Below are 229428 nucleotides of genomic sequence, written 5' to 3'. Positions count from 1 at the left end.
GAGTCCTTCACGATCGCGATGAACTGGTTGACCAGCGCCGGGAGTACCCGGCGGATGCCCTGGGGAATCACCACCAGCGCCATGGACTTGCCGTAGCTCATGCCCAGGGCCCGGCACGCCTCGCCCTGGCCCTTGTCCACGCTCTGGATACCGGCCCGGAAGATCTCGCCGATGTAAGCGCTGGCGATCAGGCTGAGCGCGATGATGCCCAGCGGGTAGGGCGAGGGTCCGAAGATGGACTGGCTCAGCCGGGCGAACCCCTGGCCAATCAGGAGGATGGTCAGGATCGCGGGCAGGCCGCGGAACAGGTCGGTGTAAATTCGTGCGGGGATGCGGAGCCACTTGGACGGAGAGATGCCCATGACGGCGACGACCATGCCAAGCACAACGCCAATGATCGTGGCGGCAACGGAGATAATCAGGGTGTTGAGGAGGCCCACAGCCAAAAGCTGGGGCAGGACTTCGAGCATTGCCTCAAAGTCAAAGAAGGTGCGGATGATGGTGTCGAACCAGTCCATAGTTACTCTCAGACGTAGTTTGCTGTTGGAAGGGGGCAGCCCAGGGCGCTGTTAGGCGCGGGCCTTCCCCGCATCCTTGTGAGTATTACTTGCTTGGGGCCGGGCTAGCCGTTTGCTCAGCCTTGGGAAGGTACTGCTCGGGCATCGGGGAGCCGGGGAACCACTTCTGGTACAGCTCCTTCCAGGTGCCATCCTCCATCGCCTCGGCCAGGCCCTTGTCCAGGGCTTCTTTGAGCTCGGTCTTGCCCTTGGCGATGGCGAACCCGGCCGGGGCGTCAAAAGACGGAATGTCCGCGGCGCTGACCAGGCCGTACTGCTCCTGATAGGACTTGGCGGCCTCGTAGTCCAGGAAGTGGGCGTCCACCGAGCCGCTGTTAAGGGCGGAGACGGCGGTGTTGTTGTCCGGGAAGCGCACCAAACTGGCGGAGGTAAAGTTCTTGACGGCGTAAGCCTCCTGCAGCGTGCCCTGGACAACGCCCAGGCGCTTGCCGTTGAGCCCCTCAGAGCTGGTGACGCCGGACTCCTTGGTGGTCATGACCGTCAGGTAGCCGGCTAGGTAGCCTTCGGAGAAGTCGACCGTTTCCTTGCGCTTGTCCGTGATGCCGATTGCCGCTACGCCGGCGTCGAACTGCCCGTTGGCAACTGCGGCCAGCAGGCCGGAGAAGTCCTGCCCCGTGAAGACCACGTCGTTGATGCCGGCTCGCTTTGCTACATCGGTAAACAGTTCGACGTCGAAGCCGGTGAACTTACCCGAGGCGTCCGTGAAGGTGTAGGGCTTGGAGTCTCCCAGACTCGCAACACGTACGGTGCCCGGCTCGATGAGGCCATACGGGTTCTCTGCCGGAGAGGACGAAGCCGTGGACGAGCCTGCGCAACCGGACAGTGCGAGGACGGCGGCAACGGCCGCCGCAACGAGCGCCCCGGGGCGCAGAGTGGTTCGAGTAATCACAGCGAGTTTCCAATCGTAAGAAGCGGAGGACGGAGGATGAGGATCCATCGGTGCGTTGGATCCTTGGTGCGGCACCCTTGCAGAGTCCGGTCTCAGTCTCTAAGATTGAGACCGGACTCACATGGATTCATAGAAATGTAACCCAAGCCACAACCGGCGTCAAGAGCCCGAAGAGAAAGGCCGAAATGAGTACTGATACTTCACGGCGGCGCGACGTCACTGTTGCAGACGTCGCCAAGGCTGCCCAGGTATCCAAGGCCCAAGCGGCACGCGCGCTGGGGAACTACGGCGCCGTCAGTGATGACGTGAGGGAGCGCGTGCTGGCCGCTGCTGAAGAGCTGAACTACCGCCCCAACGAACTCGCCCGCAGCATGAACACGGGAAAATCGAACACCATTGGCGTGGTGGTGGGCGACATCGAAAATCCGCACTTCGGCCTTGCCACCAGGGGGATCACCGACACCGCAAAGAAGAACGGATTCAACGTCATCCTGGTCAACACGGATGAGGACACTGCGGCCGAAGTGGACGCCGTCCGGGTCTTGATGGACAAACGCGTGGACGGCCTGATCGTCGCCCCGGCATCATCTGTTGATGTCCGGCATCTGGAAAGTGTCCACCAGGCCGGCAGGCCGCTGGTGCTTCTGGACCGTAAGGCTCCAAGCCTGGGCGTGGACACAGTGGCGGTGGAAATGGAAGGGATTTCCCACGAGTCCACCACGTACCTGATCCAGTGCGGGCACAGCCGGATCGCCTTCATTTCCACGATTCGAACGGACGAGGCTTATGCCGCGGATATGCCGTTGGACTCCTCGCAGATCTCCGACCGCCGGGATGGCATGAAGCGGGCGTTCGAGGAAGCGGGCCTCCCGCAGCCCGACGACCTGGTCCGCCTCAACGCCGGCGGCCCGGAGTCGATTAAAAAAATCACCCGGGAATTGCTGCAACAGCCGAACCCTGCCACGGCGATCATTGCCTCGGACGGGCTTATTGGCCTGAGCGTGGTGGAGGCCATACAGGACCTGGGCCTCTCCATTCCGGAGAACGTCTCATTCCTGATGTACGACGACTTCGCCTGGACCCGGCTCACCACCCCTCCCCTAACGGTCATTGCGCAACCCGTCTACGAAATGGGCGTCGCCGCCGCCGAGGCCGTCATTGGCCAGATTCAAGGCCGGAAGTCGCCTGCTGCCCTGCTGCCGATGGCTGCGACTTTGGTTAAACGCGGGTCCGTCGGGCCTCCGCGGGTAACGACGGCCGGCTAGACCCGCGGGTTTCTACAGGCCGGTTTGGACAGGCTGGTTTCGACAGGCTCAACCACCGGGCAGCACCACGTTCACCGGTTCCTTGCCCTCCAGCATCAGCCCGATCTGTTGCTTGACCAGCCGGACCATCCGCGGGAACATCGCCGAACTCGCGCCGCCAACGTGCGGGGTAATGAGTACACCGGGCACCGTCCACAGCGGGTGGTCGGCCGGCAGCGGTTCGGGGTCAGTCACGTCCAGGGCGGCCCGGAGCCTTCCGGATGACGTCTCTTTCAGCAGCGCCTCAGTATCGGCCACCTGCCCGCGCCCCACATTCACCAGCAGCGCATCGTCCGGCATCGCGGCCAGGAAACGGGCGTCCACCAGCTGGCGGGTCTGCTCACCCAGGGGGACGCTGACCACCACGATCTCGTGCTGGGGCAACTGCTCAAACAAGGAGTCAATCCCGTAAATTTGGCCCCGTTCATCCTCGCGCGCGCGGCTGGCCATCCGGCTGACCTGCGTTTCGAACGGCAGCAGCCTGGCCTCGATCGCCTTGCCCACTCCGCCGTAACCCACCAGCAGCACGCGCCGGTCCGCCAGGCTGGGCCGCTGCCGGTTGTCCCAGGTCCCGTCCGCCTGGTTGCGGGCAAAATCGGCCATTCCCCGCTGGCTGGCGATCATCATGCCCACCGCGAGTTCCGCCGTCGACGTTTCATGGACCCCGGCCGCGTTGGCGAAAACGCAACCGGCGGGCAGAACATCCGCGACGCCGTCGTACCCGATTGATTGCCCCTGCACCAGCCCCACGTCCACCCCGCTCAGCGCCGACAGCACATCAGGCTTGCCCATGTAGGGCGGCACCAGCAGGTCGAACTGATCCGCGGGCGGCGCGCCGGTCAGGTCCCAGAGAAAATATTCGACGCCGGCATCCGGCTCCATCGCGTCCAGCAGTTCCTGGCTGGGCAGACTCACCCGGAGCATCAGAGGCCTTCCATCACGGGCCGCAGGAACGTCCGCTCGTAACTGAGGATGCAGCGCGTGTTCTCCGCAAGTTCCATGGCCTTCATGCAGTCCGGATCCGTGGCGGCGGCCGTACGGTACGCCTCATATGTGGCCAGGCTGGGGAAGTTGAACAGGGCGTAGGCGATGTTGCTGGCCCCTTCGCTGGGCAGGAAGTACCCCAGGTGCTGCCCGCCGAACCGGTTCACGTACGTTATCCAGAGCCGCCCGTATTCCTCGAAATCGGCCAGTTTGTAGGGATCAACCACATATTTCAGATGCACCGTAATCACGGGATGAGTTTGCCACGGGTCACATCGGGGCGGCAACGGCGTCTCACCGGCAGTCCGGCCTGCCCCTCGGCCTGCCCGGCACAACTGAGCTGCCGCAATCAGGTGGGTGCCGGCGTCGCACTCCTCATTCCCCCGCTTATCCGGTAGATTTGACCGAGGAATTATCGGCAATGAGCGCCCGGTTCCATCCCCCTCCTCCTTGAATGGAACTTCCCCATGTCCTCCGCGAAGTCCGCGATTTCCGCGCCGCCGGTCAAGCGATTCCCGCTGGCCGCCATGGTGGTCCTGGCCACCATCGCCTTCACCGCCATCACCACCGAGCTGCTGCCCTCCGGCCTCCTCCCCCAGATGAGTGAAGGCCTCAACGTGTCCGAGCCGGTGGCCGGCTATCTCGCCGCAGCGTATGCCGCCGTCATTGTGGTCACCGTGGTGCCGGCAGCACGGCTGCTGGCCAACGTACCGAAGCGGCCGCTGCTCGTGGCGCTGGTCCTGACTTTCGCGGTCAGCAACGCCATGGTGGGCCTGGCACCCGACTTCACCGCCGCCATGATTGCGCGGCTGGTGGGCGGGCTGGCACACGGCCTGCTCTGGACCACCATGGCACCGTACGTCAGCCGCGTGGTTCCGGCGGACAAGGTAGGCAAGGCCCTGGCCATCGTCTTCAGCGGAAACAGCCTGGGCCTGGCCATCGGCGCTCCGGTGGGCACCGCGCTGGGCGTCCTGATGGGTTGGCGTGCGGCGTTTATGCTCCTCGCGGGCTTCGGGCTGCTGCTCGCCGTCCTTGGCTTCTTCCTCCTCCCGTCCGTCAGGCGCGCTGCCGGCGAGAGCCGGCCCTCGCTGCGGGCAGCCATTGTCCAGCCGGGCGTGAAGTCCATCGCCATCGCGTGGCCGCTGTTGATCCTGGCCCACTTCGCACTGTTCACCTACATCGCCCCGTATATCCACGGCGCCGGCCTGCCCGATTACGCCATCAGCCTCTCCCTCACCGTCCTTGGTGTGTCCGGCCTGCTTGGCATCTGGATCGCAGGACTCACCGTCGATTCCCACCCCCGGCGTTCATTACTGATAACGACGGCGGCAATCGCCGTCTCGATGCTGCTGTTGCCTTTCGTGAACGGCAGCCTCATATTCGCCCTGGCCCTGATGACGGTGTGGGGCGCGGGCCTCGGAGCCTCCGGCATTTACAACCAGTCCGCCATCCTCCGAGCCGGCCGGGAGAACAAGGACGCCGCCAATGGAATCACGGTCCTCACCATCCAGGTGGGCATCACGATCGGCGCCCTCTACGGCTCGGCTGCCCTGGTGCTGGCCGGTCCGCTGCTGGTGCCTGCGGCCGCCGCCCTTCCGGTGATCGCGGCACTCGTCATCGCCTTCGCCGGACGGAAGGCGGCGTATCCGCCGGGTCCCGGCGAGGTGCGGCCGGAAGCGTCCGCGCCCCCGCTGCAGGCGTAGCCCCCCGGCCTGACCAGCCGCTTTCCTCAACGGCACCTTTTTGTAGACTGCTGGGGTACGTGTCACTCCACCTATTGAGGAGAAGCTCATGAACTACAGCGGAAGTCCTTCCGAGAAGCCAGTAGCAGCCGGCGATCTTGACCGGAGCCATATCGGCCAGACGGTGAGCTTCCAGTCGAACGACTTCACGGTCGTCTTCGGAACGCTCGCCGGCATCGCCCGCACCGACGCTCAGGTATACCTGTCCCTCCAAGGGGTGGCTGGCGGCACCCATTTGAAAGACGAATACGACCTCCCCGTCACCCAGGACGTCTACCTGCAGCTGGATCCTTTGAGCACTGCCGGGAAGACCCTCTCCGAGGCGGAACGGGTCATCAAGGAGAAGTTCGACGAGATCAAGAAGAACCTCATAGACCGCGAACAGAAATCCGGAGCGGAGTAGCCCTCCGCCTGGTAGCCAAGAACCCCGCAACGCTCAGCGCTGCGGGGTTCTTGGCTTGATGCGGATGGCCGAGCGGTGTATGGAGAGGTTTGTATCAGCTCTACGGCATCCTGCTGGTTCGTAAGTTCGGCCTGACAGAGAGCTCATCGACTTTGGATTGTGGAACGCCGTGCCTGGGGTATGCAAGTATTTGCTTATGAATGCAGATAAGCGGACTTGCGCACTGACACCGGACAGTGAATATGTCGAGTTGGCCGTTGAAGTCTTTGCCATGCTGGCCGATGCGACCAGGGTCCGGCTGATTCTTGCCCTGCGGGACGGGGAGTTACCAGTGAATGCGCTGGCAGAGAAAGCAGGAAAGTCTGCTGCCGCAGTGTCCCAGCATCTGGCGAAGATGCGGCTGGCTCGGATTGTCACCACCAGGCAGGAAGGGACAAAGGTCTACTACCGCCTGCAGGATGGGCACGCCTGGGAACTCGTCGCCGACGCGATCCACCAGGCAGAGCACGCCTTGGGCACCGCACCCCACCACAGACTTCACCCGCACCACGGCTCAGAGGCAGCAGGGCAATGAGCGGGCGGGCTCGTTCCGGCCACGATACTCACCCGCACCACGATGCACACCACGGCCACGGGAAACACTCCCATCCCCACGACGATCACGGGCACACCCACGGAACGGGCTTCGTCGGTTGGATAAGTCACCTGGTCGTGCCGCATTCCCATGACTCTGCTGATTCCCTGGATTCTGCGCTGGAAAGCAGTGCCCAGGGGATCCGGGCGGTAAAAATTTCTTTGGCCGTGCTTGGGGTGACGGCGGCGTTCCAACTGGTCATCGTCCTCATCAGCGGCTCGGTGGCGCTGCTGGCCGACACCGTCCACAATTTTTCCGACGCCCTGACAGCTGTGCCCCTTTGGGTCGCTTTCCTTCTCGGCCGCCGGGCCGCGACCAGGACCTATACCTACGGCTTTGGCCGGGCCGAAGACCTGTCCGGGCTCTTCATCGTCGCGATGATCGCCCTGTCTGCTGTGGTGGCAGCGGTCGAATCCATCCGCCGCTTCTTCGAACCCCAACCCGTGGAGAACCTGGGCTGGGTCCTTACCGCCGGCATCGTTGGCTTCGCCGGCAATGAACTCGTCGCGCTCTACCGGATCCGTGTCGGACGGAAAATCGGTTCAGCAGCCCTCGTCGCAGACGGAATTCACGCCCGCACCGACGGCTTCACATCTTTGGCCGTCGTCGCCGGTGTGATTGGCATCTGGCTCGGATTCCCCCTCGCCGATCCGATCATCGGGATACTGATCTCTGCAGCAATTGCGGTGCTGCTCTGGGGAACCGTCCGGGACATCGGCCGCCGGCTCATGGACGGTGTCGATCCCGCCCTCACCGACAAACTCGCAGCAGCAGTGCAAAGCCATTGCCCACAAGGGACAGCCTCACGCTTGCGCTGGTCAGGACACCACCTCCTGGCAGAAGTGACGATTCCTGTGGATAAGACAGCCATCAGCATGACAGGGCTAGCCCGGCAATCCGCTCGCATCGACCTTGCCGTCCGCAGTGCTTTGCCCAACATCGGCTCGGTCACCATTGTTCCCCGGTACATCAACAGCAGCGAGCATCAAAGTCTGCCGAACCCGGAAAGATAAGACCGGCCGGGACTTCGAGCACCCGGAACCTATCTGGATACGCTCCAGCCGACGTCCTTGCAGCCCACCGACACCTGATGCGGTGATGAGAGCAACCCGTTCTCGGCTATGTTTCGAAGCGGTAGCCTAATCCGGGTTCTGTCAACAGATGCCGGGGCTTCGCGGGGTCCTCTTCGAGCTTGCGCCTGAGCTGCCCTACATAGACTCGCAGGTAGTGGGTTTCCTTTTCATACGCAGGCCCCCACACGTCGTTGAGAATTTGTTGTTGAGATATGAGCCTGCCTCTGTTCTCAACGAGTAACTGCAGCACTGACCATTCACGCGGGGTGAGCCGGATGCGTCGGCCGGCACGGGAAACGGTAGCAGCCATCAAATTGATCTCCAGATCGCCTGCTTCCACAGTCCCGCCCTCACGCACGGGCCAGGAACGCCTTTCAACGGCGCGGAGTCTGGCCAGGAGCTCGTCCAACCCGAAAGGTTTTGTCACATAGTCGTCGGCCCCGGCGTCAAGGGCGTCGACTTTGTCCGAGGATCCATGGCGAGCGGAGAGCACAATGATGGGCAACTCTGTCCAGGCGCGCAGCCTCCGGATGACCTCTATGCCGTCCATGTCCGGCAGCCCGAGGTCGAGTACCAGCACATCCGGTGGGTGCGAGGCGGCCGAGCGCAACGCTTTAGCACCGTCGGCGGCAGTGGTGACGACATAGCCTTCCGCCTCAAGATTGACCTGCAGAGCACGCACGAGCTGGGGTTCGTCATCGACCACAAGGACACTTTTCATTCAACATCCTTGAACTCGGCGGCCCCCATATAGAGCGGCAGTCTGATTACCATGGTGAGTCCGCCGCCGGGGGTCTCCTCGGCCAGGAGTTGCCCCTCCATTGCTTCGATGAACCCCTTGGCTACCGCCAGTCCCAGTCCAATACCGGCGTCAGCGGAAGCATCATCGAGCCGCTGGAAAGGTTGGAACATCGCCACCACCCGACCGGCGGGCACTCCGCCCCCGTGGTCCACCACGCGCAGCTGGCCGAAAGCCCGGCCGTCCGGGACAACCTGGACGCCGCTGCCGGCTGTGGCCTGCACAAGGATGTCTGTTCCCGGGGCGTACTTCACCGCGTTCTCTACGATATTCGCCAAGGCACGCTCAAGCAGCCCCCGGTCGGCGTCCATTGGCGGGAGGTTGGGAGCAAGCTCCACACGGACCACCCCCTCCGGTACCCCGGCCAACGCTTCCGCAACTACGTCTAGCCACGTAACAGGCTCGTGCATCACTTGGACGCTATCACTGGAAATCCGGGACATATCCAACAGGTTCCCCACCAGTCCCTTCAACCGGTCAGTGGAGCTCTGGACCACGTCAAGCATTTCTTCCTGCTGCTGGGCGCTGGTCTTGAACCGCTGACGGCGCAAGGCCGTCAGCGCGAGCTCGATCCCGGCCAGCGGGGTTCGCAAGTCATGGGAAACGGCGCGCAGGATGGACGTCTTGACCCGATTGCCCTCGATGAGCTTGATCGAGTCCCGCAGATGGAGGATGAGCTTTTCGCGTTCGAGCAGTGCAGCAAGGTGCGCCTCGTACGCGCTTAACAAACGCCGGTCACCACCAGTAGGGGGACGCTGTTTCAGCCCGACAACCAAACCTGGGCGCGGCCGATCTATGGTGTCGGCATCCTCCGGAACCCTCGGGGCGTCCTGTCCGGCGGAGGCGCGTAACCGCCACGACCCGTCATCGATACCTTCAAAGACGCTCACCCCGTCAAGGTGGAACTGCTCGCGCAGCTGATCAAGGAACTCCTCTGAACTTTGGTCACCCGCCAGGGAAGTACGCGCCAACTCGCTCAGCGTGGATGCTTCGGCGCTGGAGAGCGCTGCGTCACGGGAGCGGCGGGCCGAGAGACCCACGATCAGGGCGACCGCAGTTCCGACGCCCAGATAGACCAGCAGCACGAAAACGTCCTGTGGATCATTGACCGTAAGGGTCCCAATCGGCTGGGTGACGAAGTAGTTCAGGAACAAAGCATCCAGGACCGCAGCGAGTACCGCTGGCCAGAGACCTCCAACGAAAGCGACCACTATGACCGCACACAGGCGCGCCAAAGCATGTGTGGCCAGGTTCAGCTCATCGTATGGAGAGAGCAGGAAAGTCATTCCCGCGGGCAGGACAACAGCAAGGATGAAACCGGATAGGGTACGGGCCGGGCCCAGCCCCGAGGCGCCGAAACCCGCGCTCCCCATGCTTTTGTCCCGGTTCATCCACCCATTCTGCCGGACCACGGCAAATCTTTACGCAGCCCTTACGCCAATTCCGGCCCAGGTGGTTTCGGCCGAAGGTAGCGTCGAATTGTGTCGCAACGTACCTTCAATAGCCCGGTCCTGAAGTGGGCAAACCACCCGGCGACCGCTCGTTGGACACGGTTCCTGACCCGGTTGGCCCTCCACCCGGTACGCCTTGTTCCGCTGGCCTACCTGGTCACCATTGCAGTCGGCACCATTTTGCTGATGTTCCCCGCTGCCCGCACCGAACAAACCAGTGAAGAATTCATGCCTGCCCTCTTCACCTCCGTATCAGCGGTTTGCGTGACGGGGCTGATCACCGTGGACACCCCAACGTTCTGGACACCCTTCGGGCACGCCGTTATCCTCGGCCTCATCCAGATCGGCGGTTTCGGCATCATGTCCCTCGGAACGCTCCTGGCCCTAATGCTCCGCAAAAAGATCGGACTCCAAGGACAACTCGTCGCCCAAACCGAGACCCATACCCTCAACCTGGGCGACGTGCGCGGGGTTCTCTTCCGGGTAGCGAAGATCATGCTGTTCTTCGAAGGTGCCACCGCAATCCTCCTCACCGGCAGATTCTGGATCGCCTACCAAGGTGACCTTCCCACTGCCTTATGGCACGGGATTTTCCATGCGATATCGGCGTTCAACAACGCAGGCTTCGCCCTCTACAGCGACAGCCTCATCGGCTTCGCACAGGATCCCTGGATCATCATCCCCATCTGCCTGGCTCTCATCGCCGGCGGCCTGGGCTTCCCGGTATTTATCGAACTCGGACGCCAAGGACTCCGATTCAAGTCCTGGACCGTTCACACCCGACTGACCATCTACGGCACCATCGCCCTGCTGGGTCTGGGAACAGGACTGTTCGCCGCCTTTGAATGGAACCGGCCGGAAACCCTCGGCGGCTTCTCCCCAGAGGGAAAACTACTCGCCTCGCTGGCCGGAGGCGTGTTCCCAAGAACCGCAGGATTCAACAGCATCGACTACGGTGCCGCAGCATCCGAAACCCTGCTCGTGACGGACATGCTCATGTTCATCGGCGGCGGCAGCGCAGGCACGGCGGGCGGCATCAAAATCGCAACCTTCCTCGTCCTCGGATACGCCATCTGGAACGAGATCCGGGGCAACGAACAAGTCAACATCGGTCACCGGAGTATCTCCTCGCCAGTGCAGCGCCAGGCCCTCTCGGTCGCCCTGATGGGCGTTGCCGCAGTCATTATCGGAACACTCCTGCTGCTCACTTTCACAGACCACAGCTTGGACAAGGCACTGTTCGAAGTGACCTCCGCCTTCGGAACAGTCGGCCTCAGTACCGGCATCACCGCAGGACTTCCTGTAAATGCCCAACTGGTACTCATCGTCCTGATGTTCCTCGGCCGGATCGGAACCATCACCGTAAGCACCGCCCTTGCTCTCTCCCTCCGTCCCAGACTGTTCCAACTACCAGAAGAACGCCCCATCATCGGCTGACTAGGTGCACAGCCAAAATCAACGCCTGCGGACAGATCGCAATAAAGGATCCTCCACCGGGCACTGGTTTTTTATCTTCGCTGGCTAAAGCGGCCGACCGTAGGGATAGTCCACCCATAGCCCGGTGCCTTCTTCTGGGCATGCCAGGTCGGCGCCGTTTCGCGTGGACCAGTAGTCCGCGGGGAAGCGGGCTCCCTGAAGAACGGCGTTCAGATCGACGCCGTGCTCCTCGCGTCCGTCGGCAAATCGGGCATCGTAACGAATGCTGCGGTAATGACTCTTCAACCAGCGACGCCTCTTCCATGAGGCAGCGGCTCGGATGGCAACCGGCATTTGTGAACTCATTCCTACATCCTCCCTTGCCGCTCGCCCTCGTGTTGTGATCGGCGCATGAAGCGCGTTCGACATGTGCCCGTTAGCAGGTCCTCCACCGGCCGCTGTTGAGTCCCCTGTAGCGTTCATCAAAGTCCCCGCTGTTCCAGGGTTCTTGGATTCCCATACCGTCGAGATGATCAAGCACCCAAGTGGAGCCGGATTCCGACTGGCGGACCGCGATCTTGCTGAAAGGTTTTTAGAACAGACACCTGAGGGCTTGGCCATCAAACGCCGCCAGTGGTAGCGATTCCTGCAAGCAGAACAGCTTAGGATCAAGGCATGAAGCTCACTCCGATTGATATGTCCCAAGTCCGCGAGCCAGAAAGAGCAGTGCTGTCGGACTTAGAAATTGGCAAGCATGTGGCTAAGCACTATGAATGGATGCTGGGCGAGGATAACGCCGTCTACAAAAAGAGTGGCAAATTTGACCGGCCCCAGAGGGTGGCTGTCAGCCTTGAGGATCTTGGGCGGATTATGCGCACATTGCCCCCGCAACCTGCTGCACCGTCAAACGAGAACAAGACAACTATTTACTGGGAGCGGATACCGGACGTTCAGGAGATCCAGCAGCTAGGGCCGCAAATGTCTTAAACGCGACGCGGATTGAACGCCTACCTGACTGCAGTCCGCCGAAAACCAGGTGCGAGCCTAGCTTTTTGGCTTCGAGTTCCCTGGGCCACCTTTTCAGAACTGCATCTGCCATGCCATTTCCAACCTCGGCATACGAAAACCTTGGCCCGCGCATGGACTCCATGAAAATGGGGTACGTATCCACACGAGGGCGGTAGGCCGGCCATGTTGGAACCTAGGTGGCGACGAAATATTGGGAGGTTGCGGTGACGGCAGGTAACGTGCCCAAGGCCCGCCTTTACGCGGCCTGGGCAACCGGTCCCCTTGCCGTTGCCCTCGGCGCCGCCGCGCACGCTGTAAGTGGCGAAGCTGTTCCGGATCCATCGATCCTGCTGGCATTGGCTGCTCTGTTGAGTATGGCCGCATCCATGATGGCGGGCCGACGAATCCGGACGTGGATGCTGCTCATCGGGTCAGGCGTAGTTCAGCAGCTTCTGCACCTTGCATTCGCGGCTTTCCCGGTCAGCGGCCGGGGCACATCGCGCGGGCATCCGCACACTGAAACTATTGATTTGCCCGAACCGCAGGCTGCACCGGCGGCAGGCGGCCACCACGCCATCGAACTGATGCTTGACACACACGTTGCGGCAGCACTGTTGACTGTGGTGATCCTGACCCAGTCACCCCGCCTGGTCTCCAAGTTGGCCCCGCCGGCAGCCATGGCCGCCAGGGCGTTGTCCCGGCGCTCCTGAACCCCTAGAGTGTGCCCAGGGAGAGCCGGCCAGCGTGCGTCATGGGCCGGGCAACGGCGGGGAAGGAATCCCATGTTGGACAAGTCGGTCCTGCTGGAACGAATGCTCTTCTTCAGCGACGCAGTTTTTGCCATCGCGCTGACGCTGTTGGCCTTGGACCTCAAGCTGCCTATCGGGATTCCGCCCGAACGCTTCAATGCCGAGCTTGTCGGCGGCATTCCGGAGCTGATTGCCTTCGCCTTGTCCTTTCTGATCATTGCCCGCGTGTGGATGTCCCATCACAATGACTTCTTCCGGATCCGCGAATTCAATGCGCCGCTGGCCTGGCTGAACATGCTGCTGTTGTTTTTCATCGTGATGCTGCCCGCCAGCACCGCTGTGCTCAGTGACTATGGAGGCTACGACACTCCATGGCCGAGCGTCATTTACGCTGCCACCATTTCCGGCGTCTACATTACCCTCAGCGGCATGTGGACGTATGCCTGGCGCAAGGGGCTCACCGATCCCACGGTGGACGCTGCCGAGCACTGGCGGGTGTTCTGGGGCCGGTTGGCGGCGCCCGCAGTGTTCCTCCTGAGCATTCCCGCAGCGTTCTTCCTGCTGAGCAACACGCCCTACCTGTGGTTCCTGATCGTGCCCGCAGCGCTTCTGTCCCGCAAGCTGTCCCGTAAGCCGGCACCAGTGACTGAGCCTCCCGACGGCGGCAGCATCACGCCGTCCCTGCGACCCCCGGAATCTTGACTTCACTGGCGGCGGGTGTCCCCGCTCAAGTGCTCTCCGGCTCCAGGCCCAACACAAACGCGGCCTGGCCCACGTGCTGCAGGCAGTCGGCAAGGGTGCTGACCAGCCGGATGCCCACGGTGACCGGCGGGTCCCAGTTGGTATCCACAATGCGGTCCAAATCCGCTTCACTGAGGCCCTGCAGGAACTCCACTGTCTGCCGGTGAACGGCGTCGTAATACTCCAGCAACAGCTCCGGCCGGGCCTGAACCACATCCACCTCGCGGGAAGAATGGCCGTAGCCGGTGTCCTCGGCGGGCAGCGGCAGCGCGAAGCGGCCTGCGAACTCGTGCAACGTCCACACCTGTTCCAGGCCGGCGATCTCGGCCACCTGCACGTCCTCGACCCGGCTGAGGTGCCAGATCAGCCAGGCGATGGAGTTGCCATTGCCTGATGGCCGGCGGGCCAGTGACCTGCTGTCCACTGCATCAAGGGTCTCTTCCACGGTTTCGCGGATCCTGCCAAATGCGTCCAGCAGCAGTTCGTTGGATTTCATCGAGTCACCTTCCTCGAGGTTTTCAGGTTCCTGCTCGTCCGGTCTTCTCCTGGAGCGAATGGTTAAGGGAACCCATCGAGCCAGTGTATTCCCCCTCCGAAAGGCGCCTCTTATGCCTTCCCGGGGGCCGCCGTCGAGCCCCGGATGACCAGTTCGGTGCCCAGCTCAATCCGCTGCGGCAGTTCTTCGTCCCCCTCGAGGTGACGGAGCAGCGCGCGGGTGGCGGTCTCCGCCATCTGCACCACGGGTTGGCGGATGGTGGTCAGGCCCGGCTCCACCCACTCCGCGGCGGGGATATCGTCAAAGCCCACAATCGACAGGTCTTCGGGAACCCGCAGGCCGGCGGACCGGGCTGCCCGGTAGGCGCCCAGGGCCTGGTCGTCGTTGCCGGTGAAAATGGCCGTGGGCCGGTCCGCGAGTTCAAGGAGCTTGCGTGTTCCGGCCTCCCCCGCCTCGATGGAGAAGTTGCCCGGCACCATCAAGGAGTGGTCCACGGCAATCCCGGCCCGCCGCAGCGCCGCCAGGTACCCGTCCTCCCGCGCGCCGCTGCACTGCAGGTCCTCACGGCCTCCGATCATGCCGACGCGCCGGTGCCCCAGCCCCAGCAAGTGCTCGGTGGCAGAATGCCCGCCTTCCCAGTTGGCCGCACCCACCGTCATCAGGTCCGGTCCAGGCTGGCCCACCGGATCAATCAGGACCACGGGAATGCCCAAAGACTTGATGCGCTGGATGTGCTTGGAATCGAGCTCAAACACCGCCAGCAGCACACCGTCTGACTTCCGCTCCGCCAGGTTGGCCAGCCAGGGCCGGATGCGCGAACCATCCAGCGACAGACTGCTTACCACCGTGCCGTAGCCGGCGTCCTGCGCCACACGCTCCACGCCCTCGATGATTTCCAGCGCCCATTCCGAACCGATACCCGGGAACACCAGGTCAATCAGGCCGGCCTTCTTGCGTCGCCTGGCAGGGCGGCGGGCATAGTCGCGCCGGGCAATGATCTCCTCCACCCGCGCCCGGGTGGCTGCCGCAACATGGGCGTGTCCGTTCAGCACTTTGGACACAGTGGGAACGGAGACGCCGGCCTCACGGGCGATCTCGCTGATGGTGGCTCGGCCATCGTCCGGCTTAGTCATTTCTGGAACCGCCCTCTTCCGCCCGGGAATTAGCCCCGGTGCTGACTGTTATCGGAAAGTTCCCACACTCAATTCGACCGCACAGGCCTTAGATTCTGCGGGTTTTCCGTTCCCCCATCCTAGTAGCAGCACCACGCACTGCGAAAGTTTCGTTGGTTGGCGGAAAGGGTCCCCCTGATCCGGATTACCCCCAGCTTTCCAGGGCGGCCGTGGCCGCTCCCGCCAGCCCGGCCGCTGTTTCGCCGTCGAGCAATCCGTCTGAAATCACGACGGCGTACCTGTACCTCAGCGGCAGGCCCGCCTCCAGCGGGACTGCTTCGCTAAAGAACGGCGCGGAACCCAGGCACGCGAACATGGAAGACCGCACGAACCACTGGTTGGGCGCCCCGGGGTTGGCAGCGTCCTCAACGAACATAATGGAGGAATGCCGGCAGGTGACATCATGCTGGCCGGAGAACGCGATCCATTCCGAACGGGTGCCCATAAATTCATCGCCGCCGGTTCCCTCTTCCGAACGGAACTGGCCGCCGGTGAAGGACCGCGGGCCGCGCCAGAACAGGCCACCGTAACCGGCGTTGTTCCTGCCTTCCGTGGTGGGGCTGCCGATCTCGATGACCTCCGGGGAAACGTTCAGCATTTCGGTTTCGAAGAGCAGCGCCCAGGCCGCGTTGCCGGCGGGCTCGTTCGGAACGTCCAGGAGCTGGATGCCGAAGCGGCGGTTCTCCTCAATGACCGGCTGGCCGTCCTGCGACGTCCAGGTCAGTTGCTCGGCCGCCGTGATGCCGGCTTCCGTCTCCTCCAGGCTGGAGAAGGCCCCGTGGTTCATGGCGCCGTTGTTGCCCAGGTCCGCGTATTCGGTGGCCCGGGTGTACGTAGCGCCGCCCCAGAAGTTGTGCTTGCCTACATTAGGCAGCGCCCAGGACAGGCCCTTATGCCAGACGTGATCCCAGGGGCGCGAAATGCTGACCTCGTCGCCGCCCAGGGTTTTGATCGGGTGGAAATAGGGACGCGGGCTCTCGTACTGGTCATCGTCCGGACGGTAGGTGTACCTGACCAGCTCCCGGCCGCCCGCCGAGAAGCTGAGGGCAGTACCGTCGTCGGAATAGCTGAGTTTCAGGGTGTCTGTTGTTGCGGCGGTCATTGTGTTCTCCCGAAGTTTGCGGCGGTCAGGCGGGGGTGGTGGCAAAGGCCGTGGTGTTGGGCGTGGTGCCTTTGAGCGCGGTCGCTTCCAGGACTTCGGTGCCGAGGCCCTCGCCGTCCATCCCGCTGTAGAAGGGATGGCCGGGCACAATCTCGCCGCGCCGCACTGCTTTGCCGGTAAATGCGGAGGCATACATGGCGGCAGCGAGCTCGAGGGTCTGGCGCACGGAAGCCGCATCCGCTGGAAGCGGCAGGCCGGCGTCGAGGGCGTTGTACATGGCCAGGAACTGTGCGCTGTGGCCACTGCCCTGCTCCAGCGGCTGGCCCTGCCAGGCATCGCTGACCGCGTCCTCGTGGCCGGGTGCGCCAGTGATGGTCCAGTTGCCGGTGGAGTAGCCGTAAAGGTGGGAGAGCTCGATGGTGGCGAACTCCGTGTCGACGCGGATCTCCGAGGATTCCCGCGGCGAAAGCAGCGAGTTGAGCACCGTGGCCACGGCCCCGTTGTCGAAGCGGACGATCGCTGCGGACAGGTCTTCCGTGGAGGTGCGGCGGTCCTGCCGGGATGCGACGGCGGTGACCTCCTGCCACGGGCCCAGCAGGTGGAGCAGCAGATCGAACTGGTGGATGCCGTGGCCCATGGTGGGTCCGCCGCCCTCCGCGTTCCAGGTGCCGCGCCAAGGCACGTCCCAGTAACTGTCCGGGCGGTACCAGAGGGTGTCACACCGGGCCACCAAAGGCCTGCCAAATACAGGCTGTCCGATCAACTTTCTGGCCGCGGCGGCAGCATCGCCGAAGCGGTGTTGGAACACGCAGGAGAACTGGGCGCCGCCCTTCGCCTCCGCCTTGTCCAGCCGGTCAAAATCCGCCAGGCTCAGCGCCGGCGGCTTCTCGGAGAGGACGTGCACTCCGGCTTCCAGGCATTCGATGGCCTGGTCAATGTGCATCATGGGCGGGGTGCAGAGGTGCACGATGTCCGGCTTGCTCTCCGCAAGCAACCCGGTGAGGCTCTGGAACCGGCCTGCGATGCTGTGCTGGTTACTGAACGCCTCCAGCCGGGCAGCATCGACATCACACGCTGCGACGAGTTCGGCCCTGCCGGCTGTCCGCTTCACGTTGTCAGCGTGGACCGCAGCGATGCCGCCCGTGCCGACGATTGCCACTTTATAGCTCCGCATGTTTTTGCTCTCTCCGTCATTGCAGTGGGCTCAAGGTCTCGGGCTAATTCCGAAACTATCCGCGAAAGTGTTGAATTTTCTCTTCACAGTTGCCCGGCAGTTTGCTGCCGTGTCCCTCAACCGTAGGAATTACCTCCTTCCGAAGTCAACAGCAACGGCCTAGAAACTAAACATAAGTTTCTGATAGTTTCTAGGAAATACCATGCAACCCGAGGAGACGCCCGTGAGCAGCGGAGCAGCTAACCCACAAGCAGTTCAGCGCCCCGCCGGGCACACCGTCGTCGAACGCCTGATCAAGGAAATGACGCTGGAGGAGAAGCTGGCGCAACTGGTGGGCGTATGGGTGAACGCTTCGGTCGAAGGCGATTCCGTAGCGCCTTTGCAGAGCCAGCTGGTCGGGGACGGCCGTTCCTGGAACGAGGTCATCGCGGACGGTCTGGGACAGATCACCCGGATGTATGGCACCACTCCCCTCGAGCCTGAGGCAGGCGCCCGATCCCTCGCCGCGGCGCAGCGCGGGATTATGGCCGCCTCACGGTTCGGCATCCCCGCGCAGGTCCACGAGGAATGCCTGGCCGGCCTGGCCGCCTGGAAGGCCACCGCGTTCCCCGTGCCACTGGCCTGGGGCGCTGCCTTCAACCCGCCGCTGGTGCGCGAAATGGCCGTCCGGATCGGCGCCGGCATGCGTGGACTGGGCATCCACCAGGGCCTGGCGCCGGTCCTCGACGTGGTGCGTGACCTCCGCTGGGGACGCGTCGAGGAGACCATCGGCGAGGACCCTTACCTGGTGGGCACTGTAGCCACCGCCTACGTGCAGGGACTGGAGGAAGCCGGGATCGTATCCACCCTCAAGCACTTTGTGGGCTACTCCGCTTCCCGCGCCGGCCGCAACCACGCCCCCGTTTCCATGGGCCCGCGCGAATTGGCTGACGTGATGCTGCCACCGTTCGAAATGGCCATCAGGCACGGCGGCGCGCGTTCGGTAATGCACGCCTACACCGACGTCGACGGCGTTCCCGCGGCCGCCAATCCCGCCCTGCTGACCGGTTTACTCCGCTCCACGTGGGAGTTCGAGGGCACCGTGGTGGCCGATTACTTCGGCGTCTCCTTCCTGCAGCTCATGCACGGGGTTGCGGAGGACCGCGGGCACGCCGCAGCCCTGGCATTGGAGGCGGGGGTCGACGTCGAACTTCCCACCGTGAACTGCTTTGGTGGGCCGCTGCTCACCCGGGTCCGGGAGGGCAAGGTGCCGGAAGAACTGATCGACCGCGCGCTGCGGCGGGTGCTGGCGCAGAAGTTCGACGTCGGCCTTCTGGACAATGATTTTGATCCCGTTCCGCCGTTCCTCCGCAGCGGTGGAGACATTGAACTGGACCCGGCGGAGAACCGGGTGCTGGCGCGGGAGCTGGCGGCGCAGTCGCTGGTGCTGCTGAGCAATCGGGATGGTGGTGCCGGGCCGTTGTTGCCGCTTTCCGCCGCCCCCACCCGGCTGGGCGTGGTCGGGCCGCTGTCCTCCGATCCGTTCGCGATGCTCGGCTGCTATTCCTTCGACGCGCACGTGGGGGCCTCACATCCCGAGACTCCCCTGGGCATTTCCATTCCTACCGTTGCCAGTGCGGCCGCCGAGCGATTCGATGGCGTACTCAGCGCGGCCACCGGCACGTGCGAGGCCTCCACCAAGGAAGAAATTGAGCAGGCCTGCGCAATTGCCCGGTCGGTGGAAACCTGCGTGATCGTGGTGGGTGACAACGCCGGGCTGTTTGGCCGCGGCACCTCCGGTGAAGGCAACGACGCCACTGACCTGGCGCTGCCCGGCGACCAGCACCGGCTTCTGGACCGGGTACTGAGCGCCGCTTCGGACGCCGGAACGCGGACCGTCGTGGTTGTGTTGAGTGGGCGTCCCTACGCACTGGGTGATTTCGTTTCCCGGGCAGATGCGATCGTGCAGGGTTTCTTCCCGGGCGAGGAAGGCGCCGGGGCGCTGTGGGATCTGCTGCAGGGGACGTCCAACTTCTCCGGCAAGCTCCCGGTATCCCTGCCGCGGACTTCCGGCGGCCAGCCCGGAACGTACCTGCAAAGCAAGCTCGCGGGGAAAACCGAGGTCAGTGCACTGGATCCGTCAGCACTGTTCGGGTTTGGCTACGGACTGTCCTATTCGTCGTTTTCATTGAGCGGCCATGCCTGCAGCGCTTCCTCAATGTCCACGTCCGGAACTGCGGTTGTCTCCTGCACAGTGACGAACACCGGAGGCCGCGACGGCGCCGAAGTGGTGCAGCTGTACCTGTCGGACCCGGTGGCCGAGGTGGTACGTCCGGTGCAGGAGCTGATCGGCTTCGCCCGGGTAGAGCTCGCCGCCGGCGCTTCGGCCACGGTCGAGTTCACTGTGCATGCGGACCGCACATCGTTCACCGGAGTGGACCTGGAGCGCATCGTGGCCCCAGGGCTGGTCCGGCTGAGCGTCGGCACATCCAGCAGCCAGGCATCGTTTACCCATGAGGTGGTGCTGGACGGGCCCCGTCGGGTCGTGGGCTTTGAACGTCAGATGCTGACCCCGGCCGTCATCACCCACATGGCGGCAGCACCGGCGCCGTAAGGGTACTTGACTGCCGCCGCTACCGGACCGCCTGGACCTGGTTGACGGTGATTCGGTCCAGCCACTCGCCAAGCATGGAAGTGACCAGTTCGGGCTGATCCAGGTGTGCGTTGTGACCTGCGCCGTCCAGGACAGAGATCGTGGCACGCGGATAGTCTTCAAGGAGCTTGAAGGCATCCCGGTAGCCCACCACGTGATCCTGACGCCCCGTGATAATGACCGTCGGACCGTCAAATTCCCCGGTTTCCGGACGCCGGGCCAGTGAATAACGAGCCGCAATTCGAGCCACGGCACGGGGGTCGAAAGCCTTGAGTCCGGGAAGGGCGTAGTCCCGGAACAGCTCCCAGTTCTGCTGCGATTCAACGACCGCCATCTCCGTGTATCCGGTGGCATCATCTGCGCTCAGGTTCTCCGTAACAGCCGGCTCCCTGCGCAGCACCGTCCGCGGGGGCACATCACGCTCAGAGTGCTCCGAGACGATGACGGGGCAAAGGAGTGCCAGTCCCAATACCTGCTCGCCGAACTCGTTGGCGATGCGGCGGGCGATCAGTCCACCGAAAGAATTGCCCAGCACGGCAAATGGTCGGTCACCGAAGGCGCTGCGGGCGAAGGCGGCAACCTTGGCGGCCACAGCCTCGGCACCATCAATGTCAGGTCCCGCAGGAGTTTGACCCATCCCGGGAAGGTCCACGTAAACACGCTGCCATCCGGACCGCCCGGTGAACATCGGCTCCAGGCTCAGCAAGAACCTGTGGTCCATGCAGAATCCGTGGATCATGAGCAGCGGTGTGCCCTCGCCATGCGTGACTGAATGCATGCCCTGACGGTACCAGCAGTCCCGGAGGGTGATCAGCCAGGTGCTGCCGTTCGGCGCCCCGGCCCGGCCATCGGCGACGGCGGCAATACCGCAGGAGGTGCCCGCTACCGCTCCGGCGGCAGGCCGGCGTCGTCCATTATTGCCCCCTGGCCGTCCGGCACCCAGCGCAGCAGGTCTCCCGGCTGGCATTCCAGGACCTCACACAGCGACTCAAGGGTGGTAAAGCGGACGGCCTTGGCGCGGCCGTTCTTGAGCACCGCGAGGTTGGCGGGCGTGATCCCGATGCGCTCCGCGAGCACGCCGACGGGCATCTTCCGCTTGGCCAGCAGCACGTCGATGTCCACGATGATGGGCACTCAGATCACCTCGCCGAGCTCGTTGCGCAGGTGCTGCGCCTCGGCGTCTACGGCCACCGCCTGGGCCAGCAGCGTCCGGAGGACCAGCACCAGCAGCGCCACCCCGGCGATCATCAGGGACGCGCCGCAGATCAGTCCCACGATCCCGGGCGCCACGTCCCCCGGCGCGAGCATCACGGCCAGCGCGAACACCAGGACCGATGCCACCGCGACTGCGCCGAAGATAATGTCCACGTAACGGAATGCGGCATGGGAGAACACGGTGCCCCGCCGCACCACGGTGAGCAGCCGCCACACACAGACAGCGCTGACCTGTACCGTCATGATGCCCAGGACCACGATCAGGAGAAACGGGATCCGGACCTGCGTTGGCACGCCGGCCTCTTCCATGTCGATGGATACCAGCGGGACCATCCACACCTGCACAAACAACGAGCCGGCCAATACCAACGCGAGCACGATGCGCAACGCGAGGATGGTGAGCTTTCCCATGAGGTCTCCTTCAAGTATCGATTAACAATTAGATTCTATTGATAATCGAGAGACATGGGCAAGCAGGCCCCAACCGGGCAGAACCATGGAAGGGTCTACCCGGTTGGGTGGCGTTACCGTACCCGGCGACCCCGGCTTAGCTGAGGTAACCGTTGGGGTTCAGCACATACTTGGTGGCCGCACCGGCGTCGAACGCTGCATATCCCTGAGGCGCCTCCTCCAGAGTGATTGCTTTGGCGTTGACGTTCCTGGCGATGTGCACGCGGTCGTTCAGGATGGCCATCATCAGTTGCCTGTTGTACTTCATCACCGGACACTGTCCCGTGGTGAAGCTCAACGACTTGGCCCAGCCGGTGCCGAGGCTAAGACTGAGGGCACCCTTCTTCGCGGCCTCATCAATGCCACCGGGATCACCCGTGACGTACAGCCCCGGAATGCCCAAAGCACCGCCGGCCGCCGTGATGTCCATTAGCGAATTCAGCACCGTGGCCGGCGCCTCCTCCGAGCCCTGGCCATGACCCCTCGCTTCGAAACCCACTGCGTCCACCCCGCAATCCACCTCGGGAACACCCAGGATCTGCTCGATCTGCTCGGCCGGACCTCCCTTGGTCAGGTCCACGGTCTCGCAGCCGAAGGCGCGGGCTGCTTCCAGCCGATCGGCATTCAGGTCACCCACAATCACGACGGCGGCACCCAGCAGGTGCGCGCTGGTTGCCGCTGCGAGTCCAACAGGCCCGGCACCGGCCACGTAAACGGTCGATCCGACGCCGACACCGGCCGAAACTGCCCCGTGGAAGCCGGTGGGGAAGATGTCCGAGAGCATGGCCAGGTCCAGGATCTTCTCCATCGCCCTGTCCTTGTCCGGGAATTTCAGCAGGTTCCAGTCCGCGTACGGCACCAGGACGTAGTTGGCCTGGCCGCCCACCCAGCCGCCCATGTCCACGTAACCGTAAGCACTGCCGGGCCGGTCCGGATTCACGTTCAGGCAAATGCCTGTCTTGCGCTCCTTGCAGTTGCGGCACCGCCCGCAGGCGATATTGAAGGGAACCGAACACAGGTCCCCCACCTTGATGAATTCGACGTCGGACCCCACCTCAACCACCTCGCCGGTGATTTCGTGGCCCAGCACCAGGTCCGCCGGGGCGGTGGTGCGGCCGCGGACCATGTGCTGGTCGGAGCCGCAGATGTTGGTGGCCACGGTCTTGATGATTGCGCCGTGCTGAACCTTCCGGCCAATGTTCGCCGGATTTACGCCGGGGCCGTCTTTCAATTCAAAAGTGGGGTAGTCGATGTCGATCAGTTCAACCTTGCCAGGCTCCTTGTAGGCGACTGCCTTATTCCCTGCCATCTGTCTCTCCTTCTTGTCCTGCCGGCCCACGACACTGAGGACCGGATGAAGCATGAAGCAATTTCTGACGCACCCTCCAAGGGCAGGTACTGTCCTGCTGGCTAAGCTTCGGGCAGCTTTCCTGGAGTTGGGGGTTCGGCCAGTCTAGGCAGGGACGGGCGGCAGGTCTACGGGGTGCGGAACGGGGCGGGTCACCCGGGCGGCGGTGCAGTCGATTCCCGGACCACCAAATGGGTGGCCAGCTCAACCCGGCGGGAGTCCAGCAGTTCGCCGCGCATCTGGCGCAGGATGAAGCGCAGCGCCGCGCGGCCCATCTCCTGCAGTGGCTGGGCGACGGACGTCAGGGCCGGCACCGATTCCTCGGCCTGGTACGTGCCGTCAAATCCGACCAGACTCATCTCCTCCGGTACGCGCACATTCTGCCGCCGGGCCTCGGCGAGCGCACCCAGGGCCACGGTGTCGTTCGCAGCGAAGACAGCGGTAGGACGCCGGTCAAGCTGCAGGAGTTTTCGCATGCCCTGGACACCGGCGCCGGACCTGAAGCTGCCCTGGAGGATGTAGCGATCATCGACGGGGACGTTCATGGCCCGCAAGGCGGCGAGGTAACCATGCAGGCGGGCCTGGTTGCACTCGGCACCATCGGGCCCGCCAAGGTAGGCAATCCTGCGGTGGCCAAGATCCAGGAGGTGGGATGCTGCGTCCTTGCCGCCGGCCCAGTTGGTGGCTCCGATGCTGACGACGTTTCCAGTGGGGGGATTGAGCGGATCAATAACCACGGTGGGAACTCCCCTGCGATGGAAAGCCTCCAATTGGTCTTCATTGAAAGCGGAGGTCACTACGATCATGCCGCAGCGGCCTTCATCCACTATGCGGCGTGCGCGCTGCTCGGGCGTCAGGCGGGAGGAACCCTGCCGGCTGGTGACGTTCAACAGCACTTCGATGTCAGCTGTTCCGGCCGACTCCAGGATGCCGTTGAGAACCTCGATGGAGTAGGCCGAATCCAGGGAATCGAAGACCACCTCGACCGCTTGGCGGCCGGCAAGGTTCCTGCGCTGCTGGATAGGGGACTTGTAGCCGGTGCGTGCCAGGACGGCCATCACCCTGGAGCGGGTATCCGCGGCCACGTCGTCACGGCCATTGATGACCTTCGAAACCGTGGGCACGGAAACGCCGGCCTCTTGGGCGATCGCTGCCAGGGTCAGTTTTCCCTGCTGCTCCACGGTGGTCATTCCCGGCTCCTTGATTTCGAAACATTTCGCTCCGTTAGTCTGGCACTCCCTGACCTTTGCCGTCAATGCACCACTCTATTTTTCCAGAAAAAGCCTTGACGCCCCTCAGTGATGTCCGCTACCTTTATTCCACTCAACCGAAAGCATTATCGAAACATTTCGAAAGCTTTTTGGCGAATCACACTCATTGGCGGTGCTGCCTCTCCTTGAGGCTGGACTTCTGAACTCATACCGGGCGCTCAGTGACGACCCCGAAGGATGGACGGAACCCATATGTTCAATCGAAAGTTGCGCTCAACGGCCCTGACCGCTGCGGCTGCCGCGCTAACACTCTCCCTGGCCGCCTGCGGATCCAGCGGCCCCGCAAGCGGCGGAGCCGATTCGCCCACCATGTGGGCCCTGACCGGCGGAAACCAAGCCAACACGCAGGCATCCGTTGATGCCTGGAACAAGGCGAATCCCGATCAGTCCATCAAACTGGATTTCTTCGCCAACGATGCCTATAAGACCAAGGTGCGTACCGCCGTCGGCGCCGGCGAAGGCCCCACCTTCATCTACGGATGGGGCGGCGGCGTCCTGGAATCCTACGTTGATGCCGGGCAGATTGAGGACCTGACAGATTTCATCGCAGAAAACCCTGAGGTGAAAGACCGATACCTGCCCTCCATCAGTAAGAACGGCGAGGTGGACGGCAAGGTTTACGCACTGCCCAACAACAACGTCCAGCCGATTGTGCTGTATTACAACAAGGAGCTCTTCGAGAAAGTCGGAGCCGAACCGCCCAAGACCTGGGACGAGCTGATGGCGCTGGTACCGAAGTTCAAGGACATCGGCGTCGCTCCGTTCTCCCTGGGCGGGCAGTCAAAGTGGCCTGACCTGATGTGGCTCGAATATCTGGTGGACCGCATCGGCGGACCCGAAGTGTTCAACAACATCGCGGCCAACAAACCGGACGCATGGTCAGACCCCGCCGTGGTCGAGTCCCTGACCAAGATCCAGGAACTGGTGAACGCCGGAGGTTTCATCAACGGCTTCTCCTCGATCGCAGCAGACTCAAATGCGGACCAGGCCCTGCTCTACACCGGCAAGGCAGCCATGGTCCTGCACGGCGGGTGGGCCTACCAGGGCATGAAGAAGGACGCCCCGGACTTCACCCAGGGCGGCAAGCTGGGCTTCACGACGTTCCCCACCGTTGAAGGCGGCAAGGGTGATCCCACCAACATCGTGGGCAACCCCTCCAACTTCTGGTCCGTCTCCTCCAAGGCCACGGACACCCAGAAGCAAGCGGCCCTCGAATACATCAAGAACGGCATGTTTACCGACGCCGACACCCAGGCCCTGATCGACTCAGGAGCAGTACCGGTCATCAACGGAATCGAAAGAAAGCTGGAAGCGTCACCGGACAAAGACTTCCTGACCTTCGTTTACGACCTGGCCAAGGATGCGCCCAACTTCCAGCTCTCCTGGGACCAGGCACTGACCCCGGCCCAAAGTGATGCCATGCTCTCCAACCTGGACCAGATCTTCCTGAACAAGATCACCCCGGAGCAGTTCGTCACCACAATGAACGCGACGATCGGAAAGTAACCGTGTCAGTCTCCACCGGATCCTCCCGACGGACCCTGGAAAGGGGTCCGTCGGGGTGGCTGGCCGCCCCAGCCCTCATCTTCTTCCTTCTCTTTGCGATCCTCCCGCTTTTCGGTGTGTTGTTCCTCAGCTTCACGAGGTGGAACGGGCTGGGCGAAATAACGATTGATGGCCTCTCCAGCTGGACCACCGTCCTGACCGATCCCATCACCGGGAACGCCCTGCTGGTGACGGCGAAGATCATGTTCTTCTCCTTCATCGTCCAGGCACCCATCAGCCTGCTGCTGGGTGTCTTCACCGCCGCCGGGCAGAAGTACCGCGCAGCACTCGCCGTCCTGTACTTCGTGCCGCTCCTGCTTTCCTCGGCCGCCGTTGCCATCGCCTTCAAGGCACTGCTGGACCCCAACTTCGGAATGGGCCCCGGCCTGGGGCTGCCGTTCCTCACGCAGGACTGGCTGGGCAATTCGGACCTGGTGCTGTTCGTCGTCGTCTTCGTCATCGCCTGGCAGTTTGTGCCGTTCCACACCCTGATCTACCAGGGCGGCGTCCGGCAGATCCCCACCTCGCTGTTTGAGGCCGCACAGATCGACGGCGCAGGGCGCATCCAGCAGTTCTTCAGCATCACGCTGCCCCAGCTGAAGTACACCATCATCACCTCCTCCACCCTGATGGTGGTGGGCTCCCTGGCCTACTTCGACCTCATCTTCGTCCTGACCGCCGGCGGTCCAGGCTATGCCACCCGCCTGCTGCCCCTGCACATGTACCTGACCGGATTCAAGGCCAACGACATGGGGGCAGCCAGTGCCCTGGGCGTCATTCTTGTGGTGATCGGCCTGGTCCTGGCCCTGCTCCTGCAGCGTCTGGGCGGAAAAGACCGCAACGACAGCCAATTGGAAGGTGCCTGATGGCTACCGAGATTCAGCTTCCTACGCCTCCTGCCGCCGTCGAACACCCGACCGGAAAGGCCGGACGGCGCACCGGACCACGCCTGACACCCCGCAGCGCCAGGCAGCGCCCCAACTTCCTGGGCGGCCTGGGCGGCTGGGCGTGGCTGGCCGTCATCATCATCCCCGTCTACTACGTGGTGATCACCAGCCTGAAGAACCAGGCAGGATTCTTCACCTCGAACCCGATGATGCCGCCCACCGAGCCAACGCTGGACAACTACAAACTGGTCCTGGAGAACGATTTCGCCACCTACTTCAGCAACAGCCTCATCGTGACTGTGGGCAGCGTTATCCCGGGACTATTGGTGGCATTTATGGCCGCCTACGCGATCGTTCGCGGTAAGGGCAGGTTCCTGAGCTGGACCAATAATCTGTTCCTGCTGGGGCTGGCCATTCCGCTGCACGCCACCATCATCCCGATCTACTGGATGATTACCAGGGCCCACCTGTATGACACCCTGCTGGCGCTGATCCTGCCGTCCATTGCGTTCGCCATCCCGATCTCGGTACTCATCCTGTCCAACTTCCTGCGGGACGTACCCAACGAACTGTTCGAATCCATGCGGCTGGACGGCTGCTCGGACTGGGCCATGATGTGGCGGCTCGCCCTGCCCATGACCAAGCCTGCCGTCATTACCGTCGGCATCTACAACGCGCTGCACGTCTGGAACGGCTTCCTTTTCCCGCTCATCCTGACGCAAAGCCCCGCTACCCGGGTGCTCCCCCTGTCGCTCTGGACCTTCCAGGGCGAATTCAGCGTCAACATCCCCGCTGTGCTCGCCTCGGTGGTTCTCGCCACACTGCCGCTGCTGGTGATCTACGTTGTAGCCAGGCGACAGTTGCTCAGCGGGCTGACCGCCGGTTTCAGCAAGTAACTTAGGAAAGGAAAGCAATGACTCCCGCACAGCCAGTGCAGCCCCTGCGCGTCGGCATGGTGGGCTACGCCTTCATGGGCGCGGCCCACTCCCATGCCTGGCGGACGGCCCCCCGGTTCTTCGACCTCCCCTTGCAACCCGAGCTCACCGCCGTCGGCGGCAGGGACGCCGACGGCGTGCAGGCCGCCGCCCGCAAGCTTGGCTGGGCCTCTACCGAGACGGACTGGCGGCGGCTGATCGAGCGGGACGACATCGACCTGATCGATATCTGCACGCCCGGTGACACCCACGCCGAGATCGCCATCGCAGCCCTGGAAGCCGGAAAGCACGTCCTGTGTGAGAAGCCGCTGGCCAACTCGGTGGAAGAAGCGGAACGCATGACGGCGGTCGCTGGAGCCGCAGCCCAGCGCGGAGTGTTTGCCATGTGCGGATTCAGCTACCGCCGCACCCCGGCATTGGCGCTGGCCAAACGCCTGGTCCGGGAGGGCAAGCTGGGAACAATCCGCCACGTCCGGGCCCAATATCTCCAGGACTGGCTCAGCGACGAAAATGCGCCCATGACCTGGCGCCTGGACAGGTCCAAGTCCGGATCGGGCTCCCTCGGCGACATCGGCGCACACAGCATCGACGCTGCCCAGTGGATCACGGGCCAGAAGATCACCGGCGTTTCAGCCCTGCTGGAAACCTTCGTCAAGGAACGGCCGCTGGCCGGTGACCGGGTAGGTCTGGGTGGTCACGGCGACCTCAGCGATGCAACACCGCGTGGTGCCGTGACCGTTGACGACGCCGCAATTTTCAGTGCCCGCTTCGAAGGTGGTCCCATCGGCGTCTTCGAAGCCACCCGCTATGCTTTGGGCCGCAAGAATGCCATGCGGCTGGAAATCAACGGCACCAAGGGATCACTGGCCTTCGATTTTGAGGACATGAATGTCCTTTCCATTTACGACGCCGAGGACTCACCTGACGCCGGGTTCCGGCGGGTTTTCGTCACCGAACCTGAGCATCCATACGTGGGGAACTGGTGGCCCACCGGCCACGGCCTCGGCTATGAGCATGGCTTCACCCATCAGGTGGTGGACCTGGTGAACGCCCTTGCGGAGAACCGGCAGCCGGAGCCCTCGTTCGCTGACGCCCTGCAGGTACAGCGGGTGCTGGCCGCCGTCGAATCCAGCGCCGCCGATTCCAGCCGCTGGCAGGTGGTCTGACATGGCCCGGCCCATCACGCTGTTCACCGGACAGTGGGCAGATCTGCCGTTCGAAGAAGTTGCCCGACTTGCCGGAGAGTGGGGATTCGACGGCCTCGAAATCGCCTGCTGGGGCGACCATCTGGATCCCCGCCGGGCCGCTGAAGCCGACGAATATGTCAAAGGCCGGATGGAGATCCTGGAAAAGCACAACCTCCAGGTCTTTGCCATCGCCAACCACCTCACCGGCCAGGCTGTGTGCGATGACCCCATCGACGAACGCCACCAGGGCATCCTGTCCCCCGAGGTATGGGGCGACGGCGACCCGGAGGGAGTGCGCGGCCGCGCCGCCGAGGTCATGAAGGACACGGCCAGGGCTGCCGCGCGGCTGGGCGTCACAACCGTCACGGGGTTCACCGGCTCCTCGATCTGGAAGGCCGTGGCAATGTTCCCGCCGGCCTCCCCCGCCATGATCGAACGCGGCTACCAGGACTTCGCGGACCGCTGGAACCCCATCATGGACACCTTCGACGAGGAAGGCGTTCGCTTTGCGCTGGAAGTCCACCCTTCGGAGATCGCCTACGACTACTGGACCACCAAGCGGACATTGGAAGCGATGGGTCACCGGGAAAGCTTCGGCCTGAACTTCGATCCCTCCCATTTCATCTGGCAGGACCTGGACCCGGTGATGTTCCTCCAGGACTTCGCGTCAAAAATCTTCCATGTCCACGTCAAGGAATCAGTCAGGCAATTGGACGGGCGCAACGGCAGGCTCGGCTCACATCTTCCGTGGGCGGATCCACGCCGCGGTTGGGACTTTGTCACTGCAGGGCACGGCGACGTGAAGTGGGAGCCCATTTTCCGCACCCTCAATGCGATCGGCTATTCGGGGCCCACCAGCGTGGAATGGGAAGACGCCGGCATGGACCGGATGGTTGGCGCTCCCCAGGCCCTGGCCATGGTCCGGGAACTCGCGGCCATCGCCCCGCCTGCCGCCGCATTTGATGCAGCATTTTCAAGCCACTGAAATAAAGGAAAACCATGACAGAGAACAAGACAGCGCTCGTGGTCCGCGGCGGATGGGACGGACATCAGCCGGTGGAAGCCACTGACTCGTTCATCCCGTTCCTCAAGAACAGCGGGTACGACGTCCGGGTGGAGGAATCCCCCAAGATCTACGCCGACGCCGGATACATGGCCGACGTGGACCTCATTATGCAATGCATGACCATGTCAACCATCGAAAAGGACGAATTCGAGGGGCTCCGCACCGCCGTCGAACATGGCACGGGGCTGGCCGGGTGGCACGGCGGGATCGCGGATTCCTACCGGAACACTGCCGATTATCTCCACCTGATCGGCGGGCAGTTTGCCTGCCACCCCGGCAAGCACCCGGACGAGCGCACCGGCGGCCAGCCGGATAACTACGTTCCCTACACAGTCAACATGCTTGCCGCCGCTGAGAAGCACCCCATCACGCAGGGCATCGGTGGCTTCGATCTGGTCACCGAGCAGTACTGGGTGCTGGCTGACGACTACATCGATGTGCTGGCCACTACTACCCAAAAAGTCCGTGAATGGGACCCTTGGAACCGTGAAGTTACCTCGCCGGCCATCTGGACCCGGCAGTGGGGCAAGGGCCGGATCTTCGTTTCGACGCCAGGCCATAACATGGACGTGCTCGGGGACAGCAACGTCCGCACCATCATCGAAAGGGGCCTGCTGTGGGCAAGCCGTTGAAAGTCGGAATCGTCGGATGCGGCGCCATTATCGCCCAGTACCTGGCCAACTTCCGGCGTCTGGACGCTTTGGAGCTGGTGGCCGTGGCGGACCTGGATCCGGCGCGCGCGCAGGCTGTTGCGGATGACTACGACGGCGTCCGTGCACTGGGCGTTGACGAACTCCTCGCCGATCCCGAGGTGGAGCTGGTCCTGAACCTGACCATCCCCGCCGCGCATGCGGAAGTGGCGCTCAAAGCAATCGCCGCGGGCAAGAGCGTCTACGGGGAAAAACCGCTGGCGGCCACCACATCTGAAGCGCGCGAGGTGCTTTCCGCGGCGGCCGCTGCGGGCGTGCAAGTCGGCTGCGCTCCGGACACGGTTCTTGGCACGGGCATCCAGACCGCGCGCAAGGCCATCGACGACGGTCTGATCGGGTCGCCGATCTCCGCCACCGCCACCATGGTTACGCCCGGGCACGAACGCTGGCACCCGAACCCTGACTTCTATTACCAGCCCGGCGGCGGTCCGTTGCTGGACATGGGCCCCTACTATGTGAGCGCCCTGGTCACCCTGCTGGGCCCGGTAGTCTCGGTCACCGGAATGGCCAGCCACACCCGCAGCGAGCGCACCATCGGGTCCGGGCCGCGCCAGGGAGAGGTCATCCCGGTGCAGTTCGACTCCCACGTAACCGGGATCCTGGCCCATGCCGACGGCGCCCTGTCCACGCTGGTGATGAGCTTCGACGCCGTCAACACTAAAGCCTCCAACATTGAAATCCACGGCGAGCTCGGTTCGCTGGTTGTCCCGGATCCGAACCGCTTCGATGGCTCTGTTGAGCTGTTTGCCCTCGGCGCCGACGACTGGGAAACCCTGCCGGTCTCTGCCGGCTACGTGGATTCGGGCCGGGGCTTCGGCATAGCGGACCTCGCGGCAACCCCTGCGGGCTCCGAGCCGCGCTCAGGCGGCGAGCTCGCGTTCCACGTGCTGGACGTGATGGAGTCGGTGCTGGAGTCGGCCCGTACCGGAACAGTACTGCCAATCCGGAGCACGGCCGCTAGACCGGAACCAGTGCGGCTCACACAGGCACCGGAGATTGCCCTGGCTGAGGCTTAGCGGTTCGGGTGCCGGCCAGGCCGGCAACCGACATCACCTGGCGCGCCAGCATCACCTGGGGAGCCTATAGTGTGTCATCAGGTGCATCGCGGCGGAACAGGTTGTAACGGAGCGTGTAAACCTGGGCTGCGGCGAGCACCAGCGCTATGAGGATACACACCGCCAGCGGCAGCGGCGTTGCATAGGCGAGAATGAAGGCGAGTGAGGCGGCGAAGACAGCCACAGCCACGCCTATGAGCAGGCGCAGCCCCAGGGGCAGCAGTCTGGGCCTCCGGCCCCGCGAGCCGCTCCTGTCCCGGTACTTGTCCCCCGTCATAGCACCGCCCCTGTCATTTCTCCCGTGCCGGGCCCCGGAGAAATCGGCCGATACCGCAACAGAATATTTTCTGACTGCGGGAAGGGCCGGACGTCCAGGAGCTGCAGACTTGCCGGCCTGAGGAACAACGGCTGGCCCGCGGCGAGCGCGATAGGACTGACGGTGAGGTGAAGCTCATCCACCAGCCCCTGGGAAAGCAGCGCACTCCACATGGTGCGGCTGGCGAAAATGACGATCTCGCCGTCGCCGTTCTGTTTTTCCTGGCTCACCCACTGCGATACGTCAGCGCGCCCGATGACCGTGGTGGTGGCCGCCCATGGGTGGTCCGGCGGCACTTCCAACGAGTCAGAGACCACCACTTTGGGGATGCGGTTGAAGACCCGGCTGAGTTCCCGGTTATCCGGAGTCAGCTCGGGGTTGCCCGGATCCGCGGGAGCATCCGCGATAGATGGCCAGTAGCTGCCGAATCCCTCATACGATGTCCGGCCCAGCAGCACCGTCCCGGCGGCCGTGATGCGCTCCAGGTTATAGGCGTCGAAGGTGTGGTCCATATTCAGGACCACAGGATTGCCACCCTCATCCGCATAGAAACCGTCAACCGAGACGATGTTGTTCACCACCACGTTTCGCATGCTCCGAGGTTACCGACGGTGGACCTCCGGGTACAGGGCAGTTGCCCGGCCTCATCTGACGGGGCATACTGCACGGATGCCTACCTTGCCCTCTCCGACTTCGTCCCCGCAGGTTGGCGACGTCATCAACGACCCTATCCGCGTCCAGTTCGAGGCCTTCATCGGCCAGCACCGCAGCATGCTGAACAGCTGCCTGGATGGGCTGACCGAGGAGCAGGCCCGCCGATCACTGGTGCCATCCCGGACCACCCTGCTGGGCCTGGTCAAGCACGCGGTGTTTGTGGAGAAGGTGTGGTTCGACGAAGCGATCACCGGCCGGACGCGGGCTGAAATCGGGATCCCTGCGTCACCGGATGAATCGTTCATTCTTGACGACGGCGACACCATCGCCGGCGTTCAACAGGCCCACCGGGAAGCCTGCTCGGCTTCCTTCGCTGCCGCGTCCTCGCTGGGGCTGGACGATCCGGTCCACGGCAACCGTCGCGGGCCGCTCCCGCTGCGCTGGGTGTATCTTCACGTCCTGCGGGAGTTGGCGCAGCACTGCGGCCACGCCGACATCCTGCGCGAACAGATCCTGGCCGCTGACGCCGCCCAGCGTCCTGCCTGAACTCCCGGGCGCCCCGCGGGCCCCCTGGACACGAGCCGCCGGACAGTTCATCCGCCGTCCATCCGCCGGACCGGTGCTGATCACCGTCGAAGGAAAGACTCGCAGGGTTAGTTTCACCGATAGTGCGCTGCACAGCCTGGAGGCATCCCCATGACCACTTCCGTTTCCCGTCGAGGCTTTTTGGGTGGCACCGCCGCCACAGGCCTAGGTTTTGCCTTCGCCGGTGCCGGCGCACTTGACGCCTTTGTCCGCCCCGCCTCCGCCGCAACTCCCACAGCCACCGGTTACGGTCCCTTGGTTTCAGACCCCAACGGCCTCCTCGCCCTGCCCGAAGGCTTCTCCTACACGTTGATTGCCCGTTCCGGGCAGACCCCCACCGAAGACGGAATGCACCCCAGCGACCCGGACGGCATGGGCGTGTTCGACGGCGGCAACGGCACCTCGATCCTGGTGACCAACCACGAAAACAGTGGCAGCGAGCCTTTCAAGGTTCCCGCCATCGCGGGCCTCACGTACGATCCGGGCGCCATCGGCGGAACCTCAACAATTGTCGTGGACAAGGCCGGCAACCGCCTGCGTCAGTACACCTCACTCGCCGGAACGGACAACAACTGCGCCGGCGGCATCACCCCGTGGGGCACCTGGCTTACCTGCGAGGAGACCGAACGCCGCGCCGGCCAGGGCCGCAACACCTTGGACCACGGCTACGTGTTCGAAGTTGACCCGGTGAGCCGCGAAGCCAACATCGGCAAAAGCGCCGTGCCCCTGAAGTACATGGGTCGCTACTCCCACGAGGCAGTGGCCGTGGACCCCGCCACCAACGCCGTGTACCTCACCGAAGACGCCGGCAACCCCAACGGCCTGTACCTGCGCTGGACTCCGCCGCAGGGCTTTGTGGCCGGCAAGGGCAAGCTGCGCGAGCTGGCCCTGTCCGCCGGTGGTGACACCGCCGGTCAGTTGCAGGCCATGACCTGCTTCCGCGGCAGCCAGCACATCGCCGACCTTTCCGAAGCCACCGAGGTGGGAACCCGCCTGAAGGTCCAGTGGATTGACGTTCCGGACCGCGATGCCCGTGAAGTTTCCGTCCGCAAGCAGTTCACCAACGACCAGGTGACCCGCGGCCGCAAGCTCGAAGGCCAGTGGTGGGCCGACGGCGGCGTGTTCTTCGTGAGCAGCTTTGCCCGCCTCACCGACGGCAGCGTCAACGAGCACGACGGCCAGGTGTGGTTCTACGATCCCGCCACCGAAAGCATCACGCTTAAGACCATCTTCGGCGTCAACCCGGATCCGTCCGTTGACACCAACAACTTTGACGGTCCTGACAACATCACGGTCTCAACCCACGGCGGCCTGATCCTGGCTGAAGACGGCAGCGGCATCAGCCACCTGGTGGGCGTCACCTCCCAGGGCAAGGCCTACCCGCTGGCCCGTAACGAATACAACAACAGCGAATTCTGCGGCCCGGCCTTCAGCGCCGACGGCAGCACGTTGTTCGTGAACATCCAGTCCCCCGGCTTCACGCTGGCCATCACCGGTCCCTGGGGCCGGCCAAGCAACGCCGCGATCTAGCGGCCGGGCGGGAGCTGGCCGGTCAGGTGCTTGCCGGCGTCGTGAACTTCTTTTCGACGTCGGCAAGCAGCGGCCGGCAATTGAGGCAGACCAGGAACAGCACCGGCCCGGCAATGAAGAGGATCAGTGCCGCGCTGGTGACCGTCAGCAGGAACGCCGTGACGAACAAGATGCCGGCGTTCCCCAGCGACACGCGCTTGTGCCCGCCCAGGCAGTACAGCGATAGCCGGTAGATGTCCCGGGTCCTGAAGGTGAACCGGGACAGCAGCAGCATGGCGGTCACCCCGGCGGTCGCCGCCAGGAGTCCCAGCCCTAGCAAACCCACCCGGGCCGCTGATTGGGAGGGGTTCGCCGGGTCGAGCGTGCCGGGCAGGAGCAGGAGATTGACGGCGATAAGAGCCAGGGCCAAAAGGTACGGCAGCCACACGGCGAGCGCCTGCCGGAAGTTGGCCCGGTAGCCGCGGAGGAAGTCCCGGAACACACCGGTGTCCTCCCCGGCGAGCAGCCTGTTGAAGGCGTAGGCCGCGGCCACCAGCGACGGTCCCACGGGCACCAGGGCCAGCAACACCAACCACGGTTGCATCAGGACGGGCGCCAGGACCAGCAGGATGTTGGCGAGCACCAGCAGCAGGTCCGCTACCATCACGCCGTAGACAACGCCTGCCACCTTGAACAGCGGCCCGGAGCCGTAGTCCGCTTTCTTCTGCCCGACCTCAGCCACTGACTGTCCTTCCCTGCCCGCGGGACGCGAGTGCCGCCGTCGTTAGAGTGCCCTGCTATTTTTTGCCTGCGGTTTCCTGATACGCCTTGTAAGCCTTGTTGGCCAACTCTACGTACTTGGCCCGTCCCTTGCCGTCGAGTTCGGTGAGGTAGGCGTCAAACTCGCTGACGGGCCGCTGGCCGGTGATGAACTTCAAGGTGTTCTGCTTGACGTGGTCCTTGAGCGGGGTCAGCACCAAGGTGGCCTGCTCGCGGTCCACGTCGCTGAACGGTGCGGGCGGGGCGACCGGCCGCGGTTCCTTGCTCTGCATGGCCTTCTGGAATGCCAGCTCCTCCTCGTTGAAGGTGGACTGCAGGAGTTCGGTGGTGCCACCGTAGGCAAAGTTGCCGCCGCTAAAACCGAATTCTGTGCGGAGGTCCTTGGTGCCGGCGGGGTTCAGGCCCTGGAAGTTGATGTCCTTGGCCAGGACGCGTTTGCCGCCCTCCCGGGTGAAGGTAGTTCCCTCCACACCCCACTTGCTGAACTCCTGGCCGGCGTCGCTGTAGAAAAGCCAGTCGATGAACTGGATGAGCGCCACGAAGGTGTCCTTGTCCTTCACCGAGGAATTGAGCATGATGCCGTTCTCCAGGCGCGAGCCGCCGATGATATTGCCTGCCGGACCACCTGGCACCACAATCTTGCCGATCGTGAAGTTCCCCTTGCCCAGGGACTGTTCCATCGAGGTGCGGTAGGTGATGACGTTCTGCGAGTTTCCGCTGATGACAAATGACGCCCCGGAGGTGAACTTCTGGATGGCGGAATCGTCCGTCTGCGTGAAGCTTTCCGGATCCATCAGGCCCTCGGACACCAGCGAATTGAAGTACTCCACGAGTTCCTTGAACTGCCCGGTCCCGGCACCGAAGGTGAACTCCTTTTTGGACTGGTCGAAGTTCAGGCCGTCCACCAGGCCCCAGCCGGCAACGGTGCCAAACGCGGTGCCGGCGATGTTCAGGACGCTGTCACCCTTGAACCGGTCCGAAAAAGGCACGACGTCGGGATAAGCCTTTTTGAGCGTCCGCAGCACTTCGCGGAACTCATCCCAGGTCTTGGGCTCGGCAATGTTCTCCTTCTCCAGGATGTCCTTGCGGAACACCAGCGAGTAGTCAGGCCACAATTCCTCATGCAGCCCGGGCAGCACGTAGAACTTGCCGTCCTCCTGGCGCAGCCCTTCAATCTCCGGCTCCAGTTTCCACTTCTTGACCTTGTCCTGGAAGTGCGGCATCAGGTCCACGTAGTCGCTCACCGGAAGGATGGCGCCGGCGGAAACATAGGCGGCTTCCTGGCCCGGGTAGGTCTTTGCGATGATTTCCGGGGCGTTGCCGGAACTGATGAGCAGGCTGCGCTTCTGCTCGTAGTCGCTGGCGGGGACCACAGTGGTTTCCAGCGTGATGTTGTTCTCGCTTGCCAGCTTGGTGAAGAACAGCCAGTCCTTCTTATAGGGGTATGTGGGCTGGTCGCTGAACAGGAAGGTGAACGTCAACGGCGCCGTCGCCTTGAATGTGTCCCCCAGCCCAAAGCTTTCCATCGCACCGTTGCGTGACTTGGAGGTGTCCACCGTGACCTCGGACTCTGAGTCACAGCTGGTGGCCATCAGCCCGATGGCCAGGACGGAGGCAAGGCCGAGAAAATCTCGTCTGCGGAGCTCTCGTTGAGGGATCATTGCGTTTCCTTTCATAAGGGTTATTCCTTGACGGAGCCGAGCATGATGCCCGAAAAGAAGTACTTCTGGACGAACGGGTAGATGCAAAGAATGGGGAGCACGGTCAGAACGATGGTGACCGACTGGATGTTGGCGGCGATCTGGCCCACGTTCTCCGCCGTGCCGCCGGCCGAGCCTGCTGTGGTGACCCCGGCGATCATGTTGCGCAGGTAGATGGTGACCGGAAACAGGTCCGGCCGGTCCAGGTAGAGGAAGGCCTGGAACCATGAGTTCCAGTTGGCCACCGCGTAAAATAGCACCATTGTGGCCACGATCGCCTTGCTCAGCGGCAGGATCACCTTGAACAGCACGCCGTACTGGGTGAGCCCGTCGATGGCGGCGGCTTCTTCCAGTTCCCGCGGCATGTTTTCAAAGAAGGACTTCATGATCAGCAGGTTGAAGACGCTGATGGCGTTGGGCAGCACCACGGCCCAAATGGAGTCCCGCATGCCCAGCGAGCTGATCAGCACGTAGTTGGGGATCAGGCCGCCGTTGAAGAACATGGTGAACACCGCGAGGCCAATAAACAGGCCCCGGCCCTTGAGGTCTTTCTTGGCGATGGCGTAAGCGAAGGACGTAGTGAGGACCATCGAAATAGCCGTGGCCACCACCGTGTAGAGCACCGTGTTGCCGTAGTTGTTCCAGAACGTGGAGTCCGCCAGGATCAGCTTGTACGTTTCCACGTTGAAGCCGCGCGGAAACAGGTTCACTTGGCCGGAGTTGATAAAACCCTCGCTGGAGAACGACTGGGCAATGATGTTCAGGAACGGGTAGAGGGTCAGGAACACCACCACCAGCAGGAACACCAAGTTGAACGCCCGGAACACGCGCATCCCCCTGGAGACTTTCATGTCCTTGAGGAGGACACCCTGGCCGAGCGAAGGCGTTGTAGTTCTCACTTCTTTGGTCTCTGTTTTGGTCAAAGTTTCGGTCACTGTTTTCTTCACCACAGGCTCGTTCCTGCGAGGCGCTTGGAGATCGCGTTCGCGGAGAGGATCAGCGTGAGGCCGATGACGGATTCGAACATTCCGATCGCTGCGGCGTAGCTGAAGTTGCTGGATTCCAGGCCCACCCGGTAGAGGTAGGTGGAAATGACGTCGGAGGTTTCGTAGTTCAGCGGGTTATAGATGAGCAGGATCTTTTCGAAGCCCACGGCCATGAACGTGCCGATGTTCAGGATGAGCAGGGTGATGATGGTGGGCCTGATGGCGGGCAGCGTGACGTGCCAGGTCTGCTGCCAGCGGTTGGCGCCGTCGATCCGGGACGCCTCGTACAGCGATTCGTCCACGCGGGTGAGGGCGGCCAGGTAGAGGATGGCGCCCCAGCCCATGGTCTGCCACACCTCGGAGCTGATGTACATGGGCCGGAACCAGGAGGCGTCCTGGGTGAAGTTCACCGTGGTGCCGAACAGTGCGTTGCCGATCTGGTTCACCGTGCCGGTCATGGAGAAGTTCTGCAGGATCATGCCGGCGATGATCACCACGGACATAAAGTGCGGCAGGTACGCCACGGTCTGGACCAGCTTCTTGAACTTCTGCGAGCGCAGTTCGTTCAGCATCAGCGCGAAGATGATGGGCATGGGGAAGCAGAACAGCAGCGTCAGCATGCCCAGGATGATGGTGTTCTGAAAGGCCTGCCAGAAGCTGGGATCGTTGATGAACAGGGTGATGTATTTAAGCCCCACCCACTTCTCGCCGAAGATGCTGCCGCCAGGCTGGAACTGCCGGAACGCGATCACGTTGCCGGCCATCGGCAGGTACCGGAACACTGCGAAATACAGCAGCGGCAGCAGGACCAGCGTGTAGAGCCGCCAGTCCCGCTTGATGGCGAGCTTCCAGCTGCCTGGCTTGTTCCGGATTTTCTGTGGCTTGCCCGGCGGGGCGGGAATGGCCGCCTCGGGCGGAACTTCGAGTCGTAGTGCCATGACGTTCCTGCCTATCTGATGGATTCGGGGGTGATCTGCCTGATGACCAGGACGTCGTACGGGGCGAGCTCAACCACGCCGCCAACGTGGCGGCCGCTGAGCAGGTCGGGACCGCCGTCGAGCACGTCCACGCTTGCGGGTGCGTCGTTGTGGTTCAGGACCAGCAGGTAACTTCCGCCGGGACCAGTACGACGGCGGACCTGGACTCCGTGCGGCGCGTCCAGTTCCGGATGGATGCCGGCAGCCGTGGTTTCTTCGCGCAGCAGCTGTTTCAGAAAGCCGTCCTCCACCCGGGCGGACAGGTAGACGGCACTCCCCTGCCCGAAGGTGTTTCGGGTGACCGCCGGCATCCCGGTTAGGCGGCCGGAAGCGTAACTGGCCAGCACCTCCGCCCCCTCGCTGTGGAGATGCTCGGTCCAGTAACTGGCGGAGGAGGTGCCGCCGTCGGGCGTTGAAAGCTTCACGGCCTCGCCCTCCCCGGCGAGCGGATGCATTTCCTCGCTCCAGGCACCCAACATGTTGCGCAGCGCCCCGGGATAACCGCCCAGCCGGATGGTGTTGGATTCGTCCACGATTCCGGAGAGGTAGGAGACCACCAGGCGCCCGCCGGCCGCTACAAAGTCTTCGATCCGTGCGGCCGCCTGGTCCGTGAGGAGGTACGCAGCGGGCAGGATGAGCAGGCTGTACCCGCTGAGGTCCTGTTTGCTGTCCACGAAGTCCACCGTGATGTTGGCGTCGAAAAGCGGCCGGTAGAGGCGGAGTACTTCCTGGGCGTAGTTGAGGTCCGAGCGCGGCGAGTTGCCCAGTTCCAGGGCCCACCAGCAGTCCCAGTCGAACATTACTGCCACCTTGGCGCTGGCCCGGGTGCCGGTGATCCCGCCCAGCTGCTTGAGTTCATGGCCCAGTTGGGTGACCTCCCTAAAGATGCGGGTATTAGGGCCGGCGTGGCCCACCATGGCCGAGTGGTAGCGTTCCGTGCCGCCCTTGGCCTGGCGCCACTGGAAGAAAAGAATGGCGTCAGCACCTTGGGCAATGGCCTGGTAGGAACCCAGCCGCATTTTGCCCGGGAGCTTGGCGACGTTCACTGACCACTGGCTCACCGCGCCTGTGGCTTGCTCCATCACCATCCAGGGCTGCCCGCCGCGCAGGGAGCGCATCAGGTCGAAGTTCAGCGCGGCTGCAACGTGGGCGTCGTCCTCGCGGGGATCGGGGTAGATGTCCAGGGCGGCGGCATCCTCTTCCGCTGCCCAGGCCCAGTAGTCGTTGTTCTTATAGAAGCGCATGAAATTAGTGACGACGGGCAGCTCGGGGGTATGCCGGCGCAGGACGTCGCGGACCGCTTTGTAGTGCTCCAGCATGCTGTCCGACGTAAAGCGGTGGAAATCCAGCCGGCGCGAGGGGTTGGACCAGCTCCGCGGCTGCGCAGGGACGCCCACCTGGCTCCAGTCCGAATAGACCTGACCCCACACGTCCGTGCTCCAGGCGTGGTTCAGCTGGTCCAGGCTTTGATACCTGGTCCGCAGCCAGCTGCGGAATTCCTTGTCCGCCCACGGCCCATACGAGGCCGGGCCGTATTCGTTGCCTACGTGCCACATGCGCAATGCCGGGTGTTGGGCATAGTGCCTGCCCATCTCCTCGGCCAGATCCAGGGCCTTCTGCCGGTAGACCGGGTGCGAGACGTCGAAGTGCTGGCGGGAGCCGAAGCCGAAGGTGGTCCCGTCAGCCAGTTCCGGGTGGATGTCCGGGTGCTGCTGGACGAGCCAGGCCGGCGGTACGGCGTCCGGGGTGGCCAGGTCCACACCGATGCTGTGCCGGTGCATCAGGTCCATGACGTCATCCAGCCAACCAAAGTCGTAGACACCGTTCGCAGTTTCCAGGCGGCTCCATGAAAAGACGGCCAGGGTGACCAGGTTGACTCCGGCCTCCTGCATCAGCCGTGCGTCCTCAAGCCAGACCTCGCGGGGCCACTGCTCCGGGTTGTAGTCCCCGCCGTAGGCAATCCCGCCCAGCCGCTGGTGCAGCGTGCTAAGCCGTTGCCCGGCGTCCGGCCGGGCCGTCTTTTCGGCCCCCTTCATTGAGAGAGCTGCGGCGGTGTCCGCCGCAGGCGCATCCGGCCTGCTGGTCATCTTTGTCCTTTGGTCGACGCCTTCGTCGCACGTTCCCCACGTGCGATCTGGATCACACTGAGAAACTATCGTAAAGTTTACGCAAGCACAAGGCGTCAGAAATGCTGACCGGAGTTCCCCGCAACGCGCTCGCTGGGCAGCGGGACGGAGAGGCCGCGCAGACCTGAGAAAACCAAGGAAAAAGGACGGCTATCCCGGTGCGAGCTCCGTTAACTTCTTTCCGGATTGGTATGGAAAGTATCGGAGACCAGTGTTAATGAGATGCTGCGGGAATTAGGCCTGCGACGCCTCGCTGCCCCGCCAGAACAGGGCCAGCACAAAGACCACACAACTCAGTCCCAGCATCACCATTACCATGAGTCCCCAGTTGGGCTGATTTACGCCCGAGCCAAAGAGCACGCCCACCAGCACCGTGGCGCCGATCGCACCCACATAACGGCAGGTCTGGAAAATCCCGGCGGCCACTCCTCTGTCCTCGGGGCGCGCTGACACGAAGAGCCCCTGGTTCGACGCAGCGCTCACCACCCCATACGGGATGCCCGTGAGGGCAGTGAGGAGCAGCACCAGCGGGGGCCAGAAGGAAACAGTCAGCAGGGCCAGCGCACCGGACGCCAGCGCCAGCCCCAACACACCGGCCAGCAACACGCGCCGCACGCCAAAGCGGTCGATCATGCGCATCGCCAACGGCGTGACCACCACAGATGCCGCGGCCAGCGGAAGCATAAAGAAACCGACGACGGCGGGATCGAAACCGCCTGCCTCCTGCAGCAGTTGCGGCAGGCCGAAAAAGGCAAAGTAGTACACCCCGCTGAAGACGGCGAACAGGACATACACCAGCAGCAGCGGCCGGTTCCTGCCCAGCAAACGCAGGTCCAGGAACGGCGGACTGAACGCCAGCTCACGCCAGGCGAACAGGGCGGCCAGCACCACCGACCCCGCCAGCAGCCCCCAGCGGTAACCGGGAAGGACATCCAGCATTGCCATCATGGCCAGCAGCAGCGAGCCGACAAATCCGAGGATCCCCGGAATATCCGAGTCCCGCACCAGCGCGGACAGCTTCCCGGTCTCCCTTTGGGCGTCCGGCGGTGCCACCCGCCTGACCAGCATCAAGGCGATGATCGCCAACGGGACGTTGATGGCGAACAGCGCCTGCCAGCCCACCAGGCTGACCAAAATGCCGCCGACTACAGGACCCACCGCAGCTGCCGACGTGTTTGCCACCTGGATCCGGCCCAGCGGGCGGGTGGAGCGGGAGTTCGCCAGCCGGCTCAGCTCGGCGACCATCACCACCGCACTGGGAAACGCCGTCGCCGTCCCGAGTGCCATCACAACCCGGGCCGTGCAGAGCAGGAAAAAATTTGGCGAGAAGGGCGCCACGGCGCAACTCAGTATGACCAGGACCATGCCGAAGCTGAAGAGCCGCTGCGGACCGAACCTGTCCGCAAGGCGGCCCATCAGCGGCTGGCCCGCAGCGGAAGCGAGGTAGAAGGATGTGATCACCCAGGTGATGGCCGCGACGTCGAGCCCGAAATCCGCCCGCAGCACCACCAGTGCCACCGCGAACATCGACGAGTTCAACGGGTTCAACGCGGTGCCAAGGCTGAGCGCCAGGACGGCCAGGCCGGGACGGGGTCGTGTGCTCACGGATTCAGTCTGTCGTATTGGGGCCCGAAGACCGGAAACCGCCAGCCTTTTGGTTCAACTGGCGGGAGGGAGTGGTGGGAAACCCACCATTCTGCTGCCTCAGCGTCCATCCTCGGCAGAAGCGCCCTGGCATCAAAACCTCATAAGGTGTCCTACGGTGCCATACCTCCGGGTCGTAGTACCGTGCCTCGTATGATCAAGCCCGAAATTACGATCACAGCGGACCTGGTCCATACCCTGCTGCAGGAACAGCATCCGGACCTTGCTGGGCTGGCTATCCGTGAAGTAGCCGGTGGGTGGGATAACCAGCAGTGGCGCCTTGGGGACGAGCTGGCTGTGCGTATGCCACGTTCTGAACGTGCCCCTGATCTCCAGCTCAAAGAGCGCCGATGGCTGCCCATTCTGGCTCCGCGCCTGCCGCTTCCGGTACCGGTTCCTGTACGGGTCGGTGTACCGTCCGCGCTCTTCCCGAAACCCTGGACTGTCATGACGTGGGTTCCCGGTGAGCCGCTGGATCACACCAGGATCAACCGCGGCAACCACTCGGCGGAGAAACTTGCAGGCTTCCTCAGAGCGCTCCATGTGGCAGCGCCCGTAGAAGCGCCGACCAGTTCGGACCGCGGCGCTCACCCGAAGAGGTGCACCGAGAGCTTCAACCACTTCCTTCGAGCCGTTGCCCCCGACGGTATTGCCGATGACGTCCGGGCTGTCTGGGCGGATGCCGTCACCGCGCCAGAGTGGGAGGGCCCGCCCGTGTGGGTGCATGGTGACCTTCATCCCGCGAACGTCGTCGTCTCGGACGGGACCCTCTCGGGTGTTATCGACTTCGGTGACCTGTTCGCCGGTGATCCTGCATGGGATCTGGCAGCGGCGTGGGTGGTCCTTCCTGCCGGCGCCGCCTCACGGTTTTTTGAGGTGTACGCGCATGCAGACGAGGCGACAATCCGGCGGGCCCGCGGATTGGCTGCCCTGAAGAGCCTGTTCCTCATGCTGATGGGTCAGAACGGTGACCGGGGCCTTCCGGGCGGCAAGCCGACATGGGGACCCGCAGGACGGGCAGCCCTCGATCGTGTCCTGAATAGTGCCTCATGCAGTGCTGCCATCCAACCGCCAGCAACTGCTGGGGCCGTCCTACAACGCAAGCCGTAACGCACAAAAGCCGAGGTACCCCCGGTCTTCACGCACTACGGTCCCGAAAGCACTTCTGCTTGTCGGCCCTCACGTCCTAATGCAGGATCGTTTGCTGAAACAGCGTAACCAGCCTTCCGCGTCGGGACAGCTGCAGGTTAGGAGTTACGCAGGAACCATGAGCGCCCGCGCCGGAGCGCGCTGTAGAGCCGCCTAACTGCGTGGGATTGAGCGGCAGTTCCTACATCGTGGAACGACCCCATTCCGCCTCGGTACACCTCAAGGGCTCGTGCGGCAGCTGAACGGAGACTATTCCTGTCAGTTACGCAGGAAAACTGTTCATCCAGCCAGTCCGCGGTGTAGTTCCGATGCTTGTCCTGCTCCGACTGAGCAACCCTGCGTACCTCCGCAATCGCGGAAATGATTTCGTTTCGGACGACCTCCAGGGTGCGTTGTTCGCGGCTCATAAACGAATCCTACGGGAGCTCGACAGCAGCCACAGGCCTACCTTCCGTTCGGAATTTTCTGAACCGTGCAGAGAGTAACGGCGACGCGCAGCAGCGCAGGTTTGGGTCCGTTCGCGGCGAAGGTCAGGTTCTTCGCCGGCGTGCCGACGCCTCCGCCACGGTCATCCTCTGCCAGTAGAGCAGTCAGACGGGCGCTAAACGCCGGGGCCATCGACGCGACCTACATCGGCCCCAACCCGGCGATCAACTCGTTCGTTAAAAGCGGGGGTGAGTCCTTGAACATCATCGCCGGTGCTGCCGCCGGTGGGGCGCAGCTGGTGGTGAAGCCGGAGATCAGCTCCGCCGCCGACCTCAAGGGCAAGACCCTTGCTTCCCCGCAACTTGGCGGCACGCAGGACGTTGCCCTCCGCGCCTGGCTGGCATCCCAGGGGCACGCAACCAACGTGGACGGAAGCGGCGACGTCGCCATCAACCCCACCGAAAACGCGCAAACGCTGAAGCTATTCCAGGACGGAAAACTGGACGGAGCGTGGTTGCCTGAGCCGTGGGCCTCCCGACTGGTGTTGACCGCCGGGGCGAAGGTGCTGGTGGATGAGAAGGACCTCTGGGACGGCTCGTTGTCCGGCAAGCCAGGTGAATTCCCCACCACCATCCTGATCGTGAGCCAGAAGTTCGCCACAGACCATCCGGACACCGTGAAGGCACTGCTGAAAGGCCATGTGAAGTCGGTGGAGTGGCTGAACAAGACAGCTGACGACGAAAAGGCTTCTGTCCTCAACGCTGCCCTGAAGGAAGCTGCGGGGGCAGAGCTGAAGGCGGACGTGATCGACCGCTCCCTGAAGAACATCGTGTTCACCGTGGATCCGCTGGCCGGAACCTACCAAAAGCTTCTGGACGACGGCGTCGCGGCGGGTACCACCAAGCAGGCCGACATCAACGGCATCTTCGATCTTGCCGCACTCAACGGCGTGGCCAGCGACAAGACCTCGACGGCTGGACTCGGCAAGGAGTAGCCACGACCCAGCCGCACCTTCCGCTGTGGGGATGGCTGGAAGGTACGGCTGGGAGGATGGGGTTGGTCAGGCTTTGTGCAGGGCGGACTCCAGGAACTGCAGGTGGTCCGGGGTCACGGCGGCCAAGGAGGCGGCGTACTCATGGTGCCTGCCCATGAACTTCTTGATGAACGGACACACCGGAACAATCCCGACGCCGTCACTCACCGTTGCGTCAAGCGCTTCCCTGGCGAGGATGACGCCAAGGCCCTGCCCGCCGTATTCGTCGTTGACCACGGTGTGATAAAAAATCCGCTGCGGCGAGCCGTTGCCGTTGTGTACGTACTCCCGGTAATCGGCCTTCCCAATGACCTTGCCGCCGTCGAGCAGTTCAAAACGTTGGCGTGCTGGATTGTGGCTAACAGTGATCTCGCCCATGGCTCTCCTTCGGTAGGTGTTCCCTGCCAGTTTGCCTCATACCTTCCGCCGGTTGCGGCAGGCGGACAGGACCCCCCGCGCTAGGCTGGTCATCACGGCTGAAGCCACCGGCCGCCAGAACGATCCCTGCGGAGCCGTAACGATGTCCCAGAACCAGGCCCTTGCCGCCCTTGCCGCTTCCTCCTTTAAGCTCCCCGAGCTACGCGACGGCCAACTCGCCGGCATGGCGGCTCGCTGAAGGACGCGACGTGCTGGCCGTCATGCCCACCGGCTACGGCAAATCCGCCATCTACCAGGTGGCCGCGTTGCGCCTCCACCAGCAAACGCAACGCCTCGCCGTCGTGGTTTCACCCCTCATCTCCCTGCAGGAGGACCAGCTGGACTGGTTGGCGCAGGACCTTGGCCAAGATGCCGCCGTCGCCGTCAATTCCTCCCGCAGCGATTCGGACGTGGCGGCGGCGTGGCAGGCCGTGGAGGACGGGGTGGCTGCCTTTCTGTTCCTGGCGCCGGAGCAGTTGGCCAAACCGGAAACAGTGGAGCGTCTATCCGGCCTGGATGTTGCGCTGTTCGTGGTGGATGAGGCCCATTGCGTCTCCTCGTGGGGCCACGATTTCCGTCCGGACTACCTCACACTGGGCAGCGTCCGCGAGCGGTTGGGCAACCCTCCCGTGGCCGCGCTCACCGCAACAGCCTCACCCCCGGTCCGGGAGGAAATCGCGGAACGGCTTGGCATGCGGGACCCGCTGGTACTGGTCAAGGGCTTTGACCGGCCCAACATCCGGCTGGAGGTGGTCCGCCATGAAGCCGACAAGGCAAAGTTCCGGACAGTGGTGAAGCAAGTGACGGAACTGGCCCAGGGCGGGACGGCTGAAATGAAGGCCAGCAGCGGCTTGCTGTACGCCGCCACCCGCAAGGACACAGAGCAGTATGCGGCCAGCCTCGCGGACAAGGGACTGCGCACGGATGCCTACCACGCCGGCCGGAAGGCGGCTGACCGCGAGCACATCCACGGGGACTTCATGGACGGCGCGCTGGACGTTGTGGTTGCCACCACGGCATTCGGCATGGGCATTGACAAGCCGGACGTGCGCTTCGTAGTCCACGCAGACATCCCGGAGTCGCTGGATGCCTACTATCAGGAGGTTGGCCGGTCCGGCCGCGACAGCAACCCTGCCTCTGCCGTACTCCACTACCGCCCGGAGGACCTGGGCCTGCGGAAGTTCTTCGGCACGCACAGGCCGGACGAAGAATTGCTGCTGGCCGTGCTGGAGGTGCTCCACCATGCGGATGGTCCGGTCTCCAAGGGTTCGCTGGCCACCACCACCGGTTTTCCGGCCCGGCGCATCACCGGGCTGCTGAATCAGCTTTCGGAGATCGGCGCGCTCAAGAGCGGCAAGCGCGGAGTCCAGTTCATCTCCAAGGCAAAGCTGCCCGCCCTGGTACGTGCCGCCGTCGAACTCGCGGAAGCCAGGCAGCGGGTAGACCAGTCCCGGATCACCATGATGCGGGTACGCGGAGACGGACGGCTGTCGCCGGCAGTTCCTGCTGGGCTACTTCGGCGAGGACCTGCCGGAGCCGTGCGGCAACTGCGAGACATGCGATGAGGAAGCTGCCCGCCGATCCCTGGGGACGGATGACGACGGCGGCACGTCAGGTGAGCGGCAGGGTCACTCCGCGGGGGCGGAACAGTTCCCGCTGCAGTCCGGCGTGGTCCATAAGGAGTGGGGCCCGGGGCTGGTGATGCGGCACGAGGACGGTGTCGTCACAGTCCTTTTCGAGCAGGAGGGCTACAAGACGCTATCGCTGGCGTCGGTGATGGATGGCGGCCTGCTCAAGCCAGCTTAGGTAGGCTGGAGGAAGTCTCCGAAGAAAGGCTGCAGCATGGAAGTATCTCCTTTTGTCTGGACCCTGACAATCATTGGAATTGTCGGCCTGCTGGCCTTCGATTTCTTTTTCCACGTACGCAAGGCACACACGCCGACGCTCAAGGAATCCACCATCTGGTCGGCCATTTACGTGGGCATTGCACTGCTGTTCGGCCTCGGCGTGCTGGTATTTGGCGGGCCCACCATGGGCACCGAATACTTTGCCGGTTACGTCACGGAGAAGGCGTTGTCCGTGGACAACCTCTTTGTGTTCCTGATCATTATGTCCAGCTTCCGGGTGCCGCGGGCTGACCAGCAGAAAGTGCTGCTTTTCGGCATCGTGTTCTCCCTGATAGCGCGCACGGCGTTCATTTTCCTTGGCGCCGCCCTGATCAACAGCTTCTCCTGGATCTTCTATATTTTCGGCCTGATCCTGCTGCTGACCGCCGGGAACCTGCTCAAACCGGATGACCACGACAAAGACGCTGAAGGCCTCATGGTGCGCCTGGCCAAGAAGTTCCTGCCGGCGTCGGATCACTTCGACGGCGACAAACTCTTCACGGTGGAAAACGGCAAAAAAGTCCTCACCCCGATGCTCCTGGTAATGGTGGCGATCGGTGGCACGGACATCCTCTTTGCGCTGGACTCCATTCCCGCCATCTTCGGGCTGACGCAGAACGTGTTCATCGTGTTCACTGCCACGGCCTTCTCCCTGATGGGCCTTCGCCAGCTGTTCTTCCTGATCGACGGCCTGCTGGACCGCCTCATCTTCCTCTCCTACGGACTGGCCGTCATTCTGGGCTTCATCGGCGTCAAGCTGATCCTGCACGCCCTGCATGAGAACACGCTGCCTTTCATCAACGACGGCGAGCACGTCAACGTGGTGGAGGTCAGCACCGAAATGTCATTGAGCGTCATCCTTGGCGTCCTGCTGGTTACCGTCCTGGCGTCCCTCTTCAGCAACAAGGGCAAGGCCAAGAACGCCGTTTCCGCTGCCAGGATGCACGCCATCGACTACCTGGACCTGAACTACGAAACGAACATGGCCGAGCGGGACAAGATCTTTGCCAAGATGTGCCGCGAGGAAGCACAGATCCGGGCACTGCCGGAAAAGTACCGGCGGCTGATCCGCAACGAGCAGGAGTTCCTGGACCTGCTCCGCCGTGCACACGCGGAGCACGACCGGGCTCAGGTGCGGGCAGCCGGACAAGGCTGACGCTGCACCTTGCACCTGCGGCCGCCACACATTGTCAGAGCTGCTTGCTAGATTCTTTGTAGTAGCTGAATGACGCCTTTATGGCGCACCGGCATCAGGCTCTTGATGGGGAGGCCCCGTGTTTTTGCTCGAATCCGCCGTCGCCGGCGGCCCGGAAGATCTGGTGTTTTCCGCCAGCGATCTGGTGGCCGCGGCGGATTGTGAGTACCGCGCGCTCCGCATCCTCGACGAGAAACTCGGCCGCGCCCCCAAGGCCGAATTCCCCGTGGACCCCATGCAGGAACGCGCCGGGCGGCTCGGGGACAAGCATGAGAACACGGTGCTCGATTCCCTGATTGAACGCTACGGGCGCTGGGATCCGTCGCGTTCGGGAGGCGTCTACCTCATCGACCGGGACGCTAACACCCGCGAGTCCCTGCTGGCGAAGCACGCGGAAACGTATCAGGCACTGCGTTCCGGAGCGGACGTCGTCTTCCAGGCCACGTTCTTCGACGGCGAGTTCCTGGGCTACGCCGATTTCCTGGTCAATGAGCACGCAGGCACCCCGGAAGCGGGCCGCTACGAAGTGTGGGACACCAAACTGGCCCGGCACGCCAAGGTGGGGGCACTGCTGCAGCTGGCCGCTTACGGAGACCAACTGCTGGCCATGGGGCTGGAACCTTCACCCGTGGTCACCCTGGTGCTCGGCACCCGGGTGGGTACCGATTGGCTCCGCAGCCACCACTCCCTTCCGGACCTGCTGCCCGCATTCCGTGAACGACGCCGGCGCTTCCGCCAGCTGACCAGCGTCCACCGGGATACGGGTGCAATCGTGCAATGGCAGCAGCCGGGGCTGGTTCACTGCGGCAGGTGCGATTACTGCGCGGAACAGGTCCGGCTCCACCGGGACCTGCTGATGGTGGCCGGCATGTCCCTGGTGCAGCGCAAGAAACTCCTGGCCGCAGGCATCGGCACTATTGATGTGCTGGCCGGGCTGCCGTCTTCGGAAGCTACGGGTCCGCTGGCCAAATTGCGGGACCAGGCCCGGATGCAGCTGGGGGTGGATCCGGTCCACGGTTCCCGGACCTTCACCCGGGACGGCGAGGAGCACCAGGTGGCCTTCAAGGTACTGGAGGAGAACACTCTGGACCAGATCCCGCCGCCCAGCCCGGGAGACATCTTCTTCGACTTCGAAGGAGATCCGCTCTGGCAGGATCCTGCCACCGGCAAGTGGGGCATCGAGTACCTGTTCGGCGTAGTCGAGGCACCCCAATCCGGCAGCACCGCTCCCCCGGTTTTCAAGCCGTTCTGGGCGCACTCCCTGTCCGGCGAACGCCAGGCGTTCCTGGACTTCCTGGCGTACGTGGAAGAGCGCCGGGCCCGCTTCCCGGATATGCACGTTTACCACTACGCCGCCTATGAGAAATCCGCCCTGCGCAAGCTGTCCCTGGCCCATCTGGCGGGCGAGGAAACGGTCGATTCATGGCTGCGCCAGGGCCTGCTGGTGGATCTTTACGCTGTGGTCCGGCAATCCCTGCGCATCTCTGAGGCCTCGTACTCCATCAAAAAACTCGAACCGCTGTATATGGGCAACAACCTGCGCTCCGGGGACGTCAAGGACGCCGGCGCCTCCGTTGTGGCTTACGCAGCCTACTGCGCAGCACGCGATTCCGGGGATACCGCCGAAGCGCAACGGATCCTCGAATCGATCTCCGACTACAACGAATACGACTGTCTCTCCACGCTTCGCCTCCGCGACTGGTTGTTGGGGCTGCGGAACCTCGGAGTTGAGCACGACGCCGGTGCCCGGCCTGGGAGCGCAGCCGCAGTTGAGGGCGCAGCCGCAGTTGGCGGCGGCCTGACCGCATCAGCGGGCGCCGAGGCCACGCCCGGGCACCTCATGGTGACAAACCGCTCGGGGGTCCTCCAGGTTGATCCGGACGCCACGCCGGAGGAGGTCCGGCTGCGTGAGTACCTCACCGGACTTCCGGATGACCGGCCGTGGACGGACGACGAACGTGCCATTGCCATGGTGGCCGCCGCTACCGGGTACCACCGGCGCGAGCGCAAGCAGTTTTGGTGGGAACACTTCGACAGGACCGGGGCGGAGCTGGACAGGTGGTCCGATCACCGGAACGTGTTTGTCGTGGATTCTGCGGAGGTTGCCCGGGACTGGGAGTTAGCCAAACCCGGTGAGCGGATGAAAACCCGCACCCTACGCCTGCTGGGCAGCATGACCGAGGGCTCGGACTTCAAGGCAGGGTCCACCTGGTGCCGGCTCTACGACCCGCCGGGGCCTGTTGGAATGTCTGCATCCGACTCGGACGCACTGGCGCGTTCCTACAGTTTCGGCACGGCCATCACGGCCCTGGAAGCTTCCCCAGACCAAGCGGGCAAATGGCTGCTCACCATCGCCGAGCGGGAGAGCAAGAAAGTCCCGGCCTACCATCACGTTCCCATGGCCCTCACTGACGACCAACCGCTGGCAACGGCCAGCATCGAGGCCGCCCTGAAGGAACTGGCACAACTGGTGGGTTCCATGGTGCCGTCGCTGCCGGAACACCCCGCCCTCGACATCCTGCGTAAGGTTCCGCCCCGTTTCCACACACTCTCCGGCCCGGCACCAGTGCCAGTTACAACCAGCGGTGCCGACTACGCGTCCGCGATCGCCGCATCCCTCCAGGACCTTGACCGCTCCTACCTCGCCGTTCAGGGCCCGCCCGGCACCGGCAAAACGTTTGTTGGCGCCCATGTCATCAGCAACCTGGTGGCTTCGGGCTGGAAAATCGGCGTAGTGGGTCAGTCGCACAACGTGGTGGAGAACCTGATGTGCCGTGCCATCGATACCGGTGGCGTGGATCCGGATATGGTGGCGAAGCGGCCCGGCATTGACCACAAAGTTCCCTGGCAGAGGACTGCGGACGCCGACGTCGCGGCCTTAATCGAATCCCCAGGCGGTTGCCTGGTTGGCGGAACAGCGTGGACCATGACGGGCCGCCACGTTCCGGCCGGTTCCCTGGATCTGCTGGTGATCGACGAAGCCGGGCAGTTCTCCCTGGCCAACACGCTGGCAGTATCCCGGGCGGCCAAACGCCTGCTCCTCCTGGGCGATCCGCAGCAGCTCCCGCAGGTTACCCAGGGCTCACATCCGGAACCGGTGGATGAATCAGCCTTGGGCTGGCTCGCGGCCGGCCACGCTACCCTGCCCCCGGAGCTGGGCTATTTCCTGGCAGACAGCTGGCGGATGCACCCTGAACTATGCCGCGCCGTATCAGTCCTCAGCTATGAAGGACGGCTGAGTTCCGCGCCCGCGGCGTCCCGGCGCAGCCTCGAGGAGCTGCCGCCCGGCGTCGAAACCGTTTTTGTCCAGCACTCGGGCAACACCACGCACTCGGAAGAGGAAGCTGTTGAGGTGCTTCACCAAGCCAAACGGCACCTGGGGCTGAAGTGGAATCCGGGGGACGGTGAGTCCCTGCGCGCTTTGTCCGGGCAGGACATCCTGGTAGTGGCCGCTTACAACGCGCAGGTCCAGCTGATACGCCGTGAGCTGGACAAGGAAGGCCTGAGCGAAATCCGGGTGGGCACGGTAGACAAGTTCCAGGGCCAGGAGGCCCCGGTGGTGCTGGTATCCATGGCGTGCTCGGCCATTGCCGAGGCACCCCGCGGCGCCGCGTTCCTGTTGAACCGCAACCGGATCAACGTGGCCGTCTCCCGGGGGCAGTGGCGGGCAGTCGTGATCCGCTCCCCCGAACTGACCAACTACATGCCACACCGGCCCGAGGCCCTGGAAGAACTGGGAGCCTTCCTGGGCCTCAGCCCAAGTCCTGCAGCCACCTAGCGCTCCGGGTGCTGCGGGCTCAGCGGGAGCCGAACCCCTGGAAGCCACCCAGGGCTGCCGACAGATGGTCTTCAACCCGCTCCACCCGGCCCGGCGCATCACCGGATCGGAGCCAGGCCAGGAGTTCGAGTACCCGATCTTCCGGTCCTTCCGCCGTGATGGCCACCGAGCCGTCGTCGAGGTTTTCTGCAAGCCCGGCCAGGCCCAGGTTCTCTGCAGTGCGTGCCGTCTGGTAGCGGAAACCCACGCCTTGAACCATGCCGAACACGCGGGCTGTCAGCCGGACGCTGTCTGTTGGCTCCATGGAAGCCACCCTTAACTGTTGATGGTGATGTCCCGGGTGCGGTGGTCGTACCGGATGGTCAGCGGGCCGCCGGAATGGTGAATCTCGTGGTTGGCGCCGTCGAACGTGCCGAACGCGCCGTAGTTCTCATCCCAGGACCGGTTCAACGCGATCTTGAAGCTGTAAAAGCCCGCAGGGAGCTCCGCAGTCATCTTCCACAGCTGGTCCAGGGCATCGAAGCTGAGCTGCGTTTCGTCGTACTGCGGTGCCCAATTCTCCCGGGCGCCCAGCAGGGTGTTGAAATCGCCGGCCACTGCCACCGCCTCTGGCTGGGGGAAAGTTTCGACGGCGGAGGCCACCGTTGCCGCTGGCTGCTCGGTTTCGGGCGTGGAGCCGTTCGTGGCTGCTGCTGCCTCAGCTGGCTTGGCCTTCCGGGAACGAACAGCTTTGACCACGGGCTTGACCGCATCTTCGATCAGCTGGGCCGCCTTCTGGCCCACCGTGGCTTTGTCCGTTGCAGGGGCCGCGTCTTTCGCCTTGGCCTTGCCTGCAGTCTTTTCTGCGGCTTTTCCTGAGGATTTTCCTGCTGTTCCTGCCGGGGCCTCCGGGACGGGAGTGTCGGCTGGAACCGGAGTACCGGCGTCGAGCGCTTCCGCAAAAGAGTCAGCATCGGGGAAGGCTACGGTGGCGCGCATTCCATCCTCGGTGATGGACCAGCCGGAACGGCTCTTGACCAGCCAGCCGGCTTTCACCAGTTTGGCAGTGGCGGCGGTGAGGGTCTTGTGCCCCCGCGGAATCCCACCGCTGAGCAGTTCGGCCTCATGCGTGCTGAACGGCACGCGGGCGGTTGCTTCAGCCAGCACCTGGCCAGCGTTCAGCGGGGTACCTGACCAGACACTTTCGGTCAGGACGTCCAGGACGGACTTGAGTCGGAGGCTGGAATTTTCAACGGTGATCTTGGCCATGGTTCCCCTTGGTTAATGCGGACGGACTCCAAGCAGTTTGCCTGCAGCCCGTGAATTCGCGCGGCGCGAATTGATGAACTTTATGTGTCGTGAACGTCGAGCTGCCAACGTCGGGACGCTCCGGACGGGTGTGCGGAAGGGCCGTTGGCTCGACCCCGTGCGTTGCCTCGAAGTATTCCGGCGCGCGCATATTCCAAGATTTTACCCAAAGGGATGCCGCGAAAGTGCTAAGCGCAGGGTTTATGACAGCGGTGTGGCGAGGTCAGGCGTTGAGCTCCGCCAGGAGCTCGGCCTTGCGCTCGTCGGATGCGAAGGAGGAGTGGATGGAATTCGCGGCCAGCCGGGCCTTGTCGAAGTCCGACAGTCCCAGAACCGCGTCCAGCTGCGTGAAGTTGTCGTCCACATAACCGCCAAAGTAGGCGGGATCGTCCGAGTTGACGGAAACATTCAAGCCCGCCGCGAGCATGGCCGGCAACGGATGGTCAGCCAGCGTGTCCACGGCACGCAGCCGCACGTTGGAGAGCGGGCAGACCGTTAGCGGGACGCGGGCATCCACCAGCCGTTCCACCAGTTCAGCGTCTTCCATGCAACGGATGCCGTGATCAATCCGATCTACGCCCAGCAGGTCCAGTGCCTCCACGATGTAGGACGCAGGACCTTCTTCGCCGGCATGGGCGGTAAGGCGGAGACCGGCTTGCCGTGCACGGTCATAGAGGCGGACAAACTTCGACGGCGGATTACCCACCTCAGCGGAATCAAGGCCGATTGCACCGATGGGTGCGCCCATGGCAAGCAACGATTCAAGGACCTCGAGCGCTGATTCTTCCGGGAGATCTCGCAGGAAAGCTGCGATCAGCAAGGTGGAGATGCCGAATTCCTCCTCCGAGCGGGCCAGAACCGAAGCTACGCCATTGATGCACGTTTCCAGGGAAATACCACGGGACAGGTGTGCCTGTGGATCCATCATGATCTCAGCGTGCCGGACACCGGCAGCTGCTGCGCGGGTGAGATAGGCCCTGGTCATGTCAGCGAAGTCCTGCTCGGTCTGCAGGACGGACATGTTCGCGTAGTAGAGATCCAAGAAGGACTGCAGGTCCGTGAATTCGTAGCGCTCACGCAATTGGTCAAGATCCCTGTAAGGCAGCTCCATGCCGTTGCGTTCAGCCAGCTCGAAAATCAGTTCCGGCTCCAGTGTGCCCTCAATGTGCAGGTGCAGTTCAGCAACGGTGAGGCTTGGCTGGCTATGGTCCGTGTTCGTTTCCATCCCCTAAGACTATGCACTCCAACCAACAGGGCAATTCCCAGCAATCGTTCAGGAATTATCTCGATTTGATAACGGCCGCGGCATCGCCTACTTTAGTGGGATGCCCGCACCGGCGGGCGCCTTGAATGCCCGGTGCTGCCACCACCGCAACTGCCCGCCGGCAGCCACCGCAAAATGACCTCTATTTACGTCAGAGGGTGGGCGGTTGCGCGAAAACGCCCGGGGACGGGCCGAGCGCTGGTGGCCCTCAGGAGCATCTGAACATCATGAAAAACACTTCATTCCGTACTGTCGCGCGCCGCGGACTCACCGTCGCCGCTGTCTCAGCGGTTTCCGTTACAGGTCTTGCACTTTCCGCAACCGCTGCCAACGCCGCAGACGGAGCTACCTGGGATGCCCTTGCGCAGTGTGAAAGCGGTGGCAATTGGGCTATTGACACCGGTAACGGCTACTCCGGTGGCCTGCAGTTCAGCCCCACCACATGGGCTGCCTACGGCGGCAGCGGCAGCGCCGCTGACGCCAGCCGTGAGCAGCAGATCGCGGTGGCTGAGAACGTACTGGCCGGTCAGGGCTGGGGTGCATGGCCTTCCTGCTCGGCATCGCTTGGCCTGAGCGGCGGCGCCACCGGCGTCACCACCCAGTCCGTGCAGGTCCAGCAGGCACCCGTCCAGCAGGCGCCCGTCCAGCACGCGCCCGTCCAGCAGGCACCCATTCAGGCCGCGCCTGTCCAGGTCCCGGCTGCGGGGACCGCGGCGCGCCACGTGGCGGAGGTTGCCCTGAGCGGAGAAACCTACACGCTGCAGGCCGGCGACACCCTCAGCACCGTCGCCGGGAAGCTGGGCATCGAAGGCGGCTGGCAGCTGCTGGCCGATGCCAACGCAGGCACCATCGCAGATCCGAACCTGGTGTTTGCCGGCCAGGTGCTGCAGCTCCCGGCCTAGTCCCCCACAAACCCAACTGGCTCGCAGTTAACGTCGTCAACATCTGTTTTGACATCTACTGCGAGCCAGTTTGGTTTAAGCGGCTACGTGATGTGCAGCGGGACTAATTGGCGACAGGACGCATCGTAGGAATTTCGCGCACAATGCGGACCTTCCACGCAGAGTCGTCAGTGGTGTCCAGGAGCGCTACGGTGCCGTGTGCCAGATTCAAGGCCACACGCTTGACGGCCAGAAGCTCCAGGTACAAGTGCTCGTTCATCCGGGCAGGGGTATCGATCACGTACTTAACGGCGTCACGCACCTGCCGGTAATTGCTGCTGCTCTCCCGGTGCATATGTAGCTGCAGCTGGCTCTTCTGGCGTAGCCGCGGCTCATGCCTGTTAAGCAGGGACACCGCGGCGTGAACGCCGATGACCAGTGCGAGCGACACGGCGTAGATCCACCAACCGCTGGACAGCAGGAACAACGGCAGGTTGGCGATGGCAACAATGGCTATGACGATCCGCAAGGCGATAATCCGCCGCATGGTCAGGGCCGCGGCTGCCAAGGTGGAACGGAAGCCATGCTGTTCCCTGCGGGCAGCGGAGGAATCGAGCACGAACTCGTCCAGGACCAGGATCCCGTTGGCTTCCGGCGGCAGCATCTGTCCGTAGCGGGGAAGCTTGGCGGCAGCAGGAGCGGGCGTGGATGGCTGCAACGCGGAGGAATTGTGTGACATGGCCGGGCTCCAAAAAACTGGGTACTGGAAGGCTGGAATGTTGCCGGTCATCCTAGTCCCTGCTCCTGGGAAAAGTATGCACAGGTCCAACATGTGAACACTTGCCGAATTGGCGCACAGCCGAACAGCCGTCAGACTGAAAGGATGCAGACTTTCCTCCCTTACCCCGACTTCCGGCAAAGTGCCGCCGCCCTGGACACTGCCCGGCTGGGTAAACAGCGTGTTGAGGCGCTGCAGATCCTCCGCGCCCTGGTCATTCCGGAGTACGGGTGGCAGTCGCACCCCGCCGTCCGGATGTGGATGGGCCACGTTCCCGCACTGACCCTCTACGGCCTGGCCATGGTGGATGAATGGAACCATCGCGGCCACCCGGACAACACCCGGCAGAGCATCACCGAGTTCGCCCCGCAGGCGGCCCACCCGGATTATGCGGCCAAGATTCCCATGCCATACTGGCTGGGCGATCCGGATTTCCACCTTAGCCACCGGTCCCGGCTCCTCCGCAAGGACGCGAAGTTCTACGGCGCCAGATTCGATGACGTCAGCTCCGATCTTGACTACATCTGGCCCGAGCCTAAGCACGAGTTCATTCCGGAAGATCCTCAGGGTGATGTCCTCTGGATTCTGCGCTCCCCGCACCCGGAAGTGAACCCGGAAACCCTTACCACGGTGGCGCTGCCGCCCGTCCGTGCCAAGGCTGTTTCACAGCAGGTTGAGCCGGACGGCTACAGCCCCGTGTACATTGAGGAATCGTCCCGCCGCCCCACGCAGCAGTTGCGGAAGCTGCCGCCGGTCAAGGAGAAAAAGCCCACGCGAAAGCGCCAGGCGCAGGAAGAGGCATTCCGGACGCTGCCAGGGAACACGGACGTCGCAGTGGAGCTCGACGGCGGCACCAGGTATGCGCTGGGTACAGTCCAGGGGCGGCCCATCACCCTTGAAGACGGCCGTTTTGGACGTAACTTCACCGTCACCAGCATCCTGGACCGCGACGCTTTCGATTACCCGGCGCGGCTGCAGGATCCGCGGGTCTTCTTCCCGGTCACGGCCCCCTGAGCGCAGCGGGACCGACGGATATGCAGGTTCTGATTGCCGGCTGCGGTGACCTGGGCACCGAGGCAGCCCTCCGTTTCATTGCTGCAGGCCACCGGGTGACAGGGTGGCGACGCTCCCCTGCCAAACTTCCACCCGCTATTGAAGGTGCAGCGGCTGACCTAGGCACTGCAGGCCTGCCGCGGATCCCGGCGGAGACTGCCGCCGTCCTGATTTCCGTTGCTGCTGATTCCCCCACCGAGAGCGCCTATCGGACTGCCTACGTGGACGGCGTCCGCAACGTCCTGGCCGCGCTGGACCGCGACGGCGTGGTGCCGCGGCGGATCCTGTTCGTCTCCTCTACCGCGGTGTACGGCGACGCGGGCGGCGGTTGGATCGATGAAAGCACGACGCCGGAACCCGGCGGATTCTCGGGCCGCACCTTGTTGGAGGCGGAGGCGCTGCTGCAGGACTGGGTGTCCGGCAGGCAGGCGGAGGCCATCGCGCTCCGGTTGGGCGGGATATACGGTCCGGGCCGCACCCGGCTGATCGACCAGGTAGCAACAGGCAAAGCAGTCATCCCGGAGGATCCACGGTTCACCAACCGCATCCACCGTGACGACGCGGCGGCCGCCATAGTGCGGCTGTGCACCATGGACGGCCCTGCCGCGCCCGTCTATATCGGCGTGGACAACGACCCGGCAGAGCTCGGCGACGTTTTACGGTTCCTGGCCGTGGAGCTGGGACGCGAGAGGCCGCCGTCGGGCCCGGGACCAGAGGCCCGCGGCGGCAACAAACGGTGCAACAACGCGAAGCTGCGGTCCACCGGACTGGAGCTCGCCTTCCCGACGTTCCGGGAAGGCTACCGCAGCATCCTGGCCGGCGAAGGTACGCGGCATCCCTAAGATTTCTTCAGCAGGTCAGTCTGCTGGAAGGCGGGCGGGCTCGCCGCTGGAACTATCGACGCCGGTCCATCCTTCGCCCTCGTTGAACTTCGCCACCAGCTTTCCTACGCCGGCGTCGAGTGAGGCGGACGGATCGTCGTACAGCAGCCCGGACGTGGCACGGCTGTGAAGCAGCAATTGCTCTGCCTCGATCTTGGCCTCGGCCGTGGTGGCTCCCAAAATTGCTGTCCGTGCCGGCAATTCGGTGGTGTGGATGACCTCCGCGCCGGTTTCGGTGAGCGGGATGGTCACGCCGGAATTGATCTCATCATGCGGGATCTCAAACTCGGCGTTATCTTCCGATGCTGGCACTGTGTACTCAAGAAAATACGTCATGCCCTCCACCCTGTCAGAGATGTTCCGCGGACGTGAAGTCCAGTGACATGGCCGTGCGCCGGGCTCGTTCCAGGCGCGCGCGAAAGCCTACCGGCACCTGAGCTGGCAATGTGTTGATTGGGAACCAGTGAACGTCCTCGCTTTCATCACTGACGGAGATTTCGACATCTGGCGCGATAGCCGCAGCGAACCCCACATCCCAATGGACGGAGCATGAGAATCCCCCATGCAGATCGTGCCGGTCAAGATCCACGACCGCGGGAGAAAGCAGGACAAGCCCGCCAATTCCGGACTCCTCACGAGCCTCCCTCTGCGCGGCTTCCGCCACCGTGGCATCCTGCGGCTCTATATGCCCGCCGAACTGCACCCAGAACTGCCCCTTGCGATGGAAACACAAGAGAACCTGATCGAATTCAGGCGAAAACACGAAACAGGACCCCGTGACATGCTCCGGACCGCCATTCCGACGCAACGCGGCGTCCCCTGCTTCATTCAGGAACCGCAAATACGCGTCCCGTGGTCCTGATTCAGGAAGTGCGCCAAGGCTAGTCAGCAGATTGTTCAGAGGCATCCTGCTAGTTTGCAACACGAAGTCGACCGGACAATACGTTCCGGATTATGGAATTGCTTTTCCATCGAGCGGGTATAAACTGCACCAAAGGACAGCAATATGGTGTGCATCACATCACTCCGCCGCTGGATCAATCCTTCCAGCACCGAAGTGGCGTGCAAGGTAGGCAATCAACTATTAGGTGTTGTCCCTCGCAGGGGCACTGAGGAGACCCGGACATGGACCCTATCCGAATTACAGTTAACGGCGGCCTGCACGAATATGACGGCGAGAACCCGCATACCCGGCTGCTTGACTGGCTGAGAGCAGAGGGTTTAACCGGAGCCAAAGAAGGCTGCGCGGAAGGCGAGTGCGGCGCCTGCGCCGTGATGGTCGCGCGTCCGGACGGGCCCGAACGGAGCCGGTGGACATCAGTGAATGCCTGCCTCCCTCCCGTCTTGGCGTTCGATGGCCAGGAAATTATTACCGCAGAGGGTCTGGGCACAGCACAGGGACCTGTTGCTGTTGAAGACCTACACCCTGTCCAACGGGAAATGGCCGATCGCGGCGGCTCCCAATGCGGCTATTGCACTCCAGGTTTCGTCTGTTCCATGGCCGCTGAGTACTACCGTCCTGAGCGGACCGCTTCCACCTCCGGTGATTCGGTGCGAAGCGGGGCCGGGGTGGTGGCGGAGGAGCACGCGACCGATCACGAATGCGGCCCGAATGGTTTTGATTTGCATGCCCTGAGCGGAAACCTCTGCCGGTGCACGGGCTACCGGCCTATCCGGGATGCGGCGTACTCACTCGATACCCCTGCCGAGACCGACCCCTTGTTGCTCCGGCAGGACCAGGCGGCCCCCGCCGCTCGATCAACCCGTACGGCCGCTGGTGGTGCACGCTTTATCAGGCCACAGACCATGGAGGAACTCTTAGAACTTCTCCAGCAGAATCCGGCGGCCAAGCTGGTAGCGGGTTCCACCGACCTTGGGGTGGAGGTAAATCTCCGGCACACCCGGCCTCAGCTGACCTTGGCCATTGACCGGCTGGAGCCGCTGCGGGTCCTCGAAGTCAAGACCGACCGGATAGAGATCGGCTCTGCTCTGACGCTCACTGAAGTCGAACGCGGACTCGCCGGACGGATCCCCCTATTGACCCAGCTCTTCCCCCAGTTTGCCTCCCGACTGATCCGCAACGCGGCAACCTTCGGCGGCAACCTCGCCACAGGGTCACCCATCGGTGACTCAGCTCCGGCGCTGCTTGCCCTCAACGCGTCTGTCGTGCTGACCTCGGCCGGCGGGGAGCGCGAAATCCCTCTTGCCTCCTACTTCACCGGGTACCGCCGCAGCGTCAAGGAACCTGACGAGCTGCTCCGCGCAGTGCGCATCCCGCTGCCCCTGTCGAACAGCACCGCCTTCTACAAGATCGCCAAGCGGCGTTTCGATGACATCTCAAGCGCCGCCATAGCCTTCGCCATGCAGCTGGACGGAGGCAAAATCTCCTCCATACGGATCGGTCTCGGCGGAGTGGCCGCCACCCCGATCCGTGCCTCGCGAACCGAGCAGGCCTTGGAGGGTCAACCATGGACGCCTGACGTGGCCCAGGCAGCTGCGTCCATCATGTCCACTGAAGGCACTCCCATCGACGACTTGAGGGCCAGCGCCAGGTATCGTTCGGCAATGCTCGAACAGGCAGTCCTGAAGTTTTACGCAGAAACATCCCCCGCCGGGGTTATGGAGGTAACCCGATGAAATCCTTGGCTGATCGCCCCGTCAATCCCGTTGTCGGGCTGCCCGTCTCACACGAGAGCTCTACGTTGCACGTGACAGGAACTGCGCTCTACACAGACGATCTCATCGTTCGCAGCCAGAACGTGCTCCACGCCTGGCCGGTCCAGGCTCCACATGCCCACGCACTCGTAACATCCCTGAGAACCCAGCGCGCCCTGGAGATTCCAGGGGTGGTAAGGGTGTTGACGGCAGCGGACGTGCCGGGCATTAATGACGCAGGCATCAAGCACGACGAGCCGCTATTTCCTACTGAGGTCATGTTTTACGGCCATGCCGTCTGCTGGGTGCTGGGAGAGACGCTCGAGGCCGCACGGTTGGGAGCCGAGGCAGTTGAGGTCGATTATGATCCGATGCCATCGCTTCTGACGCTCACGGAGGCCATCAGGGCGGAGAGCTTCCAGGGCCACCACCCAACGGTCAGCAGAGGTGACGCGGACTCTGCCCTGCAGGCCGCTGTCCACCGGTTCAGCGGGGAGATCGAATTCGGCGGGCAGGAACACTTTTACCTGGAGACCCATGCCTCGTTCGTCTATGTCGATGAGGGCGGGCAGGTGTTCGTCCACAGCAGCACCCAGCACCCCTCCGAAACGCAGGAGATCGTGGCCCATGTCCTTGGCCTGAACAGCAACGACGTCACTGTCCAATGCCTCCGCATGGGAGGTGCTTTCGGCGGAAAGGAGATGCAACCGCATGGTTTCGCTGCCATCGCCGCCCTCGGCGCGACTCTCACCGGCCGGCCCGTTCGCCTTCGACTCAACCGCACCCAGGACATCACGTTGTCAGGCAAACGCCACCCCTTCCACGCCCGCTGGGAGGCAGGATTTGACCAGGACGGTCATATTCAGGCCCTGAAAGCGACGCTTACCAGCGATGGCGGGTGGAGTCTGGACCTTTCCGAACCGGTACTCGCACGTGCGCTCTGCCACATCGACAATTCATACTGGATCCCGAACGTGCACGTCGAGGGCCGGATAGCGAAGACAAATAAGACATCGCAGACGGCTTTCCGTGGGTTTGGCGGCCCGCAGGGGATGCTGGTCATCGAGGACCTGCTCGGAAGATGCGCACCGCTGTTAGGCCTGGATCCTGCCGAACTACGACGCCGCAACCTCTACCTTCCGGGTCAAAGCACACCCTACGGCCAGCCAGTCCGACATGCCGAGCGGCTGCACTCTATCTGGGAGACGTTGCTCGAACGTGCCGACTTCAGTCGACGACAGGAACAGGATCACCTTTTCAACGCCTCGCACCCACATACCCGCCGCGGCATCGCTATCACTCCGGTGAAGTTTGGCATCTCATTCAACCTCACGGCATTCAACCAAGCCGGCGCCCTCGTCCATGTCTACAAGGACGGTTCCGTCCTGATCAATCACGGCGGCACAGAAATGGGCCAGGGTCTGCACACCAAGATGCGCCAGGTGGCCGCCACGGCCCTAGGGGTGCCATTGGATGTCGTGCGTCTGGCTCCGACGCGTACGGATAAAGTACCAAACACCTCAGCGACGGCGGCGAGTTCGGGCGCCGACCTGAACGGCGGTGCGGTCAAGAACGCATGCGAGCAAATAAGCGAGAACTTAGCGCAGGTGGCGGCCCGCAAACTGAATATTCACCCCGATGATGTCAGGTTCGTGAACGGTAAGGTGACCGGGATCGGCTTCCACGACAGGGACATTACTTTCGCTGAACTGGTCCACGATGCCTACTTCCAGCGCGTCCCGTTATGGGCTGCCGGCTACTACCGCACGGAGGGCCTGCACTGGGACAGCGCCCGCATGCAGGGCGAACCGTTCAAGTATTTCTCCTTCGGGGCTGCCGTATCCGAAGTTGAAGTGGACTCCTTCACCGGCGCTTACCGCCAGTTGCGGACGGACATCGTTCACGATGTAGGCGATAGCCTTTCCCCGCTCATCGACCTTGGGCAGGTCGAGGGCGGCTTCGTCCAAGGTGCCGGCTGGCTGACCCTCGAACAACTGCGCTGGGACGAGTCCGACGGAGAACACCGGGGAAGGCTGGCGACACAGTCAGCCAGCACCTATAAATTGCCGAGCTTCTCTGAGATGCCCGAGGAGTTTAATGTCCACCTCTTCGAGCAGGCCACTGAGAGCGGTGTGGTCTATGGTTCCAAAGCTGTCGGCGAACCGCCCCTTATGCTCGCTTTCAGTGTCCGCGAGGCGCTCCGGCAGGCTGTGGCCACGTTCGGTTCCGGCGATCGGCCCGTCGAACTGGACAGCCCCGCAACCCCCGAGGCGGTTTTTTGGGCGATCCAGGCAGCCCGTGAGACTGTCACGGCCTCTTCCGGTTCCGCACTCATAGCGGATGGAACCGCGGCCCCGCGGGTTCCAACCTCCGCACACTGACATGGACTGGCTGCGGGCGCTTCAAAGTCTACGTTCGGAAGGCTCACCAGGGGTTTTGGCAACGGTCACCGAGGTAAGAGGCCATGCCCCGCGGGACGCCGGAGCGAAGATGGTCGTCAGCGCCGAAGCATCCTGGGGCAGCATCGGCGGAGGGAACCTCGAGGCAACGGTGATAGACCGGGCACGGGCGATGCTCCTGGCAGGCACTACCGCCCCTGAAAGCTTAACCTTCCCGCTCAACGAACATGCAGTCACTCAACACGGGCGGCAGTGCTGCGGAGGCGTCGCCAGCGTCCTCCTCGAGCCTATTCTTTCGCGTCCCACCGTCGCCATCTTTGGAGCCGGACACGTGGGACACGAGCTGGCCAGGATCCTTTCCCGGCTGCCAATTCGCCTGCTCCTCGTGGACAGCAGATCCGAACAACTTGACCCCGCGCAGCTCGCTCACGTCATGGAGGGGACGGCCGACGTCCACCTGCTGCACACTGCTGTTCCGGATTCCACTCTCGCAACACTGCCGGCAGGATCGCATGTGTTCATCATGACCCACGACCACGCCGAGGACTTCCTGCTCTGCGACGCCGCTCTGCGCCGGGGCAACCTCACATCGATCGCCTTGATCGGGTCTCGAGCGAAATGGTCCAGATTTCGCCAGAAACTGCAGGCCGAAGGACATGACAATGCCCGGATCGACACCATCAGGTGCCCGATTGGGCTTCCTGGTATTAGCGGCAAAAACCCCGCGGTCATCGCTATCAGCGCCGCCGGGAGCCTACTTCAGCAGCTAACCACGGAAATATCCAATTCTGGATGAGCGCCAGCCGACTCCCCTGATCGAGGCCCGAACGACGCAGGAGGATGCTCGTCGGGTCGTGCCGGAACCGCATCCGTTCCCTACTTTCCGAGGCCTGCCCTGCGCAACGCCTCTGCCATTGCGGTGTTGGCCTCGCTGCCCGCCGGCGCCTTGCGTGCATCGCCGCGCGGTGTTTTGGCGGGGTTTCGCTGATTGTCGGTGGGCTTCTTGCTGCCCGGGTTCTGTGCCTGGCGGGGTCGCTCCCGCCTGGCGGAGGAAGCCGGCTGACCGGAACCCGCGCGGCCGGCACTGACACCCGGTTCGTCATCGAGCCTCAAGGTCAGGGAGATGCGCTTGCGTTCGGGATCCGCCTCGAGGACCTTGACCCGCACCACCTGGCCGGATTTCACCACTTCACGGGGATCGGACACAAAGCGGTTGGCCAGCGCGGAGACGTGAACCAGCCCGTCCTGGTGCACGCCCACATCCACAAAAGCCCCAAAGGCGGCAACGTTGGTGACCGTTCCCTCCAGCACCATGCCGGGCTGCAGGTCCGAAATCTTTTCGATACCCTCTGCGAAGGTAGCCGCAGCGAACGCCGGCCGTGGATCCCTTCCGGGCTTCTCCAACTCAGCCATGATGTCCCGGACCGTGGGCACGCCGAAGGTTCCCTCAACGAACTGCTGAGGATCCAGGGACGTCGGTGCCACGCCACGGGCCGCCGTCAGAATCTTGCGCGCAACTCCGTACGCTTCCGGGTGCACGCTGGACGCGTCCAAAGCCTCAGCGCCCCCGGTAATCCGGAGGAAGCCCGCGCACTGCTCGAACGCCTTCGCTCCCAGCCGCGGCACCTTCTTCAGCTCGCTGCGCTTGGCAAACGGGCCGTGCTCATTCCGGTAGGCCACAATGTTTTCGCTCAGCAACGGCCCGACGCCGGCCACCCGGCTCAGGAGTGCGGGCGAGGCCGTGTTGACGTCCACGCCCACGGCATTCACACAGTCCTCCACTACGGCATCCAACGAACGGTCCAGCTTCGCGGCCGTGACATCGTGCTGATACTGCCCCACGCCAATGGACTTGGGATCGATCTTGACCAATTCCGCCAGCGGGTCCTGCAGGCGCCGGGCAATCGATACGGCGCCGCGCAGTGACACGTCCATGCCCGGCAGCTCAGCGGAAGCCAAAGCCGACGCCGAATACACGGATGCTCCGGCCTCAGACACCACCAGCTTCTGCGGCTTCTGCTCTGCAGCGGGCAGCCGCTTGATTAGTTCGGCAGCCAGCTTGTCCGTTTCCCGGGACGCCGTGCCGTTGCCGATCGCCACCAGCTCCACCTTGTGCTGCTGAGCCAGGCGCTCCAGAGTGGCCAGCGCCTCGTCCCATTTCCGTGCCGGGGCGTGCGGGTACACGGTGTCGGTGGCCAGCACCTTACCCGTGCCGTCCACAACGGCCACCTTCACGCCCGTCCTCAGCCCCGGGTCAAGGCCCAGGGTGGCTCGGTTTCCGGCGGGTGCGGCCAGCAGGACGTCGCGCAGGTTCGCCGCGAAAACCCGGACAGCCTCGTCCTCCGCGGCCGCGAACATCCTGCTCCGAAGATCGGCCGTGAGCCGCGCCAGCAGCCGCGAGCGCCACGCCAGCTGCGCGGTCTGCAGCAGCCAGCCATCTGCCGGGCGGCCACGGTCCGCTACTCCCAGCCGGCGGGCCACAGCGGATTCGAAGCGGGCGCGGGCAGCTGCGAAAGCATCGGCGTCGGCCGGGTCTGCCTCCGCGAGGTCCAGCTCCAGGACACCGTCCTTCTCCCCCCGGAGCAACGCCAGGACGCGGTGCGATGGCATTCCGGACGGCGCCTGGGCAAACTCAAAGTAGTCGGCAAACTTTTGGCCGTCCGCCTCTTTGCCCTTCTTCACCTTGGACAGCAGCCGGCCCTGCGTCCAGAGCCGCTCGCGCAACGGCTCCGCGAGCTCGGGATCCTGGGCCACCCGTTCCACCAGGATGGACCGGGCACCGGCGAGCGCCGCCGCGGCGTCGTCGATGGCGTGTTCTGCGTTCAGGTATTTGGCGGCCTCGCGCTCGGGATCAAGCTCAGGCCTGCCCAACAGAGCCTCCGCCAACGGTTCCAGCCCGGCCTCACGGGCAATCTGCGCCTTGGTCCGCCGCTTGGACTTGAACGGCAGGTAGATGTCTTCCAGGCGGGACTTGGTATCGGCTGCCACGACGGCGGCCTGCAGTTCCGGCGTCAATTGCCCCTGCGCGGAAATCGCCTCGAGGACGGTGCGACGGCGGTCCTCCAGTTCCCGGAGGTAGCGGAGCCGTTCGTCCAGCTCCCGGAGCTGGGTGTCGTCCAGGGTTCCCGTAACTTCTTTGCGATACCTGGCGATGAAGGGAACGGTGGATCCGCCGTCGAGCAGTTCCACCGCCGCCTTCACCTGCCATGCCTTCACGCCAAGTTCGGCGGCGATCTGCTGGTGGATGGCGGCATCGGACGAGCTGTTCGGGAGTTGAGTCACCAGAACATTTTGCCCTACTTGGCTGCCGGGCCTAGTTGGCCAGGAAAGGGTAGTCCGTGTAGCCCTTAGCATCCGTTGTGTAGAAGGTGCTCGGATCGGCCTCGTTCAGCGGCAGCCCTTCCCTCCAGCGGCGCGCCAGATCCGGGTTGGCGATGGCGGGACGGCCCACCACTACAGCATCGGCGTGGCCTTCTTCCACCAGCGCCGCTGCTTCGTCCCGGGTAGTCACGACGCCGAAGCCGGAGTTGACCAGAAAGGTGCCGTTGAAGCGGCTGCGCAGATTCTGCACAAGCGCCCCGGCAGGTTCGGCGTGCAGGACGCTGAGGTAGGCGAGGTTCAGCGGAGCGATGCTCTCCACCAATACCTCGTAGGTGGCGCGGACATCATCGGCGTTGTCTTCTATAGCGCCCTGGATGTTGTGTTCCGGCGAGATGCGGATACCAACCCTGTTCGCACCGATTGCAGCCACCACGGCGTTGACGGTCTCGATGACAAAGCGGGCACGGTTTTCCGGGGATCCGCCATAGCTGTCGGTGCGCACGTTGGAGCTGGGGGCCAGGAATTCGTGGAGCAGGTAGCCGTTGGCGCCGTGCAGTTCGACGCCGTCGAAGCCTGCCTCAATGGCGTTGCGGGACGCTGTGACGAACTCCTGCATGACGACAGAAAGCTCGTCGATGGTGAGTGCGTGCGGTACAGGAAACGGCTGCTTGCCCGTGGGAGTCCGAATAAGGCCCTCGATGGCAATGGCGCTTGGCGCCACAATGGTGTTTCCGCCAGCAATGTCCGGGTGCGAGACCCGCCCGCCATGCATCACCTGGGCAAAGATGCGGCCACCCTCTGCGTGTACGGCGTCCGTCACGGCTTTCCAGCCGGCGATTTGCTCCTCGGTGACCAGGCCGGGCTGGCCAATGAAGGCCTGGCCGGCATGCGTAGGGTAGGTGCCTTCGCTGACGATCAGGCCCAGGGAGGCACGCTGCCGGTAATGCTCAGCCACCATGGGACCGGGAACACCGCTGTCCCCGGAACGGGTCCGGGTGAGTGGTGCCATCACCAGGCGGTTGGGCAGTTCGAGTTCACCAAGGGTCAACGGGGAAAACAGCATGCGCGGGTCCTTTCAAAGACGACGTGGTACTGCTCTAACCAACCTCCCCGAGCCACGGCCCTATTCCAAATGGGAGGGAAATCACAGCCCCGGCCGCGGCTTCCTCGCTTCGGTCCCGGCGGAGCCTTTGGACACATGCACCGCTGTTTGACCCGGCTAAGTCGCTGAGCACCATACTGACAGCCCCGGTTTGTAGACACTCCACAAAATAGGTCGGCCCGGAGCGCATTAGCGTCAGGAGTGGCCCGCTGCTGATCCGCCAGTCGGCCAGTGGAGACCAGACCGCACCCACCCGAGGAGCACGCTTGAGCCAGCCCACCATGGAAGAGCACACCGGTTACGCCATCTTGGATGTGGCGCGGCAACAGGTCATGGAAGACGGTCAGGGTCTGGAGGAGGCGCAGCTGCTGGAAGTGCTGGAGCTTCCGGACGAGGCCATCCCTGCGGCACTGGCCCTGGCCCACCAGGTGCGCCTCAGGCACTGCGGAGAAGACGTCGAAGTGGAGGGCATCATCTCAATCAAGACCGGCGGCTGCCCGGAGGACTGCCACTTCTGCAGCCAATCAGGGCTATTCGACTCGCCAGTGCGCGGCGTGTGGCTCGACATCCCCGAACTGGTCAAGGCTGCCAAGGAAACTGCGGCGAGCGGCGCCACCGAGTTCTGCATCGTGGCTGCCGTCCGCGGCCCGGACATCAAGCTGATGAACCAGATCAAGTTCGCGATCGACCGCATTAATGAAGCAGTGGACATCAACATCGCCTGCTCGCTCGGCATGCTCACGCAACGCCAGGTGGACCAGCTGGCCGCATGGGGTGTCCACCGTTATAACCACAACCTGGAGACCGCGCGCAGCTACTTCCCCGAGGTGGTTACCACCCACAGCTACGAAGAACGCCTGGAAACCTGCTCCATGGTCAAGGAGGCCGGCATGGAACTGTGCTGCGGCGCGCTCATCGGCATGGGTGAATCGCTGGCGCAGCGGGCGGAGCTGGCAGCCCAGCTGGCAGCCTTGGAACCTCACGAAGTCCCGCTGAACTTCCTCAACCCGCGGCCCGGCACGCCGCTGGAAAACCAGGGAATCATGGACGGCAAGGACGCCCTGCGCGCCATCGCGGCTTTCCGGCTGGCCATGCCGCGCACGGTGCTGCGCTACGCCGGCGGCCGCGAACTGACCCTCGGGGATCTGGGCACCCGCGATGGGCTGCTCGGCGGGATCAACGCCGTGATCGTGGGCAATTACCTCACCACGCTGGGCCGCCCCGCCACCGCCGACCTGAACCTCCTGGTCGAGCTGAACATGCCCATCAAGGAACTCCAGAAATCGCTGTGAAAGGGGAGCCGAAGGTTTCGATGGTTTCGACAGGCTCAACCACCGGAGTCTCTGGTGATCGAGCTTGTCGAGGTCCCTCAACCGCCGAATTTTGCGGTCATTGCGGCGGTGAGTACCCGACGTCGGACATTCACCTTCTGTGCGCTGGCCGCCTTGCACTGGAACCCCCACGGTACTGCCCGCAGTGCAGGCGGCGTATGAAAGTCCAGGTGACTCCGCAGGGCTGGTCCGCCGACTGTTCCCGCCACGGGCGCCTCCAGGAGGCACAGCCGATCCCCCAAACGTGACGGCTGCACAGTTGTTCTTTTCTACAGGACGTAGAAGAATGAGCTGCATGATCTTCACACACGCAGATGAAAATCCTGTCCTGGAACTCGACGACGAGCAGTCCTGGAAGCTCCTGGAGGGCGCCCGGCACGGACGCCTGGTGGTCTCGGTGGCAGGCGAGCCTGACATCTTCCCCGTCAATTACGTCACCTCCAACCGCAAGATCTACCTTCGCACCGCTCCCGGCAACAAGTTGGCGCAGCTGACCATCAATTCGGCAGTGCTGCTCGAGGCGGACGGCATCCTCTCCGATGAGGCCTGGTCAGTAGTGGTCCGCGGAACCGCCCGCGTCCTGGGCACCTCTGCCGAAATCGCGGCCGCGGAGGAGCTGGACCTGAAGTCCTGGGTACCTACGCTCAAGGACTTCTATGTGGAGATCGAGCCAACGTCTGTGAGCGGCCGGCATTTCCAACTGGGCGAGCAGCCGGAACGGCATCTTTACAGCTCCTAGACTTAACCCATGACGGACAAGCTGACTCCGGAGCGGCGGAGCTGGAACATGTCCAGGATCAAGGGTAAAAACACCAAGCCGGAGCTCCTGGTCCGTCGCTTCCTTCATGCCAAGGGTTACCGTTACCGGTTGCACGGTCACGCAGCCGGGCTACGGCTGCCCGGCCGCCCGGACCTGGTGTTCGCCAGCCGCCGGAAGGTCATCTTCGTCAACGGCTGCTTCTGGCACTTCCACGATTGCCGGGTAGGCCAGCACGCTCCCAAGGCCAACGCAGAGTTCTGGGAGGCAAAGCGCACCCGCACACGCACCCGCGATGCGAGCCAGCTGGCGCAGCTGGAAACCGCCGGTTGGCAGGTGCTCACGGTGTGGGAGTGCGAGCTGAAGAACACCTCAGCGTTGGAATCCCAGCTGCTTGAGTTTCTTGGCGGTACCACTGGCGGTGCCACGGCGCCTTAGCGGCACGTGATCCTTGTGCCTAACCCGGTGATCTTCAGGCTGTCATACTCGGCGACGCTCGTTGCGCCATTGGCATACGTTGCGGTGATCTTGACGACGACGTTGCGGTTCGCGACTCCAGTGGTTGCAATCACTGGGCTCAGCAGGCCGAGGTTCACCTTGATGGCGCTGGCCGCCAGCGCAAAGGGAAGGCCGTAGCTCCCACCAACAACCTTCGCCGCGACGTTCATGGAGGTTGGGGACCCCGCGCCGGAGATGCCGAGACCCACCGTGTTGTTCAGCAGGTCAGTACACGTCAGGGTAATAATGACCGGCTGAGTGACAGGCGTTTTGGTGGGAGTGGGCGTCGGGGTGGCGGTGGTGCCGGCGGCTCGGACTGTCATGGTAGCCACTGAGCTTTGTTCCCACAGCGCATATGCACTCGTTCCGCCGATACCCAACAGCACCGTCATGCAAAACGCTCCTACGGCTACGACGCCTGCCTGCGGCCGAAAGTCCTTCTTCATGTCTCCTGCCCGTCCTTGTTGGCCGTCTTGTCCTCGCGTGCAGCTCTGACCCCGCGCGCGATGCTGAATCCTCCATAAGCGATCAACGAAACGGCGCCGACCATGAGCCACTTCGACCTGTCACTGTTACCCAGAGCGTTCGCTACGTAGCCAACATAGGGCACCGCATAGAACAGCTTGCCCTTAACCTGAGCTGCGTGAACCGGTTCGACGTCGGAAGCACCGTTGTTGTCTCCCTTAGTGGTGAGGGTCTTTTCCCCGCTCTGGGCCAGGTTGAAGCCCGTAATCCGGTGGGTGATAACGCCTGGTTCACCGGACTTCATCTGATAAGTGATGACATCGCCGAGCTTCAGTTCATCGAACGGCTCCGGGCGAACCACCAGGAACGTACCGGGAGCGTACTTGGGGGCCATGGAACTGGTGAGCACCGAGTAGGTCTGGGAACCAGTAACCCGGGGAACCAGAATCAGGATCATAACCGCCATGACGGCCAGGGCCAGAAGAACGACGCCGAGCCCGCGGACCACACGGCCGGTACGGACTGCTGCCGCCGTGGGTGCCGCAGTACCGGCCGTGCGTGGAGTGCCGGTACCGGCAGCCGGGCGGCGGCCCGTACCCGCCGGAAGGGTGCTATGCGCAGCCATGGGGAACTCCGCATTTCTGATCGGCATGGAGGGGAATGGTGATGGCCACAGAGTTGCCGTCAACACTCGCCGGCGCGGCCGAACTCATCGTGACCTTGAAGCAAAGCACTGTGGATCCTCCCTTTGCGATGTCGGGTGTGGTGTAGCCGGTAGTGAGGGTCTTGTAGCTCGTGGCAGCAGGGCAATTGGACGGCGAACTGGCTCCGGCCACCTCAAGAGCGAGATGCCCGGCCAAGGTTCCGCCGTTCACGTTGTCCAGCCTGGAAGCGGAGGCAGTGACCGCTATGTCGAAGACCCCGCCGGCGTCGCTGGCGTTGGTTATCTGCAAGGATGCGTAGACGGAATTGCCCCGCGTCAGCTCCTGCAGTTGCACTGACCCGGTGGTCAGCGCCAGCGTGCTTGCCTGCCCGTTGATGGTCATGGGAACGGTAGTGCCAGAAGGGGTGCCCGTCAGGTTCACCATAAATGATGAAGACTGCACCGTACCCGGCAGGCTTGCATCCGACGCGGACCAGAGGGCATAGGTTCCCTGTACGGTCATGAGGCCCAGGAACACAGCTATGAGCAGCAAACCTGCCGCCCTGGCGCTCTTGGGGATCCTCACTTACGCTCCTGTGGGTTGCGGTACTCGTATTTTCGGTCTGCGGCGGACTACTGCCAGAACTGCTACTGCAGGCCTGGCTGCTGGATCTGCTGCAGGGTGAAGGCCACGTTGCCCAAGTCCACGCTGTCGCTCACGTCACTGCGCCCGCTGGTGCTGGACTTGAACTCGAACGTGATGCTGGCGGTGACGGTCTGGGAGGTGGTGAGCGGGTTCGTGATCGGGGTGCCGCCAACAGTCAGGCTCGGTGCGGACACTGCGACGTTTGCGGGATCGAAGCCATCTGCGGCACCGGTGCGCTCAGCCACCAGGTTGGCGGCCATCTTGTTGCCCGCCAGGGTGACGTCCAGGACCTGGCTGTAGGTCAGCAGGTCGCCGGGAACCACACGGTAGGTATTGATGTTGATGGTGTTTCCGGTGCGGTCCTTCCAAACGCCGGCGTTGGCCTTGACGTTCAGGTCTCCGGCAATAATGGTGCCGGCCGCAGCGGAATCTGCCGCATTCCACCAGGCGAGGGTTCCTCCGCCGCCCAGGAGCAGGGCACCGCCGACTGCGATGGCTGCTGCGCCTTTGAGCATTGACTTGTTCTTCACGATAGTGCCCGCTTCCTTGAATTGTTTGTCCCGGCCGTTGCCTGTAACTACAATCGCCGGTGCAGATCAAGGATCCATGCTGGTTACGCTCAAGATTCGCTCAAGGTCTTAAGCGACCAACGCAGATAGCGTGTGCGATGCTCTCAGGGGTAGCTGCGGCTGACCGCGGGAGCGAGACGGTACCCTACACCGCGCACCGTTTCCAGCCAGCGGGGCGACTGGGGGCTGTCTCCCAGCTTCCTGCGCAGGTTTCCCAGGTGAACCTCGACGGCCCGTTCATCCGACTCGCTGACAAAACTGCCGACGTCGTAGGGTTCGTTGCGGAGCCACCGGGCAAGATCGGCCTTGGACCGCACCGTCCTTCCGGCCTCCAACAGCGCCAGCAGCAGATCGAACTCGGTGCGGGTCAACCGCAATTCGACGCCGTCCAGCACGGCGGAACGCGCTGCCGCCGAAAGGACCAGGCCATTGTGCTGAAGGGCCTCACTGTGGTCTGCACGGTCACTTTTGGTAGTCAACGCGGCCCTGGGCCGTCGCATCATGGCTTCCACCCTGGCGCGCAGCTCCCGCGGCCGGAAGGGCTTAGTCAGGTAATCGTCTCCGCCGGCTTCCAGCCCGAGGAGGGTGTCCAGCTCCTCCGAGCGGGCGGTCAGCATGATGATGTAGGCACTGGACGATTTGCGGATCCTGCGCGCTACTTCGAAGCCATCGATGTCCGGAAGCCCCACGTCCAGGGTGATGACATCCGGCTCCAGGAGTTTAGCGGCATCCACTCCGGCTAACCCGCTGCCGGCAACATGGACTTCAAACCCGGCCTGGGATAGAACAGTGCGGACCAACTCGCGGATGTCCTGGTCATCTTCAATGACCAGGCCAACTCGCGGCTCATTCATCCCAATCCCTCAGTTGAATCCCCATTCTCGAAAGTATAACCGCCGGTAGATAGGCTGTGCCTATGAGCCGCCCCACTTCCGGTACCCTGGAGACGACGTGAACCGCCCGAGCTCCTGGGACTTAGGCCAGACGCAGAGCCTCCTGTTCTTCAAGCGTTCGTTCCACGAGCACACGCTGCGGATGCGTGTGGTCCTCAGCCAACTGCCGTTGTCAGTGACGGTGTGCGTTGCAGCCGTTCTGGTGCTGGTGTTTTTCCCCGACACCCTGAAGAACCCGCTGTTCCAGATTTTCCTCCTCAGCCAGGCGTTCCTGCTGGGCGCCTGCATGGCAATTCCGTGGGATCGGCTCCCTTTCAGCAGTTTCCTGGCCATTCCTATACTGGACATGGTTTCCATTGCCTTTGCTCGCGAAGGGGGGCAGGACGCACTGACCGGCCTGAGCGTGCTGGTCGTGCTTCCGGTGATCTGGCTTTGCGCCTCGGGACGCTACCCGAAGATGGCCATCGCACTTAGTTTTCTCGGCCCGCTGGGCGTCGTGTGGACTTCGCTGTTTATTCACGGAGCAACTACCCCGCAGGATCTCACCAGGCCGCTGCTGTTCCCCATATTGATGCTGGGCATCGGCGTCTCTGTCAGTGTGGTCACCCTGAGCATGGTGCGCCAGCAACGGGAACTGCAGGAGAAAGACGAGGCACTCAACGCCGCCCTTGATACCAGTGTTCGGCAAGAGCGGATCCTGAACACCGTGATGGAGGCACTTCCTCTGGGCGTGGTGGCAGTAGATGAAGACGGACATGACATCCTGATGAACCGCCACCAACGCCGACTTCACGAGCTCGCCACGCCCCCGGGAGTTGCCGATCCGGACGAGTCCCAACTTCTGGTTTTCGGGGAAGACCGCACTACCCTCCTCGACGCCGAGCGCCGTCCCGTGCGCCGTGCAGTCCTCGGCGAGCAGTTCGCGGACCAGATTGTTTGGATCGGTGCCGGCCCGGAGCAAAGGGCTTTCACCACCACTGCGCAACCCATGCTGGACGACCAGCAAAAGTTCGCAGGCTCGGTGGTGGTCTTCAATGACGTCACGGAACTGCTCAACGCCCTGGCCGCCAAGGACGATTTTGTATCCAACGTCTCGCACGAGTTCCGGACGCCCCTGACGTCCATCATCGGGTACCTGGAACTGGTGCTTTACGGGCCCGACGGATTGAATCCCGCAGTGCGTGGTCAGCTGGAAGTGGTTCAGCGCAATGCGGAACGCCTTCTGACGTTGGTTTCGGACCTGCTGTCGGTGAGATCAAACCACGTCCATATCCAACCGCAGGCCGTAGACGTGGCCGAACTGATCCAGGCAAGTGTAGATTCGGCCACACCGCGGGCCGTCCAGGCCGGCATCCGTTTTAGCGTAGACGTTCCGGCGGTCCTTGAGGCCCATGTGGACGGAGGGCGCATATCCCAGGTATTGGACAACCTCATTTCCAACGCCATCAAATATTCCCCCGGGGGCGGCGAGGTGAACCTGGCAGCCTGGCTTGAAGACCGGACGCTCGTGTGCCGGGTGCAGGACACCGGCATGGGAATGACTGCCGGAGAGCAGGATCAGGTCTTCACCAAGTTCTACCGTGCACGCAGTGTCCGGAACAGCACCATCCCCGGCGTCGGGCTTGGTTTGCCTATCAGCAAGGCCATCGTTGAAGCCCACGGCGGCACCATCGACCTGCACAGCACTTCAGGTCAGGGAACGTCCTTCACCGTCCGGTTGCCGGCCTAGCAGTGGCTGGAGGCCGGGCGTCGAAGACTGAATTCCGGGCCGGATTCAGAGCTGATTCAAAGCCGCGCCTGCCGCAGCACTTCACCCCAGGACTGGCCGGCAAGGTCAGCCACAGCAGCCAGAATTTCCGACGGCGGGCGGGACAGGTCCAGCGGGAATTCCACAATGTCGATATCAGTGTTCAAGACCCGCCGCAGCTTGATCTCGCCCGCACCGGAATACACCAGCCACGCTGTGGGTACCCGCAGGGCCGTGCAATAGGCCAGCATCCGGTAGTGATCGCCGGACAAGGAGGCGCCGGCATCAGTCCGGGCAGCGTAGCGGGCGTCGTACACCACCACGGGCCGTCCGCCCAGAAAATGCACGGCGTCCGGGGTGACGCTGAGCCGGTCCGAATCCTCCACGGCCTCGTTCAGCAGCGCGTTGAAGCCAAGCCGGGTATCCCCGAGGTAGGCGGACAAGGCGGCCCGCAGGGCGGCGCCCACAAAGTCCCGGAAGACCTCGGCCATGTCCACCACAAACGACGCCGCACGCACACCACCTTCACCGGCTTCCGCGGAGGCGTTCCGCAGGATCAGCACGGCAAGCCGCAACACTGCGTGGTAGCGGACATTCCTTCGGTTGGGAGACCACGACGGCACCGGAGCGCCGGACGGAAGCCGGGTGACGCCGTCGAGTTTTCCCTTCAGTTGGCGCAGCCTGCTCAGCACGTCCGGGCGGACGCCGGGAACCTGGCCCATCCTTTCCAGGGCGGCGCGCAGGATCCGGTTCTCGGCGATGTCCGCGCTGAATTCGTCGTACGACACTTCCAGCGGGACAAGCATTCCCGGCCGGCGCGAAATCTGGTCCGAAATCCGGATGCGGCCCTTCACGGTGCGCAGCGATTCCTCCACCGTGAGGTAGCCCTGCAGGACGCCACGGCTCAAGGCACGTTCAGCCAGCTGCGCCAGCGAATCGGCCAGCGCGCCCCACAGGTCCGGAGCAACGGCAGCATGCACGTCGTCATCCCGGAAGCCGGGCTCCCCCGAATAGCTAAGCAGGAACAGCAGCCTCTCCAGCCCCAGCCTGTCCTTGGGCCGGACATCCAGCTGCAGCTGCCGGGTCCGCACCGAACCCACCTTGCCATGGGGCTCCAACCGATACAGCCCCATGCCCAGCGGTGAGACCTGGGCCAGGCCACTGGTGTTGATGAAGGCGGCCGAACCGGCGTCGAGCTTTTCCACGATCCCGCCGGACAGCTCATCCAGCAACACGTGCCGGAGCGGCTGTGCTGGTCCGCGCTGGGGCGCGTTACCAGGCTGCATCGGGTTACCCGGTTCCAAGGCGTCCCAGCAACTGGTCCAGGCCGAACCTCTCCTCAAGCTGCGCGCGGGTGAGCTGGCCGTGGTAGTGCTCTTCCAGCAGCGGAAGGAGCTCGTATTTCCAGATGCGCTTAAGTCCAGGGAGGGACTGCGCCGCCGGCTTCATAAAGTAGGACGGCCCGATCATCAGGTCCCGGTCCCACTCATCAATGGCCGCATTCAACGCATCCAGCAGCCGCGCGGGCGTGGTGTCCAGCCCCCTGGCTTCGAGGAAGCGCAGCAGCGATCCCCTGACCGGCTCCGTCTGCGGGTGGAGCTCAATAAACGCGAAGCGCCGGCGGATGGCGGCATCCATCATGGCGATGGAGCGGTCCGCCGTGTTCATGGTGCCGATGATGTACAGGTTGTCCGGCAAGGTGAACGGTTCGTTGGGGCTGTACTGCAGGTAGATCCGGTCATCGCGATATTCGAGCAGGAAGTACAACTCACCGAACACTTTGGCCAGGTTGGCGCGGTTCATCTCGTCGATGATCAGGAAGTAGGGCTTCTTCCCGTTGCCTGGCTTGGCGGCTTCCTCTGCGAGACGGCGCAGCGGTCCCGCCACCAGCTTGAAAGACACCTGGCCGTCGTCTGTCTTGTCCGGCCGGTAGCCCTCGAAAAAGTCCTCATAGGCGTAGGACGGATGGAACTGCACCAGCTTGACCCGCTCATCGGTGCTGTCCCGGGCGAGTTCCGCAGCGAGGTGCTTGGCCAGGTAGGTTTTGCCCGTCCCTGGCGGCCCATACAACACCACTTGGCGGTTTTCTTCGAGGAGCTCGGCGATTTCCTGCAGTGGCTCCAGGTCCATGTGGAGGGATTCCGCGAAGCTGCTGGTGAGTCTGCTGAACCCTTCCGGAACTACCTCGGTTTCCGCCTCGGTTCCTTCAAGGTCCGGCTCCGCCTCCGGCGGCAGCAGCGTCTCAAGAGCCTGCACCACCCGGGTCACATCCACCACGATCCCGGGCGTTGCCAACTGGCGCTGTACGTGCCGGGGCAGGTCCGCCGCCGGATGGGCATCGAACCAGCGCACCTTGCGCCGCAACCGCCGGTCCTCGCCGTCGTCATCCGGTTCACCGAGTACGACGCCGGGATGTACAGTTCCGGCGTGCTGGTACAGCACCAGATCTCCCGGCTTCATTACGGTCAGGAACGCGAAAACGGCGGTTTTCGTGTCCTCACGCTCAACGTAGCCAAGGTGCTTGCAGTCCTCGTCCACAGCATGCTGGACCAACCCGGCGGCAACTCCGGCCTGCAGCGGGCGGAGATGGTCGACGTCCAGAGTCACCTTCTCTTCGCCGTGCCAGGAGTCGAGCAGGGCTGCCTGGTCGCCATGGGTCCGGAGCAGCCATGCACGCCGTCCTGGATCGGTAACCTTGCGCCACTGGCTGACCAACTGTCGTGAATACCAGTCAATCCGCTGCCCGGCCTGCTCGTCCAGGTGCAGCCTGATCCGGTGGATGTCCGCCGTGATGGCTTCCTCGGTGTCCCCGTTGGCGCCGCCCACCAGTGAGGCGAAGGCGTCCCGGATTTCCCGGCGCTCGACGTCCGCCACCACCGGTTCAAAGTAGCTGGGCCACACCAGGTATTCGATCGCTCGGCGGATAGCCGGCTGGTCTTCCGGAGTTCCCGCGGCCAGCTCGTGGAACTTCAACGGATCCTTCAGCGCCTTCGCAATCGCAGACGGCTGCCGCCCGTCCACGTGGCGCACAAAGCGGCACAGCCACTTGAGCTGGTCCCGGATGGTCCAGTTGAACTCCGCTGTCCGGTCCCGGATGACGCCGTGGTCGGTCAGGCCCTTGTACAGCTCGCCCGGCAGTTCCAGTGGCGGCTCCAGCCAGGACGCGGCCTCGGACACCCGCGCCTGCTTCACCTTGAGGGATTTCACCTCGTGGGCCAGGGGCAGGGACTGCAAAAACAAAAGTTCGACGGCGAGCAACCTGGCTCCGCGCGACGCTTCGGCCAGGGATTCGCGCAGGTTGGTCATCATGGGCGACTTGGCATCGTCGACTCCGGAGTCCAGCCGCTCCAAAAGCTCGGTGGCGGCCTCCGCGGTCCAGGTCAGGGTCTGGCCATCAAGCGCTGAGGGCCTGCCCTGAAGGCCGGCGCCGAGCACGAACCAGGCAGCATCCTCTATCTCCGGGGACACCCCGGGGGCACGACTGATGGCGGTCTTGGAAGAGGGAGTCATCCGTTAAAGCTACAGGTTGTGACTGGAGGCGCGCTGTACGCGGTCTTCACGGAGGCTACCTGCCCGGGCTGGTGGGCGTCTTGATCCGGCCGAAGACGAAGTAGCCCATTGGTCCCACGAAATTCACCAGCGACGCCAGCCGCCAGGCTGCTTTGGGACCGCGGATCAGTTCTGCAGGCCGCCGTGAAATATCCCGTTGGGCCAACGTCAGCAGGATGATCTGGGCCGCACCGACGGCCAGGACTCCTGCCCGTCTGGCCGGCGACAGCTCGCCCCACGTCTTCTTATTGTTCATTGCCATGGTGTTCTCCTTCTCATTCCCTCACTGGGAGTTTTGTTCCCTCACTGGGAGTTTTGCGCAGGCCATCGCGGCAGCTTGCACAATGGCTTCGTCGGTGACCTGGTAGGCGGTGGGATCGGCGCCATCGGCCGTACCCAGTGCTATGGCTTGCCGGGCCGTGGACACTATCCGCTTGGCGGACAGATGGACCGCGGAAACCCCGGCCTGATGCATGGCCGGGATGTCCGCTGGAGCCAGTCCCCCGCCGGCCATCACGTCAATGCGGCCGGCGGCGTGCTGGACCATGCGCTGCAGCATGGTGATTCCGGCTCCCGCGGTGGGTGCCTGGCCGGAGGTGAGGACCCTGGTGAAGCCCAGGCCAGCGAGCCCGTCGATCACCGCCAGGGGATCCACCGCCTGGTCCATCGCCCTGTGGAAGGTGAGTTCCGCCGTCGGGTTGGTTTCCCGGGCAGCATCGGCCAGCCGCGTGATCGCCTCACGGTCCACGCCGCCATGGGACGAAAGCGCACCCACCACAACGCCCGCGCACCCCATCCTCAGCAGCGCCTTGAGCTCTGCAACCATGGTGCGGATATCGTCCTCGGAATAGACAAAATCGCCCGGACGGCAACGGATCAGCGGGTGGACGCCGGGATTGTCCTCCGGGCGTTGGGAACCAGCCAGTTCCTCGAGCCCGGCCAAGGTGGACTCGGCCAGCCCCTGGCTGGGTGTCAGGCCGCCCAGTTCCAGCGCACTACAGAGCTCAACGCGGTGGGCTCCGCCGCCAATAGCAACAACGGCTCCCGCAGCACTGGCTACGGCAATTTCAAGTTTCAAGCGCGTCCTCCCCCTGCCAGTGCCACTTCGACGGTCACTTAACCTGCGTACGGTGCCAGCAGTTCCTTTTGTTCCGGGGTGAGCCGCTGAACCCGCCCGGTGGCTTCATCCACGAACGCCAAGTGCGTAGTGGCCTTGACGCAATCTTCCCCCGTCACCGGGTCCTTCACCAGATAGTGCACATCGAAACTCGCACCCTTCACGGCGCCCACCCATACCAGGACGTCCGCGGGAATGTTGCGGTATTCCAGTGTCCTGACGTAGCGGACCCGATGCTCCACCACCAATGTCAGCGTTCCTTCCGGGACCGCATCAAACAGCGAAACCGGCGGCGGGGTTCCGGGCAGCCCGGCGCCCCGCGGCGCACCGAAAGCAGCGATGCGTGCTTCCTCCAGCATCCGGACAATCTGGACGTTGTTGATGTGCCCGTAAGCGTCCATGTCGCCCCAGCGCATGGGCACCTGAACCTGAATGCGCCGGGGCTCGCCGCCAGCCGTGACTGCCGACACTCCGGCCGCAGCACCTGCGGTGCCTCCTGTGCGCGTCAGCTGTGCACCGCCGTCGAATCATCCACCACTGCGTCCTCGACGTCAGCCCCGGCGAACTGGGACATGTACAGGCGGTAGTAGGCGCCCTTCGCGGCAAGCAGCACCTTGTGGTTGCCCTGCTCCACGATCCTGCCGTTTTCCATCACCAGGATGGTGTCGGCGTCGCGGATGGTGGAGAGCCGGTGTGCGATGACAAAGCTGGTCCGGTCGGTCCGCAGTGCCGCCATGGCCTTCTGCACCAGGACCTCTGTGCGAGTGTCCACCGAACTGGTGGCTTCGTCCAGGATCAGCAGCGACGGGTTGGCCACGAAGGCACGGGCGATGGTGATGAGCTGCTTTTCACCGGCGCTGACGTTGTTGCCTTCCTCGTCGATCACGGTGTTGTAGCCCTCTGGCAGCGCGCGGACGAACCTGTCCACAAAGGTTGCCTTGGCGGCCGCCATCACCTGTTCTTCGGTGGCGTCCAGGTTGCCGTAGCGGATGTTGTCGTAAATGGATCCGCCGAACAGCCAGGCGTCCTGCAGCACCATGCCCACTTTGGAGCGCAGTTCGGCGCGGCTGAGCTCCGTGATGTCCACGCCGTCCAAGGTGATGGAGCCGGAGTTCAGTTCGTAGAACCGCATCACCAGGTTCACCAGGGTGGTTTTGCCGGCGCCGGTAGGACCAACAATCGCCACCGTATTGCCGGGTTCCGCCGTGAAGGAGAGATTCTCGATCAGCGGCTTGTCCTCGGTGTAGCTGAAGGTGACGCCCCGGAACTCAACGTGGCCGTCTGTCTTGGCGGGCAGGTGCTCGGTAGCGGTCTCGGGATCCTGCTCATCGGCGTCGAGGAATTCAAAGACACGCTCGGAGGAGGCCACACCGGACTGGAGCATGTTGGCCATGCCGGCCATTTGCCCCAGCGGCTGCGTGAACTCACGGGAGTACTGGATAAACGCCGTGGCATCACCCAGGGACATCGAGCCGGAGGCAACCCGCAGGCCGCCCACCACGGCGATCCCGACGTAGCTGAGGTAGGAGACGAACTGCATCACCGGGAAAATGATGCCGGACACGAACTGCGCGCCGAAGCTGGCTTTGTAGAGTTCCTCGTTGCGCTCCTCGAAGCGCTCCAGGGCGTCGGCGTCGCGGCCGAACACCCGGACAAGGTCGTGGCCGGAGAATGATTCCTCGATCTGGCCGTTCAGCGCGCCGGTGTTCTTCCATTGCGCGGCGAAGAGCTTTTGGCTGCGTGTGCCGATGATGCCGGCTGCCACGGCGGACAGCGGCAGGGCGACAAGGGCGATCAGTGCAAGCTGCCAGGACACGATAAACATCATGACGACGATGCCGATCACGGTCAGCAGCGAGCTGATCAGCTGGGCGAACGCCTGCTGCAGTGCCTGCTGGATGTTGTCGACGTCATTGGTAACCCGTGAGAGGACGTCGCCGCGCTGGCGGGTATCGAAGTAGTTCAGCGGCAGCCGGTTGAGCTTCGCCTCGGTGTTGTCGCGGAGATTCCGGATCACCTTCATGACGATCCTGTTCAGCACATAGCCCTGGAGCCACATGAAAATATTGGCCACGAAGTACATCAGCAGCACAATGGAGATCAGCACCGTCAGCTTCTGGAAGTCGATTCCGGTGCCCGGGATGAGCTCCATGCGGGCGATCATGTCCGCCATCTGGGTCTCGCCCTGCTGGCGGAGGCCTTCCACCACCTGTTCCTTACTGGCCTCGGCTGGCAGTGACTTACCGATCACGCCACCGAAAATCACGTCCATCGCCTGGCCCAGGATCTTGGGCGCCACGACGTTCAGCACTACCGAAACCACCACCAGTGCCACCACGGCGTAGATGCCCGCGGCTTCGGGCTTCAGCAACCCCAGCAGGCGCTTGGCGGACGGCCAGAAGTGCTCCGCCTTCTTGGCCGGGACGCCGCCGAACATGTCGCCGTCGGCCTCCGAGGGCTTGAATTCTTCTTCAACGAAGTCGTCGTCCTCGTCAAGGGCATCCACGGATTCGACACCGCTATCCGTGGTGTCGGTGGTCGGCCCTGTCGAGTCGGTGGTCGAGCTTTTCGAGATCCTGTTTCCGGCGCTCATGCCATTTCCTCCACGCTCAGCTGGGATTCCACAATTTCCTGGTAAGTAGGAGAGGTTTCCAGGAGTTCCTCATGGGTGCCGCGGTCTACGATCCGGCCGTTGTCCAGAACCAGGATCTGGTCTGCCCCGGTGATGGTGGAGATACGCTGCGCCACGATGATCACGGTGGCATCCGCGGTGGTCTCCTTCAGTGCGGCCCGCAACCGGGCGTCTGTGGCGACGTCCAAAGCGGAGAAGGAGTCGTCAAACAGGTACACCCTGGGCTTGGTGACCAGAGCCCGGGCAATGCACAGGCGTTGCCGCTGTCCGCCGGAAACGTTGGTGCCGCCCTGCGAGACCCGCGAGGCCAGGCCCTTCTTCTTCTCCCTGACGAAATCCTCACCCTGGGCCACGCGGAGCGCCTCCCAGAGTTCCTCATCCGTGGCCTCTGTCTTACCGAAGCGGAGGTTGTATCCAATGGTTCCGGAGAACAGGTAGGGCCGCTGCGGGACCATAGCCACCCGCTTGGTGATCTCTGCGCGGTCCAACTTGTTGACGGATACGCCGTCCAGGAGCACGTCACCGCCGGCAATGTCGTACAGACGGGGAAGGAGGGACAGTAGCGAGGTCTTGCCGGAGCCTGTGGACCCGATGATCGCCGTGGTCTGTCCGGGCCGTGCGGTGAAGCTGATGTTGCTGAGAACTGGTGCCTCCGCGCCCGGGTAGGCAAAGCTGACATCGCGGTATTCCACCACGCCTTCCAGGCGTTCGGGTGTGATGGGCTCCTGGGGATCGTGGATGGACGGCTCAACATCCAGGACTTCGCCGATGCGGTCAGCACAAACAGAAGCGCGCGGAATCATCATGGCCATAAACGTGCCCATCATGACCGCGATGAGGATCTGCAGCAGGTACTGCAGGAAGGCCGTGAGCGCACCGACCTGCATGTCACCCGAATCCACCCGCTGGCCACCGAACCACAGCACGGCAGCGGTGGACAGGTGAAGGATCATGCCGATGGCAGGGAACATCAGGACGAACAAGGCACCGATCTTCAGCGATACCTGCGTCAGTTCCTGGTTGGCGGCGCCGAACCGCTCGGTCTCGTACGGTTCCCGGACGAAGGCACGCACGACGCGGATGCCGATGATCTGTTCACGAAGGACGGCGTTGATCCGGTCAATCTTCTTCTGCATGCTGCGGAACAGCGGCATCAACCGGACCACAATGAAGCCAACCACTACGACGAGCACTGGCACTGATACCCACACCAGCCAGGAAAGGCTGAGATCCTCACGAAGAGCCATAATGATGCCGCCAACACACATGATGGGCGTGGCCACCATGAAGTTGAGCCCCATCAGCAGCAGCATCTGAACCTGTTGGACATCGTTGGTGCCGCGGGTGATCAGGGTCGGTGCGCCAAAGACGTTGACGTCTTTCGCCGAGAAGCTGGTGACTTTCCGGAACACGCCGCGGCGCAGGTCGCGCCCCACAGCCATCGCGGTCTTCGAGCCGAAGTAGACGCCGGCGATGGCAGTGCCGACCTGGATGAAGGCCACCAGCAGCATGATGCCGCCGGTGCGCCAGATGAAATCTGTGTCCCCGCGGGAAACGCCTTCGTCGATGATCTGGGCGTTCAGGCTGGGCAGGTACAGCGCAGCAATGGTGGAGGCGAGCTGGAAAATCACGACGGCTACGATGTACGGCATATACGGCCGGGAGTACCGCCGTATGAGAGTGAGGAGCATGCCCACTGGTCCTTAGGAAGTCAGTTCGAGTTAGTGGTGTTAAGAGATAGCAGCGGGGTATGACACCCGCAGCCTTCCAACTCTACGAGCTCCGTTGCCGGCGCGGAACATCGCCGGCCAAAGATCATCCCGTGGACTGACTTTCCCCGGGCCTCTACCCCTCGGGACGGATGTCCACGGTCCTGCGCAGCGGCTTTTCCTTGATGAACAGGACGGCGACGAGTGCCACCACTGCGATGATGGCCGAGATGAGGAAAACAAGTGCAGTGGCGTCGCCATAGGCGCCCCGCACAATGTCCGCGATGGGTGCCGGCATGTGGGTGAGGTCCATCGTGGCGCCTGCCGAGCCGCCGTCGGACTGGATTCCGGCTGCAGTCATCCCTTCCGCGGTCAGGTGCTTGACCTGGTTGGACATCACGGCGCCCAGGACGGCAACGCCGACTGCGCCACCCACCGAGCGGAAGAACGCTACGGAGGCACTGGCGGTGCCGATGTCCGAGGCCCGGACCGTGTTCTGCACGGCAAGGACCAGGTTTTGCATCAGCATGCCGAGGCCAAGGCCAAGGATGAAGATGTAGATGCCGGTGAGCCGGAAATCGGTGGTGTGGTCCAGTGTGCCGCCAAGGCCCATGCCGCCGATCAGGAGGATGGAACCAGCGATGAGGTAGCCCTTCCATTTGCCCGTGCGGGAGATCAGCAGGCCGGTGGCCACCGAGCCGATCAGGTTGCCGGCGATCATGGGCAGTGTCAGCAGACCGGCTTCGGTGGGAGTCGCCCCGCGGGCAACCTGGAAGTACTGGCCAATGAAGGTGGAGGAGCCGAACATCGCCACTCCCACCGCCATCGAGGCCACGATCGCCAGGGCTGTGGTGCGCTCGGAAATGATCTTCAGCGAGATGATGGGCTGGGCCGCCTTGGACTCAACCAGGACCAGCAATGCCAGCAGGATGATGCTTCCGCCCACCATGGCGGCCGACTGCCAGGAAATCCAGTCGTAGTATTCGGGGTTGCCGGCAAAGGAGACCCAGATCAGCAGCAGGCTGACCCCTGAGGTGAGCAGGATGGATCCGAGCCAGTCGATCTTCGCCGGGCGCCGGACGTGCTTGATCTTCAGGGTGAACTGCAGCAGGATCATGGCGACGATCGCCAGCGGGACGCAGACAAAGAAGGTCCAGCGCCAGCCCAGCGGGCTGTCCACAATGAATCCGCCCAGCAGCGGGCCGCCGGCAGTGGCCACAGCCATGACAGCGCCCATGTAGCCGGAGTACTTGCCGCGGTTGCGTGGAGCAATCATGGTTCCGATGATTGCCTGGGCCAGTGCCGTCAGACCGCCCATGGCTATACCCTGGATCACCCTCGCGGTGAGCAGCAGCGGCATGGTGTGTGACAACCCTGCCATCACCGAGCCGGCCACGAAGATGACGATGCTGAGCTGGACCAGGAGTTTCTTGTCGAACAAATCGGCCAGCTTGCCCCAGATCGGGGTACTGGCCGCGTTCGCCAGGAGGGCCGCGGTGATCACCCAGGCGAAGTCCATCTGGGTTCCGTGCAAATCGGACATGATGGTGGGCAGGGCGTTGGCGACAATGGTGCTGCTGAGGATGGCTGTGAAGAACGCTGCCAGCAGGCCGGTCAAGGCCTCCATGATCTGGCGGTGCGACATTTCCGGGGTAGCCTCCCGCAATGCCTCTTCAGCGGGGGCGGCAGTCTTACTTGCCATGAATGTGCTCCTAAGAGGTGGTGATGGTGGTTCCGGCCGCCTTTGCCCGGGCTGAAATTCTGAGTGACTCGGTGAGCTTGCGCAGGGTTTTGGCCGTTGCTTCGGCATCTTCCTCGCTCCACTCGCGGAGAAGGTCCTGCAGGGACGCAACGCGCTGTTCTTCGATCCGGTGGAGCTTCTCCACTCCTGCAGGACTCAACGCAACCAACTGGGCCCGGCCGTCGTCGGGGTCCTGCCTTCGCACGATGTAACCCTGCTCCTCCAGATCGGCAATATGCCTGCTGAGGACCGGCGCGCTGACACCAAGCCGTTCCGCCAAACGCGTAGCACGGGACTCCCCCTCCCCCACGAAACGTAGGACGCCCTGCAACGCGACGCCGGTTTCCTGGCCTTTGGTGCTGGCCGCGGCTATACAGCGAACAGCCCGTTGGAGGTCGAAGATCTGATAGACGAGATCCACTGCCGTACCCGACTTAACCGTCATTGCCGACACTCCTCACTTGTTTGCCTAAAGCAACTATATTCATAATTGGTTGCTTAGGGCAAGTAATGAGTTGAGTGTCACCCCTGTGGAACAAGGCGTAGACGCAAGAAGGTCCCGGTTCCATCAGGAACCGGGACCTTCTTGCAGGACGTCAGATCAGCTGTCCAGATGCGTCGGGGCAAACATCTTCAGCAGGGTTTCAACCACGACGACGTTAGGGCCGTCTGCGGCGAAGCCCGCCCTCAGCGCGTCCCCCACTTCCTCGGGCGACACGCGGCGCGCTGGGACGCCAAAAGCTTCGGCCAGCTTCACAAAGTCCGGCCGCGCGAGTTCGGTGGCCGTGGCTTTGCCGAACGCACCCACCATGTATTCGCGCAGGATGCCGTAGCCGCCGTCGTCAACAATCAGCCACGTGACCGGCACATTGTGCTGCTTGGCGGTAGCCAACTCTGAGATGGAGTACATGGCCGAGCCGTCACCGGAAACGGCAAGCACCCGGGACGGCGCGCCCACAGTTTCCAGCCCCACCGCCCCGCCGATCGCGGCGGGGAAACCGTAGCCGAGTCCGCCGGCACCCTGCGCCGAGTGGAACTGGCCGCTGCGCGCGTCCCAACAGCTCCAGGCCCAGTACGAGGAAATCGTCATGTCCCAGAAAGTCTGCATGCCGTCCGGTACGGCGTCGCGGATAGCGGCCATGAAGTTCAGTTCCTTGGCCAGGTCCTGGGATTCCAGCCGGGCCCGCACTTTAGCAAGGGATTCCTTCACCACATCCTCGGGTGAGGTGCCATGCCAGTCAGCAGACACGGCCATGCCGTGCCGGCGCACTTCAGCGAGGGCCTCGGCGAGGGCTTCATCCAATGCTGACAGCGCCTGTCCGGCGTCGGCACGGATGCCCAGGCCGGGCCGGTTCGATTCAAGGACCCGGGGTTCGGCGTCAATCTGGATGATTCTGCCGCGCGGCTCGAAGGTGAAGTAGTTGGAGGTGACCTCGCCCAGTGAGGAACCGATGACGATCAGGACGTCAGCGTCCTCCAGGAGGTCCGTCATGTAACGGTCCTCGATCCAGGACTGCAGGGATAACTCGTGGTTCCAGGGGAAGGCACCATTACCGCCCGGCGTGCAGATCACCGGAGCCCGGAGCTGCTCTGCGATTGAGAGCAGGGATTTCTCCCCTTTACCCCGACGCGCACCGCCGCCTGCGATGATGGCCGGACGTTCCGCCGTCGTCAGCCATTTCACGGCTTCCCTGACCAGCTCGATCCGCGGCGGATTGTCCGCTGCAACTGCCAGCGCATCCTCCACCGGCGGGACCATGATCGGGTCCAGCAGGACATTTTGCGGAATCTCAATCCAGACAGGTCCCTGCGGCGAAGAAATGGCTTCCGTCCAGGCATCCTGGATGGCTGACGGGATGCCTGAGGCATGCTGGATGAGGCGCTGGCTCTTGGTGACGTTTGCCGCGGACGCTTTTTGGTCATCTAGCTGGTGCAGCATTCCCTTGCGCCGGGCGCCGAGTCCGTCAAGCGGGATCTGGCTGGCCACCACCACCATGGGCACCCCGGTTGCGTAAGCTTCCTGAAGCCCGGCGAGCGATGTCAACGCGCCGGGGCCGGTGGACAAGAAAAGAACGCCCACCTCGCCCGTGGCGCGTGAGTAACCGTCCGCCGCGAAGGCACTGTTGTTCTCCACGCGGGAGGATACGAAGTGCAGATTCCCGCGGCCCATGGCGTCAAAGAGGCCCAAGGCGTGCTGGCCCGGAATGCCAAAGACAGTCTTGGCCCCGAGCGCTTCGAGGGTTTCGACGACGAGGTCTCCCCCGTTGCGGACGCCGGTTCCCTTACTGGCCGCAGGAGCGTCAGGATCGAAAGCGGTCATGGCGTACCTTAGCTCGTGAGTCCGGCTGTAGCACCGGCAGCAGTGCTGGCAAAACCTGCCGGCCTGCGGCTTTCCTGGCCGAGCACCTGGGCAGCGTAGCCGTTGGCGGCACCAAAGCTGTCCCCTTCAACGGCATTGTCGGCCATGAGGGTAATGAGCTCATAGGCCACGTGGCTGGCGGCCACACCGGTGATTTCGGCGTGGTCGTAGGCGGGGGCCACCTCGACAACGTCGGCGCCCACCAGGTTCATGCCGCGGAAGCCACGGATGATTTCGAGGAGCTCACGGCTGGTGATGCCGCCGGCCTCGGGGGTTCCGGTGCCCGGCGCGTGGGCGGGGTCAAGAACATCGATGTCCACCGAAATGTAGAGCGGCCGGTTGCCGATCCGGTCCCGGACCTTGGCCACCGTCTCCAGGACACCCTGGTAGTAGACGTCAGCGGAGGTGACGATGCCGAAGCCGAAGCGGTGGTCATCGTCGAGGTCCTTCTTGCCGTAGAGGGGGCCACGGGTACCGATGTGGCTGATCGCCTCGGTATCCAGGATGCCTTCCTCCACAGCACGGCGGAACGGCGTGCCGTGGGTGTATTCGGCGCCGAAGTAGGTGTCCCAGGTGTCCAGGTGCGCATCGAAGTGCAGCATGGCAATGGGTCCGCCAGCGCGTTCGGCGGCGGCGCGGAGAAGGGGCAGGGCGATCGTGTGGTCACCGCCGAGGGTTACCAGCTTGCTGCCGTTGGCCGTGAGATCCAGGGCGTTCTGCTGGACTGTCTCGATGGCCTCGTCAATGTTGAACGGGTTGACGGCCATGTCTCCGGCGTCGGCAACCTGGATGTTCTCGAACGGGCTGACATCCCAGGCCGGGTTGTACGGGCGCAGCAGGCGGCTTGCCTCTCGCACGTGATTGGCGCCGAAACGGGCACCCGGGCGGTAGGAAACTCCGGAATCGAAGGGGACGCCCACCACTGTGATGCCGGCTTCGGCCACCTGGTCCAGGCGCGGGAGCCGGGCGTAGGTGGCAGCCCCTGCATAGCGGGGAATACGGGCGGAATCGATGGGGCCCAGGTTGCCGTTGGCTTCAATGCGCAACTCTTCCAAGGTGTACCTTCCTTCGAGGACGATCGGCGGATGTGATTGCTATCATACACTTGGAGTTGCCTCATATGCATCATGTGTTTACGGCCGAAGTGTCCCGCTTTAGCCCCGTCGCTTCGGGCCGAACCGACGCCACCCCGCCGCTTATCACTGATAGGATTTCTGTCACTGATAAATACTTATATGAAGTGAGTGGTTGTGCTTATAGCGGGAACAGTAATCGCAGTCATCTCCGGCGTCGGCATTTTGGCCATCGGCGTGCTCTACCTGGTTATACCGCGGTCCATGGCCGCGAACTTCGGACTGCCGGTAATCCCGCACCCCGAAGCCACGGACTGGCTCCGATTGAAGGGCTTCCGTGACCTCGCGATGGGAGTCATTGCAGGCGTTGTGGTCATCGCCGCACCAGCATCAGTGCTCGGTTGGGTGCTCGCCGCAGCTGCCATCATCCCACTAGGCGATGCCGTGACAATACTTAAGGCCGGAGGATCGCGCGGCGCGGCTCTCGGCATTCATGGGTCTACGGCAGCGTCGATGCTCGTAGCCAGCGTGCTTCTCCTCACCGCATGAACGCCACCGACGCCCCGAGAAACGACGACAAACGCCAACGGCGACTATCAGCACGACGTGAACGCATCCTGGCGGTTGCACTGGAGATCGCAGAATCCGAGGGGTGGGACGCGGTAACAACGCGCCGAGTCGCCGATGACATAGATTTCAGCCAACCGGTCATCTATCAGCACTTCTCCAGTCGCGATGCGCTGATTCGCGCAATTGCAGTGAAAGGTTTCGTGAGACTTACGGAGGAGATCAATTCGGTGCGTGCTTCGCAGCCGCCATCACCCCTGGAGGAACTTTGCTGCCGCTACGTCGACTTCGGATTGACCAATCCCCGCCTTTACGAGGCAATGTTCCTCTTGCCTACCACAGCAAGGTTCGCGACTGCGGACACTCCGGCTGAGATGCGTGCGTCGTTCGACGCCTTGGTTAGCGTTGTTGGGCCAAACATCACCTCTGACGACGCAGAGTCAGCGGCGGAGTTGCTGTGGGCAGCATGTCACGGGATCGTGACCCTTCGGATAGCCGAAAGGATACCCGGCACCAGGATAGACCAACATATTGCCCGCATCGTAAGCATCTCGATGCAGCCCTCGTAGCTTCATGCGGGCGGCTTCGCACCGTCGCGCGGGATTACGGCTTGTGTATATCCGAATATGGATACCGCGTTATCAGTAGTCCTCTCTGTGGCTCAGTGAGCCAGTTCTAAGGCTGCCAAGCCGTTTTGGTTTTCGTACGTACCGGTTCCAGCCAACGGCAGTAGGTACCAAACGGTCGTGGAGCGAGGTTCCTTGTTCCACAGGGGAACGCCTCGCCGTGTAGCCTCTTTCCACGTCCGACTTCGGCCATGACGGCATGGCTGATGGATTCGGACCAAGCCGCGTCCTTTTCTTGCCGGCCTGGTAGTCAGCCTCGGCCCGTTGCCTGTCTGCTGGGCGCATAGAACCTGACCCGCTTGCTGGCCCCGGTCCCCCGGGAGCCGCGGGCGGAACCCGCGGAATGTGTCTACACCCGTGGTGATGGTCCTGATGGGCTGGGTCGTCCATGGTGAGTGGCAAGGAAGTGGAGCCGACAGATCTCCATGGAGACAGAATCCGGAACAGCCTTGGACTGCCACGCAGCGGGTAGGTCAGGAACCTCTTGCCTGCCACTTGCCCTATTCTCCTCGGCGGGCAGCGGGAGGCAAACGCCTGGGGACGCAGCGAGTTACCGGCTGGCCGCGGGTACCAGGACCCAGAGAACTTCAACAGGCTCATCGGTGGGATTTACCCAGGTGTGCGGCTCGCGGCCGGGGAAGGTGACGGTATCGCCCGCTTCCAGCTCGTATGTCTCGTTGGAGAGGATCAACTGGATGGATCCTTTGATGACGTGCAGGACGTCAACGTCGCAATCCACCGCGTAGAGTTCGGACTCACCCCGGCCCCGGGGAGCGATCACAGACTGGATGATCTGAACCCGGCGCTCGGACCGGGCAGTGAGCAGGCGCTCAGTAATGCCCTCTCCGCCCAGGGAGATGCGCGGTCCGGAGTCGCGCTTGGTGAGATGGGTTTCCGGTGCGGCGAACAACTCGCCGATCGAAATGGAGAGCACCTGGCAGAGGGTCACCAGCGACGCTACCGACGGCGAAGTAAGGTCGCGCTCAACCCGGCTCAGGAACCCCTTGGTCAGGCCCGTGGCGTCGGCAACCTGCTCGATGGTAAGCCGCTGCGACTGCCGGGCAGCACGGATCCGGGAGCCAATAGCCACGGGGACGTTACTGGGCTCAACGGGTAGTGCCTTCATCATCAAACCTTTCACGGCCAGACGCCTGGCCCCATCACTGGAGTAATCCTAACGGGCCACCCCTTTTGTGACGCCGACCACGCGAGGGAGTCGGAGGCAAGCCCGTCAACCCACGTCACACCTTGACTGTTACTCCAGTCACAATCTAACCTATGGGCAACAATAGTTGCGTATTTGAAACATGAGAGCAGACGCGCGACGCGACGTGTCGGCGTCCCCAGCACTGCACCTTCCCGGGCACTGCGGCTACCCCGGCCGTTCCGCCACCCAGATCCAGGAGCCCCAAACATGGATGCAAGTTTTATCAACATCGCCATCGTGGTGGTGTACCTGATAGCCATGCTGGCCTTTGGCTGGTGGGGCAAGTCCCGTACCAAGAACAACAGCGACTTCCTGGTGGCCGGCCGCCGCCTGGGCCCTTTCCTCTATACCGGCACCATGGCCGCCGTGGTCCTCGGCGGAGCCTCAACTGTCGGCGGCGTGGGGCTTGGCTACAAGTTTGGGATCTCCGGCATGTGGCTGGTGGTGGCCATCGGCGCCGGCGTCCTGCTGCTGAGCCTGCTCTTCGCCGGAACCATCCAGAAGCTCAAAATTTACACGGTTTCGCAGATGCTCACCCTGCGCTACGGCAGCAAGGCCACACAGACATCCGGCATCGTGATGCTGGCCTACACCCTGATGCTTTGCGCCACATCCACCGGCGCCTACGCCACCATCTTCGTGGTCCTGTTCGGCTGGGACCGTGCCCTGGCCATCGGCATCGGCGGGGCCATTGTGCTGGTCTACTCCACGATCGGCGGAATGTGGTCCATTACGCTTGCGGACCAGGTTCAGTTCGTCATCAAGACCGTCGGCATCTTCGCCTTGATGCTGCCGTTCACCCTGAACGCTGCCGGCGGCCTGGACGGCATCCGCAGCCGTGTTGACGCAAGCTTCTTCCAGATCGACGGCATCGGGCTCCAGACGATCATCACGTACTTCGTGGTCTATACCCTGGGCCTGCTGATCGGCCAGGACATCTGGCAGCGCGTTTTCACCGCCAGGACTCCAACCGTAGCCCGCTGGGGTGGCGCGACTGCCGGTGTTTACTGCATCCTTTACGGCGTGGCCGGCGCCCTGATCGGCATGGCGGCAAGCGTTGCCCTCGCGGACATGGAAATCGAAGCCAAGGACGATGTCTACGCTGTTGTGGCGCAGAACCTCCTCCCCGTCGGCATCGGCGGGCTGGTCCTGGCTGCCGCCGTGGCCGCCATGATGTCCACCGCTTCCGGCGCGCTCATCGCCGCCGCGACCGTTGCACGGGCCGACGTCATGCCGTTCGTTGCCGGCTGGTTTGGCAAGACCGTCAACACCGAGGACACCGATAACCCGGAGCACGACGTCAGGGCCAACCGCATGTGGGTACTGGCCTTGGGCGTTGTGGCCATCCTGCTCGCCATTATGACCAAGGACGTGGTGGCCGCCCTCACCATCGCGTACGACATCCTGGTAGGCGGTCTGCTGGTGGCCATCCTGGGCGGTTTGGTCTGGAAGCGCGGCACCGGAATCGCCGCCGCCGCCTCGATGGCCGTTGGAACCGTAATGACGCTGGGCACCATGATTGTTTTGGAGATCAATGCGGAGGCACCGCTGGACGGCGTCTACGCTAATGAGCCCATCTACTTCGGCCTCATCGCATCAGCTGCGGTCTACATTGTGGTGTCGCTCTTGAGCAAGCCCACCGATCCGGCCGTGATGAGCGCGTGGAACAGCCGGGTAGCCGGCACCGCAGACAAAGAACCGCTTCGGGACGAGCCAGCGCCAGCCAGCACCGTCTAGCGTTCGGGCTCACCCTCCATCACTCGAATCACCAGATGCCCGACGGCGGCGCTCCCCACTGCGGGGGCGCCGCCGTCGGACATTAAGCCGTCGGACGTTAAGTAACGTTCGGGCTCCTCAGTCCCGGATCCTTCGGTGATCACTCAGTCCCGCGGAACTCATCCGAGTCATGGGGAACGGGCCGGTCCTCGTCCGGGAGCACCGGCGGGGTGTGGATCACCACGTTGTCTTCGGCGTCAATAGCGTCACCTTCGCCGTCCCAGTCCTCGTCCACGGGAGTGTCCTCGGCATAGTCAAACGCGGGATCGTATTCGAGGGTGTCCGGTACCGGGAGATCGTTGGGATCTTCTGTGCTGGCCATCTCTGTAAACCTCCTCACTATTGCGCTGGATGGAACTGTTCTTTCATGACAACACCGGAGCTCCGGCCGGTCAAGGAAGTGCCGTTGATCCGCCCGCTTATTGAGGTGTGCCGAAACAATCCGCTAAGGAATACCAGCCAAAAATCCGCGGAAATGAGGGGTAGGCTGGGTCGGGCAATGGGGCCGCACCACGTCCTATTCCAGACCAGGAGTTTCTGTGTCAGAGCACAATCAGCACACCGGGCAGAGCGCTACCAACAGCACTCAAGGCTCACCCCCACCCAGTGCAGCGGATTACCGCCGCTGGCGGCAGTACCTCGCGGACGAACGCGCGGAGGCGGCCGTCTACCGGGATCTGGCGCAGAACCGCAGCGGCGAGGAACGTGAAATCCTTTTGGCCCTGGCAGAGGCGGAAGGACGCCACGAGGCCCATTGGCTTCAACTCCTCGGCAAGCACGCCGGCAAACCGCGGCCGGCGTCCATGCGCAGCCAGTTCCTAGGGTTCCTCGCCCGGCATTTCGGTTCAGTTTTTGTCCTTGCCCTGGCGCAGCGGGCCGAGGGCCGCTCCCCCTACGCCAAGGACCCCAACGCCACCCCCGCTATGGTCGCGGACGAGCAGATCCATGAAGAAGTGGTGCGTGGTCTGGCCACCCGCGGTCGCAACCGGCTCGCCGGGACATTCCGCGCTGCAGTGTTTGGCGCCAATGACGGCCTGGTCAGCAACCTCGCGCTCGTAATGGGCATGGCCGCCTCCGGAGTGGCCAGCAGCGTAGTGCTGCTGAGCGGCATAGCAGGCTTGCTGGCCGGAGCCCTGTCGATGGGCGCCGGCGAATTCGTTTCCGTCCGTTCACAGCGTGAACTCCTCGCAGCCACCCGCCCTACCCAGGTGACACTGGCCGCCGCCCCCCAGTTGGACCTTGAGCACAACGAGTTGCTGCTGGTTTACCTGGCCCGAGGCATGTCCCACGAAGCCGCCAGGCACCGCGTTGCCGAACGCATGGGCCTGCTTTCCTGCGACTGCGATCCCAGCCTCTCCCTCCAGCCGGAACTTCCTGACGCCGAGGACCAGCACGAGGCAGTGGGCACCGCGTGGGGTGCGGCTTTTTCCAGCTTCGGGTTCTTCGCGTCCGGCGCCATCGTGCCCATCCTGCCGTTCCTGTTCGGACTGACCGGGGTCACGGCACTTATCGTTGCGGGCGTCCTGGTGGGTTTGGCCCTGCTCCTGACCGGCGCTGTGGTTGGCTTGCTATCCGGCACCTCTCCCCTGACTCGCGGACTGCGGCAGCTGGGAATCGGGCTTGGCGCCGCACTGGTCAGCTACCTGCTGGGCCTGGTCTTCGGCACCGTAGTGGCCTAGCCGGCGGCAGCCGGAACCTCAGTGGCAGGTTCCGCGGCCAGCACAGCCGGGGACCCGCCGTCGGACATTCCATCAGCACCCGCCCCACCTCTTGCCGCCTTGGCCGCCGCGATGACCATGAGGCCAAGACCCAGCAAGGTCAGTCCCGCTCCTGCCCAGATGGGAGAGGTGTACCCCAGGCCGGCGCTGATAGTTACGCCGCCCAGCCAGGCCCCCAGAGCATTGCCCACGTTGAAGGCGCCGATATTGGCGCCGGAAGCCAGCGACGGAGCGCTGTACGCATACTTCATGACCCGCATCTGCAGCCCGGGCACCGTGGCGAAGCCGAAGCCGCCCATCAGCAGCAGTGACGCAACAGTGAGCACCTGATTGCCGGCGGTCAGCGCAAACAGGACCAGGACCAGAACCAGGACGGCCAGCACCACCAGGAGCGTACGGTCCACGTTCTTGTCAGCAGCCCTGCCGCCCAGAGTGTTTCCCGCAAACAACCCCACACCGAAGACGATCAGCAGCCAGGGGACCGTGGTGGCCGCGAAGCCGGATACGTCAGTGAGGGTAAACGCGATGTAGGTGAAGGCACCGAACATGCCTCCGTAGCCCAGGACGGTGACCGCGATGGATAGCCAAACCTGGGCGGATCGGAAGGCACGCAACTCCCCGCGGAGACCACCGGCCGGCTCGTCACCGCGGCCAGCGCCGGGAACCAGAGCCAGGATTCCGACCAGGGCAACAACGCCGATCACCGTGATCGCCCAGAACGTAGCCCGCCAACCTGCTGCCTGGCCCAACAGGGTGCCGAACGGTACGCCCAGGACGTTGGCTGCGGTCAGGCCGGTGAACATGATGGCAATGGCGGCTGCCTTCCGGGCGGGAGCCACCATCCCGGCCGCAACCACGGCCCCTATGCCGAAGAATGCCCCATGGGACAAGGCGGCAACAATTCTGCCGGCCATCATCACCCAGTAGTCGGCGGAAACAGCGGAGATGAGATTCCCGGCAATGAACAGCACCATCAGCACCGCCAGGACCGGCTTTCGATCGAAACGGGACACCGCAGCGGTGAGTGCCAGGGCGCCCACAACCACCGCCAGGGCGTAGCCGGAGATGAACCAGCCAGCGGCCGCTTCACTGACGGCGAAATCAGCGGCAACTTCCGGCAACAGGCCCATAATGACGAACTCGGTCAGTCCAATACCAAAGCCGCCGAGGGCCAGCGCGATCAAGCCAACAGGCATGGGAATGCTCCTTGAAGATTATGCGGAACTGGAACGCCCGCATAGACTATTAGTTGCAGACGCGGTATTTATCTTTGCATGAGCAACTAAATAGCGCAAGCTCTTATGGCGCGCATGCAACTAAGTGCAGCCGGTACGCCGCACAATCAATGCGAAGAGAGGCATCACACCATGGGCATCAAGGACGACGCCGTCGAAGTCCGCGCGCAGGGCTGGCGCACACTGGCCGCATTACATGGTCTGATCGAGGGCGAACTCGAACGCGCGCTGCAGGCGGAGTCCCAGCTGTCAATGGTTGAGTACACAGTGCTGGACGCACTGAGCCGCCAGGATGGCTGGCACATGCGCATGCAGCAACTGGCCCGCGCCACCGCACTGAGCCCCAGTGCCACCACACGTCTGGTGAACCGCCTCGAGGACCGCGGCCTGCTTACCAGGATCCTCTGCGCGGACGATCGTCGGGGAATCTACACTGAACTCACGCCTGCCGGCAGCGAACTGCTGGACGCCGCCCGGCCCGCCCACGACGCCACACTTGAGCGCGCGCTGGACGAGGCCGGGCAGGTTCCGGAGCTTGCCGGGCTGGTGCGCGCACTCCCCCGCCTGCACGCAGGAGTTTAGCGCGCAAGCCAGTACTTACCCCGCCAGCAACCTCGCATCAGCAGCAATCAGCGCAGCGAGTCCGGCGGGCAGCCCGGAGCCGGACGAACGCTCGGCCTCGGCGGCAAGATCAGCCCAGGCGGCCTTGTCGATGGCCTTAATGAGCTTGTCCCGGACCTTGGAATCCACGCCTTCAGACACGGACAGCAGGTACAGGCCGGCTACGGACGGAGCTACAGTGAAAGTGATGCCAGCGGTCGCTTCGCCGCCGGGGCCAGCAGCCATTGCCGTCAGCGTGTGAGTGCCCGGAGCCAGCGAGTTGGTTGAGATGGCGACGCCTTCTTCTACAGGCTTTCCGTCCAGGGTCAGCTCCACACTTTCGGCGTGGGAACTTACGACGGCGGGAACTACTGAGGTGCCGCGGCCGTACGTTGCGCCGTCGGCACCTGCCGGGAAGCTGACCGTGGCTTTAGGTGCAGGCGGCGCCGGGGCTGCAGTGGCACTCTGGTAACCCACCAGGGCGCCGGCCCGGTTGGTGATGATGCCGTCCACGCCTGCCTCGGTCATGACTTTCCACTGCTCCGCGGAGTCAACGGTGTAGGGCATCACTGCGACGCCGGCGTCGTGCAGTTCCTTGATAGCGTCCGGGCGGGCGGCGAGCGCCGACCAGCTTGGGTTATAAGTGACCACGCCGTACTGTTTAGCGGCCGCGACGACATCGGCATCCAGGGTGCCCCGCAGCAGGCCAAGACGCAGCGTGGGGGCGTATTCCCTGGAGTACTGCAGGACGTTGGTGTCAAAGCTTTGCAGGATGGTTTGGTTCTCCAGGCCGCGTTCACGCACCATATCAATGATCCGCTGGACTTCCTCGCGGGTTTCGGGACCCTTGACCTCCAGCAGGATGCCACTGCCCTCCGTGTCGCTCTGATCCAGGAACTCGGCAAGCGTGGGGACTTTGGCGCCGGCATAGGCTGGAGAGAACCACGAACCGGCTTCAAGGCCTGCGATGTAGCCGGCTGTCAGGTTGGCAACACTTCCGGTTCCGGCCGTGGTGCGGTCCACAGAGCCGTCGTGGATGACCACGGGAACGCCGTCAGCGGAGGTGTTGACATCCATTTCCACCCAGTCCGCCCCTGCACGGCCGCCGGACAGCAGGGCCTGCAGGGTGTTTTCCGGAATGACCGAGGACAGGCCGCGGTGGGCAATGACGGCAGGCCGGCCGCCTTCTCCCACCAGCAGCGATTCGGTGTCCGGCAACTGTGTCACCGTGATGTCATCATAGGAAACGGTGGCGCCGTTGTTCACGAAGCCCAGGACCCCTGTATCGGTGCGGATCAAGCGGTTTGTCTCCATCAGCTTCTGGCCATTGAAGAACCAGGCAGCCTTACGGCCCCGGACCTCAACAGCCACCTTCACGTCGGTGCCGGTACCGGCAGCGGTGGGGGCCGCCGTCGTATCCGTGACATTCCAACTGTTGGCAGCGGTGCGTTCGGCGAATTCCAGCCCATTGCCGGCTGTGGAACCGGACCGCATGGTGGCAATCCAGTACGGCACGGCGCCGTTGGGCTGGATGTCCAGGCCGAGGGCGGACCAACGGCCGGCGTTAAGCACATTCTCAAAGCGGACGGTGGCTTCGAAGCGGTAGCTGCGAAGATGCGGCCCGAACGTAATCCGCGACAGCTGCGAGGTAGTGGCGCTGGTGCCGTAGAGGCGGCCGTTCTCCACCTTCCAGGCACCCTCGACGGCGTTAAAGCCTTCCGGCATGCCGGCGCCGGAGAAATCCTGGCTGTACACAACGGTGGGCTCAGCGACCGGAGCCGGGGCGGTGATTGCCGGCTGCAGCGGTGCGGCAGTGGCGGCGGGCAGTGGGACGAGCGCGACGGCGGCGAGCACGGTGAGTGCAGCGGCGGCCGTTCGCCGGAGGGTTGGGGTAGTCACACTGCCGACCGTAGGCCGCCTCGGTTCCGTGCAGGTGTGGGGCCGGTTCCACCCATTCGTACGGTGTGTGAACGGACGGTTAAAACCCTTGCGCACCCCGAGGCCCGCGTTCTATTCTTATTCAACCAAGTAGTTGATCAACCAAATGATTGAGTACTTGGCCGGATTGGGAGGAGGTAGAACATGGAAACGGACAATGACGGCCTGCTGGACGCCGCGTTCATGGCGTTGGCGGATCCAGTGCGCAGAAGCATCATTGCCCGGCTCAGCCATGGTTCCGCCACCGTCAACGACCTCGCCGAACCCTTTGCAATCAGCAAGCAGGCGGTGTCGAAACATATCCAGGTGCTTGAGCAGGCCCAGCTGGTTACCCGGTCCCGGGATGCCCAACGCAGGCCCGTGCACCTGAATCCCGAACGGCTCGAGGCACTCACCGCCTGGATCGGCCAGTACCGGCTGGTCCGGGAAGAGCAATTCCGAAACCTCGACGCCGTCCTACGTTCCAGCGCCGCATCCCGCGGCCGGCAAAGCTAAGGATCAATCATGACCAACGCATTGAAACTCACCGTTCCCGAAGGCGAGCCCTTCATTGACACCGAGCGCGAGTTCGACTTCCCGGTGGAAGACGTGTTCCGCGCCCACAAGGACCCAGCCCTGATCACCCAATGGCTTGGGCCGCGTGGACTGAAGATGGAGGTGGACCACTACGACTTCCGTACGGGCGGCAGCTACAGCTACGTCCACACGGGACCGGACGGCGTGGCCTACAGGTTCAACGGTATTTTCCACACTGTCCGGGAGAACGAGTTCGCCATCCAGACGTTCGAATTCGGAGGCTACCCGGATGTTGTCAGCCTGGAATTTATGACATTCGAGGACCTGGGCAATGGCCGGTGCCGGCTGCGCGGCCACTCCGTCTATCCCAGCCAGGAAGCCCGCGACGGCATGGCCCAGTCCGGTATGGAAAGCGGCATGACTGAAGGTTACGAACGCCTGGACGAACTGCTCAGCGCCGCCAAGGTCTAGCTGACGCCAACGATACAAACGACGACGGCCGGTTACCTTCCTGGGGAAGGTAACCGGCCGTCGGTGGTCGAGCCTGTCGAGACCCAGGGTTTCGGCAAGCTCAACCACCGGAGGTCGAGCCTGTCGAGACCTAGGGTTTCGACAGGCTCAACCACCGGAGAGAACTAGAGGGCTGCGTAAACTTCGCGCAGCAGCGTAGCGGTCTCGGACGGCGTCTTGCCGACCTTTACGCCGGCGGCCTCGAGGGCTTCCTTCTTGGCCTGGGCGGTACCGGCGGAACCGGAGACGATGGCGCCTGCGTGGCCCATGGTCTTGCCTTCCGGAGCGGTGAAACCGGCCACATAGCCGACAACCGGCTTGGTGACGTTGGCCTTGATGAAGTCGGCTGCGCGCTCTTCAGCGTCGCCGCCGATTTCGCCGATCATCACGATGGCCTTGGTCTCCGGGTCCGCCTCAAACGCGGCCAGGGCGTCGATGTGCGTGGTGCCGATGACGGGGTCGCCGCCGATGCCGATGGCGGTGGAGAAGCCAAGGTCACGCAGTTCGTACATCATCTGGTAGGTCAGGGTGCCTGACTTGGAGACGAGGCCGATGGGGCCCTTGCCGGTGATGTTGGCGGGCGTGATGCCTACCAGGGCTTCGCCGGGGGTGATGATGCCGGGGCAGTTCGGTCCGATGATCCGGGTGATCTGGTTGCCGTCGGCGTCAACCTTGGACTGGGCCAGTGCCCAGAACTCGGCCGAATCCTGGACAGGCACGCCTTCGGTGATGACGACTACGAGGCCGATTTCGGCTTCGATGGCTTCAACAACGGCGTCCTTAGTGAATGCCGGGGGGACGAAGACGATGGAGACGTCTGCGCCGGTTTCGGCGATGGCTTCCTTGACGGTGCCGAAGACGTGAATGTCGTTGTCACCGTGGACCACAGTGGTGCCGGCCTTGCGTGCGTTCACGCCGCCGACGATGTTGGTGCCGGCCTTGAGCATCAGGGCGGTGTGCTTGGTGCCTTCGCCGCCGGTGATGCCCTGGACGATGACCTTGGAGTCTTTGTTCAGATAAATAGACATGTGTTCTTTCCTAGATCTCGACAGGCTCGATCAGCGGGCTGCGTTGGCGAGCTCGGCGGCCTTGTCGGCGCCCTCGTCCATGGTGGCGGCCAGGGTAACCAGCGGGTGGTTTGCCTCGGCAAGGATGCGGCGGCCTTCCTCAACATTGTTGCCGTCGAGGCGGACGACCAGGGGCTTGTTGGCTGAGGAACCGAGCTCGGCGAGTGCGCCGACGATGCCCTTGGCAACGGCGTCACATGCGGTGATGCCACCGAAGACGTTCACGAACACAGACTTGACCTGCTCGTCGCCCAGGATGACGTCGAGGCCGGCAGCCATGACCTCAGCGGAGGCTCCACCGCCGATGTCCAGGAAGTTGGCGGGCTTGACGTTGCCGTGGTTTTCACCGGCATAGGCAACAACGTCCAGCGTGGACATCACCAGGCCTGCACCGTTGCCGATGATGCCTACGGAGCCGTCGAGCTTGACGTAGTTGAGGTCCTGCGCCTTTGCCTTGGCTTCGAGGGGATCAGCAGCATCCTTGTCCTCGAGCTTGGCGTGGTGCGGGTGGCGGAAATCGGCGTTCTCGTCGAGGGAGACCTTGCCGTCCAGGGCGACGATGTCACCGGCGCCGGTCTTCACCAGCGGGTTGACCTCCACCAAGGTGGCGTCTTCCTTCTTGAAGACGTCCCAGAGCTTGAGGATAACGGCGGCGACCTTGCCGCGCAGTTCCTCGGAGAAGCCTGCAGCAGCGACGATCTCGTCTGCCTTGGCCTGGTCAATTCCAACGGCGGGATCAATGGCGACCTTGGCCAGCGCATCCGGACGTTCGACGGCGAGCTGTTCGATTTCCATGCCGCCTTCTACCGAGCACATGGCCAGGTAGTTGCGGTTGGCCCGGTCCAGCAGGACGGAGAAGTAGTATTCCTCGGCAATATCCGCGCCCTGGGCAATCATCACCTTGTTAACGGTGTGGCCCTTGATGTCCATGCCCAGGATGTTGGTTGCGTGCTCCAGTGCTTCGTCCGCAGACTTGGCCACCTTTACGCCGCCGGCCTTACCGCGGCCGCCAACCTTAACCTGTGCCTTGACGACGGTAACGCCGCCAATCTTCTCGGCAGCTGCTTTTGCTTCTTCAGGGGTGTACGCCACGATGCCGGCAAGCACGGGTACACCGTGCGCCTCGAACATATCGCGCGCCTGGTATTCAAACAGGTCCACGGTTTAGTGTCCTTCTACGTCGAAGTAGTTTCTGTACAGTCGGGCACCATCGAAGACGATGACCGGGCTGCGGAATTGCATGTACCGGAGGCTGTTGAAAACGAGCCGCGCGGCGTAATGCTCCACTGGGAACTCTAGTCCTTCGCGGACACCCGCCGGACCTAGACTACCCGTTCTGTGAGTAACGACACTATTCTATGAAGCGTAGAAAAACCGCGTAATTACGGGGTTTTTGGGCTGGTTTCGGCGGTACCAGCGGCCGTTTCGATGCCCTTTTCAGGGGCAGAAACAAGTTCATACTTGCCCTTTGACACGAAGAATCCGACCCCCGCTGAGACGTTCCCGCAGGCCACCCCGCCGTTGTACGCCGAGCATCGCAGTCCATTGCGTTCCAGGTTCTGCCCGTCCGGCAGCACGGGAAGCCCCGAAACAGGACCACTGGCGTTGCCGTTGGCCCCGTATTCCGCTTCCATCTGCGTAACTCCGGAGCGGCATTCGCCATACCGCGCATTGTCCGGCGTGGCGATGGCCGTGCCACCAAGGAAGCCCAGATTGGTGCCGGCACAGTCGCTGGAGATGTCCGCAGGCTCCGGCTTGGGGTACTCCGCCAGCTCGCAATGTGCCACGGGAACAATGGCCAGTTTGTTGTTGGCGGCGTCACTGTAATTGTTTGGCTCGTACGGGAGGTTGACGTGTTCGCCCCGGGCCGACGTCAGCGAACACACAATGTTGCGGTCCTCCGTCACAAAGCTCAGGACGTCCTGGCCTGCTGAGTATGGAGCCGGATCCGCCAGCGGCGCCTGTGCCAGCTGTTCAATGGCGGGCAAGGGTGCAGGCGCCACGTAGTTGGGGTCTTCCTGGCTGAAGCTGCAGGACGTGATGGCAAGCAGCAGCAGAGCCGCAAGCATCCCCCGGAGAACACGCCGCACAGGCTATGCCTCCACCTTGGTCAGCGGTGCATAACGAAGCAGGAGCCGTTTCTCCCCCACGCTGAACTTCACCTTGGCCACCGTTTTATCTCCGGCGCCTTCCAGTGCGAGTACCGTGCCGTTGCCGAAACTGCTGTGGTTGACCCTGTCCCCCACACTGACGGCAATGACTTCCTTCTGCGGCTGCACGCGGTTCTTGGCGATGATCGCCGGAACGTCTGCATTGAAACCTGCGTGCGAGTCCGCCGCTGCACCGCGTGCGGCACCCGCTCCCCAGAAGGAGCCGCTGTAACGGTCGGACCCGACGCCAGCTCCGCTGCCCCACCCGGCAGCGTTCCGGCTGGTACCCTCGCGCTTCCACTCCACCAGGTCGCTGGGGATCTCCTCGATGAACTGGCTGGCGGGGTTGTACTGGCTCTGGCCCCACAGGCTGCGGACCTCCGAGCGGGTGATGTACAGGCGCTTGCGGGCCCGGGTAAGGCCCACGTAGGCCAGGCGGCGTTCTTCCGCCAGTTCCTTGGGATCGGTGGCCGAGCGCGAGTGCGGGAAGATGCCGTGTTCCATGCCGGTCAGGAACACCACCGGGAACTCCAGTCCCTTGGCGGTGTGCAGCGTCATCAGCGTGACCACCCCCAGCCGGCGGGCTTCTGCCACGGCTGCCGCGGCCTGAGCCTCGGTGGCCCCGGGGGCATCCGGAATTTGATCGGCATCCGCCACCAGGGATACCTGCTCCAGGAAGGCTTCCAGCGAGCCCTCCGGGTTTTCCTGTTCGTACTCGCGGACCACAGCCACGAGTTCAGCCAGGTTTTCCACGCGGGATTCATCTTGGGGGTCCGTGCTGGCGCGCAGCCCGGCGAGGTAGCCGGTCTGCTCCAGAACGGCTTCCAACGCTGCCGACGCACCCGAGCCGGCGGCGACTACAGCGAGATCGTCCAGCAGCTTCACAAACCCCTGCACAGCGTTGACGGAACGCGTTGCCATGCCGGGCGCCTGGTCCGCACGCCGGGCCGCGGCCATAAAGGAGATTCGCTCGCGTTCTGCCAACGCGGCAACCGCCCCCTCCGCGCGGTCACCGATGCCGCGCTTGGGTTCGTTAAGCACCCGGCGAAGGTTGACGTCGTCGTCCGGATTGACCAGTACACGCAGGTAGGCGAGGGCGTCCTTGATTTCCTTGCGCTCGTAGAAACGGGTGCCGCCCACCACCTTGTAGGGCAAGCCCACGCGCACCAGGACGTCTTCAATGGACCGCGACTGCGCGTTGGTCCGGTAGAAAATAGCGACATCGCCCGGACGCAGGCCGTCCTCGTCCTGCAGCCTGTCGATTTCCTTGGCGATGAACCGGGCTTCCTCGTGTTCGTTCTCTCCCACATAGCCAACGATTTTGTGGCCGTCCCCCTCCGCGGTCCACAGCCGCTTCTCCGGCCGGTTGGGGTTGCGTGAGATCACCGAGTTGGCGGCGCTGAGGATGTTCTGGGTGGACCGGTAATTTTGCTCCAGCTTGATGGTGCGTGCGTTGGGATAGTCCCTGGAGAATTCCACAATGTTCCGGATGTCCGCGCCCCGGAAGGCGTAAATGGATTGATCGGAATCGCCGACGACGGTCAGCTCGCTCGCCTGCTCCCCCTCGCCCACGATTTCCCGCACCAGGGCGTACTGCGCGTGGTTGGTGTCCTGGTATTCATCCACCAGGACGTGCCGGAAGCGGCGGCGGTAGGATTCCGCGAGCGCCGGGAAGGCCCGGAACATGTAGACGGTCTGGGCGATGAGGTCATCAAAGTCCATGGCATTGGCCTGCCGCAGCCGCTGCGTATACCCCTTGAAGACCTCTGCCACGGCCGACTCGAAGGGATCGCTGTGGTTGGCCGAGGACGAGTAGGAATCGTCGTCAATAAGTTCGTTCTTGAGCGCGGAGATCTTGTGCTGGATGGCCTTGGGCGCGAACCGCTTTGGATCCAGTTCCAGGTTCTTGGCCACGAGCGTAATCAGCCGCAGCGAATCCGCGGAATCGTAGATGGAGAAGTTGGACTTCAGGCCGACGTTCGCTGCCTCTCGGCGCAGGATCCGAACGCAAGACGAGTGGAACGTGGAAATCCACATGGCCTTGGCACGCGGCCCCACCAGCGCTTCGATACGTTCACGCATCTCAGCTGCTGCCTTGTTGGTGAACGTGATGGCCAGGATCTCGCCGTGGTGGGCCCGCTTAGTAGCGATCAGGTAACCGATCCGGTTACTCAGCACACGGGTTTTTCCCGAGCCGGCGCCGGCCACAATAAGCAACGGCCCGCTGGAGTGCTTGACTGCCTCCTCCTGCTGCGGGTTCAGTCCCTCAAGAAGCCGGGCGGCATCGAGGGCGGGAGCGCTGTGGCGGGCAGAACCTGCACTGTCACCGGGACCGGCGGCTTCAGGGCCCGCACCGGCTGCGCCGCCGGAACCAAAACCAACCCCGTCTCCGGCACTGAAAGCACGGGTTTGGGTGCGCGCGGCAGCGGCGGGTGCGGCTTTGAAGGGGCCGTCGGAGTAAGGGTCAAACAACATATCCATGGTGTAGACAAGTCTAGGCGCTGGGGCAGACAGCGGGTGTTCCTAGCCCACCCGCCCGGTCTCGAGGGCTGCGCGCAACTGGCGTACCGCCGTCGGGCTTCCTGCCATGAACCACTCCAGCCCGTTGATCGAGACGGTGTCCGTAGCACCGCCGGCGGCTTCTACGACTGCTTTTCCGGGCAGCCAGTCCCACTCCGGGCAGCTGTGCTGGAACCAGCAGCCCAGTTCGCCGTCGGCTACCCGGCCGAGGTCGCAGGACCCGGAGCCCAGCATGCGAAGGGCTGCGGCGGACGTTGCCGCGGCGTGCCACGGCATGGCGCACATCGGATCGGCGAGCCAGCCCGGATGGATGTAGGTGGCCGCGCCGATTTCAGCAAGCGGGCGGTCGCCGCGGAGCCCGTCGGCATCGAAGGTGCCAAGTAAAGCATCGTTAAGCGTGGCCGGCCGGCCTTTGCCGCCCAGCCACAGCTTGTCCTCCTCCGGCTGGAAGATGGCGCCCAGCAGCACGCCATTGCTGTCCTTCAGGGCCAGCGCCGAACACCAGTAGCTGGAGCCGTGCAGGAAGTTGTAGGTGCCGTCCACCGGGTCGATCACCCAGGTCCGGCCGCTGCTGCCGGCGAAGGCAGCGCCCTCCTCCCCCACAACTCCGTCCTCAGGCCGGCAGCGGCGAAGCTGTTCCAGGACGTATGCTTCAGCGGCGTGATCGGCGGCGGTAACGACGTCGGATATTGAGGTTTTGCGCTCCCCTTGCAGCCCTGCCATCCGCATCAGCAGGGCAAGCTGGCCCGCTTCCCGCACCAGCGCGGAAGCGAGTTGGAAGTCGTCGAGGGCGGGATCAAGGTCAAGGGTGCTGTGCCTGCCTGTGGTCATGCAGACAGTCTAGGCGGGACAATAATGGAAGTTATGGCCAAGACCCCAGCGCAGCGGATGAAGAAGCACGGCACCAAGGCTGTGGTACCGCAGCACCATCTGCCGCCGGTGATTAATCCCACCACGTCCAGGACCCCGCAGAAGGCGGGCAGCAACGCCAACCTGATTCTGATCGCCGGTGTGGTGGCCAGCCTTTTCCTGTTCTGGTACCTCCACCTGCTCACCCTGAACCAGCTCTCCCAGATTTCCGATGGCCTGGCCATGCCTGATTCGCTGCTGGGCGGTTTCGATGCTGCCTACATCGAGCAGCTCCGCGCCGCTATGGACAACGATGCGCGTGGCCAGCTGAATTACCTCCACAAGACCGCCGGCACGTTGTTCCCGCTGATTTTCGGCTTCACGTGGTTGCTGCTGATCGGCACCAATGTGGCCCGGAAGGCACTGCGCTGGATCCTGTGGGGCGTGCCGCTGCTGTTTGTGGTGGCCCGGCTGTGGGCCAACGCGGCGATCGACGGCGTGATTTCCAGTGAAGCGCTCGACACCGGCCAGGTGGCACTCGCGTCGGGCCTCACCGTGGCCGGGTGGGTGCTCCTGGTGCTGAGCCTCCTGGTTGGCGGTGCCGCCGTGTTCTTGAACTCATCGGCTGCCCGCGCCAAAAAGGGATAGTTCTGCCCATCGCCAACCGGACGCACTGCTCATAGTCTGTGGAGGTAGCGATAAACGAGCCGAAAGGCTCCTGTCCCGAGGCGGAAAACATGGCCGGTCCCACCCTGGCCCCCAGCTCCACGTCATACCAACTGAGCACACTGGCCTGGGCCTTGGCCACAGAGCTTGCCGGCGGTGAGTCAGATCGCTTGAGCGGCCTCGACCCGGAAACCCTGGAGGGGCTCCACCAAGAACTGCGGGCAGCCGGAATCACGGCCGGCTCGTTCTCCGGAAGCACGAGCCTCGTCCCGGAGTGGCTGCAGCTGATCCGGCAGGCCGCTGCGGCGCCGCTTCGGTTGCGCTGCGTTGCCCGCACGGACACCATCTCCGTCCATTCCCGGGTTGCCCTGTCCGAGGGCAACGGCCTGGCCATCACCTTCTCCCGGGACATCGCCGAGTCCGGCGGGTCTGTGCACGTCACCGCCATTCACAGCACCACCCGGATCACCGTCTTTCCGGAACGGGACCTGTGGCAGGTCGTGTCCGGCAACTTCCCGCTTGCGCTCCCGGATGAAAGTGCCGCACGTTCCTTCGCTGAAGAGTCCGACGTCGTGCTGGCAGCATCGCGGCCCCGCGCCACCTTCCACTTCGCTGTGGAAGCCCGTACCCCGGAATCACCTGACCGTTACAGTACGCACCGGGCGTGGTCCCTTTCGGAGTGCCTGTACGCGGTGAAAACCGCCTCGAGCGGTGCCCGTGAAGGGGTGCTGACTCCGGTGCAGCCCTCCCGGATGGCCGAGCAGCTGGTGTGGGACGTACTGGGCGCCCACGATTTCCTGGCGGCGGGAACCTCTGGAAGAGCTAACACTGCTGGAACCACCGGGCAGGGAGGCCAGCTGTGAGTCTCTACGGAATGGACCTGGAGCAGGGCAGGGAGCTGGCGCAGCAGCTCGGCCGGGCCGGCGAACGATTCTCCCTGCTGAGCACGCAGCTGACTCCCATGATCCGCAACGCGGACTGGGCAGGCACGGACGGTGCCGGCTTCCGGAACGACTGGAACGGACATAATCAGCAACTCCTGGCCGCCGCACGGGCCCTGCTGGCCGCCGCCGAAAGTGTCCGGGACAATGTCCGGCAACAGGAGGAAGCCAGCAACCCGGCGGCCGGCGGGGGTACCGGTGGAGGCTCCGGCGAAGGACCTTCGCCGCAGCCGGCACCCAATGAGCCGGCAAAACCCGAGGACCGGGAAGAACCGGATGAGAAGGACGATGACTCGTTGTGGGGCAACTTCAAGGATGGAGTCGGCAACGTCAAGGACAGCGTCACGGGAGCGGTGGAAACCAGCTGGGACAACCTTTCTGATGCCGCCGGGGACCAACTCAACAGCTATGCGGACTTCGGCCGGCTGGGTTGGGACTACCTCACCACCGGCGAACCGCCCTCCATCACCGAGTTGGTTACCGCGGGCACCCAGGTGGCCGCCGGCCAGCTGAATTTCCTGGCCACCGTGGCCACCTCCGGCCAGTACCATCCCCACCTGCTGGACGACGGCTCACCCACCGCCACTGAAGGCCAGGGTGTTGGCGTGGGTGACGATCCCGCCGTCGCCGGTCATCGCAACACTCCGGTCCCGGAGAGCCTGTCCGCGATCATGGGTGGAGTAACTTCTGCCTACGACGACGTCGGCAAGTCCGGAACGCCCGATGCCGCCATCCGCATCACCACTGTGAACAACGCTGACGGTCCCGCCTACATCGTGGCCATTCCGGGAACGAGCGAGTGGAACGTCCAATCCGGAACCAACCCCATGGATACCGTGGGGAACCTGTCCTCCGCCTCCGGTGACCTGTCAACGGCGTCGCGGGCGGTACAGCTGGCCATGGAAAACGCCGGCATCCCCAGCGATGCCCCCGTGATGCTCGTGGGCCACTCACAAGGCGGGCTGACAGCGGCGGCGCTGGCCTCGGACGACGGCTTCCGTGAAGACTTCAACGTCACCAACGTCGCAGTGTACGGCGCTCCCATCGATTCAGCCCGGATCCCGGACAGTGTCCAGGCTGTGTCCATCCAGCACGAGTACGACCTGGTGCCCCGGCTGGATCTGGGCAACGACAAACCCCCGCTCATCGCCGGCATGCCCGCAACCCCATGGAGCAGCAGCCACAATGCCACCGTGGTCACCCTGCCCACCCCCGACGGCGCAGGTCCTGGCAGCCTCACCGCCAACCACGACTACAACAAGTACACGGATTCAGTCCTCGAGCACCAGGATTCCGGGTTGCTGGCCGGGTACGCCAACCACCCGTCCATGGATCCGTTCCTCACCGATGATCCCGGCCAGGTGTCCTCCTCTGCGTATGGCATTTCCCGTGAGCAGTAGGCTCGGGGCATGAGCAAAATCCGATTGATACCGGCCACGTGCCTGCTGCTTATCCTGGCGCTGGCTGCCTGCAGCCCCGGCGGCCCGGCTGACCCTGGCGGCACCAGCGACGAGGATTATGCGGCGAAGTACCGTGCCGCCGTCGAAGACCTGGACCATGTGGAGCGTGTGGACTCCAGTTACAAGTCGACGGCCGGCATGGGCAGCACCGCTGACCTGTTCGTCTACGCGGATTCTTCAGACCCGGCCGTGCTGGAAGGAGTGCTGGAACAAGCCTTCCCGGCGGTCATCAGGGCTGCCGATGGCGATCCGGAGACCAACCTTGCCCTGCAGGTCATATCGCAGGACGGACAGACAGCTGTATCGCCGTCGGATCTGGGCTACGAGGGCACTGGGACGCTGTCAAGCTACCGTGAGTTCCTGGCCGGATAACCCTCCCGGGCCGCGCGCAGTTGAACACGGTGCCGGTGGATGCGACGCGCCACCACCAGGCCGGCCGCAGCCATCCCCAGTGTGACCGGGTAGGCCATCAGCCGTTCGAGCAGGCCCGGAAGCGGAACATCCATGGCCGTCACCCCTCCCGTCGCCAGGGCGCCAAGGGACACTACCGCGCAGGCGAGCAGGAACCACGCCCACGGCGTTTGCCTCAGCCACAGGAAACCCAGGACCAGCAGCGCCAGCGCTCCGGCCAGGAAGTACATCACCGCTCCGGCAAAATGCAGGATGGAACCGGCGTCCTCCGGGACCAGGCCTACCAGAACGGTTCCTGCTCCGGCCGCTGCCGTCAGGAAACGCACGGCAACGGCTGCGGACCAGGGCCTGCCGTGGCCGGGCGCCACCAGCACGCCGGACCTTCCTGCAACACACAGCAGCCCGGAGGAGAGCAGCAGCGCGCCCAGCAGCATACCCAGGCCCTGGACCACGAATGAGGCATTCATCAGCCAGTTCAAGGGCGAGCAAACATTCCGCCCGTCGTAGATCCCACAATGCCAGGCGCCAAGGTCGCTGATGTAACCGGTCAGCCTGCTGTAGGGCGCCGGCCCGGCCCAAGCCCCGATCACCGCGGCTTCGGCGGCGAAATACTGCAGGACGCTGAGCACGGACCACGCGCCGATGTATTGCCTGGTGGATGCAGTGTCCGGGATATAGGCCACGGTGCCGGCTGGACTCATGGTTTGAGCGTAGTACCCCGGTACCTTGTATGCTGGTATCCGTGCCCGGGCCGTTACGCCCCGGACACAGGCCCTCGTAGCTCAGTGGATAGAGCACGGCTCTCCTAAAGCCGGTGTCGTTGGTTCGATTCCAATCGAGGGCACTTGATCCCCCAGAATCCCCGCATCATCGTGTCCGCCGTGTGCGTTTACAACGCTGACGGGCACCTGCTCACCGTGCGGAAGCGCGGCACCGACAAGTTCATGCATCCGGGCGGCAAGCCTGAAGCGGGCGAGACCGCCGTCGAAGCCGCAGCCCGCGAACTTGCTGAAGAAGTGGGCATCGTTCTTACCCCCGCTGACCTCACGCTGTTGGGCGTCTGGATCGCCGACGCCGCCAACGAGGCCGCCACGGACATCGAAGCAACAGTTTTCTCCGCACCGGGCGTGTGGGAGGCCGTACCGTCAGCCGAGATCGCCGAGATCCGCTGGCTGGACCTGCATGCTGCCCTCCCCGGGGATCTCGCTCCCCTGCTGACGGACCACGTCCTGCCTATGCTGAGGCGTTAAGGCGCTAGACCTCTGGCACGGCCTCTTGTACGGCGGCTGTGGCTTCCTGGAACTGGGTCCTGTACAGCTCGGCATAACGTCCGGACTCGGCGAGCAACGCACCGTGTGTGCCACGCTCCACGATCCTGCCGTCCTCCACCACCAGGATGAGGTCGGCGGCGCGGATGGTGGAGAGCCGGTGGGCAATCACGACGGCGGTACGGCCTTCCAGCGCAGCCCCCAGTGCCGCCTGCACGGCTGCTTCGTTGGTGGAGTCCAGCGCGGCGGTCGCCTCGTCGAGGATCACCACGCGGGGCTGGCCGATCAGCAGGCGCGCGATGGTCAGCCGCTGCCGTTCGCCTCCGGAAAGCCGGTAGCCGCGTTCGCCCACCACGGTGTCGAGGCCGTCGGGCAGCGAGCGGATCATGGGCTCCAGGCGGGCCTGCCGGATGGCTTCCCACATCTGGTCTTCGGTTGCGTCGGGTCTGGCGAGCCGCAGGTTGGAGGCGATGGACTCGTGGAAGAGGTGGCCGTCCTGTGTGACCATGCCGAGCGTCGCCCGCAGCGACTCGAAGGTTGCGTCCCGGACGTCTGTCTCTTGGGAGCCAACGCCCAGGCGCACGGCCCCGGAGTCGACGTCGTAAAGCCTTGCCAGCAGCTGGGCGATGGTGGATTTTCCGGCCCCGGAGGAGCCCACCAGTGCCACCGTCTGCCCCGGTTCCACCCGGAAACTGATGCCGTGCAGCACTTCCTCGCCGCCGCGGGTGTCCAGAGTGGCCACGTCCTCAAGGGAGGCGAGCGAAACCTTGTCTGCTGACGGGTAGGAGAACCGGACGTCGTCGAACTCGACGGAAACCGGACCCGGCGGGATGGCAACGGCGTCGGGCTTCTCCTGGATCAGCGGCAACAGGTCCAGGATCTCAAACACGCGCTCAAAGCTGACCAGCGCACTCATGATCTCCACCCGTGCGTTGGACAGTGCGGTGAGCGGCGCGTAGAGGCGGGTTAGCAGCAGGGCCAGCACTACAACGTCGCCTGGCGCCAACTGCCCCGTGATGGCGTACCAGCCGCCCAGGCCATAGACCAGCGCGAGCGCCAGCGCGGAGACCAGCGTCAGTGCTGTGACGAAGGTGAACTGCAGCATGGCGGTGCGGACGCCAATGTCCCGAACCCGGCCGGCGCGAACAGCGAACTCGTGCGATTCCTCGTCCGGGCGGCCGAACAGCTTGACCAGGGTGGCGCCGGGTGCAGAGAAACGCTCGGTCATTTGGGTGCCCATAGTGGCGTTGTGTTCCGCGGCCTCGCGGCGCAGGTCCGCCAGCTTGGACCCCATCCGGCGCGCGGGAATCAGGAAGGCGGGCAGAAGGATCATGGCCAGCAGGGTAACCTGCCACGAAGTCCCGAGCATGACCACGAGCGTGAGGATCAGTGAGACAACGTTGCTGACCACCCCGGACAGCGTGCCGGCAAAAGCGGACTGCGCGCCGATTACATCGTTGTTCAACCGGCTGACCAACGCGCCCGTCCTGGTGCGTGTGAAGAACGCAATGGGCATTTTCTGCACGTGGTCAAAGACCCTGGTGCGCAAATCCAGGATGACGCCTTCGCCGATCGTCGCGGAGAACCAGCGGCTCACCAGTCCAATGGCGGCCTCGGCAATCGCGACCCCGGCAATCAGCAACGCCAGCCGGATCACCTGGTCCGCGCCGGCCTTGGCCACGATGGCGTTGACCACCTGGCCGGCCAGGACAGGAGTGGCAACAGCCAGGAACGCCAGCACCACAGAGAGAAGCACAAAGGCGATCAGTTTTCCCCGGTGCGGCCGGGCAAAGCCCAGCACCCGCTTCAGCGTTTCCTTTGAGAACGGCTTGGAGCCGCTCTTGGCCCGGGTGATGTTGTACAGCGACCCCCAGGCCACCCGTTCCATGCTCACTGTTTGCGTTCTCCGGTTCCTGCCAGCACTTCGGTGACCTTGCCGGCGTCGACATGCCAGTGGGTGTCCAGGCGTACGTTGGCGAGCAGGCGGCGGTCGTGGGTGACCAGCAGGAGCGCACCGTCGTAGCTTTCCAGCGCCTGTTCCAGCTGCTCGATCGCGGGAAGGTCCAGATGGTTGGTGGGCTCGTCCAGGACCAGCAGGTTGACTCCGCGGGCCTGCAGCAGCGCCAGGGCAGCGCGGGTGCGCTCCCCCGGCGACAATGAATCCACGCTCCGTCCGGTGTGGTCCGCTTTCAGGCCGAACTTTGCCAGCAGCGTACGGACTTCGGCGGGGTTCATGTCCGTCAGGACGGCTTCGACGGCGTCACCCAAAAGCAGGTGCCCGGCCAGCAGTCCGCGTGCCTGGTCGATTTCGCCGACGGCCACCGAAGCGCCCTGCGAGGCAGCGCCCTCATCCGGCTCCTGGACACCCAAAAGGAGCCTGAGCAGGGTGGACTTCCCGGCGCCGTTGGGACCGGTGATACCGATCCGCTCGCCGGCGTTGAGCTGCAGGTTGACCGGGCCCAGGGTGAATTCACCGCGACGGACGACGGCGTCGCGCAGGGTGGCAACGACGGAACTGGACCGCGGGGCCTGGCCAATGCTGAACTGCAGCTGCCATTCCTTGCGGGGCTCGTCCACCTCGTCCAGGCGGGCGATCCGGGACTCCATCTGCCGCACCTTCTGCGCCTGCTTCTCCGACGATTCGACACTGGCCGCCCGGCGGATCTTGTCATTGTCCGGGCTCTTCTTCATGGCGTTGCGTACGCCCTGGGAGCTCCACTCACGCTGGGTGCGGGTGCGCTGCACCAGATCCGCTTTGGTGGACGCGAATTCCTCGTAGCGTTCACGGGCGTGCCGACGCGCTACTTCGCGTTCGGCCAGGTAGGAGTCGTACCCGCCATCGTAGACGTTGACCGCGTTCTGGGGGAGGTCCAGCTCCACCACGGTGGTAACGCAGCGGGCCAGGAATTCGCGGTCGTGGGACACCAGCACCGCACCGCCGCGCAGGCCTCGGACAAAGGTTTCCAGGCGTTCCAGCCCGTTGAGATCCAGATCGTTCGTGGGTTCATCCAGCAGCACCACATCAAAGCGGCTCAGCAGCAGCGCGGCGAGCGCCACCCTGGCGGCCTGGCCGCCGGACAGCGCGGTCATTTCGGCATCAGTGCCGGTTTCCAGGCCAAGATCCGCGAGCATGGCCGGGATCCGGTCATCCAGGTCAGCAGCTCCGGAGGCCATCCAGCGGTCGAAAGCGGCCGCATAGGCATCGTCGGCACCGGGGGCGGCGGAGCCAAGCGCTGCTGCGGTGGCTTCCATGTCCGCCGTGGCTTGGGCGCAACCGGTGCGGCGGGCAATGTATCCGGCAATGCTTTCACCAGGGATGCGGTCATGTTCCTGGGGCAGCCAGCCGACGAAGGCGTCCGAGGGTGCCAGGCTGACACTGCCGCCCTGCGGCTCGTCCACCCCGGCGAGGAGCCGCAGCAGTGTGGATTTTCCTGCCCCGTTTGCTCCCACGACGCCTACAACATCGCCCGGGGCGACAGTCAGCGACAGTCCGCTGAACAAGGTGCGGTGATCGTGGCCTCCGGCAAGGTCTTTGGCTACGAGCGTTGCAGTCATGGGTCCATCCTCTCACCGCCCCGAAGGGCCAACCAGCACAGCCCAACCAGCGCCCGGGCATAAAAGAACCCGTTGATCCGGACTTGGGGGGTGTACGGACCAACGGGTTCGACCATTAATACTAGTCGTCGGTGGTCCTGGCAGCAAATGAGACTAAGATCGTGGAGTCATCCAATCCAGTCGCCGTCCAGTAGAGGCCCCTCATGCCACTTCCCGCCAAGGCGTTCCAGCGCTGGCTGCAAGGCATCGCCCCGGATACCAGTGCGGCTGACGTCTGCCGGGTATCCGGCATCAAGCGGACCACTCTTGCCCAGCAGATGGTCCGGGGCAAAGTTGCCGAGTCCTCCGTTGTGGCCATCAGCCGCGCTTATGGCGTGAACCCGGTGGCAGCGCTGTCCACCTTCGAGGCCTTTCGGGTCCTGGCCGGCCCGGCCACCCCGCCGTCGGCAGAGGAATTGGTCAGCCAGGTGTCCACCACTGACCTGCTCCGGACCGTCCTGGCGCGCTCGGCCACCGAACCTGGTGGCACGCCGGAAGAGGCTCCGCCGCTGGGGCCCGTCCCGCACAGCACTTCGGTAAAGAACTGGGTTGATGCCGTTGACGATGGCGAGCTCCGGCACCGCGTGGCGGCCGCCACCGGCATTGCTCCACAGAACTATTCGGCGCAGCTCACTGCCAACCGGCTCACCCCGGAGCTTGCGCTGGCCACAGCTGAGGCCGCAGGCGCCTGTCCCACCACGGGACTGGTAGCCAGCGGACTGGTCACTGAACTTGAAGCCGGCTGGCACCCGGACGCGAGGCGTGCTGCCTTGAACACGATGTCCGACTCCCGGCTGGTCTCCCTGGCCGGTGAACGGCTGCAGGCCTTGGGCCGCACCCTGCGGCGACAGGAACAGGACCAGGAACAAACTGACATGATCTGGGAGAACCTCGGATGATCGCAACGCTCCAATGGGTAACGCTCGCCGTCTGCGCCGCCGTCACCATCGCCCGCCTCCCCAGTGCCCTGCGCCGCGACAACCGTTCCCTCTTCTTCATCTTCGCGCTGATTACGCTTGCGATCCTGCTCAGCATTGAAGGTCCGTATCTGGCCATTGACCGGGCACTCGGCGGCATGAACATCGCCAACCTCCTGCTGCGCCTCGTCATCTTCGGGGCTATCTTTTTCCTCGGCGTGAAGATCACCAAGGGCTTCGGCGCTGTCAGGGAGTACCGGCTGGTCACCGGGAAGCCCGGAATTGTGGCGCTGGCCATGTGCAGTGTTGTCGTCATCATTACCTTCCTGCTGACGGATACCACTGGTTCGTCCGTAGGGATGAGCCAGGTGGCAGGCAAGAATGAGAGGAACGCTGCGCTGGTAGAGTTCTACGCCGCCGCCGGGCGGCTATATCCGGCGTATGTTTCGCTGGTCCTGGTTCCGGCCATGGCAAGGGCAGTGCGCAGCAGCCTGCCCTTGCTGGTACGCCTCGGGGCCCTGCTCCTGGGTATCGGATCCGTGGCAATCGTCCTGACCATGTCATTTCCCTGGCTGCCGCCCGAGCTCGGAACCGCGAAGTTCGTTACCAACTACACGGCCATCCTGTGCTTCGTCATCGGCCTTGCCGTGATCTGGATTGCCAAGCTTCACGCCGCCCGTCAACGGAGCAAAAAGTCATTTTCAAAAAAGTAGCGGAAGGGCTTTCACAAAATCATTAGAGGATGGCATAATCATGAATGTGTGAAAGTGCCTGAGCTTAGGTGTTGCGAACGGGGATTGTTTCTTGCACCCGGGTTAGCTCTCACGCACATTGGGGGGATGAGTGGTGGCGGGCCGTTGGGGACCCGCCCCCACTCAGCCTGTTTAACGGACGAAGCGCAGCGTCACCAGTTTGAACGGGTTCAGGGAAAGCCGGGCAGCAGGGCCTTCGGTCTCCATCCCGGCCAGTTCAAGCGGCCGTTCCAGTAGATCCACGGCCCGGATTCCGGTAACCGCGAAGCCTGCAGTCAGGGTGCCGGTGGATCGCTGGCCCAGCGATTCATAAAGCCGCACAATCACATCGCCGGAGCCGTCTTCGGCCAGCTTCACCGCCTCAATCACCAGCGCCGGATTGTCCACGGTGAACAGCGGCTCCACGCCGTGTCCGCCCTGCACCAGCCGCGGCAGAAGATTGGTCCGGTAGCCTTCCTCGACGGCCTCGGCGATTCCGGCGCCGGGCCGGACCGTAACAGTCAGCTCATGCATTCCCTGGTCAGCTGCCGGATCCGGAAATTTAGCGGCGCGCAACAGGGACAGGCGCACCGTGGTGGTAGTGCCGCCGTCGTTCCTTACTCCCCGGGTGACGTCATGTCCATACGTTGAAGAATTGGCGATGGCCACCCCGTAGCCCGGCTCACCAACGTGGATCCAGCGGTGCGCGCAAATCTCGAATTTGGCTGCTTCCCAGGACGTATTGACGTGGGTTGGCCGGTACACGTGGCCGAACTGGGTTTCGGACGCCGAGCGGTCTGCCCTGACATCCAGCGGGAATCCCAACTTGAGCAGCTTCTCGCGCTCCTGCCAATCCACGCTGGTAGTGATGGCCAGCGATGGGCTGCCGGCCGCTAGGGTGATGCGCTGGGTCACCGGTGATTTTCCGGCCAGCCGCTCCACCACCACGACGGCGGCACCCGGCTGTTGCTCCACGGCCAGGCTCTGCGCCTCCCGGATGGAGGTGACGTTGCGCCGGTAGAACTCGTCGATGTCCCAGGCGTCCCATTCGTTGGGGGTGTCCCGGTGCAGTTCAAGGTGGTTGCCGGCTTCGCCGGGGGCAATGGCCTCCCGCCCCGTGGCGTGGTCGCGTAGCGAAATGAGCAGCCCGGCGGAATCGAGCTCTGCCCGGATCAGGCCGTTGTCCAGCACTACCGAGCCCTCCGTTTGCGCTACCTGCACCGGGGTTTCGCTGGTTACGGCTTCCGCAATGGCCAGAGCCGGTACACCGCCGCGCGAATGCGGCGCAGCGTTCAGCGACAGCGTGCGCGGGCCCGGTCCTGTCAGTGCGGCCGCAGCGGTGGCGATAATCCGCTCCAGAGCCGCGGCGATGGCCTGGTAGTTCCGCTCGGCGTCCTGGTGCACCCAGGCGATGGAGCTGCCGGGCAAGATGTCATGGAACTGGTGGAGAAGCACCAGCCGCCAGAGCCGCTTCAGTTCAGCGGCCGGGTACGTGAAATTCCCGGCATGGCGCACGGCGGCTGTGGTACACCACAGTTCGGCTTCCCGTAGCAGGTGCTCGCTGCGCCGGTTGCCGAGCTTGGTGCGGGCCTGGCTGGTGTAGGTGCCGCGGTGCAGCTCCAGGTACATCTCCCCTACCCAGACCGGCAGGCCTTCATACTCCTCACGGGCTTGCTGGAAGAAGCTCTCCGCGGTGCCGATCCGGACCTTCGGTGAGCCTTCCAGACTGGCGGTCCGATGGGCTGCAGCGAGCATTTCCCGGGTGGGCCCGCCGCCGCCGTCGCCGTGGCCAAAAGGCACCAGCGAGGAGTTGCCGCGGCCATGGTCGCGGTAATTCCGCTCGGCATGGGCCAGCTCGCGTGCACTGAGCTCCGCGTTGTAGGTGTCCACGGGCGGAAAATGCGTGAAGAGCCGCGTGCCGTCGATGCCCTCCCAGTTGAAGGTGTGGTGCGGCATCCGGTTGACCTGGTTCCAGGAGATTTTCTGGGTCAGGAACCACTGGCTTCCCGCTGCCTTGACGATCTGGGGCAGGGCCGCGGAGTATCCGAAGGAATCGGGCAGCCAGGCCTCCTGGCAGTCCACGCCGAATTCCTCCAGGAAAAAGCCCTTGCCCTCGATGAACTGCCGCGCCATGGCTTCGCCGCCAGGCATATTGGTATCTGATTCCACCCACATCCCGCCCACAGGCACGAACTGGCCGGCCGCCACCTTTTCCTTGACCCGGCGGAACAGGTCAGGGTAGTACTCCTTGATCCAGGCAAGCTGTTGGGCCGAGGAGCAGGAGAAGACGAAGTCCGGGTAGTCCTCCATCAGGGCCACCACGTTGGAAAAGGTACGGGCGCACTTGCGGATGGTTTCGCGGACGGGCCACAGCCAGGCCGAGTCGATATGAGCGTGCCCGGTGGCCACTAATTGATGTGCAGAGGCATACGCGGGCTGCCTGAGCACTTCTTCGAGCGCCTGCCTTCCGGCGGCAGCCGTTCCGCCGACGTCGTCCGGGTCCACAACGTCCATCATGTCCTCAAGGGCACGCAGGATCTGGTACCTGCGGGGCAGTTCCAGGGGCAGCTGATGCATCAGCCCGTGCAGAGTCCACACGTCCTGCTGCAGCTCCCAGACGGCCTGGTTCAGCTCTGCGATGACTATATTGCCGAGCCGGTACTGCGGCGCGCTGCCGGCAGTGGATTTGTCGCCGTAAGGGGTTGCCGCGAAGGTCCACCCTTGGGCAACGTCCGGATTGGCGGCAGCTTCAACGTAAAAATCGATAGCCAACCCGGAGCCCAGGAGCTTAAGCGGGATGTACTGGTTCCGGGGCGAAATGGCCTTGATAAGGGTACCGTCGGGGCGCCACGCAATACCCTCACACTGAAACCCGGGGGTCTCCTGCGTGAAGCCCAGGTCCACCACAATCTCGACGGCGGTACCGGGCTCAGTGCCCCAGTGGTGCGGAACTTCGCCCTGGAGGCGCAACCACATGGTGCTCCACGGCTTGCCCCAGGCAGCGCCCGGTTCCTGGTGGCAGAACTTCTGTTGCAGGGCTTCCTCCACCGGCACTGGCTCGTCGGGAACGTCCCAGCTGGTCAGAGAAAGCGGCGTACTGCGGGCATAAACGGCAGTGGCGATGCGCTCGCGCATAAAGCGGTCGAGACGGACTTCCGTGAGCCGGCGGTCGTCGTGCAATGTTTGGCCTCATTTGATTGCTGGATCCGTATAAGACGTGTCCAATCGATGGACAAAATCTACTGTCTCAGGCCACAATATCCAAGCCGGGCTTCGGGGAGGATTCCGCCTCGGGCGGCGACTCAACGGCGGTGGCAGGGGCAGCGTCCGGCAGAGCAATCCGGGACCGGCCTGCATAAACATTCAGGCTGCTGCCGCGGCTGAAGCCCACCAGGGTCATCCCCGCCGAGTCCGCCAGCTCCACCGCCAGGCTGGACGGTGCGCTCACCGCTGCGAGCACCGGAATTCCGGCCAGCGCCGCCTTCTGGACCAGCTCAAAGGAAGCCCGTCCGGATACCTGCAGCACCAGGTTGTGCAGCGGCAATAGTCCTTGGCGCAGGGCCCACCCCACCACCTTGTCCACGGCATTGTGGCGCCCTACATCCTCGCGTAGGCAGAGCAGCTGCACGCCGCCGTCGTCCATCACGCGGAAAAGACCTGCCGCGTGCACACCACCGGTAGCGTCGAAGAGGCTCTGGGCTTCACGGAGGCGGTCCGGCAAGGACGCCAGAACCTTCGCCGGAATAGCCATCCCGTCACCCTTGGGCTCGTGGTGAGAGGACTTCCGGACGGCGTCGATCGAGTCAGTTCCGCAGATACCGCACGAGCTGCTGGTGAAAACGTTCCGGCCCCGCTCCGGAAGGACAACGTCCGGGCGCAGCTGGGCTTCAACGACGTTGAAGGTCTGCACGCCGTCCTCGTTCTCCCCTGCGCAGAACCGCATGGAAACCAACTGCTCGGGTTCCCAGATCACGCCTTCGGACACCAGGAAACCGGCCACGAGGTCAAAATCGTCCCCGGGCGTCCGCATGGTCACCGAGAAGGACATCTGGCCCAGCCGGATCTCCAGCGGCTCTTCCACGGCCAGGACATCTTCACGGTTCCGCACCGGAAATTCGACGGCGGCCGGCGAACCGTCCAGGACGTAGCGGTGGATCCGGCGGCGCTGGGTTACACGTCCCATGGGTTACGGCTCTCTTCGTCGGGGCTGTCCTTCGGCGCGTGGGCGTGAAGGTGGTCCTTGTTGGTGTCCTCTTGGGGCGGGCGCCTGTTCATCCTTCCATCATCCCAAGGTGTTCATCCCGGCGCCACCAAATGCGTCAATCGAGGAGGGCGCTCCAGTCCACCGGACCGGCGGGCTTGGCGGTATTACTCCGGCGCTGTTTCCGGGCAGCGGGTTTTTCCTTGGCCTTTGCATCCTCGACCGTGCGCAGCTCCGGAGTCCAGGGCAAGGCAAACGCCGGCACAGGCTCGCCGAGCTGGACGCCGTGTGGCGGGACCACCATCACACCATCGGCGGAAGCGAGGCCGCGCATCATTCCGGCGCCGGTGTGTTGCGCGGGAGACGCCATGCCGTAGAGCATCCGGAAGGGCAACAGGCGGGTATGGCCCAGCTGCGGCTCCATGATGGTCCCGCAAGGTACTTCCCTGACGATCATTGGCCTGCCATTGCCAAGTGTGGCAAGGAGCGGCCAGCCGACCGTACAGAGCGCCATCATGGCCGCCAGCGGGTTCCCGGGCAGCCCAAGTATCAGGCGGCCGTCCGGCAGCTCGGCCAACACCGCTGGGTGCCCGGGCCGCATGGCGATACCGTCAATAACCAGCCGGCCACCCAGCTCAGCAACGGCCCGGCGCAGGTGATCTGTATCGGAGCGGCCGGTGCCGCCGGTGGTGATAACGACGTCGGCCGGTTCTTCACCGGGTTGGTCCTCCAGTGCAGCGAGCCATTCCTCATAGCTGTCACCAACCCGCAGCGCCCCGCCGGGCACGCCGCCCATCATTCTCACGACGTCGGCCAGCTGGGGGCCGAACGTGTCCCGGACCTTACCCGGCTCCGGGAGTCCGCTGTCCACCACTTCCGAGCCGGTCAGCAGCAGTTTCACTACCGCCTTGCCCCGGACCACAAGCTCGTCATAACCGGCCAGGGCGGCCAGGGCAATGTGGGCAGGGTTGAGGGTAACGCCGCTTTTGATCAGCAGTTCACCGGCAGCGGCTTCCTCCCCCGCCTTACGGATGTGCTGGCCATTGCGTGGTTCGCCGGGACGTGCCGTGCCGCCCAGTTGCAACACCGGCAAGCCGTCTTCATCGGTGCCCAGCGCCGCACTCTCAATGCGCAGCACTGCTTTGGCACCGGGCGGCACCAGGCCGCCGGTGGCAATGGGGCTGGCCTGGTGCGGGGCCAGCCGCTGACCGCGCTCCACAGGGATCCAGGGCCCGGAGCCGTTGACAGCCCAGCCATCCATGGCGGATGAGGCGTAGTGCGGCATGTCCTGCAGCGCCGGCACGTCCTCCGCAAGCTCGCGGCCCACCGCCTGCCGCAGGGGCACGGGGGCTGGCGGGATGGGAACCGCGCTGTTGAGGGCTGACTGCCGGGCTTCGTCCCAGGTATGGGCGTGGTGGTGCGGCGGAACTGGCGTATCCGGCGTCATTCGGGAGAGTCCACCACCGGCGCCGCGTCAGTGGCAGCGGGCCCGGTTCCGGCGGAATTATCTGTGGCGCTCCCGGTTCGTGGATACTCCGCTGCGAGCTTCCGGGCCATCTCCATGGCGGCAGCCATGGCCGCCGGCGCCGTGGACTGGCCGGCGCCTGCGGCCTTACCGGCAGCGTAACCGGCAATAAAGGTGGTCAGCGGGGCCGCTGGACGGACGATTGAGTGCGCGGCGATCCCGGCCAGGGACAGGACAGCACTTACGTCAACTTCCACGCCCTCCAGTTCGAAGGCAGCGAGCAGGAACTTGCTCCAGTCCTCAAGAATCTCGTCCTGCATCTTCACCGTCTGCCTCCAAGGTAGCTTCATCCAGGCGCTGGCCGGATCCGTTTGGTGGGTCTGCCCGCTCAATTCCTAAGGCCTCAGCATCAGCCCAGGTATCGACGTCGTCCGTGGAACCCTCGGGGACCGGGACAGTCACCACGTCAAGATTAGCAAGGAGAGCCCGGACCGAGCCGTTCGTGAGTTTTCCGAGCGAGGACATTTCGTCAGCGTTTTTTTGTAGCAGGGCAGTGCTATAAAGGGCGGCAAGCGGCTGGCGACGGCCGTCGGGCGAGACCGCAGCGATGCCCTCGAAGCCTTGCTCTCCGAGTCCCGATCCGGCAGCACAAGCCTTCAGGAGGGCGGGAACGGCCAGGCTCACCAGCGGCATATCGCACGCCAGGACCAAGGTGAAAGCCATGGGATGGCGATTCCGCGAAAGGGCGGCAAGCCCGGCGGCTATGGCAGCTGCTGGCCCACTGAATGGCGGGTCTTCGCGCGCGTGCAACACTTCCGGGGGCAACTGGTCCGCGGGTCCAACTACCACAATCCGCTGCGCTCCCCGAGCGGCGGCAACCGTCCGATCCAGCAGCGCGACGCCATCATAGAGCAACCTGGACTTAGGCACCCCGCCCAGCCGGGCAGAGCGTCCTCCTGCCAAAATCAGGGCATCGTAATCCACCGCCCCAGCGTACCTCCCAGGCTGCCCAACTTCGCCCCGGGTGGCGGTCTATGCCGTGCAGGACGAAGGTGACACCCGAGGGCTGCTGGTCAGGCGGCGTTTTCCGGCAGCAGGAAGGGATCCCATGCCGGTGCAGGCTTTTCCAGCTCCTTGATCTGCCATATGGTGCCCTGTGGAGGTTCCGGGACAAAGCGCAACTTCCAGCCCATTTCCGCCGGGGTGTGATCGCCCTTGGCGTTGTTGCAGCGCAGGCACGCGGCAACCAGGTTCTCCCAGGAGTCAGCCCCGCCACGTGACTTAGGGTGCACGTGGTCAATGGTGTGCGCCGCCTTGCCGCAATAGGCACAGCGGTGTCCGTCGCGGCGAAGCACGCCACGGCGGCTGACCGCCGTCGCCCTGTTGTAGCGGGGACGGATGTAGCGATTGAGCAGGATCACGGAGGGTCTGCCCAGTATTTCCTGTGGTCCGACGACGGGGTCCTCCCCCTCAGCAACCACACTGGCTTTTCCTGTGAGCACAAGCACCAGCGCCCGGCGGAAGGTGATAACCGCCAGCGGTTCATATCCAGCATTCAGAACGAGAGTGCGCATGCACATACCTCTTCACGGCCGCACCCGTCAGGGGCACGAGGGCCGGCTGCCCTCGGCATGTCCGGGCTATGGATCGACAAGTCCAGAGTAAACACCGCAGGCCGTTTAGGGCTAATCGGGCGTCCGGTAAAGACCGTGTCCTGAAGTTAAATGCAGCAGGGACTCCCACCAAAGTGGAAGTCCCTGCCGCATCTCACGGGGAGCTGTTAGCCGTTGACGCGGATGAAAACCGGCCCGGAACCAACGTTGACGCTGAAGAGGACTGTCTGGTTGCCGTTGTAGCCGCCGTGGACAGCCTGGCCGTTTCCAGCGTAGATCGCTACGTGTGCAACGCCCGCGCCACCGTCGGCGTAGTAGATGATGTCGCCCGGCTGGGCCTCGGCTGCGCTGACGGTGCGTCCCAGGGACAGGTAACCGGCCGGCCAGTCGTGGAAGTGGATGCCCACTGCTGCCAGCGAGTTGGTGACGAGCATGGTGCAGTCCTGGTTAACGCCGATCTGCGCGTAGGCGGCGGCCAGGATGGTGGAGTTGAGCCCGGTGGAAGCGGCGGCCGGAGCCGGGGCAGCCGTGGAAGCGGCCACCGCCTGCCGGACCACCGGCGCTGCTGCGACTTCTTTTTCCGGGGCTGCTTCTTCCGGGGCTGCCTTGACCTCAACAGCAGGTGCCGGCTCTTCTTCGACGGGGGCCGGCGTGGTGGTTACTGCAGGCCGCTCAAAGGAGATGGCAATGCTGGAGGCCGCGGTGATGACTGCCGGAACCGATGACCGGACATCCACCGCCGAGGCCGTGGCCGCTTCACGCTGAATACCGGAGTCAGCGGCGTTGGCGGCAACGCCGCTGCTCAAAACAAGGCCGGAGGCCGCTGCAATGACAGCGGCCTGACGGCCCACGCCGCCGGCGTTGTCGCCGACGGTCTTGGCAATGATGGCCAACGCGCTGGTCTTGGTGACCTCCGCGCGGTGCCGTGCAGACGCACTTGATGACATTGGGGATCTCTCTTTCGAATCCTCTAGCCGGTTGGGCGGCACGAGGTTTTGAGCGTGGCGGCGTTTTTGGGGTACGCAGGCAAGCCCCGAACGGGGATTTAGCGGAGGGTGTAGAAGGAGGACGAACCCGTGGCGGCTACTGAATGCAGCAGCGTGCCCTGGGACGGGTTCAGCGCGCTGATCATCATGCCGTTGCCGACGTAGATGCCAACGTGTGCGCCACCGTTCTGCATGACGAGGTCACCCGGCTGCGGGTCGCCCGTGGGGGTCATGGCGTTCCAGGCACCGGTGCGCGGAATGGAGATGCCGGCCTGAGCGTAGACCCACTGGGTAAAGCCGGAGCAGTCCCAGCCGGCGGGAGTGTTGCCACCCCAGACGTAGGGGCTGCCGATGCCGGTGTAGGCAATAGCTGCCAGGCCTGAGGCTGCAGCCGAGGTGGCAACCGGAGCTTCGGGAGCTTTGGTGGTGACTGCGGTAGCGGCAGTGGCGGTAGCGGTAGCGGTGGTTGCCCCTGCTGCTTCGTCGTCTTCGTCGTTGGACCGGGGCTCAATGACTTCAATCACGGGGGCGGCGACGGTGGTGATCACGGGGCGCTCGAACGACACGGTGGCCGTGGGGGCGGCCGTGACAGCCAGTGAAGTCTGGGAAGCCGACTCAAGGGAGGCGGAGACGCCTACCGTGCTGTCTGCTGCGTTGGCCGGAAGGCCGATGCTGAGGATAAGGCCGGAAGCTGCTGCAATAACCGCTGCCTGACGACCTACGGTCCCGGCATTGGCGCTGACGGCCTTCGAAACAGTTCCCATGGGGTTGATGCGCACCGGCTGGGCGCGGTGGCGCGCAAGATTATGGCGTGACGACACGTAAGTAGCCTCTCCCAATGCCTGCGAGGTGAGCTGTCGGATTCGGATGGGAGTTCACCCGGCCGCGCCACTTCCAAGGAAGCTTTGCGACTTAACCCCAAGGCCTTCCAAAGAAGGCCATATTTGGTTCCCCCGTCTCTGCCAGACGATGTCATGCGAACGGACCTTGGGCGGTGGCAGAGTTAGGCAATCCACTCAAGAACGTCAACTTCGGAAAAGTTGACGCGGTTTAGACGGTACAGCAGTTCTTCTTCAATGTCACATTCAGGTCACGGCGTGTTGCAAAGAAACGAGAGCGGTTCATCGTTTGGTTACAGCCAGCCGGCGGGATCGACGACTTCACCGTTGACCTGCACCTCAAAGTGGAGGTGGCAGCCGGTGGAAGCGCCTGTGGTGCCGCTGAAAGCCACGACGTCGCCGCGGCTGACCTTCTGGCCTACCGACGCCTTGAAGGACGACAGGTGGTTGTAGGTGGTCTCCAGGCCGTTGCCGTGGTCCACTACAACACGGTTGCCGCCGCCGTAGGGGTGCCAGCCTGCGAAGGTGACAGTGCCGGTTGCGGCGGCGAGCACTTGGGTGCCGCACTGGGCCGCAAAGTCGGTTCCACGGTGGAAGTCGCCGGTTCCTCCGGTGATCGGGCTGACGCGGTAACCGTAAGGGGAAACCGTGGTCAGTGAGGCCAGCGGGCCAGCCAGGGTGCCCACGGAGGCGGCCGGGGTCACGGCAGCCGCGGCCTGGGCGCTGAGGAGCTGCTTGAGCTTTCCGTCAGGATCGCCCTGCGTAGTGACGGCCGTGCGGCTGAAGTCGACCTGCGCTGCCGATTCCGCGGAAATGTCGGGCTGTGGCGCCGCAACAACGGCGGCAGAAGCACTGGTTGCGGCAATGGGAAGGGTGGAATTGGCGAGTACCGGACTGGTCACGGGGACGGTAATCGTCAGGATCAGGCCCGTGGCGGCCAGCCCGATGCCGGCCTTCTGGCCGATGCCGCTGGCGGCAGCGAAGTCAGTAAGCTGCCGGAACGGGCTCCGGTGGCGGCGCGCTTCCCGTTGCGGGTCCCGGGGACGGTCCGCGAGTGGGACTTCAGCAACCCGTGGCTGCGAAGCGGAGCCGACGGCGCGACGGCGGCCCCTGTAATTCTGCGTGCTCAAGTATTTTCCTCTCTGGAAGCCTGCGAAGTTAGCTGTCGGATTCGGATCAGAGAGTTAGCGACCCGGCCCGCAAAGCAGGTCATCTTGACGCACAGATATCCAGGGGATTCGTTTATCAAAAGGACTGCCGCTGCGGACTTCACCCCAAGGCCGCTCGAAAACGGCCGATTGTGGTTCCCCCGCCCCTGCCAGAAAGGTGACTCGAACTCCCGGTCCGCTGGCAGAGCTAGGCTTTCGGACCAGATAACGCTTAGGTATCGGCGTCGAAGGTTAACTATAGGCGATGAGGCCGGACAGTAACAATTCCGTTATAAACGGAAGGTGCGCTTATCATTTTTTGCCTCGCGCAAGAGACGGCCGAGGTCGCAAGACTAATCAGGAGAGCTTCACAAAGACGTGGGCTGCAACTTCCGGCGGCAATTCGAGGGCGCCTTCGATGCCGGCAACCCGCACGGAGATGTACTCCCCCACGCGCTCCAGGGTGACGTCCGTGCCCGGGCGGATCCCGCCCTCATCCAGTTGCACAAGCAACTCCGGTTCAACCTGGATGGGCTCCGCCAGCCGACAGACCCGCACGGTTGATTCCGGACTGTAACCGGCCATGGCTTCCAGCAGGTTGATCACGCCGTCAGTGAAGGCGGAACCCACTTCGCCGCCGAGTGCCGCCAGGCCCGGGATGGGATTGCCGTACGGCGACTCAGTGGGGTGGTCCAACAGTTCATAGATGCGCTGTTCAACACGCTCACTCATCACGTGCTCCCAGCGGCAGGCCTCGTCATGGACATAGGCCCAATCCAGCCCGATGATGTCCGACAGGAGGCGTTCGGCCAGCCGGTGCTTGCGCATAACCTCTGTGGCACGTTTGCGCCCGGGTTCGGTCAGTTCCAGGTGCCGGTCGCCGGCAACGACCACCAGGCCGTCACGTTCCATGCGCCCGATGGTCTGCGAAACCGTTGGTCCCGAGTGGCGCAGCCGCTCCGCAATGCGGGCGCGAAGTGCCACGATGTTCTCTTCTTCAAGCTCCAAAATGGTCCGAAGATACATCTCCGTGGTATCGATCAGATCCGTCATCCAGCTCAGCTCCTTGAGCGCAGTCCCACGCGTTCGTCCACCGTATCGCGTACTGATAGCGCGTCGCTTATCAGGTCCACAGCTTAGCCTATTTTGAATTACTCCGGATAATCCCGCCGGGTTGTAGCCGGCCGCCAAAAGTCCCCACTGTGACAGCTCCAGTTCCCGGAGGACAGCGTAGTCAGGCAGAATGAAAGCGGCCTCTACAGCAGCCAACACTGACTGTCCCGTCCGACGGCCGCTGCGGCCAAACTGTCCCTACGAATTTGGAGCCCTTGTGAGCGACGCCAGCATCACCATCCCCGCCAATCTCGTGCCACAGGACGGACGTTTCGGCGCCGGCCCGTCCAAGGTACGGGCGGAGCAGCTGGAAGCACTCTCCGCTGCGTCCACCACCATCCTCGGCACTTCGCACCGCCAGGCACCCGTGAAGAATCTCGTGGGTTCGGTCCGGGACGGCCTGTCCGCATTCTTCCGCGCACCTGAGGGCTACGAAGTGGTCCTGGGCGTCGGCGGCTCCACTGCCTTCTGGGATGTCGCAGCGTTTGGCCTGGTGGAGACCAAGGCGCAGCACCTCTCCTTCGGCGAGTTCGGCTCCAAGTTCGCCGCTGCCACCAATAAGGCACCGTTCCTGGCAGAATCCAGCATCATCAAGGCAGATCCCGGAACGCGTCCGGTTGCGGTGGCAGAGGCCGGCGTGGACCTCTACGCTTGGCCGCAGAATGAGACGTCCACCGGCGTTGCCGCTCCTGTCCGCCGCGTCGAGGGTGCCGACGCCGGTTCCCTGGTGGCCATCGACGCTACCTCCGCGGCCGGGGGCCTGGACGTGGACGTCGCCGAAACCGACGTCTACTACTTCGCCCCGCAGAAGAACTTCGCGTCCGACGGCGGCCTGTGGCTCGGCCTCTTCTCCCCCGCCGCTATCGAGCGCGCGGCCCGGATCGAGCAGAGCGACCGCTGGATTCCGGACTTCCTGAACCTGCAGACGGCCATCGACAACTCCCGCCTGAACCAGACCTACAACACTCCGGCGCTGTCCACGCTGGTTACCCTGGACGCCCAGGTCAAGTGGCTTAACGGCAATGGCGGCCTGGACTTCGCCGCGAAGCGCACCGCCGATTCGGCCGGACGTATCTACGCGTGGGCGGAGGCCTCCAGCTTCGCCACTCCGTACGTCACCAACCCGGAGGACCGCTCCAACGTCATCGCCACTATCGACTTCGACGACTCGATCGATGCCGTCCAGGTTGCCAAGGTCCTGCGCTCCAACGGCGTTGTGGACACCGAGCCGTACCGCAAGCTGGGCCGCAACCAGCTGCGGATTGCCACCTTCGTAGCCATCGAGCCGGACGACATCACCGCCCTGCTTTCCTGCATCGACTACGTGGTGGCAGAACTGAGGAAGTAACTGGAACCAGGAGTTTCAGGGTTCGACGGCGTCGTCCGGGCTTTGTGCCGGGGCGGCGCCGTCTGTACAAGGCCGTCACCCGGCTGCGCATCACAGGGTCTGTGGTGGTCTGGACGTAACCGGGCCACCTGCCTAGTTGGTGCCGTCCACAGCAGCCTGATCGGCAGCGTCAGCGGCGTCATCTTCATCAGAATCCGCTGCCAGCTCGGCGTGCTTGACCGACTCGATGGCATCGTGTTCCACCACGGCAGCCAAATCCGGCAATCCCTCAGCAGTTTCGCCTTCCCGGACTTCGGTAGTCTCCTCCGGAGCCTCTTCCGGCCGGGCATCCTCCGGGCGCACCCGTTCGGCCCATGGCACCCATTCGGGGGACAGGACCGAATCCTCGGAAGGCAACAGACCAACCTCGTTGACAGTAATCACTTTGGAGCGCGAGTTGCGGGTCACTACCGCGAACCACTGCCACCCGGGATAGCCGGACAGCCGGCATTCAAAGAGGTGGGTTACCACGCGATCGCCCTCCGTGCGGGCACCGATGTGACTGCCGACGTCGGACGGGTCCGCGATCGACTGGACCGCTTCCCTGGCGGCATCCACGGCGGCGGCCAGCACTGCGTCGGGCTTGCCTGTACGCCAGACCGGGACACTGGACCGTTTAGCCGGGGTCTTCACCCGTGCAGCGGAGGCAGCACCGGTGGGTGCGGATCCTTCAGCTTCAACATTCACGGCGAGCCTAGGCATCCAGCTCGTCGGCAACCTTACGGAGCGCCGTCGCGATGGCTTTTCCCTTGTTGCCTTCCGGGTACTTTCCCGCGGAAAGCGTTCCGGAGAGGTTGTCCAGGACCGTTACCAGGTCCTGGACAAGCGGTGCCAGGTCGCGGGGATTGGTGCGCTTGGCCTTCGCAATGGAAGGCGTCTTGTCGAGGATGCGCAGGCCCAATGCCTGGGCGCCCTTCCGGCCGTCGGCTACGCCGAACTCCACCCTGGTGCCGGGTTTCAGGTCCAGCGTCCCATCGGGGAGTGCGGACTTGGGCAGGAAAACTTCCTGGCCATCCTCGCCTGCGAGGAAGCCGAAGCCCTTTTCCTTGTCATACCACTTGACCTTGCCGGTAGGCACGTTATCAACCTTCTTTGTTCTCGGATCCTGCAAAACTGGTCTCTGCCTCCTAGGTTATCCTGCCCCGCAGCCGATTCCAGCAAGTGCGCCGCTGCCGGGCCGGCACTGTTAACGTTGCCTGTATGACTCCCACGCGTTTCCGACGTCCCCTGACGATCATCGCCGCTGCCGTAGCCGTCATTTCCCTGGTAGCCGTGGGCACCGTGATGGCCATGGCGTTTGCGCGAACCCCGGCTCCGGCGTGGATTACGTCCACGGCACTGTTCGGCCTTCCCCTGGCTTTCCTGCTGCTCGTGTTCCTGGTGCTGGACTCAGCTGCCGGACGCCGCCGGGCGGGAAAGGGCAGCGGGCGGTAACGTTGGACTGATGTCCCTTATTCGTGTGCTCAGCAAGGACCTTGAGGCACGCAGTGATGAATCACTGCGTGCTCTGCTCGCTGCACGTCCGGACCTCATGTCCCCCGGTGTTCCGGACTTTGGTGCGTTGGCGGCACGGGCCAGCAGCCGGGTCAGCGTCCAACGGGCCCTGGAGCGCCTGAACCGGCCACAGATGCAGGTCCTGGAGACGCTGCATCTGTGCACCAATACGGACACCGGCCACAGTGCTTCGGCTGCCACCCTGAAGAAATTCATCGCCGGATCGAGCATCTCTGCCATTGAACGTTTCCTGGCGTCCCTGGAGGACCTTGCCCTGGTGCACCGCGCCGCTCCCCCGCATGGGACTCCGGCGGGCGGCCGGCACCATTTCTACCTGCCGGTTGCCTGCCTCAAAGACGTCCTCGGCATCTACCCCGCCGGCCTGGGCCGCAGCTATACCGAGCTGGTCCGGCTCCAACCGGCCTTCGCGCAGCGCGCCGTCCAACTGGTGGCCGAACTCCGCCAGCGAGGGACGGACATCCCGCCCGCGGCCACGCCGATGGAGGCCGCGCTGGCACTCCAGCATTGGACGTCCTCCCCGGAAGCCCTGGCCGCCATCCTCAGCACCGCACCGGAACGCACGACGGCGTTACTGGCCAAATTTGGAGACTGGGCAATGGGTGCCGTCCCCCAAGCGCAACGGAAGGTATCCGTCCTCCACGAGGGGTCCGACGTCGGGCCTGTTGACTGGCTGCTGGCACGGGGGCTGCTGGTACCGCTCGACGCGGCACACGTGGAACTGCCGCACAGCGTTGGCCTGGCCCTGCGTGGCGGAGCCATCATCAATGACTTCAGCCTGGTGCCGCCGGTTCCCCAGCTGGGCAGGACCAGCGCCATGCGGCGCCGCAACGCTGCATTGGGCGCCATCGGAGAAACCCTCCGGCTGGTCACCGAACTGCTTTATATCGTCCAGGATCAACCCCTGGCAACCCTGCGCAGCGGTGGTGTTGGTGTGCGGGAGGTCAAGCGGCTGGCGGACGCGCTCAGGGTGGAGCCCCCACAGGCGGCCCTGTTGACGGAGATGGCAGCACTTGCCGGCCTCCTCCGGCTTGACGTGGACCGTTCCGCCTGGGTCCAACCGCCGCAGCTGGAGTGGCTGTCCCTTCCAAGGCAGGAGCAATGGCTGTGGCTGGTCAGCGCCTGGTTGGGAAGTGAGCGGGTACCGTCGCTGGTAGGCCAGCCAGTGAACGGTGGCGGCTCTGCACTGGCGGGCCGCAGCGGGCCCGGTGGTTCTACCCCGCTGGTGAATACGCTCTCCGCCGAGGCTCAGCGGCCGGATGCGCCGCTGGTCCGGAAGCGGATCCTCGAAATCCTCAACGAGCTGACACGGGAGGCCGGAGCCGCGTCGGGCAGCGGACTGGCCCCGGACGAGGCCAGTACCCCGGTGCTGGATGCTTCAGCCGTACTGGAACGCGCCGCCTGGGCCCAGCCCCGGATGTCACGCCGGTTCAGTTCGCTGGTGCAGGGAGTCCTGACGGAAGCTGAAATCCTGGGTCTGATGGGCTCCGGTGCCCTCAGCCAGTTGGGCAGCGCCATCGCCGACGACTCCCCGGACGCCGCCCTTGAACTGTTGGGCGAGCACCTCCCCGCCGCCCTGAACCACGTCCTGCTGCAGGCTGATTTGACCGCCGTGGCACCCGGATACCTCGCTCTGGAGGTGAGCGCCGGGCTGCTGCGGATGGCAGACGCCGAGGGCCAGGGACCGGCAACGATTTACCGTTTCTCGGTGGCCTCGGTCCGGCGCGCCCTCGACGCGGGACTGGATGCCCCCGCCATGCTGGGGTTCCTCCGCGAGCATTCGGCCACCCCGGTACCACAGCCCCTGGAGTACCTGGTCCAGGACACCGCCACACGGTATGGCCGGCTGCGGGTTGGCGGGGCGTCGAGCTACATCCAGAGCGAGGATGAAGCGGGCATCGTGGAGATCCTGCGGAACCCCCGGTTGTCCGGCCTGGGCCTGGTACAGCTTGCGCCCACGGTGCTGGTTTCGGCGTCCGCTCCGCGTGCGGCTGCCGAAGCCCTCCGTGGAGTGGGATTGTCGCCCGCGATGGAGGAGAGCGGGCCGGCTGGCGTGGTCAGGCTTCGCCGTACGACGGCGGCACCTGGCATGGCGCGGCCCGTTTACTCAGCCCCAGGTACCGCGCCGGCCACCGCGGACGTCGACGCCCAGCTCGCGGTGCTGCGCCAGGAAACCCCTGCCGCCACTGGCGAAGCCGCCACCCAGCTTGGTTTGGAAGCATTGCAAAAAGCCATCCGCCTCAAACAGCGCGTCACCATGAACGTTGTGGACGGCCTCGGGAATGCCGCACTCGAAACCGTTGTTCCACTATCAGTAAACGGCGGCAGGATCCGGGTTTTTGATCCGGTCAAGGAAACCGAACGGGTGGTTTCCGTGCACCGCGTCATCGACGTCGAACCGGTGGAAGAACCGGCAGAAGAGTGGTCCCCATGAACGAGGCATGTGCCTTCCCCTTGCATATTCAGCACGAATGCAGAATCGCATGAGCGATGGTCCCCTGATTGTCCAGAGCGACAAGACGATCCTGCTTGAGGTGGACCACGAAGAGGCCACCGAGGCCCGGCATGCCATTGCGGCCTTCGCCGAACTTGAGCGGGCCCCGGAACATATCCACAGCTATCGGCTGACGCCGCTGGGCCTGTGGAATGCCCGCGCCGCCGGACTGGACGCGGAAAAAGTCCTGGACACCCTGCTGAAATACTCCCGCTTTCCGGTGCCGCATTCCCTGCTGATCGACATCGAGGAAACGATGTCCCGCTACGGCCGGCTGCGCCTGGAGAAGGACCCGCAGCACGGTCTGGTGATGCGCACGGATGATTACCCTGTCCTTGAGGAGGTGATCCGCGCCAAGAAGATCCAGCCGCTGCTGGGCCCGCGGATCGACGGCGAAACCATTGTGGTGCAGTCATCCCAGCGCGGCCAGCTCAAACAGCAGCTGCTGAAGATCGGCTGGCCGGCCGAAGACCTCGCCGGATACGTGGACGGAACCCCGCACCTGATCGCCCTCAACGAGGACGGCTGGGCCTTGCGTCCTTACCAGAAACTGGCTGTGGAAAACTTCTGGGCCGGCGGCAGCGGCGTCGTCGTGCTTCCCTGTGGCGCCGGGAAAACCCTGGTGGGCGCGGCAGCCATGGCCACCGGTTCCACTACCACACTGATCCTGGTCACCAACACTGTCTCTGCCCGGCAGTGGAAGGATGAGCTGCTGAAGCGGACCAGCCTGACGGAGAACGAGATCGGCGAATACTCCGGTTCCGTCAAGGAAGTCCGGCCCGTTACTATCGCCACCTACCAGGTCCTGACCACCAAGCGCGGCGGGCTGTACCCGCACCTGGAGTTGGTGGACGGTCACGACTGGGGTCTGATCGTCTACGACGAGGTCCATCTGCTTCCTGCCCCGATCTTCCGGATGACCGCGGACCTGCAGGCCCGGCGACGGCTGGGACTGACCGCCACGCTGGTCCGCGAGGACGGCAGGGAAGGTGAAGTCTTCAGCCTGATCGGACCCAAACGCTATGACGCACCATGGAAGGACATCGAAGCCCAGGGATACATTGCTCCTGCGGATTGTGTTGAGGTCCGGGTGGACCTGCCGCGTGACGAGCGGGTGGCCTACGCCATGGCCGACGACGCCGACAAGTACCGCCTCTGCGCCACCTCAGAGACCAAGACCAAGGTGGTGGAGGAACTCGTGGCTCTGCATGCGGGCGAGCAATTGCTGGTGATCGGCCAGTACATTGACCAGCTTGATGAACTCGGCGAGCGGCTCAACGCACCCATCATCAAAGGCGATACCCCCGTGAAGGAGCGCCAGCGGCTTTTCGCGGCATTCCGCGCCGGCGAGGTGCAGGTACTCGTTGTCTCCAAGGTGGCGAACTTCTCCATCGACCTGCCGGAGGCCTCGGTAGCTATCCAGGTTTCAGGCTCGTTCGGTTCCCGTCAGGAGGAGGCCCAGCGCCTGGGCCGGCTGCTGCGCCCCAAAAAGGATGGCCGCGCCGCGCGTTTCTATTCGCTGGTGGCCCGCGACACCTTGGACCAGGATTTCGCGGCCAAGCGGCAGCGTTTCCTGGCGGAACAGGGCTACGCGTACCGGATCATGGACGCCAAGGACGCAGGCACCGCCGCCTGAGTTGCCCTGAGTAAACACACATCGGACGCTCAGAAAACTCCCAGATTCTGGGAGCATGATGGGTATATGAACAAAAATGGCCCTGAAGCCCGGCTGCTGGTGGTCGACGACGAACCCAATATCCGCGAGTTGCTGTCCACGTCGCTGCGATTTGCGGGGTTCGAGGTGGTATCGGCTGCGAACGGCCGCGATGCCTTGGCCGCCGTCGAGGAGCACGCACCGGACCTCGCCGTCCTGGACGTCATGCTCCCGGACATGGACGGCTTCACCGTCACGCGCCGGCTGCGTGCTGCCGGCAAGCACTTCCCGGTACTCTTCCTGACCGCAAAGGACGATACCGAGGACAAGGTCACCGGGCTCACCGTTGGCGGCGATGACTACGTGACCAAGCCGTTCAGCCTCGACGAGGTGGTTGCCCGGATCCGCGCGGTGCTGCGCCGGACACAGCCGCTGATCGACGACGACGCCGTCATCAGGGTTGGCGATCTGGAACTCGACGACGATGCCCACGAGGTGCGCCGCGGCGGAACCGTCATTGAACTGTCCCCCACCGAGTTCAAACTGCTGCGGTACCTGATGCTGAACCCCAACCGTGTGCTGTCTAAGGCCCAGATCCTGGACCACGTGTGGGAATACGACTTCAACGGCGACGCCTCGATTGTGGAGTCCTATATCTCCTACCTCCGGCGCAAAGTGGACATCGACCCCGATGCCCCGGCGCTGATCCAGACCAAGCGCGGCGTCGGATACGTGCTGCGGACGGCGGAGAAGCGCTGACCTTGTTTGCACGATGGAAAGCGGCCCCGCTGAGGTCCCAGCTGGTGGCCATCATCATGGCCCTCCTGGCGGTGGCGCTGACCGTCACCGGTGTGGGAACCCTGACCATGCTGCAGACCTACCTGGTGGACCAGGTTGACCAGAAGCTGGATGCCGCCGTCGATGTTGCCCGGACGCAGCGCTCCTTCAATCAGCTGCAGACACCGGGCCCGTGGGTGCCCACAGAATACTCGCTGCTGGTTTTCAGTGAGGGACAGGACCCGGTGCCTTTTGGCGGCGCAACCGCCAACCGCCCCGACATCACCGGCATCAGCGTGGACGAAGCCCGGCACCGGGCAGCGGAACCATTCCAGGTCGGCGGCACTGATGGGAAGAACTGGCGCGTGGTGGCCGTGGCCGTCACCACCAGCAACGGCGAATCCGCGGTGGTGGTGATCGGGTTGCCTCTCCAGTCTGTGGATGACGTCATGAGCCATGCTGCACTGGTGACCACCGGCGTCGGGCTCCTCACCATGCTGCTGGCATCGCTGACTGCCAACTGGACGGTGTCGCGGTCCTTCCGGCCCCTGGCGAGGGTGGAGAAAACCGCTGCCGCGATCGCCGCCGGTGACCTGTCCCGGCGCGTGGAAATCGAAAACCCCGGCACCGAAGTGGGTCGCCTGGGCGAATCCCTGAACGCCATGCTGGAGCACATCGAGGGCGCTTTCGCAGCCCGGACCGCGTCGGAAGGCCGGATGCGCCGTTTCGCTGCCGACGCCTCGCACGAACTCCGGACGCCGTTGGTGACCATCCGCGGCTTCTCCGAGCTGTACCGGCACGGCGCCCTGGCCACCGAGGAAGACGTTTCCACCGCAATGGGCCGGATCGAAAGCGAAGCCAAGCGGATGGGATCGCTGGTGGAGGACCTCCTGCTGCTGGCCCGGCTGGACGAACAGCGGCCGCTGCAGCGCAAGCCCGTGGACCTGCAGTTACTGGCCCACGATGCCGTGGTGGACAGCCAGGCAAGTGACCGGACACGGAGCATCACCCTGGCAGGGCTCGACGGCGGCGCTCCCGCCCCCGCGCCTGCCCTGGGAGACGAGGCCAAACTGCGCCAGGTGGTGGGCAACCTCGTAGGCAACGCCCTGCGGTACACCCCGGACGGTTCACCGATCGAGATCGCCGTGGGCACCCGCGTCTCTGACGGCCGCACCGATGCTGTGATCGAAGTACGGGACCATGGTCCCGGCATCGATGAGATGGAGGCCGGCAAGGTCTTTGAGCGCTTCTACCGGGCCGACACGTCCCGCACCCGTGAAACCGGCGGCAGCGGACTGGGACTGGCAATCGTTGCGGCGGTGGTGGGCTCACATAGCGGAACGGTGCGGGTAAAGCCAACCCCCGGCGGCGGAGCCACCTTCGTGGTGACCCTTCCGGTCAGGGACGACCCGGAAGTTATCCACATATAGCAGCAGGGCATAGCGGCCGCCTGACCACTCTCCGTAGGCTCGGTTGAAAGGTCCGGATTCCCCGGACCACCAACAACGATTCCCGTAGGCAGCTACGGAAATGCCCTTCAGAAAGAGGCCCCGCCATGAGCATCATCTCCGTTGACACCGAACTGCTTCAGCTCAAATCAGCCAACGTCCGCGCCACTGTGGACCGCATCAGCGCCGATGTCCAGACCATGAAGCGTGGGCTGGACGAACTCCAGGGCACGTGGCGGGGCTCTGCAGCCACCAACTTCCAGGCGCTCGTCACAGAATGGACCCTGACACAGGGCCGTGTGGAGGCATCACTGGCGTCCATCAATACCGCCCTCGCATCCGCGGCTATGAGCTATGCCCAGACCGAGCAGGGCAACACGCAGCGCTTCAGCTGACCGGAAAGGGCAGCGCGTTATAGCTCCGGGGTGCCCTGGTGGAAACGCAGCCGCCATTGGCTGCCATCCAGCACCCACAGTGAACTGCGGAGTGCGGACCCGGCCCTGGAGTAGCTTCGGTAGGTCAGCAGGATAGCGCTGGTGCCGATGCGGTCGGCCCCGAGAATATCCAACCGGAGCTTCTCCCCTGGGTCCTCCTCCAGTTCCATCATGATCGCGTCCCGGCTCCACATCCGCCCCGATGCGCCGATCTCAAGGTAATCCGGGTGCAGCAGCACGCCCGTCCGCCCGATGTCCCCGCGGACCTCAGGAAGAAGCAACTCGCGCTCCAGAGCCTCCACCAAGGCTTCGGGTTTTTCCACTGCCGGGGCCAGGCCGGCGGCGGCCTCGCGTTCGAGTTCACTGAACAGGTCGTCGGCGTAAGGCTCCTGGCCGGGCGGGGCCTTGCGTGCTGAGCTTCCTGGCCTGATCCCTGCTGCTGACGTTGCCGGGGCCTGTGAATTGGCGCCTTGCGAGCGCGATGTCGTGAGCCCAGCGGGCGTCAAGGGACGCCCGGTTGCCGGTGAGGACGGGAACCCAGGGCCGCGGCGTGGCTCTATTCCCTGCTGGTATGCGGTGGCGGCGCCCCTGGCTCGCTCGTCGGCGGCTTCGTTGAGATCGTGGCCGGCGTGGCCCTTAACCCATTCGAAAGTATATTTGCGTCCCTTGAGTGCCCGGTCGATGTCCTGGAGCAATTCCACGTTCAGGACCGGCTTTCCGTCAGCCTTCCGCCAGCCCTTGCGCTTCCATCCCGGCATCCATTTGGTCACCGAATTGATGACGTACTGACTGTCACAGAGGATGTGCAATTCCTCCTCCGGAAGGTGTTCGGTGGCACGGAAGAGGTCCAGCACCGCCATGAGCTCGCCCTGGTTATTCGTACCGTGCGGCCAGCCACCGGCGCGCCAGCAGTTGTCATCCACATACCAGGCCCATCCGGCGGGACCGGGATTTCCCAAAGCCGAACCGTCGGCTGCTGCAGTAATCGTCACCGGACCATCCTGCCAGACGCGGACCGCCCATTGCCCCAGAAAACGTTTACTCAAATCTCTTGACGCAGCCCGCCGATAGCGGCAGAATCGAGAAACCACAACGAGAAACCGTTTTCTCATTTAGCTTTGAGCATCACCAGGAAGGCATATCAATGAAGATTCCAAACCTGAGCCGGAGGAAATTCCAATTCGGCGCAATAGCGGTGGCAGTTTCGCTGCTGGCCAGCGGCTGTGGTGCAGCCAGTGGCTCGAACGCCAATGAGGAAGTCACCCTGCGGTTTGCCTGGTGGGGTAACGAATACCTCAACGCGCAGACGGAAAAGGTCATCTCGGCCTTCGAAGCGGCAAACCCCACCATCAAGATCGAATCCGAACCCGGAGAGTGGAGCAGTTATTGGGACAAGCTGGCCACCAAGACGGCGGCCAACGATGCGCCGGACGTCATCCAGATGGACCAGAAGTACATCGCCGAATACGGCGGCCGCGGAGCCCTTCTGGATCTTGCCAAGCAGGACGGCATAGACACCTCCAAGCTGTCCGAGGAGGCATTGACTTCGGGGCAGTACGACGGCGCCCAATACGGCCTCAGCACCGGACAGAACGCGTACGTCATCATGGCGAACACTAAGGTCTTCGAAGCAGCCGGCGTCCCACTTCCCGACGACACCACGTGGACCTGGGATGATTTTGTGGACATCGCGGCCAAGATCAGCGCCTCCGGTGACGGCAGCACTTACGGGGCAGCCTACGGAAGCAACGAAGCCGATCTCATCATCTGGCTGCGGCAGCACGGAGAAAACCTCTACTCACCCGAGGGCAAGCTGGATTTCGACACCGCAACGGCAGCGTCCTTCTGGGAGCGACTGAAGGAACAGCGGGATTCGAAAGCCAGTCCGCCAGCCACGGTAGCCACCGAGGATGCCGGCGCCGGCCTGGAGGAAAGTCTCTTCGGCACCAACCGCGTGGGCATGGCCTGGTGGTGGACCAACCAGCTGGGCTCCCTCGAAGCGACCACCGGCAACAGCATCAAGATGCTGCGGGCACCGAGCGCTGACGGCGAGGCTGCGGACAACGGCATGTACTACAAGCCCACCATGTTCTGGTCGGCTTCCTCGCGCAGCAAGCACCCGGAAGCCGCTGCCAAGTTCATCGACTACCTGACGAACAGCCCCGAGGCCGGGGCGATTCTGATGACGGACCGCGGCGTGCCCACCAACTCCGAAATCGTCGAGAGCATCACTGCCTCGCTGAAGCCGGCCGATACCACGGTGGTGTCCTTCCTGACAGAGATCGAGCCGGACATGAAGGAAGCACCGCCGGTCCCGCCGGTAGGTGCGGGCAGCGTGCAGAACGTCATCAAGCGCTACACCGATGAGGTTCTCTACGACAGGCTCACCCCGCAGGCCGCCGCCGAAGCCTTCAAGAAGGAAGTTGAAGCCATGATTGCCGGCGCCAGTAAGTAGCTGCACTCCGGAATCCAGCTAACGAGCCAACAAAAAAAGCGGCTCCCTCCTCACTTCAGAAGAGGGAGCCGCTTTTGTGTCCGGTAGCAGGTCCGGTAGGAGAGGCTAGAAGCCGCCCATACCGCCCATGCCACCCATGTCGTCGCCGCCCGCGGGGGCAGCGTTCTTCTCGGGCTTGTCAGCAACAACGGCCTCGGTGGTGAGGAACAGGCCGGCAATGGAGGCGGCGTTCTGCAGTGCAGAGCGGGTCACCTTGACCGGATCGTTGATGCCGGCAGCCAGCAGGTCGACGTACTCGCCGGTTGCAGCGTTCAGGCCGTGGCCTGCGGGCAGGCCGCGGACCTTGTCCACCACAACACCGGGCTCGAGGCCGGCGTTGAAGGCGATCTGCTTCAGCGGGGCGTCGATGGCAACGCGGACGATGTTCGCACCGGTTGCTTCGTCACCCGTCAGGTTCAGGTTCGCGAACGCCTTGGCGCCGGCCTGGATGAGGGCAACGCCACCACCAGCGACGATGCCTTCCTCAACAGCAGCCTTCGCGTTGCGGACGGCGTCCTCAATGCGGTGCTTGCGTTCCTTGAGCTCAACTTCGGTTGCGGCACCGGCCTTGATGACTGCAACGCCGCCGGCCAGCTTGGCCAGGCGTTCCTGCAGCTTCTCACGGTCGTAGTCCGAATCGGAGTTTTCGATCTCGGCGCGGATCTGGGAAACGCGGCCGGCAATCTGGTCGGCGTCGCCGGCACCTTCAACGATGGTGGTCTCGTCCTTGGTGACAACAACCTTGCGTGCCTGGCCCAGGAGCTCCAGGCCGGCGTTCTCAAGCTTGAGGCCGACTTCCTCGGAGATGACCTGGCCACCGGTGAGGATGGCGATGTCGGCGAGCTGGGCCTTCCGGCGGTCACCGAAGCCCGGAGCCTTGACGGCAACAGACTTGAAGGTGCCGCGGATCTTGTTCACGATCAGCGTGGCCAGGGCCTCGCCTTCGATGTCCTCGGCGATGATCAGCAGCGGCTTATTGGACTGCATGACCTTTTCGAGGACAGCAACCAGTTCCTTGACGTTGGAGATCTTGGAGTTGACGATCAGGATGTACGGATCCTCAAGGACCGTTTCCTGGCGCTCGGCGTCCGTGACGAAGTAGGCGGAGATGTAACCCTTGTCGAAGCGCATGCCTTCGGTGAGTTCCAGCTCCAGGCCGAAGGTGTTGGACTCCTCGACCGTGATGACGCCTTCCTTGCCGACCTTGTCCAGGGCTTCGGCAATGAGGGCACCGATTTCATCGTCACCGGCCGAGATCGAGGCAGTAGCGGCGATCTCTTCCTTGGTTTCGATTTCCTTGGCGGAGGCCAGGAGTTCGGTGGTGACGGCGTCTACGGCCTTTTCGATGCCGCGCTTGAGGGACAGCGGGTCCGCGCCGGCGGCTACGTTGCGCAGGCCTTCCTTGACGAGGGCCTGGGCCAGGACGGTTGCGGTGGTGGTGCCGTCGCCTGCGACGTCATCCGTCTTTTTGGCAACTTCCTTGACCAGCTCGGCGCCGATCTTCTCGTAAGGATCGTCCAGCTCGATCTCCTTGGCGATGGAAACACCATCGTTGGTGATCGTGGGGGCGCCCCACTTCTTTTCGAGGACGACGTTGCGGCCACGCGGGCCGAGGGTGACCTTAACGGCGTCGGCGAGGATGTTCAGGCCCCGCTCAAGGCCGCGGCGTGCCTCTTCATCAAATGCAATGATCTTGGCCATAACGGCAGTAGTCCTTTCGGGACAGTCGTTAAGAATGGACCGTTGCTGAAGTGCCCGCGACGGACGATCCTTCGCCGCCGGCCTCTGTATGCCGACGGTTGCGGGATCTCACCCAGCAAGGTGTTTTCTTTCGCCCCCGGTCCAGCAGCGGATGCGGACCGGAAGAACCGGCCAACATTTAGCAGTCTGCACGCGGGAGTGCTAACTCAATAATTAGCACTCCCCCGGTGAGAGTGCAAGCAGCCGAACCCCGTAAGGCCCGGAACCGGGCGGCAGTTCGCTGCTGGCGATCACCGCCTGCGCGGCATCAAGTCACCCACCGGTGCGGGCTGAAGATTCCTGGCCGGAGAGGGTCGCTTTGTTATCCGGCCCATAAGTGAAGGTCATGTAGCTGGCCGAGGTGACGTCGCCGTTCTCATCAAATGCCACCGGACCTGACTGGCCGTCGTAATCCACCTCAGATCCGGAATCCAGGGACTCGCGGCACTCTGCGAAGGAGGTGCATACCTTCCGATCGGCACCGGTACCGGCCCCGCCCCCTGAAACGGCGATGAGGCCTGCTGCAATCGACTTCCCGGCGTCGTCTTCCCTGGCCTCGGCAGCAAGCGCAGCAAGGATGACTGCATCATAGCTCTCGGCCGCGAACGTCAGGTCCACCAGATCCTGGTCAACGGACAGCAGCCGGTCCTGGAATTCGGCCGTGGGGAAGACGCCCGGAAGCACTGCGCGGGCACCTTCCAGCGTGCCCTTCGCCAGCCCGGTTTCAAACTGGTCAAAAGCAGCGTCAGCGAGCAGCAGCTTCGCGCCGGAGATTCCGGCATTCTTCAGTTCCGCCAGGGCTCCCTGGGAACCTTCACGGGCGATGACGACGACGGCGTCCGCGGCGGCGTCGCGGATCTTGGCGGCGGCGTCGGCTGCTTCGCCCGGCGCGAATTCCACGATGACAGGCGTGCCCAGTCCGGAGTCCTCCGCAACGGCGGCTACGGCGTCGGAAACGGCCTTGCCGTAACTGCCCTCCTGCGCGATGACTGCCAGGCTCTTGGCTCCGGTGTCCCTGGCTAGCTTGACCAGCACTGGTGCCTGGGCAATATCGGCAGCTGCCGTGCGGAAGTAGTAGCCGCCCGACTTGTAGCTGCTGAGACCTGAGGAAGTATTTGCCGGGGAGATCAAAGTGATGCCGGCGCGGGAGAGGACGTCGATGGCGGCTGGGGCGTTGCCGGAATCGGTGGGGCCAATAACAACATCGGCCTTGGTGTCAGCGAGTTTGCGGGCCTGGGCCGCAGGGTCACCCGTGGGCGTTTCCAGGAGCTCCACCGGCTTGCCCTTGTGGCCGCCCGCTGCGTTGATGTCCTTGACAGCCAGTTCCACAGCCGCGCGCTGGGCGTCATTGAGGAAGGACTGATCGCCGGCATTGTCCAGGATCACGCCGATCCGCAGGGTGCCGTCACCACTGGCTTCAACATCCGCCATACGGGCATTACCGGCGACCCCGCTGCATGCCGTCACGGTCAGGACCAGGGCGCCCGACAGTCCAAGGGCGCAGCTACGCAGAGCAGGAATCACGGGGCCGGCCGGACGCTTTCGGCCTGCGGGCCTTTTTCGCCTTCGCCGACTTCAAGCTCGACCCGCTGGCCCTCTTCCAGGGCGCGGTAGCCTTCACCCTGGATGGCAGACCAGTGGACAAAGACGTCATTCCCGGAGCCATCCACTGAGATGAAGCCGTAGCCTTTTTCGGCGTTGAACCATTTAACGGTTCCCAATGCCATGGTCTCCAACTTTCACGTAGCTCGCGGATCAAGACTTGAGGCTACTTTAGCCAGCGGCGAGAGGTGTCCAGGAGGTTCCCACGCGGCCGGTCGGCAATAGTTATTCAGGCGTAATCCGGAACGGCTTACTGGTATCCCGGTCCCAGTACAACCACCAGCGGAAGCCGGAATTCGGCGCTTTCAACCACCGTGGAAATGCCCAGCAATCCCGCCAATGCCTGGGCATTGGCCAGCTGCGCGGGACCGGTATAGAAGACAACTGATGTCTGCTGTGGGGCGCCGCCCCAGTTGCCTACTTCGGCGAGGGCCCAGCCGTCCGTCTGCACTACGGCGCCCACCTGGCCGGCCAGGCCGCCCACTCCGGCACCGTTGAAGACGGCTACCGGTTGGGTCTTGTCAACGGCTGCAGCGACCTCCGATGGTGTTGGCTCCGGTTCCGCAGACGGCTCACCTTCGGGCGCACTGGGAGTGGGTTCCGGTTCAGCGGGAGTGTCCGACGCCGGCGCCTCAGTGGGTGCCGACGATGTGCTGGGAGTGTCGCTCACCGCGGCGGGTGTACCGCCGGGGCCCAGCCCAAGCGTGGGGAAAATGAAGAAGGCAGCGAGTCCAACCAGGAGCGCAATAACGCCTACCGTGATGACCGGCCACAGCCGCTTGCGGGCAGGGGCCGATACTGTCCTGTGAACACCTTGCCGTGCAGAGGATTCCGGTACCTGGTCGAATTCATCCCGGGCATATTGGGTCATGGTGGCGAGTCATCCTTGGTTGTTGCAGCTGATGGCTCAGCGCGGACTAATTAAGCGTCCGAGCCCAGGCGGCGTGCCGTCCTGGCGCGTTGACGCGACGTACGTAGTCTACGCAATCTCTTGACGAGCATGGGATCGTAGGCCAAGGCGTCCTCGGTATCGATGAGCGCATTGAGGCTCTGGTAGTAGTGCGTGGCGGACAAACCGAACAGCTCGCGGATGGCTTGTTCCTTGGCTCCGGCGTACTTCCACCACTGCCGTTCGAGGGCCAGCATCTGCTGGTCCCGCTCCGACAGGGGCGAGTCGCGGAGGGTAAATCCTGCCAGCAGGGAGTCCTCACCGGCTGGCTGCTGCAGGTATTCGTGCGCTGGTTCTGCCACGGCAAAATCCTTCCGGCTTGGAGGCGCAAAGTGTTCCTCCCATGCTACGGACGAATAACACCGTTGTCATTTGCCGCGGCTGCAAGAATGGACGGATGTCTGATCCCGAACCGCTCTTTGACCTGCCGGCCCCGGCCCGACGCAGCGAGGACGATGCTGCTGAACTCCGGGCCATGGCAGAGCGCCCGCTGACTGAACTGGTGGCACCGGACTGGGCAGAGGCTCTGGCCTGCGTTGAGCCGGAAATCCGGAAGACGCTGGCTTTCGTAGCCGGCGAAGCCGAGGCCGGGCACCTGGTCCTCCCGGCGCCGTCGGACATTCTCCGAGCCTTCCGCCAGCCGTTGGCCCACGTGCGGGTTCTGGTAGTTGGCCAGGATCCCTACCCGACGCCGGGGCATGCTGTGGGGCTGGCCTTCGCCGTGGACCGGGCAACGCGTCCCATTCCCCGCAGCCTGGCCAATATCTACCGGGAACTTGAGGCGGACCTGGGACTGCCGCCACGAAAGCATGGCGACCTGTCAGCATGGACCGGGCAGGGAGTCCTGCTGCTGAACACGGTGCTGACCGTGAAGGCCGGCGCCGCCGGGTCACATCGCGGAAAGGGCTGGGAGGCAGTCACTTCCGCCGCCATCCGGGCAGTGGCCGGGCGCCGCCGGCCTGACGGCTCGCGGCAACCACTGGTGGCGGTTCTTTGGGGTCGGGACGCCCGGAACCTGGCACCCCTGCTGGACGGGACGCCCGCGGTCGTCAGTGCACACCCCAGTCCGCTGTCCGCATCACGCGGGTTTTTCGGGTCCAGGCCCTTCAGCAAGGTGAATACGCTGTTGCAGGAGCAGGGAGCAGGCAGCGTTTCCTGGGAGCTGCCACATTAACTTAGGCTTACCTATATGAGTACTCCTGCTGACACCTCTGCACAGCGCCGGATCAGGCCGATCATCACCCTGACAGTACTTCGCCGGGAGCAGCTCTCCGCGCACATGATCAGGATCGTGGCGGGCGGTCCCGGATTCGCTGAGTACGTCAACAACGGCTTCGTGGACCGCTACGTCAAGATTTCCTTTCCCCGGCCTGGTGTGGAGTACCCGCAGCCGCTGGACCTGGCGGCCATCAAGGACACCATGCCGCGCGAGCACTGGCCGGTCACCCGCACCTACACCATCCGGTGGGTGGACGTGTCCGCACAGGAACTGGCCATCGATTTTGTCATCCACGGCGATGAGGGTCTTGCCGGCCCCTGGGCCGCCCACGCCCGTGCCGGGGACACATTCAGCTTCTCCGGCCCGGGCGGCGGCTACAACCCCGATCCCGACGCCGACTGGTACCTCTACGCCGGCGATGAAGCCGCCATTCCGGCGATCTCTGCCGCCATTGAATCCCTCCCCGCCGATGCCTCCGGGCTGGCCTTCCTGGAAGTGGACAGCGAGGCCGAGATGCAGGAGCTCAAAGCTCCCGCCGGCATTAAGCTGCACTGGCTCTTCCGCCACGGAGCGCCGGCCGGCTCACCGGAATTCCTGGTCCAGGCCGTCCGCACCGCGCAGTGGCCCGTGGGCACTGTCCAGGTCTTTGCGCACGGCGAGCGCGGTTCAATGAAGGCCCTGCGCGACGTTCTCTTCGTGGAGCGCGGCTTGGACCGCAAGCAGGTTTCGCTGTCCGGTTACTGGGCGCAGGGCCGCGTGGAGGACGATTTCCAGGCGGAAAAGAAGCTCCCGATCGGGCAGATCTAGACACAGGCAGATCTAAGCCCTGTGCAAGGCATGTCCACCTAGCGCCGCCGGGCCCGCCGCCGTTCGTTGCTGGCCAGTCCGCCGGTAAGCGGCCTGGCCAGGACGTCGCCCAGCACAATGCCGGCCGCGGTGCCAAGCACAATGGCGCCGGCGTTGAGCATTCCGCCGGCCCCGAAGAGGATGTTGGCTTCTTCGATGGTCAGAACGTACATGGACCGGAAGATGGTCAGGCCTGGCAGCAGGATGAGGGAGGCGGGCACTGCCACCACCAGCTGGGGCGCGCCCATCTTGAGCGCCACCACCCGGGCCAGCAGTCCAATGACAACCGCGGACAGCGCCGGGGAGAACCGGTCACCGATGCCGGCGGCGTCGGCGCCGATCAGCACCAGGTAGCCGGCAATCCCCACGGCGGCGGTAGGCAGCAGCAGGCTCCACGACGTCTGTTCGGTGATACCGATGGCCATCACCGCAACGGCGGTCAGGATGATCAGCACCCAGAGGTCGTAGGCGGGCGGAAAGGTCTGGGTCACGTCGATGGGCTGCATTCCGGACAGCTGGCCTACCAGGAAGGCAACGGCGATGCCGGCCACCAGCGCGCCAAACGTCAGCAGCGTGGACAGGAACCGGCCGGCGGCAGTGACCGGGAAGCCGTTAATGGCATCCTGTACCGCCGAGACCAGCCGTCCAGTGGGCAGGAGCAAAAGGATGCCGCCCACCACCACGATCGACGGCGAGTAGGTCAGGTCGAAACGCCACAACAGCAGCGCCGAAAGCGTTACCGCGAAAGCGCAGGCCGCCGTCGTAAAGAAGTCCGGAACGCGCCACCGCCCCAGCTGGCGGCCCAGCAGGCTGACTCCGATGTTGAGCACAAAAGCGAACATTGAGGACACTGGCCCGCCGCCCAGCACGCCTACAAAAGCGGCCGCGAAGACGCCGAACGCCACCGTGACCATCCAGCGCGGGAACGGCTTGGGGCTGGTGATGGCATCATCCAGCCGGCGAATGGCCTCGTCCCTGCCCACTCCCCCGGACACGATGTCACTGACCAGCTGATGGACTTTTGCCAGGCCTGCGTAGTTGTTGGTCCAGGACCGCACTACACGCAGCAGGGCCACGGGCGGCTGGTCCTTGGGAGCGTAGTTGATCGCGACGGACTGGTTGGTGATGTCCACTTCGATGTTCTTCAGGCCCAGGGCGGCGGTGACGGCGATGATGCTCGTCTCCACCTCGAGGGCACCGGCGCCATACCGGAACATGGTCTCCGCCAGATGCAACGCGAAATCCAGCGTCTTGCGGGCGGAGGTGTCCACGCCGCCCACCTGGATCATCGGGTTGGCGTAGGGGCTGCCGGCGAGCCGGTCCACAATGCTCAGCGGCGCCGTCGGCGGGTGCTCCCCCTGGACCAGACGCCTGAGCATCCGTTTGGCGGCCATATTCTGCCTCAGCTGGGAGGGTGAAAGCGGCTGGGTCTTAGGCAGTCCGTCGGTGTGCGGCCGATTCTGTGGCTCGTCGCCTTGATGGGTCACGCTGGTCCTCCTCCCTGGTTGGTGATTGTGCCGTGTTATGCCCCGCGTTTCAGGGGCAGTTTGGCCAAAACAGTGCGGCCCGCCGCGATGACGGCACGTGCCAGGCTGTTGGCCCGGAACGCCAGGGGCCGGACCGGCACCACGAAGTCGCCCATCAGCTGGACCACCTCGCCGCCGAAGCCCTTCTTGAATTCGTAGCCTCCGTGGCCTTCCTGGTCCTGGCCCTGGATGCCGAACGTTCCGTAGAAGTTGTAACGCGAAAAGCCCTTCTCCAGCGCATGCAGCATCATCCCCCAGTAAAGCGAGGTGGCGCCGTTGAAGTAGATGTAGTCCTGCTTGGTCCCGCCGATCACGCAGGTCAACTCATCGCCGTAGCAAACAAAGTGGATCGCCGCGACGGTTGCCACGCCCACCGAATCCGGGAACCGCTCGATGTCCTTCAGGCTGCGCTCGTAGCTGTCCACAAGGTCCTGGACCACCTTGATGCGGTTGGCCTTCTTTTTGCTGCCGGTCTCCTCCACCTCGCGGCGCAGCTCTGCCAGCACCACCGATTCAGCATCGCGCCGATCGGTGATGGACTTCCGGTAGGCCGGAATGTCGATCTTTGCCATCATCAGCTTGGTGAACTCGGCCGAGGTGGTCCGCAGCAGCTTTTCGTAGTAGTCACGTTCCCGGAAAACGAAGCCCTTTTCGTTGCCGGCAGTGCTGAGGGCATCGTAGAACTCGTCGAGTGTTTCCAGCGTGGCCTGCTCCAGGTACACGCCGTTCTTCTCGGCCTTGCGGATGGCCTTCCGGGTCCGGTAGCTGGTGCCCATGATGAGCTCTTCGGCGTCTTTGATCCCTGCCAGGGTCTTGATGAACATCCAGTTGACGTTCACGAAGTTCATCTGGTGGCCTTGGTGGACAAAGCCCAGCCCCTCCAGCTGCGCCGCCAGCGGCCGGTTATCCAGCAGTTCGGGGTGTTCGGCGCCGTCCTCGTCGCGCGCCACCCAGGGAAGGTTGGGCGAAATCCGAAGTTCGGCGGCCTTGCGTTCTGCTGCGCGCTTTTTGAGGAGCCCGACGGCGCCACTGACCAGCGCCGCGTCCGTGTAGTCAAGCAGTGGACCCTTTGAGCAGTCGCAGACCGTATATCCCAGCCGGTTACGGCTGTAGGCCAGCTTGGCTGCCCCAACCAGCTCGCCGCCCCTGCTGATGCCCACCAGCTCAACATCCTGGCCGCGCGAGCGCTGGAACCGGGTGAATTCGGCGGACTGGATGAAGTTGTTCTGGGGATGGCCGGAAGCGAAAGCTTCAAAGTCGGAGTCGCTAAGAATGCTTAGCTCCAAGGCCGTGCCCAGCGCTGTACCGAAAGAATTCAAGGGTGAACCTCGCCTCATTGTGGTGGACGTAAAAAAGATGGTGGCGGGAATCGTCAGTAGAACTGGGCGCCGGTGCGCGCGGTTTCGAGACGGCGCAGCACGCGCTCGCCGCCTTTGACCCAGAGGGCGTAGCGAAAGCGGTCCAGCACCAGATCGTGGCAGCCCACGAAGTCGGTGACCACCTTGGTGAAGCTGGTCTTGAACATTCCCATGCCGGCCAGCGGGTGGGTTTTGTCCTTGATCCGGTCCGCCGGCGGCGTGCCGCAGAAGTCGTATTCGGTGCAGCCCAGCTCCTGCATGCGGCGGATCGCAGCCCACTGCACCAAGTGGGAGTCACCGTACTGCTTGCGGTTCTGCGTGGACCCGCCGTCCTTGTAGGTTGCCTTGGAGCCGTAGTTGATGACGAAGGCTCCCACGCTGGGCAAGCCGTCCTCGTAAACAAAGAAGAAGTTGCCCTGGCCGCGGCTGCAGAACTCGTCCCAGAATCGGGTGTAGTAATCGAAGCTGCGCAGCGGCATGGAGCCCTTGGCGCTCACGGTGTCCGCCATAAGGTCATACAGTGCGCGGTAGGTTTCCGGGCCCGGCTGCTCCTGGACCACCGTGCAGCCCTCGCGCTCGGCGCGGCGCACGGCGTTGCGGGCGCGCGAGGAGATCGCTTTGAAAACGTCCTCCTCCGGTGCGCTGATATCCAGGATGGCGGTGGAGTCGTTGGACTGGATGTTTGGAACTTTCAGCAGCGCAGTGCTGGCCAGTACCGCCAGGTTCTCCGGGGTGGCTACGATGTCCGGCTCCACCTTCAGGGCGAAGACGTTCAACTTGTTGGCACGCACGAATGCGGCCACAGCGTCCAGCATGGGGGCCAGGTGGGCCGGATCAGTGGTGTCCGGGCCCTTGATCAGGTACCAGAGCCGTCCCAGCACCGGGAACTTCTTCTCCAGGACCAGGTTGTAGCTGGGCGTGCCGGCGCCTTCCAGGACCAGGAACCGCGCCGTCCAGCCGTTGCCGTGCTTGACCGTGGCGTACGCAGCTGACTGAAGCATGTTGCCGCCGTTGGGATTGGCCTCCACGTGCTTGTCCCAGTTCTCGATTTCCCCGTCAGTGGCGAATCGGGCGGTAAATTCTCGCAAGGGTGCCGTGTCCAATCTCAGAGTTCTGGTGAGCGGTTCTGTGGGTCGGGGGCGTACAGGCATGTAGTCCTAAGTCTAAAGCCTGAACTCCAGAGCCATTTCCCGGACGGGACCGGCAGTGCCTTCAAGAGCCATCCAGATCGTGTGCCGCTGACGGCCGCCTTGACTGCACGGCCGGCATTGGCAAGGCTGGGACCATGGCGCCAAATGGGGGAAAGAGCTCGTTAGGGCAGGCCGACCGGGAGTCCCGCCAAGGTACCGGACGCCAACTACTGGTACTGGCAGGATTTCTGGCCGCCTCATTCGTCGTGGCGCTGCTTGGTGGCCTTGCCTCCACCAGCAATGTGGATGGCTGGTACAGCACGGCCAGCAAAGCGCCGTGGACGCCGCCCAACTGGGTCTTCGGGCCGGTGTGGACGGCCCTATACATTCTCATGGCTGTTGCCGCCTGGCTGATATGGCGCAAAGGAGGCCCCGCCGGGCGAAGGTTCCTGAAGCTGTACTGGCTCCAGCTGGCCCTGAACCTGCTCTGGACTCCCCTGTTTTTTGCCCTCTACCCGGTGTTCGGCACGCCGGCGCTCTGGATCGGTTTCCTGGACATCGCTGCTCTGGCCGTGGTCCTCATCATCCTGATCCGGCAGGCTTTCCCGCTCAGCAGGCCGGCTGGCATCATGCTTCTGCCGTACCTCGCCTGGGTGGCCTACGCCTCCACCCTGAATCTCTGGGCCGCCATCAACAACTGACACGAGCCAGCAAAGCGCCGGTCAGCACGCCACCACATTGACGGCCAGGCCGCCCATGGCGGTCTCCTTGTACTTGGAGCTCATGTCCCTGCCCGTCTCCCGCATGGTCACGATTACCTCGTCCAGCGACACCCTGTGCGAACCATCGCCCCAGAGTGCCATCTTGGCGGCGTTGATGGCTTTGGCTGCCGCGATCGCATTGCGTTCGATGCACGGCACCTGGACCAATCCACCGATCGGATCGCACGTCAGTCCAAGGTTGTGTTCCATGGCAATCTCTGCCGCGTTTTCCACCTGCTGGGGTGACCCGCCCATCACCTCCGCGAGACCCGCAGCGGCCATGGACGACGCCGATCCCACCTCGCCCTGGCAGCCCACTTCAGCGCCGGAAATGGACGCCTGTTCCTTGTACAGCACTCCGATGGCGCCGGCTGTGAGCAGGAACTTGACCACTACGTCGTCGCGGTCCCCTTGGCTGGCGTTCTCCATCCCCGGGGCAAAGTGCAACGCGTAGTACAGGACGGCGGGAATGATCCCGGCGGCGCCGTTGGTCGGCGCCGTGACAACCCGGCCGCCGGAGGCATTTTCCTCATTGACGGCCAAGGCGATCAGGTTCACCCACTCCTGCCAGTACTTCGGATCGCGGTCCTTGTCTTCCTTGAGCAGCCTTTCGTGCCAGTCAGGGGCACGACGGCGGACCTTCAGTCCGCCGGGCAGCAGGCCCTCGCGCTTGAGGCTGACGTCCACGCAGCTCTCCATCACGGAGTAGATGTGCAGCAGTCCCGCACGGATCTCCTCCTCCGAGCTGCCTGCGCGTTCGTTGACCATCATGATTTCCCCGATGGACAGCCCCCTGGACTCGCAGTGGGCAAGCAGCTCCGCGGCGGTGCGGAAGGGCAGCCGAAGTTCCTTCTTCGACTCGTCCAGGTCCTTCAAGGCAGCATCCTCTTCCCCTTCGCGGACAATAAAGCCGCCGCCGACCGAGAAGAACGTTGCCTCGTGAAGGACTGTGCCGGCGTCGTCCATCACTGCGAATTTCATCCCGTTGGTGTGCCGGGGCAGCACAGTGAGGGGGTGCAGGATCATGTCCTCCACGGCGTAAGGCAGTGCAACACTGCCGGCCAGTTGCAGGGTCCCGGTCTCTGCGATGGCGGCCAGGCGGGATTCCACCTCATCCGGCAGGATGAGTTCCGGGTGGAACCCCTCCAGGCCCAGCAGCACCGCGGTCATGGTGCCGTGGCCCCGGCCGGTGGCCGCGAGCGAGCCGTAGAGGTCCACCCGCAGCGAAGCAACCCGGCCAAGGTGCGCTGAGTCCGTCAATTCACCGGCGAAAACCGCTGCAGCCCGCATCGGCCCCACCGTGTGGGAGCTGGACGGGCCGATCCCGATGGAAAAAAGGTCAAAGACGCCAACAGCCATGGCCGGGTTCCTTAATAGAGGTAGTAATGGAGATGCCGCGGGCTACGCGTACTTGGACGTGTATTCCTCGGCCGTCAGGAGCGGGCCGTCCGCAACGGCAGCCACCTTGAACAGCCAGCCGGCACCGTAAGGATCACTGTTGATCAGAGCCGGATCATCCACGAGGGCGGGGTTTATTTCGGTGACCTCCCCGGTAACCGGGGCGTAGAGGTCTGAGACCGACTTGGTGGATTCCACCTCACCGCAGGTCTCCCCGGCGGTCACGGTGGCGCCAACCTCGGGCAGCTCAACGTACACGATGTCACCGAGCGCATCAGTGGCGACGGCGGAGATCCCCACCGAGACCACATTGCCACCCTCGCGGGCAACCCATTCGTGTTCGTCGGAGTACTGCAATTCAGGAGCGACTGTTGCCATGTTGGTGATTCCTTCTGTTCGTCGGTGATCGGGGGTTTCGACAAGCTCAACCACCGGCTTTTTATTTTTCGCGCTTATAGAACGGCAGGGCGACGACCTCGAAGGGTTCTGCCTTGCCGCGGAGGTCAACATCCAGTGCCGTGCCGGGTTCGGTGAACGCTACATCCACGTAGGCCATGGCAACGGGGTAGCCCAGGGTCGGCGACGGCTGGCCGGAGGTCACTTCGCCTACCGTTTCGCCGTCCTTCAACACGGGGTAATGGGCCCGGCCTGCGCGGCGGCCCAGGCCCTTGAGCCCTACCAGGCGTCGTCCGCTGCTGGTCCCGGCGCCGGCTTCCTTCATGGCTGCCAGGGCCGTCTTGCCCACGAAGTCGCCTTCCTTGGACAGTGCCACAACGCCACCCAAACCGGCGGAGAACGGGTCTCCCTGCAGGGAAAGTTCATTGCCGTACAGCGGCATCCCGGCTTCCAGGCGCAGCGAATCGCGGCTGGCCAGGCCTGCCGGCGTCAGCTCCCCTTCGTCTGCAATGGCGACGATGGCCTGCCACAGTGCGGCGGCGTCATCATTGTCGATGAAGATCTCGAAGCCGTCCTCTCCGGTGTATCCGGTGCGGGCCAGCAGGAGTTCCTTGCCCGCGCCGGCCACCAGGAAGGGCACCTCGACGGCGGCGTAGTACTTCAGCCCGGTGACCAGGCTGTGCCGGGCCGCAGGTACCAGACGGAGCAGCAACTCCTCTGCCTTAGGGCCCTGCACGGCGATCAGTGAGGTTTCCGCGGAAGCGTCCCGCACCTCAACGTCGAAGCCGGTGGCGCGCTTGGCCAGGGCCTCGGCCACCACCTTCGCGTTGCCGGCGTTGGGCACCACCAGAAAGACGTCGGTTCCTTCGGAAGATGCCGGCCGCCTGTACGTTATGAGGTCGTCGATGATGCCGCCGTCCTCATTGCAGATCAGCGAGTACTTCGCCTTGCCCACGGCCATGGCGGAAATCTTGCCCACCAGGGCGTAGTCCAGGTACTCAGCGGCTTCCGGCCCGGTGACCCAGATCTCGCCCATGTGGGAGAGATCGAACAGGCCTGCGGATGTGCGGACAGCGTGGTGTTCGGCCAGCTCGGAGCTGTACTTCAGGGGCATCTGCCAGCCACCGAAGTCCGTGAAGGAGGCACCAAGTTTCCTGTGCTCTTCGTAAAGGGCGGTGTAATTCTCAGTCATTGGGAATCCTTTCAGGCGGTGGTTGAGCTTGTCGAAACCCCGGTTTCGACAAGATCAACCACCGGGCGAATCAGTTTTCGAACTCGGAGAGGGGCGGGCAGGAGCAGATCAGGTTCCGGTCACCGGCTGCGCCGTCGATGCGGCCCACCGGCGGGAAGTACTTGTCCTGCTTCAGCGTCGGCAGCGGGAACACTGCCTGCTCGCGCGGGTAGCTGCGCTCCCAGTTGCTGCTGATCGCGGCGGCCGCGGTGTGCGGGGCGTTGCGGAGCGGGCTGTCGTGGAGGGTAAAGTCGCCGTTGGCCACTTGCTCGATCTCGGCGCGGATGGCGATCATCGCGTCAATAAAACGGTCCATCTCGCCCAGGTCCTCGGACTCGGTGGGCTCCACCATCAGCGTGCCGGCAACCGGGAAGGCCAGCGTGGGGGCGTGGAAGCCGTAGTCGATCAGGCGCTTGGCCACGTCCTCGGCAGTGACGCCGGTGCGGGTTGTCAGCTCGCGCAGGTCCAGGATGCACTCGTGCGCCACCAGTCCGCCTTCACCGGTGTAGAGCACCGGGAAAGAATCGTTGAGGCGGTTCGCGATGTAGTTGGCAGCGAGCAGTGCCGACTTCGTGGCTTCGGTCAGGCCGTCGCCGCCCATCAGCTTCACGTACGCCCAGGAAATGGGCAGCACACCGGCGGAGCCATACTTGGATGCGGAGATCGGCGTGCCGGCCTCGCCGTTGCCTGGATCTGCAGCGTTACCGGGCATGAACGGTGCCAGGTGCGCCTTGGCGGCAACCGGGCCCACGCCAGGTCCGCCGCCGCCATGCGGAATGCAGAAGGTCTTGTGCAGGTTCAGGTGGGAGACGTCGCCGCCGAACATCCCCGGCTGGGCCAGGCCTACCAGCGCATTGAGGTTGGCGCCGTCAATGTACACCTGGCCACCGGCCGCGTGGATGGCGTCGCACACTTCGCGGACGTCGGCGTCGTAGACGCCGTGGGTGGACGGGTAGGTAATCATGATGCAGGACAGCGCGTCCTTGTTCGCCTCGATCTTGGCGTACAGGTCCGCATGGTCGATTGTGCCGTCCGCGGCAGTGGCCACCACAACCACCTTCATGCCGGCCAGCACGGCGGACGCGGCGTTAGTACCGTGCGCCGAGGCAGGAATCAGGCAGATATTGCGCTGCTCGTCACCGCGGGAGAGGTGGTAGCCGCGGATTGCCAGCAAGCCGGCCAGTTCGCCCTGGGAGCCGGCGTTGGGCTGGATGGATACCTGGTCGTAGCCGGTGATGGTGGTGAGCTGGGCTTCGAGGTCCGCGATCAGTTCCCGCCAACCCACTGTCTGTGAATCCGGCGCGAACGGGTGGATGGAGGCGAACTCCGGCCAGGAGATGGCTTCCATCTCAGCGGTGGCATTCAGCTTCATGGTGCAGGAGCCCAGCGGGATCATCGTGCGGTCCAGTGCCAGGTCCCGGTCAGAGAGGCGGCGGATGTAGCGCAGCATCTGCGTTTCGGAGCGGTGCGTGTTGAACACCGGGTGCTGGAGGTATTCGGAGGAACGCTCGACGGCGGTCTCCAGGGAGAAGGATTTGCTTGCCTCCACTGCCTCCGCGCCGAAGGCAGCCAGGACGCCGTCGACAATTTCCGGTGTGGTGGTTTCATCGGTGGAGAACCCAACCGTGTCCGCGTCGATGCTGCGCAGGTTGATCCCGCGGGCCTCGGCCGCGGCAACAAAGCCCGCCGCCTTGCCCGGTGCCGAGATGGTCACGGTGTCGAAGAAGCTGCTGTGCTGCACGGCGAATCCGGCGGCGCTGAGGGAAGTGGCCAGGGTGCGGGCATGGCCGTGGACCCGCTGCGCGATTGCTTTCAGGCCGTCCGGGCCGTGGTAAACGGCATAGAAGGAGGAAACGATCGCCAGCAGGGCCTGTGCCGTACAGATGTTGGACGTGGCCTTCTCACGGCGGATGTGCTGCTCGCGGGTCTGCAGGGCCAGGCGGTAGGCGGGGATGCCGGCGGAGTCCTTGGAGACGCCCACCAGGCGGCCGGGCATGGAACGCTCCATGCCCTTCTGGACTGCCATATAGGCGGCGTGCGGACCACCGTAGAAGAGCGGCACGCCGAAGCGCTGGGCGGAGCCGACGGCGATGTCAGCGCCCTGCTCGCCGGGAGGTGTAATCAGCGTCAGCGCCAGGAGGTCGGCGGCCACGGTAACCAGTGCACCGCGTTCCTTGGCGTCGGAAATCACGGCGGTGTGGTCAAAGACCCGGCCAGAAACACCAGGCTGCTGGAGCACCACACCGTTGATGGCGCCGTCGGGCAGTCCATTGGAAAGCTCAGCGACCTCTACCTCAAAGCCGAGGGCCTCGGCACGGCCCTTCACGATCGCGATGGTCTGCGGCAGGCAATCGGCGTCCAGGACGGTCTTGCCATCCTTGGCGTCTTTGTTCTTATTTGCGCGCCGCATCATCAGCACAGCTTCGGCAACAGCCGTGGCTTCATCCAGGAGTGATGCGTTGGCTACCGGCAGGCCCACCAGGTCCTGCACCATGGTCTGGAAGTTCAGCAGCGCCTCGAGGCGGCCCTGGGAAATCTCCGGCTGGTAGGGGGTGTAAGCGGTGTACCAGGCGGGGGCTTCAAGGACGTTGCGGCGGATCACCGGCGGGGTCACGGTGTCGTAGTAGCCCTGGCCGATCATCTGGACGGAAGTTTTGTTCTTCGAAGCGAGTTTCCGGAGTTCAGCCAGCACCTCCACCTCGCTGAGCGCGGAGCCCAGCTCCAGTGCGGAGTCCTGGCGGATGTCCTTGGGAACGGCGGTGTCCACCAGGGCATCCACGGAGTCGAAGCCGACTGCCTTCAGCATGGTGCTGACATCGCCGTCACGGCGGGCGCCGATGTGCCGGTCAACAAAAGAGGTAGAGGCTGGAATAACGGTCACGAGGAACTCCATAACTCAGGCGGCGCAGGGTGCGCCACATCGATTGGGTTCCTCCCCGCTCTGTATTGGACCTGAGAGTTTCCGCGTCCCCCGCTGGGCGGGTAACGCTTGCACCGTCGGTGAGCGGGCGTGCTGCCTGCTACTTTCCAGAGTTGCCTCGCCGCGGCGGTACATGGGCCTGAGAGATTCCTGGGGAGGATTTGCTCCTACGGCGCCTGCTTGTACTGTTGGCAGAACTCTCCCGCCGCAGATCAAAGGCATATTAAGTTGGGTTGCTGCCTAACGGCAGGACTGTTGCCGTGGCCAAATGTGGCCTCCGTAACTTATCCATTCTCCTACGTGGGCGACGCTGGGGCAAATGGTGCTTTTAGCCCCGGAGGCGTTCGACGGCGGCCAGGAGGCTCGCGACATCGGCAGCACGGTCTGATCCCGAGGCTTTCCCTTCCGGGGGCTGTGGATCCGTGGCACCTTCCCACATGGCATTGAAGTACAGGCCGTCCCCCATATACCGCACCGCTTTGGCCATTTCCGGCCCCACATCCTCGGCCAGCAGCTCCAGCCACCGCCCCTGGATGGCAGCAAAGCGTCGCCGGGTTTCCTGGTGCGCCACCTCGGCCAGCCGGGTCACGGCAACGAATACCCGGTCCAAGGGGGTGTCGGACCAGAGCGAGGACTTGATGAAGTAGGCCGCGGAGCCTTCTTCTGCCGCTGCCATGGCCGCCACATCTTCCCCCGCCAACTGGTCCAGCCGCTCCAGGAGCGAGGCGATGAGGGCTTCCTTGTTCGGGAAGTGGTACAGCAAGCCACCCTTGGAGACACCGGCCCGCTTAGCGACGGCATCAAGGGTGGCAGCTCTCTCGCCCACTTCAATCAGGAGGGCTTCGAAGGCATCAAGCACCGCTTCGCGGGCTACGGGTTTTCTGGCCATGGGTCCAATCATGCCTGTTTCCTGACATCGACTTCCTAAGTGTACCGTCCAGACGGTACAGTTATTGCATGACCTCGACCCCGGACATCACCGTTTCGCCGCGCACCGGCCCCAGTAAGCCTGCGGAAATACGTCTTTCCGGACCTCGCGCGCCGTGGCGTGACTGGCTGGCACTGGGCCTGCTGATGTTCCCGGTGCTGCTCGTGGCGGTGGATAACACAGCACTGACCTTCGCCCTGCCTGAAATCGCGCGCGCCCTGCAGACCAGCGGCATTCAGCTGCTGTGGATTGTGGACGCCTACCCGCTGGTTCTGGCCGGGCTGCTGGTGGCGATGGGCAGCCTGGGTGACAGGATCGGCCGCCGTCGTCTTTTGCTGATCGGCAGCGTCGGCTTCGCTGCCGTCTCCGCCATCACTGCATTCGCACCGACTGCCGGCTTTCTGATTGCCGGCCGCGCAGCCCTGGGCTTCTTTGGCGCCATGCTGATGCCATCCACACTGTCCCTGATCCGGAACATCTTTCCCGAACCCAACCGCCGTCGGCTGGCCATAGCCATTTGGGCCGCCGGCTTCTCCGGCGGCGCGGCGCTTGGTCCGATTTTCGGCGGCTGGCTGGTGGAGCATTTCTGGTGGGGCGCCATCCTCCTGGTCGCGGCGCCCATCATGCTGCCGCTGCTGATCTTTGGCCGCGCCGTCATTCCCGAATCCCGGGACCCCAAGCCCGGCAACGTTGATGTGCCCAGCGTCCTGTTATCCATGCTGGTGATGGTCCCCGTGGTGTACGGAATCAAGGAGCTGGCCACGGAGGGATTCTCCGCCGCACCGCTTGCCATCATCACTTTTGGACTGGTGATGGGGGTGGTGTTTGTCCGCCGGCAGAAGCGGCTCGCCTCACCCCTGCTGGACATCTCCCTCTTCGGGAACAGCATCTTCAGCACCGCGATTATGGCCAACGTCCTGGCCCTGTTCTCCTTCAACGGGTTCATCCTCTTCCTGGCGCAGCACCTGCAGCTTCTGGAAGGAATGTCGCCGTCCGAATCCGGAGTGGCCATGATTCCGGCCCTGCTGGCCACGGTCATTGCCGGCTTGTTGGTGGTTCCGCTGGTGCGCAAGGTCCGGCCCGGCCTGGTGGTGGCTGGCGGCCTCTTGCTCAGTGCCACCGGATATGCCCTGGTGACTTTTGGCAACCACGCCGGCGGCCCTGAACTGCTGCTGGCAGCGCTGCTGGTTCTGGCCCTGGGCGTGGGGGCCGCGGAAACTATTTCCAACGACCTGATTCTGGGCTCGGTGCCGGCGAACAAGTCAGGTGCTGCCGCGGCGGTATCGGAAACGGGCTACGAAGTGGGCTCGCTGCTGGGCACCGCCGTTCTGGGCTCGATCCTGACGGCGTCCTACCAGCGCAACCTGAAGCTGCCTGCGGAGGTGGCGGGCCAGGGTTCCGCCCCTGGAACACACCTGGCCGGCGAAACCCTGGCCGGCGCCGTCGAACTCGCCCATACCCTGCCCGCACCTTTGGCCGAGGCCGTATTGACCACCGCCCGGACGGCGTTCGACTCGGGGGTGCACATCACGGCGGCGATTGGGCTGGGACTGATGGCGGCGGCGGCGCTGACTGCCGGCGTCGTACTCCGAAGGGTTCCAAAGGCAAGCTAGCCCGACCACAAAAAAGCACCGAGTGGCGGGATAACGCCGCTTAGCTCGGATCTAAGCAGCATCTTCCCGCCACTCGGCGCAACAGGTGTGCCGGCCGGGGCACCATAAGCGGGCCCGGCAAGGCCCCTACTTGCTGTCGGGTGCCGTCACGCTGGCAGTTGCCTTCATGGTTTCGGCATTTATCATCCAGGCGAACTGCTCCAGCTTGCTGATGAACTCATGCAGGAGGTCGGCCGTGGTGGGATCTTCCTCATCTACCTCGTCGTGCACCTTCCGCATGGTTCCCACTGCGGCCTCAAGTGCAGCAACGATCCGCTCGATGGCGTCCTTGGTGTTGATCAGGCCTTCCGGAAAGGCGGGCAGGTTGGTGGAGCCCGAAACCGTGGCGCTGCGGCCATCCGGCAGGGCGTGCAGGGCGCGCATACGCTCGGCGACATCGTCGGCAAAGAGCCGTGCTGCCTCCACAATCTCGTCGAGCTGCAGGTGGAGATCGCGGAAGTTGGTTCCCACAATGTTCCAGTGGGCCTGCTTGCCCTGGAGGTGGAGCTCAATAAGGTCCGTCAGGACGGCCTGCATGTTGTTGGTCAGTGTCGGTGAAGCTTTCATGAAATCCTCCTCGATTGGTCCGTAATCCTGACGCTATCAGCACTGCTCAACCGGGTCGCCGGGCACTGGGAAAATTTCTCAGTGAGCTTACTAAGTTGACTTCGCGGACGACATAAAAGAACGCGATTCATTTAACCCCTTGCACCGCGGCCTGTGACCCTCCATACTAAATGAACGTCATTCATTTAGTGACAGTCGTCTCACTGGAGTAGCCACATGATTGAAATTTCCTGCCTCGATGCCCCCGCCTCCCTGGCCCGGACAACGGCGTCCGCCCGCCCCGCCCTTCGGGTGGGCGTGGTGCAGCACCGCTGGCACCCGGACACCGCGGTGTTGCATGCCGAACTCAACGAGGGCATCGAACGTGCAGCCCGATCGGGGGCCAGCGTGGTGTTCCTGCCCGAGCTCACGCTCTCCCGTTATCCGGCAGACACCCGGCCGGAGAACGACACCACCTCCGGCGCAAAAAACAGGCCCAGGCCATCGGACCTTGCAGAGGACCTCCTGACCGGACCCACCTTCACCTTCGCGGCACGGGCCGCGCGGCGCTACGGCGTTTCCGTCCATGCCTCGCTCTATCAAAAGGCGGAGAACCCGGACGGCTCCGATGACGGACTGGGCCTGAACACAGCCATCCTGGTCTCCCCGCAAGGCGAGCTCGTGGCCCGCACCCACAAGCTGCATATCCCCGTCACCGCCGGCTACTACGAGGACAAGTTCTTCCGCCAGGGCCCCGCAGCCCAGGACGCCTATGAAGTCCATGCCCCGGCCGAACTCGGCGGAGCGCGACTGGGCATGCCCACCTGCTGGGACGAGTGGTTCCCCGAGGTCGCCAGGCTGTACTCACTGGGCGGTGCCGAGATCCTGGTCTACCCCACGGCCATCGGTTCCGAGCCGGACCACCCGGACTTCGACACCCAGCCGCTCTGGCAGCAGGTGATCGTGGGCAACGGGATCGCCAATGGGCTTTTTATGGTCGCGCCCAACCGGTGGGGCCATGAAGGGACGCTGAACTTCTACGGCTCGTCCTTCATCTCCGATCCCTACGGCCGGATCCTGGTCCAGGCTCCCCGCGACGAATCCGCGGTACTCGTCGCCGATCTTGACCTGGACCAGCGCCGCGACTGGCTGACGCTCTTCCCCTTCCTGGCCACCCGCCGCCCGGACACCTACGCGCGGCTCACCGATCCCGTTCGCCGGGATCAGCCCCTCGGCGGCGAAGCATTGGCACTGGAAGACATGGAGGCGGCGTCATGAGCTGGCGCATGCCTGCTGAAACCGCGCCCCAGGAGCGCCTGTGGATGGCTTTCCCCACCGGCGGATACACCCTGGGTGACACCGAGGAAGCCGCCCATGCAGCGCGCTCCACCTGGGCAGCGGTGGCGAACGCCGCCGTCGAATTTGAACCCGTCACCATGGTGGTGGACCCCGACGACGTCGATACCGCCGCGCGCTATCTGCACCCTGACGTCGAGGTACTTTATGCCCCGCTTAACGATGCCTGGATGCGGGACATCGGCCCCACTTTTGTGCTTGACGGCCTGGGACGGCGCGGCGCCGTCGACTGGGTGTTCAACGGCTGGGGCGGGCAGGACTGGGCAAGCTGGGACAAGGACGCCGCGATCGCAGCCGAGGTAACCCGCCAGTCCGGGGCACACCATGTCCCGTCACCGCTGGTCAATGAAGGCGGCGGGATCCAGGCCGACGGGCTGGGAACCATCCTGGTGACCGAAACCGTACAGCTGGATCCGGACCGTAATCCAGGCTTGAGCAAGGCTGACGTGGAAAAAGAACTGGCACGAACCCTGGGAGCTACGCACGTAGTGTGGCTCCCCCGCGGCCTGACCCGGGATTCGGAACGCTTCGGTACCCGCGGCCATGTGGATATCGTGGCCGCTATTCCATCCCCTGGAACCCTGCTGGTCCATTCACAGCAGAACCCGGCCCATCCCGACTATGACGTCTGCCGCGACATCATCGACTACCTCCGCACTACACGGGACGCCGCCGGCCGCGAGTGGAAGATCGTGGAGGTCCCTGCTCCCGAGACGCTTCGCGATGACGAAGGGTTCGTGGACTACAGCTACATCAACCACGTGGTGGTCAACGGCGGCGTGATCGCCTGCAGCTTCAATGACCCCCATGATGACAAGGCCCTCCAGATCCTTGCCGAGGCCTACCCCGGCCGCCGTATTGTCAATATTGATGCACGGGAGCTTTTTGCCCGTGGCGGCGGTATCCACTGCATTACCCAACAGCAGCCCGCTGCCTCCTAGAAAGCACGGACATGACCCAAACTATCCGTAACAGCGATGACAGCCGCTCCGGCGCATCCCGCAATGCCCCCGGAAGCTCTGCACACGGCATCAGCCCGAAGGGACTCAAGGGCGGGCAGTTGGGGCTCCTCGCCGTCGTCGTCCTCGGTATTTCCACCATTGCCCCGGCCTACACGCTGACCAGCGCCCTTGGCCCCACGATCAATGAGGCAGGGCTCCAGCTGCCTGTCATCTTCCTGATCGGCTTTATCCCGATGATCCTGGTCTCACTCGCCTACCGGGAGCTCAACGCCGACTCACCGGACAGCGGCACCACCTTCACCTGGGTCACTAAGGCGTTCGGACCCTGGGTGGGCTGGATGGGCGGCTGGGGACTCCTAGCGGCAAACATCATCGTGCTTTCCAACCTCGCGGCTGTTGCTGTCGACTTCTTCTATCTCTTTCTTTCGCAGCTCACGGGTTCACCGGAGCTGGCCGAACTGGCCGCCAACAAGCCCTTGAATGTGCTGACCTGCTTCGTTTTCGTGGCTCTGGCAATATGGGTCAGCTACCGCGGCATGCGCACCACCAAGCTGGTGCAGTACGGGCTGGTGGGATTCCAGCTCGTGGTCCTGGGCCTGTTCGTGGCCATGGCCTTCGCCAACTGGTCCACCTCGGAAACGGCCATTCCTTTCAGCTGGGCATGGTTCGATGTCACTAAAATCGAGACCTTCGGCCAGATTGCGGCCGGCATCTCGCTGTCCATCTTTGTCTACTGGGGCTGGGATGTATGCCTGACGGTGAACGAGGAAACCACCAACGGCAAGCGGACCGCCGGCCTGGCGGGCACCCTGACTGCCGTGATCGTCCTGGGCATCTACCTTCTGGTCAGCATCGCCACCATGATGTTCGCTGGCATCGGCGATACCGGGAACGGGCTGAGCAACCCGGACAACCAGGAGAACATCTTCACGTCCCTGGCATCGCCCATCATGGGACCCTTCGCCATCCTGATGTCCCTTGCCGTCCTGTCCAGCTCCGCTGCTTCGCTGCAGTCCACGTTTATGTCGCCGTCCAGGAGCCTGCTGGCCATGTCCCACTACGGTGCCCTGCCTAAGCCGCTGAGCAAGCTGAGCAAGTATTCGACGCCGCGTGCGGCCATTATTGCTGCCGGTGTCCTGTCCTCGGGGTTCTACGCGGTCATGCACATCATTAGCGAGAACGTCCTGAACGACACCATCCTGGCATTGGGCCTGATGATCTGTTTCTACTACGGCCTCACGGCCATTGCCTGCGCCTGGTACTTCCGTAACAGCGTCTTCAGCAGCTTCCGCAACTTTGTGCTCCGGCTGCTGTGCCCGGTGCTGGGCGGCGTTGGCCTGTTTGTCGTGTTCATCCAGACCGCCATCGACAGCCTGGCCCCCGAGTTCGGCAGTGGCTCTGAAGTCTTCGGTATCGGTCTTGTGTTTGTCCTCGGCGTGGGGATCCTGGTCATGGGCGCCGTCTTCATGTTGGTCATGGCGCGCCTCCGCCCGGGCTTCTTCCGTGGCGAGACCATCCGCCGCGATACCCCGGCGCTGGTGGTTCCGGAGTAGGCAAGTAAACGTCCAGAGACAAAGAATGGTGCCCTGCCGGAGATCATCCGGACAGGGCACCGTTGTGTCCAGGGCAGCCCAGAAAGGCGCCGGAAATGGCAAAGGCACCGCTCACCTGGTGGTGTCCGGTGCCCTGCGTGCCGTGGTGGCAGCCGTTCGGAAGTCTTTAGCCTTCGCAGTCGTAGCAGTACTTCAGGCCGTTCTTTTCCTTGGCCACCTGGGACCGGTGACGGACCAGGAAACAAGAGGAGCAGGTGAACTCATCCGACTGTTCGGGAACAACGGTAACCGTCAGTTCTTCGCCGGAGAGATCGGCTCCGGGAAGGTCGATGCCCTCAGCGGTGTCGTTCTCGTCGAGGTCGATGACAGCAGTCTGGGCGCTACCGCTGCGGGACGCCTGAAGGGCCTCCAGCGATTCGGCGGGAGATTCTTCTTCGGTCTTGCGTGGGGCGTCGTAATCGGTAGCCATTGCGTGTTCACTTTCGTTGCTGCACAGCGCCATTTCAGGCACCTCAGTGAAGCAGTTTAGGCCATACTGCAGGCATGTAAAGAAAAGTGTGTTCAACACTACAGTTTTCTACCGCCGCTGGGCGCCCGGCCGGGGCTTCCCACCTTCCTGTCGACCCCGTCAATCCCGGTTCAGGCAGGCCCCTCGGGCATGCTGTCCGCATCCGAATGTGCGGCCGCGGCACCGTCTGCTGCCACCGCTACTCCGCTCAGGGCCGGCAGCCAGCCCCAACGACTCGCCTCCAGCACACCGTCCAGCGTGCGGTCCACGCAGTTTTCAACGTAAGCCGCTTCAATCCAGGAAGCGATGCGGCGGCCGGTCCTGCCGAGGAATGTCCCGTTCATCCGGCCAAGGTATCCGGCCCACATTCGGGAACCATTTCAGGAATGTCAAAGGCGTGTTAACGGCACGACGGCGGGCGGCTGCGTTGAGGCAACCATCCTCCACGAACCAGGAGGCAACACCCTCGGTGATAGGCGCTGCACGGTGGGGCCGCTACGGCCTGTGAGGAGCTACGGTGAGGTCCGCCACCCGCTCGAGCCGAGGGTGTAACCCGTCGTCATCGTCCACAACGCCCGTTTCCCACCAGAGCTTGAGCCCGTCCGGAGTCACCTCGAGGCTGGCAAGGTTGTTGTTGAACCATGGTCCAGTAACCCGTGTCCAGCGGAACGGCGGATTCGGAACCCGGGCCAAGCGGGCCACAACGGCGCCTACAGGCGCAGCCAGACCGTAGGCCATCACAGCCCCGAAGTACCTCATAACCCGCGGAAGGGGGTTACGGATCGGAGAGCAGACCGCCTGCACAATGCGGCTGCCCCCGCTTCGGTCCACCTCCGCGACGTAGGAGAAGTGCACGTCCCCGGACAGGAAGGTGATGGTGTCCGGTGCCGGGCCGCGCTTACCGTCAGCGACCTCGGCGGCCATGGAGGCCATCTTTTGGAAGCTGCTTTGGAAGGCGCCCCAGTGTTCCAGGTCAACCGTCCGGCGCAGCTTCTCTCCGGCGCGGGCGGCAAGCTTGCCCCACGCGCCTTCGGAGACGGCCTCATTCCAGGATTCGATGTGGTGCAGGCCCATAGGCAGCAGGAATGGCAGCGACGTGGCAATCAACACGTGACGGAAGCCACCGCGCATCTGGCCGTCAAGCCAGTCCATTTCCTCGTCATCGAGGAGGGCGCGGTGGTCCGGTTCCAGGTTCCGGGCGGCGCGGGAATCGATCACGATCAGCCTTGTGTCCCCGAAGTCCCGGCAGAAGCTCCACCGGTAGGATGGCGGGTCTTCGTCCGCACGTTCCGCGAAACTGTCCATTTCCGCACTTAGGTCAAGCTCAGCCTCGCCCGCATGCCCGGTGACCTGTTGCCAAAGGGGGTCCCTGAGCCGTTCGTACGGCGAAAGGTTGCCAAGGTGCTGGTACACCCAATAGGAGGACAACCCGGAGACGATCCGTTCATGCCACCATGAGGTGGCTTCCATCTCCCTTCTCCAACTTAATGAGGCATTCCAGTCGTCCCGGATGTCATGGTCGTCGAAAATCATTGCGCTGGGCAGCGTGGACAGCAGCCATCTGTTTGCCGGGTCAGACCAGGCGAGTTCATAGAGGTGTGAGTACTCCTCGTAATCCTTGAGCTCCTCGCCGGGCAGGGCATCGATGTCCCGGCGGGCACGGATAAACTCCTGCATCTGATCGCTGGTGGAGTCCGCGTACACTTGGTCCCCCAGGAAGACCACCAAGTCAGGCCGGGCGGGACCTCCGCCTGAGGCCATCGCCAGCGCGTAGGCCCGAAGCGCGTCGACGCCGTGCGTCTGGTTGCCGGACGCATCGTGCGGGACACTGGTCCGGCAGGAGCCGTAGGCCATACGCAGTGCCTTGCCGGATTCCAGCGTCGCAATGACGGGTGGCGGAAAATCGGAGTCACGCTCGGGCCAACACTGCTCCCCGTCAATTTCCACGGTGTAGGGAAGGACCGTTCCGGGCTGTAGCCCGTCCGCCTCCACCAGCGCGTAATGGTGGCCGTGTACAGCGAAGGAACGGGCTGCCCACTCCCTGTCACCGGCGCGGACCAAGACCCGGGCAGTGTCTCGCGTCTCTACCCAGATGCTGGCTGAGTTCTCATCCACGTACCGCATGATTGGTCCCAGCACCAGCGAGGTTGTCATGACTTAGTTGTACCCGTTTCGAACGGCATCAACCATGGGCACCCCGTTAGGGGACTACTTCTTCTGGAGCCTCCTGTCGGATTCGAACCGACGACCCCCGCTTTACAAGAGCGGTGCTCTGGCCAACTGAGCTAAGGAGGCATGCCCGCAATCGGGCTGCACCGAAACGGCGCTAGATAAGGTTAGCTCACCGGGGCTGAGAACAAAAAAATCAGCGCCCGGTGCCGCCGGCAATCCGGTAGGACTCCTGCAGCAACTCGTCCAGCTCGTCCCGGTCCACGTTGGCCAGCTTGACCAGCACAAGCTGCGGGGACCGGTCGTGGTGCGGGGTCCAGAAGTACGTGTCCGGGTCCGTCCCCGCGAGCGCCTCCCGTTCGGCGGTCTTCACGGTGAGCACGCCGTCTTCCCACATCCGGGCCATCAGGGACTTGGTGAACCAGGCCGGCATGTTCCAGCTGGGCCGTTCGGTGACGCCGGGCAGTGCCAGGCAAATGCTGCGCACGTCCTCTTCGGTAGCCATACGCCCATGATGGCCCAGCCAGGCAGGATCATCCAGCCCTGGTTAAACAACCGCGGGCCGCTTGCTGAGGTACAGCATGCGGTCCGCGGTCACAGGGCTACGAAAAGAATCAGGCCTTGGCGTCAGCCGCTGCCTGAATAGCAGCAGCCAGGTCGCTGGTACCATCCCACTGCTGTCCGTCGATGAATACTGTGGGCGTACCGGTGATGCCGCTGTTCGCAGCCAGTTCCGTGGAGTACTTCACGTACGGCCGGAACTTCTTGTCTTCAACACAGCTGTTGATGTCTACGCCAATTTCGCTTGCCAGGGACTTCAGCTTGTCATCGGACAGGCCGGCGCCACCTTCAGAAGGCTGGTTGTCGAACAGCACGTCAACATACTCGGAGTACTTGTCAGGTGCGGTGTCGGCGATGCAAGCTGCGGCGTTGGCCGAACGGGAGGAGTAGTTGGTGGTGGACCGGGTATCAAGGAAGCCCAGGGGGCGGTATTCCATGGCGATCTTGCCGTCGTTGCGCAGCCCCTTGAGCAGTTCGCTGTTGTTATTCTCAAACTGCAGGCAGGCGGGGCAGATGAAGTCGATGTAGGCAACAACCTTCACGGGCTGGCCTTCTACGGCCTCCGCTCCCGGTGCCACCACAGGCGAAGGCTGGGTAGCCGGCTTCGCCGGGAGGCTGGCCATGTCGATGGTGGCCGGGTCCGTGGGGGCTACTTCGTCGTTAGCCAGCAGGGTGACTCCGCCATTGATGTTGGCGCTGGCCGGGACGGGCCCCTGGTCCGCGATCGGAGCGCTCTTCTGGAGGTTGTTGACCACCACAAGGGCGATGACCGTCAGGATCGCCACGACGGCGATGACGATGCCCCACCCGATGAGCATCTTGTTTCGTTTGTCCTTCTTCAGCTGGGCCTCGCGGATGGCGCGGGCCTTCTCGCGTGCTTCCGCTGTTCTTTCTGCTTTGGACTTACGGTTTTCGTTTGCGGGGCTCATCTGTTCCTCGTGTCGATCGACGTCGGGCGGACCACATTGTGGCAACTTCGCCTATTTTAGGGGAGAAAACTGGGAGCTTGCGCTTTCAAGTAATTCAGGGCGGTGGCGACACACGAATAGCACCCGGGATTCCGCCCCATTAGGGTGGAACAAGAGCCATAGGCAACCTTAGGGGACCGAATTGGAACGCAACGATCAGCACAATCCGAACAATAACGCCGTGGATAAACCCGCACGGCAGCCCGCCACCCAGGGCATAGCACCGGGAACGCGTTATGACTTCATGGTGGTGTCCAACCGGCTTCCGGTGGACCGCTGCAATGCCGGGGACGACGGCGACGACGGTTCCGGCTGGCGCCGGTCCCCCGGCGGACTCGTCACTGCCCTCGCCCCCATGATGACCAAGACCGACGGCGCGTGGGTCGGCTGGCATGGCGCCCCTGATGAGACGGTCAAACCGTTCAGCCACGGCGGGATGGACCTGGTGCCGGTGCACCTGAGTACCGACGACGTCGAGCTTTACTATGAGGGCTTTTCCAACGCCACGCTGTGGCCGCTGTATCACGACGTCATCGCGCCGCCGGAGTTCCACCGCACTTGGTGGGATTCGTACCGGAAGGTGAACAGGCGTTTCGCCGACTCCGTCATCAAGTATGCCGCCGAGGGCGCTACGGTGTGGGTCCAGGACTACCAGTTGCAGCTGGTCCCGCGGATGCTGCGCGAGGCCCGGCCGGATCTGCGGATCGGCTTCTTCAACCACATCCCGTTCCCGCCGCCGGAGATCTTCGCCCAGCTGCCCTGGCGTCGCGCCATTATTGACGGCCTGCTGGGAGCGGACCTGGTGGGCTTCCAGCGAACCAGTGACGCCGGCAACTTCATGCGCTCTGCGCGCCGGTTCCTGGGCGCGAGCGTCAAACGACAGCAGGTGCACGTCAAGGGACCCGGCGGCCAGGTGACGCACATCGCCAGGGCCCAGGCGTTCCCCATCTCCATTGATGTCCAACAAATCCACGATCTGGCCAACAAGCCGGAAATCATCGAACGCGCCCGCCAGATCCGGCAGGACCTCGGAAACCCGAAGACCATCCTGCTGGGCGTGGACAGGCTGGATTACACCAAGGGAATCCGGCACCGCCTCAAGGCGTTCGAGGAACTCCTTGCTGACGGCTCGCTGAAGGTGGAGGACGCCACGCTCATTCAGGTCGCCAGCCCCAGCCGTGAGCGCGTTGAACAGTACCGGCTGCTGCGCGAGGAAATCGAAGGCACCGTGGGCCATATCAACGGCACCTACGACACCATCCAGAACACGGCCGTCCGCTACCTGCACCACAGCTATCCGGTGGAGGAAATGGTGGCCCTGTACCTGGCCGCGGATATCATGCTGGTGACCGCCCTGCGCGATGGCATGAACCTCGTTGCCAAGGAATATGTCACCACCAGGACCCATGACGACGGCGCGCTGGTCCTCAGCGAATTTGCCGGCGCCGCCGATCAGCTCAAGCACGCCCTGCTGATCAATCCGCACGACATCGACGGCCTGAAGGAGACCATCCTCAAGGCGGTCAGCATGACGCCCCGTGATGCAGCCCGCCGGATGCGTGCCATGCGCAAGCAGATCCTCGAGCACGACGTCGACCACTGGTCCAGAGAGTTCCTGACCGCCCTGAACGAGAAGGTTGTGCGCGATGACTCCTGAGACCAACAGCGCAGACTGGCTTACCCTGAGTCCCGACCTGCTCGATGCCATCCGCCGGATCGCCGCCACGGAACACCTGCTGGTGGCCCTGGACTTTGACGGCGTGATGGCACCCCTGGTGGACCGGCCGGAAAACGCCCGGCCACTCCCCCGCACCGCTACCGCCTTCGCGTCCCTCGCCACGCTGCCACGCACGACGACGGCACTCATCTCGGGGCGCGCACTGGAGAGTCTGCGGCTGGTCGCCTCCCCTCCGGCTGAGGCCCTGCTGATCGGCAGCCATGGGGCCGAGGCCTGGATGGGGCCCGGGTCCACACCCCTGACGTTGGATCCGGAGCAAGTGCAGCTGCTGGCCGAGGTCAGGGCAACGCTGGCCGAAATTGCCGGTGAGGCGCCGGGTACGCACCTGGAGGACAAGCCGGCAGGAGTGGTGCTGCATACCCGACTGGCTGCCGATGACGTCGCCGAAGACGCCGTAGCAGCTGCCCGGTCCTCCTTGGGCAACCTGCAGGGTGTGCACTTGAAAACCGGCAAGCGCGTCCTGGAAACCTCTGTGGTGCACGCGTCCAAGGGCGAGGCCATCACCTTCCTGCGGCAGGCAACAGGCGCTTCGGCCGTGCTTTTCGCCGGCGATGACGTGACCGACGAGGACGCCCTGGCACGGATGACCAAGGACGACGTCGGCGTCAAGGTGGGCTTCGGCTTCACCCAGGCCAGCTACCGCGTTGAGGCCCCAATCCACATGGCCGAGGTCCTGGAGGCACTGCTCAAGGAGCGCCAAAAGTCCGTGGGCGACGTCCCGCCGTCGAACGGCCTTTGATGAATCTCACAAGTGACGTTCGTAACATTCGCGGGCATTCCGGATAAATCTGACATACTCTTGGATGTGATGTGGCGCACAACAACCGTGCGGCGTCGCGAGTGCTCCCGGGCTTCGGCCTTGGGAGCACCCAACTGAATACACACCATTCACTACGGATCGTCCGGCACGTACCTGCCGGTGAAGGGATTGATAACTGTGGCAACAGTTACTTTTGATAACGCAACACGTCTTTACCCGGGCACAGAAAAGCCCGCCGTCGATAAGCTCAACATCGACATCGCCGATGGCGAATTCCTGGTCCTCGTTGGCCCCTCCGGCTGTGGTAAGTCCACTTCGCTGCGTATGCTCGCAGGCCTTGAGGATGTCAACGCCGGCCGCATCCTGATCGGCGACCGCGACGTCACTGACGTCCCGCCGAAGGACCGCGACATCGCCATGGTCTTCCAGAACTACGCCCTGTACCCGCACATGACTGTTGCGGACAACATGGGCTTCGCCCTGAAGATCGCAGGCGTCTCCAAGGAAGAGCGGGCCGAGCGTGTCCGCGAAGCCGCCAAGCTCCTGGACCTCGAGCCCTACCTGGACCGCAAGCCGAAGGCACTCTCCGGCGGTCAGCGCCAGCGTGTTGCCATGGGCCGTGCAATCGTCCGTAACCCGCAGGTCTTCCTCATGGATGAGCCGCTTTCCAACCTGGATGCCAAGCTCCGTGTCCAGACGCGTACGCAGATCGCATCCCTTACCCGCCGCCTCGGTGTCACCACCGTGTACGTGACCCACGACCAGGTCGAGGCCATGACCATGGGCGATCGCGTTGCGGTCCTCAAGGACGGCCTCCTGCAGCAGGTCGACACCCCGCGCAACCTGTACGACAAGCCGAAGAACGTCTTCGTTGCCGGCTTCATCGGCTCCCCCGCCATGAACCTGCTGGAACTGCCCGTCGTCGACGGCGGCGTTCAGTTCGGCGGAACGGTTTACCCCGTGCCGCGCAACATCCTCGAAGAAGCACATGGTTCCACCGTCACGCTGGGCTCACGTCCGGAAGACCTCGAAACCGTTGGCAACGGCGAAGGCCTCCAGGTTGAGGTGGACGTTGTCGAAGAACTCGGCGCTGACGCCTACGTCTACGGCCACACCACGCTTGACGGCCAGGACCACGACATCGTGGCACGCGTCGACGGCCGCCGCCCTCCGATGAAGGGTGACACCATCTTCGTCCGCCCGCAGTCCGGCCACGTGCACCTGTTTGACACCAAGACCGGCCTGCGCCTGGGCGCCTAGTCGCCACCTCCGGTGGTTGAGCCTGTCGAAACCCGGTCTCGACAGGCTCGACCAACGACAGACGAACGACGGCGGCCCCTCCTTTGGACATTCATTGGAGTGGCCGCCGTCGCACGTTAACACCCCCAATGCGAGCAGGAGCTCTGTGGATTACCCCATGTCGCTGATTCCCTTCCCCGTCCTGCTGGACCAGCTGGACCGGGAAGGTTTTGTCCTCACTCGCGACAGCGCCATTTCGGCCGACGCGGAGTGCCTGCCGGCCGCCGGGGAACTAGCCAAGATCCTGCGGCGAAGCACCGGCTTTGAGGTGCCGGTCCTGAAGTCCGCGCCCTCGGGCGCCGAAATCGTTCTTGCGGTCGATCCTGAGCTTGCGCTGGGGGCAGCCCAGACCGACGGCCCGGCACCGGCGGAGGCTTACACGCTTACCGCCGATGCGTCCGGCGTCGTGATTACCGGAGCTTCCACGGCCGGCGTGATCAACGGCGTACAGACGCTGCGGCAACTCTTTCCTGCCGACGTCGAAAGCCCTTCCCCGGTTTCAAGGGACTGGCGGGTGCCGGCGGTTACCATCCGCGATTTCCCGCGCTTTACCTACCGCGGCCTCATGCTGGATGTTGCGCGGAGCTTCCTGACAGTGAATGAGGTGAAGCGGCAGATCGACACGATGATGCAGTTCAAGTTCAACGCGCTGCACCTCCACCTGACGGATGATCAGGCCTGGCGGATCGAAATCAGGAACCCGGAACACAACCCTTCCGGCCTGGACTACGGCATGCTGACCCGTCTGGGCGGCACTGGCGCTGTTGATACTCCCGGCGTCGGGCTGGGTCCCGGGCACACGGGGTTCTACAGCCAGGCGGACTTCTCGGAAATAGTCGCCTACGGGGCACTCCGGAACATCCTGGTGATCCCGGAAATCGATATGCCCGGCCACGTCAACGCGGCCCTGGCTGCCGTGCCGCAGCTCAACGCCAACAACATTCCACCGGCAATGAACACCACCGGCGAAGTGGGGTTCTCCAGCCTTGACGCCAACAATCCTGTGACCTATGAGTTTGCCCGGGAGGTGATCCGGCAGCTGGCAGCGCTGACGCCCGGGCCCTACCTGCACATCGGCGGGGATGAAGCCCTGGTCACGCCGCGCGGAGAGTACCTGGCTATGGTGTCTGGGATTGCCTCGATGGTGGCTGACGCGGGCAAGGTCCCGGTGGGCTGGAACGAATATGCCGCTGCGACGATTCCGCACGGTTCCGTCATCCAGTACTGGCACGGCAGCACCTCCGCCACGGTGGAGAAAGCATCCGACGCCGCTGCCTCGGTGATCATGTCGCCCGCCCAGCACACCTACCTGGACCAGAAATACGCTCCTTCCAGCCCTATCGGCCTGGACTGGGTGGAAGGCGGTCCGTTCAGCTGGCGTGAATACTACGCCTGGGATCCAGGGCAGCTGGGCATCCCGGCGGAACACGTCCTGGGCGTTGAAGGCCCGCTCTGGACCGAAACCGTCCGCGGCGGGCTGCAGGCGGACTGGCTGCTGTACCCGCGGGCGATCGCGTTGGCCGAGGTGGCCTGGACCCCGCAGGAAAGCCGGCACGCGGACCATCTTGCAGGTCGCCTGGGTGAGGTGGGTGTCCGGCTGGCACTCCAGGGAGTGGCGTTCCAGACTGCACCTGACGTCCCTTGGGCTGCACAGCCCGTCTACCCCTTCAATGACATTTAGCCGTTGCGCAGCAAGTAGGAAAGAATTGGATCATGACTGAGGACAACAGCGCGCTCTGGCACGACGAACCTACGGATTACGGGCAGATCGGCAAGTTGCCCCGGTTCGAGGCCGCGAGTGCCAATGACGGCGCGATGAACGTATCCAGCTCGCTGAGTATTACGGCTGCAGCCACCGAGCCGGAGTTGCTGGACCTGCCGTGGCACATTGCCCTGGAGGACTGGCCGGCGGAGAACCTGGCCGCGCTCCCCCGCGGTATCTCCCGGCACATTGTGCGCTTCGCCCACTTGGGTGGTTCGGTCATCGCCATCAAGGAAACGTCGGAGCACGTGGCCCGCCATGAGTACCATATGCTGCGCAAGCTGGCCCGGTTGGATGTTCCCTGCGTCGAGCCGGTAGCTGTTATCACAGGCCGCACCACGCCACAGGGCCAGCCGCTGAACCCCGTGCTGGTGACCCGGCACTTGAAGTTCTCCATGCCGTACCGTGCCTTGTTTTCGCAGATGCTGCGGAAGGACACCCTGACCAGGTTGATCGATGCCCAGGCGCTGCTGATGGTCCGGCTCCACCTCATCGGTTTCTATTGGGGCGACGTTTCGCTCTCCAATACGCTGTTCCGCCGCGACGCCGGCGCCTTCGCTGCTTACCTGGTGGATGCGGAGACCGGGGAGCTCTACCCGGACCTCTCCACGGGGCAGCGCGAATATGACCTGGAGATTGCGCGGGTAAACATCGCCGGTGAATTGATGGACCTGCTCGACGGCGGCCTCATTGAGGAGAAGGTGGACCCCGTCGCCACCAGCGAGCTGATCATGGACAGCTACCGCCGGCTCTGGGCCGAACTCACGGAGAAGGAATCGTTCGAACTCGGCGAACGCTGGCGCGTTGGGGCACGCATCCGCAGGCTCAACGAGCTCGGCTTTGACGTCGAGGAATACGCCATCAAGACCACCCAGAACGGCTCCACCATCCAGCTGCAGCCCAAGGTGGTTGACGCCGGCCACCACCAGCGGCGCCTGCTCCGGCTCACCGGCATTGATGCCCAGGAAAACCAGGCCCGGCGGCTGCTCAATGACATGGATTCGTTCCGGGCGGACAACAATCCGGACATGGACGAGGAATACAGCGCCCACCTGTGGGTCAGCCAGATATTCGAACCGATCGTCCGGTCGATCCCCCGTGACCTTTCTGGAAAGCTCGAGCCGGCGGAGGCCGTCCACGAAATCCTGGAACACCGCTGGTACATGTCCGAGCAGGCGAACCGCCACATTCCGCTGGCCGAAGCAGTGCAGTCCTATATCGATTCCATCCTCCGGCACCGCCGCGACGAGGCCGCGATCATGCTGCACCCGGACACCGAGCTGCTCAAGATCCTGGAAGTGGAAACTGAGGAATCCCGGTATGGGCAGGACGAGGAAGAATACCCGGATGCGGACGACTAAGCGCTGTCCGGAGTGCCCGCATACCTGGACCGGCTATGCTTCCGCCTATATGAGGCGTTGACCTTAGATCGCCTTACCAGGGTTCAGGATTCCGGCCGGATCGAAAAGCTCCTTAATCCTGCGTTGCAGCTCCCGGACCTCCGGAGCCTGCTCAAGCCCCAGCCAGCGCCGTTTGTACTGCCCCACGCCGTGCTCACCGGTAATGGTTCCGCCCATCTCCAGGGCAGCTGCCACTGAATCATCCAGGGCGAGGTGCAGTCTCTCAATGGCCTCGGCGTCTGCCTCTGTCCGGTCAATCCAAAACGTGGGGTGAAGGTTGCCGTCCCCTGCATGGGCAACCACCCGCAAGCGGACGCCACGGCGGACCGCCATCGCCTCAAGCCAGGCCACATAATCCACCAACCGTGAGCGGGGTACTGCCACGTCCTCGCCCACCCGGTAGTCATCGTCCGGAGCGGCGCCACGGCTGTTGCGCCGCAGGTCCACCAGCCGTTCCGCCTCGGCGCTGGCTTCGGTGGTCACCACGGCGCCGCCGGCCGCAAGGACGCTTCGAACGACGTCGGCCTCCGCCTCAGCCCCAAAGCCATCCGTTTGGATGAGCAGCAGCGCCGTGCCGCGGGCCCGGAGATCGGAGCCATAGGCCGCATCCAGTTGGGCGAGCGAGCCGCCGTCGAGCAGTTCCATAATGGCAGGCTGCACGCGCGCGCGGCCCACAGCCAGCACTCCCGCAGCAGCCGAAGGGAAATCGGGATAGAACGCGGCGATGGTGTGGACGTGGCGCGGCAGGTACTTTAGCCGGACTGTCGCTGCCACCACAATTCCCAGAGTCCCTTCGGAACCAACGAACAGCGCGGTGAGGTCGTAGCCGGCTACGCCCTTGAACGTCTGGTGCCCTGTATGGATCAGCGAGCCGTCGGCCAGGACAACGTCAAGCGCCAGCACTGAATCGCGCGTCACTCCGTACTTCGCACAACGCAGCCCGCCGGCATTGGTGGCAACGTTGCCGCCAATGGTGGATATCCGAAAGCTGGCTGGGTCAGGCGCGTACATGAGCCCGTGCTGGGCGGCAGCATCGTCGAGTGCAGCGTTCACCACTCCAGGTTCGACGACGGCGGTCTCGTCGTCCGGGTTCAGGTCCAGAATGCGGTTCATCCGTTCCAGGCTCAGGACGATGCAGCCCCGGCTCGCGTGCGCACCGCCGGACACCCCGGTCCCGGCACCGCGGGCCACCACAGCGATCCGGTGGGCTGAACAGGTGCGCATCACAGCCTGGACGTCAGCCACGGTTTCAGCCCAGACCACAGCAATGGGCAGGTGGTAGTCAACGATCGGCGAGGCGTCCACGGCGTAACTGGCACGGGTTGCGTCGTCTACCGAAACCTTTCCATGGCCAAGGAGGAGGGCCAGTTCCTCCGGAATTCCTGCCGTGCTGGTGGTCTGCTGAGTTTCATGCACGAGCCCAGTTTAGGGTGGCGCCTAGCTTGCGCCCATAAAACGCGCGAAGTGGGACAGGATTTCCGGCCAGGCCTGTTCCCAAAGCCGGCGGACAGCAGCCGGGTTCTCTGCCCCCTCCCACCCGTCGTGGCGGATCTCTACTGTCGTGGAGTCCTCACCACGGACAAAAACGGCCCTGACCTCCGTTGACCACAGTGCAGTGGTGCCCGGATGCCACGAGGCCTGGAAGGTAAAGGGGGGCTGCCAGTCGCCCACCATGCCCCAAATGCTGGTCCGGCCATCATCGGCAGTTTCCAGGATAAGCTGCTCCTCGAACTCAACGTACGAGCCCTCCCCGTACACGCTGTGTGCGGGCATTGGCCACCACAGATGTGTGTGGTCGGTGAACCCTTCAAATGCCCTGGAGTCGGGCCCGGGTACCGTTACCGAAGCCACTACTGCTTCCGGTTGGCCTGCTGGTTTGGGGTCCGGTGCGTCGTCGGCTGCATGGCTGAAGAGACTGTTCATGATGCCCAACTTTACCGCGACCATTGCTTCCCGGATTTCTGCTCCTGGCGTCTGGCGTCTGGGCCTTGGGTGGTTTGCGTTGGCGGGTTGGGTGGTTAAAGGGGTCAGGCCCCGACACGTGGTGTCGGGGCCTGAGCCTAGTGTTTGTCCGGCGGTGACCTACTCTCCCACACCCTCCCGGGTGCAGTACCATCGGCGCTGTGGGTCTTAGCTTCCGGGTTCGGAATGGGACCGGGCGTTTCCCCCACGCTATGACCGCCGTAACCCTTGTACCCGTCACCCCTTGTTGGGGGTGTGGGAAGTCTGGTGTTACAACTTGTGGTGTTGTTATTTTGTTGTTGGTTCCTGTGCAACGTGCCCGTGGTGCGGGTTTGTTGTTTGGGAACCACATAGTGGACGCAAGCAGTCTTGATCTTTACGCAGTGCTTTGGTGTGAACGTCTTTTGAAGGTTTCGTTCACGCACTGGTGTGTGGTGTAAGTTATCGGCCTATTAGTACCGGTCAGCTTCACGGGTCTTTAGTCCCCGCTTCCACATCCGGCCTATCAACCCAGTGGTCTGGCTGGGGGCCTCTCACACACGAGGTGTATGGAAATCTCATCTTGAAGCGGGCTTCCCGCTTAGATGCTTTCAGCGGTTATCCCATCCGAACGTAGCTAATCAGCGGTGCACTTGGCAGTACAACTGACACACCAGAGGTTCGTCCGTCCCGGTCCTCTCGTACTAAGGACAGCCCTTCTCAAATTTCCTGCGCGCGCAGCGGATAGGGACCGAACTGTCTCACGACGTTCTAAACCCAGCTCGCGTACCGCTTTAATGGGCGAACAGCCCAACCCTTGGGACCTACTCCAGCCCCAGGATGCGACGAGCCGACATCGAGGTGCCAAACCATGCCGTCGATATGGACTCTTGGGCAAGATCAGCCTGTTATCCCCGAGGTACCTTTTATCCGTTGAGCGACGGCCATTCCACAATGTACCGCCGGATCACTAGTCCCGACTTTCGTCCCTGCTTGAGATGTCTCTCTCACAGTCAAGCTCCCTTGTGCACTTACACTCGACACCTGATTGCCAACCAGGCTGAGGGAACCTTTGGGCGCCTCCGTTACTCTTTAGGAGGCAACCGCCCCAGTTAAACTACCCATCAGGCACTGTCCCTGACCCGGATTACGGGCCGAAGTTAGATGTCCAAAGTGACCAGAGTGGTATTTCAACGATGACTCCACCCGAACTGGCGTCCGGGCTTCAACGTCTCCCACCTATCCTACACAAGCCACTCCGAACACCAATACCAAACTATAGTAAAGGTCTCGGGGTCTTTCCGTCCTGCTGCGCGTAACGAGCATCTTTACTCGTACTGCAATTTCGCCGAGTTTATGGTTGAGACAGCGGGGAAGTCGTTACTCCATTCGTGCAGGTCGGAACTTACCCGACAAGGAATTTCGCTACCTTAGGATGGTTATAGTTACCACCGCCGTTTACTGGGGCTTAAATTCTCAGCTTCGCCTTGCGGCTAACCGGTCCTCTTAACCTTCCAGCACCGGGCAGGAGTCAGTCCGTATACATCGTCTTGCGACTTCGCACGGACCTGTGTTTTTAGTAAACAGTCGCTTCCCCCTGGTCTCTGCGGCCCCGATCCCCTCCAGAACGCGTGGTTCTTTCAAGGTTGGGGCCCCCCTTCTCCCGAAGTTACGGGGGCATTTTGCCGAGTTCCTTAACCATAATTCTCTCGATCGCCTTAGTATTCTCTACCTGATCACCTGTGTCGGTTTGGGGTACGGGCGGCTAAAACCTCGCGTCGATGCTTTTCTCGGCAGCATAGGATCACCAAATCCCCCCATACGGGGGTCCCATCAGATCTCAGGCATCACGAACAGCGGATTTACCAACCATTCACCCTACATCCTTAGACCGGGACAACCATCGCCCGGCTTGGCTACCTTCCTGCGTCACACCTGTTAATACGCTTGCCTCCCAGGATCAGGTCCTGCGCTCCACCAAAACCCTCACACCACAAGGGCGATCGGGCAGGCTTCGGGCAGTTAGTATCCCCTGTTCAGCATGGGCGGTTTTTCGCCGGTACGGGAATATCAACCCGTTGTCCATCGACTACGCCTGTCGGCCTCGCCTTAGGTCCCGACTTACCCAGGGCAGATTAGCTTGACCCTGGAACCCTTGATCATTCGGCGGACGGGTTTCTCACCCGTCTTTCGCTACTCATGCCTGCATTCTCACTCGTGTAGGCTCCACCGCTGGTTTACACCGCGACTTCACTGCCCACACGACGCTCCCCTACCACTCCAGACGACTGAACCACGAAGGCTTGTCTACTATCTGAAATCCACAACTTCGGCGGTGTACTTGAGCCCCGCTACATTGTCGGCGCGGAATCACTTGACCAGTGAGCTATTACGCACTCTTTCAAGGATGGCTGCTTCTAAGCCAACCTCCTGGTTGTCTTCGCAACTCCACATCCTTTCCCACTTAGCACACGCTTAGGGGCCTTAGTTGGTGGTCTGGGCTGTTTCCCTCTCGACTATGAAGCTTATCCCCCACAGTCTCACTGCTGCGCTCTCACTTACCGGCATTCGGAGTTTGGCTGACGTCAGTAACCTTGTAGGGCCCATTAGCCATCCAGTAGCTCTACCTCCGGTAAGAAACACGCAACGCTGCACCTAAATGCATTTCGGGGAGAACCAGCTATCACGAAGTTTGATTGGCCTTTCACCCCTACCCACAGCTCATCCCCTCCATTTTCAACTGAAGTGGGTTCGGTCCTCCACGACGTCTTACCGTCGCTTCAACCTGGCCATGGGTAGATCACTTCGCTTCGGGTCTAGATCACGCCACTGCAACGCCCTATTCAGACTCGCTTTCGCTACGGCTTCCCCCCACGGGTTAACCTCGCGACGTAACACTAACTCGCAGGCTCATTCTTCAAAAGGCACGCCGTCACAACTACAAGGTTGCTCCGACGGATTGTAAGCACACGGTTTCAGGTACTGTTTCACTCCCCTCCCGGGGTACTTTTCACCTTTCCCTCACGGTACTGGTCCGCTATCGGTCATTAGGGAGTATTTAGGCTTATCAGGTGGTCCTGACAGATTCACACGGGATTTCTCGGGCCCCGTGCTACTTGGGATACTCTCCAGGCGGCACCAAACATTACGGTTACGGGGCTCACACCCTCTACGGCCGGCCTTTCAAGACCGTTCACCTATGCCAGCACATCACACCTCACTGTCCCGGCAGAGACAGTACGGAAAGTCCCACAACCCCGACCATGCAACGCCCGCCGGCTATCACACATGGAACGGTTTAGCCTGATCCGCGTTCGCTCGCCACTACTGACGGAATCACTATTGTTTTCTCTTCCTGCGGGTACTGAGATGTTTCACTTCCCCGCGTTCCCTCCACGTACCCTATGTGTTCAGATACGGGTCACCAGGTAACTCGCGTTCCTGGCGGGGTTTCCCCATTCGGAGACCCTGGGATCAAAGTCCGGTTATCGACTCCCCCAGGCATATCGCAGATTCCCACGTCCTTCTTCGGCTCCTAATGCCAAGGCATTCACCGTGTGCCCTTAAAAACTTGACCACAAAGATCAATTCAAAACAGATTTTCGAGAGAACCACAGAAACCGTCCCCGCACACCCAAAGGCGCACGGAACCAGATCCAGGTTCATATTCTTGGAAATTGCTTCTTATAAAAGATGCTCGCGTCCACTATGTAGTTCTCAAACAACAACCCCAAACCACACACCCCACACAAGCCCCGCGAACGGGACCACCATGCGATCGATGCAGCCAGGAAACCAGAAACAAACAAACCCGCAAACACCCCCACCCACCCAAAAGAGCAGAAGAAAGCATCCACGGCCCTGTTGCCTCAGGACCCAACAGTGTGCCAAACACTAAACCACCCGCAAACCCCACCACATCGTTCCAAGCAACCACCAACCCCCGCAAAGAGGAAGAACAGTCACCGTACTGGACAAGCGAAACCACAGACAGCCGCTATTTATTGATATTCCACCCATGAGCACCCGCCGCAGAACTAGCGTCTGCGCAACGGGCATATACTCCTGACAAACCCCCACACCACATACGCGGCATGAACAATCTGTAGGTGCTCCTTAGAAAGGAGGTGATCCAGCCGCACCTTCCGGTACGGCTACCTTGTTACGACTTAGTCCCAATCGCCGGTCCCACCTTCGACAGCTCCCTCCCACAAGGGGTTAGGCCACCGGCTTCGGGTGTTACCAACTTTCGTGACTTGACGGGCGGTGTGTACAAGGCCCGGGAACGTATTCACCGCAGCGTTGCTGATCTGCGATTACTAGCGACTCCGACTTCATGGGGTCGAGTTGCAGACCCCAATCCGAACTGAGACCGGCTTTTTGGGATTAGCTCCACCTCACAGTATCGCAACCCTTTGTACCGGCCATTGTAGCATGCGTGAAGCCCAAGACATAAGGGGCATGATGATTTGACGTCGTCCCCACCTTCCTCCGAGTTGACCCCGGCAGTCTCCCATGAGTCCCCGCCATTACGCGCTGGCAACATGGAACGAGGGTTGCGCTCGTTGCGGGACTTAACCCAACATCTCACGACACGAGCTGACGACAACCATGCACCACCTGTAAACCGACCACAAGTGGGGCGCCTGTTTCCAGACGTTTCCGGTTCATGTCAAGCCTTGGTAAGGTTCTTCGCGTTGCATCGAATTAATCCGCATGCTCCGCCGCTTGTGCGGGCCCCCGTCAATTCCTTTGAGTTTTAGCCTTGCGGCCGTACTCCCCAGGCGGGGCACTTAATGCGTTAGCTACGGCGCGGAAAACGTGGAATGTCCCCCACACCTAGTGCCCAACGTTTACGGCATGGACTACCAGGGTATCTAATCCTGTTCGCTCCCCATGCTTTCGCTCCTCAGCGTCAGTTAATGCCCAGAGACCTGCCTTCGCCATCGGTGTTCCTCCTGATATCTGCGCATTTCACCGCTACACCAGGAATTCCAGTCTCCCCTACATCACTCTAGTCTGCCCGTACCCACCGCAGATCCGGAGTTGAGCCCCGGACTTTCACGGCAGACGCGACAAACCGCCTACGAGCTCTTTACGCCCAATAATTCCGGATAACGCTTGCGCCCTACGTATTACCGCGGCTGCTGGCACGTAGTTAGCCGGCGCTTCTTCTGCAGGTACCGTCACTTTCGCTTCTTCCCTACTGAAAGAGGTTTACAACCCGAAGGCCGTCATCCCTCACGCGGCGTCGCTGCATCAGGCTTTCGCCCATTGTGCAATATTCCCCACTGCTGCCTCCCGTAGGAGTCTGGGCCGTGTCTCAGTCCCAGTGTGGCCGGTCACCCTCTCAGGCCGGCTACCCGTCGTCGCCTTGGTGAGCCATTACCTCACCAACAAGCTGATAGGCCGCGAGTCCATCCAAAACCACAAAAAAGCTTTCCACCCCCCACCATGCGATGAGGAGTCATATCCGGTATTAGACCCAGTTTCCCAGGCTTATCCCAGAGTCAAGGGCAGGTTACTCACGTGTTACTCACCCGTTCGCCACTAATCCACCAGCAAGCTGGCATCATCGTTCGACTTGCATGTGTTAAGCACGCCGCCAGCGTTCATCCTGAGCCAGGATCAAACTCTCCGTTGAAGTAAAACAAAAACAGACACAACCACACCCACGGAAATAACGCAGGAAAATGGCTGCACAAAATTTGAAACCAGCTGAAAAAAACCAGACCCACACCACAGGGGCGGCACAGGCCCGGTCAAAAACAACCAATTCATATAAATAAATCGGTATCAATAAACTTGGCACACTATTGAGTTCTCAAACAACAGACACACCCGGCACCACCACAACATCTCAGCCGTGGATCGCTCCGGAGCAACTTTACTATCTTAGGCGCTGCCTGCATCCCTGTCAAACCGGTGATTTTCGACCCGCTGAGCGGATCTTCCACCGGCTGACTCCGGGGAGCAGCGCGGAAATTAACTATACCACCACTCTTCCGGGAGTGCCAACCAGCTCCCGGAAGGTGGTGTTCGCCCAGCATTGCGGGCCTCTGGAGAGAGCCCTTGTTGCGAGCGACATGATGAGAAAGCCTGTCCTAGACCGTAGGCGGAACGGAGTCCTCCGAAGCGACCGGTTTGAAGTACGCCGCTCCAAGGGGCGGGAGGCTGACCGTCAGCAACGCGGGCTGCCCGTCGACACCGGGCGTGGAGGCAAGCTGCGGTCCGACATTCAATACACCCGAACCACCGTAGACGGTGTTGTCGGAGTTAAGGACCTCCACCCACTCCCCAGCCAACGGAACTCCCAGCGCGAAGTCGTGGTGCGGTCCGCCAGCGAAGTTCACGGCGCAGACCAGCGGGTTCCCGTCGCCATCCCAGCGGATGAACGTGAGGACATTACGGCCTGCATCCCCGCCATTGATCCACTGGAAGCCGGCGGCTTCGTTGTCCTTCGCGTAGAGGGCCGGCGTAGAGCTGTAGACCTCATTGAGGTCCTTGGTCAGCAGCTGTATTCCGCGGTGGGCGGGAATATCAGCGAGGAACCAGTCCAGGCCATACTGCTCGGACCATTCGGCTTCCTGGCCGAACTCGGTCCCCATGAAGATCAACTGCTTCCCCGGGTGCGCCCATTGGAAAGCAAGGAACGCCCGAAGGTTGGCAAGCTGCTGCCAGCGGTCACCGGGCATCTTGCGCAGCATGGATCCCTTGCCGTGGACAACCTCGTCGTGGCTGATGGGCAGCAGGAAGTTTTCCGTGAACGCGTAGACGAGGGAGAACGTCATGGTGCCGTGGTGCCATCTGCGGTTGATCGGATCCTCGGAAGCGTACTTGAGCGAGTCGTGCATCCAGCCCATGTTCCATTTGATGCCGAATCCCAGACCGCCCTGGCTGGTGGGAGCGGTGACGCCGGGGAAGGCCGTGGATTCTTCCGCGATCATCACAGCGCCCGGATGCGTCTTGTACACGGTGGCGTTGGTCTCCTGCAGGAAGGAGATCGCCTCAAGGTTTTCCCGGCCGCCGTACTTGTTGGGCCGCCACTGGCCGGCTTCGCGCGAGTAGTCCAGGTACAGCATGGACGCCACGGCATCCACGCGAAGGCCGTCAATGTGAAACTCCTCAAGCCAGTACAGCGCATTGGCCACGAGGAAGTTCCGTACTTCGGAGCGGCCGAAGTCGAAGATCAGTGTTCCCCAGTCCGGGTGTTCGCCCAGCTGCGGATCGGAGTGTTCGTACAGCGGCTCGCCGTCGAACTGTGCCAATGCCCAGGAATCCTTGGGGAAGTGTGCCGGTACCCAGTCCAGCAGGACGCCGATCCCGGCCTGGTGCAGGCAGTCCACCAGGTAGCGGAACTCGTCAGGGTGGCCGAACCGGGACGTGGGTGCGAAGTAGGAGGTGACCTGGTAGCCCCACGAGCCGCCGAACGGGTGCTCCGCAACGGGCATGAACTCCACGTGCGTGAACCCAAGCCACTGGACGTAGTCCACCAGTTCCTTGGCCAGCTCCCGGTAGCCGAGCCCCAGCCGCCAGGAACCAAGGTGGACTTCGTAGACGCTCATGGGTGAATTATGTGGATCCCGGGCGGCCCGGGCATCCATCCAGTCCTGGTCCTGGAACACGTACTGCGGTTCCACCACCCTGGATCCGGTGAGCGGCGGCACCTCGGTGCCGAAGGCCAGGGGATCTGCTTTTTCGATCCAGTTCCCGTGCCGGGTCTTGATCTCAAACTTGTAGCACGCCCCTGCTAAAACGCCAGGAAGGAAGACTTCCCAGATGCCGGAGGAACCCAGCGAACGCATTGCGTGTTCACGCCCATCCCAGGCGTTGAAGTCTCCTTTGACGCGAACAGCCTGGGCATTCGGGGCCCAGACGGCGAAGGAGACGCCATCGACGTCGCCCAGCGAAGATTTGTAGTGCCTGACGTGGGAACCCAGGACCTCCCACAGTTTCTCGTGGCGGCCCTCACCGATCAGGTGCATGTCCAGCTCGCCGACAGTGGGCAGGTAGCGGTAGGGATCGTCAAAGGTCTGCGCCGCCACACCCTGGTATGTCACCTCGAGCCGGTAATCCGGAACGTGCCCCGGATCGGGCGCATCCATGACCGCCACCCAGATGCCGTGGGCCTCGTGAACCATGGGAACGACGGCGTTGGCGGTCACCACGGACACGGCTGTGGCCAAGTGCTTGACCGTGCGGATGGTGACGTAGCCATAATCATCCAGATGGGCTCCGAGGACCGAGTGCGGGGCATGGTGTTCGCCGTTGGCAACCTGTCCCAACGTGCCCTGGTCAACACTGATGGGCTTGCGCGGGTTTTCCGCTGGAACTGAGTTGGTCATATATTCACCTTCCGCTGCTGCATCCGGCTGGTCGCCGGAGCCGTTACCGCCAAGGATCCGCCTGGACGCATTCACTGGAATGGCCAGCCAACCTGGCCTGTTACGCAATTCGTAGACCACCTCGTAGAGGGCCTTGTCCAGCCACAATGCCATAAAGAGGGGCGATGTCCGGTCAATGGTGCCGGGCGTGACCGAGGTATACCCGGCGATGAAGGCTTCGGCGCAGGCATCCACCCACTCCTGCCGGACCTCAACGCCTGCGCTCTCCCGCTCCGCAGCACCGGCTGCGTAGTCAAAGGATCGCAGCATGCCCACCACATCGCGCAGGGGAACGTCCGGAGTGCTCCGTTCAGCGACCGGACGCAAGGGTTCGCCCTCGAAGTCAAGAATGGCCCAGCGATCCTGGTTCCCATCCGCGCCCGCCACTTTGAGAATCTGGCCCAGATGCAGGTCCCCGTGGATTCGCTGCAGCGGACCGGCGGGACTGCCTTCAACATTTTTCAGCAGGCTTTCAAGTGCATCATCGTAAGGACCGACGGCGGTACCCGCCTCGACCCAGTACTGCCGCACCCGCTGGGTTACTGCTGCTGCAATGTCCCTGCCCGGGACAGACTCGCTCGACTGGCCAAGTGCTTCAGCCAGCCGCACGTGAACAGTAGCCGTCGCCGCCCCGAGCTCACGTGCCTCAGCGCTAAAGTCGCGACCCTCACGGGCTGCTTCCACCGCCAGGCGCCAGGCGTCCTGGCCGCCGGCGAGGAACTCGTGCGCCACTGCCAGCTCACCCTCGGCAATATGTGGCTGCCCCTGGCCGGTCATGGCCCGCCACTGGCCGCGCACCCAGCCAAGCGTGGCCGGAACTTCGGTACATCCTGCTGCGGTAAGGGCCGCGCCGACGCCAACCTCTGGATTCTCTCCTTCGGAGAGCACCCGGAAGAACTTGATGATGCTGGCGGCAGCGCCGTCGTCGACTATCACCGAACTGTTTGACTGCTCCCCGGTCAGTACACGGCTGGTGGTAGCTGTTGCCGGGAGCGCCGGCCCGGCGAAACTACGGTGTCCTGAAACTCCCGACGGCGGGCCGCCGGCAGCAGGAGTGCCAAGGGCGGCGGGCGTGCCGGGACGCATAAGGTCAAGCCATGCAGAAATGAAAGCCGGATCGTGGACGGCGTCGTAAACCCAGAGCGGGCCGGCGTCGGGAGCCGGCATCTCGCCCACCAGGGCCTTGGACAAGGTATCCGAAGTAGACAGGTGCCGGCTCAGTGGTACCTGCACGATGTCGCGGCGGATTCCGGCATCGGCACCGGCTGATTCCACGGCCAGCAGCAGGACTTCCAGTTCGACACTCCCGGAACCGGGCAGGCTGAATCCCCCCACCCGCTCCAAGCCAAACTGGGGGGTCTTAACCGGGAACCAGCGTTGCCGCGGCAGCCAGGCGCGCAGGAGTGCTTCGAGAGCGGGATCCAGTTCCGGCGACATCAGCATCAGCCTTCAAGGGACAGGACGGGCATCGCCTGTGTATAGGGCGATGCGGGGTTGGAGGCTGCGGAACGGACCCGCAGCCAGAAGAAGTCGTGGCTGCCGAGGGTCAGCGTCAACGAGCCGTCCTCCCGAATGCCGGGGAAGGGCTGGCCGCCGAACACATCCCGCAGCCCACGGCCGCCGAACTCCGGGATTTTCAGGCTGGCCGCTACGGGATGCTGGGAAAGGTTGAAGACGCAGAGGATCGTCTGCGGGGGCTCCCCCGCACTGTTGCCTTCCGGGAGGTCCCGCAGGTACGCAAGTACGGCGTCGTGGTCTGCCTCGACGTGCCTGTAATCGCCAAGCCCGAAGGCGAGGTGGTTCCGGCGCACGCTCAAGATCTGCCGGGTCCAACGCAGGAGGGAACCGGAGTGGGACGACTCTGCTTCAACGTTGGCCATGTTGTAGTTGTAGACCAGCGATTGGATCACCGGCAGGTACAGCTTGCCTGGATCCGCCTTGGAGAAACCCGCGTTACGGTCCGGATTCCACTGCATGGGGGTGCGGACGGCGTCGCGGTCCTCAAGCCAGATGTTGTCACCCATGCCGATTTCGTCGCCGTAGTACAGGAACGGGCTGCCAGGCAGGGACAACAGCAGGGCGTTGATCAGTTCAATTTCGGCACGGGAATTATCCAGCAGCGGCGCCAGGCGGCGCCGGATCCCGATGTTGGCCCGCATGCGCGGGTCCGGTGCGTACCAGCCCAGCATTGCGGCGCGTTCATCCGGCGTGACCATTTCAAGCGTTAGCTCGTCGTGGTTCCGCAGGAACGTGCCCCATTGGGCGCCTTCCGGAATGGGCGGCGTTTCGGCCATTGTCTCGATGATGGGGGCCGCCTTCTGGTCCCGCAACGCGTAGTAGAGCCGCGGCATGATGGGGAAATGGAAAGCCATGTGGCATTCCGGTTCCTCTTCGGTGCCGAAATATTCCACTACTTCGTTGGGCGGCTGGTTGGCCTCTGCGATGATGACGCGGCCCGGGTAGTTCTCATCGACCATCTTCCGCAGGTCCTGCAGGAAGTGATGGGTTGCCGGCAGGTTCTCGCAGTTGGTGCCCTCCTCTTCGAACAGATAGGGAATGGCGTCTGCGCGGAATCCGTCGATCCCCTGGTCCAGCCAGAACCTGACGACGTCGAACAATGCGTCAATGACCCTGGGGTTCTCAAAGTTGAGGTCCGGTTGGTGGCTGAAGAAGCGGTGCCAGAAGAACTGCCGGCGGATGGGATCGAAGGTCCAGTTGGATTCCTCGGTGTCCACGAAAATGATGCGGGCGTCCTGGTATTTCTCGTCGGTGTCGCTCCACACGTAGAAATCGCCGAACGGACCATCCGGGTCGCGGCGGGATTCCTGGAACCAGGGGTGCTGATCCGACGTGTGGTTCAGCGGAAGGTCGATGATCACGCGGACACCGCGTGCGTGGGCTTCGGCTACGAGGCGCTTGAAGTCGCTGATGGTGCCGAACTCGTCCAGTACCGAGTTGTAGTCCGAGATGTCGTAACCGCCATCGCGAAGCGGTGACTGGAAGAATGGCGGCAGCCAGAGGCAGTCCACGCCGAGCCACTGCAGGTAGTCCAGCTGGTTAATCAGTCCGATGAAGTCTCCCGAGCCGTCCCCGTTACCATCCGCGAAGGCCCTGACCAGCACTTCATAAAACACGGCCTTCCGGTACCACAGAGGATCATGTTGCAGGCCCGGAGCATTCAGCTCGAAGGTGTTCTTGGGAGTGTAGTGCTGGCTAGAGCCTTGCGGGTTAAAACTCACGGACGCGTTCTCCTCACGCTCAGGATGTGGGCGGGTTCGGCATGGGGGTCCAGACGGACGTAGTTGTCGCTGCCCCACTCCCAGCTTTGGCCGGAGATGAGGTCATCGACCCGGAAGCGGCCCTCAGGAGTCAGGTCTTCCTGATCCAGTTCGAGCGCGGCCAGATCCAGTGAGACGTTGCATTCCCGGGTGACGTGCGGATCGACGTTGACGACGACGATGATGGTGTCCTTGGTGCCGTCCGGCAGCGTCTTGTGCTTGGAGTACACCACGGTGAAATCGTCAGTGCTGCGGTGGATTGTCAGGTTCTGCAGGTCAAGCAGTGCCGGGTGGGCCCGCCGGATCTCGTTGAGCCTGGTCAGGTACGGGGCCAGGGTGCGGCCGGACCGTGCGGCGCCTTCCCAGTCCCGTGCCTTGTACTCAAATTTCTCGTTATCGATGTACTCTTCGGCGCCGGGCCGGGCCACGTGCTCGTAGAGTTCATAACCGGCGTAGACGCCCCACAACGGACTCGCCGTAGCAGCGAGGGCGGCCCGGATCCGGAAGGCAGCCGGTCCGCCGAACTGCAGGTAGGGGGTCAGGATGTCCGGAGTGTTGACGAAGAAGTTGGGCCGGAAGTAGGCCGCACTGTCGTGGCTGACCTCGTTGAAGTAGCTTTCCAGCTCCTCCCTGGTGTTCCGCCAGGTGAAGTACGTGTAGGACTGCTGGAAGCCTGCCCTGCCCAGCGCGTGCATCATGGCCGGCCTGGTAAAGGCCTCGGCCAGGAACACCACGCCGGGAGTCTTGGCGTTGACTGTCTTGATCAGCCATTCCCAGAACCACACCGGTTTGGTATGTGGATTGTCCACGCGGAAGATCCGCACGCCGTGACTGACCCACAGCTCCACGATCCGCAGAATTTCGCGGGACAGGCCGTCGGGATCGTTGTCGAAGTTCAGCGGGTAGATGTCCTGGTACTTCTTGGGCGGGTTCTCGGCGTAAGCGATGCTGCCATCGATCCTGGTGGTGAACCATTCAGGATGCGACTCCACCCAGGGATGGTCCGGAGCCGCCTGCAGGGCAAGGTCCAGCGCAACTTCCAGGCCCAGCTCGTTGGCGCGGGCCACAAAGGCGTCGAAATCCTCGAACGTTCCCAGGTCCGGGTGGATGGCGTCGTGCCCGCCCTCTTTCGCCCCGATAGCCCAGGGCGAACCGGGATCATTGGGGCCGGCGACGAGCGTGTTGTTGGGTCCCTTGCGGAACTGGACGCCAATGGGGTGGATGGGCGGCATGTACAGGACGTCAAAACCCATCTCGGCAACCGCGTCCAGCCGTTTGGCGGCGGTGCGGAAGTTCCCGGACGTCCAGGTGCCGTCCTGCGGATCAAATATGGCTCCCTCGGAGCGGGGGAAGAACTCATACCAGGCTCCGCGTCCTGCCCGTTCCCGCTCCACCAGCAGCGGATAGCGTTGGGACGTGGTCACCATTTCGCGGATGGGCAGACGTTCGACGGCGGCAGCTACTTCCGGCGCGAAACCGGCGGCAAGCCGTTCCCCGATGGTGCGGCCCGCATCTGCCAGGGCTTCGGCCGCCCGGCGGAAGGTGAGCTGGTCCGCAGCGTCGCGGCCGGCGTCGCCAGCGGCTTCGGACAGGAGTGCTGCGCCTTCGGCGAGCATCAGTTCAACGTCCACCCCGGCAGCGATCTTGACTTTGGCATTGTGGTGCCAGGTTCCGTAACGGTCATGCCAGGCCTCGATGGCAAAGGACCAGTCCCCCGGATCGCCGGGCACCAGTAGTCCCTCCCAGCGGTCAGTTCCCATTCCCCGCTCGCCGCGTGGCGGGCTGAGCCGGACCCACTGGCGTTCCACACCCTGCGGATCAAAGAGGATGGCGCTGACACCGAGTTGGTCGTGGCCTTCGCGGAATGCAGTGGCGCCGACCGTGATGGCCTCACCTGGGAGGGCCTTCGCGGGGAACTTGCCGTCCTCGACTACCGGCTGCACGGCGGTGATCGGAAACCGGCCAAATTCCAAACCGGATGTCACACCCCCGGCCCCGGGCTTCGCTGACTTTCGCTCCCCCGGCAGTGGATTCTCCGGGCGTAAATGTACTCCGTTAGTCGTCACACCTCGACGTTAGCGACAAAAACGGGAGATTGCTAAGTCGTCTGTCTTTTTTCCTTTACGTCGCATGGGCTGACCGCAGTGGTGTACAAGGGGGGTAAAAACGAAGAGTACCCGGCTATTACTGGATGGAAACCATTTACTTAGAAGAAACCCAATCCTGTTCCTGCCGGCCACCTTGTCCGTTAGTGTGACGCAGGTGAAGGCTATCCGCAGGTTTACCGTCCGCACCGTCCTCCCCGAGTCCATCCGGCCGCTCGCCAGGTTGGCCACCAACCTGCGCTGGTCGTGGCACCGGCCCACGCGCGAACTCTTTGCAGGGCTCAACCCCAGGGTCTGGGCCGAATCGGAGCACGACCCGGTGACTTTCCTGGGCCTCGTAAGCCGCGAGGACCTCCATCGGCTGGCCGGCGATCCGGAGGTCGTGGCCAAGGTCCAGGCCGCCGCCCAGGACCTGGACCGCTACCTCGAGGAGCCACGCTGGTACCAGGGGCTGGGAGCGGACGCACCGGCGTCGATCGCTTATTTTTCTCCGGAGTTCGGCATCACCGAGGTCCTGCCTCAGTACTCTGGCGGCCTCGGGATTCTGGCCGGCGACCACCTCAAGGCGGCCTCGGACCTGGGCGTCCCGCTGATCGGCGTGGGGCTGCTGTACCAGGCCGGCTACTTCAAGCAGTCGCTGTCACGTGATGCCTGGCAGCAGGAAACCTACCCTGTCCTGGACCCGGACGGCCTGCCTCTGACCCTGCTTCGCGAACCGTCAGATGACGGCAACGGTCCTGCCATCCAGATCTCGCTGCCGCTGCCCAACGGACGCCGGCTGCTGGCACGGATCTGGTGTGCCGACGTCGGACGTGTTCCCTTGCTTCTGCTGGATTCCAACGTCCCGGGTAACGATGACGCCGCCCGCAGCGTCACCGACCGCCTGTATGGCGGCGGCGGTGACCACCGGCTGCAACAGGAGCTCCTGCTCGGAATGGGCGGAGTGAAGGCACTGCGTGTCTACCAACGCCTGACCGGTTGTCCCGCTCCGGAGGTCTTCCACACCAATGAGGGCCACGCCGGATTCCTGGGCATTGAACGCATCCAGGAATTGATGGCCGGAGACCAGGCCCTTGGCTTCGATGAAGCGCTGACAGCCGGACGTGCATCCACGGTCTTCACCACGCATACTCCCGTACCGGCGGGGATCGACCGCTTCGAGATCGCACAGATCCAGCACTTCTTCCAGGCGGGGCTGGCTCCTGCCGTACCCGTTGACCGGATCCTGGGCCTGGGCCGCGAAAACTTCGACGGCGGCAACCCGTCCGTCTTCAACATGGCGGTGATGGGCCTGCGCCTCGCCCAGCGGGCCAACGGCGTGGCCAAGCTCCACGGCGTGGTCTCCCGTGGCATGTTCTCGGCTCTCTGGCCGGGCTTCGACCAGTCCGAGGTTCCCATCACTTCCGTCACCAACGGGGTCCATGTCCCCACCTGGGTGGACAGCCGGATCTCCGAGCTCGCACGCCAGCAGTTTGGCGGCGAAGCCGAGGCCCACGGCCGTTGGGACCTCGCCTACAACGTCAGTGACCAGGATGTGTGGCAGGTCCGGAAGGAGATGCGTACCGCCCTGGTGGAAGATGTCCGACGCCGGCTCCGGGCTGCCTGGAAGAAGCGCGGCGCTGCCGATGCTGAACTTGCGTGGACGGACAACGTGCTTGACCCCAACGTGCTCACCATCGGCTTTGCCCGGCGCGTTCCTACCTACAAGCGCCTCACCCTGATGCTCCGCGAGCCGGACCGGCTGCGCGCGCTGCTCCTGCACCCCACGCATCCCATCCAGCTGGTCGTCGCCGGCAAGTCACACCCCGCCGACGACGCCGGCAAAAAAATGATCCAGGAACTGGTCCGCTTCACGGACGATCCCGAGGTACGCCACCGGATCGCGTTCCTGCCCAACTACGACATCGCCATGGCCAGGACCCTGTTCCCCGGCTGCGACGTCTGGCTGAACAATCCGCTGCGTCCCCTGGAGGCATGCGGCACGTCCGGCATGAAGGCTGCCCTCAACGGCTCCCTCAACCTCTCCGTCCTGGATGGCTGGTGGGACGAAATGTACGACGGCGAGAACGGCTGGGCGATTCCCACGGCCAACAATGACGCGTCCCCGGATGAACGGGACGACATCGAGGCGGCAGCGCTGTACGAACTCCTCGAGACCCAGGTGGCTCCGCGGTTCTACGGCACCACCGTCAGCGGCGCCGCTGGCGCGGCAGGTCCGTCCGAAGCCGGAGCCGAGAAGGTCCCCACACACTGGGTCTCAATGATCAAGCACACGCTGGCCCACCTCGGCCCCGCCGTGTCCGCGGACCGCATGCTCCAGGATTACGTGAACACCCTGTACCGCCCCGCGGCCACTGCCGGCAGAAAAGCCGTCGCCAACGACTTCGAACAGGCACGCAACCTCGCGTCCTGGACCACCAAGGTCCGTGAAGCCTGGCCGCACGTCCACGTGGAGCACGTGGATTCACTCGGCGTTTCCGAAGATCCGCAGATCGGCGACACCCTGCACGTTAATGCCTACGTTGGGCTGCATTCACTTTCCACCGAGGACGTCTCAGTGGAGGTGGCATTCGGCCGCGCCGGGGACAGCGATGAATTGAGCGACATCACGCTCCTGGAGCTGAAGCCGCTTGAGGACCTGGGCAATGGCCGGCACCTGTTCACCGGCTCAGTGCTGATCGACCGTTCTGGTTCGTTCGGCTACACGGTGCGGGTCTTGCCCCGTCATTCGGCACTGGCTTCGAAGGCGGAACTGGGGCTGATCGTTAACGCCTGACGTTTTCATCTCGGTGCGTATTGCTCTACAAGTTCGGACCCCAGGCGGGCGAGTTGGACCTTGACAGAGTCGGGTTCCAGCACCTCGACGGTTGAACCCCAGCCCGCTATTATCTCGGCGATCGACAGGGCCATCGGTGCGGCGATGCGAACGCGGACGCGCCCGTCGTCGCCGGTTTCCAACGTTTCGCAGTGACGGCCGAACTGAGATCGTAGTACTGCCAGCCGATCTGCGGGAATGAGCACGGTCGCCCAGAGGAGCGCGCGACGCTGTTCCACCTCGTCAACGATCCGGCTCCATTCCGGTGATAACTCGAAGTCGGCGGGCCGTTCAGCGGGAATCTCGGTCAGGGCTGCCCCGGTTATCCGATTGATGCGGAAGGTGCGCTGTCCTTTATCGGTGCCAGCGACGAGATACCAAACGTCATCCTTGTCAACCAACCCCCACGGGTCAATAAGGCGTTGACTCAGTTGCCCTCCGCGGTCCTCGTACTCCAGCGAGACCTTTCGTCGGCGAATAACTGCGTCCTGAAGAATGTCGACCAGTTCGGGGCGTTCACGCTCACGTTCTCCCCAGGGTGTGGGGTCCACCACGACGGCATCGGCGGCCGCCCGGGCATCTTCCCGGAAGGTGTTCGGCAGAGCTTGCACGAGCTTGCGCAGCGCCGAGCGGACCGCAGGCGCCGTGGACGCGGCTGGACCAGCGAGCAGAAACAGAGCCTTCACCTCAGTTGCGGTGAGACCGGAGAGGTCCGTACGGGCGCCTCCTACGAGCGACCATCCGCCGCCCCGTCCGGGCTGAGGGTAGACCGGGACCCCAGCCGTAGAAAGCGCATCGAGGTCGCGACGGGCGGTAGCTAACGACACCTCTAGCTCCATTGCCAACTCAGCGGCGGTCACACGACCGCGAGCCTGCATGAGTAAGAGGGTGGCCACCAGTCGATCCGCCCGCATACTTGCCACATCCCCCGGGAAAAGTGCTCACTTGTTGAACACTTTAGGTACGCATGATGGGAATGACAAGCAAAGGAACACCCCCTTAGACAGGAGCACAGCAATGTTTCGAGGATTTGCCACCGTCAGCTTTTACGCCGACGACCTGGTCGCCGCCAGAAACTGGTATACCGAACTGCTAGGCACAGAACCGTACTATGCCTTCCCCTCACCGCCGGCGATACCGGCCTACCTTGAGTTCAGAGTTGGGGACGACGAGGATGAATTGGGACTCATCGACCGCCGCTATGCCCCTGGAGGAGCGGCCAACACCCCAGGCGGTGCAGTGATGTTCTGGCACGTCGATGATCTCGACGCCACCATCAAGAAATTGCGCGCGATGGGCGCCTCCGAATACGAACCGGTAACCGCTCGTGAGGCTGGTTTCACGACCGCATCGGTGGTCGACCCCTTCGGCAACATCCTGGGCATCATGCACAATCCGCACTACCTGCAGATGCTCACCGCCCGGACGCAACCAACGTCCTGACCCGGCACATCCTAGGTGCGGTAGATGTTGATGGAGTGGGCCTCCACCAGATCTGTGCCCCCGGCCTGGACTGTGGTGCCCTGGCGCCGTTCGTGGCTGTCCGCCGTGGTGAGCCGCAGTTCAAAGGTACGTTCGGCGTCGCCAGCGTCATTCAATACCTCAGGCAAGGTGATCTTGGCGTCCTCAGGCCCGCCGTTGATCACCACCAGGCCCCCCACCATGCCGTTTTCCGCCCCCAGCAGCAACTGGACCAGGCGGTGGCGCGAATCGTTCCACTGCCCCGATGACATCGGCTTGCCGTCAGGGCCATACCAGTACATGTAGGACTGTTCGTCGCGCAGGGGGTAGTCATGCGGCTGGCCGGCCAGGAATTCCTTGCGGAGCCGGATGAACCGCTTGGTGTTGCGCAGCATCGCCTGGGACTCGGTGGTCGGCGTCCAGTCCAGCCAGGTGATGGCGTTGTCCTGGCAGTAGGCGTTGTTGTTGCCCTGCTGGGTGCGGGCCAGTTCATCGCCGGCTGTGATCATGGGCACACCCAGCGAGATCATCAGCGACGCCATCAGGTTGCGCCGGGTTCTGGCGCGCTTGGCAAGGACGTTCTCGTCCTCGCTGCGGCCTTCAAGACCGTGGTTATAGCTTTTGTTGTCCCCGTGTCCGTCCCGGTTCTGCTCGCCGTTGGCCTCATTGTGCTTACGGTCATATGCAGTGAGGTCCGCGAGGGTGAAGCCATCGTGGGCGGTAATCAGGTTGACAGAGGCCAGCCTGGAACGCCCCGATCCTTCGAACAGGCCTGCCGAGCCGGACAGCGCATCCGCCAGCCGGGCCACTGAAGTGCCGTGGCCGCCGGCATCAATGGCGCCGCGGTCAGCGACCCAGAAAGTTCGCAGGGCGTCGCGGAAGTGGTCGTTCCAGTCCACCCAGCCTGGCGGGAACTGGCCGGTCTGCCAGCCGCCATAGCCCACGTCCCATGGCTCTGCGATGAGCTTAACGTCCGAGAGCACGGGGTCCGCCGCGATGGCCACCAGGAACGGATGCCTGGGATCGAACTCATTGGCCGCATTCCGGCACAGCGTGACGGCAAGGTCGAACCGGAAACCATCGATGTGGAATTCGTCCACCCAGTAGCGCAGCGAGTCCAGGACCAACTGCACCACGCGGGGTTCGCCAAAGTTCATGCTGTTGCCGCAACCAGTGGTGTCCAGGTATTTTCCCTTGCCGTCGGTGCGGTAATACTTGTCCTCGCCGAGCCCGCGGAAACTCAACGTCCCGCCGTCGGGTCCGCCTTCTGCCGTGTGGTTGTACACCACGTCCAAGATGACTTCGAGGCCGGCGGCATGGAGCAGTTTGACCATGCCCTTGAACTCGTCCTGAATCGCCTGCGGACCTGCATCGCGGGCAGCCTTGGTGGCGTAGGCACCGTGCGGGGCGAAGAACGCTGCCGTGTTGTAGCCCCAGTAGTTGGTGAGCCCCAGATTCTGCAGGTGCGGCTCGTCCAGATGGAAGTGGACCGGCAGCAACTGCACGGAGGTGATGCCCAGGCACTTGAGATGTTCAATAATGGCCGGGTGCGCCATTCCCGCATACGTGCCGCGGAGTTCCTCGGGCACATCCGGGTGCAGCATGCTCTGGCCGCGGACATGGGCCTCATAGATGATGGTGTTCCGCCAGTGCAGGCGTGGCCGTTCATCGCCGCCCCAGTCAAAGTCGCTGGCCATTCTGACACTGGTCAGGAAGCCTTCCTGCTCATCCACCGCTCGGCCATATGGGTCCAGCAGCAATGGCTGCCCGCCGCCGTCGTCAAGATTTGCGGTAGGAAAGGACAGCGGCAGCGTCGCTTCCCTGGAAGTGGGGCGGAAGCCGTACCGGGTGCCTACCGGGAAACCCTCAACAACGCCGTGGTGCACGCCGTTGGTGACGTTCGGGAGCTTCTTGGTCTGCCATTCCCCGCCGGGCGCTTTGTACACAACCTCCAGCCGGTCCACCCCCGGAGCGTACACAGCCACGTTGACGCAGGCATGCCGGGGATCGTCCAACGCGGGGATCCCCGAGCGCGGGACGCTGACACCCAGCGGCAGGGCTTTGGAGGCGTCCATGGTGGAAGCTGTCTCTAAGAGGGGCATAACCATTAGTCAAATATTAGCCGCCCCGCCTGAATCTCCGGTTTCTCCGTATATTCCTTGGATATGTGACGTCCTGCCCCCGACCGCGGGATCCCATGCATACTTGAGGAAATCACACGACGTGGAGGTACTAAATGCGGGTTGCCCTTGCCCAGATCATTTCCGGCCGGGATACCTCGGAGAATCTAGCCCTGCTGCGGGACTTTGCGGGCCGCGCCAAAGCCGGGGGCGCCGAACTGGTGGTGTTTCCGGAGGCCAGCATGCGTGCTTTCGGCAATTCGCTGACGGACATCGCCGAGCCGCTGACCGGGCCTTGGGCTTCCAGCGTCCGGGAGCTTGCCGCTTCGCTGGACGTGGTGATCGTGGCGGGCATGTTCACACCGGGCGCAGCTGCCGATTCCGCTGGGCCTGCCGGCGGTTCTCCCACCAAGGTCCGGAACACGCTCCTCGCCACCGGCCCCGGCGTCGAGGCGCACTACGACAAAATCCACCTTTTTGACGCGTTCGGATTCCTCGAATCGGACACAGTGGTGGCGGGAACGGAACCGGTGACTTTCGACGTCGGCGGCCTCACCTTCGGACTCGCTACCTGCTACGACATCCGCTTCCCCGACCTGTTCACCACCACCGCACTGCAGGGTGCGGACGTAAACATCGTGTGCGCCTCCTGGGGTGCCGGCCCCGGCAAGGTGGATCAGTGGCGGCTGCTGTCCCGCGCCCGGGCACTGGATTCCACCACCTACGTCCTCGCCTGCGGGCAGGGCGACCCGGCAATCCAGGGCATTACGACTAAAAACGGGGCTCCCACCGGGGTAGGGCATTCCGCGGCCGTATCCCCCTTCGGTGAAGTCCTGGAAGAGCTCGACGGCGCCCCCGGCCTGGTGTTCGCGGACCTGGACTCCGGAGTCGTGAAGTCAGCCCGCGAAACCCTCCCCGTCCTTGCCAACCGCCGCGAGTTCTAGTGCCGGGTGCCGGGCCTATTTAGCGGCGCGCTGACGTGAGACTTCGTAGAGGGAGATGCCCACGGCCATGGAGGCGTTGAGCGATTCCATGGCGGAGTCGATCGGGATGGAGACGATCTGGTCGCAGTTTTCGCGGACCAGGCGGCTGAGGCCCTTGCCCTCGGAGCCAACCACGATGCAGACGGGTTCGCTTGCCAGCGCGAGGTCGGGCAGCGAAACATCGCCGTCGCCGTCCAGGCCCAGGACGTAGATGCCCATGTGCTTGAACTGCTTGAGGGCGTTGTTCAGGTTGGAGGCCCGGGCCACGGGCACCCGGACTGCTGCACCGGCACTGGTCTTCCAGGCTGAGGCCGTGACGCCGACGGAGCGGCGTTCGGGGACGATCACGCCGTGCCCGCTGAATGCGGAGACGGAACGGATGATTGCACCGAGATTTCGGGGATCCGTGATGCCGTCAAGTGCCACGAAGATCGGAGCGTTGGCGATGTAGCCCTTTTTCCACTTCTCCACGGTCTGTTCGGCGAGATCGTACGCGTCCTGGTACTCGTACGGCGGGATCTGCAGGACCAGGCCCTGGTGGATGGCATCGTCGGTCATCCGGTCGAGCTCCGGTTTGCCCGTCTCCATCAGGGGAATGCCACGCTCGGCGGCAATCTTGAGGGATTCCTTGACGCGGTCGTCCATTTCGATGCGGATGGCAATGTGCAGGGCCTTGGCCGGGATACCGGCCCGCAGGGCTTCCACCACAGAGTTGCGGCCGGTGACGACTTCCTCGGTGGCACGGCCCTTGGGACCTGTTCGTGCGGCGCCGGCGCTGCGGGCACCCGGGGAACGCTTGGCAGCGGAACGCTCTGCCAGCTGCTTGTTCTTGTGGGCCTTGTGGTACGGCCGGTCCTCGGCCTTGGGCGTGGGGCCCTTGCCTTCGAGTGCCTTGCGGCCGTGGCCACCGGTTCCGACCGTGGGGCCCTTCTTTGCTTTAATCGATCGGCGACCATTGTTGGCCATGAGAATTCCACCCTTGATTGTTTGACTGAGTCTGCATACCAGTCTACTGACTCAAGTTAAATCGAGGATCCGGGCTTTTTACATGGGCGCGACCGGCGGGCGGGTCAGTCCCGCTGCAGGCTCCACGTGGCACCGTCCGGGCCGTCCTCGACGACGACTCCCGCAGCCTTCAAGGTGTCCCGGATGGCGTCCGAAGCCGCCCAGTCCTTGGCGGCACGCGCCGTGGCGCGGGCCTCGAGCTGTGCTTCCACCAGGACGTCGAGTGCGGACATCGCCTGGCTGGTCCCGGCAGCTGCAGTCGCGACGGAGTTCAGACCCAGGATGTCAGTCATGATGGCAACTGCGGCCCTCGCGCTGCCTGCCGCCTTGTCATCCCCGGAGGCCAAAGCGCTGTTTCCGGTCCGTACCGTCTCGTGAAGGGCGGCAAGTGCGCGCGGGACATTCAGATCCTCGTCCATGGCGTCCCCGAAAGCTTGCAGGGCTTCCGTCATCACACTGTCCTGCCCTGCAACAAATCCGAAGTCAGTGCCCAATCGCGCCGACGCTTTCGCCAGGAAACCGTCAATGCGTTCGACGGCGGCACCGGCCTCCTGCAACGACGTCGGCTGGTAATCCAACACAGAGCGGTAGTGCGCCTGGCCCAGGTAGTAGCGGACCACCCGGGGAGAAGCCAGTTTGAGCATCTCGGCCGGGCTGATGGTGTTGCCAATCGACTTGGACATTTTTTCACCCTGGTAGGTGACCATGCCGTTGTGCATCCAGAAGTTGGCAAAGCCGTGGCCGGCCGCCTGCGACTGGGCCATTTCGTTTTCGTGGTGCGGGAAGCGCAGGTCCAGTCCTCCGCCGTGGATATCGAATTCGGTGCCCAGATACTTGGTGACCATGGCGGAGCATTCAAGATGCCAGCCCGGACGGCCGGCGCCCCACGGCGATTCCCAGCGCGCCGTCGTCGGCTCTCCCTCTTTGTAGCCCTTCCACAGCGCGAAGTCGCGCGGATCCTTTTTCCTGTTGCTGAACTCGGGTTCGACGTCCGGTGCGGCCTGCATGTCATCGATGTTCTGGCGGGTCAGGGAACCGTACTTGTGCCAGGACTGTACGTCGAAGTAAACATCGCCGGAATCGTCCAGTGCCGGGTAGGCATGGCCACGGTCGATCAGCAGCTGGATCAGGGCGTGCATCTCCGGGATGTGGCCGGTGGCACGGGGCTCGTAGGTGGGCCGGGAAACACCGAGGGTGTCGTAGGCGTTCAGGAATTCCTGCTCATAGCGGTAGGCCAGTGCCCACCATTCTTCCGCCGGGACTTCGCCCGGAACGTTGAAGTCCGGCTCAAAGGACTGGGCCGATTTTGCCAGGATCTTGTCATCAATATCCGTGACATTGCGGACCACCGTGACCCGGTGGCCCCGGTAGGTCAGCCAGCGGGTCAGCTGGTCGAAGGCGACCGCCGAGCGGATGTGGCCCACATGCGGCATGCCCTGCACCGTGGCGCCGCAGTAATACAGGCTCGCTTTACCCGGGATGAGGGGAACGAAGTCACGGACTTCGGCGGATGCTGTGTCATAGAAGCGCAGGGTCACCGCTCCAGATTAGCCGATGCGGTGCGGACGGGCCGCCAGGGCTGCTGTGGCCGTCAGGAGGGTCCCGCCGGGTAAACCAGCGCGGTGGCTATGGCGCCAATTCCTTCTCCGCGGCCGGCGAAGCCCAGCCCGTCGCTGGTGGTGGCGCTGACACTGACCGGCGCTCCCGCCGCTTCACTGAGCACCCTTTGGGATTCTTCGCGGCGCGGCCCGAACTTGGGCCGGTTGCCCACGAACTGCACAGCGATGTTGCCGATCTCGAATCCGGCGGCGCGGACGATCCGGGCGGCCTCGGCCAGGAGGGTAGCTCCCGATGCCCCGGCGAACTCAGGCCTGTCCGTGCCGAAGTGGACGCCAAGATCGCCGATCCCGCAGGCTGAGAACAGTGCGTCGGCGGCAGCATGGGCCACGGGGTCGGCGTCGGAATGACCGGCCAGGCCGCGTTCGCCCTCCCAGAACAGTCCGCCCAGCCACAGCGCACGCGGCTGGTCCTGGGGCGCGAAGGCGTGGACATCAACGCCGATGCCGGTGCGGGGCAGGATCATGGGACTGGCATTCATCTCTAGCCTTCCACCCAACGCACGCCCAGCGGACCCTCAAGCAGGCCCTCGGCAATGATGAGGTCCAGTGGCGTGGTGATCTTCAAGGACTGGGTGGAACCGCGCACCACATAGACCGGTTCGCCAATGGATTCCACCAGCATGGCGTCGTCGGTGATGGCGGCGGCCTGGGCGTTATCGAGGAGTGCCGCGGATTCATGGGCGCGCTGGAGCGTCTTCAGGGCAAAGCCCTGCGGTGTCTGGACGGCCCGGAGCTCCTCACGGACAGCGGTACCGGTGACAATTTCAGGTGCGACGGCGGCATCTCCGGCGCCGGAGGCAGCGGTGACTGTTTTGATGGTGTCTACGACGGGTACCGCGGGAATCACTGCCGTGGCCCCGGCGGCAAGGGCATCCGCAACACGCTTGAAGACGTTTTCCGGAGTCAACGCCCGGGCTGCGTCGTGGACCAGGACTGCATCGGTGCCCTCGAGGACGGCGGCCAGTGCCGAACGCACGGACTCCGGGCGGCTTGCGCCGCCGTCGACGACTGTGACCAGCGGGTTGGACAGCGTGCCGTCCGGCTGGTCCGATTCGCTGCGTAGTTCATCGGCGAAAGTTTCGCAGATCGTGACCAGCGCCCCGTCTCCGGCAGGCACGGCCACGCAGATCTGCCGGACAATCCCGGCCGCAGCGACCCCGCGGAGGGCATGGGTGAGGATGCTGACCTCACCCAGCGGCACGCGTGCCTTGGGGATGCCGTAGCCCAGGCGCTCACCGGATCCTGCGGCCACCACAATGGCGGCCATGACCGGGTGCGGATTCTCGGCGGTCCGCGGCGTGTCAGTGCTCCGCGGGGTGTCAATACTCATGCGCCCAAGCCTACGACGCCGGACCCCCACTGCCGCATCCAAACTGGTGAGAAAGCAGTTGGGAAAAAGAAACCCGGCTGCGCTAGGCGCAGCCGGGGTTCAATTCTTAGGAGGCCAAAACCTCGTCGAGGACGTTTGCCGCCGCTTCCTCGTCAGTCTTTTCAGCCAAAGCCAGTTCTGAAATCAGAATCTGCCGGGCCTTGGCCAACATCCGCTTCTCACCTGCGGAGAGGCCTCGATCGTGATCACGTCGCCACAAGTCGCGGACTACTTCCGCTACCTTGATGACATCACCGGAGGCAAGCTTTTCAAGGTTCGCCTTGTACCGGCGTGACCAGTTGGTGGGCTCTTCAGTGAACTCGGCACGGAGGACGTCAAAAACGTGCTCCAGGCCTTCCTTGCCCACCACGTCACGTACCCCAACAAGGTCAACGTTTTCTGCTGGAACTTCAATGGTCAGATCACCCTGGGCCACTTTGAGCTTGAGATACATCTTCTCTTCGCCCTTGATGGTGCGCATCTTGATTTCTTCAATTTTCGCAGCACCGTGGTGAGGGTAAACTACTGTCTCGCCGACCTCAAATACCATGTGGACATATCCCCTTTCCCGCAGACCAGTTTATCACGATTCAGGCATACGACTGGCCTGGGATAGGCCGAAGATCCCCGAAAATACGCGGAAATAGCGGAGGATCGACCCCCTCGAACCCCTTGACGAACGCAGATAATAGTGCATACGGCACTCCGTGCCAAGGGTCGTATGACCGCACCGAATCCTCGATTGTGCCCGTTTGCGGATAGGCTATGGCTGAATAATGTTCCAAGACTCTCAAGGAGTACGTGACGTGCGTTTCACTGCGATGACCCGGGCCCGGCGCAGCAAGGTTGCCATGGCAACAGCCGCTCTTGGCATCAGCCTCCTGTCCGTGACCGGCTGCGGTTATATCAACCCGCAGCAGACCAATCACCAGTACTCCGCCTCAGACGGCATCGCCGCTGACCTCGGCCCGCTGCAACTGCGCAACATCATGGTCATCTCCAACGGAGAAGATAACCCCGGACGCGTCATCGGTGCTGTTTTCAACTCGTCCTCGCAGGACGTGAACCTCACCATCCGCGGTGCCAAGGGTTCCGAAACCCAGATTCCGGTGAAGGCTAAGTCCAACACCCTCCTGAACGAATCGTCGGATGAAGCGATCCTGAGCACCACCGGTGACATCCCCGGCTCCCTGCTGGACGTCACCATCCTCGAAAGCGCCACAAACATGGAGCAGACCGTCAAGGTTCCCGTTCTTGACGGGACACTGCCCGAGTACGCGGCCTACCTGCCGGAGGGCAGCACCCCTAGCGAATCCGCATCTCCTACCGCATCCACCACTGAATCGGCTGAACCGCACGCCACTGAAGGCGCAGCCGGCGGCCACTAGGGCGGTACCGCCGTCCGGGACCTGTAACTGAACCTAAAAGAGGAGGAGTTCCAACTCGGAACTCCTCCTCTTTTACGTGGACTTGGCAGCTGCCCCCGAAACCGGGCAGCCACTGGCCTAGGGCTCGAACTTGTACCCGAGGCCGCGGACGGTCACCAGATACCGCGGCAGGGACGGGTCCGGCTCGATCTTGCTGCGGAGCCGCTTCACGTGGACATCCAGGGTTTTGGTGTCGCCGACATAGTCAGAACCCCACACCCTGTCGATCAGCTGCCCCCGGGTCAGGACCCTGCCGGAATTGCGCAGCAGCATTTCCAGCAGCTCGAATTCCTTCAGGGGCAGGGACACGTGCTCTCCGCCTACGCTGACCACATGCCGTTCAATGTCCATCCGGACGGGACCGGCCTGCACCGTGGAGGCGACCAGCTCTTCCGGTTCACCCTGGCGGCGCAGTACGGCACGCACCCGTGCCACCAGCTCGCGGGATGAGTACGGTTTGGTGACATAGTCGTCAGCGCCGAGTTCCAGGCCCACAACCTTGTCTATTTCGGAATCCTTGGCAGTGAGCATGATGACTGGAACCGTGGACCGCTGGCGCAACTGGCGGCAGACCTCGGTGCCGGACTGGCCGGGAAGCTGGAGGTCCAGGAGCACAAGGTCGGCACCGTTGCGGTCGAACTCGGTAATGGCATCGAGGCCGTTGTCCACCACCTCAACTTCGAAACCCTCCTTGCCCAGCAGATAGGACAGTGGATCACTGAACGATTCCTCGTCCTCAACTATGAGAATCCTGCTCAAGCGCTAGCTCCTTGCTCGTGGACGCCATGGACGTCAGTTCGATGATCGGCACCGCGGTGCCCTGACCGGGGAGCGGGCTGTTGTTGCTCCTGCCCCTCCATCTCCGGAAGTCGAAGCGTGAACGTTGAACCTTGGCCGGGCTGGGACCAGACGGTCACCTCGCCGCCGTGGTTGGACGCGACATGTTTGACGATGCTGAGCCCAAGGCCCGTGCCGCCGGTATGCCGGGACCTTGCGGTGTCCACCCGGTAGAAACGCTCAAATACCCGTTCCTGGTCCTCCGGTTTGAGCCCGGCGCCCTGGTCCGTCACCGACACGGAGATCAAACCGTCCTTGGCCCGCACCCCGATTCCTACAGTGGTATTTTCCGGGGAGTATTGGATGGCGTTGTCGATCAGGTTCCGAAGCGCGGTGACCAGCAGATCGGGGTCGCCGTACACCCTGGCCTCGACTCTCCCACCAATAACGATCGTGATGTTTTTGCTTTCGGCCGGCAGCTGCGAACGGTCTACGGCCTCGCTGATGATCGCATTGATGTCCACAGGTTGGCTCTGCTGCGCCAGCCCGGCGCCTTGGAGCCGGGAGAGTTCGATGATGTCCTGGACCAACGCCGCAAGGCGGGCTGATTCCTTGTGCATGCGTTTGGTGAAGCGGCGCACGGCTTCTTCGTCGTCCGCTGAGGACTCAAGCGCTTCGGCCAGCAGGGAAATTGCGCCCACAGGTGTTTTTAGTTCATGGGAAACGTTGGCCACGAAGTCATTGCGGATCTGCTCGGTGCGGGTAATCTCAGTGCGGTCATCCGCCAGCAGGACGATGTATTCCTCACCAAGCATGGCTGCGCGGACCTGGACGATGATTGTGCCCTGACCAAGCGGACCGCGCGGGAGCTCCAGTTCCTTCTCAAGGATGACGCCATCCCGGCGGACGCCCGCGGTCATGTCCAGCAGCTCGCGGTGCACCACAGTGTGTCCACGGACCAAGCCATAGGCATACGCGGCAGGGCTGGCGCGGACCACACCGTCGATAGCATCCACTACAACAAAGGCCCGTCCTACGACGGCCAGGACTTCTGCGGAACCTGTTGGCAGGATGGGCTCTTCGAAGTCGATGTCCACCAGCTGGCGCTGGCGTTCGCTGAGTCGGAACGCAAGCACGCCGAAAATCCCCAAAGACAGGCCAATGAGGCCAGCGACGACGGCAATGAGCATGGGGTCCACGGCACCAGCTTATGCTGTCCGAATCAACCAATCTGCCGATACTTCGCCAATGGTGCCCCGGTTCAGCTAACGTTCATCTTGCAGTGCCGAACAGTTCACCCTGGACTGAGAGAGTCAGGAGTTGGACTGCCGACCGGCAAGATGAAATCCGGCGACCGCCGCGGGTTTCCAAGGAAAGGACGCCTACGTGCGTAAGGTTTTTCAGAAAGAGCTCGCCCAGGTGGGCGAGGACCTGATCGAAATTTCAAAACTCGTCAGTGCGGCGATTGACAATGCAACAACGTCCTTTGAAACAGCAGACGTCGATCTTGCCCAGGATGTCATTGCAGCGGACGCCCGCATCGACTTCCTGCAGAACAGCCTCGATGAACGCGCCATCGACATCCTGGCCCTGCAGGGTCCGGTAGCCAGCGACCTCCGTATGATCGTCGGCTCACTCCGCATGAGCGCCTCCCTCGAGCGCATGGGCGACCTCGCCCGGCACCTTGCCCAGCTCGCGCGGCTGCGCTACCCCGCCAACGTCATCCCCGCCCCGATGACCGAAACGTTCAAGAACTTTGCCGAACAGGACAGCCTCATCGCGGCCAAGGTGACCGAACTGCTGGAAACGCGCAACCTTGACGTAGCGCGCGAGATCCTCAAGGCCAACGCCAAGGTCAACGACCTGCACGCCAGCGTGTTCCAGGCCATCGCCAGCAGCGACTGGAAGGAAACACCGGCCACCACCGTGGACGTTGCCCTCGCCAGCCGCTACTTCGAGCGTTTCGCCGACCACGGCGTTTCAGTCGCCCAGAAGGTCACCTACCTGGTTACCGGCGACTGGCACCCGAACGGCGAAGTGGTCTAGTTTCCCCTGAATAAAGTACGCCGCCGGCCGGTCACCTTGTGCGAGGTGACCGGCCGGCATCATTTAACGGTTATTCCAAATGCGTAGCATGTTCTTCGTCCGGGGTGCGTCAAAGCGACGAAGGAGCAGCACCCGGCCGAAGAACACGCGGAGCCCTATTTTTTACCCTGATTTGCCACTGCCATGATGGCTGCCTCAGCGGCATCCGGATCCAGGTAGGTGCCGCCGGCCTTGATCGGCTGGAAGTTTTCATCCAGATCGTAAACCAGGGGAATGCCCGTGGGGATATTCAAGGCGGCGATGGCGTCGTCGCTGATGCCGTCAAGGTGCTTGACCAGGGCACGCAGTGAGTTGCCGTGCGCCGTGACCAGCACGGTCTTGCCGGCCTTGAGGTCTTCCTTGATGTCCGACTCCCAGTACGGCAGCAGCCGGACCAGGACGTCTTTGAGGCATTCGGTGCGGGGAACCGCGCCGTCTCCGATGTCCTGGTAGCGGGGGTCGCCCACCTGGGAGAACTCGGAATCGTCCGCGAGCGGCGGCGGCGGGGTGTCGTAGGAGCGGCGCCATTCCATGAACTGTTCCTCGCCGTACTCAGCAAGGGTCTGGGCCTTGTCCTTGCCCTGCAGTGCACCGTAGTGGCGCTCATTGAGGCGCCAGTCGCGCTTGACGTCGATCCAGCCGCGATCTGCCCTTTCCAGTGCCAGGTTGGCCGTGTTGATGGCACGCTTCAGGCGGGATGTGTACAGGATGTCCGGGAGCACATCGTGCTCAACCAGCAGCTCGCCGCCGCGGACGGCCTCGGTGCGTCCTTGGTCATTCAGGTCAACGTCCACCCAGCCGGTGAACAGGTTTTTGGCGTTCCATTCGCTGTGGCCGTGGCGCAGCAGAATCAGCTTGTAAGTCATGAATTTCATCCTAGCGGAGCGGAAACATCCCTTGCCGGGCGTTACAGCGCGCATTACATTGCAGTCATTGAGCCCGCTAGTCTTGGCGGGTGGTGCAGAAAGCTGAGCGGGTGGCCTCCGCGCGAAAGCCAGGCAGGAACGGCACTGCCGGTAAGCCCATCGGCAACGTCACCCGCGGAACCACCAACCCGAACCGGATGCGCCGCGTGGACCGCTGGCTTACCGGAACCCAGGCGTGGCGCCTGCGCGGCGCGGCTGACCCTCTCGTAGTGGACCTGGGCTACGGCGCAACGCCGGCCACCGCCGTCGAACTTTTCCTGCGATTGAGGGTCATCCGGCCGGACGTGCGGGTGTGCGGGATCGAGATTGAGCCTGAGCGGGTGCGCGCTGCCCTGCCGCTGGAGCAGCCGGGCCTCAGCTTCCATTCCGGCGGTTTTGAGCTTCCGGTGGCAGGGAATCCCGTGGTGGTGCGCGCTTTCAACGTACTGCGCCAATACGAGGAGAAGGACGTTCTGGCGGTGTGGCGTATTGTCCAGGACCGGCTGTCCGGAGACGGCCTGTTCATCGACGGCACTTGTGATGAGATCGGCCGGCGGGTCAGCTGGATTGCCCTTGACCGGGAGGGACCGCTAAGCCTGAGCATGTCCATGCGATTCGGGAGTTTTGAGCTGCCCTCCGAGGTGGCTGAACGGCTGCCCAAAGCCCTCATCCACCGCAACGTGCCGGGCGAGCCGGTTCACCGGCTGCTGCAGGCGATGGACCGCGCCTGGCTGGAAGCGGCGCCGTTGGCGGGGTTCGGCAACCGCCAGCGCTGGACGGCCATGTGCAGGGCACTGCGCGACGGCGGGTGGCCGGTGTACGACGGCGTCTCCCGCTGGCGCCTGGGGGAACTGACGGTAGCGTGGAAGGCAGTAGAGCCCCTGCCGGCTGCCCGGCGCTAGGTTCCTACCAGCCGCCGTACGGTCCGGTGTTGCGGTTCCCGCCCCGGCCGGCGTCGCGGACTGCAGGGCGGACGTCCGCAAGGTACACCGAGGCTGCCACCACGGCGGCGAGTCCAAACAGGCCCAGCGTGCCAAACAGGCCGCCGCTCGCGGACAGGGAGATCAGGCCGATCATGGTGGCGCCGCCGGTGAGTGCCAGCCAGAAGCCCTTGGTCTTTTTGCCCATGGCCTCGAAGGCGGAGGCCTTGCGCCGGACACAATCGGAAAGTGCCCAGATTTCAAGGCCCAAGGCGACGATCGCAAGCACAAAAAAGATGGCCCGCTCGACATAAAAAATCATCATAGTTCCGTCCACCTGTCCAGACTAGCTGCCCAGGGCGGCAAAAGCCTGTTCCAGGTCCGCCCAAAGGTCCTCGACGTTTTCGATCCCGACGCTGAGCCGGACCAGGTTTTCAGGGACACTGAGAGGCTCGGCCACGTGCCGGCGCCGCCGTTCAATCAGCGACTCAACTCCGCCCAGCGACGTAGCGGGCAACCACAGCTTCAAACCCTCGACCAGCCGGTCCGCGGCTGCAGCACCACCCAGGCCTGCGGTGGGTGCCACCTGGATGCACACGATGGAACCGAAACCCTTCATCTGCGTGGCGGCACGCTTATGCCCCGGATCCGCCGGCAAGCCCGGGAACCGGATCGCTTCTACCAGCGGATGTCCGCTGAGCCGCTCCGCCAGGACCGCGGCCGACGCTTGTGACCGCTCAACCCGCAACGCCAGGGTGCGGAGCCCCCGCAGTGCGAGCCAGGCCTCAAAAGGTCCGGCGATGGCGCCATGGATGATCCGGTGATGCAGCAGCGCCGCGCGGATATCCGGATTCGACGTCACCAGGGCGCCCAGGACGACGTCGGAATGTCCGGCCAGATACTTGGTCACCGAATGGAGTACGACGTCGGAACCCAGTTTCAGCGGTTGCTGCACCAACGGCGTGGAGAAGGTGTTGTCCGTGACCACTATGGCGCCGACGTCGTGGGCTGCTTCGGTGAGTGCCTGGATGTCCGCGATGCCAAGCATCGGGTTGGTGGGGCTTTCCAGCCACAGCATGGTGGCGGGCCGTCCACCGGCGGGCGCAAGTTGCCCGCGCACGGCATCGGTGTCCGCGATGTCAACGGTGCGCAGCTCCAGGAATCCCTTTTCAGCCATTTCGGAAGCCATCACCAGCGAGCCGGCATAGCTGTGCTCCGGCATTACCAGGACTCCCCCTGCCGGGATCAGCGTCAGCGCGGAGCTGACGGCTGCGAGTCCCGAGGCATAGAGCAGGCCGGGCAGCGCGGCGCCTTCCAGCTGGCCCAGGGCTTCCTCGAACGGCTCCCAGCTCGGGTTGGCGTACCGGCCGTAGCCGCGTTCCCCGTCGGCCAGCTGCCCTGTGCCGAAATAGGTGGAGGACAGCACGATAGGCGGATTAACCGGCTGGTCCCGTTCCCGGGGTGGCCGGCCGGCGGCGACTACCAGGGTTTCCGCCGACAGGGACTGCGCGTGCTGCTCAGAAAGACTCATGGGCATAGGGTATGCCCCGCCGTCGTCCACAGGAAAAGCGGTTACGCCTGCGCGGGGAGAAGCTGTCAGTGATTGTCGGTAGGCTTGATAAGTGACTACGCAGAAGCCTGGACTTTTCATCGCATTTGAAGGCGGTGATGGCGCCGGGAAATCGACGCAGGCTGCCCGGCTGGCCGAAGCCCTGGCAAACCGTGGCCTGACGGTACTGCGCACCCGCGAGCCGGGCGGCACCCCCATTGGCGAGAAACTCCGGTCGCTGGTCCTTGATCACGGGCACGGCCACATTGACGCCCGCACTGAGGCGCTGATTTTCGCGGCATCCCGCGCCGCCCATGCCGAGCAGGTCATCCGTCCGGCGCTGCTGCGCGGCGAAACAGTCCTGACGGACCGCTATATTGATTCTTCAGTCGCTTACCAGGGCGCCGGCCGCGCCCTGGGCACCGGGGCCGTCCTTTCGTTGAACGAGTGGGCCACCGGCATGCTGTCGCCGGACCTCACAGTACTCCTCGACGTCGAGCCCTCTGACGGGCGCCGGCGCCGCACCGCCCATGACGCTCTGGAAGACCGCCTGGAATCCGAAGCGGACGAGTTCCATGCAAGGATCCGGGAAGCCTTCCTGCAGTTGGCGGACGCCCGGCCGGACCAGTACCTGGTGCTGCCGGCCAACCTCCCCATTGACGATCTTGCCGCGCAGATCCTGGACAGGGTGCTGGCCCTGATGGCCGCGCGGAACACCCTCGTGCCATGACCGTCTGGGACGATCTCCAAGGCCAGGATGCCGTAGTCACGCAACTCCGCACGGCATCGCAGGCAGAGGGCCTGACGCATGCCTGGCTGTTCACAGGCCCGCCCGGTTCAGGCCGCTCCAACGCGGCAAAGGCCTTTGCAGCGGCGCTCAACTGCGACCAGGACCAGCTTGCGGACCGCGGCTGCGGATCCTGCGCTTCCTGCCACACGATCCTGGCTGAGACGCATCCGGACGTTACGTTCGTGCGGACTGAAAAAGTCACTATCACCATCGACGAGGCGCGGGAGCTGGTGTCCTCGGCCGGCAACCGGCCCTCCACCGGTCGGTGGCGGATCATCGTCGTCGAGGATGCGGACCGGATGGCCGAGCGCACCACCAACGTCCTGCTCAAGGCGATCGAGGAGCCCACCCCACGCACCATCTGGATGCTGTGCGCGCCGTCGCCCGCTGACGTCCTGGTCACCATCCGATCGCGCTGCCGTCCGGTGGCACTGCGCATTCCCCCGCCAGCGGACGTCGCCCGTCTCCTGGTGAGGCGCGACGGCGTCGATCCCGTTCTGGCCGAACGCGCGGCACGGGCAGCCCAAAGCCATGTGGGGATTGCCCGGCGACTGGCGCGGGACGCGGACGCGCGTGAACGCCGGCTGGAGACCGTGCGCTTTCCACTGGAATTACGCGGAGTCACCGCTGCCGTGATGATGGCGGACAAACTGGTCAAAATCGCCACCGCGGAAGCCGGCAGTTCCAATGAAGAACGCGACGCCGCGGAGAAAGCTGCACTCCTGGCCACTCTGGGCGCCCCGGAGGGCGGAAACCTGCCGCCGGCGCTGCGTGGCCAGCTCAAGCAGCTTGAGGACGACCAAAAGCGCCGGGCCAAGAGATCCATTACCGATTCGCTGGACCGTACGCTGACGGACCTGCTCTCCTTCTACCGCGATGTGCTGATCGTCCAGATGGGGAACGCCGTGGAGCTGGTGAACGTTGAGCTTCGCAGTGAAATCGAGGAATTCGCGGACCAGTCCACCGCAGAGGTCACGCTGTCCAGGATGGACGCCATCAACAAGGCGCGGCAGCGGATTACCACCACCAATGTTGCCCCGCTGCTTGCCATCGAATCCATGGCCTCCAGCCTGATCTAGACCCACCCAGGAGAATGCATGACCTTCCTACCCGCACGTCCCGCCCGCCAGCGATCCAAAAGGTCACGGCGGCTCCAGGGATCGCTTGCCGGGACGGCAGGGGCTGTCGCCGCGGCTATGCTCCTGACCTCATGCACGCTTCTGCCCGGCCAGGAGCAGGAGCCGCCCGGCCCAACGCTGGCAACGGCTGATCCTTCCATTGTGGCGTCAGCCCCGGAAGGCCTGTCTGAGTACTACGCACAGCAGGTGTCCTGGGAGCCGTGCGAATCCGACTACCTGTGCGCGGACATCAAGGTGCCGGTGGACTATGCCAACCCCGACGGCGAGAGCATCACGATCTCCGCGCTGCGGATGCCCGCCACAGGTGAGAAGCAGGGCACGCTGCTGATCAACCCGGGCGGGCCCGGCGGCTCCGGTTACGACTTCGTCCTGGATGCCGGGGCAATGTATTTCTCCGACGAGATGCGCTCCAACTACGACCTCCTGGGCTTCGATCCGCGCGGGGTGAAGCGCTCAGCGCCGGTAACCTGCATGACGGACGAAGAACGGGACGAGGCCAGGGCCAAGGTCTACGAGCTGGGCACGGACGCCGGGATGGCATCCGCGAGGGCGGACAACCAGGTCACTGCCGCGAAATGCGCCGAGCAGACAGGTCCCTTGCTCGGGTTCATCGACACGAATTCCGCTGCCAAGGACATGGACATCCTCCGGGCAGTATCCAATGACACCAAACTCAACTACCTGGGGTATTCCTATGGAACGTTCCTCGGTTCCGTGTACGCCTCCCTGTTCCCGGACAACGTCGGCCGGATGGTCCTGGACGGCGCCCTTGATCCCGCGCTCAGCAATGAAGAAGTGACCTACGGGCAGGCCGTGGCTTTCGAGAAGACCCTGCGAACCTACATTGCATCCTGCCAGACCGGTACCGACTGTCCCTTCAAGGGCAGCGCGGACGAGGCAGTGGGGCAGATCCAGGCCCTCATCAACGACATTAACCAGCACCCACGGACCGCGGCTGACGGGCGGCAGGTCAACGCCACCATGTTCGTCAACGGCATCATCACTCCGCTGTACAGCAATGCGAACTGGCCCATGCTGACAGCCGCCTTCGCTGAGGCCATTAAGGGCAACGTAACGCCCATGCTGAACCTCTCCGATTTCGGTGCGGACCGCGAAAGCAACGGAACCTACGGCTCCAACGCGACGTTCGCTTTCACGGCCGTCAACTGCCTGGACTACCCAATGGTCACGGACACCGCGGCAATGCGCGCCGATGAACAGCGGCTCCGCGAGGCCTCCCCCACGTTCGGCAGCTTCCTCGCCTATGGCGGGACCACCTGCATGGACTGGCCCCACAAGAACGTCCGGACCCCTGCGCCGGTCGAGTACTCCGGCGAAGCGCCCATTGTGGTGATCGGCACCACCGGCGATCCGGCCACGCCGGTGGAATGGGCCGCCTCGCTGCGCAAACAGCTCGAAAACGCCGCCCTGGTCACCTGGCAGGGCGAAGGCCACACGGCTTACGGCCGATCCAACAACTGCGTCACGAACAGTGTGGACCAGTACTTCCTGCACGGCACCCTGCCGGCGGACAACACCATCTGCTGACCGGCGCTCTGACCCCTCCGGAGATCAGGCTGCCGTCAGCAGTCGCGGAACCTCCGCAATGGAAGGAACGACGGCGGTAGCGCCGGCCGCGCGGAGGGCCGCCTCATCGTGGGCGCCAGTCAGGACGCCGGCCGCGATCCCCGCTCCGGCGCACAGGCCCGACTGGATGTCCGCCGTCGAATCCCCCACCACGGCAACCGAGCGCACGTCGTCGAGGTCAAGGGCCAGGACGGCTGTCAGGATGATGTCCGGGTACGGCCTTCCGCGGCCGGCGTCGGCGGGGCAGAGACTAAGGTCCGCCAGTCCCATCCAGCCGAGTTTCTCCAGCAGCGTGTTCTGGGTGTGCCGGCCGAATCCGGTGGCCAGGCAGACCTGGATCCCGCCCGCCTGCAGCTTCGCTATTGCCTCCTCAGCACCGGGAATTGGAGTGATTGCCCCGGAGCCGATGAGTTCGTCGCAATGCCATTCAAAGCTGCGGTTCGCTTCCTCTGCCCTGCCTGGTCCAGTGAAGAACCGGCTGAACACTTCCAGCTTGGACGTCCCCGAAACCTGCCGGGCATACTGCAGCATTGCGGCATACTCCGGCGAGCCTTCCTGGATTCCCTGCTCGGCCAGGACCCGTGCCAGCGCACTGTCCAGAAGTCCGCCGTCGGACACCGTTGTCCCTACCATTGCCAGGACGGCCAGCTTGATGCCCGGCCTTCCTGCTGCTTCATTACCCAGTGAAATCTCCACCCTTCATCCCCCATCCGGCTGTGTATCTCCCCAGCTTCCGCGGCGGCCTGGATCAGCGGCTGAATCCGCCGCGACCGCAGGGTGAACTTCAGGACAACGTCAAAAGGGACACCCGCCGAGCGCCTGCTGAGCCCATTTTGACCCGGACGCGGAGACTCCATTACAGTTGACTCTTGCATGATCCGATCGGCACACCCGGTCTGAGCATGCGGTGCTTCCTTAGCTCAGTCGGTAGAGCGTTTCACTCGTAATGAAAAGGTCTGGAGTTCGATTCTCCAAGGAAGCTCGGATTAGAAAGCCCTTCACCATCCGGTGAGGGGCTTTCGTCGTTAAGCTCACCAGTGGCCAGCCATTCAAACGGAACCCCGGTCCTGAGCGCCCAAAGGCGAACTATGGACAGCTTCGGTTCGCGAACCCCGTTTATCCAGCGGGAAACGGTATTCCGCGACGCATCAAGGTACTCGGCCATGTCCTGGACGCCCAGGCCGGCGAGGATCATTGCCTTTCGCATGCGGTCGGATACATCAAAGCGCAGCAGCGTGTGGTCTACGGGTTGGATGCTCATGTATCAACTATTACACCCGGATGAGTATATGCGCAACGATAGGTGCAACGCTCCCGCTCCTGCTCTAGTTACACGCTTGTAATTTTGGGTGCAATGAACCTAATCTTGTGCACATGCCCACCTTTCTTCAGAATGCTCCCGCTAGGGTCATTACCCCCTCGGACCTCATTGGTTCGGTAGAAGCGGCGGAAATCCTCGGAATCACCAAGCCCTCCCTAACTCGCCGCATTGCGGCTGGCACTCTAGTGCCGCTAGCCAAGCTGGACGGACCAAAGGGCGCGTTCGTGTTTGACCGCAATGACGTGGAAGCTGAGGCCAAGCGTTGAGCGTCGAATCAATGGCGATTGTGCTGCACCACTCCCAAGCCACCGGCACGGACAAACTCGTGCTGCTCGGTATCGCGAACCACGACGGCGACGGCGGCGCATGGCCCTCGGTGAACACATTGGCCCGATATGCCAACATCCAGCCGCGCGGCGTTCAAAAGTGCATTGCACGGCTCGGATCGATGGGGGAGCTAGTGATCTACACCAACGACGGCGGAACCCGTTCCTTGCCGGACTATCGCCGCCCTAACCGCTATGAGATCACGCTCAAGTGCCCGCCGAACTGCGACCGTTCGTCCAATCACAAGATTGTGGATAACTACAATCAGACGCTCTTTCAGGTACCCCCGTCCGTGCGGACACCCCCTGTCCGTGCGGACACCCCACCCCCTGTCCGTGCGGACACCCCACCCCCTGTCCGTGCGGACACCCTAACCAGCATTAAGAACCACCCCATGAATCCATCCTTGAAAGTGGGTCACTCACCAGCCGACAACGGCTTGTGCTGGGCCTGTGGAAAAGACCCTGCCGAACCCCGGACGAAGTACTGCACCCACTGTGCATCTCGGGGCATGAATAGCCCGATGATCAGTTGCCATTGCGGACTAAAGGCAGGCCGTCGCCAGCATCGCGGCCAAACTCACTTCTTCTGCCCCGAATGTCCCCCAAAAGAAGCTCTTGACGGCAAGGAGCAATCAGCATGAGTGCCCCGGCCACCACCCCTCCACGAAAGGCCCGAAAATGACAAAACCCAAACTGCTGGACCTGTTCTGCTGCCAGGGTGGAGCCGGAATGGGGTACTACCTCGCTGGCTTCGAAATCTACGCCGTCGACATCAACCCGCAACCTCGAAACCCCTTCACGTTCCGACAGGGCAATGCAATCTCATTGCTTGCAGAACTCGCTTCCGGAGGCAAGGTCATGTTCAGGAGCAAGGCCGGCATTGCCGAATGGTTAGGCCGCGATGATTTTGCCGCCGCCCATGCCAGCCCACCATGCCAAGCACACACCAACGCCCAGAAAATCATGGGCAATGACCATCCGGAACTAATCGAGCCGACCAGGTTCCTACTCCAGGAAATTGGTACGCCGTACATCATTGAGAACGTCCCAGGATCACCGCTGCGCAATCCTGTTGAACTGTGCGGGGCAATGTTCGGTCTTGGCACCTACCGACACCGGCTATTCGAAACCAGCTTCCACGTCGATCCGCCGGAACACCCCCGGCATTTGATCAGAACAACCAAGATGGGCCGAGCGCCAATCGACGGCGAAATGATGCATGTCGTCGGCAACTTTTCAGGCGTCGCCAAAGCCAAGAAGGCTATGGGTATCGACTGGATGAGCCGGGACGGACTCCGCGAATCCATCCCACCCGCCTATACCGAATATCTTGGCCGAAAGCTTATCGATTCCAAGATTGGGGCTCTCGCATGAGCACCAGCCCGGAAGACTTCGCTTACCCGCCCAGCCGTGCCAGTAGGGCACTCCGCGCCATTGTCATGAACGAAATCTATGAAGCCGAAGCGCCAGAAGGTAACGCCGTGGCATATCCGGTCTGTGGTGACTCCACCACGAAAGTGCGCAAGCTCCGCGAAGCCGCCGACGCTAAGGATGCCTTGTGACGAAGCTGGAAGCGGCCCACGCCGCCTACAAGGAAGCCGAGACAGCGGCTAAGGCAGCGGAAGCCCTTGTGGAGCAAGCCCGGATTGCCTGGAGTGCCGACCCCAGCACGGAACGGCTCACGGGCTGGGTAGACGCCGGGGACGCCGCCGACGTGTGCCACCAGGTGGCCGATGACGCGTGGCGGGCCGTTTTCAACGAACTAGCGATGGCAGGAATATGAACCAGCAGCAAGAACGCTCGATCCCGCCGGGAGTCCCCCAGCTTTGGACTGATGACATCGTGTGTCACATGCTGGGCGTTACGTCTGAGCAACTCAAAAAGTACCGCCACCGCGACCATAACCCGCTGCCTTACGTCCGCATGGGCCGCGTCATCCGCTACATTCCTATCAAGGTCGACGCCTGGGTAAAGTCCCAGCAGGTAACGAAGTGAAGCGCGCCCGCCGTCGTGGCGGCCGTGTGCAGCAGGACCTTACCCGGCTGGTGCTGGCAACCTACGGCACTAATTGTCATCTCCGGTTGCCGGGCTGCACTGGTGTGGCGACGACTAAGGATCATGTGATCCCGTACGCCCAGGGCGGCACTGATGACGTGGGGAACTTTCGGCCCGCGTGCAGGCCCTGCAACAGCAAGCGGCAGGACCGGACGCTGGGTCCGTCCGTGAAGGTCATCACCGGCCCGCCTGCTGCCGGCAAAACCACCTTCGTGCGCACTCACGCCCACCCCACTGATGTGGTGATAGACCTGGACCGGATAGCCCAGGCGTTCATGCCCGAGCATGACGGCCCGATCCACGGCTACCCGGACCACATCAGGCATGTGGCAATAGGTGCCCGTGCTGCCGCCATACAGCGCGCTACCCGCCTGTCTGAGCGCGTCACGGTCTGGATCATCCATTCCATCCCTAAGCCTGACCAGCTCAAAGAGTATGAGCGCATGCGCTGGGACGTGATCACAGTGGACCCAGGCGCGGAAGTAGTCAGGGCAAGGGCAGCAGTCGAGCGCCCACGCGCCATGGATGACGTGGTCACCAAGTGGTATGCCCAGCAGGATCAACAGGCAACACCGCCGGTCCAGCTCGTGGAACCATCACGCGCATGGGGAATCTGATGAATAACTATGCATCATCATTCGTTTTTCTGGTTCACGGCTCCCTCGGAACCCCTGCGACCACCGTCCATCCCTCCCCACAACAGGGCATAAAAATAAAAATGAGCGTATGAATATGCAGGACGAAACGCCCGACGATGGCACCCTGTTCAGCTTCGAATCCGGCACAGATTCAGCCGGATATCCTCTGTCCGCGCTTGAAAAATCGGTAGCCGGCACCGTCAAGAAGCTATTGACCGAAAAGCCCGGCGATCTGCTCGCGCCGGCCCTCGGACAGCTCGCCATGGAGCTGGCCCGCAACATCGCCAAAGGCAACCAAAAGGGCCGTGCCGTGGCGAACGAAGCGGCGCAGCTCGCCAGCGTCCTAGAAACCATCCGGGGCGATGTCCCCGCCGAAAACGACGGCAGCAGCCTGCCGCAGGAAGTCCAAGACTTTGTCAACGCCCTTCAGCAGCCCCCCGCAGGTCATCCCGCGCTACGCAACCCCGCGTGATCCGTCCCGCGCCACCTACGGCGGGCACACGAAGGCTGTGGGGTCCGCGATGGGCTGGCCGCTGCTTCCCTGGCAATCCCTCGTGGCCGATGTGGCCGGCGAAATCGAAGCGGAAACAGGAACGTTCTTCTACGGCGTCGTAGTCATCACCGTCCAGCGGCAGGCCGGCAAAACCACCCTGGACATGGCCGCCGGCGTCCAAAATGCCTGCATGGGACCTAACCGGCGCGTCTGGTACACGGCGCAGTCCGGGCAGCACGCCGCCGCGAAATGGCGGGAAATGGTGGATGACGTATTCATGGAATCCCCTATCAAGTCCATCGCGACGCCGCTCTACAGCAACGGTGCCCAAGCGCTCCGGTTCCTGAAGGGCTCAACCCTGTCCCCGCACCCGCCCACGGAAGATTCCCTGCACGGCAAGCAATCCGACCGGAACACCATCGACGAATACTGGGCGTTTGACCGGATCCAGGCCAAAGCCCTGCGCGGTGCCATCGTGCCGACCACCACCACCCGGCGCAAGCTCATGGGCCACCGGCCCCAGCTCTGGATCATGTCCACCGAAGGCACCCAGGAATCCGAAGCCCTCAACGATCTGCTAGCCGAACTCCGCGCCGTCGTGCCGGTCCGCACGGCTTTCTTTGACTTTGGCATCCCCCACGATGCCGCAATCCCGGACGAAGAAGACCCGGCAGCCGTAGCCAGGTTCCTGGACCTCTGCTGGGAACACCACCCCGGCGCCGGCCACCTGTTCGAACGTGAAGACCTGGACGGCTTCCTGGGCGAACTGGGCCTGTCTGAGTTCACCCGCGCCTACGGGAACCGGCGCACCGGTGCCGTGTCCCGCATCATCCCGGAAGGCGACTGGAACGCCGCCGGCACCGCCGATGTGGCCCCAGAAGGCGCGCCGTTGTGTTTCGGTGCTGCCGAAGGCAAAGACGGCCTGGACGCCACCATTACTGCGACATGGCTCCTGGAGGACGGGCGGAAGCTCACGGAGGTTATCCGGCATGGTTTCGGTTCCGCCTGGGTCCTGGATGCCCTGGCCACCCTCCAGGCACAGTTCGGCGCGCCGGCAGTCATCGACCCGGGCGGGCCATCCGCCGGCCTTTACGACCAGGCCAGCAAACGCGATGACATTGAGCTGCTGGACATCACCATGCGCCAATACACCGGCGCGTGTTCCGCCGTCTTCAAAGGCGTCGTCAACCGGGCCGAAGACGGCTCAAAGCTCCCACCGACGTGGCTGCACCGCCCGCACCAGGCACTTAACGACGCCGCCGACGTGGCCGCGAAACGCTCCACCGGAGACGCTGCCTGGGCCTGGGGCCGGCGCGTGTCCACCGGCTCCATCAGCGCGATAGAAGCCGGCACCCTCTCCACCTGGGGCGTGGACAATCTACCCGCCGCCATCGGCCTGCAAGCCTTCTGACCGGTTGGCACCCAAACGGGCCGTTTGGCACCGAACGGCACCCAACGGCACCGAACGCACGCGCTAGCTAGGTGGCCGCCGGTGCCGGCCCCCAGCATCATGGGCATGGGAATTTTCTCCAGCCTGTTCCCCCAGGCGGTCACCAGCACAGCATCCCGGCTCAACGCCGAAACGGCGTTACGCCGCGCTGAACGCTCCGCCATGCTCGCCGGCATCATCCCGCCGTCCCGGGCCGCTGATTCCCTCACCCTGGAGGGTGCAACCAGCCTGCACGCTGTGTACCGGGCTATTGAAATTCTCACCAACTCCGGTTCCCAGCTCTCGATCGACTCCAAGCGCTCAGGCCACATCGTGGCGGACCCGCCGGCGCTGCTCCGCCGGCCTTCTCTGGACATGGACCGCCCGGACTTCATCGAGGAAACCATCATGTCCATGGTGGTGGACGGGAATTTCTTCTGGCACAAAAAGCGCGGCCCCAGCAAGGAAGTCCTGGAGCTGGAACTGTGGAACCCCCACCACGTCACCGTCTCCCGGGACGACAAAGGCCGCAAAGTATTCCACCACCTGGGCAAGGAATACTCCGCCGCTGACGTGATCCACCGATCCCGGATGAAGCTCCCCGGCCAGCTCCGGGGTCGTTCAGTCATCACCGCCGCCCGCGCAGACCTCACCGCCGCCGTCCGGACCCGTGACCACGCCGCCGCCATCTTCGACCCCGCCGGCATGACTAACGGCCTGCTCAAATCCGAGCAAGCCCTCGTAGCCGATGACGCCACCGTTGCCCGCCGGGTATGGAACTACCTCGACCCGGAAACCGGGGAACCCATCGACGCCGGCGCGAACCCGGCCCGCATCCGCGTACTGGGCAAAGGCATGTCCTACCAGGCGCTGACCATCAACCCCAAAGATGCCCAGTGGCTGGAATCCCAGGGCTTCAACGTCACCGTCATCGCCCGAATGTTCGGCACGCCGGCGTCCCTGATGCTCGCCGCCCTGGAAGGCAACTCCCAGACGTATTCCAACGTCGAACAGGACTGGCTCGCGTTCGTGCGGTTCACCCTCATGGGCTACCTCCGCAAGATCGAATCCGCCTTTACCGAGCTGCTGCCCGTCGGCCAGACCGCCGTGTTCAACGTCGAGGGCCTGCTACGCGCCGACACCAAAACCCGGTACGAAGCCCACGCCCTGGCCCTGACCAACCGGTGGATGACCGATGACGAAGTCCGCGCCATCGAAAACCTTGCCCCGCTCACCGCCGAACAGCGCGCCCAGATCACCACCACCGCGCCCGCCCCAGCCCCAGGAGTGACCAAATGACACAGATCCCCGAAGGCGTCCAGCACCGGGAATTCCAGATCCGTGCGACCAACGCCGAAGCCCGCGAATTCACCGGCATCGGTGTTCCTTACGGGCAGGAAATCGAACACTGGTTCGGACGCGAAACCTTTGACCCCGGCAGCGTCGAAGACGCCGACACCGCCCGCGTCCTCTGGCAGCACCGGGAACCCATCGGCGTCATCATCTCCACCCGCGAAACGGACACCGGTTTCGAAGTCACCGGGCGCATCTCCCGCACCCCACGCGGTGACGAAGCCATGACCCTGCTCAAAGACGGCGTAGTCCGGTCCCTGTCCATCGGATTCGAACCCCGGGAATACACCGTCGAAACCCGCGATGACGGAACCGAACTCGTTCACTGGACCCGCGTCCGCGCCGCCGAATTCTCCCTTGTTACCTTCCCCGCCTACGAAGACGCCGCCGTGTCCTCCGTCCGCTCCGAAAAGCCCACCCAGAAAGGCAGCACCATGACCGAACTGCGCACCACCGAACCGCCCCTGACCCGTTCCGACCTCCAGCCCATCGAAGACGCCCTGGGCGACTTCAAGCGCGAACTGGCCCTGATCGGCACCATCGAAGACATTGCCGGTGCCGGCTCGCAGTGGCGGTCCATGGGCGATTTCCTCAAAGCCGTTGCCGCCGGCGACGACGCCGCCACCGAGTTCCACCGCGCCTACACCGGCGCAACCACGGCGGACACCGTCATGAAGGACTCCTTTGTGGGGGACTTCATCCGACTCGTCACCGAGCGCCGGCGAATCATGAACCAGTTTTCCACCGGCACCCTGCCCGCTGACGGCATGTCGGTGGATTACTACCAGCTGGAGTCCGACACCACCGCCGTGGGCGAACAGGTCAACGAAGGTGATGATCTGGCCTACGGCGAAATCAAGCTGAAGTCCGCGAACGCGCCGGTGAAGACCTACGGTGGCTGGACCGAGCTGACCCGCCAGGCCATCGAGCGGGCCAGCGTGCCGGCCCTGAACATCACCCTGCGCGCCATGGGCCTGCGCTACGCCCGCGCGACCAACGCCGCCGTTGCCGGCGTCTACGCCAAGACCATCACTGACCACCTGGCCGCGTTCAACGCCGGCACCACACCGAAGGCAGCGATTCAGCTCCCAGTCACACCCGGCACGGATGACTGGCTGGATGCCGTCGTGGATGCCGCGCTGCTCTACGAAGAACGCGGCTACGAAATCGGCGGCATGAACGTGTCCGTGGACGTTTTCAAGACCCTGATCCGGCTCAAGGACGGTGACCGCCGCCTGATGAAGGTCTACGGCGACGGTAACAACCAGGTAGGTGAGCTGAACCTCTCCCGGGTTTCCGGCAACCTCGCCGGCGTCCAGGTCTCCCTGCTGCCCAACACCGGCGGCAACGTCGCGTCCTTCTATGACCCGGTAGCCATTGAAACGCTGGAGTCCGCCGGCGCACCCGCGCAGCTCCAGGATGACAACATCATCAACCTGTCCAAGCAGTTCAGCATCTACGGCCACCAGGCCGTGATTGTGCCGTTCGCGGACGCCATCGTGCCGCTGGACTTTGTCTAAGCCATGGCTGACTTTGTCCCCCTCATCACGACGGCGGCACTGGCCACCTACGTGAATGCGAACGCGACCGAAGACGCCGCCTATGTGGGCGAATGCGTCCAGGAAGCCGCTGACCTCGTCCAGGACATGCTGGCCCGGAACAAGGTCCGCGATCCGCCGGAATCGGTGGCCAAGCGCGCCGAACTGGAAACTGCGGCGGACCTGTTCCACCGCCGCCGTTCCCGCAACGGCGTAGCCATCTTTGGTTCCGGCGATGACCTGGGCGGCATGGAAGCAATCCGGGTCTCCAAGGACCCGAAAGCAACCGCCCGGGCCATGCTGGATGGCTACCTGAAGCCGGCCCTGGGATGAGCATCGATCAAGCCCGCGAACTCGTCACCGAGCTGCGACTGGAACTCCCGGACGCGCTGGTGACCCTGGACCCCCGCGACGCGGACAACGCCCTGGATCGTCCGGGGAAAGTGGCCGTGATCGTGAACCCGCCCAAGCTCACCCAGCTCACGACCACGACCACGCAAGCGGACTGGACCATCACTGTGGCAGCCGGGCCGGCGGACGACATCGTTCGGGCCTGGGCAATCCTGTCCCCTGCTGTGGAACAACTCCTGCTCGTGGCTGACAGGTCTTTCACCACCGCCGAACCGACTGCGTTCCGTTCCGCCGCCGGCAAAGACTTCCCCGCCTACTCCCTCACCCTGGAAACCTAGAAAGGCACCATCATGGCCATCAAGTCCCACCTGCTCGGCCCTGGCCGGCTCACCATCGGCCCCACAGCTTCCAAGCAGGAATTCGGCGCGCAGCTCCGCAAGTGCAAGCTGGAGCCTTCCGTTGATTCGACAGACCCGATTCCGGTCCTGTCCGGTGAAGAACTCGCCGGCGATGACACCTACAGCTACGTGCTTTCGGGAACCATCCTGGATGACTACTCGCTCACCGGTCTGCAGCCCTGGTCCTACACCAACAAGGGCGCATCCATGGCCTTTGAGTTTGTCCCGTCCAACGGCGGCACTCTCATGGTCAAGGGCAACCTGAAGGTGGCCCCGATTGCTCTGGGCGGGGACGTGAAGACCCGCAACGAAAATGACTTTGAGTTCACCCTGATCGGTGACCCGCAGTTCGTGGCGATCCCGGCGGCGTAACCATGGCCCGCGCCAACGTGGAAGTCCGTGGGGCACGACAGCTCCAGGCGTCTTTACGCCGCGCCGGCCTGGACATGCAGCAGCTCAAAGACGCCCACAAGCGCGCCGCTGACATTGTCGCGACCGCAGCCCGGGCAAGAGCGCCCCGCCGCACCGGCACCCTGGCCGCGACCGTCCGCGCCGCCGGCACCAACCGTGCCGCCATCGTCCGGGCCGGCTTCAAACGCACCCCCTACGCCGGCCCCAATAACTGGGGCTGGCCTGCCGCTTCCGGCCCGCGTGGCAGTTTCGGCGGCACCGATTTCATCACCGACGCCGCGAAAGCCACAGAGCCGGCGTGGGTGCCCGTCTACCTCCAAGACCTCAACAACATCATCGACACCATCAAAGGAACCTGACATGGCCATCAAGAAAGCTTTCGCTTACTACGAACTCGACGGCAAGGAGTTCGGCCCGCACCGCGTCGGCCTGCAAACCAAACTCCAGTACGAAAAGACCGCGAAGGTCCGTGGCTGGGACGCCGACAAGTCCCCCTTCACCACGTCGCTGTTCTGGGCCTGGCATGCCGGGCAGGCAGAACACGGCCTGAGCTTTGAAGACTTCAGCGCCCGCGTCCTGGACGTGGCCGTGGTCAACGACGACGGCGACGAAGAAGGCCTTGACCTGGACCCTACCCTGACGGCTCCCACCAACGCCTGATCGTTGCTTTGGCCATCCGCACCGGGATACCTGTCTCGGTGTGGATGGCTGAACCGGAAGCCGTCCTAGAAACAGCCCTCCACTTACTTATAAACGACACTGAGGAGTAACCCGCCGTGGCAAAATCCGCCGTCCTGGCCGTGCGCATCATCTCCGATGCCAAAGACGCGGTGTCCGGGATCGGCAAAGCAACCGGCGCAGTCGGTGGCCTGGTCAAAGCTGCCGGCGTCGCCGCCCTCGCCTACGGCGGCGCCAAGCTCATTGAGTACGGCAGCAAAGCCGTACAAATGGCCGGCGACCTCGAACAGTCCACCGGCGCCATAGAAACCGTCTTCAAAGACAGCAGCGGGCAGATGAAGGAATGGGCCAAAGGCGCCCAGACCGCCGTCGGCCTGACCAAAAACGAATACAACGACCTCGGCACCCTGATCGGTACGCAACTCAAAAACGGCGGCACCGCCATGGACCAGCTCGCCCCCAAAACCAATGAACTGATCAACCTCGGCGCTGACTTGTCCAGCATGTTCGGCGGAACCTCGAAAGATGCCGTCGCGGCCCTGTCATCGGCGCTGAAGGGCGAACGGGACCCCATCGAGCGCTACGGCGTGTCCCTGACCCAGGCAAAAATCGACGCCGAAGCCGCCGCCCTGGGCTTCACCAAAGTCGGCGGCGCGCTGTCCTCCGAAGCGTCCCAGGCTGCAACCCTGTCGCTGATCATGAAGCAGACCGCCGACGCCCACGGCAACTTCGCCAAAGAATCCAACACCCTCCAGGGCCAGCAGGCCAGGGCCAAAGCCGGCTGGGACAACATCGTCACGTCCGTCGGCGGTTTCTTCCTGCCGATCATGACCCGGGCCTACGGCTTCATCAACACCAATATCCTGCCCGTCCTCACGTCCCTGACTGGCCGGCTGAGCGAATCCGGCATGAGCTTTGAAGGACTCGCCCCCGTTATCGCCGGCGTCCTGGCCGTCCTGAATCCGCTGTCGATCCTGTGGCAGGCTCTTCTGCCGCTGCTGCCGGAACTGGCGTCCATGGCCATGGTTCTAATCTCCGCCGTGCTGCCGCCGCTCAAAGAAGGTTTCGCCGCGATCCAGCCGGCCATTACCCAGGTAGTCACCGCCCTAACCCCGCTGATATCCACCATCCTGTCCAGCCTGATGCCCATCATCATGAAACTGGTTACCGCTGTCCTGCCCCCGGTGATCGACGTATTCACCCAGGTAGTTCCGCCCATCGCCGCACTGATTGCCATCATCGCCGGCGCTTTGGTGCCCGTCATCCAGGGCCTTATGCCGGTAGTGGAATCGGTGTTCAATATCATTCGCACCATCATCACCACCGTCATGGGCGTGATCCAGGGCTACATCAAGATCGTTACCGGAATTATCAAGGGTGACTGGTCCATGGTCTGGGAAGGCGTCAAGCAGATCTTCTCCAGCATCGTGGGCGGCATCGGTGACATCGCCCGCGAATTCTTCACCAACCTCGGTCCCAACATCCTCCGGTTCCTCGGAGACGTTGGTTCCCTGCTGCTGAACGCCGGCAAAGCCATCATTGACGGTTTCCTCAAAGGCCTCCAGGCAGCCTGGGGCAAGGTCACTGAATTTATCGGCGGCATCGGCAACTGGATTGCTGAAAACAAGGGACCTCTGCCCTATGACCGGCGCCTGCTGGTGCCCGCCGGTGTAGCGATCATGACCGGCCTGCGCAAAGGCCTGGCCGGGCAGATCCCCGCCCTGAAGAAAACCCTGGGCACCGTCACCGGCGAAATCGCCGGCCTGTCCGCAAACCCCCAGGTCAACATCGGCGCCACCGGCACCCGTGCCGGCCGCGCCGGGCGCGGCGGCGTCACCATCATCATCAACGCCGGCAAACTCGTCTCTGACCGCACCGGCCTGGCCCGTGAGCTGAAGAAAGTTCTGGACGACTATGACCGGCTGGTAGGTGAACCCGCATGAGCTACCGACCGGGCAAGCTCCGCCGCGTCCTTGACCCCATCGTAGGGGCCGGCAATTACGCGTTTGCCGTGTTCTCCACCGACCTGGGCGGTCTGTATGAGGACACCATCCAGGAAATCAGCATCTACCGTGGCAAGTCCGGGCGCGGCGGCGGATCATTCCCCGCCGTCATGGAGCTGCAACTCAAAGGCCGGTACGCCGCCGCAGCATCCGGCAAAAACGTCCGCCTGTTCCTGCGCGCATCCGCCGCCGACGCCCTGGCCGCGCACTGTTCCACCACCCGCGCCGCTATCGAATCCCGCTACACAGGCCGGCTTGGTGCCACCAGCGTTACCGACGACGGAAAGACCTTCGCAACCACCTACGCCGCTTCCTCGTGGATAGCCCAGATGAACTACTCACCCAAGCACTACACGCCCCTGGCCGGCCAAGACCTGGGAACCGTGATCAAAGGCATTTCCCACGCCATCGAACCCCTGCGCGGCATCACTGTGGAAACCCTGGGGACCTTTGACACCATCGCCACCAACCAGCCGCCGACCCTGTTCCGCGACGGAATAGGCAAGTACGCCGAAGACCTGGGCATCCTGATGCAGGAAACCCGCGCCGGCGTAACCAACGTGTTCGGTCACTCCTACCGCAAAGCCCTGGCCGATAGCCGGCTGGCCACCGACCTGCCACTCATGCGTGGCCACGCCATCAGCCCCGCCGAGTGGAAGCAACCCAACGAACGCCCCGGCATCATCGTGAAATTCACGGTGACCAACGCTGACGGAAACCTCTCCGAGCGGACGGCGGAAATCTCCAATCCCACCGGCGAGCTACGCGAAACCCAGAACATCGACTGGTCCTTTATGAAGGTAGCCGCCACCGAAAACCAGGGCTACCGGGAAGCCTACGGGCGTGTGTTCGAGGCATCCACCCGGCAGTTCCGCATCGAAAACGTCAAGATCGACCTTCTGCACCTCCTGGCGTCCACCAGTCAATACAGCCGCCGGCTTGCCGGGCAACTCCTGGCCCTGGAGCACGGCGACCCCATGTTCTTCTCCGGCGACTGGCCGACTGAATTGCGTGGCGTCCATTTTGCCGAAGGCATCAAGGAAACCGTCACGTCCAACACCTGGGACCTGGAGCTGGATCTCGTGCCCTACGCCCAAGCCATCGGCTACACGCCCCAACCCACCGTCCCGGCCCGCGCCTGGGACTCCGCCACTTACCCCTGGAACTCTGAAACAAGAAAGTGGGATGAAGCATGACCCGCACGCCCGCCGATTTCGGCATGGTCACTCCCGCCGGCACCGAACTAATGGCCGAAGGTGACAACGCCATCACCATCAACGCCCAGAAAGTAGCCGAGTGGCTGGGCAAGATCCTCGAGGGCGTCATAGAACCCATCGCGATCCTGGACGCCGAAGACCTCAACGCCGGCAAATTCAGGATCCCGGGCTGGTACTACTGCCGTCTCACCGCGACCGCCGCGACCATCCAGAACCGGCCCCCAGGGATCGGTGACGGCCCGTTCATGGTCCACGTCGCTGTCACACCGTTCAATTACGTAACCCAGACCTACTACGGTTACTCCGGCGCAGCCGCCGGCATGTTCGAACGGAACACGGCCAACGCCGCCGGCACCTC

208 protein-coding genes, 3 tRNA genes, 3 rRNA genes, 2 pseudogenes and 3 riboswitches (2 of these 219 running past the window's edge) are annotated in these 229428 nt (G+C 63.5%); of the genes and pseudogenes, 100 read left to right on the top strand and 116 right to left on the bottom strand.

Annotation, left to right across the window (positions count from 1 at the left end; all coding sequences use genetic code 11):
• Both ACWA13_RS05415 and ACWA13_RS05410 read right to left on the bottom strand, forming a co-directional pair.
• Positions 1-518: the 5' portion of an amino acid ABC transporter permease gene (locus ACWA13_RS05415; protein WP_463937130.1), read on the bottom strand. It extends 271 nt beyond the left edge of the window; the window shows 518 of its 789 coding nt (coding positions 1-518); it begins with the start codon at positions 516-518; its stop codon lies beyond the left edge, outside the window.
• 85 nt (positions 519-603) lie between these two features.
• A complete protein-coding gene (locus tag ACWA13_RS05410; protein WP_463937129.1) occupies positions 604-1467 on the bottom strand; it encodes an ABC transporter substrate-binding protein in 864 nt (287 codons plus the stop codon).
• 185 nt (positions 1468-1652) lie between these two features.
• Here ACWA13_RS05410 and ACWA13_RS05405 point away from each other — a divergent pair, with 185 nt between their 5' ends.
• Positions 1653-2732, top strand: coding sequence for a LacI family DNA-binding transcriptional regulator (locus tag ACWA13_RS05405; protein ID WP_463937128.1), 1080 nt, complete (start codon positions 1653-1655; stop codon positions 2730-2732).
• A 48-nt stretch (positions 2733-2780) separates the two neighbouring features.
• On the opposite strand, the gene ACWA13_RS05400 is transcribed toward ACWA13_RS05405, so the two are convergent.
• The gene (locus tag ACWA13_RS05400) at positions 2781-3695 is read right to left on the bottom strand and encodes a 2-hydroxyacid dehydrogenase (protein ID WP_463937127.1); all 915 of its coding nucleotides are present in this window, start codon (positions 3693-3695) and stop codon (positions 2781-2783) included.
• Positions 3695-4006 carry an NIPSNAP family protein gene (locus ACWA13_RS05395; RefSeq protein ID WP_463937126.1) on the bottom strand — a complete coding sequence of 104 codons (312 nt, stop codon included), beginning with the start codon at positions 4004-4006 and terminating at the stop codon, positions 3695-3697. The genes ACWA13_RS05400 and ACWA13_RS05395 overlap by 1 nt, the downstream gene beginning before the upstream one ends.
• 216 nt (positions 4007-4222) lie before the next feature.
• On the opposite strand from ACWA13_RS05395, the gene ACWA13_RS05390 reads away from it, so the two are divergent.
• The 4 genes from ACWA13_RS05390 to ACWA13_RS05375 all read left to right on the top strand — a co-directional run bounded on the left by ACWA13_RS05390 (position 4223) and on the right by ACWA13_RS05375 (position 7547).
• A complete protein-coding gene (locus tag ACWA13_RS05390) occupies positions 4223-5458 on the top strand; it encodes an MFS transporter (RefSeq protein ID WP_463937125.1) in 1236 nt (411 codons plus the stop codon).
• An 88-nt stretch (positions 5459-5546) separates the two neighbouring features.
• Positions 5547-5900 (top strand): hypothetical protein, encoded by a 354-nt coding sequence (locus ACWA13_RS05385; protein WP_463937124.1) that lies wholly within the window; start codon positions 5547-5549, stop codon positions 5898-5900.
• 196 nt (positions 5901-6096) lie between these two features.
• The gene (locus tag ACWA13_RS05380; RefSeq protein WP_463937123.1) at positions 6097-6474 is read left to right on the top strand and encodes an ArsR/SmtB family transcription factor; all 378 of its coding nucleotides are present in this window, start codon (positions 6097-6099) and stop codon (positions 6472-6474) included.
• Entirely contained in the window at positions 6471-7547 is a 1077-nt protein-coding gene (locus ACWA13_RS05375) for a cation diffusion facilitator family transporter (protein ID WP_463937122.1), read from the top strand. The genes ACWA13_RS05380 and ACWA13_RS05375 overlap by 4 nt, the downstream gene beginning before the upstream one ends.
• A 106-nt stretch (positions 7548-7653) precedes the next feature.
• Here the strand turns inward: ACWA13_RS05375 and ACWA13_RS05370 are convergent, their stop codons facing one another.
• Both ACWA13_RS05370 and ACWA13_RS05365 read right to left on the bottom strand, forming a co-directional pair.
• Positions 7654-8328 (bottom strand): response regulator, encoded by a 675-nt coding sequence (locus tag ACWA13_RS05370; RefSeq protein ID WP_463937121.1) that lies wholly within the window; start codon positions 8326-8328, stop codon positions 7654-7656.
• Complete coding sequence (locus tag ACWA13_RS05365) at positions 8325-9797, bottom strand: sensor histidine kinase (RefSeq protein WP_463937120.1); 1473 nt, start codon at positions 9795-9797, stop codon at positions 8325-8327. Before ACWA13_RS05365 ends, ACWA13_RS05370 begins: the two co-directional genes overlap by 4 nt.
• Before the next feature lie 90 nt (positions 9798-9887).
• On the opposite strand from ACWA13_RS05365, the gene ACWA13_RS05360 reads away from it, so the two are divergent.
• Positions 9888-11294, top strand: a complete 1407-nt coding sequence (locus tag ACWA13_RS05360; protein ID WP_463937119.1) for a TrkH family potassium uptake protein — start codon at positions 9888-9890, stop codon at positions 11292-11294.
• Positions 11295-11378: 84 nt separating this feature from the next.
• Here ACWA13_RS05360 and ACWA13_RS05355 read toward each other — a convergent pair whose 3' ends face one another.
• Positions 11379-11639 carry a hypothetical protein gene (locus ACWA13_RS05355; protein ID WP_463937118.1) on the bottom strand — a complete coding sequence of 87 codons (261 nt, stop codon included), beginning with the start codon at positions 11637-11639 and terminating at the stop codon, positions 11379-11381.
• Between the two features lie 309 nt (positions 11640-11948).
• On the opposite strand from ACWA13_RS05355, the gene ACWA13_RS05350 reads away from it, so the two are divergent.
• The 3 genes from ACWA13_RS05350 to ACWA13_RS05340 all read left to right on the top strand — a co-directional run bounded on the left by ACWA13_RS05350 (position 11949) and on the right by ACWA13_RS05340 (position 13732).
• Positions 11949-12260 carry a hypothetical protein gene (locus ACWA13_RS05350; RefSeq protein ID WP_463937117.1) on the top strand — a complete coding sequence of 104 codons (312 nt, stop codon included), beginning with the start codon at positions 11949-11951 and terminating at the stop codon, positions 12258-12260.
• 245 nt (positions 12261-12505) lie between these two features.
• Complete coding sequence (locus ACWA13_RS05345; protein ID WP_463937116.1) at positions 12506-12991, top strand: hypothetical protein; 486 nt, start codon at positions 12506-12508, stop codon at positions 12989-12991.
• A gap of 72 nt (positions 12992-13063) precedes the next feature.
• Positions 13064-13732 carry a TMEM175 family protein gene (locus ACWA13_RS05340; RefSeq protein ID WP_463937115.1) on the top strand — a complete coding sequence of 223 codons (669 nt, stop codon included), beginning with the start codon at positions 13064-13066 and terminating at the stop codon, positions 13730-13732.
• A gap of 25 nt (positions 13733-13757) precedes the next feature.
• Here ACWA13_RS05340 and ACWA13_RS05335 read toward each other — a convergent pair whose 3' ends face one another.
• From ACWA13_RS05335 to ACWA13_RS05320, 4 genes are all read right to left on the bottom strand, one after another.
• The gene (locus tag ACWA13_RS05335; RefSeq protein ID WP_463937114.1) at positions 13758-14267 is read right to left on the bottom strand and encodes a mycothiol transferase; all 510 of its coding nucleotides are present in this window, start codon (positions 14265-14267) and stop codon (positions 13758-13760) included.
• Between the two features lie 110 nt (positions 14268-14377).
• Entirely contained in the window at positions 14378-15400 is a 1023-nt protein-coding gene (locus ACWA13_RS05330) for a LacI family DNA-binding transcriptional regulator (RefSeq protein WP_463937113.1), read from the bottom strand.
• 184 nt (positions 15401-15584) lie between these two features.
• Positions 15585-16541: a DUF6807 domain-containing protein gene (locus ACWA13_RS05325; RefSeq protein WP_463937112.1), complete on the bottom strand. Its 957-nt coding sequence runs from the start codon at positions 16539-16541 to the stop codon at positions 15585-15587.
• 25 nt (positions 16542-16566) lie between these two features.
• Positions 16567-17715 carry a Gfo/Idh/MocA family protein gene (locus ACWA13_RS05320; protein WP_463937111.1) on the bottom strand — a complete coding sequence of 383 codons (1149 nt, stop codon included), beginning with the start codon at positions 17713-17715 and terminating at the stop codon, positions 16567-16569.
• 223 nt (positions 17716-17938) lie between these two features.
• Between ACWA13_RS05320 and ACWA13_RS05315 the strand changes: the two genes are divergently transcribed.
• Positions 17939-20308, top strand: coding sequence for a glycoside hydrolase family 3 N-terminal domain-containing protein (locus ACWA13_RS05315; RefSeq protein ID WP_463937110.1), 2370 nt, complete (start codon positions 17939-17941; stop codon positions 20306-20308).
• A 19-nt stretch (positions 20309-20327) separates the two neighbouring features.
• Here the strand turns inward: ACWA13_RS05315 and ACWA13_RS05310 are convergent, their stop codons facing one another.
• The 5 genes from ACWA13_RS05310 to ACWA13_RS05290 form a co-directional block, all read right to left on the bottom strand.
• Positions 20328-21125 carry an alpha/beta fold hydrolase gene (locus tag ACWA13_RS05310; protein WP_463937109.1) on the bottom strand — a complete coding sequence of 266 codons (798 nt, stop codon included), beginning with the start codon at positions 21123-21125 and terminating at the stop codon, positions 20328-20330.
• Between the two features lie 104 nt (positions 21126-21229).
• Positions 21230-21481, bottom strand: coding sequence for a helix-turn-helix domain-containing protein (locus tag ACWA13_RS05305; protein WP_463937108.1), 252 nt, complete (start codon positions 21479-21481; stop codon positions 21230-21232).
• Positions 21482-21973 (bottom strand): DUF2975 domain-containing protein, encoded by a 492-nt coding sequence (locus ACWA13_RS05300; RefSeq protein WP_463937107.1) that lies wholly within the window; start codon positions 21971-21973, stop codon positions 21482-21484.
• A 136-nt stretch (positions 21974-22109) separates the two neighbouring features.
• The gene (gene fdhA / locus ACWA13_RS05295) at positions 22110-23321 is read right to left on the bottom strand and encodes a formaldehyde dehydrogenase, glutathione-independent (RefSeq protein ID WP_463937106.1); all 1212 of its coding nucleotides are present in this window, start codon (positions 23319-23321) and stop codon (positions 22110-22112) included.
• Positions 23322-23512: 191 nt separating this feature from the next.
• On the bottom strand, positions 23513-24550 hold the full coding sequence (locus ACWA13_RS05290; RefSeq protein WP_463937105.1) for a LacI family DNA-binding transcriptional regulator: 1038 nt from the start codon (positions 24548-24550) through the stop codon (positions 23513-23515).
• Positions 24551-24823: 273 nt separating this feature from the next.
• On the opposite strand from ACWA13_RS05290, the gene ACWA13_RS05285 reads away from it, so the two are divergent.
• Genes ACWA13_RS05285 through ACWA13_RS05255 form a run of 7 tightly spaced genes read left to right on the top strand, consistent with a single transcriptional unit; the run spans position 24824 to position 31977 of the window.
• The gene (locus tag ACWA13_RS05285; RefSeq protein WP_463937104.1) at positions 24824-26137 is read left to right on the top strand and encodes an extracellular solute-binding protein; all 1314 of its coding nucleotides are present in this window, start codon (positions 24824-24826) and stop codon (positions 26135-26137) included.
• A 2-nt stretch (positions 26138-26139) separates the two neighbouring features.
• Positions 26140-27042 carry a carbohydrate ABC transporter permease gene (locus ACWA13_RS05280; RefSeq protein WP_463937103.1) on the top strand — a complete coding sequence of 301 codons (903 nt, stop codon included), beginning with the start codon at positions 26140-26142 and terminating at the stop codon, positions 27040-27042.
• Complete coding sequence (locus ACWA13_RS05275; RefSeq protein ID WP_463937102.1) at positions 27042-27959, top strand: carbohydrate ABC transporter permease; 918 nt, start codon at positions 27042-27044, stop codon at positions 27957-27959. Before ACWA13_RS05280 ends, ACWA13_RS05275 begins: the two co-directional genes overlap by 1 nt.
• A 17-nt stretch (positions 27960-27976) precedes the next feature.
• Positions 27977-29164: a Gfo/Idh/MocA family protein gene (locus ACWA13_RS05270; protein WP_463937101.1), complete on the top strand. Its 1188-nt coding sequence runs from the start codon at positions 27977-27979 to the stop codon at positions 29162-29164.
• 1 nt (position 29165) lies between these two features.
• Complete coding sequence (locus tag ACWA13_RS05265) at positions 29166-30170, top strand: sugar phosphate isomerase/epimerase family protein (protein WP_463937100.1); 1005 nt, start codon at positions 29166-29168, stop codon at positions 30168-30170.
• A 14-nt stretch (positions 30171-30184) separates the two neighbouring features.
• Positions 30185-30883, top strand: a complete 699-nt coding sequence (locus ACWA13_RS05260) for a ThuA domain-containing protein (RefSeq protein WP_463937099.1) — start codon at positions 30185-30187, stop codon at positions 30881-30883.
• Entirely contained in the window at positions 30868-31977 is a 1110-nt protein-coding gene (locus ACWA13_RS05255) for a Gfo/Idh/MocA family protein (protein ID WP_463937098.1), read from the top strand. Before ACWA13_RS05260 ends, ACWA13_RS05255 begins: the two co-directional genes overlap by 16 nt.
• Positions 31978-32041: 64 nt before the next feature.
• Here ACWA13_RS05255 and ACWA13_RS05250 read toward each other — a convergent pair whose 3' ends face one another.
• Entirely contained in the window at positions 32042-32293 is a 252-nt protein-coding gene (locus ACWA13_RS05250; protein WP_463937097.1) for a hypothetical protein, read from the bottom strand.
• Positions 32290-32925 carry a dihydrofolate reductase family protein gene (locus ACWA13_RS05245; RefSeq protein ID WP_463937096.1) on the bottom strand — a complete coding sequence of 212 codons (636 nt, stop codon included), beginning with the start codon at positions 32923-32925 and terminating at the stop codon, positions 32290-32292. Before ACWA13_RS05245 ends, ACWA13_RS05250 begins: the two co-directional genes overlap by 4 nt.
• Positions 32926-33001: 76 nt before the next feature.
• Between ACWA13_RS05245 and ACWA13_RS05240 the strand changes: the two genes are divergently transcribed.
• Positions 33002-33532 (top strand): DinB family protein, encoded by a 531-nt coding sequence (locus ACWA13_RS05240; protein WP_463937095.1) that lies wholly within the window; start codon positions 33002-33004, stop codon positions 33530-33532.
• Between the two features lie 150 nt (positions 33533-33682).
• Entirely contained in the window at positions 33683-35101 is a 1419-nt protein-coding gene (locus tag ACWA13_RS05235; RefSeq protein WP_463937094.1) for an alkaline phosphatase PhoX, read from the top strand.
• A 22-nt stretch (positions 35102-35123) separates the two neighbouring features.
• On the opposite strand, the gene ACWA13_RS05230 is transcribed toward ACWA13_RS05235, so the two are convergent.
• The 6 genes from ACWA13_RS05230 to ACWA13_RS05205 all read right to left on the bottom strand — a co-directional run bounded on the left by ACWA13_RS05230 (position 35124) and on the right by ACWA13_RS05205 (position 43254).
• The gene (locus ACWA13_RS05230; RefSeq protein WP_463937093.1) at positions 35124-35822 is read right to left on the bottom strand and encodes a DUF624 domain-containing protein; all 699 of its coding nucleotides are present in this window, start codon (positions 35820-35822) and stop codon (positions 35124-35126) included.
• Between the two features lie 55 nt (positions 35823-35877).
• Positions 35878-37536, bottom strand: coding sequence for an ABC transporter substrate-binding protein (locus ACWA13_RS05225; RefSeq protein WP_463937092.1), 1659 nt, complete (start codon positions 37534-37536; stop codon positions 35878-35880).
• A gap of 5 nt (positions 37537-37541) precedes the next feature.
• Entirely contained in the window at positions 37542-38411 is an 870-nt protein-coding gene (locus ACWA13_RS05220) for a carbohydrate ABC transporter permease (RefSeq protein WP_463937840.1), read from the bottom strand.
• Positions 38412-38503: 92 nt separating this feature from the next.
• Positions 38504-39484, bottom strand: coding sequence for an ABC transporter permease (locus tag ACWA13_RS05215; protein WP_463937091.1), 981 nt, complete (start codon positions 39482-39484; stop codon positions 38504-38506).
• A gap of 11 nt (positions 39485-39495) precedes the next feature.
• Complete coding sequence (locus ACWA13_RS05210) at positions 39496-41610, bottom strand: beta-galactosidase (RefSeq protein ID WP_463937090.1); 2115 nt, start codon at positions 41608-41610, stop codon at positions 39496-39498.
• A gap of 273 nt (positions 41611-41883) precedes the next feature.
• Positions 41884-43254 carry an MFS transporter gene (locus ACWA13_RS05205; RefSeq protein ID WP_463937089.1) on the bottom strand — a complete coding sequence of 457 codons (1371 nt, stop codon included), beginning with the start codon at positions 43252-43254 and terminating at the stop codon, positions 41884-41886.
• A gap of 192 nt (positions 43255-43446) precedes the next feature.
• Between ACWA13_RS05205 and ACWA13_RS05200 the strand changes: the two genes are divergently transcribed.
• Positions 43447-44403, top strand: a complete 957-nt coding sequence (locus ACWA13_RS05200; protein WP_463937088.1) for an aminoglycoside phosphotransferase family protein — start codon at positions 43447-43449, stop codon at positions 44401-44403.
• Positions 44404-44914: 511 nt separating this feature from the next.
• Positions 44915-45862: an ABC transporter substrate-binding protein gene (locus tag ACWA13_RS05195; protein WP_463937087.1), complete on the top strand. Its 948-nt coding sequence runs from the start codon at positions 44915-44917 to the stop codon at positions 45860-45862.
• 66 nt (positions 45863-45928) lie between these two features.
• Here the strand turns inward: ACWA13_RS05195 and ACWA13_RS05190 are convergent, their stop codons facing one another.
• On the bottom strand, positions 45929-46279 hold the full coding sequence (locus tag ACWA13_RS05190) for a GNAT family N-acetyltransferase (protein WP_463937086.1): 351 nt from the start codon (positions 46277-46279) through the stop codon (positions 45929-45931).
• A gap of 142 nt (positions 46280-46421) precedes the next feature.
• Here ACWA13_RS05190 and ACWA13_RS05185 point away from each other — a divergent pair.
• The 3 genes and pseudogenes from ACWA13_RS05185 (at position 46422) to ACWA13_RS05175 (ending at position 53177) form a co-directional block, all read left to right on the top strand.
• Positions 46422-48124 (top strand): annotated as a pseudogene (locus ACWA13_RS05185) (RecQ family ATP-dependent DNA helicase).
• Positions 48125-48160: 36 nt separating this feature from the next.
• Positions 48161-49360, top strand: a complete 1200-nt coding sequence (locus tag ACWA13_RS05180; RefSeq protein WP_463937085.1) for a TerC family protein — start codon at positions 48161-48163, stop codon at positions 49358-49360.
• A 118-nt stretch (positions 49361-49478) separates the two neighbouring features.
• Positions 49479-53177 (top strand): TM0106 family RecB-like putative nuclease, encoded by a 3699-nt coding sequence (locus ACWA13_RS05175; RefSeq protein ID WP_463937084.1) that lies wholly within the window; start codon positions 49479-49481, stop codon positions 53175-53177.
• A gap of 19 nt (positions 53178-53196) precedes the next feature.
• Here ACWA13_RS05175 and ACWA13_RS05170 read toward each other — a convergent pair whose 3' ends face one another.
• The 3 genes from ACWA13_RS05170 to ACWA13_RS05160 form a co-directional block, all read right to left on the bottom strand.
• Entirely contained in the window at positions 53197-53481 is a 285-nt protein-coding gene (locus ACWA13_RS05170) for an acylphosphatase (protein WP_463937083.1), read from the bottom strand.
• A gap of 11 nt (positions 53482-53492) precedes the next feature.
• Positions 53493-54425 carry a pullulanase X25 domain-containing protein gene (locus ACWA13_RS05165; RefSeq protein WP_463937082.1) on the bottom strand — a complete coding sequence of 311 codons (933 nt, stop codon included), beginning with the start codon at positions 54423-54425 and terminating at the stop codon, positions 53493-53495.
• A gap of 262 nt (positions 54426-54687) precedes the next feature.
• Entirely contained in the window at positions 54688-55689 is a 1002-nt protein-coding gene (locus ACWA13_RS05160; protein WP_463937081.1) for an adenosine deaminase, read from the bottom strand.
• 266 nt (positions 55690-55955) lie between these two features.
• Between ACWA13_RS05160 and ACWA13_RS05155 the strand changes: the two genes are divergently transcribed.
• The gene (locus ACWA13_RS05155; RefSeq protein ID WP_463937080.1) at positions 55956-56630 is read left to right on the top strand and encodes a transglycosylase family protein; all 675 of its coding nucleotides are present in this window, start codon (positions 55956-55958) and stop codon (positions 56628-56630) included.
• Positions 56631-56733: 103 nt separating this feature from the next.
• On the opposite strand, the gene ACWA13_RS05150 is transcribed toward ACWA13_RS05155, so the two are convergent.
• Positions 56734-57273, bottom strand: coding sequence for a hypothetical protein (locus ACWA13_RS05150; protein ID WP_463937839.1), 540 nt, complete (start codon positions 57271-57273; stop codon positions 56734-56736).
• A 219-nt stretch (positions 57274-57492) separates the two neighbouring features.
• On the opposite strand from ACWA13_RS05150, the gene ACWA13_RS05145 reads away from it, so the two are divergent.
• Together ACWA13_RS05145 and ACWA13_RS05140 are read left to right on the top strand one after the other, a co-directional pair.
• Positions 57493-58401 (top strand): MSMEG_6728 family protein, encoded by a 909-nt coding sequence (locus tag ACWA13_RS05145; protein ID WP_463937079.1) that lies wholly within the window; start codon positions 57493-57495, stop codon positions 58399-58401.
• A gap of 20 nt (positions 58402-58421) precedes the next feature.
• Positions 58422-59282, top strand: a complete 861-nt coding sequence (locus tag ACWA13_RS05140; protein WP_463937078.1) for an SDR family oxidoreductase — start codon at positions 58422-58424, stop codon at positions 59280-59282.
• A gap of 15 nt (positions 59283-59297) precedes the next feature.
• On the opposite strand, the gene ACWA13_RS05135 is transcribed toward ACWA13_RS05140, so the two are convergent.
• A complete protein-coding gene (locus tag ACWA13_RS05135) occupies positions 59298-59657 on the bottom strand; it encodes a hypothetical protein (protein WP_463937077.1) in 360 nt (119 codons plus the stop codon).
• 13 nt (positions 59658-59670) lie between these two features.
• A complete protein-coding gene (locus tag ACWA13_RS05130; protein WP_463937076.1) occupies positions 59671-60228 on the bottom strand; it encodes an NUDIX hydrolase in 558 nt (185 codons plus the stop codon).
• Between the two features lie 218 nt (positions 60229-60446).
• On the opposite strand from ACWA13_RS05130, the gene ACWA13_RS05125 reads away from it, so the two are divergent.
• From ACWA13_RS05125 to xdhC, 3 genes are read left to right on the top strand one after another with little or no spacing between them, the layout of a single operon-like run.
• The gene (locus tag ACWA13_RS05125; protein ID WP_463937075.1) at positions 60447-61958 is read left to right on the top strand and encodes a xanthine dehydrogenase small subunit; all 1512 of its coding nucleotides are present in this window, start codon (positions 60447-60449) and stop codon (positions 61956-61958) included.
• Complete coding sequence (gene xdhB / locus ACWA13_RS05120) at positions 61955-64357, top strand: xanthine dehydrogenase molybdopterin binding subunit (protein WP_463937074.1); 2403 nt, start codon at positions 61955-61957, stop codon at positions 64355-64357. The genes ACWA13_RS05125 and xdhB overlap by 4 nt, the downstream gene beginning before the upstream one ends.
• A gap of 1 nt (position 64358) precedes the next feature.
• Positions 64359-65171: a xanthine dehydrogenase accessory protein XdhC gene (xdhC, locus tag ACWA13_RS05115; protein ID WP_463937073.1), complete on the top strand. Its 813-nt coding sequence runs from the start codon at positions 64359-64361 to the stop codon at positions 65169-65171.
• Positions 65172-65251: 80 nt separating this feature from the next.
• Here the strand turns inward: xdhC and ACWA13_RS05110 are convergent, their stop codons facing one another.
• Entirely contained in the window at positions 65252-67729 is a 2478-nt protein-coding gene (locus ACWA13_RS05110; protein ID WP_463937072.1) for a Tex family protein, read from the bottom strand.
• Entirely contained in the window at positions 67689-68759 is a 1071-nt protein-coding gene (locus ACWA13_RS05105) for an alkene reductase (protein WP_463937071.1), read from the bottom strand. The genes ACWA13_RS05110 and ACWA13_RS05105 overlap by 41 nt, the downstream gene beginning before the upstream one ends.
• Before the next feature lie 320 nt (positions 68760-69079).
• Between ACWA13_RS05105 and bioB the strand changes: the two genes are divergently transcribed.
• From bioB to ACWA13_RS05085, 4 genes are read left to right on the top strand one after another with little or no spacing between them, the layout of a single operon-like run.
• The gene (gene bioB / locus ACWA13_RS05100; protein WP_463937838.1) at positions 69080-70090 is read left to right on the top strand and encodes a biotin synthase BioB; all 1011 of its coding nucleotides are present in this window, start codon (positions 69080-69082) and stop codon (positions 70088-70090) included.
• Between the two features lie 20 nt (positions 70091-70110).
• Complete coding sequence (bsaP, locus tag ACWA13_RS05095; RefSeq protein WP_463937070.1) at positions 70111-70377, top strand: biotin synthase auxiliary protein BsaP; 267 nt, start codon at positions 70111-70113, stop codon at positions 70375-70377.
• 47 nt (positions 70378-70424) lie between these two features.
• Positions 70425-70868, top strand: a complete 444-nt coding sequence (locus ACWA13_RS05090; protein ID WP_463937069.1) for a pyridoxamine 5'-phosphate oxidase family protein — start codon at positions 70425-70427, stop codon at positions 70866-70868.
• Between the two features lie 9 nt (positions 70869-70877).
• Entirely contained in the window at positions 70878-71324 is a 447-nt protein-coding gene (locus ACWA13_RS05085) for a very short patch repair endonuclease (RefSeq protein ID WP_463937068.1), read from the top strand.
• Here the strand turns inward: ACWA13_RS05085 and ACWA13_RS05080 are convergent.
• From ACWA13_RS05080 to ACWA13_RS05060, 5 genes are all read right to left on the bottom strand, one after another.
• Positions 71321-71830 carry a hypothetical protein gene (locus ACWA13_RS05080; RefSeq protein ID WP_463937067.1) on the bottom strand — a complete coding sequence of 170 codons (510 nt, stop codon included), beginning with the start codon at positions 71828-71830 and terminating at the stop codon, positions 71321-71323. The genes ACWA13_RS05085 and ACWA13_RS05080 overlap by 4 nt on opposite strands.
• Positions 71827-72474, bottom strand: coding sequence for a signal peptidase I (locus ACWA13_RS05075; RefSeq protein WP_463937066.1), 648 nt, complete (start codon positions 72472-72474; stop codon positions 71827-71829). The genes ACWA13_RS05080 and ACWA13_RS05075 overlap by 4 nt, the downstream gene beginning before the upstream one ends.
• Positions 72461-73078: a hypothetical protein gene (locus tag ACWA13_RS05070; RefSeq protein ID WP_463937065.1), complete on the bottom strand. Its 618-nt coding sequence runs from the start codon at positions 73076-73078 to the stop codon at positions 72461-72463. Before ACWA13_RS05070 ends, ACWA13_RS05075 begins: the two co-directional genes overlap by 14 nt.
• A gap of 62 nt (positions 73079-73140) precedes the next feature.
• A complete protein-coding gene (locus tag ACWA13_RS05065) occupies positions 73141-73668 on the bottom strand; it encodes an alternate-type signal peptide domain-containing protein (RefSeq protein ID WP_463937064.1) in 528 nt (175 codons plus the stop codon).
• Positions 73669-73811: 143 nt separating this feature from the next.
• The gene (locus ACWA13_RS05060; RefSeq protein WP_463937063.1) at positions 73812-74561 is read right to left on the bottom strand and encodes a response regulator transcription factor; all 750 of its coding nucleotides are present in this window, start codon (positions 74559-74561) and stop codon (positions 73812-73814) included.
• Between the two features lie 97 nt (positions 74562-74658).
• Between ACWA13_RS05060 and ACWA13_RS05055 the strand changes: the two genes are divergently transcribed.
• Complete coding sequence (locus ACWA13_RS05055) at positions 74659-76329, top strand: sensor histidine kinase (RefSeq protein ID WP_463937062.1); 1671 nt, start codon at positions 74659-74661, stop codon at positions 76327-76329.
• A 56-nt stretch (positions 76330-76385) separates the two neighbouring features.
• Here ACWA13_RS05055 and ACWA13_RS05050 read toward each other — a convergent pair whose 3' ends face one another.
• From ACWA13_RS05050 to speB, 11 genes are all read right to left on the bottom strand, one after another.
• Positions 76386-77633 carry a 5-methylcytosine restriction system specificity protein McrC gene (locus tag ACWA13_RS05050; RefSeq protein ID WP_463937061.1) on the bottom strand — a complete coding sequence of 416 codons (1248 nt, stop codon included), beginning with the start codon at positions 77631-77633 and terminating at the stop codon, positions 76386-76388.
• 4 nt (positions 77634-77637) lie between these two features.
• Entirely contained in the window at positions 77638-79857 is a 2220-nt protein-coding gene (locus ACWA13_RS05045) for an McrB family protein (RefSeq protein ID WP_463937060.1), read from the bottom strand.
• A 55-nt stretch (positions 79858-79912) separates the two neighbouring features.
• Complete coding sequence (locus tag ACWA13_RS05040; RefSeq protein ID WP_463937059.1) at positions 79913-80158, bottom strand: PLDc N-terminal domain-containing protein; 246 nt, start codon at positions 80156-80158, stop codon at positions 79913-79915.
• A 21-nt stretch (positions 80159-80179) separates the two neighbouring features.
• Complete coding sequence (locus ACWA13_RS05035) at positions 80180-80974, bottom strand: copper homeostasis protein CutC (RefSeq protein WP_463937058.1); 795 nt, start codon at positions 80972-80974, stop codon at positions 80180-80182.
• 38 nt (positions 80975-81012) lie between these two features.
• Positions 81013-81429: an acyl-CoA thioesterase gene (locus ACWA13_RS05030; RefSeq protein ID WP_463937837.1), complete on the bottom strand. Its 417-nt coding sequence runs from the start codon at positions 81427-81429 to the stop codon at positions 81013-81015.
• Positions 81430-81518: 89 nt separating this feature from the next.
• Positions 81519-83450: an ABC transporter ATP-binding protein gene (locus ACWA13_RS05025; protein WP_463937836.1), complete on the bottom strand. Its 1932-nt coding sequence runs from the start codon at positions 83448-83450 to the stop codon at positions 81519-81521.
• A gap of 152 nt (positions 83451-83602) precedes the next feature.
• Positions 83603-85336: an ABC transporter ATP-binding protein gene (locus ACWA13_RS05020; RefSeq protein ID WP_463937057.1), complete on the bottom strand. Its 1734-nt coding sequence runs from the start codon at positions 85334-85336 to the stop codon at positions 83603-83605.
• A gap of 154 nt (positions 85337-85490) precedes the next feature.
• Positions 85491-87056 carry an MFS transporter gene (locus tag ACWA13_RS05015; RefSeq protein ID WP_463937056.1) on the bottom strand — a complete coding sequence of 522 codons (1566 nt, stop codon included), beginning with the start codon at positions 87054-87056 and terminating at the stop codon, positions 85491-85493.
• A 10-nt stretch (positions 87057-87066) separates the two neighbouring features.
• A complete protein-coding gene (locus ACWA13_RS05010) occupies positions 87067-87540 on the bottom strand; it encodes a MarR family winged helix-turn-helix transcriptional regulator (protein ID WP_463937055.1) in 474 nt (157 codons plus the stop codon).
• Between the two features lie 156 nt (positions 87541-87696).
• Positions 87697-89415, bottom strand: coding sequence for a thiamine pyrophosphate-binding protein (locus tag ACWA13_RS05005; RefSeq protein WP_463937054.1), 1719 nt, complete (start codon positions 89413-89415; stop codon positions 87697-87699).
• Positions 89416-89423: 8 nt separating this feature from the next.
• On the bottom strand, positions 89424-90509 hold the full coding sequence (gene speB, locus ACWA13_RS05000; RefSeq protein WP_463937053.1) for an agmatinase: 1086 nt from the start codon (positions 90507-90509) through the stop codon (positions 89424-89426).
• A gap of 189 nt (positions 90510-90698) precedes the next feature.
• Here speB and ACWA13_RS04995 point away from each other — a divergent pair, with 189 nt between their 5' ends.
• Positions 90699-91076: a DUF4267 domain-containing protein gene (locus tag ACWA13_RS04995; RefSeq protein ID WP_463937052.1), complete on the top strand. Its 378-nt coding sequence runs from the start codon at positions 90699-90701 to the stop codon at positions 91074-91076.
• Complete coding sequence (locus ACWA13_RS04990) at positions 91073-91663, top strand: TetR/AcrR family transcriptional regulator (RefSeq protein ID WP_463937051.1); 591 nt, start codon at positions 91073-91075, stop codon at positions 91661-91663. Before ACWA13_RS04995 ends, ACWA13_RS04990 begins: the two co-directional genes overlap by 4 nt.
• 607 nt (positions 91664-92270) lie before the next feature.
• Here ACWA13_RS04990 and ACWA13_RS04985 read toward each other — a convergent pair.
• On the bottom strand, positions 92271-92846 hold the full coding sequence (locus ACWA13_RS04985; protein WP_463937835.1) for a helix-turn-helix domain-containing protein: 576 nt from the start codon (positions 92844-92846) through the stop codon (positions 92271-92273).
• A 288-nt stretch (positions 92847-93134) separates the two neighbouring features.
• On the opposite strand from ACWA13_RS04985, the gene ACWA13_RS04980 reads away from it, so the two are divergent.
• Positions 93135-94664, top strand: a complete 1530-nt coding sequence (locus tag ACWA13_RS04980) for a sodium:solute symporter family protein (protein WP_463937050.1) — start codon at positions 93135-93137, stop codon at positions 94662-94664.
• 139 nt (positions 94665-94803) lie between these two features.
• On the opposite strand, the gene ACWA13_RS04975 is transcribed toward ACWA13_RS04980, so the two are convergent.
• Complete coding sequence (locus tag ACWA13_RS04975) at positions 94804-95025, bottom strand: hypothetical protein (protein WP_463937049.1); 222 nt, start codon at positions 95023-95025, stop codon at positions 94804-94806.
• Positions 95026-95242: 217 nt separating this feature from the next.
• Here ACWA13_RS04975 and ACWA13_RS04970 point away from each other — a divergent pair, with 217 nt between their 5' ends.
• The gene (locus tag ACWA13_RS04970; protein ID WP_463937048.1) at positions 95243-96382 is read left to right on the top strand and encodes a VIT1/CCC1 transporter family protein; all 1140 of its coding nucleotides are present in this window, start codon (positions 95243-95245) and stop codon (positions 96380-96382) included.
• Here the strand turns inward: ACWA13_RS04970 and ACWA13_RS04965 are convergent.
• A complete protein-coding gene (locus ACWA13_RS04965; protein ID WP_463937047.1) occupies positions 96379-97617 on the bottom strand; it encodes an MFS transporter in 1239 nt (412 codons plus the stop codon). The two genes, ACWA13_RS04970 and ACWA13_RS04965, sit on opposite strands and share 4 nt — an antisense overlap.
• A 171-nt stretch (positions 97618-97788) precedes the next feature.
• On the opposite strand from ACWA13_RS04965, the gene ACWA13_RS04960 reads away from it, so the two are divergent.
• A complete protein-coding gene (locus ACWA13_RS04960; protein WP_463937046.1) occupies positions 97789-98238 on the top strand; it encodes a MarR family winged helix-turn-helix transcriptional regulator in 450 nt (149 codons plus the stop codon).
• A gap of 15 nt (positions 98239-98253) precedes the next feature.
• Here ACWA13_RS04960 and ACWA13_RS04955 read toward each other — a convergent pair whose 3' ends face one another.
• The gene (locus ACWA13_RS04955; protein WP_463937045.1) at positions 98254-100155 is read right to left on the bottom strand and encodes a glycerophosphodiester phosphodiesterase; all 1902 of its coding nucleotides are present in this window, start codon (positions 100153-100155) and stop codon (positions 98254-98256) included.
• Positions 100156-100338: 183 nt separating this feature from the next.
• On the opposite strand from ACWA13_RS04955, the gene ACWA13_RS04950 reads away from it, so the two are divergent.
• Both ACWA13_RS04950 and ACWA13_RS04945 read left to right on the top strand, forming a co-directional pair.
• Positions 100339-100689 (top strand): ArsR/SmtB family transcription factor, encoded by a 351-nt coding sequence (locus ACWA13_RS04950; protein WP_463937044.1) that lies wholly within the window; start codon positions 100339-100341, stop codon positions 100687-100689.
• A 9-nt stretch (positions 100690-100698) separates the two neighbouring features.
• A complete protein-coding gene (locus ACWA13_RS04945) occupies positions 100699-101181 on the top strand; it encodes an SRPBCC family protein (RefSeq protein ID WP_463937043.1) in 483 nt (160 codons plus the stop codon).
• A 164-nt stretch (positions 101182-101345) separates the two neighbouring features.
• Here ACWA13_RS04945 and sucD read toward each other — a convergent pair whose 3' ends face one another.
• The 5 genes from sucD to ACWA13_RS04920 form a co-directional block, all read right to left on the bottom strand.
• Positions 101346-102248 (bottom strand): succinate--CoA ligase subunit alpha, encoded by a 903-nt coding sequence (gene sucD, locus ACWA13_RS04940; protein WP_463937042.1) that lies wholly within the window; start codon positions 102246-102248, stop codon positions 101346-101348.
• Between the two features lie 30 nt (positions 102249-102278).
• The gene (sucC, locus tag ACWA13_RS04935) at positions 102279-103448 is read right to left on the bottom strand and encodes an ADP-forming succinate--CoA ligase subunit beta (RefSeq protein WP_463937041.1); all 1170 of its coding nucleotides are present in this window, start codon (positions 103446-103448) and stop codon (positions 102279-102281) included.
• 221 nt (positions 103449-103669) lie between these two features.
• Positions 103670-104356, bottom strand: a complete 687-nt coding sequence (locus tag ACWA13_RS04930; RefSeq protein WP_463937834.1) for a hypothetical protein — start codon at positions 104354-104356, stop codon at positions 103670-103672.
• A 24-nt stretch (positions 104357-104380) separates the two neighbouring features.
• Positions 104381-106912, bottom strand: coding sequence for a DNA helicase PcrA (gene pcrA / locus ACWA13_RS04925; RefSeq protein WP_463937833.1), 2532 nt, complete (start codon positions 106910-106912; stop codon positions 104381-104383).
• A 48-nt stretch (positions 106913-106960) separates the two neighbouring features.
• On the bottom strand, positions 106961-107788 hold the full coding sequence (locus ACWA13_RS04920) for an inositol monophosphatase family protein (RefSeq protein WP_463937040.1): 828 nt from the start codon (positions 107786-107788) through the stop codon (positions 106961-106963).
• 33 nt (positions 107789-107821) lie between these two features.
• Between ACWA13_RS04920 and ACWA13_RS04915 the strand changes: the two genes are divergently transcribed.
• The 4 genes from ACWA13_RS04915 to ACWA13_RS04900 all read left to right on the top strand — a co-directional run bounded on the left by ACWA13_RS04915 (position 107822) and on the right by ACWA13_RS04900 (position 111245).
• Positions 107822-108454, top strand: coding sequence for a hypothetical protein (locus tag ACWA13_RS04915; RefSeq protein WP_463937039.1), 633 nt, complete (start codon positions 107822-107824; stop codon positions 108452-108454).
• Between the two features lie 89 nt (positions 108455-108543).
• Positions 108544-109335, top strand: coding sequence for a hypothetical protein (locus ACWA13_RS04910; protein ID WP_463937038.1), 792 nt, complete (start codon positions 108544-108546; stop codon positions 109333-109335).
• Complete coding sequence (locus tag ACWA13_RS04905) at positions 109332-110813, top strand: alpha/beta hydrolase family protein (RefSeq protein WP_463937037.1); 1482 nt, start codon at positions 109332-109334, stop codon at positions 110811-110813. Before ACWA13_RS04910 ends, ACWA13_RS04905 begins: the two co-directional genes overlap by 4 nt.
• 9 nt (positions 110814-110822) lie before the next feature.
• Positions 110823-111245 carry a hypothetical protein gene (locus tag ACWA13_RS04900; protein WP_463937036.1) on the top strand — a complete coding sequence of 141 codons (423 nt, stop codon included), beginning with the start codon at positions 110823-110825 and terminating at the stop codon, positions 111243-111245.
• Here ACWA13_RS04900 and ACWA13_RS04895 read toward each other — a convergent pair.
• A complete protein-coding gene (locus ACWA13_RS04895; protein ID WP_463937035.1) occupies positions 111221-111985 on the bottom strand; it encodes a DUF998 domain-containing protein in 765 nt (254 codons plus the stop codon). The two genes, ACWA13_RS04900 and ACWA13_RS04895, sit on opposite strands and share 25 nt — an antisense overlap.
• Positions 111986-112055: 70 nt before the next feature.
• On the opposite strand from ACWA13_RS04895, the gene ACWA13_RS04890 reads away from it, so the two are divergent.
• Positions 112056-112128, top strand: a tRNA-Arg gene (locus ACWA13_RS04890).
• A gap of 1 nt (position 112129) precedes the next feature.
• Complete coding sequence (locus ACWA13_RS04885) at positions 112130-112534, top strand: NUDIX hydrolase (protein ID WP_463937034.1); 405 nt, start codon at positions 112130-112132, stop codon at positions 112532-112534.
• Between the two features lie 4 nt (positions 112535-112538).
• Here ACWA13_RS04885 and ACWA13_RS04880 read toward each other — a convergent pair whose 3' ends face one another.
• Together ACWA13_RS04880 and ACWA13_RS04875 are read right to left on the bottom strand one after the other, a co-directional pair.
• Positions 112539-114446 (bottom strand): ABC transporter ATP-binding protein, encoded by a 1908-nt coding sequence (locus ACWA13_RS04880; RefSeq protein WP_463937033.1) that lies wholly within the window; start codon positions 114444-114446, stop codon positions 112539-112541.
• The gene (locus ACWA13_RS04875) at positions 114443-116107 is read right to left on the bottom strand and encodes an ABC-F family ATP-binding cassette domain-containing protein (RefSeq protein WP_463937032.1); all 1665 of its coding nucleotides are present in this window, start codon (positions 116105-116107) and stop codon (positions 114443-114445) included. The genes ACWA13_RS04880 and ACWA13_RS04875 overlap by 4 nt, the downstream gene beginning before the upstream one ends.
• A 203-nt stretch (positions 116108-116310) precedes the next feature.
• Between ACWA13_RS04875 and ACWA13_RS04870 the strand changes: the two genes are divergently transcribed.
• Both ACWA13_RS04870 and ACWA13_RS04865 read left to right on the top strand, forming a co-directional pair.
• Entirely contained in the window at positions 116311-117045 is a 735-nt protein-coding gene (locus tag ACWA13_RS04870) for a hypothetical protein (RefSeq protein WP_463937031.1), read from the top strand.
• The gene (locus tag ACWA13_RS04865) at positions 117042-117776 is read left to right on the top strand and encodes a hypothetical protein (RefSeq protein ID WP_463937030.1); all 735 of its coding nucleotides are present in this window, start codon (positions 117042-117044) and stop codon (positions 117774-117776) included. Before ACWA13_RS04870 ends, ACWA13_RS04865 begins: the two co-directional genes overlap by 4 nt.
• Before the next feature lie 171 nt (positions 117777-117947).
• Here the strand turns inward: ACWA13_RS04865 and ACWA13_RS04860 are convergent, their stop codons facing one another.
• From ACWA13_RS04860 to ACWA13_RS04815, 10 genes are all read right to left on the bottom strand, one after another.
• The gene (locus tag ACWA13_RS04860; protein ID WP_463937029.1) at positions 117948-120974 is read right to left on the bottom strand and encodes an alpha-mannosidase; all 3027 of its coding nucleotides are present in this window, start codon (positions 120972-120974) and stop codon (positions 117948-117950) included.
• Positions 120975-121041: 67 nt separating this feature from the next.
• Complete coding sequence (gene fdhD / locus ACWA13_RS04855) at positions 121042-121977, bottom strand: formate dehydrogenase accessory sulfurtransferase FdhD (protein WP_463937028.1); 936 nt, start codon at positions 121975-121977, stop codon at positions 121042-121044.
• 136 nt (positions 121978-122113) lie between these two features.
• Positions 122114-123442, bottom strand: coding sequence for a molybdopterin molybdotransferase MoeA (locus ACWA13_RS04850; RefSeq protein WP_463937027.1), 1329 nt, complete (start codon positions 123440-123442; stop codon positions 122114-122116).
• A complete protein-coding gene (locus ACWA13_RS04845) occupies positions 123439-123780 on the bottom strand; it encodes a DUF6457 domain-containing protein (protein WP_463937026.1) in 342 nt (113 codons plus the stop codon). The genes ACWA13_RS04850 and ACWA13_RS04845 overlap by 4 nt, the downstream gene beginning before the upstream one ends.
• On the bottom strand, positions 123761-124444 hold the full coding sequence (gene mobA / locus ACWA13_RS04840; protein WP_463937025.1) for a molybdenum cofactor guanylyltransferase: 684 nt from the start codon (positions 124442-124444) through the stop codon (positions 123761-123763). The genes ACWA13_RS04845 and mobA overlap by 20 nt, the downstream gene beginning before the upstream one ends.
• A gap of 89 nt (positions 124445-124533) precedes the next feature.
• Positions 124534-125034 (bottom strand): HNH endonuclease, encoded by a 501-nt coding sequence (locus ACWA13_RS04835; RefSeq protein ID WP_463937024.1) that lies wholly within the window; start codon positions 125032-125034, stop codon positions 124534-124536.
• Positions 125035-125240: 206 nt separating this feature from the next.
• Complete coding sequence (locus ACWA13_RS04830; RefSeq protein ID WP_463937023.1) at positions 125241-126020, bottom strand: NlpC/P60 family protein; 780 nt, start codon at positions 126018-126020, stop codon at positions 125241-125243.
• Positions 126021-126118: 98 nt separating this feature from the next.
• Positions 126119-126823 (bottom strand): C40 family peptidase, encoded by a 705-nt coding sequence (locus ACWA13_RS04825; RefSeq protein ID WP_463937832.1) that lies wholly within the window; start codon positions 126821-126823, stop codon positions 126119-126121.
• Positions 126824-126884: 61 nt separating this feature from the next.
• Positions 126885-127063: riboswitch (cyclic di-AMP (ydaO/yuaA leader) on the bottom strand.
• 128 nt (positions 127064-127191) lie between these two features.
• A complete protein-coding gene (locus ACWA13_RS04820) occupies positions 127192-128028 on the bottom strand; it encodes a M23 family metallopeptidase (RefSeq protein WP_463937022.1) in 837 nt (278 codons plus the stop codon).
• 3 nt (positions 128029-128031) lie between these two features.
• A riboswitch (cyclic di-AMP (ydaO/yuaA leader) is annotated at positions 128032-128236 on the bottom strand.
• Between the two features lie 167 nt (positions 128237-128403).
• Positions 128404-129099, bottom strand: coding sequence for a metal-dependent transcriptional regulator (locus ACWA13_RS04815; RefSeq protein WP_463937021.1), 696 nt, complete (start codon positions 129097-129099; stop codon positions 128404-128406).
• A 277-nt stretch (positions 129100-129376) separates the two neighbouring features.
• Here ACWA13_RS04815 and serC point away from each other — a divergent pair, with 277 nt between their 5' ends.
• Complete coding sequence (gene serC / locus ACWA13_RS04810; protein ID WP_463937020.1) at positions 129377-130507, top strand: phosphoserine transaminase; 1131 nt, start codon at positions 129377-129379, stop codon at positions 130505-130507.
• A gap of 132 nt (positions 130508-130639) precedes the next feature.
• Here the strand turns inward: serC and ACWA13_RS04805 are convergent, their stop codons facing one another.
• Together ACWA13_RS04805 and ACWA13_RS04800 are read right to left on the bottom strand one after the other, a co-directional pair.
• Complete coding sequence (locus tag ACWA13_RS04805; RefSeq protein ID WP_463937019.1) at positions 130640-131248, bottom strand: DUF3027 domain-containing protein; 609 nt, start codon at positions 131246-131248, stop codon at positions 130640-130642.
• A complete protein-coding gene (locus ACWA13_RS04800) occupies positions 131241-131624 on the bottom strand; it encodes a cold-shock protein (protein ID WP_463937018.1) in 384 nt (127 codons plus the stop codon). Before ACWA13_RS04800 ends, ACWA13_RS04805 begins: the two co-directional genes overlap by 8 nt.
• 122 nt (positions 131625-131746) lie before the next feature.
• Between ACWA13_RS04800 and ACWA13_RS04795 the strand changes: the two genes are divergently transcribed.
• The 6 genes from ACWA13_RS04795 to ACWA13_RS04770 all read left to right on the top strand — a co-directional run bounded on the left by ACWA13_RS04795 (position 131747) and on the right by ACWA13_RS04770 (position 138826).
• Positions 131747-131980, top strand: a complete 234-nt coding sequence (locus ACWA13_RS04795; RefSeq protein ID WP_463937017.1) for a hypothetical protein — start codon at positions 131747-131749, stop codon at positions 131978-131980.
• A gap of 10 nt (positions 131981-131990) precedes the next feature.
• The gene (locus ACWA13_RS04790) at positions 131991-134492 is read left to right on the top strand and encodes a helicase-associated domain-containing protein (RefSeq protein ID WP_463937016.1); all 2502 of its coding nucleotides are present in this window, start codon (positions 131991-131993) and stop codon (positions 134490-134492) included.
• Positions 134493-134541: 49 nt separating this feature from the next.
• Entirely contained in the window at positions 134542-136188 is a 1647-nt protein-coding gene (locus ACWA13_RS04785; RefSeq protein WP_463937015.1) for a DNA repair helicase XPB, read from the top strand.
• Between the two features lie 66 nt (positions 136189-136254).
• On the top strand, positions 136255-136965 hold the full coding sequence (locus ACWA13_RS04780; RefSeq protein ID WP_463937014.1) for a response regulator transcription factor: 711 nt from the start codon (positions 136255-136257) through the stop codon (positions 136963-136965).
• A gap of 2 nt (positions 136966-136967) precedes the next feature.
• Complete coding sequence (locus ACWA13_RS04775) at positions 136968-138413, top strand: sensor histidine kinase (protein ID WP_463937013.1); 1446 nt, start codon at positions 136968-136970, stop codon at positions 138411-138413.
• Between the two features lie 125 nt (positions 138414-138538).
• Positions 138539-138826: a WXG100 family type VII secretion target gene (locus ACWA13_RS04770; RefSeq protein ID WP_463937012.1), complete on the top strand. Its 288-nt coding sequence runs from the start codon at positions 138539-138541 to the stop codon at positions 138824-138826.
• A gap of 17 nt (positions 138827-138843) precedes the next feature.
• On the opposite strand, the gene ACWA13_RS04765 is transcribed toward ACWA13_RS04770, so the two are convergent.
• Positions 138844-139857 carry an RNase H family protein gene (locus ACWA13_RS04765; protein WP_463937011.1) on the bottom strand — a complete coding sequence of 338 codons (1014 nt, stop codon included), beginning with the start codon at positions 139855-139857 and terminating at the stop codon, positions 138844-138846.
• Positions 139858-140009: 152 nt separating this feature from the next.
• Between ACWA13_RS04765 and ACWA13_RS04760 the strand changes: the two genes are divergently transcribed.
• The gene (locus ACWA13_RS04760) at positions 140010-141320 is read left to right on the top strand and encodes an ABC transporter substrate-binding protein (RefSeq protein ID WP_463937010.1); all 1311 of its coding nucleotides are present in this window, start codon (positions 140010-140012) and stop codon (positions 141318-141320) included.
• Positions 141321-141425: 105 nt separating this feature from the next.
• On the opposite strand, the gene groL is transcribed toward ACWA13_RS04760, so the two are convergent.
• The 5 genes from groL to ACWA13_RS04735 form a co-directional block, all read right to left on the bottom strand.
• Entirely contained in the window at positions 141426-143060 is a 1635-nt protein-coding gene (gene groL, locus ACWA13_RS04755) for a chaperonin GroEL (RefSeq protein ID WP_463937009.1), read from the bottom strand.
• 312 nt (positions 143061-143372) lie between these two features.
• A complete protein-coding gene (locus ACWA13_RS04750) occupies positions 143373-144530 on the bottom strand; it encodes an ABC transporter substrate-binding protein (RefSeq protein ID WP_463937008.1) in 1158 nt (385 codons plus the stop codon).
• 89 nt (positions 144531-144619) lie between these two features.
• Positions 144620-144826 (bottom strand): cold-shock protein, encoded by a 207-nt coding sequence (locus ACWA13_RS04745; protein ID WP_463937007.1) that lies wholly within the window; start codon positions 144824-144826, stop codon positions 144620-144622.
• 125 nt (positions 144827-144951) lie between these two features.
• Positions 144952-145572 carry a LytR C-terminal domain-containing protein gene (locus ACWA13_RS04740; protein WP_463937006.1) on the bottom strand — a complete coding sequence of 207 codons (621 nt, stop codon included), beginning with the start codon at positions 145570-145572 and terminating at the stop codon, positions 144952-144954.
• A 50-nt stretch (positions 145573-145622) separates the two neighbouring features.
• Positions 145623-145952: a DUF3263 domain-containing protein gene (locus tag ACWA13_RS04735; protein ID WP_463937005.1), complete on the bottom strand. Its 330-nt coding sequence runs from the start codon at positions 145950-145952 to the stop codon at positions 145623-145625.
• A 95-nt stretch (positions 145953-146047) separates the two neighbouring features.
• Here ACWA13_RS04735 and ACWA13_RS04730 point away from each other — a divergent pair, with 95 nt between their 5' ends.
• Positions 146048-146824: a uracil-DNA glycosylase gene (locus ACWA13_RS04730; RefSeq protein WP_463937004.1), complete on the top strand. Its 777-nt coding sequence runs from the start codon at positions 146048-146050 to the stop codon at positions 146822-146824.
• A gap of 15 nt (positions 146825-146839) precedes the next feature.
• On the top strand, positions 146840-147676 hold the full coding sequence (locus ACWA13_RS04725) for a siderophore-interacting protein (RefSeq protein ID WP_463937003.1): 837 nt from the start codon (positions 146840-146842) through the stop codon (positions 147674-147676).
• Positions 147677-147714: 38 nt separating this feature from the next.
• Here ACWA13_RS04725 and ACWA13_RS04720 read toward each other — a convergent pair whose 3' ends face one another.
• The 3 genes from ACWA13_RS04720 to ACWA13_RS04710 form a co-directional block, all read right to left on the bottom strand.
• Positions 147715-149202, bottom strand: coding sequence for a threonine/serine exporter family protein (locus ACWA13_RS04720; RefSeq protein ID WP_463937002.1), 1488 nt, complete (start codon positions 149200-149202; stop codon positions 147715-147717).
• Between the two features lie 35 nt (positions 149203-149237).
• Positions 149238-150527, bottom strand: coding sequence for a peptidoglycan bridge formation glycyltransferase FemA/FemB family protein (locus ACWA13_RS04715; protein WP_463937831.1), 1290 nt, complete (start codon positions 150525-150527; stop codon positions 149238-149240).
• Between the two features lie 86 nt (positions 150528-150613).
• A complete protein-coding gene (locus ACWA13_RS04710; protein ID WP_463937001.1) occupies positions 150614-151687 on the bottom strand; it encodes a lipid II:glycine glycyltransferase FemX in 1074 nt (357 codons plus the stop codon).
• A gap of 197 nt (positions 151688-151884) precedes the next feature.
• Here ACWA13_RS04710 and ACWA13_RS04705 point away from each other — a divergent pair, with 197 nt between their 5' ends.
• Positions 151885-152430, top strand: coding sequence for a TspO/MBR family protein (locus tag ACWA13_RS04705; RefSeq protein WP_463937000.1), 546 nt, complete (start codon positions 151885-151887; stop codon positions 152428-152430).
• Positions 152431-152451: 21 nt separating this feature from the next.
• Here the strand turns inward: ACWA13_RS04705 and ACWA13_RS04700 are convergent, their stop codons facing one another.
• From ACWA13_RS04700 to ACWA13_RS04680, 5 genes are all read right to left on the bottom strand, one after another.
• Entirely contained in the window at positions 152452-153849 is a 1398-nt protein-coding gene (locus ACWA13_RS04700) for an L-serine ammonia-lyase (RefSeq protein ID WP_463936999.1), read from the bottom strand.
• Between the two features lie 42 nt (positions 153850-153891).
• The gene (gene gcvH, locus ACWA13_RS04695; protein ID WP_463936998.1) at positions 153892-154266 is read right to left on the bottom strand and encodes a glycine cleavage system protein GcvH; all 375 of its coding nucleotides are present in this window, start codon (positions 154264-154266) and stop codon (positions 153892-153894) included.
• Positions 154267-154327: 61 nt separating this feature from the next.
• A complete protein-coding gene (gene gcvT, locus ACWA13_RS04690; RefSeq protein ID WP_463936997.1) occupies positions 154328-155476 on the bottom strand; it encodes a glycine cleavage system aminomethyltransferase GcvT in 1149 nt (382 codons plus the stop codon).
• Positions 155477-155546: 70 nt separating this feature from the next.
• Positions 155547-158408 carry an aminomethyl-transferring glycine dehydrogenase gene (gene gcvP, locus ACWA13_RS04685; protein ID WP_463936996.1) on the bottom strand — a complete coding sequence of 954 codons (2862 nt, stop codon included), beginning with the start codon at positions 158406-158408 and terminating at the stop codon, positions 155547-155549.
• 144 nt (positions 158409-158552) lie between these two features.
• Positions 158553-158650: riboswitch (glycine riboswitch) on the bottom strand.
• Positions 158651-158763: 113 nt separating this feature from the next.
• Entirely contained in the window at positions 158764-159324 is a 561-nt protein-coding gene (locus ACWA13_RS04680; protein ID WP_463937830.1) for a TetR/AcrR family transcriptional regulator, read from the bottom strand.
• A gap of 68 nt (positions 159325-159392) precedes the next feature.
• On the opposite strand from ACWA13_RS04680, the gene ACWA13_RS04675 reads away from it, so the two are divergent.
• Positions 159393-160976 carry an MFS transporter gene (locus ACWA13_RS04675; protein ID WP_463936995.1) on the top strand — a complete coding sequence of 528 codons (1584 nt, stop codon included), beginning with the start codon at positions 159393-159395 and terminating at the stop codon, positions 160974-160976.
• A 126-nt stretch (positions 160977-161102) separates the two neighbouring features.
• Here ACWA13_RS04675 and ACWA13_RS04670 read toward each other — a convergent pair whose 3' ends face one another.
• The gene (locus ACWA13_RS04670; RefSeq protein WP_463936994.1) at positions 161103-161582 is read right to left on the bottom strand and encodes a Dps family protein; all 480 of its coding nucleotides are present in this window, start codon (positions 161580-161582) and stop codon (positions 161103-161105) included.
• A gap of 216 nt (positions 161583-161798) precedes the next feature.
• Here ACWA13_RS04670 and ACWA13_RS04665 point away from each other — a divergent pair, with 216 nt between their 5' ends.
• From ACWA13_RS04665 to ACWA13_RS04655, 3 genes are read left to right on the top strand one after another with little or no spacing between them, the layout of a single operon-like run.
• Positions 161799-162839, top strand: a complete 1041-nt coding sequence (locus tag ACWA13_RS04665; protein WP_463936993.1) for a nitrilase-related carbon-nitrogen hydrolase — start codon at positions 161799-161801, stop codon at positions 162837-162839.
• Positions 162836-163858 (top strand): agmatine deiminase family protein, encoded by a 1023-nt coding sequence (locus ACWA13_RS04660; RefSeq protein WP_463936992.1) that lies wholly within the window; start codon positions 162836-162838, stop codon positions 163856-163858. The genes ACWA13_RS04665 and ACWA13_RS04660 overlap by 4 nt, the downstream gene beginning before the upstream one ends.
• A gap of 11 nt (positions 163859-163869) precedes the next feature.
• A complete protein-coding gene (locus ACWA13_RS04655) occupies positions 163870-165432 on the top strand; it encodes an APC family permease (RefSeq protein ID WP_463936991.1) in 1563 nt (520 codons plus the stop codon).
• 166 nt (positions 165433-165598) lie between these two features.
• Here ACWA13_RS04655 and ACWA13_RS04650 read toward each other — a convergent pair whose 3' ends face one another.
• From ACWA13_RS04650 to ACWA13_RS04625, 6 genes are all read right to left on the bottom strand, one after another.
• A complete protein-coding gene (locus tag ACWA13_RS04650) occupies positions 165599-165901 on the bottom strand; it encodes a DUF4193 domain-containing protein (protein WP_463936990.1) in 303 nt (100 codons plus the stop codon).
• Positions 165902-166071: 170 nt separating this feature from the next.
• Positions 166072-166284, bottom strand: coding sequence for a hypothetical protein (locus ACWA13_RS04645; protein ID WP_463936989.1), 213 nt, complete (start codon positions 166282-166284; stop codon positions 166072-166074).
• A gap of 151 nt (positions 166285-166435) precedes the next feature.
• On the bottom strand, positions 166436-168094 hold the full coding sequence (locus tag ACWA13_RS04640; RefSeq protein WP_463936988.1) for an alkaline phosphatase D family protein: 1659 nt from the start codon (positions 168092-168094) through the stop codon (positions 166436-166438).
• Between the two features lie 64 nt (positions 168095-168158).
• Positions 168159-168235 (bottom strand) — tRNA-Thr (locus tag ACWA13_RS04635).
• 70 nt (positions 168236-168305) lie between these two features.
• Positions 168306-168614 (bottom strand): MmcQ/YjbR family DNA-binding protein, encoded by a 309-nt coding sequence (locus ACWA13_RS04630; RefSeq protein ID WP_463936987.1) that lies wholly within the window; start codon positions 168612-168614, stop codon positions 168306-168308.
• Between the two features lie 109 nt (positions 168615-168723).
• Entirely contained in the window at positions 168724-169599 is an 876-nt protein-coding gene (locus ACWA13_RS04625; protein ID WP_463936986.1) for a DsbA family protein, read from the bottom strand.
• A 283-nt stretch (positions 169600-169882) separates the two neighbouring features.
• On the opposite strand from ACWA13_RS04625, the gene ACWA13_RS04620 reads away from it, so the two are divergent.
• From ACWA13_RS04620 to ACWA13_RS04600, 5 genes are all read left to right on the top strand, one after another.
• Entirely contained in the window at positions 169883-171295 is a 1413-nt protein-coding gene (locus ACWA13_RS04620; protein ID WP_463937829.1) for an alpha,alpha-trehalose-phosphate synthase (UDP-forming), read from the top strand.
• Positions 171285-172115, top strand: a complete 831-nt coding sequence (gene otsB, locus ACWA13_RS04615) for a trehalose-phosphatase (RefSeq protein WP_463936985.1) — start codon at positions 171285-171287, stop codon at positions 172113-172115. Before ACWA13_RS04620 ends, otsB begins: the two co-directional genes overlap by 11 nt.
• A 198-nt stretch (positions 172116-172313) precedes the next feature.
• Entirely contained in the window at positions 172314-173396 is a 1083-nt protein-coding gene (locus tag ACWA13_RS04610) for an ABC transporter ATP-binding protein (RefSeq protein WP_463936984.1), read from the top strand.
• 157 nt (positions 173397-173553) lie between these two features.
• A complete protein-coding gene (locus ACWA13_RS04605; RefSeq protein WP_463936983.1) occupies positions 173554-175116 on the top strand; it encodes a beta-N-acetylhexosaminidase in 1563 nt (520 codons plus the stop codon).
• 32 nt (positions 175117-175148) lie between these two features.
• Positions 175149-176558, top strand: a complete 1410-nt coding sequence (locus ACWA13_RS04600; RefSeq protein WP_463936982.1) for a DUF4032 domain-containing protein — start codon at positions 175149-175151, stop codon at positions 176556-176558.
• Positions 176559-176621: 63 nt separating this feature from the next.
• On the opposite strand, the gene ACWA13_RS04595 is transcribed toward ACWA13_RS04600, so the two are convergent.
• From ACWA13_RS04595 to ACWA13_RS04560, 8 genes are all read right to left on the bottom strand, one after another.
• The gene (locus ACWA13_RS04595; protein ID WP_463937828.1) at positions 176622-177965 is read right to left on the bottom strand and encodes an FAD-binding oxidoreductase; all 1344 of its coding nucleotides are present in this window, start codon (positions 177963-177965) and stop codon (positions 176622-176624) included.
• A gap of 69 nt (positions 177966-178034) precedes the next feature.
• Positions 178035-178520 carry an SRPBCC family protein gene (locus tag ACWA13_RS04590; RefSeq protein ID WP_463936981.1) on the bottom strand — a complete coding sequence of 162 codons (486 nt, stop codon included), beginning with the start codon at positions 178518-178520 and terminating at the stop codon, positions 178035-178037.
• Between the two features lie 146 nt (positions 178521-178666).
• Positions 178667-178783: ribosomal RNA gene (gene rrf / locus ACWA13_RS04585) — 5S ribosomal RNA — on the bottom strand.
• Between the two features lie 207 nt (positions 178784-178990).
• Positions 178991-182115, bottom strand: a 23S ribosomal RNA gene (locus tag ACWA13_RS04580).
• Positions 182116-182658: 543 nt separating this feature from the next.
• A 16S ribosomal RNA gene (locus ACWA13_RS04575) occupies positions 182659-184182 on the bottom strand.
• The 16S, 23S and 5S rRNA genes sit together here, the layout of an rRNA operon.
• 460 nt (positions 184183-184642) lie before the next feature.
• A complete protein-coding gene (gene glgB / locus ACWA13_RS04570) occupies positions 184643-188362 on the bottom strand; it encodes a 1,4-alpha-glucan branching protein GlgB (RefSeq protein ID WP_463937827.1) in 3720 nt (1239 codons plus the stop codon).
• Between the two features lie 2 nt (positions 188363-188364).
• Positions 188365-190161 carry a maltose alpha-D-glucosyltransferase gene (gene treS / locus ACWA13_RS04565; protein WP_463936980.1) on the bottom strand — a complete coding sequence of 599 codons (1797 nt, stop codon included), beginning with the start codon at positions 190159-190161 and terminating at the stop codon, positions 188365-188367.
• Positions 190158-192185, bottom strand: a complete 2028-nt coding sequence (locus ACWA13_RS04560) for an alpha-1,4-glucan--maltose-1-phosphate maltosyltransferase (protein ID WP_463936979.1) — start codon at positions 192183-192185, stop codon at positions 190158-190160. The genes treS and ACWA13_RS04560 overlap by 4 nt, the downstream gene beginning before the upstream one ends.
• A 277-nt stretch (positions 192186-192462) precedes the next feature.
• On the opposite strand from ACWA13_RS04560, the gene glgP reads away from it, so the two are divergent.
• Positions 192463-195081, top strand: a complete 2619-nt coding sequence (gene glgP / locus ACWA13_RS04555; RefSeq protein WP_463936978.1) for an alpha-glucan family phosphorylase — start codon at positions 192463-192465, stop codon at positions 195079-195081.
• 5 nt (positions 195082-195086) lie between these two features.
• Here the strand turns inward: glgP and ACWA13_RS04550 are convergent, their stop codons facing one another.
• Complete coding sequence (locus tag ACWA13_RS04550) at positions 195087-195998, bottom strand: helix-turn-helix transcriptional regulator (RefSeq protein WP_463937826.1); 912 nt, start codon at positions 195996-195998, stop codon at positions 195087-195089.
• Positions 195999-196137: 139 nt separating this feature from the next.
• Here ACWA13_RS04550 and ACWA13_RS04545 point away from each other — a divergent pair, with 139 nt between their 5' ends.
• Positions 196138-196563: a VOC family protein gene (locus ACWA13_RS04545; protein ID WP_463936977.1), complete on the top strand. Its 426-nt coding sequence runs from the start codon at positions 196138-196140 to the stop codon at positions 196561-196563.
• An 11-nt stretch (positions 196564-196574) separates the two neighbouring features.
• On the opposite strand, the gene glgX is transcribed toward ACWA13_RS04545, so the two are convergent.
• Entirely contained in the window at positions 196575-198689 is a 2115-nt protein-coding gene (gene glgX / locus ACWA13_RS04540; protein WP_463936976.1) for a glycogen debranching protein GlgX, read from the bottom strand.
• A 128-nt stretch (positions 198690-198817) separates the two neighbouring features.
• On the opposite strand from glgX, the gene ACWA13_RS04535 reads away from it, so the two are divergent.
• On the top strand, positions 198818-199645 hold the full coding sequence (locus ACWA13_RS04535) for a carbon-nitrogen hydrolase family protein (RefSeq protein WP_463936975.1): 828 nt from the start codon (positions 198818-198820) through the stop codon (positions 199643-199645).
• A gap of 15 nt (positions 199646-199660) precedes the next feature.
• On the opposite strand, the gene rlmB is transcribed toward ACWA13_RS04535, so the two are convergent.
• The 5 genes from rlmB to ACWA13_RS04510 form a co-directional block, all read right to left on the bottom strand.
• Entirely contained in the window at positions 199661-200650 is a 990-nt protein-coding gene (gene rlmB / locus ACWA13_RS04530) for a 23S rRNA (guanosine(2251)-2'-O)-methyltransferase RlmB (protein WP_463936974.1), read from the bottom strand.
• Between the two features lie 104 nt (positions 200651-200754).
• Positions 200755-202227 (bottom strand): cysteine--tRNA ligase, encoded by a 1473-nt coding sequence (cysS, locus tag ACWA13_RS04525; protein ID WP_463936973.1) that lies wholly within the window; start codon positions 202225-202227, stop codon positions 200755-200757.
• Positions 202228-202280: 53 nt separating this feature from the next.
• Positions 202281-202787, bottom strand: coding sequence for a 2-C-methyl-D-erythritol 2,4-cyclodiphosphate synthase (gene ispF, locus ACWA13_RS04520; protein ID WP_463936972.1), 507 nt, complete (start codon positions 202785-202787; stop codon positions 202281-202283).
• A 2-nt stretch (positions 202788-202789) separates the two neighbouring features.
• Positions 202790-203638 carry a 2-C-methyl-D-erythritol 4-phosphate cytidylyltransferase gene (gene ispD / locus ACWA13_RS04515; RefSeq protein WP_463936971.1) on the bottom strand — a complete coding sequence of 283 codons (849 nt, stop codon included), beginning with the start codon at positions 203636-203638 and terminating at the stop codon, positions 202790-202792.
• 106 nt (positions 203639-203744) lie between these two features.
• Positions 203745-204227: a CarD family transcriptional regulator gene (locus ACWA13_RS04510; protein ID WP_330188312.1), complete on the bottom strand. Its 483-nt coding sequence runs from the start codon at positions 204225-204227 to the stop codon at positions 203745-203747.
• Positions 204228-204498: 271 nt separating this feature from the next.
• On the opposite strand from ACWA13_RS04510, the gene ACWA13_RS04505 reads away from it, so the two are divergent.
• Positions 204499-205065, top strand: coding sequence for a hypothetical protein (locus ACWA13_RS04505; protein WP_463937825.1), 567 nt, complete (start codon positions 204499-204501; stop codon positions 205063-205065).
• Positions 205066-205182: 117 nt separating this feature from the next.
• Here ACWA13_RS04505 and ACWA13_RS04500 read toward each other — a convergent pair whose 3' ends face one another.
• Both ACWA13_RS04500 and ACWA13_RS04495 read right to left on the bottom strand, forming a co-directional pair.
• A complete protein-coding gene (locus tag ACWA13_RS04500) occupies positions 205183-205863 on the bottom strand; it encodes a response regulator (RefSeq protein WP_463936970.1) in 681 nt (226 codons plus the stop codon).
• Positions 205860-207071, bottom strand: coding sequence for a sensor histidine kinase (locus ACWA13_RS04495; RefSeq protein WP_463937824.1), 1212 nt, complete (start codon positions 207069-207071; stop codon positions 205860-205862). Before ACWA13_RS04495 ends, ACWA13_RS04500 begins: the two co-directional genes overlap by 4 nt.
• A gap of 196 nt (positions 207072-207267) precedes the next feature.
• Between ACWA13_RS04495 and phoU the strand changes: the two genes are divergently transcribed.
• Positions 207268-207927 carry a phosphate signaling complex protein PhoU gene (gene phoU, locus ACWA13_RS04490; RefSeq protein WP_463936969.1) on the top strand — a complete coding sequence of 220 codons (660 nt, stop codon included), beginning with the start codon at positions 207268-207270 and terminating at the stop codon, positions 207925-207927.
• 155 nt (positions 207928-208082) lie between these two features.
• On the opposite strand, the gene ACWA13_RS04485 is transcribed toward phoU, so the two are convergent.
• Positions 208083-208832, bottom strand: a complete 750-nt coding sequence (locus ACWA13_RS04485; protein ID WP_463936968.1) for a phosphoglyceromutase — start codon at positions 208830-208832, stop codon at positions 208083-208085.
• 89 nt (positions 208833-208921) lie between these two features.
• On the opposite strand from ACWA13_RS04485, the gene ACWA13_RS04480 reads away from it, so the two are divergent.
• Entirely contained in the window at positions 208922-209773 is an 852-nt protein-coding gene (locus ACWA13_RS04480; RefSeq protein ID WP_463936967.1) for a class I SAM-dependent methyltransferase, read from the top strand.
• Positions 209774-209777: 4 nt separating this feature from the next.
• On the opposite strand, the gene ACWA13_RS04475 is transcribed toward ACWA13_RS04480, so the two are convergent.
• The gene (locus tag ACWA13_RS04475) at positions 209778-210128 is read right to left on the bottom strand and encodes a DUF2516 family protein (RefSeq protein ID WP_463936966.1); all 351 of its coding nucleotides are present in this window, start codon (positions 210126-210128) and stop codon (positions 209778-209780) included.
• Between the two features lie 9 nt (positions 210129-210137).
• Complete coding sequence (locus ACWA13_RS04470) at positions 210138-211322, bottom strand: trans-sulfuration enzyme family protein (protein WP_463936965.1); 1185 nt, start codon at positions 211320-211322, stop codon at positions 210138-210140.
• 91 nt (positions 211323-211413) lie between these two features.
• On the opposite strand from ACWA13_RS04470, the gene tmk reads away from it, so the two are divergent.
• The 3 genes from tmk to ACWA13_RS04455 are packed head-to-tail and all read left to right on the top strand — an operon-like array spanning position 211414 to position 214817.
• Positions 211414-212070: a dTMP kinase gene (gene tmk, locus ACWA13_RS04465; protein ID WP_463936964.1), complete on the top strand. Its 657-nt coding sequence runs from the start codon at positions 211414-211416 to the stop codon at positions 212068-212070.
• Positions 212067-213209, top strand: coding sequence for a DNA polymerase III subunit delta' (locus tag ACWA13_RS04460; RefSeq protein ID WP_463936963.1), 1143 nt, complete (start codon positions 212067-212069; stop codon positions 213207-213209). The genes tmk and ACWA13_RS04460 overlap by 4 nt, the downstream gene beginning before the upstream one ends.
• Before the next feature lie 18 nt (positions 213210-213227).
• On the top strand, positions 213228-214817 hold the full coding sequence (locus ACWA13_RS04455) for an alpha/beta hydrolase (protein WP_463936962.1): 1590 nt from the start codon (positions 213228-213230) through the stop codon (positions 214815-214817).
• 24 nt (positions 214818-214841) lie between these two features.
• Here the strand turns inward: ACWA13_RS04455 and ACWA13_RS04450 are convergent, their stop codons facing one another.
• On the bottom strand, positions 214842-215489 hold the full coding sequence (locus ACWA13_RS04450) for an HAD family hydrolase (RefSeq protein ID WP_463937823.1): 648 nt from the start codon (positions 215487-215489) through the stop codon (positions 214842-214844).
• Positions 215490-215765: 276 nt separating this feature from the next.
• Here ACWA13_RS04450 and ACWA13_RS04445 point away from each other — a divergent pair.
• Positions 215766-215838: transfer RNA gene (locus ACWA13_RS04445), tRNA-Thr, on the top strand.
• Here the strand turns inward: ACWA13_RS04445 and ACWA13_RS04440 are convergent.
• Complete coding sequence (locus ACWA13_RS04440) at positions 215794-216051, bottom strand: helix-turn-helix domain-containing protein (RefSeq protein WP_463937822.1); 258 nt, start codon at positions 216049-216051, stop codon at positions 215794-215796. The two genes, ACWA13_RS04445 and ACWA13_RS04440, sit on opposite strands and share 45 nt — an antisense overlap.
• 179 nt (positions 216052-216230) lie before the next feature.
• Between ACWA13_RS04440 and ACWA13_RS04435 the strand changes: the two genes are divergently transcribed.
• The 20 genes and pseudogenes from ACWA13_RS04435 to ACWA13_RS04340 form a co-directional block, all read left to right on the top strand.
• Positions 216231-216443 (top strand): hypothetical protein, encoded by a 213-nt coding sequence (locus ACWA13_RS04435; protein ID WP_463936961.1) that lies wholly within the window; start codon positions 216231-216233, stop codon positions 216441-216443.
• 11 nt (positions 216444-216454) lie between these two features.
• Entirely contained in the window at positions 216455-217147 is a 693-nt protein-coding gene (locus tag ACWA13_RS04430) for a helix-turn-helix domain-containing protein (protein ID WP_463936960.1), read from the top strand.
• Between the two features lie 88 nt (positions 217148-217235).
• Positions 217236-217880 (top strand): hypothetical protein, encoded by a 645-nt coding sequence (locus tag ACWA13_RS04425; protein WP_463936959.1) that lies wholly within the window; start codon positions 217236-217238, stop codon positions 217878-217880.
• A complete protein-coding gene (locus ACWA13_RS04420) occupies positions 217877-218068 on the top strand; it encodes a hypothetical protein (RefSeq protein WP_463936958.1) in 192 nt (63 codons plus the stop codon). The genes ACWA13_RS04425 and ACWA13_RS04420 overlap by 4 nt, the downstream gene beginning before the upstream one ends.
• On the top strand, positions 218065-218289 hold the full coding sequence (locus tag ACWA13_RS04415) for a hypothetical protein (RefSeq protein ID WP_463936957.1): 225 nt from the start codon (positions 218065-218067) through the stop codon (positions 218287-218289). Before ACWA13_RS04420 ends, ACWA13_RS04415 begins: the two co-directional genes overlap by 4 nt.
• The gene (locus ACWA13_RS04410) at positions 218286-218501 is read left to right on the top strand and encodes a hypothetical protein (RefSeq protein WP_463936956.1); all 216 of its coding nucleotides are present in this window, start codon (positions 218286-218288) and stop codon (positions 218499-218501) included. Before ACWA13_RS04415 ends, ACWA13_RS04410 begins: the two co-directional genes overlap by 4 nt.
• Positions 218498-218704, top strand: a pseudogene (locus ACWA13_RS04405) (HNH endonuclease); the annotation flags it as partial. The gene ACWA13_RS04410 and the pseudogene ACWA13_RS04405, both read left to right, overlap by 4 nt.
• A 24-nt stretch (positions 218705-218728) precedes the next feature.
• The gene (locus ACWA13_RS04400) at positions 218729-219178 is read left to right on the top strand and encodes a hypothetical protein (RefSeq protein ID WP_463938013.1); all 450 of its coding nucleotides are present in this window, start codon (positions 218729-218731) and stop codon (positions 219176-219178) included.
• 109 nt (positions 219179-219287) lie between these two features.
• On the top strand, positions 219288-219671 hold the full coding sequence (locus tag ACWA13_RS04395) for a hypothetical protein (RefSeq protein ID WP_463936955.1): 384 nt from the start codon (positions 219288-219290) through the stop codon (positions 219669-219671).
• Positions 219613-221103, top strand: coding sequence for a hypothetical protein (locus ACWA13_RS04390; RefSeq protein WP_463936954.1), 1491 nt, complete (start codon positions 219613-219615; stop codon positions 221101-221103). Before ACWA13_RS04395 ends, ACWA13_RS04390 begins: the two co-directional genes overlap by 59 nt.
• Positions 221104-221184: 81 nt before the next feature.
• Positions 221185-222420 (top strand): phage portal protein, encoded by a 1236-nt coding sequence (locus tag ACWA13_RS04385; RefSeq protein WP_463936953.1) that lies wholly within the window; start codon positions 221185-221187, stop codon positions 222418-222420.
• Positions 222417-223994, top strand: a complete 1578-nt coding sequence (locus ACWA13_RS04380; protein WP_463936952.1) for an HK97 family phage prohead protease — start codon at positions 222417-222419, stop codon at positions 223992-223994. Before ACWA13_RS04385 ends, ACWA13_RS04380 begins: the two co-directional genes overlap by 4 nt.
• A 3-nt stretch (positions 223995-223997) precedes the next feature.
• The gene (locus ACWA13_RS04375) at positions 223998-224345 is read left to right on the top strand and encodes a hypothetical protein (RefSeq protein ID WP_463936951.1); all 348 of its coding nucleotides are present in this window, start codon (positions 223998-224000) and stop codon (positions 224343-224345) included.
• Positions 224342-224701 carry a hypothetical protein gene (locus tag ACWA13_RS04370; RefSeq protein WP_463936950.1) on the top strand — a complete coding sequence of 120 codons (360 nt, stop codon included), beginning with the start codon at positions 224342-224344 and terminating at the stop codon, positions 224699-224701. The genes ACWA13_RS04375 and ACWA13_RS04370 overlap by 4 nt, the downstream gene beginning before the upstream one ends.
• A gap of 12 nt (positions 224702-224713) precedes the next feature.
• A complete protein-coding gene (locus ACWA13_RS04365) occupies positions 224714-225133 on the top strand; it encodes a hypothetical protein (protein ID WP_463936949.1) in 420 nt (139 codons plus the stop codon).
• Positions 225134-225135: 2 nt separating this feature from the next.
• The gene (locus ACWA13_RS04360) at positions 225136-225531 is read left to right on the top strand and encodes a hypothetical protein (protein WP_463936948.1); all 396 of its coding nucleotides are present in this window, start codon (positions 225136-225138) and stop codon (positions 225529-225531) included.
• Position 225532: 1 nt separating this feature from the next.
• Positions 225533-225832 (top strand): hypothetical protein, encoded by a 300-nt coding sequence (locus tag ACWA13_RS04355; protein ID WP_463936947.1) that lies wholly within the window; start codon positions 225533-225535, stop codon positions 225830-225832.
• A 116-nt stretch (positions 225833-225948) separates the two neighbouring features.
• Positions 225949-227793 (top strand): phage tail protein, encoded by a 1845-nt coding sequence (locus ACWA13_RS04350; RefSeq protein WP_463936946.1) that lies wholly within the window; start codon positions 225949-225951, stop codon positions 227791-227793.
• Positions 227790-229049, top strand: a complete 1260-nt coding sequence (locus tag ACWA13_RS04345; protein WP_463936945.1) for a hypothetical protein — start codon at positions 227790-227792, stop codon at positions 229047-229049. The genes ACWA13_RS04350 and ACWA13_RS04345 overlap by 4 nt, the downstream gene beginning before the upstream one ends.
• Positions 229046-229428: the 5' end (the start) of a hypothetical protein gene (locus ACWA13_RS04340; RefSeq protein WP_463936944.1), read on the top strand. The gene runs 1285 nt beyond the window's last position; 383 of the gene's 1668 nt are visible here — the first part of the coding sequence; it begins with the start codon at positions 229046-229048; its stop codon lies off the right edge, out of view. The genes ACWA13_RS04345 and ACWA13_RS04340 overlap by 4 nt, the downstream gene beginning before the upstream one ends.

The organism is Pseudarthrobacter sp. TRD_SC_9 (genome assembly GCF_055361265.1).
The sequence above is the reverse complement of the archived record's forward strand: the minus strand, read 5'-3'. Positions and strand labels throughout refer to the sequence as shown.

Coding starts and splice junctions, on each gene's coding strand:
- ACWA13_RS04990 (WP_463937051.1), top strand. CDS start 91,073: ATGAACGCCACCGACGCCCCGAGAAACGACGACAAACGCCAACGGCGA.
- ACWA13_RS04460 (WP_463936963.1), top strand. CDS start 212,067: ATGACCGTCTGGGACGATCTCCAAGGCCAGGATGCCGTAGTCACGCAA.
- ACWA13_RS04450 (WP_463937823.1), bottom strand. CDS start 215,489: ATGGTAGGGACAACGGTGTCCGACGGCGGACTTCTGGACAGTGCGCTG.
- ACWA13_RS04705 (WP_463937000.1), top strand. CDS start 151,885: ATGGCGCCAAATGGGGGAAAGAGCTCGTTAGGGCAGGCCGACCGGGAG.
- ACWA13_RS05075 (WP_463937066.1), bottom strand. CDS start 72,474: ATGGCTGCGCATAGCACCCTTCCGGCGGGTACGGGCCGCCGCCCGGCT.
- ispF (WP_463936972.1), bottom strand. CDS start 202,787: ATGAATGCCAGTCCCATGATCCTGCCCCGCACCGGCATCGGCGTTGAT.
- ACWA13_RS04605 (WP_463936983.1), top strand. CDS start 173,554: ATGTCGCTGATTCCCTTCCCCGTCCTGCTGGACCAGCTGGACCGGGAA.
- ACWA13_RS04920 (WP_463937040.1), bottom strand. CDS start 107,788: ATGACCACAGGCAGGCACAGCACCCTTGACCTTGATCCCGCCCTCGAC.
- ACWA13_RS04665 (WP_463936993.1), top strand. CDS start 161,799: ATGATTGAAATTTCCTGCCTCGATGCCCCCGCCTCCCTGGCCCGGACA.
- ACWA13_RS05085 (WP_463937068.1), top strand. CDS start 70,878: ATGACGGACAAGCTGACTCCGGAGCGGCGGAGCTGGAACATGTCCAGG.
- ACWA13_RS04590 (WP_463936981.1), bottom strand. CDS start 178,520: ATGAACAGTCTCTTCAGCCATGCAGCCGACGACGCACCGGACCCCAAA.
- pcrA (WP_463937833.1), bottom strand. CDS start 106,912: ATGTTGTTTGACCCTTACTCCGACGGCCCCTTCAAAGCCGCACCCGCC.
- fdhA (WP_463937106.1), bottom strand. CDS start 23,321: ATGGCAGGGAATAAGGCAGTCGCCTACAAGGAGCCTGGCAAGGTTGAA.
- gcvP (WP_463936996.1), bottom strand. CDS start 158,408: ATGGAGTTCCTCGTGACCGTTATTCCAGCCTCTACCTCTTTTGTTGAC.
- ACWA13_RS04495 (WP_463937824.1), bottom strand. CDS start 207,071: ATGCTCATTGCCGTCGTCGCTGGCCTCATTGGCCTGTCTTTGGGGATT.
- ACWA13_RS04440 (WP_463937822.1), bottom strand. CDS start 216,051: ATGATCCTCGCCGGCCTGGGCGTCCAGGACATGGCCGAGTACCTTGAT.
- ACWA13_RS04760 (WP_463937010.1), top strand. CDS start 140,010: ATGAAGATTCCAAACCTGAGCCGGAGGAAATTCCAATTCGGCGCAATA.
- glgX (WP_463936976.1), bottom strand. CDS start 198,689: ATGGTTATGCCCCTCTTAGAGACAGCTTCCACCATGGACGCCTCCAAA.
- ACWA13_RS04360 (WP_463936948.1), top strand. CDS start 225,136: ATGGCCCGCGCCAACGTGGAAGTCCGTGGGGCACGACAGCTCCAGGCG.
- ACWA13_RS04470 (WP_463936965.1), bottom strand. CDS start 211,322: ATGAGTCTTTCTGAGCAGCACGCGCAGTCCCTGTCGGCGGAAACCCTG.
- ACWA13_RS05385 (WP_463937124.1), top strand. CDS start 5,547: ATGAACTACAGCGGAAGTCCTTCCGAGAAGCCAGTAGCAGCCGGCGAT.
- ACWA13_RS05285 (WP_463937104.1), top strand. CDS start 24,824: ATGTTCAATCGAAAGTTGCGCTCAACGGCCCTGACCGCTGCGGCTGCC.
- ACWA13_RS04870 (WP_463937031.1), top strand. CDS start 116,311: ATGCCACTTCCCGCCAAGGCGTTCCAGCGCTGGCTGCAAGGCATCGCC.
- ACWA13_RS04950 (WP_463937044.1), top strand. CDS start 100,339: ATGGAAACGGACAATGACGGCCTGCTGGACGCCGCGTTCATGGCGTTG.
- ACWA13_RS04700 (WP_463936999.1), bottom strand. CDS start 153,849: ATGGCTGTTGGCGTCTTTGACCTTTTTTCCATCGGGATCGGCCCGTCC.
- ACWA13_RS05105 (WP_463937071.1), bottom strand. CDS start 68,759: ATGCTGTTTTCCCCGTTGACCCTTGGTGAACTCGAACTGCCCAACCGC.
- ACWA13_RS04365 (WP_463936949.1), top strand. CDS start 224,714: ATGGCCATCAAGTCCCACCTGCTCGGCCCTGGCCGGCTCACCATCGGC.
- bsaP (WP_463937070.1), top strand. CDS start 70,111: ATGGTTTCGACAGGCTCAACCACCGGAGTCTCTGGTGATCGAGCTTGT.
- ACWA13_RS04625 (WP_463936986.1), bottom strand. CDS start 169,599: ATGAGCCCCGCAAACGAAAACCGTAAGTCCAAAGCAGAAAGAACAGCG.
- ACWA13_RS04945 (WP_463937043.1), top strand. CDS start 100,699: ATGACCAACGCATTGAAACTCACCGTTCCCGAAGGCGAGCCCTTCATT.
- ACWA13_RS04505 (WP_463937825.1), top strand. CDS start 204,499: ATGACCCGGGCCCGGCGCAGCAAGGTTGCCATGGCAACAGCCGCTCTT.
- fdhD (WP_463937028.1), bottom strand. CDS start 121,977: ATGGGACGTGTAACCCAGCGCCGCCGGATCCACCGCTACGTCCTGGAC.
- ACWA13_RS05110 (WP_463937072.1), bottom strand. CDS start 67,729: ATGCTAAGGGCTACACGGACTACCCTTTCCTGGCCAACTAGGCCCGGC.
- ACWA13_RS05145 (WP_463937079.1), top strand. CDS start 57,493: ATGCAGACTTTCCTCCCTTACCCCGACTTCCGGCAAAGTGCCGCCGCC.
- groL (WP_463937009.1), bottom strand. CDS start 143,060: ATGGCCAAGATCATTGCATTTGATGAAGAGGCACGCCGCGGCCTTGAG.
- ACWA13_RS04430 (WP_463936960.1), top strand. CDS start 216,455: ATGGCGATTGTGCTGCACCACTCCCAAGCCACCGGCACGGACAAACTC.
- ACWA13_RS04805 (WP_463937019.1), bottom strand. CDS start 131,248: ATGCCTAGGCTCGCCGTGAATGTTGAAGCTGAAGGATCCGCACCCACC.
- bioB (WP_463937838.1), top strand. CDS start 69,080: ATGGAAGAGCACACCGGTTACGCCATCTTGGATGTGGCGCGGCAACAG.
- otsB (WP_463936985.1), top strand. CDS start 171,285: ATGACTCCTGAGACCAACAGCGCAGACTGGCTTACCCTGAGTCCCGAC.
- rlmB (WP_463936974.1), bottom strand. CDS start 200,650: ATGGCCAACAATGGTCGCCGATCGATTAAAGCAAAGAAGGGCCCCACG.
- ACWA13_RS05090 (WP_463937069.1), top strand. CDS start 70,425: ATGATCTTCACACACGCAGATGAAAATCCTGTCCTGGAACTCGACGAC.
- ACWA13_RS05130 (WP_463937076.1), bottom strand. CDS start 60,228: ATGCCTCTGAACAATCTGCTGACTAGCCTTGGCGCACTTCCTGAATCA.
- ACWA13_RS04790 (WP_463937016.1), top strand. CDS start 131,991: ATGTCCCTTATTCGTGTGCTCAGCAAGGACCTTGAGGCACGCAGTGAT.
- xdhB (WP_463937074.1), top strand. CDS start 61,955: ATGAAATCCTTGGCTGATCGCCCCGTCAATCCCGTTGTCGGGCTGCCC.
- ACWA13_RS04910 (WP_463937038.1), top strand. CDS start 108,544: ATGGCCGGTCCCACCCTGGCCCCCAGCTCCACGTCATACCAACTGAGC.
- ACWA13_RS04600 (WP_463936982.1), top strand. CDS start 175,149: ATGACTGAGGACAACAGCGCGCTCTGGCACGACGAACCTACGGATTAC.
- ACWA13_RS04785 (WP_463937015.1), top strand. CDS start 134,542: ATGAGCGATGGTCCCCTGATTGTCCAGAGCGACAAGACGATCCTGCTT.
- ACWA13_RS04375 (WP_463936951.1), top strand. CDS start 223,998: ATGGCTGACTTTGTCCCCCTCATCACGACGGCGGCACTGGCCACCTAC.
- ACWA13_RS04895 (WP_463937035.1), bottom strand. CDS start 111,985: ATGAGTCCAGCCGGCACCGTGGCCTATATCCCGGACACTGCATCCACC.
- ACWA13_RS05025 (WP_463937836.1), bottom strand. CDS start 83,450: ATGTTCGGCGGCGTCCCGGCCAAGAAGGCGGAGCACTTCTGGCCGTCC.
- ACWA13_RS04435 (WP_463936961.1), top strand. CDS start 216,231: ATGCCCACCTTTCTTCAGAATGCTCCCGCTAGGGTCATTACCCCCTCG.
- ACWA13_RS04455 (WP_463936962.1), top strand. CDS start 213,228: ATGACCTTCCTACCCGCACGTCCCGCCCGCCAGCGATCCAAAAGGTCA.
- ACWA13_RS04845 (WP_463937026.1), bottom strand. CDS start 123,780: ATGCAGGACGAGATTCTTGAGGACTGGAGCAAGTTCCTGCTCGCTGCC.
- ACWA13_RS04420 (WP_463936958.1), top strand. CDS start 217,877: ATGAGCACCAGCCCGGAAGACTTCGCTTACCCGCCCAGCCGTGCCAGT.
- ACWA13_RS04410 (WP_463936956.1), top strand. CDS start 218,286: ATGAACCAGCAGCAAGAACGCTCGATCCCGCCGGGAGTCCCCCAGCTT.
- ACWA13_RS04985 (WP_463937835.1), bottom strand. CDS start 92,846: ATGAAGGCACTACCCGTTGAGCCCAGTAACGTCCCCGTGGCTATTGGC.
- ACWA13_RS04780 (WP_463937014.1), top strand. CDS start 136,255: ATGAACAAAAATGGCCCTGAAGCCCGGCTGCTGGTGGTCGACGACGAA.
- ACWA13_RS05300 (WP_463937107.1), bottom strand. CDS start 21,973: ATGGGAAAGCTCACCATCCTCGCGTTGCGCATCGTGCTCGCGTTGGTA.
- ACWA13_RS04965 (WP_463937047.1), bottom strand. CDS start 97,617: ATGCCTGTTGGCTTGATCGCGCTGGCCCTCGGCGGCTTTGGTATTGGA.
- ACWA13_RS05050 (WP_463937061.1), bottom strand. CDS start 77,633: ATGCAGCCTGGTAACGCGCCCCAGCGCGGACCAGCACAGCCGCTCCGG.
- ACWA13_RS04930 (WP_463937834.1), bottom strand. CDS start 104,356: ATGCTTGCGGCTCTGCTGCTGCTTGCCATCACGTCCTGCAGCTTCAGC.
- ACWA13_RS04865 (WP_463937030.1), top strand. CDS start 117,042: ATGATCGCAACGCTCCAATGGGTAACGCTCGCCGTCTGCGCCGCCGTC.
- ACWA13_RS05215 (WP_463937091.1), bottom strand. CDS start 39,484: ATGGCACTACGACTCGAAGTTCCGCCCGAGGCGGCCATTCCCGCCCCG.
- ACWA13_RS05250 (WP_463937097.1), bottom strand. CDS start 32,293: ATGACGGGGGACAAGTACCGGGACAGGAGCGGCTCGCGGGGCCGGAGG.
- ACWA13_RS04900 (WP_463937036.1), top strand. CDS start 110,823: ATGAGCAAAATCCGATTGATACCGGCCACGTGCCTGCTGCTTATCCTG.
- ACWA13_RS05220 (WP_463937840.1), bottom strand. CDS start 38,411: ATGAAAGTCTCCAGGGGGATGCGCGTGTTCCGGGCGTTCAACTTGGTG.
- gcvH (WP_463936998.1), bottom strand. CDS start 154,266: ATGGCAACAGTCGCTCCTGAATTGCAGTACTCCGACGAACACGAATGG.
- ACWA13_RS04730 (WP_463937004.1), top strand. CDS start 146,048: ATGTCTGATCCCGAACCGCTCTTTGACCTGCCGGCCCCGGCCCGACGC.
- ACWA13_RS05010 (WP_463937055.1), bottom strand. CDS start 87,540: ATGACGGTTAAGTCGGGTACGGCAGTGGATCTCGTCTATCAGATCTTC.
- ACWA13_RS05340 (WP_463937115.1), top strand. CDS start 13,064: ATGTTGGACAAGTCGGTCCTGCTGGAACGAATGCTCTTCTTCAGCGAC.
- ACWA13_RS05265 (WP_463937100.1), top strand. CDS start 29,166: ATGGCCCGGCCCATCACGCTGTTCACCGGACAGTGGGCAGATCTGCCG.
- ACWA13_RS05260 (WP_463937099.1), top strand. CDS start 30,185: ATGACAGAGAACAAGACAGCGCTCGTGGTCCGCGGCGGATGGGACGGA.
- ispD (WP_463936971.1), bottom strand. CDS start 203,638: ATGAGTATTGACACCCCGCGGAGCACTGACACGCCGCGGACCGCCGAG.
- ACWA13_RS05190 (WP_463937086.1), bottom strand. CDS start 46,279: ATGGGCGAGATCACTGTTAGCCACAATCCAGCACGCCAACGTTTTGAA.
- ACWA13_RS04630 (WP_463936987.1), bottom strand. CDS start 168,614: ATGGCTACCGAAGAGGACGTGCGCAGCATTTGCCTGGCACTGCCCGGC.
- ACWA13_RS04355 (WP_463936947.1), top strand. CDS start 225,533: ATGGCCATCAAGAAAGCTTTCGCTTACTACGAACTCGACGGCAAGGAG.
- ACWA13_RS05225 (WP_463937092.1), bottom strand. CDS start 37,536: ATGAAAGGAAACGCAATGATCCCTCAACGAGAGCTCCGCAGACGAGAT.
- ACWA13_RS05030 (WP_463937837.1), bottom strand. CDS start 81,429: ATGCGCTGGGGCGACATGGACGCTTACGGGCACATCAACAACGTCCAG.
- ACWA13_RS04550 (WP_463937826.1), bottom strand. CDS start 195,998: ATGCAGGCTCGCGGTCGTGTGACCGCCGCTGAGTTGGCAATGGAGCTA.
- ACWA13_RS05200 (WP_463937088.1), top strand. CDS start 43,447: ATGATCAAGCCCGAAATTACGATCACAGCGGACCTGGTCCATACCCTG.
- ACWA13_RS04650 (WP_463936990.1), bottom strand. CDS start 165,901: ATGGCTACCGATTACGACGCCCCACGCAAGACCGAAGAAGAATCTCCC.
- ACWA13_RS04645 (WP_463936989.1), bottom strand. CDS start 166,284: ATGAACGGGACATTCCTCGGCAGGACCGGCCGCCGCATCGCTTCCTGG.
- ACWA13_RS05160 (WP_463937081.1), bottom strand. CDS start 55,689: ATGGAAACGAACACGGACCATAGCCAGCCAAGCCTCACCGTTGCTGAA.
- ACWA13_RS05275 (WP_463937102.1), top strand. CDS start 27,042: ATGGCTACCGAGATTCAGCTTCCTACGCCTCCTGCCGCCGTCGAACAC.
- ACWA13_RS05045 (WP_463937060.1), bottom strand. CDS start 79,857: ATGACTCCCTCTTCCAAGACCGCCATCAGTCGTGCCCCCGGGGTGTCC.
- ACWA13_RS05005 (WP_463937054.1), bottom strand. CDS start 89,415: ATGACCGCTTTCGATCCTGACGCTCCTGCGGCCAGTAAGGGAACCGGC.
- ACWA13_RS04395 (WP_463936955.1), top strand. CDS start 219,288: ATGAATATGCAGGACGAAACGCCCGACGATGGCACCCTGTTCAGCTTC.
- ACWA13_RS04655 (WP_463936991.1), top strand. CDS start 163,870: ATGACCCAAACTATCCGTAACAGCGATGACAGCCGCTCCGGCGCATCC.
- ACWA13_RS05125 (WP_463937075.1), top strand. CDS start 60,447: ATGGACCCTATCCGAATTACAGTTAACGGCGGCCTGCACGAATATGAC.
- ACWA13_RS05400 (WP_463937127.1), bottom strand. CDS start 3,695: ATGCTCCGGGTGAGTCTGCCCAGCCAGGAACTGCTGGACGCGATGGAG.
- ACWA13_RS04725 (WP_463937003.1), top strand. CDS start 146,840: ATGAGTACTCCTGCTGACACCTCTGCACAGCGCCGGATCAGGCCGATC.
- ACWA13_RS04770 (WP_463937012.1), top strand. CDS start 138,539: ATGAGCATCATCTCCGTTGACACCGAACTGCTTCAGCTCAAATCAGCC.
- ACWA13_RS04745 (WP_463937007.1), bottom strand. CDS start 144,826: ATGGCATTGGGAACCGTTAAATGGTTCAACGCCGAAAAAGGCTACGGC.
- ACWA13_RS04740 (WP_463937006.1), bottom strand. CDS start 145,572: ATGACCCAATATGCCCGGGATGAATTCGACCAGGTACCGGAATCCTCT.
- ACWA13_RS04675 (WP_463936995.1), top strand. CDS start 159,393: ATGACCTCGACCCCGGACATCACCGTTTCGCCGCGCACCGGCCCCAGT.
- ACWA13_RS05350 (WP_463937117.1), top strand. CDS start 11,949: ATGAAGCTCACTCCGATTGATATGTCCCAAGTCCGCGAGCCAGAAAGA.
- ACWA13_RS05080 (WP_463937067.1), bottom strand. CDS start 71,830: ATGAAGAAGGACTTTCGGCCGCAGGCAGGCGTCGTAGCCGTAGGAGCG.
- ACWA13_RS04830 (WP_463937023.1), bottom strand. CDS start 126,020: ATGTCATCAAGTGCGTCTGCACGGCACCGCGCGGAGGTCACCAAGACC.
- ACWA13_RS04980 (WP_463937050.1), top strand. CDS start 93,135: ATGGATGCAAGTTTTATCAACATCGCCATCGTGGTGGTGTACCTGATA.
- ACWA13_RS05325 (WP_463937112.1), bottom strand. CDS start 16,541: ATGACCGCCGCAACAACAGACACCCTGAAACTCAGCTATTCCGACGAC.
- ACWA13_RS05235 (WP_463937094.1), top strand. CDS start 33,683: ATGACCACTTCCGTTTCCCGTCGAGGCTTTTTGGGTGGCACCGCCGCC.
- ACWA13_RS05365 (WP_463937120.1), bottom strand. CDS start 9,797: ATGAACCGGGACAAAAGCATGGGGAGCGCGGGTTTCGGCGCCTCGGGG.
- ACWA13_RS04620 (WP_463937829.1), top strand. CDS start 169,883: ATGGTGGTGTCCAACCGGCTTCCGGTGGACCGCTGCAATGCCGGGGAC.
- ACWA13_RS05150 (WP_463937839.1), bottom strand. CDS start 57,273: ATGCTGCCGCCGGAAGCCAACGGGATCCTGGTCCTGGACGAGTTCGTG.
- gcvT (WP_463936997.1), bottom strand. CDS start 155,476: ATGACTGAGAATTACACCGCCCTTTACGAAGAGCACAGGAAACTTGGT.
- ACWA13_RS04535 (WP_463936975.1), top strand. CDS start 198,818: ATGCGGGTTGCCCTTGCCCAGATCATTTCCGGCCGGGATACCTCGGAG.
- ACWA13_RS04835 (WP_463937024.1), bottom strand. CDS start 125,034: ATGCGCACTCTCGTTCTGAATGCTGGATATGAACCGCTGGCGGTTATC.
- ACWA13_RS05390 (WP_463937125.1), top strand. CDS start 4,223: ATGTCCTCCGCGAAGTCCGCGATTTCCGCGCCGCCGGTCAAGCGATTC.
- ACWA13_RS04660 (WP_463936992.1), top strand. CDS start 162,836: ATGAGCTGGCGCATGCCTGCTGAAACCGCGCCCCAGGAGCGCCTGTGG.
- ACWA13_RS05310 (WP_463937109.1), bottom strand. CDS start 21,125: ATGCATTCAGTCACGCATGGCGAGGGCACACCGCTGCTCATGATCCAC.
- ACWA13_RS04510 (WP_330188312.1), bottom strand. CDS start 204,227: ATGGTATTTGAGGTCGGCGAGACAGTAGTTTACCCTCACCACGGTGCT.
- ACWA13_RS04545 (WP_463936977.1), top strand. CDS start 196,138: ATGTTTCGAGGATTTGCCACCGTCAGCTTTTACGCCGACGACCTGGTC.
- ACWA13_RS05405 (WP_463937128.1), top strand. CDS start 1,653: ATGAGTACTGATACTTCACGGCGGCGCGACGTCACTGTTGCAGACGTC.
- ACWA13_RS04915 (WP_463937039.1), top strand. CDS start 107,822: ATGGCCAAGACCCCAGCGCAGCGGATGAAGAAGCACGGCACCAAGGCT.
- ACWA13_RS05135 (WP_463937077.1), bottom strand. CDS start 59,657: ATGACGTATTTTCTTGAGTACACAGTGCCAGCATCGGAAGATAACGCC.
- ACWA13_RS05370 (WP_463937121.1), bottom strand. CDS start 8,328: ATGAAAAGTGTCCTTGTGGTCGATGACGAACCCCAGCTCGTGCGTGCT.
- ACWA13_RS04670 (WP_463936994.1), bottom strand. CDS start 161,582: ATGAAAGCTTCACCGACACTGACCAACAACATGCAGGCCGTCCTGACG.
- ACWA13_RS05020 (WP_463937057.1), bottom strand. CDS start 85,336: ATGCTCCTCACTCTCATACGGCGGTACTCCCGGCCGTATATGCCGTAC.
- ACWA13_RS04370 (WP_463936950.1), top strand. CDS start 224,342: ATGAGCATCGATCAAGCCCGCGAACTCGTCACCGAGCTGCGACTGGAA.
- ACWA13_RS05240 (WP_463937095.1), top strand. CDS start 33,002: ATGCCTACCTTGCCCTCTCCGACTTCGTCCCCGCAGGTTGGCGACGTC.
- ACWA13_RS05330 (WP_463937113.1), bottom strand. CDS start 15,400: ATGACTAAGCCGGACGATGGCCGAGCCACCATCAGCGAGATCGCCCGT.
- ACWA13_RS04825 (WP_463937832.1), bottom strand. CDS start 126,823: ATGGGAACTGTTTCGAAGGCCGTCAGCGCCAATGCCGGGACCGTAGGT.
- ACWA13_RS04795 (WP_463937017.1), top strand. CDS start 131,747: ATGACTCCCACGCGTTTCCGACGTCCCCTGACGATCATCGCCGCTGCC.
- ACWA13_RS04380 (WP_463936952.1), top strand. CDS start 222,417: ATGACACAGATCCCCGAAGGCGTCCAGCACCGGGAATTCCAGATCCGT.
- ACWA13_RS05060 (WP_463937063.1), bottom strand. CDS start 74,561: ATGAATGAGCCGCGAGTTGGCCTGGTCATTGAAGATGACCAGGACATC.
- xdhC (WP_463937073.1), top strand. CDS start 64,359: ATGGACTGGCTGCGGGCGCTTCAAAGTCTACGTTCGGAAGGCTCACCA.
- ACWA13_RS04875 (WP_463937032.1), bottom strand. CDS start 116,107: ATGACTGCAACGCTCGTAGCCAAAGACCTTGCCGGAGGCCACGATCAC.
- ACWA13_RS05180 (WP_463937085.1), top strand. CDS start 48,161: ATGGAAGTATCTCCTTTTGTCTGGACCCTGACAATCATTGGAATTGTC.
- ACWA13_RS04425 (WP_463936959.1), top strand. CDS start 217,236: ATGGGGTACTACCTCGCTGGCTTCGAAATCTACGCCGTCGACATCAAC.
- ACWA13_RS04680 (WP_463937830.1), bottom strand. CDS start 159,324: ATGGCCAGAAAACCCGTAGCCCGCGAAGCGGTGCTTGATGCCTTCGAA.
- ACWA13_RS05170 (WP_463937083.1), bottom strand. CDS start 53,481: ATGGAGCCAACAGACAGCGTCCGGCTGACAGCCCGCGTGTTCGGCATG.
- ACWA13_RS04960 (WP_463937046.1), top strand. CDS start 97,789: ATGGGCATCAAGGACGACGCCGTCGAAGTCCGCGCGCAGGGCTGGCGC.
- ACWA13_RS04815 (WP_463937021.1), bottom strand. CDS start 129,099: ATGACGGATCTGATCGATACCACGGAGATGTATCTTCGGACCATTTTG.
- ACWA13_RS04640 (WP_463936988.1), bottom strand. CDS start 168,094: ATGACAACCTCGCTGGTGCTGGGACCAATCATGCGGTACGTGGATGAG.
- ACWA13_RS05320 (WP_463937111.1), bottom strand. CDS start 17,715: ATGCGGAGCTATAAAGTGGCAATCGTCGGCACGGGCGGCATCGCTGCG.
- ACWA13_RS05290 (WP_463937105.1), bottom strand. CDS start 24,550: ATGACCACCGTGGAGCAGCAGGGAAAACTGACCCTGGCAGCGATCGCC.
- ACWA13_RS05270 (WP_463937101.1), top strand. CDS start 27,977: ATGACTCCCGCACAGCCAGTGCAGCCCCTGCGCGTCGGCATGGTGGGC.
- ACWA13_RS05380 (WP_463937123.1), top strand. CDS start 6,097: ATGAATGCAGATAAGCGGACTTGCGCACTGACACCGGACAGTGAATAT.
- ACWA13_RS05165 (WP_463937082.1), bottom strand. CDS start 54,425: ATGGCCAAGATCACCGTTGAAAATTCCAGCCTCCGACTCAAGTCCGTC.
- ACWA13_RS04750 (WP_463937008.1), bottom strand. CDS start 144,530: ATGGCGGATGTTGAAGCCAGTGGTGACGGCACCCTGCGGATCGGCGTG.
- ACWA13_RS05155 (WP_463937080.1), top strand. CDS start 55,956: ATGAAAAACACTTCATTCCGTACTGTCGCGCGCCGCGGACTCACCGTC.
- ACWA13_RS05245 (WP_463937096.1), bottom strand. CDS start 32,925: ATGCGAAACGTGGTGGTGAACAACATCGTCTCGGTTGACGGTTTCTAT.
- ACWA13_RS05375 (WP_463937122.1), top strand. CDS start 6,471: ATGAGCGGGCGGGCTCGTTCCGGCCACGATACTCACCCGCACCACGAT.
- ACWA13_RS05210 (WP_463937090.1), bottom strand. CDS start 41,610: ATGACCAGCAGGCCGGATGCGCCTGCGGCGGACACCGCCGCAGCTCTC.
- ACWA13_RS04485 (WP_463936968.1), bottom strand. CDS start 208,832: ATGACTTACAAGCTGATTCTGCTGCGCCACGGCCACAGCGAATGGAAC.
- ACWA13_RS05140 (WP_463937078.1), top strand. CDS start 58,422: ATGCAGGTTCTGATTGCCGGCTGCGGTGACCTGGGCACCGAGGCAGCC.
- ACWA13_RS04975 (WP_463937049.1), bottom strand. CDS start 95,025: ATGGCCAGCACAGAAGATCCCAACGATCTCCCGGTACCGGACACCCTC.
- ACWA13_RS05335 (WP_463937114.1), bottom strand. CDS start 14,267: ATGAAATCCAACGAACTGCTGCTGGACGCATTTGGCAGGATCCGCGAA.
- ACWA13_RS05040 (WP_463937059.1), bottom strand. CDS start 80,158: ATGGCAATGAACAATAAGAAGACGTGGGGCGAGCTGTCGCCGGCCAGA.
- sucD (WP_463937042.1), bottom strand. CDS start 102,248: ATGTCTATTTATCTGAACAAAGACTCCAAGGTCATCGTCCAGGGCATC.
- ACWA13_RS05355 (WP_463937118.1), bottom strand. CDS start 11,639: ATGAGTTCACAAATGCCGGTTGCCATCCGAGCCGCTGCCTCATGGAAG.
- ACWA13_RS05015 (WP_463937056.1), bottom strand. CDS start 87,056: ATGGCAAGTAAGACTGCCGCCCCCGCTGAAGAGGCATTGCGGGAGGCT.
- ACWA13_RS04850 (WP_463937027.1), bottom strand. CDS start 123,442: ATGACGCCGGATACGCCAGTTCCGCCGCACCACCACGCCCATACCTGG.
- ACWA13_RS04345 (WP_463936945.1), top strand. CDS start 227,790: ATGAGCTACCGACCGGGCAAGCTCCGCCGCGTCCTTGACCCCATCGTA.